This is a genomic window from Dyella acidiphila, assembly GCF_014863405.1.
GTDB classification, from domain to species: domain Bacteria; phylum Pseudomonadota; class Gammaproteobacteria; order Xanthomonadales; family Rhodanobacteraceae; genus Dyella_B; species Dyella_B acidiphila.
In genome coordinates this window covers 1-227,280 of the sequence record NZ_JACZZA010000012.1, presented here as the reverse complement: position 1 = coordinate 227,280, position 227,280 = coordinate 1, and the positions used below count along the sequence as shown (strand labels likewise).

The window sequence follows — 227,280 nt, the reverse complement described above, 5'->3', positions numbered from 1 at the left end:
CCATGCCGCACGGGAAATCGGCGTGAGCTTGCCGGCCGACACCTCGGTGGCGGCGGAAGTGGATCTGGTCAACAGCGCCGAGGAAGGCTACTTCCTGCAGGCCCGCCTTAACGCCAACCTGCCCGGTCTCGATCCCGTCCTGGCGCAATCCATTGTCGATCGCGCACATCAGCTGTGCCCGTATTCGAAGGCGACGCGCGGAAACATCCAGGCCAGCGTCAGCGCCGTGTCGGCCGCCATCGCCTGATCCCCCCATTTTCCTCACCGGAGATATCGATATGAAGAGCACCTATGCCGCCGTTGCCGCCACGCTGGCGTTTTCCCTGGCCTCGCTGGCCGGCAATGCGCACGCCGGCGATTCCGCCAGCGCCAGGCCCGCGATGGAGAAGTGCTACGGCGTGGCACTGGCCGGCAAGAACGATTGCGCCGCCGGTCCGGGCACCACTTGCGCGGGTACTGCGAAGGCGGATTACCAGGGCAATGCATGGATCCTGGTCGCCAAGGGCACCTGCACCACCATCAAGACGCCCAAGGGCTACGGCTCGCTGCAGGCCAAGTCATGAGCCGGCCGGCTGCGCTCGCTGCTGCCGCCATGCAAGGCGACGATGCACGCCGCAACTGGCTGTCGCGCACCGTGCCGCCAGATTTGTTGTTGCTGGTGGCACGGTTGGGCATCGCCGCGGTGTTCTTCCAGTCGGGACGCACCAAGGTCGAAGGACTGCTGACCATCAAGCCTTCCACCTATGACTTGTTCGCCAACGAATACGCGCTGCCCTTGATTCCTTCCGATTGGGCCGCGCGCATGGCCACCGGTGCCGAGCATCTGTTCCCCGTGCTGCTGGTGCTTGGACTGTTCACCAGGGCGTCGGCGCTGGCGCTGCTGGGCATGACGACGGTGATCGAGGTGTTCGTCTATCCCGATGCATGGCCGACACACCTGAGCTGGGCCGGCCTGCTGCTGCCGCTGGTCGTGCGCGGCGGCGGTACCTGGTCGCTCGATCGCTTTCGCCGCGGCTGGCGTTGATCACCTCGTCGCTGCGTATTCCCTGACTCATCCCACTATGGACATTCCCATGCGCAAATCACTCAGCCTGTTGTTGCTGGCCCTGGCCGCGAGTGCGCCAGCCTTCGCCGCCGATACTGCTGCACCCGCCGGCGTCAAAAACATCGTGATCGTTCCCGGCGCCTTCGTCGACGGTTCGAGCTGGCGCGTCGTGCACGACATTCTGATTCATCAGGGCTACACCGTGAACGTGGTGCAGCCGCGCGTCGACACGCTGGCCGACGATGTCGAAGCGGTATACCGGCAGCTGCGCAAAGAAGCCGGCCCCACCTTGCTCGTCGGCAGCGACTACGACGGCGCCGTAATCACCCAGGCCGGTACACGCGACAAGGTGAAAGGCCTGATTTACGTCGCTGCGGTGGCGCCCAGCGTAGGCGAAAGCACGTTGCAGCTGGTCGATTCCATGCCAGAACCGAGCCACGATTTGCAGACGTCGTTCGACGGCTACATCTATGCCGACGCGCAGAAGTTCGGCGCCGATTTCGCCGCCGATCTCACCAGCAATCGCACCAACTTCATGGCGGTGGCGCAGGTACCCGGCACGGTCGCTGCATTCCGTGCCGTCACCGAGGCAGCGGCCTGGCGCAGCAAGCCCAGCTGGGCGGTGCTGGCCACCGAAGACCGCGTGTACAGCCCCGAGCTGCAACGCGCCATGTACCAGCGCGCCGGCGCCAAGGTTACCGAGATCAAAGGCAGCCACTTGGTCTACCTGTCGCAACCGGAACAGGTTGCGCAAGTAATCGCCGATGCCGCGCAAAGCCTGAAGTAATTCCCCTCACCCTCACCCACACCCATCGCACATACCAAGGAGAAACCCCATGTCCACGCTCGCCAGCAAGTCCCGCAACAGCTTTGCTTCCGCCGCCGCCATCGTCGCGCTCGCCTTGGCCGCCGTGCATGCGCCCGCACACGCCGGTGATGCTGCTTCCGCCCAGAAGGAGCAGCCCACCCGCTGCTACGGCGTCAACACCTGCAAAGGCCAGAGCCTGTGCGCCACCGCCAAGCACGACTGCAAGGGCCTGAACGACTGCAAAGGCCAGGGTGTGGTCGTAAAGACGCCGAGCGCTTGCGTTGCCGCCGGCGGCACGCTGACCGAACCGAAGTAATCGCCATGCCGGACCTGCGCATGGCAGGTCCGGCGTCTTCGCTCAAGGAGTTTCATCATGTCTCACTCACTTCCCAGCTTCGCCGGCTACGGCCTGGGCCTGCGCCGTGAACACTATCGCGACTTTCTGGAAACCGAAGTGCCGGTCGATTTCGTGGAGGTGATTTCCGAGAACTACATGGTCGACGGCGGCCAGCCGCGGCATATCCTGCGCCAGCTGCGTGAGCGGCATCCGGTGATCCTGCATGGCGTGTCGATGTCGATCGGCTCGGCAGACGGACTGAAGGACGCTTACTTGCGCCGCCTACGCACCTTGGCCGACGAGATCCAGCCGCTGTACGTGTCCGATCATGTGAGCTGGTCGCGCTTTGCGCATTTCAATTCGCATGACCTGCTGCCGCTGCCGTATACCGAGGAAACGCTGGAAGTGGTCTGCCGCAATATCCATCACGCCCAGGAAGCGCTGGGTCGCCCGATGCTGTTCGAGAACCCGTCCAGCTATGTCAGCTTTGCCGCCTCGGCGATGAGCGAGGCGGAATTCCTCGCTGAAATGACCCGGCGCACCGGGTGTGGTCTGCTGCTGGATATCAACAACGTATTCGTCAGCGCGCACAACCACGGCTGGGATGCCGAGGCTTACCTGCGCGACATTCCCCCACAGTGCGTGCGGCAGATTCATCTGGCCGGCCACACCGAAGGCGATGGCATGTTGATCGACAGCCACGACCAGCCGGTACCCGGCGGTGTGTGGTCGCTGTACGCCAAGGCCATCGCCAGCTTCGGCCAGGTCGCCACCATGATCGAGCGCGACGACAACATTCCGCCGCTGGCGGAGCTGCTGGATGAACTCGCCATGGCACGCGGCTTCGGCCGGCACCTGCAGGAGGCTGCGTGATGCTGGCCCAGATGCAGCAGAATTTTCAGGATTGGCTGGTGCATGCCGGCAACGACACGCCGAGCTTGCTCGGCCTGCATGCCACCCGCGGTCTCGCCGCCTACCAGAACAACTACCGCACGCAGCTGGTGAACTGCTTGCGCGCAAGCTATCCGCAATTGCTGGCGTGGATGGGTGAGGAAGCATTCCTGGCCGTGGCCATCGCGCATATCGATAGCCATCCGCCTTCGGCCTGGACGCTGGATGCCTACGGCGCCGATTTCGGCGACAGCCTGCGCACGTTGTATCCGCACAATCCGGATCTGCGCGAACTGGCCTGGATCGAATGGGCACTGAGCGATGCCTTTGTCGCTGCCGATGCCGCCACCATGGCCTTGGCGCAGCTCGCCGAGGTGGATTGGGATGCCGCGCACCTGCAGCTCGCACCCAGCCTGCGCCAGCACACGCTGACGACCAATGCGGCGGTGATCTGGTCCGCCCTGGTCGATGGCGTGGCGCCGCCCGAGGCTCAGATGCTGGAGGTGCCTGCCGGCGTCATCGTGTGGCGCCGGGAATTCACCTCGCGGCTGATGCAGGTGGATGCGATCGAACACGCTGCCTTGCTGGCGCTGCGCGACGATGATCGATTCGATGCCTTGTGTGCTGCGCTGGTCGAGGAGCTGGGCGAGCAGGACGGTGTGGCTCGCGCCGGTGCGTTGCTGGCGAACTGGATTGGCGCAGGGTTGGTGGTGGGTGTCAGTGCTGTCGGCTGACTCCTGTGATCAGCACCAGCCCCTACGTGCTCCAGGAAACTGGCTTTGCGTCCTAGTAGGGTCGGGTGAAGTAGTTGGAGCTTGCCGCAAGCTCGTACTTACCCCACCCCGACCCTCCCCTGCCCATGCAGGGGAGGGAGTAAGTGCTGGGCATTGACCAGCAGCTGCGGCATTGCGTCCCATTTATATTCGCCTCAATTTCTTGCGATTGCAGCGCATTCCACGCAGACTTCGTTTTTTGCAGCACGCAACGGACAGCATGCAACACGGCATTTTCCAGCGGCAGATCGCAGTGGCAGCATGGCTGGCCTTGCTGCTGGCGATCTGCATGCCAGTGATCGCTCGCGTGCACATGTCCTCGCCCTCCGGCGATACGACGATGGCCGGCATGACGATGCCGCAACCGGATCAGCACACTCCCAACAGCGGCGATCCGCTGGACGCCTGCGGCTATTGCTCGCTGTTTGCACATGCGCCTTATGTCGCGCTGCTCGCCGTCTGCATGGCCATGCTGCCCGCATTGCCCTCGCCGCTTACGGTGAAGGCATGCAGCGCGCCGATCCCCTGGCGCGCCGAATCCGCGTTTGAGCCGCGCGGTCCACCGCGCCGGTAAACCCAGGCCGACCTGCAACCCTTCCTTTTGCCTGCCGCCGTTTGGCGGTGCGGGCGCTTGCGCCTGCGATTTACCGGAATCTCGATCTTATGCATTGCAATTTTTTCGCGCGCCCGCTTGCCGTGGCGTCGGGCCTGGCATGGCTGAGCTGTGCGCACGCTACGGATACGCCTCCTGCGGATTCACCGCAAGCACTCGCACCAGTGGTGGTGACCGCGAATTTTCAACAATCGCCACTCACTACCGTGCTCGACCCAAAGGCACCGCGACAGCCAATTCCTGCCAGCGATGCGGCGGATCTGCTCAAGACCGTGCCCGGCTTTGCCGTGATGCGCAAAGGCGGCAGCAATGGCGATGCGGTATTCCGCGGCATGGCCGGCTCGCGTCTGGCCATCTCGGTGGACGGCACGCAACTGGCGGGCGGCTGCCCGGCGCGCATGGATCCACCCACGGCCTATATTTCGCCGGCACTCTACGACAAGGTCACCATCATCAAGGGGCCGGAAACGGTGGTGAACGGTCCAGTCGGTTCGGCCGGCACCGTGTTGTTCGAACACGACACCCCGCACTACAGCGACGCTGCCGCCACACTCGACGCCAGCACCACTTTCGGTTCGTTCGGGCGCAACGACCAGAGTGCGGATTTCAAAGGTGGCACGCCGGATTTCTATGTGAATGTCGATGGCAATCGCACCGCTTCCGGCGATTATCGCGACGGCGACAGCCAGCGCGTGCACTCCCGCTACGCGCGCTGGAACGTCAATACCGCGATCGGCTGGACGCCCGACGCCGATACGCTGCTGGAGCTCTCCGCCGGCACCGGCAATGGCCAGGCGGCGTACGCTTTCAGCAGCATGGATGGAGTGAAGTTCCTGCGCCGCAGTGTGGCCTTGCGCTTCGAACGCGAACACCTCAGCGAGCATTGGCGCACGCTGCAGGCAAAACTCTATCGCAATGATGTCGATCATGTGATGGACAACTACACGCTGCGCCAGCCCGATCCCGGCAGCATGATGCCGATGGCGATGGCCAGCGAATTGCGGTGCAACACCGCAGGCGCACGCGTCGCCGCCGACTTTGACTGGAACGACCTCAGCCTGGAGGTCGGCCTGGACGGTGCCACCACCGTGCATGACGCACGCACCGGCGGACCGGCCGGCAGCGCGCTGCCCTACCCGTCGCTGCCGCATATACGCGATGCCCGCCTGCAGAATCTCGGTGCCTTCGCCGAAGCCACCTGGCATGCCTCGACGAAGGATCGTGTGATCGCCGGTGCACGGATCGACCGCGCTTCGGCACGTGCTTACACCATCGTCCCGGCAGCAAGCCGCAGCGCAAACTTGCCCAGCGGCTTCGTGCGCCTCGAACGCGATCTCGCCTCGCCCGCCACCTTCTATCTGGGCCTTGGCCATTCGGAACGCTTTCCCGATTACTGGGAATTGTTCGGCCAGCATGTCGATACCGCCCCCGGCTTCCGCCATCTGCGCCCGGAGCGCACCAGCCAGCTGGATGCGGGCTGGCAGTATCACGGCAGCCGGCTCAAGGCCTGGGTATCGGCGTATGCCGGCTCGATCGACGACTACATTCTGATTCACTACGGCAGCCAGCAAGGCTATGCCAGCAATGTCCGCGCGCAGATCGCCGGCGGCGAAGCCGGTGCCGAATACGCTTGGAATTCATGGTGGAAAACCTCGGCCACCCTGGCGTATGCCTGGGGCCAGGACACTACCGAACATCGCCCCTTGCCACAGATGCCGCCGCTGGAAACACGGCTTGCCGTGGACTGGGACAACGGCAGCTGGTCGGCCGGTGCGCTATGGCGACTGGCTGCACGCCAGGATCGCGTCGCCCTTGGCGAAGGCACGATCGTCGGCCAGGATCTCGGACCTTCCGGCGGCTTCGGCGTGTTCTCGCTGCACGGCGGCTGGCGCATCAGCCAGGCCTGGTCGCTTAGCGCGGGCGTGGACAACCTGCTCGACAAGACCTATGCCGAGCACATCAGTCCATCGGTAGTGGAGCTGCAGGGTTTCACGCGTAGCACCCGTGTCAACGAACCGGGGCGCGTGGCCTGGGTAAAGCTGGCGCTGGCGCTGTAATGAGTGGCCATATCGGGGCAGCATGCGCCGCACGGCACGCCATTCGTGCAACGGGCTGCCGATTGCTGCGCACTCTGCTTTGCTCATCTGCGGTCCGTCCGATGCCAGAAGATGGCGCTTGCTCGCCTTAGAAAAAGTACGTAAGGAAAGTGGCGGGCATAGTCCCCAAAAGTAGCGCGTCGTCGGCAAACCGCAGGCCGATCACCATCCTGCGCTGACAACACATGGCGGCGTAGCCAGATTGGGGCGACGTACCTCGCTGCAGATCATCCCTGTTTCGACGCAACAGGGATGTTCCCATGCATGTTTCTCCCGCATTCGCTCCTCATGTGTGCCGCACACGTGAGGAGCGCTAACCGGTGGCCCTGCTACGCAGCGGCGACCCGCTCGTGCACGGCGGTCGGGTGATCTACGTCCGGCAAACCACGCACCCGATCTACGGCAAAGGCATCGCCCATCGCGGCGACATGGCCCAATGCCAGCGGCACGACGGTGTATTTCCCTTTGTGGAGGGCTGCTACGGTCGCAGCAGCTACGGTAGTGGCATCGTGCTGGAAGGACATCGCTTGGCCTGCGGCTGTTTTGCCGTCAGCAGCTGCGCCAGCACCTTCACCATCAGCGACTGGTTTCCGTCGGGACTGGGCGCGGCACTGGCGCGGGCTCATGCCGAGGGACCCGTGCCTGGTTCGGCATCGCGCTGGATCCCGCCACCGATGCCCGCCGGGTACTTCTTTCCCGAGGAGACGCAGGCCCATCCGCTGGTGACGCTGCGCATCGGGCTGTTCTTCGATGGCACCGGCAACAATGCCGATAACGCGGCGATGGGCGAGCACTGTCGGATAACACCGAAAAGCGAGGCGGAAGCGCGGGCGCTGTTGGCGTGCAAGTCCTATATGACGACGGGCTCGCCTGAAGGGCATGCGATAAGCCGGGCCGGGAGCTATGGCAATGGAGTGAGCAATATCAGCCGGCTATTTCTTCTGTATCAGGACAATTCCCTCGATGGTCTCCCGCTTGAAAGCGGTGACGTGCGTACATTTCGAATCTACGTCGAGGGTATCGGTACGCAGGCCGGGAAAAAGGATTCTCTCCTCGGCATGGCGACCGGCGCAGGCGATACCGGCATTCTTGCACGGGTGCAGGAAGCGCTGACCACGCAACTGCATCAGGCATTGCAGACCTTTGCCCGTCAGCACGAGGATGCATGGATTACCGACATCGTCTTCGATGTATTCGGCTTTAGCCGTGGCGCTGCCGCGGCACGGTATGCCATCAACCAGATCAAACACGGGCAACGTGGTCTGCTATCCCGGGCGATTGCGCCTAGCACCTTGAAGCTCGCGCCAGGCTTCGACTGGACAACACATATCCGTGTCGGCTTTGCCGGCTTGTTCGATACGGTGGCACATGTCGGCAATGTTCGTGGTGATCCGTGGACGCTTGCCTCGCATACAGGGATCGATATTTATCTGCGTGAAGACTGCGCCGATGCGGTCGTGCATCTGACGGCACGGGATGAGCATCGCTTGAATTTCCCACTCACCAGCGTCGCACCACCATGGCGGGATATTCCGTTGCCCGGGGCGCATGCCGATATAGGAGGTGGCTACCGCGATGATGAAAGCACCGAGGATGTGCTGCTGTCTCGCCCCGTAATTTCGGAGGAGCTCAAGAGCACCCCGCTTGAGAAGACACGAGCATGGAAGGAAGCATCGAGGCAGTTGGCAACTATCCGTCAGAACCACCCTGCACTGGCGGACAAGATAGATGTTCATACGTGGATGGTGTCCGAATCGTCAAACGATACGGCAGCGAAAGACAAGTTTGGGGTTAGCCTAGGCTCCTTCATTGAGCGATTTCGCGGCCCAGTTCAGAGTGTTGGAGCAGCCGTGCGCTTACGGCATGACGTTAGCGCTCAGTATGCATTGATTTCGCTACGCATCATGCATGCATTGGCACAGGAGCAAAAGGTCCCATGGCAAGAATCTCCCGACGACGCACCTGCACTGGGGTTGCCACCGATACTGCTGGAAATAAGTGCAAAGTTGTTAGCCTATGCCCGTGGCGGTGACTATGATCTTTCACCAGAACAAGAGCGCACTTTGATGGTGTCTCATCTGCACCACTCGGCAAACTGGAATATGTTGTTTCCCAATGACAGTGAGCCTTTGAGTTTGTATTACCTAGATCGCCCAGAAGAGGACGACAAGCGCGTTATTTTTCGCAACAGTTGGGCGCCCTCATGAACCGCACGTGGTTTCTACGATTGCCGCTCATAATCTTCTCCAGCATTACCGCGTGCTCATCTTCTGAATCAAACCTGCCTTACCCGGCTTGGCGTCTTGGCTTTCTTGCGCCACCAAACATGGAAGCGTGGACCGAGGAGGCAACCGTAGAAGATGTCAGTGGCCATGTGTTCCACGGTTACGAAAGTGGAACTTTGGCAATGGGGTACAATTCCGATTCTGCCTCGTGGCCGCAATCCATAGGATGGGGAGCCGGGAGATACGTCACGGGTGCAGGTCTACCTGCTCGTATCCATGTACGCTGGCAGTCGCTGGTGGAGCCGCAGACCTATGGCGTGACGCTAGAGGTCCCCGAATTCGCCCGTCAGCAGATGCTGCTGCAAGCACCTGCGCTGATGGGAGTGGCGGGCTTAGCCCATGATCCGGAGTACTACAACGCCGTAGCTATCGGGCTTGCCCCAGGCGGCATCGTGCGCGTTTGGATCACTGGGCCGGGACTGGAGGCGATCCCTATGATGTGCATCAGAGCACAAGTAGAACCGAAGGGACCAGACCAGGGCCGATACGGTGGCCGCTATGTGACTTTGACTGCAAGAAGCAAACCTTTCTTGCAGAACAATGTGATTCCCTATGGCTCGTGGGGTTGCTGATCAACATCTCTCATGAACCGCTCTGCAGCCCATGTAATGACATTCGTGGCCATATTGTTTTGCCTAACGGCTTGCGAATCATCCAAAACTCAACTTCCCTACCATGCTTGGCGCATTGGATTTATCGCACCGCCGAATATGGAAGTATGGATTGAAGATGCACGGATTGAGGATGTAGAGGGGCGCATTTTTTTAGGATACAGCCCTGGCGGATCGGCAATGGGCTATAACCCCGACCGCGCTGCGTGGTCAGATTACATTGGCCTGGGTGGAGGTCGGGATGTAGTGGGAGCCGCCTTGCCCAACCTTATCTACGTCCGATGGCAGTCATTAGTGGAGCCGCAAACCTACAGCGTTCTATTGAAAATTCCCGAGCATCTAAGACATCAGATGCTGCTGCAAGCGCCCTCCATGATGCGAGTGCCAGATGCTCCGCATGACCTGGGGTACTACAAGAACGTTACGATTGGGCTAGCGCCAGGTGGGGTTGTACGCGTCTGGATCACCGGGCCGGCCCTTCAGGCAATCCCAATGATATGTGCAAAGGCACAAGTTGAAGCTAAAGGTCCTTATGGCGGCCAGTCGAACGGCAAATATCGCCCGCTCACGGCCAGGCCACAGGCCTACTTGCAAGCACACCCCATTCCCTACGGGACCTGGGGTTGCTAACAAGGACCGTGCATATATGAATCGCGCTGCACTTATAGGGATATGGCTGGCGTTCTCACTTTGCCTTGTCGCACGCGGCGAGTCCAAATCCCACTTACCTTATTCTGCTTGGCGTCTTGGGTTTCTCGCACCACCAAACATGGAAGTATGGACAGAGGAGGCAATCGTGGAAGATATCCACGACCGCAGGTTCTACGGTTACGAGAGCGGAACTGTATCCATGGGCTATAACCCCAATGCTGCAACCTGGCCGCGTTACGTAGGATGGGGAGCCGGGCGATACGTTACGGGTGCGGCTTTGCCAAAGCGCATCTATGTGCGTTGGCAGTCCCTGGTTGAACCGCAGACTTATAGTGTGACGCTGGAAATACCCGAATTCGCCCGACAGCAGATGCTGCTGCAAGCACCTGCACTGATAGGAGTGGCAGGCTTAGCTCATGATCCGGAGTACTACAACGCCGTAGCGATCGGACTTGCTCCAGGTGGCATCGTGCGCGTATGGATTACGGGCCCAGGGCTGGAAGCAATACCGATGATGTGCGTCAAAGCACAGGTCGAACCGAAAGGTCCTTATGGCGGCCAGTCGAACGGCAAATATCGCCCGCTCACGGCCAAGCCACAGGCCTACTTGCAAGCGCACCCCATTCCCTACGGAACCTGGGGTTGCTGATTTCGGCGTAGAGTGATGGACCGCCGCCCCTCGTCCGCGCCGTGCCTCGTCGCCACGGCGTCACAAGACGAGCTCAATAATCGGGGTTCTTCACCAGGAGGCGAGCGCCATGCCAAGCATCACCACGAACGACGGTACCGAGATCTATTACAAGGACTGGGGCAAGGGGCAGCCCATCGTGTTCCATCACGGCTGGCCGTTGAGCGCCGACGACTGGGATGCGCAGATGCTGTTCTTCCTGTCGAAAGGCTATCGCGTGATCGCACACGACCGGCGCGGCCATGGCCGCTCCTCCCAGACCTGGGAGGGCAATGACATGGACACGTATGCAGACGATGTCGCCCAGCTGGTCCGCGCGCTGGATCTGAAAGATGCCATCCATATCGGCCATTCCACCGGCGGTGGCGAAGTGGCGCGCTATGTCGCACAGCATGGCAAGGGACGCGTGGCCAAGGCCGTGCTGATCGGCGCGGTGCCGCCGATCATGCTCAAGACTGCCGCCAATCCGGGCGGCCTGCCGCTCGAAGTGTTCGACGGTTTCCGCGCCGCGCTGGCGGCCAATCGTGCGCAATTTTTCCGCGATGTACCGGCCGGCCCGTTCTACGGCTACAACCGTCCTGGTGCGCAGGTATCCCAGGGCGTGATCGATAACTGGTGGCGCCAGGGCATGATGGGCGGTGCAAAGGCGCACTACGACTGCATCAAGGCGTTTTCGGAAACCGATTTCAACGACGACCTGAAGGCCATCGAGCAGCCGACCCTGGTGATGCACGGCGAAGATGATCAGATCGTACCGATCGCAGATTCGGGCCTGCTGTCCGCGAAGATCCTGAAGAACAGCGTGCTGAAGACCTATCCGGGCTTTCCGCACGGCATGGCGACCACCCATGCAGATGTGATCAACGCGGACCTGCTGGCTTTCATCCAGTCCTGACCCTGTGACGGCGGCGCCTCAGGCCTCGCTTGCCGCGGGCTTGATGCGCCGCCGATGTGCGGCCTGCTTCGCGCGGTTGCCGCAGATGGCCATGCTGCACCAGCGCCGTGCATGGCCGCGAGTGTGATCGGCGAACAGCAGCGTACAAGCCGGACCTTCGCAGGCCTTCACGAAGGAAAAATTTTCGTCGCAGATTAGCCGCGCCATCGACTCGGCGATGGGTAGCAGCAACGCCTCGGGCGAATTCCAGCGCCGCGTGTGCAGCAGGCTGAAGGCATTGGCCTGGTCAGTCAGCACGATTTCGCTGAAACCCTCATCGCGCTTCAGCAATTGATTGAGCGGTTCAAGCTGACGCAGATCCGTTGGCTGCAATGGGCGGCCCTTGTGCTCATACACAAAACCCCGAAACCACTCGCGCAGGGACCGCGCCTGGCCCGCGAGGCGGTCGAGTTCGCCGGGGAGCGCGCCTGCGCGCGCGGCACGGATTACTTCCGCCGGCACCAGCTGTGCCTGCTGCAGCCAGCCGAGCAGGCCTTCGCCATCGTCCAGCCAGTCCACCGGAACGTCGACCGGGGTGGCAATCGAATTAAGGAAATCCAGGCCGCGGGAATCGGCCAGGAACAGGGCGGGCATCGTCTGGGTCATGGGGCTTATCTCCTGCCGCGCAGCGTAACCACCAAAATAGTTGTTGACAAGTTATCTTTGTCGAGAATAACCTCTCCAAACACATCGAGGAGGTTACATCGGATTTCAACGCGGCGCCGCCTCCCCGTTTTCTCAAAGATCCCTAGGAGAGCCTCGAAATGAACAGCAAAGCAGCCACCGTGGTACTGGTTCACGGCGCCTGGGCCGATGAGTCAAGCTGGGACAAGACCGTAGCCTTGCTCCATGAAAAGCAAATCAAGACGGTTACGGTGCGACTGCCGCTATCCACCCTGGCCGACGACGTGGCCGCGCTGGACCAGGTGCTGGAGCAGGTGGCTGGGCCGGTGGTGCTGGCCGGCCACGCCTATGCGGGCGCCGTGATCGGCGCCACCCACAGCAGCAAGGTGAAGGCGCTGGTATATGTGGCAGCCCTGGCTCCGGACCAGGGCGAAACGGTGGCCGACGTGTTCAACCGCTATGAGCATGACGCGCTGGCGCCCCAGCTGGCCCCCGACGACAAGGGCTGGATCTGGTTGCCGCCGGAAGCCTTTGCCACTGCCTTTGCCCAGCACGCCAGCCCGGCCGAACAAAAAGTGCTCGCCGCGGTGCAGCTGCCGCTGTCGCCGGCATGCATCACGGTGGCGGTCGGCGAGCCGCTCTGGAAGCAGATACCTGCCTGGTACCTGCTGGCCGAACAGGATCACATGATCCCCAAACAGACCCAGCGTTTTATGGCCGAGCGTATGCATGCACGCATCAGCGCCTACCCGGTCGACCACCTGCCCAGCCTCACTGCGCCGAAACTGGTGGCAGCCATCATCCTCGACGCCTTAAGCCACAGCGCCGCCTGATCACCCCATCCCCATTGCATTCACAGGAGCATCCGCCATGTCCGCCACTCACTATCGCCACGCCGATGTCGACGGCTTCAAGATTTTCTATCGCGAAGCAGGCCAGGCCGGTAAGCCCAAGTTGTTGTTGCTGCACGGCTACCCCACTTCCGGCCATATGTTTCGGGAGCTGATGCCATTGCTCAGCGATGCGTTTCATATCGTGGCACCGGACCTGCCTGGGTTCGGGCAGTCGGACATGCCCGCGCGCGAGCAGTTCGAATACAGCTTCGACCATGTCGCCAAGGTGATCGACCGTTTCACCGAAGTGATCGGCTTCGATCGCTTTATCGTCTATGTATTCGACTACGGTGCACCGACCGGCTTCCGCCTGGCGCTGAAGCACCCCGAGCGCATCGCCGGCATCATTTCGCAGAACGGCAATGCCTATGAAGAAGGCCTCAGCGACGGCTGGGATCCGATCCGTGCCTATTGGCAGAATCCCTCGCTGGAAAATCGCGAAGCCTTGCGCGGCTTTCTGACGCCACAGACCACGCGCTGGCAGTATGTGCATGGCGTAGCCGACGAAACGCTGGTGTCGCCCGATAGCATCGCCTTGGACAACTACTATCTGGCGCGCGAAGGCGCGGACGAGATCCAGCTCGATCTGCTGCGCGACTATCAGAGCAATGTAGCGCTCTATCCCGCTTTTCAGGCGTATTTCCGCGAGCAACAACCGCGTTTCCTCGCCGTGTGGGGCAAAAACGATCCGTTCTTCCTGCCGCCGGGAGCGGAGGCGTTCAAGCGCGACATTCCGCAGGCGAGTGTGCAGTTCTTTGATACGGGACATTTTGCGCTCGAGACGCATGCCGGCGAGATCGCCAAGGCCATTCGGGATTTCTTCGCCAAATAATTATTTTCGTAGCCACGCCTGGACCACGGCGCCGTCATTCCGGCGAAGCGCCGTGAGGCCAGGCGGCACGTTGCGACAGCCTTACCAGCATCCATTCACGCAGTGAAACCGGGAGAATCCCCATGCCCAACTCCGTTGCCATCGTCACCGGCGCCAGCCAGGGTATCGGCCGCGCCACGGCTATCCGTCTTTCCAAAGATTTCGCTGCATTGGTGCTGGTAGCGAGAAATCGCGAACACCTGCAGGAAACCGCCAAGGCAGTCGAAGCAAACGGCGCGAAGGCGCTGCTTATCGATCTCGACCTGGCTGAAAAAAGCGCGGCGAAAGCGGTCGTCGAACAAACACTGGCCACCTTTGGCCGGATCGATGCACTGCTGAATATCGCCGGTGCCGTGCCGCAGATCGACCTGTTCGAGATGACCGACGAGCAATGGGACAACGGCATGGCGCTGAAGCTGCACGGTGCGCGGCGCCTCACCATCGAAGCATGGCCGGCGCTGCGGCAGGCTCGCGGTTCGGTGGTATTTACCTCGGGCAATTCAGCGATTTTCCCCAAAGCGCCGTATGCCGCCGTGGGCACCATCAATGCCGCGATCGCAGCGGTCGCCAAGGCGTTTTCCGATCGCGGCATCGGCGATGGCGTAAAGGTGAACAGCGTGCTGCCAGGACCGGTGATGACCGGACGGCGCCAATCGTATCTGGAACACTGGGCACCGCTGCACAACATGAGCGTGGCGGAGGCAACCGAGCACTTTCCACGCGAGGCTGGCATTGCACGTTATGGCCAGCCGGAGGAAATTGCCGAGCTGATGGCGTTTCTGGTCTCGCCCGGCGCACGCTGGATGACCGGTTCCATGCTGCGCATGGATGGCGGCGAAGTAAAATCGGTCTGATCCGCATGGCTCCCTCTCCACTCGGGGAGAGGGTCGGGGTGAGGGGCCGCGCTTGCGGGGCCGGCCCACAAATACGCGGAGTTCTCGGAGCCATCGTTCGCGGCTTCAACAGCTATCACGCGAGGTTGCCCCCTCACCCCGGCCCTCTCCCCGGAGGGGAGAGGGGGAAGCGCTTTATTTGCGCGGAGCGATGATCTCGTCCAGATAATCCGGCGCGCCTTCCACCCGCACCAGATGCGGATACTGCAGACCATCGTGATAATCCACTGCCACGGTGCGATAGCCGCCCTGGTACTTCAGCAGCAACTGGATCGGTGCGCTGCCATGCTTGGCCGCGGTGAGCGCACTTTTCAGCACATCGCTCGAATAATCCTGGCCGTTCACCGCCACGATGGTGGCGCCGGTGCTGACGCCCGCCTTGAACGCCGGGCCATTCCAGCGCACATCGTTGATCTGGCCGTGCTCGCCCATGGTCAGGCCGATCGACCAGGCGAAGTTGTACATGTGGCGCGACGACTCGGACCGGGAGTTGTACTGCTTCTCGAATTCGCTTTCCTGCTCGGTGTAGACCAGCTTCCAACCGGTGCCGTTAATGCCGTCTTCCAGTGGCGGATTGAGCGCATTGACGTGCGCGTGCAGGAAGCTTGCCCAATCGTACGGCGCCACGCTGTTCAGCGCCGCCACCACATCGTCGAAGGTATAGGTCTTGGTGACGTAGCTGCCGTTGTCGACCCCGAAGAAAGTGTGTGCGAAATCATCCAGCGACTTCTTGTCGTGGCTAAGCGCGCGCAGCTTGGCATCCACCTCCAGCCACATCATCTGGCCGCCGCTGTAATACTCCTCGCTCATCTGCCAGCTGCGATACGGCAGGCTGGAGCGGCGTGCGGCGGTGGGATCGTTGGTGGTGTCTTCCAGCGTGCGCCACTGGAAGCCGACGCGATTGCGGTCGTAGTTGGCCGCTTCCATCGCCAGCGCGTCGCGGAACTGTTGCGCCGTCCACATTCCCGAACGCGCGGTAAGCACGTAGCCCCAGTACTGCGTCTGGCCTTCGTATACCCAGAGCAGCGAATCGCCCATCGGGACATTGAAGTTGGGCGTCCACAGATCCGCCGGGCGGCGGAATTTGCCGTTCCAGGAATGCGTGTATTCATGCGGCAACAGATCGCGGCCGGGCGCGGACTCATCCCAGGCAGTGAAGTAATCGGCATCCAGGCCGTTTTCGCTGGACTGATGGTGCTCGGTGCCGTTGCCGCCCAGCACGTCGGACAACGAGAACAGGAAATCGTAGTGATCGTAGTGGTGCGAGCCGAACAGCTTCTCGGCCTGGCTCACCAGTGCGCGGTGCACCTTCAGCTGCTCGGGGCTGATCTCCAGGTACTTGGGCGCATCGGCGACGATATCCAGATGCACCGGTGCGGTGCCACCCAGGTCCACGCGCTTGAAGTACTGCCCGGCGTAGATCGGCGAATCGACCAGGTTGTTGAACGTCACCGGCTTGAAGGTGGTGGTGTCGCCCGACTGCGAGGCAGTTTCCAGCGCCGTACCGAACTGCCAGCCCTGCGGCAGCGTCATGCTGGGCACGAAGGTGATGTCGCGCGAGTAGTAGCCGGCCGGATAGAGCGTCACCTTGCTCCATTCCATATCCATCATCAGCGGCGTCATCTCGAAGCCTTCGCTGTCGGTGCGGCCGGAGAGGTATTGGAACGAGGCATCGATGCTGGTGACGCCCTCGGGTACATCGAGGTGGAAGGCGTATACGTTGTACTTGTCGCGCTTCCACATCAGCGGTTTGCCGTTTGCGCTGAGTGCGATGCCGGCCAGCATGTTGATCGGGCCGGTAGGCGAATGGTCGCCGGGGATCCACTGCGGATAGAGCAAGGTGAGCGCGCCGGGCTTCACCGGAATGGTTTCGCGCACACGAAAAATGCCTTGCGCGGTGTCGTTGGCATCCACATGCAGGGTGATCGTGCCGGGATACGGCGTGTCCTGCGGCGGCGGCACGCTGTCCGCGCCCAGCTGTTGCGCCATGGCGCCGCCGGCTGCCAGCGCCAGGCCCACGGCCAGCGCAAGCTGCGAAAACCTGCGCCGCGCGGCGCCAGGAACAGTGGGAAGCAAACGGGACATGGGCGACTCCGGCAAGCGTGGAAACAGCCGTGCAACTTAGCACCTTCCACGCCTGGCCGGACCTTCCATTGGTCAGGGGCGCCGGTGCGATCCACCGGTGCCGCCAACACGGTCTACAACTGCGAATTGGTGGTGGCGTTGAACTGGGTACCCAGGTTGGTTTCCAGATCGCCGATCGCATACTCCAGCAGGCTGAAGATCTTGGCGCGGTCGCCGGCGTTGCTCAGATTCAGCGTTGCCGTGCCGCTTACGCCAGCCTGCGCGAGCGCACTGTTGAAAGCCGTCTGCGCCTGCGCCGCGGTGATATAGGTGGCCGAGCCCGAGCTGCCGACGTAGTCCATGGTCTGGAATACATTGGAAAATACGCTTTCCAGACTCGCCACGTTGAAATCCACCGCGTTGGCCGGAGTAACCACGTTCGACAGGCTGCCGACAGGAATCGGGTTGTCGTAGAACTGGTCGAGGTAATAGCGCACCTGGTAGGGGTATTGCTGGTAGGTATCCGTCTGGCCCCATACCGAACTGTACGCATTCACCGAAGCGACCGTCGCCGCCGTCGCGGTAGCGCCAAGGCTGCTGTAGCTGCCGACCAGGCCGCCGTAATAACCCTGGTTGTAGGCCACGTTCAACAGCACGTCGAGGAAGTTATTGGGCAGCGTCTTGAAGTTGCTCAAGGCGTTGTCGTACGCCGGCTGCCATGGCGTGGTCCAGCCATCGGGCCCCGTGCCGGTCACGATCAGCGCGACAAAGTCGTTGTAGTGGAAATACGCGGTCAACATCGGACCGTAGTACTTGTTATTGAAGGATGCCGGCGTGGCCTGGCTGTATTGGGTGGCCGCGGTAGCCATGGTGTAGCCGATGTTTTTCTGGATCGCCACGTAGTTGATCAACGAATGCCCGGCCGGGGTATACGAACCGGACACCATATCGACGGCGTAGTTGTTGATCTGGTACGGGCCGCCCTGTCCCGCGCCCATCACCGCCGCCTGGTCCGGCGACGGATCGATCAGGTTGCTGCTGTCCACGTAGTACTCGGTGGCGATGTTCTCCTGCAACAGCTGGCCGAGGATCGAGCCGTAGAGGTAATCCTTGTCGAACTGGATGCCGGGGTAGTACTCCTGCACCAGGTGGCCGTACATCACACCGGCGATCAGGTTGGACATCACCAGGTCGGTGTAGTTGTCGCCGGCCAGCAGCAACTGGTCCTGCGCACTGCCGGCACCGAGCAGCAGATGGAAATTGATGGTACCGGTGGTACCCGACGGGCTGGGTGTCGGTGTCGGTGTCGGTGTCGGTGTCGGTGTCGGTGTCGGTGTCGGTGTCGGTGTCGGTGTCGGTGTCGGTGTCGGTGTCGGCGTCGGCGTCGGCGTCGGCGTCGGCGTGGGTGTGGCACCACATTCGCCCTGCGCGGTCCACGGCTGGCCGCTGCCCGAACCGCCATTGTTGGTAGCCGGATCGTTGCCCTGCGTCCACCAGTTCGCCTTGTAGTTGACGCCGTTCTCGCTAGCGAGGTTGCCGGCGGTATAGATCTGGCTGGCGCTCCACGTTGCGGCACACGCAGTCTGCGCATGCACGCTCTGGACGGGAGCTGCCGTGAGCACGACAGCGGAAAGCGCCGCGCCGATCGAGGTACTCAAGGAACTGCAGGCAAGGGTGGACCAGATGGTCGATGTCTTTCCAGGCATAAGCTGTCTCCGGAGAATTTTAATCGCAGCAAATCACGCGCATCGACGGGCACGCCGATACGTTCGCGTAGATATGGACGGCCGCACACGCGCATCCCCGCACGGTGTCGCGTGCAATGCGTTTAGTGTTTCTTGGTATGCGGCGAGTATCCGCGTGCGATGACAACGTTGTCCAGTGACGCTGGCCGCGATGCCCACGGTAGAACGTGATGCGTATCGCAAGATGCATGTGCTGCTTATCCGCAACGCTCGTGCACGACGATGGCTCAACTGGTTCCGAAGGGCTCAATGCCCTCGCTTGAGGACATTGAGCCGCGATCCAGCGCTACAAAGCCGGATCTAGTGCTGCGTCAACGTGGTGGCGTTGAATTTCGTGCCGAGATTGCTTTCCAGGCCACTGATTGCACGTTCGAGCAGCTTGAAGATCTTGGCGCGATCCTTGGTCTTGCTCAGATCCAGCTTCTCACCGAGCCCCATATGCGAGTTGCCGAGTGCGCTGTCAAAGGCCTTTTCGGCCTGCTTCGCCGTGATGTATACGGCCTTGCCCGAACCATCCAGATGATCCAGCGTCTGAAACACTTTGGAGAATACGTCTCGCAACGTTTTCACCTTGAACACCACGTGGTTTTTCGGCATGACGGTATTTGCCGGGTCATCCGTGGGAATCGGATTGTCGTAGAGTTGATCCAGGTAGTAGTGCACCTGATAGGGATACTGCTGGTAGGTATCCTGTTTTCCCCACACAGCTGCATAGGCATTCACGGCGTCGACGGTTTCGCTGGTGGCTGTTACGCCCAGCTTGCTGTATTGGCTCACCAGCGGGCCGTAGAAGCCCTGGTTGTAGGCAACATTCAACAGCACGTCGAGGAAGCTGTTGGGCAGCGTTTTGAAGTTCTCCAGCGCATGATCGTAGTCCGGCTGCCAGGGTGGCATCCAGGGGCCATTCGGGTCCTTGCCCACCTCCTTCAACGAGACGAAGTCGTTGTAATGGAAATACGCCGCCAGTATCGGCCCGTAATACTTGTTGTTGAACGACTGCGGTGTTGGCTTGGCCCATTGCCCCGCGGCGGTGTCCATGGTGTAGCCGATGTTCTTCTGGATGGCGACGTAGTTGATCATCGAGTGACCTTTGGGCTCATAGCCGCCAGCCACCATATCCGCCGCGTAATAGTTGATCTGATAGGGCCCACCCTGGCCCACGCTCATTACGGCTTGCTGATCGGGTGACGGGTCAAGCAGATCGCTGGTGTGATCGTAAAGCTGCGTCTGGATGTTTTCCTGCAGCAACTGGGCGAATATCGAGCCGTACAGATAATCCTTGTTGTATTGAATACCTGGATACGCCGTATCAACCAGGTGACCATACATCACGCCGGCGATTACATTGGACATGATCAGGTCGGTGTAGTTTTCGCCATCGAGCACCATGTGATCCTGCGCCGCACCGGCGCCCAACAATAGATGGAAGCCGATATCGCCCGAACTGGCATTGGCCGGCTTCTCTGCAGCGGAGGGCAATTCCGTCGCACTGCCGCCCTGCATGGGTGAGGCCGCAAATGCTGCGGTCGAAATGGCGGTGCCGATCGAAATGCATAGAGCACCGAGCACCATGGACGATCCTTTTTTTGCTTCTTTTTTTTGCATTGTCTTATCTCAATGGATTTGGGCCACAAGGGCCTGTCACGCAGACATAGACGGTGGCGATCTCAGTACGGTGATGCGGTAGCGAAACACACCACGCTGCCTGCACTGCATCGATTTCACGCCCGCGGATGCGTGACTCGACGCGCAGCCAGTATCGGAACGTCACCGCGACGCTGTCGAGATTCACCCACAAAAGTGCCTACAACACGTCGTGATACGCGTCGCAAAAAAAGACTTAATCGTTTCGTCCGTGAAGAATAAGGGTGACTCGATGCGGTGATACGTCGCATCAGTCTGCTCGCACTACTCACTTGTTCGAGCTGGCGTGAATGATGCGGGACGTCACGGAAAGAATGCCCTTGAGCAGCATCCCTGTTGCTCAAGGGCGGGTGATGGACACGAGGAAACCTTCCATCTAATGCGCCACGGCGCTTATCTATGTTTCGTTGACGCGGCCAGTCAGCGTCGGAGCAGCAGACGCATCACCCGACTCCATGCGCTCAGCCATAAAAGCATTGGCCAGCTGCGCAAGCATGGTCAACGCGCCGCCCTCGCCCGCACCAAGCGCAATCTTGGGCACGATGGCGATCTTGCCCTCGCGCAATGCATCGGCAAACTGCCTGCCCAGATCGTTGACCAGCTGCATGCGTGCGCCTTCACCGGTGAGCGCTTCAGCCTTGGCGCGGATCGCGCTGGCCTCGGCCTTGCCTACCGATTCGGTGGCGGCAGCCTTGCCCTCGCCGACCGCGATCTGGCGTTTGCGCTCCGCGTCGGCGTTGATGTTGATCACCTGCGCTTCCTTGGTCGCCGCGGCAATCGCCGCGTCGCCCTCATTGGTGCGAATCTTCACGCTGATCTCGGACTTGGTCAGCTCGGTCTGGATTTGCGTCCTGGCCTGGGCTTCGCGCAGCGTGCGCTCCTTGTCCGCGGCTTGTTGCTGCTGATCGTAAGTTTCCATCTGCTCCTTCGCGACCTGGCGATCACGCAGCTGGTTGAGGATGGTGTCGATGCGCTGGCCGGAGGCGTCACCGGTATTGCCATGCGGCGTGCCGATCAGCACTTCCTGCAGTTCGAGGTTGTAGGCTTCGAAGCGGCCTTTCATGTCGATGCCCGCTTTTTCCTGGATGGCCGAACGTTCCTGCAGCAGTTCGATCAGCGTTTTGGTCTGCCCGGTGTTCTTGAAATACGCCGAGACCATCGGGTCGAGGGTCTGGTCGACCAGTCGCTTGATATCGCCGAAGCGCTGCACGACCAGCGGTGCCTTGCGGTAATCGATATGCACCACCACCGACAGCGGCATCAACGGCTCGAACGCATCCTTGGTGATCAGGGCGACTTCGGACAGGTTTTCGTCGTATTTATGCGCGTTGGTTACCTCCTTCGACCACTTGAGGATGAAGTTGGTAGTGGGCACTAGCTGGATCTTGCCGGCATACGTATTGAAGGCATATTTGCCTGGCAGCAGCGGTTCCTTCCAGACGCCGCGGCAGCCGTTGTCGACCAGCTCGCCGTGCGAGTAGCCATCGCCAGAACGATCCGCACCCGCCTTACCATAGTAAGAAACCACCACGCCCACGCTGCCTACCGGCACCACTGTCTTGCGGATGAATTCCACCGTGGCGAACAGGCGATTGAGGTAATACGTACCCTCCACCAGCACTTGGTGCTGACGGCCACGACGGCCACCGGCGCGCAGGAAGGCGCTGATGTTCTGGAAGTTGTTGTGGAAGGTAGCTTTGTTGCTTGGGTCATCGCCCACGCGCGGCGCCACGATTTCATCCGGCGGCAGCACCGGACCATCCTGGATGGTGACCACGCCCAGTACATCGCTGGCGTCCTCATCGGCGGCCTTGTCCGATTGCAGCACCTTGGAGGCGGTGCCGCCGATCACTACTGGCGTAAAGCCTTTGCGTTCGGCCAGCACACGGCCCATCTGCTCGACGGTGCCCTTCTCCTCATCCGACAGCAGCAAGCCGTGCACGCGCGCAGCCGTGATGATGGCGAATTGGGCCACGTTGATCGCATGCGTGCCTTCGCGAAGAATCGCGCGCTGCGGACCTTTCTGGCCGCCGGCGCGAAGGAAGGCAGCTACATCTTCGATATCCGCCTCGACGATCTCGCCCAGCGCCTGGCCATCCACCAGCTCACGGCCATCGCGTGCGAACACGTAGCCGAGTTCGCCCTGCGGAATGGTCACCAGATCGGCCTTGTGCACGCGATACTGGAACGGGACAAAGTAATGCAGGCCGCCGCGCAGCACCTGCGGTTGATAGCCCACTTCACCGTTCAATGCGATCAATCCGCGCGTCAACGATGACGCACCCCATAGCCGCTCGACGATGCCGACGCGGTCATTGGGGATGTAGACAATGGCGTTGGAAATAAACACCAGTGCAATTAGTACGACGATGCTTGCAGCAACAGCAAGCAGGATGATCATGATCATGCTCATGGAAGTCTGTCCTTGGGAAAAAGCGCCTGGCTACAGCCAGGGCCGGTCATGCATGCGTTGCGTCAGGTGATGGCGATGGATACCTCGCGATGAGTGCGCGCGGCCGCGGCCATTGGCATCGAGGCCCGGCAGTCGTAAATGGATGCGATGAGTGATCAGCGAGCGGTGATGGTGGATGCGCCAGTCACCGCATGCGCAAGACGCATGGCGGATACTTCATATATGAATAAGTTGATCGGCGCAGTCGACTCGACGATATGGTCGTACGATGCAGCGCATGCGAATCATCATCCACGCGTCTGGCGCGTGCCGAAGATACGTGCGTGAGATCGGGAAGTGTGGGTGCCCTGGCTAGGTCGGGCGTCTGTGCGTGGCAGTCTTTCGTCGCGCGCCTGAAACAGCTGGACCGTGAAAGATGCGTGTCATGTTGGCGGGTCGGTGGACCTGGAATGCGCGCATTGTACGCCGAATTTTTTTGGGTAGCGCAAGCATGCTTTGCAAGCTATTCGTTGGCATGTAATAACGTTGCGTCACTGCCATGATGCCGATCCGGTACCTGGCCATGTCCGGCCTAAGCGATGCACGAATAGGCGATTTCGACTGAGTGTGCAGGTAGTGGTGGAAAGGCAGACTTGTCATCGAAGGCCGTCGACATCTTCGCTGACTTCGCTCCCTGGCATCGCACCAAGCTGTCAGGAAGAACGGATGCGCCGGCCTGTTCGGCCGCCATGCAAGCGCAGCTATTGCGCTAAGCGCATGGCTTTAGGGGCTGCCGGGAGGCGCCAAAGTCGGCGCCAGCCAATTCATGGCATCATGCCCAGGCAGCGGCGGCAGGTGTGGCGCCGCGACGGCTCGCCGGTCCGCGACCCGTTCCATTGCATGGAAATCAGCAGGAGATCGACTGAATGGCATCTTTTCGCAGCGGTCGGGACGGTGACAGCATCGCTCCCCGCTCCGCCCTGGCACGGCGGCTACGCAGCGGCATCGGTCCGATGCCTGCGCGCAATCTGCACGGGCATGTGGTGCAGGTACTCGGCCAGCGTATCGTCAGCGGCGAGCTGAAGCCCGGCGAGGTGTTGCCGCCGGAAGCCAGCATGGCGGTGGAAATGGATGTCAGCCGCACGTCGCTGCGCGAAGCGATGAAGGTGCTGTCGGCCAAGGGGCTGGTGGAAGCGCGGCCCAAGGTGGGCACGCGCGTGCGCGATGCGCGTTTCTGGAATCAGCTGGATGCCGATGTGCTGGCCTGGCGCTGCAGCACGATGCCGACCATGGATTTCGTGGACAAGCTGTCGGAGATGCGCGAGATCATCGAGCCTGCCGCCGCGGCCAGCGCCGCGCGTCATCGTTCGGCCGCGCAGCTCAAGCGCATGCAGACCGCGTTCGATGGGATGGAAGCGGCGCCCGATCCGGAATCGTGGACCGCGGCGGACGTGGATTTCCATGAAGCCATTCTCGCCGCCACCGGCAACGAATTGCTGATCTCGCTGTTTTCGGTGATCGAAACCGCGCTCAGCAGTTATTTCACCATGTCGGCGCGTACCGCCAGCAATTTCAAGTATTCCCTGCCGCAGCATCGCGCGGTGCTGGTGGCGATTCGCGACAAGGATGCCGAGGCGGCGCACAAGGCCATGCTGAAGGTGATTGCGGATACGCGCGAAAACCTCAGCAACAAGCGGCGCGGCGACAAGGGACGCTGAGCGGCGTCCACGGCGCAGGCTGCGGCACTTAAGGTGCGGTCGCGGCGTCCGTTACCGGCAACAGCATGGCATCCGCCGGCACCACACCTCGCGGCGCACGACTCAGGGCGCGGATGATCTCTGCTTCGCGCGCACGATAAGGGGTACCGTCCGCCTGCAGCAGATCGTGGAACCAGATATCCGGCGGCTGTAGCGTGTACGGCCGCTGCCACGAATCCCAGGGATAGATGGTCTGCGACTTGCCCGAGACGAAGCCCCAGTTGACCATGCCGACATCCAGCTTCTTGCCCAGCGGCAGCACCGTATCCACGGTCGAGCCTTCGCCGCGCGCCATGTATTCGGTGCAGATCAGCGGGCGCCCATAGCCGCGCAGCTGCTGCACCCGACGCAGGAAATCTTCGGGAAAACCGTAGTTGTGGAAGCTGATGATGTCCGACTCGGTCAGCTGCGTGCGCTCGATCGCGTTGAGTGCGGCCAGTTTGGACCAGTCCTCGTGATGCCATAGGCCGCTGGTCAGCGGCTGCTCCGGATGCTGGCTGCGCGCCCAGGCGAATACCTGCGGCAGCAATTGCGCCACACGCTCGAATTTGTCTTTCGGTTCCTGCGCGGCGTAGTTGCCGCCGCCATCGTTGTCCGGCTCGTTCCATACATCCCAGGCAAGAATGCGCGGGTCATGCGCAAAGCTGCCGACGATGTCTTTGACGTAGCCTTCCAGCTGCGGATAGCGCGAGGGATCGTCGAGGATCCTGGTTCCCGGCGCCTGCACCCAGCCGGAGTTGTGCACGCCGGGAATCGGCGGATGTTGCGGGCCGAGCACCGGATCCGGGTCCCAGCAGGAGTCGAACAGCACGAAGATCGGCTTGATGTGATGGCGCGCGGCGATGGTGAGGAACTGGTCGATACGCTGCTTGAAGCCCTGCTTGTCCTGGTCCCATAGCAGGTTGTGCAGGAATACCCGCATGGTGGTCATGCCCAGGGCCTGCGCCCAGCCCAGCTCCCGGTCGATGCGCGCCGGATCGAAGCTGGCTGGCTGCCACATCTCCAGTTCGTTGATCGCATCGGATGGCAGATAGTCGCTGCCTACCGGCCACGCCTGCTTTGCATACCAGGCCTTGGCCTTGGCCGGGCTCCATGGCTGTGCATCGTCCGCATGCGCCATCAGCGGCATCGCCAGGGCCAGCGCCGCTATCCATACCGCCCGTCCTGCGTGCTTCATCGTGCCCACTCCGCTTTTTGCTGCGCCAATGCCTGGTTCAATGCGTCACCACGCGTCCGCCGTCGGTAGCGAAGCGATAAACAATGGTGTTGCGGTAGGTTTCGCCGGGCGCAAGCCGTGCCGATCCGAATGCCGGACGATTGGGCGTATCGGGGAACAGCTGCGGCTCCAGCACGAAGGCATCGCCCTGGCGATAGATATGGTGCTGCTTGCCCACCGTGGTGCCGTCCAGAAAATTGCCCGAGTAGAACTGCAGCCCAGGCTTGCTCGACCACAGGCTCATCACGCGTCCCGAATGCGGATCCTGCACGCGCGCCACCATATGCGATTCCACTTCCTTGCTGCTGACCACCCAGTTCATGTCGTAGCCGTGGCCGAACAGCAGTTGCTGCGAGCTGCCGTCGCGGATATCGCGGCCGATCGGCTTGCCGGCGCGGAAGTCGTACGGTGTGCCGGCTACCGGAACGATGTGCCCGTCAGGAATCGAGGCGGCATCCACGGTGGTGATGGCTTCGCCGGGAATGGTCAGCACCTGGTCCATCACCGTACCGCCACCTTCGCCGGCGAGATTCCAGTAGGTGTGGTTGGAAAGATTGACGATGGTCGGCTTGTCGGTGGTGGCAACGTAAGCAATTTTCAGCTGGTTGTCCTCGCTCAGCTGATAGGTGGCCTTGACCGTGAGCGTGCCCGGATAGCCCTGATCGCCATCCTTGCTGATGTATTGCAGCGTCACGCTGGCATTGGGTCCCTGCTTGACCTCCACCACCTGCCAGACCTTTTGATCGAAGCCCTGGTTGCCGCCATGCAGGGAATTGGGGCCTTCGTTGCGCGTCAGCTGGTAATGCTTGCCATCCAGCGTGAAGCTGCCGTGCGCGATGCGGTTGGCGTAGCGGCCAACCGTGGCACCGAAATACTGGCGGCGATCCAGATAGCCTTGCAGGTCGTCGTAGCCGAGTACCACATCGGCGAGATGGCCGTCGCGATCCGGCACCAGCAGCGATTGCAGCGATGCGCCGTAGCTCATCACCCGCGCCTGCACGCCGCGGCTGTTGGTCAAGGTCACAATCTCCACGTTCTGGCCATCTGCGGTGTGGCCGAACGATGCGCGGGTGGCTTCGGCTGCCTGTGCGCCGGTGCTGGCCAGGCCGGCCATGATCAAGCAGAAAGAACCGAACATAACCGCGTGCTTCATGTAGTGCATTCCCCGAAAAAAACCAAAGCATGCGAGCGAAAGACTGCACGCATTTGAACAGCCCGAGTCAATCGCGATGCGGCCGATATGTTCGTACGCGAACAGTCCCGCATTCAAGCCGCTGCGCCGATGCGATATCCGGTGCGGTGCTTGTTCGATCCTTGCACCGGATACCCATCGCCGGGCTGAGCCTGCCTGCTAAAGGGGCCTTGGTCATGCTGCGCTGCAGCTTGTCGTCTGATACGAGAATATTATTATCCAATAATACTACTATTGGATGAGCAGGGCTGGAAAACCTTCCAAGGCAGCTGATTTCATCGGCCGATTCCTTGGAACTGCTTCAGAACCACGGCTTACGAATCGCCACTGAGGGGTGGCAACCGGTCGCGCCACTTAGGGGTAAGCGCGACTCAATCTGAGTAGACCAACATGGCACCGCGGGGCGCCATGCTCGTCATTACGTACATGTCCACAAGCATTACGCATCCAGGGGCAGTCCATGCAAAGAAAAAAACTGACGTTCTCTGTGTACCAAGCGCTGGCCATCATGGGAGGTGCCTGCCTGCTTGGCTACAGCGCACAGGGATACGCACAAACCAACGCATCCGCAGCCAGCTCAGGTTCGCCCGCCACGGCGGCACCGACCCAGAGTGCCCCTGCCGACACCACGCAAACGGCCAATGGCAAGAAGAAGGACGACAAGAAAGTCACCGATCTGAGCGCCGTCAGCGTGACCGGCCAGCTGGCGGCCATCCGTCGCGCGCAGTCGATCAAGCAGGATTCGGTCAACGTGGTCGACTCCATTTCGGCTGAGGAAACCGGCAAATTCCCCGATCCCAACGTGGCCGACGCGCTGCAGCGCGTGCCCGGCGTATCGGTGGATCGCAGCGGCGGCGAATCCAGCCAGATCGCCATTCGCGGCTTCGGCCCGGACTTCGTGGCGGTAACCATCAACGGCCGCCAGATGGCTACGGCCTCCGGCACGCGCGCGTTCGACTTCGACGTGCTGCCGTCGGACATCATCAGCGTCGCCCAGGTCAACAAGACTTCGTCGGCGGATATTCCCGAGGTGGATATCGGCGGCGTGGTGGATATCCAGACGGCGCGTCCGCTGGACTTCAACGGCTTTCATGCCACCGGCTCTGCCGCAGGCGTCAACAGCAATCTCACCGGCAGCTGGGCCGGCAAGACCACGCCCCGTGTGTCGGGCCTGACCGGCTGGACCAATTCGGATCACACCTTCGGCTGGCTGGCGTCGGTGCAGTACTACAAGCGCGACGACACGCAGATCAACACACAAGCGAACTCCTGGTACGTCAATCAGAATATTTCCCAGCAATCCGGCCTGAGCAACCCCAACTACACCCACGTGGCCATCCCCGAAACACTGGCCAACAACGTGGTCGACGAAGAGCGCACCCGCAAGAGCTTCAGCGGTGCGATCGACTGGCATCCGATCGACCGCCTGACGTTCAAGCTCGACACCTTGTACGCGGGCTATCGCGTCGATCCGCTGGAGCATGAATTCGGCGAATACGGCAACGCCGACGACATCCAGTCGCTGACCACGGATGCCAACAACACCGTATTGAATTACGTGCGCAAGAACACTGGCGTGATGTCGAACGACTACGTCGTGGACTACAACCCCAGCGACGAGATCATGATCCAGAACGGCTTGAACGTCGCTTTCGACGTCGATCCGTCGACCGTGCTGACCCTGGACGTATCCAACTCCAAGGCCTGGGACAAGCAGAGCGCCAACAGCTACTTCACCGTGATCGGCGCGCGCAATGTCGGCGTCAATCCGACCTGGACCAACAACGGCAGCAGCGAGCCGCCCAGCTATACCAACATCATTTCCACCACCAACCTGGATGACCTGTACGCGCACTGCTGCAGTTGGGGCGGCCAGTCGAACAACGTCACCGACGGCATCACCCAGTATCAGCTGAACCTGAGCAAGAGCTTCGACAGCGGCACGCTCTCCTCGATCGAATTCGGCGTGCAGCGCAACCGGCAGTACAACAAGTCGGTGCAGTGGGTTACGCCGGAAAGCATTCTTTGCAACGCGTATTGCGGTTATGCGGTATCGGTGCCCCCTGGCGCGGTCGGTGCGTACGTGTATACGCCGCCGGCGCCGATCAGCGGCGTATCGCAGCCGGGCCTGCCCACGCAGTGGATTCAATACGATCCGCTGGCCTACATGAAATGGCTCACCACCCCGGCCGCCTACAACCAGTTGACGCCCGACAAGCGCGCCGCGCTGCTGGCCGCACTTGCGCAGTACGGCAGCTTCCAGCCGAAGTCCAATCCGGGCAGCTTCAACGAGGTGCAGGAAACCGACAAGGCAGCCTTCATCAAGGCGGTGTTTGAAGGCACGATGTGGGAGAAGCCATGGACCCTGGATATCGGCGCCCGCTATATGGACGTGGCCTCGCAGTCCGAAGCCATTTTCCAGGAGCCGATCAGCTATTACGTCAGCCCGAGCGACACCAGCGCCAGCCAGGTGGCTTACGGCCCGCTGGAACCGCAGTCGGCCACCGGCGGTTATCACAAGTGGCTGCCGTCGGCTAACTTCAAGCTCAATCTGCTCGACAACCTGGTCTATCGCCTGGCGCTGTCGAAGACGCTGACCCCGCCCGAACTCAACAACCTGTACTACAACCAGAGCTTCGGCACGCGCCCGGAATCGCTGACGATCACGCAGGGCAACCCGGACCTGCAGCCGTATACGTCGACCAACTACGACACCGGCCTGGAGTGGTACATCGACGACGCCAGCTATCTGTCGGTGGAGACCTTCTACAAGCGGGTCAGCAACTTCAGCACCATCGTCAGCACGCCGGTGTCCTTCCTCGGCCAGACCTGGTCGCTGAGCGAGCCGATCAATTTGAACTCGGCCAGGATCTACGGCGAAGAAGTCACCTTCAACTATCAGTTCACGCATGTGCTGCCGGCACCGTTCGATGGCCTGGGCATGGCGTTCAACTACACCCACGTCAACAGCAGCGCCTCGCTCAGCCCCGGCGTGATCAGCACCTCCGGCAAGTTCGCCGTGCCGGGCATCGGCGATTCGGCCAACCTCAGCGGCTACTACGAAAAAGGTCCGTGGCAGGTGCGCCTGGCCTACAACTGGCGCGGCAGCTACCTGGAGAGCATCTCCTACGGCTCCGGTGCGCAGCCCGCCACGCGTACCTCCTACGGCGAACTGGATCTGAGCGCCAGCTACAAGATCAACAACCATCTTTCGCTGTTCGTGTCCGGCACCAACCTGACCCAGGCGCATCTCTACGACTACTCCGTGTATCCCAATCGCTTCCTCTACGCCGAAGCGGATGGCACGGTGTACACCGTGGGTGTTCGCGGCAGCTTCTGACGCAGGTTCGTGGCAGCAGGGCCGGCTTTGCGCCTGTGCGTGAAGCCGGCCGCCCATCACGGTTGAAGGCAAGAGGTTTCGATGAAGGGATTGAAGCGTGTTTCGATGGGCATCGGGCTCGGTGTCCTGCTGGCCGGCCAGGTATTCGCCGCTCCTGCCGACACCACCCACGGCCTTGCCATCGCGCAAGGCCAGTTCGTGCTCAACGGCAAGCCGTTCCGCATCATCGCCGGTGAAATGCACTATCCGCGCATTCCACGCGAGTACTGGCGGGCACGCCTGAAGATGGCCAAGGCGATGGGCCTCAATACCATCACTACCTATGTGTTCTGGAATGCGCACGAGGCGGAACCGGGACACTACGATTTCAGCGGCCAGAACGATGTGGCCGAGTTCATTCGCGAGGCGCAGCAGGAAGGCCTGTACGTGATCCTGCGTCCGGGCCCGTACGTATGCTCGGAGTGGGAATTCGGCGGCCTGCCGGCGTGGCTGTTGAAGGACGGCGATGCCAATGTGCGCAGCACCGATCCCAAGTTCATGCAGCCGGCCCTGCGGTATCTGCATCGGCTTGGCCAGGAGCTGGCGCCGCTGCAGCTCAATCGCGGCGGCAATATCATCGCCGTGCAGGTGGAAAACGAATACGGCAGCTTCGGCCATGACGATGCCTACATGACGCAGGTGCGCCAGGGCCTGATCGACAGCGGCTTCAATGCCTCCTTGTTCTACACCTCCGACAGCGCCCAGCAGCCGGGTTCGCTACCGGATCTGCTCAAGGTGATCAATTTCGGCGTGGGCCATGCACAGGAAAAGTTCGCCCAGCTGCACACCTGGCAGCCGGGCGGTCCGTATATGGCCGGCGAATACTGGGTGGGCTGGTTCGATCATTGGGGCGGCCCGCATCACGTATCCGATCCCAAGCAGGTCGCGGCCGAGCTGGACTGGATGCTGAAGCAAGGTTATTCGGTCAACTTCTACATGTTCCATGGCGGCACCTCGTTCGGCTGGATGAACGGCGCCAACTGGGATGACGACAACTACCAGCCGGATGTCACCAGCTACGACTACGACAGCCCGCTGGACGAAAGCGGCCGTCCCACGGCGAAGTACGCCGCACTGCGCAAGGTGATCATCCAGGACACCGGCGCCACCCCGCCGCCGGTGCCGGCCACGCCGGGCACCCAGGCCATTCGCGGCATCAAGCTGGATGAATCGGTATCGCTGTGGGATACGCTGCCGTCGCCGGTCGCTTCGCATGAGCTGAAGACCATGGAAGCGCTGGGACAGGCCTACGGCGACATCCTTTATCGCAAGCAGATCGCCGCCCCGTTCACTGGCCAGCTGCAGGTGAACGGCCTGCACGACTATGCGCAGATCTACGTCAACGGCAAGCGCATCGGCACGCTCGATCGCCGGCTGAAGCAGGATCACCTGCCGGTGAAGCTGGCCAAGGGCGATACGCTGGATCTGCTGGTGCAGAACGACGGACGCATCAATTTCGGTGAAAAGCTGCGCACGGAACGCAAGGGCATCCTGGGCGGCGTCAGCCTGCAGGGCACGCCACTGCAGGATTGGCAGATCTACTCGCTGCCGTTCAACGATAGCGATGCATTGCATTACGCCCACGCCGCCTGCCGACATGCGCCCTGCTTCTATCGCGCCAGCTTCGATGCGCCCGCCTCCGGCGACGCCGCGGCCGATACCTTCCTGGACACCGCCGGCCTGGGCAAGGGTTTCGTCTGGCTCAACGGCCACGCGCTCGGCCGCACCTGGAAGATCGGCCCACAGCGGACCTTGTACGTACCCGGCGTCTGGTTGAAGCCGCATGACAATCAGCTGATCGTGTTGGACCTGCTGGTGGAAGGCCAGCCCGTGCTGAATACCCTAAAGCAGCCCGTGCTGGGTACGACCGTGGTGAAGGTGCCCTGAAGCCTCCCCTGCTTCAGGCACCTTCACGCTTTGCGCATTGCTGACCAGGGGCGCGCACGGGTTTGATACCCGGGCGCCCCGTTTCACCCATCGTGGAGAGAAATCGATGAACCGTTCCCTTGGAAGTTTGCTGCGTGTCGCGGTACCACTCGCCTTTGTGCTGGGCGCCTCCAGCGCCATGGCCGACCAGGCCGCGCCGCCCCCGCCGCAAATGGGCTTCAACAACTGGAACTCCACGCATTGCCGCGACGAATTCAACGAAGCGATGATTCGCGGCATCGCCGACAAATTCATCAGCCTCGGGCTGCGCGATGCCGGCTATCGCTATGTCAACGTGGATGATTGCTGGGCCAACTGGCAGCGCGACAAGGACGGCCATCTGCAACCCAATCCCAAGCGCTTCCCCAGCGGCATCAAGGCGCTGGCCGACTACATCCACCAGCACGGCCTGAAGTTCGGCCTGTATTCCAGCGCCGGCACCTCCACCTGCGAACCCCTGCAGGAAAACCGCGGCTTCCCCGGTGGCCTTGGCCACGAGAAGGACGATGCGGCCACGTTTGCCTCCTGGGGCGTGGATTATCTGAAGTACGACAACTGCAACAACCAGAAAGTGGATGCGCAGCAGCGCTACACCGCCATGGCCGAAGCGCTGCGCGCCACCGGCCGCCCGATCTTCTTCAGCGTGTGCGAATGGGGCGAGAACAAGCCCTGGCTGTGGGCCGGCAAGCCGCCGGTCGATGCCGGCTCCTGGCGTACCACCGGCGACATCAACGACAGCTACGGTTCGATGCTAAAGATCTTCAAGCAGAACGTGGTGCTCGACAGCTACGCCCATCCCGGTCACTGGAACGATCCGGACATGCTCGAAGTGGGCAACGGCGGCATGACCAACACCGAATACCGCAGCCACTTCAGCCTGTGGTCGATCATGGCCGCGCCGCTGCTGATCGGCACCGATCTGCGCAAGATCAAGCCGGACGCGCTGCAGATCCTGCTCAACAAGGACGTGATCGCGGTGGATCAGGATCCGCTCGGCGTACAGGGTAAGCAGGTACGCGATGCCGATGGCGTACACGTGATCGTCAAACCGCTCAAGGACGGCAGCGAAGCAGTGGTGGTGTTCAATGAAGGCGATGGCGCGCGCGATGTCAGCGTGGCTGCTGCCGAAATCGGCCTGAAGGCGGGCAACTATCGTTCGCGCGATCTGTGGGCGCATAGCGAGGCGACCGGCAACGGCTCGATCAAGGTGCACCTGCCGGCGCACGCTACCGCCATGTATCGCATCAGCCAACTTTGAACAGGAGCCACGCTTGATACTGGTCGCCGGGCGCAACGCCATGCTCTGTCCGCTCACGGGTAGTCATCCGTGTTGCAGATAGCCAATGCAGCGCTCAGCGCGCAGATCCTGCCCGAAGCCGGCGGCGGACTCGCCGGCTTCGATTGGCACGGACGCGGCACGCCGATCGATTTAATGCGCCGTTACGAAGCGGATCCGCAGGCCGAGGCGATCGATCCCAATCGCCTGGCCTGTTATCCGCTGGTGCCGTGGAGCAACCGGATTGCCGACGGCGGCTTCGCGGTGGACGGGCGCTGGATCGCACTGGCGCGCAACCGCCCGGAAGAAGCCTGCCCGATCCACGGCAGCGGCTGGCAACGCGCCTGGCACGTGCAGGCGCAAAGCGCCGACGCCGTACAGCTGTCGCTGCACGAAACCTCCGAGGCGGCGTACTGCTACCTCGCCACCATGCGCTATGCGCTGCACGATCAGTCCCTGCAGGTCGACCTGACGGTCACCAACACCAGTACGGCGGCAATGCCGTTCGGGCTCGGCCTGCACCCCTTTTTCCCTCGCCATGGCCACACCAGCCTGCACGCGCCTGCGCCGCAGGTATGGCTCAACGACGGCCGCACGCCGCTGCCTACCGAGAGCGTCGAGGTGCCCGCGGAATGGGATTTCCGCCAGCAACGTGCACTACCGCCGGAAGGCCTGGACCACGCATTCCGCGGCTGGAACGGCGAAGCCTCGATCCGCTGGCCGGATGTGCAGCTTGGCCTGCGCATCCAGGCAGAAGCGGATGCGTTCGTGCTCTACACGCCCAAGGACCGCGGCTTTTTCTGCTTCGAGCCGGTCGACCATCCGATCAATGCCGTGCACCTGCCCGGCGGTGCGCAGGCGCATGGCATGACCCTGCTGTTACCCGGCGCCGTCTTGCGCCGCCGGTTTGTCTTCAGCGTGCTCGATCTGGCGCAAGCTCAACCACGCATGTAAACCCAGGCCGAAAGGGAGTTCATGAAGCGGACGGCGCAGCAGCACCCAGGATCGGGCCCTGCCGCGCATGGCAGGCCGGCCAGATGTCTTCACGGGCCACTTTGCTTACGAAATTCGCCCCATCGCTTGCGAAATTAGCCTTGGCCTAACGACTCGCAACTGAGCATATTGTATGATTATATGCATGCGGAACAGGGTCGCTTCGCGTGGCGCCGCCGTTAGCCAGGGGCGCCGGCAAGCAGAATTTCCATCGAATGATTTCCGTCGCGCGGAGGCTCACGCCATGGCGCGGAAACGGAAGAGAGCAAGCCATGGCATCACGATCAGCCAGCCCCATGCCCATGCTGTCGGCCACGCAGGCCCGGCACGGGTCCGGTCGCGCCTGATGCGCGACCTCACTGCCCGGCAGACCCGCCCATGAGAGCCGCCAGCGCCCGCAATCTGCATGGCCACGTCACCCAGGAGCTGGGCGTGCGCATCGTCAGCGGCGCGCTGCGCCCGGGCGAATCGCTGCCGCGCGAAGAAGTGCTGGCCGAGCAGATGGCGGTCAGCCGCACCGCCCTGCGCGAAGCGATGCGTGTGCTGTCGGCCAAGGGCCTGATCGAGGCGCGGCCCAAAGTCGGTACGCGGGTACGCGAAGAACGCTACTGGCAGCAGCTGGATGCGGATGTGCTGGCCTGGCGTTGCGCCTCCATGCCCACCGCCGATTTCGTACAAAAATTGGTCGAGATGCGTGAGATCTTCGAACCTGCGGCGGCCGCGCTGGCGGCACGCCGCAGCAATGCCGAGCAGTTCGAACGCATCGAAGCGGCGTACCAGGCGATGGAAGCCTCCCGCAATACCGATGAATGGGCCGAGGCCGATCTGGAGTTTCACGAAGCCGTGCTGATCGCTACCAATAATGAATTGATGATTTCGTTGTTTTCCGTGGTGGAAACCGCACTCGCTTCCTACTTCGTGCTGTCGGCGCGCAAGAGCAGCGACTTCAAGTACTCGCTGCCCTATCACCGCAAGGTCTACGAAGCGATCCGCAAGCGTCAGCCCGACGTGGCGCGCCGCGCCATGCTGCAGATGATCCTCGACTCGCGCGCCCACATCACCGGTAAGCGCCGCAGCGGGAAGCAAGCATGAGCCAGCAGATGGCATTGATCGGACTGGACTGGGGCACCAGCAGCCTGCGTGCCTATCTGTATGGCGCGGACGGCGCGGTGCTGGCTGCGCGCCAGCATGCATGGGGTATCCGGCAGCTGCCGGAAGGCGGCTTTCCCGCCGCGCTGCGCGCCATTACCGCCGGCTGGCCGCCGTGCACGGTCGTGGCCGCCGGCATGGTCGGCAGCCGCCAGGGCTGGTGCGAGGTGCCGTATGTGAACGTGCCGGCAGATGCCAGGGCGATCGCGCGCGGCATGCTGCGCGTAGGCGCCTGCCACAGCCACGATCTGTGGATTGCGCCGGGCCTGCGGCGCATTGCGCCGGCCGATGTGATGCGCGGCGAGGAAACCCAGATCATCGGCGCACTGACGCGCGGCTCGCAGGAGCTGGCCAGCGCGCATTTCGTGCTGCCCGGCACGCACAGCAAATGGGCCACCGTCAACGAAGGCTGCATCGTCGCGTTCGATACGGTGATGACCGGCGAACTCTATGCGCTGCTGTTGAAGCATTCGATTCTCGGCATCGGCACCGCCAGCGATACTGTCCATGCGTTTTCGCAAGCCGCGTTCGTGCGCGGCTTGCGTGCCGTGCAGGACAGCGGCTCCTCCGGCGTGTTCGGCTGCCTGTTCGCCACTCGCGCGCTGATGCTGGCCGGCGAGCTGGCCGCGGACGACGTGCCCGACTACTTGTCGGGGCTGCTGATCGGCGAGGAATTCCGCCTGGCCGCACTGCGCGGCGCCAATGCGCATCCGCTGTGCCTGATCGGCGAGCCGGCGCTATGCGAGCGCTATCTGGTCGCCGCCGCCGAGTTCGGCCACGCCAGCCCCACGATTGTCGAGGATGCCGCAGCCGAAGGCCTGTGGCAGCTCGCAGCCATGGCCGGCCTGCTGGAACAGGCACGCCTTCATTCGTATTCCGGAGCAGACGCATGATCCGCACGTGGCTTAATCCCATCCCGCTGGTTGCGATCCTGCGCGGCATCCGCCCGGACGAGGCGCTGGCCGTGGGCCACGCGCTCGCCGCGGCGGAATTTCGCGTGATCGAAGTACCGATGAATTCGCCCGAACCGCTGGAAAGCATTCGCCTGCTGTCCTCGGCACTGGGCGAGCAGTGCCTGATCGGTGCCGGCACCGTGCTAGATGTGCAGCAGGTAACGCAGATCGGCGCCGCGGGCGGCCGCGTGATCGTGATGCCGCATGCCGATACCAACGTGATCGCCGCCGCCAAGCGTGCCGGTATGTATTGCGTGCCGGGCGTGGCCACGCCGACCGAAGCATTTGCCGCGATCCGCGCCGGCGCCGATGCGATCAAGCTGTTTCCGGCCGAACAGCTCGGCCCCAGCGTGCTGAAGGCATGGCGCGCGGTGCTGCCGCGCGATCTGCCGATGCTGCCGGTGGGCGGCATCACGCCCGAAACGATGGCGCCCTTTATCGCCGCCGGCGCCGATGGTTTCGGGCTGGGTTCGGCACTCTATGTTCCCGGTCGCGATGCGGACGATATCGGCCACCGCGCCCGTGCCTTTGCACATGCCTGGAAGGCAGGCACCGCTTCTCAAGGAAATGCCGCATGAAGATCACCCGTCTCACTACATTCCTGGTTCCGCCGCGCTGGCTGTTCGTGCGCATCGACACCGACGAAGGCATCAGCGGCTGGGGCGAGCCCGTCGTGGAAGGCCGCGCGCATACCGTCGCCGCGGCCGTCGACGAGTTGTCCGATTACCTCGTGGGCAAGGATCCGCGCCATATCGAAGATCACTGGAGCGTGATGTATCGCGGCGGCTTCTATCGCGGCGGCCCGGTGCTGATGAGCGCCATCGCGGGCATCGACCAGGCGCTGTGGGACATCAAGGGCAAGCATCTGGGCGTGCCGGTATACAGCCTGCTGGGCGGCCCGGTGCGCGAGCGCATCCGCGTGTATTCGTGGATCGGCGGCGATCGCCCGGCCGATACCGCCAAGGCGGCCAAGGATGCGGTGGCGCGCGGCTTCACCGCGGTGAAGATGAATGCCACCGAGGAAATGCATTTCGTCGATTCGCACGACAAGGTCACGCGCGTGCTTGAGAACGTGCAGGCGGTGCGCGATGCGGTCGGGCCGGATATCGGCCTGGGCCTGGATTTCCACGGCCGCGTGCACAAGCCGATGGCCAAGGTGCTGATGCACGAGCTGACCCCGTTCAAGCTGATGTTTATCGAGGAGCCGGTGCTGTCCGATCATCTGGAAGCGATCCCCGAGCTGGCCTCGATCTCGCCGGCGCCGATCGCGCTGGGCGAGCGGCTGTATTCGCGCTACGACTTCAAGCGCGTGTTCCAGATCGGCGGCGTGGACATCATCCAGCCCGATCCCTCGCATGCCGGCGGCATCACCGAAACGCACAAGATCGCCACCATGGCCGAGGCCTACGACGTGGCGCTGGCGCTGCATTGCCCGCTCGGTCCGATCGCACTGGCGGCCAACCTGCAGCTGGATGCGATCTGCCACAACGCCTTTATCCAGGAGCAGAGCCTGGGCATTCACTACAACGCCGCCAACGATCTGCTCGACTATGTCACCGACCGCAGCGTATTCGCCTACGAGAACGGCTATGTTTCCATGCCGGGCGGCCCCGGCCTGGGCGTGGAAGTGAACGAGGCCTACGTGACCGAGCGTGCCGCCGTGGGTCATCGCTGGCGCAATCCGGTCTGGCGTCATCACGACGGCAGCGTGGCCGAGTGGTAAGCACAGCGCACATGGAATCGCACATGTCTTCGTTCGCCACGTATCCCAGCCTTACCGACCGCAGCGTGCTGATCAGCGGCGGCGCCACCGGCATCGGCGCCGCCTTTGTCGCGCAGTTCGCGCGGCAGGGGGCGCGGGTCGCTTTCCTCGATATCGATCAAACGCATGGCGCCGCCTTGCGTGACTCGTTGTCGGACGCACGCCATGCACCACTGTTCCTGCCTTGCGACGTTACCAACGTGGCGGCGCTGCAGCAGGCGATTGCCGATGCCACCGCTGAAATCGGCAAGATCAGCGTGCTGATCAACAACGCCGCCAACGACCGCCGCCACCGGCTGGACGACACCACGCCGGAAGCATTCGAGCAGAGCATCGGCGTGAACCTGCGCCACCAGTATTTCGCCATCCAGGCCGTGGTGCCGGGCATGCGCGAACTCGGCGGCGGCTCAGTGATCTGCCTGGGCTCCACCGGCTGGATGATCAAGAACGCCGGCTACCCGATGTACGCCATGGCCAAGTCCGCCGTGCACGGCCTGGTCAATGGCCTGGCGCGCGAACTGGGCAAGGACCGCATCCGCATCAATGCGCTGGTGCCCGGCTGGGTGATTACCGAAAAGCAGCGCGAGCTGTGGCTGGACGAAGCCGGCAAGCAGGAAATCGCGCGCAAGCAGTGCATGCCCGGCTACCTGGATGCCGACGATCTTGCCCGCGCCGCACTGTTCCTGGGTGCCGACGACAGCCGCATGTGCACCGGCCAGAGCTTTATCGTCGACGGCGGCTGGGCATGAGCCTGCGCGCCGAACTGGTGCTGGACGCACGCAATACGCTGGGCGAAGGCGTGACCTGGTGCGGGCGCAGCCAATCGTTGTACTGGACCGATATCCACGCCTCGGTGCTGTGGCGCTTTCGTCCGGCCGACGGCAGCACGCGGCGCTGGCCGATGCCGCAGCGGCTGGCCTCGTTCGCCTTGTGCGAAGACCCGGACCGGCTGCTATTGGGCCTGGAAAGCGGCCTGGCCTTTTTCCATCTGCAAAGCGGCGAGCTGCTGCATATCGGCGAGGTGGAAGCGGGCTTGCCCACGCGCCTCAACGACGGCGCCTGCGATCGCGAGGGCCGTTTCGTCTTCGGCACGCTGCATGAGCCGGCCCATGGCGAGGCACGCTACGCCGCCGGCAGTTTCTACCGCCTGCACAGCGATCTGCGGCTGGAGCAGTTGCCGCTGGGCCATGTCGCGATCAGCAACAGCATCGCCTTCAGCCCCGACGGCAGCACCATGTATTACTGCGACTCGATGAGCCGCCTGGTCCATCGCTGCAGCTATGGCGATGCAGTGGCCGATGTCCGCATGCATATCGACCTGACCGGGCAGCAGGGCGAGCCGGACGGCTCGGCGGTGGACAGCGCGGGCGGTCTGTGGAACGCGGAATGGGGTGCGGGCCGGGTGGTGCGCTACCTGCCTGACGGCACGCCGGACCTGGTCATCGACATACCTGCCCAGCAACCTACGCGCGTCGCCTTCGGCGGCGAGCGACTCAGTACGCTCTACATCACCAGCGCGCGCGACGGCTTGTCCGCCGAGGCACTGGAGAATGATCCACAGGCAGGCGGCGTGTTCGCCGTGGAGGTGCCGTTCACCGGCCTGCCCGAACCGCTTTTTACCGGCCGGCCCATGTAGGCCGGCTTTTTTCAACGTCGCGAACAGGAAGATGCACGCCAAGGCATCCACGCGACGCACGACCGGGGAGTCATCCATGAATGCTGTTGCTGCACCCGTAGCTACTCATCCGAAAGCCACCGCGATCTTCACCTGCGTACTGGCGGCATTGGCCGGCCTGATGTTCGGGCTGGATATCGGCGTGATTTCCGGCGCCACCCAGTTCATCCAGCAGGCTTTCAAGATTTCCGACCACATGATCGAGTGGATCGTGAGCGGCATGATGTTCGGCGCCGCAGTGGGTGCGGTACTGGCCGGCTGGATGTCCGCGGCACTCGGCCGCAAGCGTTCGCTGATCCTTGGCGCGGTGCTGTTCGTGGTGGGCTCGCTGCTGTGCGGCTTTGCCTGGTCGCCGTATACGCTGATCGCGGCACGTGTGGTGCTGGGCCTGGCAATCGGCATTTCCACCTTCACCGCGCCGCTGTACCTGGCCGAAGTGGCGCCGGAATATATCCGCGGCGCAATGGTGTCGCTGTACCAGTTGATGATCACCATCGGCATCCTGGTGGCGTTTCTTTCCGATACCGCCTTCAGCTACAGCGGCGACTGGCGCTGGATGCTCGGCATCATTGCCATTCCCGGTGCGCTGTTTCTGTTCGGCGTGTTCTTCCTGCCGGACAGTCCGCGCTGGCTGCTGATGCGCCAGCGCGATGACGAAGCGCTGCAGGTGCTGCAGCGCCTGCGCGGCAATCCGGAGGAAGTGCAGCGCGAAGCCAACGATATCCGCGAACAGCTGCGCACCCCGCAGCGCGGCTGGCACTTGTTCCTGGAGAACAGCAATTTCCGCCGCTCGGTCGGCCTGGGCGTGCTGCTGCAGCTGATGCAGCAGTTCACCGGCATGAACGTGGTGATGTACTACGCGCCGCGCATCTTCCAGGACATGGGCTACGACACCAAGTCGCAGATGTGGTTTACCGCCATCGTCGGCCTGACCAATGTGCTGGCCACCTTTATCGCCATCGGCCTGATCGATCGCTGGGGCCGCAAGCCGATCCTGTACACCGGTTTTGCGGTGATGACGGTCGGCCTGGGCATCGTCGGCAGCATGATGCACATCGGCATCAACACGCACGGCCAGCAGTTGTTTACGGTGGCGATGCTGCTGACCTTCATCGTCGGCTTCGCGATGTCGGCCGGCCCGCTGATCTGGACCCTGTGCGCGGAGGTGCAGCCGCTGAAGGGACGCGACTTCGGCATCGGCTGCTCCACCTTCACCAACTGGATCGCCAACATGATCGTCGGCGCCACCTTCCTCTCCCTGCTCAACGGCATCGGCCACACCGCCACCTTCTGGCTGTACGCGGCGTTCAACCTGGTGTTTATCGGCTTCACCTTCTGGCTGGTGCCGGAAACCAAGGGTGCGACGCTGGAGCAGATCGAGCGGAACCTGATGGCGGGCAAGCGTTTGCGCGATATCGGCAGCTGAGAGCGATAGCCGCCAGTAACTCCCTCCCCTGCTTGGCAGGGGAGGGTCGGGGTGGGGTTGTCCGAGCTTGCCGCTCAAATACAACGTACCGCGAGGTTGCGTGACCCCACCCCAGCCCTACCCCTCCTGCGCAGGAGAGGGAGCGCGCTTGCGCTAAAGTCGGTGCCGACCAGCCAACGGGGAGCACCGATGTCGGCAAGCGCAGAAAGCCAGCCCGCGTTGCGCCGCGTGCTCGGCAGCTGGGACCTGGTGCTGTTCAATATCGCCGCCATCGTGGCGTTGCGCTGGCTGTCGATGGCGGCGCAGATCGGTCCATCCAGCCTGGTGCTATGGCTGCTGGGCCTGCTCGGCTTCTTCCTGCCGCTGGCGCTGGCCGTGCTCGCACTGAGTGCGCGCGTGCCGGGCGAAGGCGGCCTGTATCTGTGGTCGAAAACCGCCTTCGGCGAAATGCACGGCTTTATTGCCGGCTGGACCTATTGGATTTCCAACCTTACCTACCTGCCCTCGATGCTGTTGTTCAGCGCCGGCATTTTCCTCTACGTGGGCGGCGCGCAATGGCAGGCGCACAGCAGCGATAGTCACTACAACCTGTTGTACGGGCTGGCCGTGCTGTGGCTCACCACGCTGCTGGGCGTGTTCGGCCTGCAACGCGCAAAGTGGCTGCAGAATCTCGGCGGCGGCGCCACCTGGACCGCCGGCGGCCTGATCCTGCTGGCCGGTGCGCTGGCCGCCTGGCGGTTCGGTCCCGCCACGCATTTCAGTGCCGGCAGCCTGATGCCCGATTTCGGCAAGCTCGCCACCCTGTCCGCTTTCGCCACCATCGCGCTCGCCTTTCAGGGCTTGGAGCTGGGGCCGGTGATGGGCGGCGAGATCCGCGATCCGGCGCGGCAGATTCCGCGCGCCACGTTGATCTCCTGCGTGGTGATCGCCGCCATCTATATCGCCGGCACCGCCGCACTGCTGGTCGCACTGCCCGCTTCGACCATCGATCTGATCGGCGGCATCCCGCAGGCGCTGGCGGCCATCGGCGCGCGCATCGGCTTGCCGGCCTTCGGCCCGCTCACCGCGGTACTGGTCACGCTCGGCTCGGTCGGCACCATCACCGCCTGGGTCGGCGGCATGGCGCGCGTACCCTTCGTGGTCGGCGTGGACCGCTATCTGCCACCCGCGCTGGGACGATTGCATGCCACCCGCGGCACGCCGCATATCGCGCTGCTTACGCAAGGCGTGCTGACCTCGCTGATGCTGTTGGCCGCCGTCTCCGGTGCCACCATCCACGAGGCCTACGTCATCCTGATCGACATGACCGTGATCATGTCGCTGCTGCCGCTGTGCTACATCCTGCTGGCGTTTCCGGTGCTGCGCATGCGCGCCGAAGGTTCCTTGCGGCGCAAGCTGGCTTGCTGGGTCATCGGATTATTGGGCCTGGGCGTGACCTTGCTTGCCATCGTCACGTCGATGATTCCGCCGGCCGACGATCCGCATCCCGCCCTGTTCCTGCTCAAGGTGGTCGGCGGGTCGGCGCTGCTGATCGGGGTCGGGTTGATGTTTTATCGGCACGCGCATCACCGATAAAACCAAACTCAATGCGGCAGCGGCACCAGCCTCAACTGATAGCCCAATGCGTTGGCCACCTTCATCGCCGTTGCCAGCGTCGGATTTCCGTCCATGCACAACGCCTTGTAGAGGCCTTCGCGAGTCAGGCCCGTATCGCGCGCGATCTGGCTCATGTTGCGGGCCCGCGCCACATGGCCCAGTGCAGTTGCCATCAGGGCCGGATCGTTTTCCTCGAAGCACACGTCCAGATAGGCGGTGATGTCTTCTTCGCTCTTGAGGTAATCGGCCGTGTCGTAACGGGTGAATGTTTCTTTCTTTCGGATTGCCATCGTCAATGTTCCCAGCCTTCGGCCACATGGATTGCGTTGGCAATGTCCTGCTGTTGCATGTGCTTATTTCCCCCGCAAGCAAGATAACCAGCAGCGAGCCACGCATCGTGTAATAGACCTGATAGCCGGGTCCGTAATCGATCTTCATCTCCCGGATGCCATGGCTCAGGTTGCGATGCTGGCCGCATTCCCCAGAGCCAGGCGATCGATACGCACCTGGACGCGCGCCTTGGCCTGCCGAGCGTCAAGTCCCAACAGCCAACGGTCGAACGTCCTGCTCTTGACTATCTCGATGATCGAAGCTGTGAACCATAGTTCACATCATGTCAACTATGGTTCACACCAGGATCAGAGCTGTACTGAGCCCCCAGCCAGCCGATTCACCTCCGCCATGATCGCCACCATCTGCGGTGCGGACTTCAACGCATAGTTGCCGTTGGTATAACCCCACCAGTCCCAGCATCCATACGGGTTGTACGGCACTTCCGCATCGATCGTCTGCGGATACAGCACGATGATGTTGTTGCTGTCGGCCCATTCGTTGATGCCGGCATTCTGCACGAACGCAGTGCCGACGGTTTCCTGGTTCTGCGAGCAGCCGTGCAGGGCCACTACGAGTCGGCATGCCGTGCCTTGTGCGCAGCTTTGCGGCACGAACACCCAGGCGGTGCTGTCCATCGAGATCGCTGCGCAATTGCTGCTGGGGCAGAACGCGTTCTGGTTGAACTGGATCAGGCTGCCACCGAGCTGGCCGTTGTTGCGCGCATTGAGCTTGCCGTAGAACAGGGTAAGAAAAGTCTGCTCAGGATCGATGCCGCAGTTATTCATGTACGGCAGCGCCAGATAAGAACACGCGGTCAGCGCATCGGGCGTCACCCAGGAGTGTTCGGCCGGCGTCGTGTTGTTGTAGGTGATATGGCTGGCCGTGGTGAAGCTCTGGTAGTACTGATCGAGGTCATCCATGGTGGCCTGGTAATCCACCGTATCCAGCGTGCCGCTGAACATGTAGATCGGCTTGTTGGCCAGATTGCTGACCGGATCGATGCGTCCGGCGCTGGCCTGCTGTTTGGTATAGCTCACCAGCGACGCTACCGGCACGTCGTAGCCGGTGGCGCAGGCGGTGCCCCAGAACGCTTCGTCGTCCTGCGCGCAGTAATACGCACCGCCCGCCATGACGGCGGTGCCGAAGACCGCCTTCGAATACGCCACCTGCAACTGGGTGGCCATGTAGCCGCCGGATGAAATGCCGGCCACGGTCAGGGAATTGGCCGTGATGGTGTAGGAACCGAGCGCCGATTGCGCCTGCGCCGACGGCGACAGGAACATCAGCAGACCGAGCAGCAAGGCGCTGCCCGCAGACCTGACGCATTGCCAAAGCATCGCAGTGTCCTCCAGGGTTGAGTACGCAAGGAAGCTCAAGGGCGGCAAAAATCTCCGCCAGGCGCGGCAATGCGCAGCGAACCGCCGTCGAGCCGAACGCAGCACCGGCTTTAAATCGAACGCGGATACCCCATATCCCGGCCTGCCATGCCTAGTAGCTACCCAAGCCGTCGCCAAGTGAATTGGACCAAGGGGCAATGCCCGCCACGGCCCTCAGCGGCGTGTGCGGTATGCCGGGCATACAACTGAATCCACAGGGGCTCCACGCCATGCATCATCTTTCTCAATTCTCCTCGGCGCGCGCATTGAAGCGCGGGCTGCCTGTCGCGCTGCTTGCCGGCGCCTTGCTTGCGGCCTCCGGTGTTCATGCGGCCGATCCGGCCAAGGCGGCGCTGATCCACAAGGTGGAAATCGATTCGATGAAGAACACCGTCTTCACGCCCGATTCGCCGCTGCTGGATTCCATGCTGGGCCCGGCCAAGGCCGCCAATCCGGACGCATCGCCGCAGACCTGGACGGCAGTGCGTGCCGATACCGCCTCGGCCATTACGGCCACGCTGTTCGGTCCGGGCAGCCCGGTCGACGCGGCGATGGAGCAATCGCTCGATCAGCTGTCCACGCCGGAACTGCAACATCTGGATGCGCTGCTTACCGATCCGGTGCTGATGAAGTTCCAGCACACCATGGCCAGCCCCGACACGCAGCGGGCGCTGCTGCAAGGCATGGCCGCCAGCACGCTGAAAATGCAGGCGGCGATGAACGCGGTGCTGCAGCGTCACAGCCTGAAGCTGCCGCCCCAGTAAGGTGCCACTTCCTGCACGGGACGCTGCCTGCGCACCGTGCTAGAACGATAAGGCCGTACTCGCCGGAGAAACCCATGCTCGCCGCACAAAACTTGCTCGCCGCGTTCGCACGCGTGAGCGACTACTGGTCGCCGAAAGTGATCGGCCAGGTCAACGACCAGCTGCTGAAGGCAGCCAAGATCAAGGGCCAGCTGGTGTGGCATGCGCACGACCACGAGGACGAGCTGTTCCACATCGTCAAAGGCAGCATGCGCATCGAGTTCGAGGACGGCGTGGTGGAACTGCGCGAAGGCGATTTCCTCACCATTCCCAAGGGCGTGCGCCACAATCCCGTCGCCGATGACGAATGCTGGATCCTGTTGATCGAACCGGCGTCGACCAAGCACACCGGCGATGAAGTGACGCCGCTGACGCGCAGTATCGAGGAGCAGTACTCCTGAGCCGCGGCTAGGCCGCGGCCTTTTTCAGCGTCACCGGCACCGATTTGTAGGACGGCGTACCCGACTGTTCGTCGTGGCTGTCCAGGCTCACCAGCCGGTTGCCTTCCGGGTAGTACATCGCCACCGTGCCCTGCGCGATCGGATATTCCACCGCGGTGAAACTGCGCACTGCGCGCACCTGCCCATCGCTGCCGACTGCGGTAGGACCGACCACTTCGATATCGATGCGGTCGCCGTGGCGCAGCCCCGCTGCCGCCAGATCCGCCGCATGGATGAACACCACGTCGCGCCGGCCACTGATGCCGCGATAGCGGTCGTTGAGGCTGTAGATGGTGGTGTTGTACTGATCGTGCGAACGGATGGTGGTGAGGGTGAGGTATTCGGTGTCGAGCAGCGGATCTTCATCCAGGCCCTTGCCGACCAGGAACTGCGCCTTACCGCTGGGGGTAAGCCACTTGCGTTCGGAAGCGCCGACAAACAGGCGAAAACCGCCCGGCTCGCGCACGCGCTCGTTGTAGTTGGCGAAGGCCGGATACACCACTTCGATCTTGTCGCGGATGCGGTCGTAGTTGGCCACCAGCCCATCCCAGTCCACCCGCGTCTGCGGCAGCGTGGCCTTGGCCAGCTGGGCGACGATCCACGGTTCCGAACGCAGATGTTCGGAAGCCGGCTCCAGTGTGCCTTCCGAGGCATGCACCATCGACATCGAATCTTCCACTGTCACCGATTGCGGCCCTTCGGCCTGCAAGTCCAGTTCGGTGCGGCCCAGGCACGGCAGGATAAACGACTGTTTGGCCAGGATCAGGTGCGAGCGATTGAGCTTGGTCGCCACATGCACGGCCAAGTCCAGCTTGCGCATGGCGGCAAAAGTGGCTTCCGGATCGGACATCGCCACGGCCAGATTGCCGCCCAGGCAGATCAGCGCTTTCGACTCGCCATCGCGAATCGCGCGGATCGCTGCCACCGCATCGTGGCCGTGCTTCTTGGGGAAGGTGAAGCCGAAGGCTTTCTCCACCCCATCCACCAGCTTGTCGTCCGGCTTTTCGGTGATGCCAACGGTGCGGTTGCCCTGCACATTGGAATGCCCGCGCAAAGGGCAGATGCCGGCGCCGGGACGGCCCATGTTTCCGCGCAGCAGCAGCAGGTTGGCGATCTGATGCACGTTCTGCGTGCCATGTGCATGCTGAGTGATGCCCATGCCGTAGCAGACGATCACGCGCTCGGCCTTGGCATAGATCTCGGCCAGGTGAATGATTTCCTCGCGCGTCAAACCCGACTTGGCGGTAATCGCATCCCAGCTGGTGGACTGAATATCCGCGATCAGCGCATCGATGCCGAGCGTGTGCTCGGCAATGAACGCGCGATCGAGCAGACCCTTGCCGCCATGCGACAGATCGCTGGCATCCAGCTCCAGCAGCCACTTCATCATGCCCTTGAGCATGGCCGTGTCGCCGCCGCATTTGATCTTGTAATAGGTGGAAGCCAGCTCGGTGGCGCGATTGGCCACCATTTCCAGCGGATCCTGCGGCGAGGTGAAACGCTCCAGCCCACGCTCGGGCAAAGGATTGATCGCCACGATCGGCACGCCGCGCTTGGCCACTTCGCGCAAGGTGGCCAGCATGCGCGGATGGTTGGTGCCGGGGTTGTGACCGATGCAGAACAGCGCGTCGCAGTGATCGAAATCGTCCAGCGTCACGGTGCCCTTGCCTACCCCGATCGATTGCGGCAGGCCCACGCTGGTGGCTTCGTGGCACATGTTCGAGCAATCGGGAAAATTGTTCGAACCGAATTCGCGCACGAAGATCTGATACAGGAATGCCGCTTCGTTGGAGGCACGGCCGGAGGTGTAGAACTCGGCCGCATCCGCCATCGGCAATGCATTGAGCGCGGCACCTATGCGGCGTATCGCTTCGTCCCATGCGATCGCCACATAGGTATCGGTGGCCGGATCGTAGACCATCGGATGGGTAAGCCGGCCCAGACCTTCCAGGGCATAGTCGCTCATGTTCCACAGCGAGGACACGGTATTGGCCGCAAAGAATTCTGGCCGCACGCGCTTGGCGGTGGCTTCCCACGACACCGCCTTGGCGCCGTTCTCGCAGAACTCGAAGGAACTGGTGTGTTGCGGATCGGGCCACGCGCAACCGGGACAATCGAAGCCGTGCGGCTGATTCACGCGACGCAGCGCAAGCGTTTCGCGGCCGATCGCCATCTGCCCGCTCAGCGCCTTGGCCACCGCGCGCAACGCACCCCAGCCGCCGGCAGGTCCTTCGTAGGTGCTGACACCTGAAATATCGGGTTTATCGCTCATCGCCGGCGCTCCTGCTACATCAAGACGAACAGGCTACAACTTCGCCGTTTCCGCAACCACCGCAACGCGGTGCAAAAACAAAAAAACCTCCCCTGCCGAAGCAGGAGAGGTACCCATGCAGGGGTTGGCTTTCTTTATGCAGAGACAGCTTCTTTTTGTTCTACCGGCAGGCGGATCAGGTAATCGAAAGCGCTCAGCGAAGCCTTGGCGCCTTCGCCCATGGCGATCACGATCTGCTTGAACGGCGTGGTGGTGACGTCGCCGGCGGCAAACACGCCGGGCACCGAGGTTTCACCGCGCGCGTCCACTTCAATCTCGCCGCGCGGCGACAGCTTCAGCGTGCCCTTCAGCCATTCGGTATTGGGCAGCAGGCCGATCTGCACGAACACGCCTTCCAGTTCCACGCGATGGCTGTCGCCGCTGTGACGGTCGGTGTAAGCCAGGCCGGTTACCTTCTGGCCGTCGCCGAGCACGTGGGTGGTCTGCGCGCTGACGATCACGTCGACGTTGGCGAGGCTGCGCAGCTTGCGCTGCAGCACTTCATCCGCACGCAGCTTGCTGTCGAATTCGAACAGCGTGACATGCTCGACCAGGCCGGCCAGATCGATCGCTGCTTCCACGCCGGAATTGCCGCCGCCGATCACCGCCACGCGCTTGCCCTTGAACAGCGGGCCATCGCAATGCGGGCAATAGGTAACACCCTTGTTGCGGTATTCCTGCTCGCCCGGCACGTTCATGTTGCGCCAGCGTGCACCGGTGGCCAGCACCAACGTTTTTGTCTTGAGCGAGGCGCCGTTGGCCAGCTTCACTTCGATCAGGCCACCCGGCTCGGCCGGCGGAATCAGTTGCTCGGCGCGCTGCAGGTTCATCACGTCCACGTCGTACTCGTGCACGTGCTGCTCCAGCGCCGTGGCCAGCTTGGGGCCTTCGGTGTACGGCACCGAGATGAAGTTTTCGATCGCCATGGTATCCAGCACCTGGCCGCCGAAGCGCTCGGCCGCCACACCGGTGCGGATGCCCTTGCGCGCAGCATAGATCGCCGCCGCCGCACCGGCCGGACCGCCGCCCACCACCAGCACCTGGAACGGCGCCTTATGCTTGAGCTTTTCGGCGGCGCGATCGGCGGCGCCGCTGTCCAGGCGCGCGGCGATCTGCTCGATCGTCATGCGGCCCTGGTCGAACGACTCGCCATTGAGGAACACCGTGGGCACCGCCATCACCTGGCGCAGCTCCACTTCGGCCTGGAACAGCGCGCCGTCGATCGCCACATGCTTGATGTTGGGATTGAGCACGCTCATCAGGTTCAGCGCCTGCACCGTGTCCGGGCAGCTGTGGCATGACAGCGACATGAAGGTCTCGAACACGTATTCGCCTTCGAGATGGCGCACCTGCTCGATCACTTCGTCCGACACTTTCGGCGGATGGCCGCCGACCTGCAGCAGCGCCAGCACCAGCGAAGTGAATTCGTGGCCCATCGGAATGCCGGCAAAGCGCACGCCGACATCGGTGCCGACGCGGTTGATCGCAAACGACGGCTTGCGTGCATCGTGGCCGTGCAGGTTCAGCGTGATGCGGTCGGACAGCGCGTGGATATCTTCCAGCAACGCGCGCAGTTCCTGCGCAGCTGCGCTGTCGTCCAGAGAGGCCACCAGTTCGATCGGATGGACCACCTTCTCCAGGTAGGCCTTGAGCTGGGTTTTCAGGTCGTTATCCAACATGGGGGATGGCTCCTTCGGATCTTCGGGGTGAGCGCCGCCGCATCCGCACACGGCGAATGGGCGACAACTCGGGGATAAGGTGGGCCTGCCGGAGAGACGACAGGCCCGTGCGGTTCGGGAGGGGAATGAACCGCAAAGCGCAACAAGCGTTTAGATCTTGCCGACCAGTTCCAGCGACGGCTTCAGGGTGGAAGCGCCTTCCTTCCACTTGGCCGGGCACACTTCGCCCGGGTGGGCGGCCACGTACTGCGCAGCCTTGACCTTGCGCAGCAGTTCGCTGGCATCACGGCCGATGCCGTTGTCATGGATTTCGCACAGCTTGATCTGGCCTTCCGGATTGATCACGAAGGTGCCGCGCAGGGCCAAGCCTTCTTCTTCGATCATCACATCGAAGTTGCGGGTGATGGCGCCCGTCGGATCGCCGACCAGCGGGTACTGCACCTTCTTGATCGCATCAGAGGTGTCGTGCCAGGCCTTGTGCGAGAAATGCGTATCGGTCGACACGCCGTAGATCTCCACGCCCAGCTTCTGGAATTCGGCGTAATGATCGGCCAGGTCTTCCAGCTCGGTCGGGCAGACGAAAGTGAAATCAGCCGGATAGAACACCACCACCGACCACTTGCCCTTCAGGCTGGCGTCGGTGACTTCGATGAACTTGCCGTCCTTGTAAGCGGTGGCCTTGAACGGTTTGATTTCGGAGTTGATCAGCGACATCTATATCTTCCGCGTGGTTGTGGATGAGCCACTAAAGATAGATGCCTTGACAGGAAAGAGCCAATTGATTGTTGGGATAGGTTTGATTTACCACGCCTATCACTAGGTGCTTTCCGAAATCCTTTGCCAGGCAGGGACTTAGTCAGTATCAGGCCAGACCGATATCGCGAACCATTGCGGCCGAGGGCAGGAGTAAGCCCGTGCATAAAATGATTATTTTCGCAGCACTGGTTGCTACCAGCGCCAACCTCGCATGGGCAGGCACTCCAGACGAGAAAGTGGTCAAAAGCTGCCTGCAAGCGAATACAAAGGTGCAGAGGTCGGCTACGCAAAAGGTAAGTCGGGCCGGGCACTAATCTATTCGGGCAAGCTCTATCGCTTGTCCAAAGCCGTCCCTGTTGGCGACAACCACGGCATCGAACCGAGCGTGTTCACTCCTTCCCTGGCGGAATGGAGTATCGCCAGGGAAGGGCAACAGCACTATTTCTGCGTGAGTTTCAACTTTGACGGGCTGGGGCAGAGCAGCAGCTTTCAAGGTGTCCGTGGCGGCTATCTTCTGAATTTGCAGACCAGGGTGCTCTACTTTGCGGTACGCCGCATACGCGAATAGCCTTCCATTTTTTACCGACTCAACACCGTGCAAATCACGAATGCTCGGCGATGGACCCGCGATAAACCCGCCGCACGATTTCATGGAAATGATGCACGGCATTTTCCCGCAGCGGATTGAGCCGCCCGGCCTCGTAGGAGCCTGAGGCCAGGCCGCGCTGCACGTCCTCGCAGATGGTGACGTCTTCGTCCTGCACTTCGTCGCTGAATTCGATGTCCTTGGCCCGTCGCGCCTGCGCCTCCTCGCTGGTGTCCGGCGCGTAGTAGAAATCGAATTCCACCTGGCAGCGGTCGACGCCCAGCGGCAGCACGCGGTTGGTCTGCAGGCGGCCGGGCAGGATGTTGAGCATCGCGTTCGGGTAGAGGAAGTAGTACAGCGCCTCGCCGCTGCCATAGAGATCCGAAGCGCTTTCCAGCGGGCTGAACTGGTAGGAATACCATTGGGCGGTTTCGGTGATGTAGCTGCGGTAGTCGAGCAGGCTGTTCAGGCCGGGATGGATGTGCGGTACGTGGTAGCCCTCCAGGTAGTTGTCCACGTAGACCTTCCAGTTGCAGGCCACTTCGTAGCTGACACGGCGATGGAATTCATAGCCATGCAATGCGCGGTCCGGGCCCAGCCGGGCGTCGATGCCGGCGACAAAATCGTCGAACGGCGGCGCGTCGGCGATGGCCACGAACACCAGGCCATGCCATACCTGCACACGTACCTCGGGCAACCGGATATCGGCGGGATTGAAGTCTGGCGTACGGCCCATTTCCGGCGCTCCGCGCAGCACCCCGTCCAGGCCATAGGTCCAGCCGTGATAGCGGCAGCGCAGGGACTGCGCGCCGCGCCCGTCGCAGCTGGCGATCGGCCCGGCGCGATGGCGGCAGACATTGTGGAAGGCGCGAATGCTGTCCGCATCGCTGCGCACGACCAGCAGCGGCAAGCCGGCGATCTCGGTCACCACGTGATCGCCTACCTCGGCCAGTTGCGCCTGATGGCAGACCAGCTGCCAGCTGCGCGCAAAGATCGCCTTGGCGTCCAGCACCGCCATGCGCGGGTCGGTATAGAAGCGGGCCGGCAAGGTCAGCGCGTGGTCGAGCGCCTGCGGGGCCAGCGATTCGGCGGATAGCAGCTCGGACATGGCACGGATCTCGCGGCGAAGAAGCCCGAGTATTCCGCGAACGCGCGGCCCTGGGTAGGGCCGGCGCGGCTGGGCCTCAAAGGCCGCTCTGGCCCGGCTTGTAGATGGCCTCCGCGGCCGACTCGCTGCTATGCAGGTTGCGGATCAGCAGCCGGTACGTATCCCGGCCCGCTTCCTTGGCCGCGTACAGCGCCTCGTCCGCCAGCTTCATCAGCACGTCTACGGATACTGTGCCGTGGCACATCGCGGCGCCGATGCTCATGCGCACTTCGACGGTGCCCGTACCCACCGCAACTGCCATATGCAAGCGCTCCCACAAGGAGTGCAGGAAGGCCTGCGCGTTGTCTTCGGTGCCGATATCCGAACACAGCACCACGAACTCATCGCCGCCGATGCGCGCCACCATTTCGCCTTCGCGCACCAGCCGCTGCAGGCACTGGCCCACTTCGGCCAGCACCATGTCGCCGGTGGCGTGGCCGTGCGAATCGTTGATCGACTTGAAGTTGTCGATGTCCACCAGTGCGAGCAGCACCGGCATGTTGAACTGCGCGGCCTGGCGCAGCACCAGCGATACCCGCTCGTGGAAGTAGCGGCGGTTGGCCAGGCCGGTCAGCGAATCCTGGTGCGCCAGGCGCAGCAGTTCACGCTCGACGTTCTTGATGTGAGTGATTTCGGTGGTCAGCGCGTACAGCCCGCGCACGCGCCCGTCGGCACCACGGTCGGGCACGTAATGCGCCTGGAATTGCAGCAGATGCCCACGATAGTTGGCCTCGTATTCGAACATCACCGATTCGCCCGCATAGGCACGCCGCAGGTAGCTCTTGAGCTGTTCGTACAGGCGATTGCCGCGCACTTCCTTGATGGTCTTGCCGACCATCGCCTCCGGCGATTCGCCCGATACCTGTTCGACGAAGCGGTTGACGTAGGTGTAGTGCTCGCTCATGTCGATGCGCGCGATGACTGCGGGCACGTTATCGGCAATCGTCTGCAGCTGCGCCTGGCTTTCCATCAGCGCCTGTTCCGCCAGTACCCGCGCGGTGACATCGCGGCCGGTGTAGATGATCTCCATGCTGCCGTCGTCGTCGGGGCTGGCGACCAGGCGCGCAAACGCCTCGATCCACAAATAATGTCCACGCTTGTGCTGCAGGCGATAGGTGGCCGTAACCGCACCGCCTTGCGCGCGCAGTTCGGTGACCACCTGGGTGATACGTTGGCGATCGTCCGGATGGATCAGGTCCGGACGTGGGTGCATGAAATCGTCCACCTCCCAGCCGAGCAGCTCCTTCACCGAGGGCGAAACGTATTGACGATCGCCGTTGGGGCGGATGCGCATCACCAGGTCGCCGCTGTTGTCGGCCAGCATGCGGTAGCGCAGTTCGCTCTCGCGTACGCGCGCCTGCAGCCGATCCTGCTCGGCCAGCGCCAGCACCACCGGCAGTGCCACCAGGCAGGACGCACCGATGAATACCTGCGCCATCACCACCCGCATCGCTGCCGTCGTGCCGGCCACCAGGTTGAACGGGCCGATGTTGAGCATGGTCGTGGCGGTGGTGATCAGGGCGATGATCGCCAGGCCGATCACCATGCCGGCGAAGCGATGGCGGAATACCAGCAGCAGCAGCGGCGGATAGACCAGGAACAGCAAGGGCACGCGCGATACCGAAAACACCACGCAGGCGATCACCGCCATCAGCAGCAGGTCGCGGATCAGCCGCCAGGGCGTGCCGCCCGGTTCGGAGCGGCGCCAGTCCTTGGTCACCACCACCAGCGAAGTGCTGCCGGCGATCACCATGCCCAGGAAATGCGAACGGAACAGCGTGTTGAAGCTGGTGAAAAATTCGCGCGCAGGCCAGAAGTGCTGCATCGCTGCGATCGCCAGCGCACACAGGCCGCAACCGATGAACGCGCTGATCAAGCCGACCCGGGCCAGTGCCAGAAAGCGTGTCTGCGGGCCGATGACCGGAAAGCGGCGCCGGATCGCCACGCTGACCAGCAGCGCCTCGCCCGCATGGCATAGCCCCAGCGCCAGCGTGGTAAGCAAAGGATCGCCCAGGATCTGCTTGGCGGTGACGAAGCCCAGAAATCCCGCCATCAGCAGCGGCCACGTTTCCGCCAGCGGCCGGCGCACCAGCAGGCCAAGCATGATGCCGTTGGCCAGCCACAGCGAGGTGGGGCTATGAGTGGCCCGCGCCAGCGCGATCGAATACAGCGACACGCCACCGGCCAGCGCGAACAGGCCAATGCAATGCCACAGCATGTCCGGATAGCGCCGGAAGACCATACGAGATCCCTGAACCCCTGACGTTGCGATCGCGGAACCCGCAGGTTCCCCCGCCTCAGCAAAGCAAGACCCCTGCCAAGCCTCAGTGGCTCGGCAGCTTGGGCGTCCAGGTTATTGATAGCGCAGGGCCGGAACCGGCGCCATGCCGGTTCCCTACGCCTATTTCAGCGACAGCGCGCTTTCCCAGCTGGCCTGCCGCAATGCGTCCGCTTTACGCCACCAGCGCTCGCCCGCCTGCGGCGCGGCAAGATTCAGGCGCTCGCCCATGCGCGGCGTGGCCAGCGGGATGTCATGCAGGGCCGCCAGGCTGAGCACTCGTTCGAACGGCTCCTGCCAGGCATGCATGGCCAGATCGAAGGTGCCGTTGTGGATCGGCATCAGCCAGCGGCCGCCCAGGTCCAGATGCGCCTGCACGGTCTGCTCCGGCTGCATGTGCACATATGGCCACTGCGCGTCGTAGGCGCCGGTTTCCAGCAAGGTGATGTCGAACGGTCCCAGCCGTTCGCCGATGGTCTTGAAGCCATCGAAGTAGCCGGTGTCGCCGCTGAAGAACACGCGCAGCTTGTCGTCGGCAATCACCCAGGAGGCCCACAGCGTACGGTTGCCGTCGAACGGCGTGCGGCCGGAAAAGTGCTGGGCCGGCGTGGCGGTAAAGCGCATGCCGTCGACCTCGGTGTGCTGCCACCAGTCGAGCTGGCGCACCTTGGCCGCATCCACGCCCCATTCGATCAGGCGGTCGCCGACGCCCAACGGGGTCAGGAATACATCCGTAATGCCGGACAGATGCGCAATGGCATGGCGGTCGAGATGGTCGTAATGATCGTGCGACAGGATTACGCCGCGGATCGGCGGCAAGTCGCGCAACGCCATCGGCGGCTGGTGGAAGCGCTTGGGCCCCATCCACTGGAACGGCGAGGCGCGTTCCGAAAACACCGGATCGGTCAGCCAGTAGGCGCCGCGCAGCTTGAGCAGCATGGTGGAGTGGCCCAGCCGGAACAAGCTGCGATCGGGCGCCGCATCCAGCTGCGCGCGAGTCAGCGCCTGCACGGGGATCGGTGCAGACGGAATGGTGTCGGCGGGCTTGTGCAGCAACAGGTTCCAGATCAGGCGCAACGTCTTGCCCAGGCCCTGGGACGGGCGCGGGGCCGGGTTATGGAAGCGGTCGCCGCGGCGCTGCGGGGAAGCCTGGTATTTGTCGGTCTGGGCAGGGGCGGACATGGCGGTCTCCGGGGCTCGGGCCAGGGTGGTCCGATAAGTGCACTACACAGTGTAGTTTCTTTTCGAAAAAGTAAACCCTTCGGTGTAAAATGGTCGCCATGTCCGATTTTCCAAGCCCCACCCGCCTGACCGACCGCAAGCGCCAGGCGATCATTGCCGCCGCCATCGATGAATTCCGCGCCAGTGGCTACGAAGCCACCAGCATGGATCGCATCGCCGCACGCGCCGGCGCCTCCAAGCGCACGGTCTACAACCATTTCCCCAGCAAGGAAGTGCTGTTCGCCGAAATCCTGCATCAGCTGTGGGAAACCATCGCCGGCAACGAAGAACTCGCCTACCGCGCCGATCGCCCGCTGCGCGACCAGTTGCTGGACCTGATTGCGCAGAAATTCCGCCTGCTCAATGACGAGGCCTTCGTCTCGCTGGCCCGGGTGGCGCTCGCCGCTGGCATCCATTCGCCCGAACGTGCACGCGACATGGTGGCGCGCATGAGTGAGCGCGAAGAAGGTCTTACCGTGTGGATCCGCGCGGCGGCGGCTGCCGGCCGTTTGAAGCTGCAGGATCCGGTGTTTGCCTCGCACCAGCTGCAGGGCCTGATCAAGGGCTTCGCGTTCTGGCCGCAGATCACGCTCGACCAGCCGCCGCTGGACGCCGCCATGCAGAAGCAGGTGGCCGAGTCGGCGGTGGACATGTTTCTGGCGCACTACGCTGCGTAAGCTGCGCGCTCATCATTTAGCGCTTCACTCCCGATCAGGATATGTCCATGTCGAAGCTTCCCCCGGATGGCCTGCCCCGCTATCGCCTGCTCACCGGCAAGGACGACGCCAGTTTCTGCCACCGCGTTTCCGAAGCGCTGGCGCTGGGTTATCAGCTCTACGGTTCGCCGGCGGCGACCTTCAACGGTGAGCACGTGGTAGTGGCGCAGGCGATGCTCTGGCCAGACACGCTGCGCTGATCGCCAGTACAAATGAAAAGGCCTGCGCTTTTGCGCAGGCCTTGGCCGCATGGCGGTGAGGATGGTCAGTGCAGGATATTGCCACGCCCGTCGCGCCATTCATTGCCGCGGAAGTGATAGCCGGGGTGTTGTACCGCATGCTCGCCGCGTGCCGGCATCGGTCCGCGGTAGCCACTGCGCACGTCGTAGCGATTGTCGACATAGCCGCGGAAACGCGACGGTCCGCGGTACCAGGGACCGACGCCGATAAACACGCCGCCGGCGAACCATTCCGGTCCGTAATAACCGTAGGGCGCGCAGCTGTAGGGCGCGTAGTCGTAATAGCCGTACGGACAATCCGGCGGCGCTCCTACCGCCACGCCCACTTGCGCTTCGGGCTCCACCGGTACGCACGCCGCCAGCAGCAGCGCCGCGGCGATAGCCAGGCCAGCATTTGCGATGATCTTCATAGAACTCTCTGATCTGCTCAGGAAGGGAAGGCCATCGTCTGCCGGCCCGGCTGAAATACCGGTGACCGCGCCAGCTGCGATTTAGACGCGGTTAGGCTGGGCTCAAGCCAGGGTTTCGGCCAGCAGCTTGGTCAGTGCCTGCCAATGCCGCTCCGCACCCTGGGCGTTGAAGGCCGGGTGATCGGGCACCGCATAGCCATGCATCGAGCCGGCATAGAGCTCCACCTGATGCGGCACCTTGGCTTCGGTCAATGCGGCTTCGAGCTGCGTTTTCTGCTCGGCGGTGAAGTGCGAATCGTTGTCGGCGCCGCCTACATACACATGGCCGGTGATGCCTTGGAGGAAGCGGTGCGGGCTGTCCGGCTGATCGGTGACCAGGCCGCCGGCATGGAACGAGCCGATCGCGGCGAAACGGGTCGGATACGCCCCAGCCGCCGTCACGGCCAGCTTGCCGCCCATGCAATAGCCGGTCACACCGAACCGGTCGCCCTTCACTTCCGGACGCGCGGCGAGGAAGCCGATAAAGGCTTCGGCATCGGATACGGTGCGGTCGCGGTCGAGGCTGCCGACGAGCTTCATGATGAATTCCTTCTTGGCCGGATCGCCGAAGGCCGTGGCCGGATCCATCACCTCGATCGGTCCGTTGCGATAGAACACGTCCGGCAGCAGCACGGCATAACCATTATCGGCCAGACGCTGCGCCATCTCCTGCATGGCCGGACGGATGCCGACGGCGTCGATGTAGAAAATCACGCCGGGCCACGGACCCTCGCCCTTGGCCGGGGTGAACAGCGATGCCGGACAATTGCCGTCGCGGGTCTTGATGCTTGCGTCGATACGGGACATGAGGCCTGATCTCCAGGATGCGGGGTGAGGGATCTCCGCAAGATATATGAGGATACCCTCATATACAAGCCAGGCAGCCCGGATCAGCGTTCCGCCATGCTCGCCCCGGTCGCGGCGGTCGCGCAGCACACGCATCGCCATCCACCTTGATCGCGCGGCCCGCTATTGCAGTGCGGCATGCACGGGCCACGCTGCAACTGCTAGTGTCAGTGCGATATAGATCGATCTAAATCAGGTCGGTCCAACGGGGTGCGGCCACGTCCGTGGCGGCGCAATCTGCTTTCCATCCATTCCACACGGTTGAGCAGCATGCTTGAACGAATCAGGTTGACCGGTGCCCGCACCGCGCTACGTCCGCTGACCCTCGCCACCCTCCTGCTGCTCGGCATGGGTACGGCGCATGCGCAGACCGTCACCCAGCCGCTGGACAGCGGCTGGCGCTTCCGCCTGGCCGGCGACGACAGCCACGCCAAGGATCACCATGGCGCCACGGAATGGCACGACGCCAACGTGCCGGGCACCGTGCAGACCGACCTGCTTGCCGCCAAGCTGCTGCCCGATCCGTACTACCGCGACAACGAAGCCAAGGTGCAGTGGGTAGGCCTGAGCAACTGGCAATACGAAACCAGCTTCGATGTCGATGCCGCCACCCTGCAACGCGACCACGTCGAGCTGGTGTTCGACGGCCTGGATACGTTCGCCGACGTCTATCTCAACGGCCACAAGCTGAGCAGCGCCGACAACATGTTCCGCCGCTGGCGCATCCCGGTAAAACAGGATCTGCATGCCGGCAAGAACACGCTGGAAGTGCGCCTGTATTCGCCGATCGCGCGCCTGCTGCCGTGGCTGCTGAAACAACCGTATGCCCTGCCCGGCGAATTCGATTCGGCCTTCGGCGACGAACCCAAGGGCAAGCAGACTTCCAACTATGTGCGCAAGGCGGCCTACCAATATGGTTGGGACTGGGGCCCGCGCATCGTCACTGAAGGTATCTGGCAGCCGGTGCACCTGGACAGCTGGAATGCCATGCGCGTGGACGATTTCCACGTCAAGCAGAACTTCGTCAGCAGCGACGCCGCACAGGTAGCCGCGCAGTTCGAGATCAAGGCCGACAGCACTAAGACCGTGCATGTCAGCGTCGACGCCATCGGTCCCGATGGGCAGAGCGCAGCGCATACCGAACAGGATGTAACGGTCGACGCCGGCACCCAGACCATCAGCCTGCCATTGCGCATCGCGCATCCGCGGCGCTGGTTTCCGGCCGGCTACGGCGCGCAGGACATGTACACCTTCAAGGCCAGCCTCAGCGCCGATGGCAATGCGCTCTACAGCAGCGCGCACGACGTCGGCCTGCGCAGCGTCGAGCTGCGTCGCGACAAGGATGCCTGGGGCAAGGGCTTCGCCTTCGTCGTCAACGGCATCCCGGTGTTCGCCAAGGGCGCCGACATGATTCCGTTCGACAGCTTCCCCACCCGCGCCAGCGATGCGCAGATGCAGCAGGTGCTGCAGTCGGCGCGCGACGCCAATATGAACATGGTGCGCATCTGGGGTGGCGGCTATTACCTGCCCGATTCGTTCTACGCCATGGCCGACAAACTCGGTCTGATGGTGTGGCAAGACTTCATGTTCGGCGGCGCGGTTCCGCCCAACGATGCCGACTTCGTCGCCAACACGCGCCAGGAAGCGGTGGAGCAGGTGAAGCGCCTGCGCGATCACGCCAGCATCGTGCTCTGGTGCGGCAATAACGAAGTGGAGACGGGCTGGGAAGCCTGGTCCGATCGCCAGACCTTTGCCGCCGCGCTCAAGCCGGCCGAACGCGACGCCATCGTCACCGGCATGGTCAATCTGTTTGGCAACGTGCTGCGCAATGTGGTCACCGAGTACGATCCCAGCGTGCCGTACTGGGCCAGCACGCCCAGCACTGATTACGACGGCGCGGCCAACGTGCTTGACGACGGCGACTATCACTACTGGAACGTGTGGTCGGGCGAAGCCAAGCCGTTGGAGGAATACCTCAACGTCACTCCGCGCTTCCAGTCCGAATACGGGCTGCAATCCTTCCCCGATCTGCGCACCATCCACGCCTTTACCCAGCCGGGCGACCTGCGGCCTGAATCGCCGGTGATGCGCGATCACCAGAAATACGACAGCGGCAACGGCAACAAGCGCCTGCTGCTGTACATCACGCGCAGCTATGGCGAGCCGAAGGATTTCGCTTCGTTTGTCTATCTCAGCCAGGCGATGCAAGCACACGGCATCGAGCTGGCCGCCGAACACCTGCGTGCCTCGCGCCCGCAGGCGATGGGCTCGCTGTACTGGCAGCTCAACGACGTGTGGCTGGGGGCGTCCTGGGCCAGCGTCGACTACTACGGCCGCTGGAAAGCGCTGCAATTCCACGCACGCCGTTTCTATGCACCCCTGCTGATCGCCGCGCTGCGCAACAACGGCCAGACCACGGTGTCGCTGGTTTCCGACCGCACCACACCGGCCGAGCTGCACTGGCGCATGCGTGTGCTGGATTTCGCCAGCAAGACGCTGAGCACGCACGACGAAGCGGCAAGCGTACCGGCGCTGGCCAGCAGCAAGGTCGCCAGCTACAGCGATGCGCAGCTGCTCAACGGCGCCGATCCGCACGCGAGCTTCGCGGTGTTCGAACTGCTCGACGGCGACCAGGTCGTATCGCAGAACCTGGTGTTCTTCGACGAAGCCAAGAACCTGCAGCTGCCGTCGCCGCATGTGCAGGCGAAGCTGGACGCCAGCGGCGATGGCTACAGCCTGACGCTGAGCACAGACCAGCTGGCGCGCGATGTGTGGGTATCGTTCGGTACGCTGGATGCGGATCTGTCGGATAACGCTTTCGACCTGCTGCCGGGCCAGAGCATCACCTTGACCGTGCACAGCAAGGCCACGCTGCAGCAGTTGCAGCATGCGTTGCAGGTGCAAAACCTGGCCGAAGTGATAGCCAAGCAGTAAACCATCTCCCTCCCCTGCTCGGCAGGGGAGGGCCGGGGTGGGGTTGTCCGAGCTTGCCGCAAGTGTGGGAGCTTCACCCCACCCCAACCCTCCCCTACTTCACGTAGGGGAGGGAGCTGATCTCGCAAGTTTCCATTTATCAAGAGATATGGCCCATGCCGACCCGACGCGAATTCCTGAAGTGGTCCGGACTCACCGCCAGCGCCGGCTTATTCGGCAATGCGCGCGTGTCACGCGCGCAGAGCGCATCCACTTACGTCAGCAAGCGGCCGCCCCTGGCCAAGCGGAAGTTCACCAGCCAGGCGGTCGAACGCCAGCTGGCCAGCGTCAAGGCCGCTATCGCCGATCCCAAGCTCGCCTGGATGTTCGAGAACTGCTACCCGAACACCCTCGACACCACCGTCGAACTCGGCACCCTCGACGGCAAGCCGGATACCTTCGTCATCACCGGCGACATCGATGCGATGTGGATGCGCGACTCTTCCGCCCAGGTGGTGCCATACATTCCGCTGGCGAAAGACGACCCTGCACTGCAACGGCTGTTCCACGGCTTGATCCAGCGACAGGCGCGCTGCATTCGCATCGATCCCTACGCCAACGCCTTCATGCCCGACCCGCATGCGCAGCCGCTGGACTGGTCGCGGCACGATCACACCGACATGAAGCCGGGCGTGGGCGAGCGCAAATGGGAAGTGGATTCGCTGTGCTATCCGATCCGCCTGGCGCATGGCTATTGGCAGGCCACCGGCGATACGCGCCCCTTCGATGACGACTGGCGCAGCGCCATGCAGCTGGTGCTGAAAACCTTCCGCGAACAGCAGCGCAAGCACGATCACGGGCCGTATCACTTCCAGCGCATGTCGGAGATTCCCACCGAATCGCAGATGCTGGGCGGCTACGGCAATCCCACCCGCCCGAACGGCATGATCCATTCCATGTTCCGGCCCTCGGACGACGCCTGCATCTATCCGCTGTTCGTGCCCGCCAACCTGTTTGCCGTGCTGAGCCTGCGCCAGCTGGCGCAGATGAGCCGCGCCATCCACCACGACCACGACTTCGCCGCACAGTGCGAGGCGCTTGCCAAGGAGGTGGAGCAGGCCGTGCACAAGGACGGCCGCATGCACGATGCAGACGGCCAGGAATTCTGGGCGTATGAGATCGACGGCATCGGCAATCAGCTGTTCATGGACGATGCCAACGTGCCCAGCCTGCTCGGCTTGCCGTACCTGGGCTGCTGCGAGCGCAACGACCCGTTGTACCAGAACACTCGCAAGCGGGTCTGGAGCACGCGCAATCCGTATTTCTTCCGCGGCCGCGCCGGCGAAGGCATCGGCGGCCCGCATGAAGGCCTGCGCATGATCTGGCCGATGTCGATCATGATGTACGCGCAAACCAGTACCGACCCGGCCCAGATCCGCCAATGCCTGACCTGGCTGCGCGACACCGACGCCGGCAGCGGCTTCATGCATGAGAGCTTCGACCAGGACGACCCCAACCATTTCACACGCAGCTGGTTCGCCTGGGCCAATACCCTGTTCGGCGAACTGATCGTGGACGTGCAGCGCCAGCATCCCCAATTGCTGCGCTGATCGATAGCTGATTTTCGCCGGTTGCTCCGGCAAACTCTGTGCGCCGCAGGCGCCGAGCGCGCCTGCATCGATTCGATCAGCGCAGCACGGGGCTTGCCATGAGCACTTCATCCATCCAGGCCTTGCTGAGCGAAGCGACGCAGGCCTATGCACAAGGCAATCCCGCGCAGGCCGGGCAGCTCGCGCTGCAGGTCACGCAGATGGACCCCAACCACGCGCAGGCGCACTACCTCACCGGGCTGGCCTGCCTGGACACGCGTCAGCTCAATCGCGCCCTGGAGCATTTGAACCGCGCGGTGGGGCTCAACGCCAAAAGCGCCGAATACACCACCCATTTCGCCCGCGCCCTGGCACAGGCGCAGCGTTATACCGAAGCGTTGCAGATTGCCAACATCGCCTATGCGCTCACGCCGGCCCATCCCTCGACGCTGGATGCGCTGGGCAGCGTCTACATGCAATGCAACGCGCACGAGCGCGCGCATGTGCTGTTTCAACGCGCGGTGGCGCAGGCGCCGGAACTTGCGGGCAGCCATTTCAATCTGGCAGTGACGGCGACGTTCACCGGCGACCTTGCCCAGGCCGAGACGCATTTCGATGCCTGCCTGGCGCGCATGCCCAGCTACTGGGCCGCCTACGGCCTGCGCTCCCGGCTGCACCGGCAGACCGCGGACCACAACCATCTCGCGGCCCTGCATGCCTTGCTCGCGGCGCATGCCGATGACGCCGATGCGCAGATCCACCTGCACAGCGCGCTAGGCAAGGAATACGAAGATCTGGGCGATTTCGCCCGGGCGTTCGAACACCTCAGCCTGGGCAAGGCGGCTGCGCGCAAGCGCGTGGATTATCAGCCCGGGCAAGACAGCGCGATGGTGGATGCGCTGATCAAGGCGTTTCCTGCGCCGATCCAGGGCGGTACGGGTTATGGCAGCGACGAGCCGATCTTTATCGTCGGCATGCCGCGCTCGGGCACCACCCTGGTCGAGCGCATTCTGTCCAGCCATCCGCAGGTATATGCCGCCGGCGAGCTGATGAATTTCGGCGTGCAGCTGGAACGCCTCGCGCCCGCGGGCGTAGCGGCGCGCCTGGGTCCGGAGCTGATCGCTCACTCGCAACGCTACGACTGGGAGCGCCTGGGCCTGCGCTACGTCGACAGCACCCGTCCGCAAACCGCGATCAAGCCGCACTTTATCGACAAGCTGCCACACAATTTTCTCTACCTCGGCCTGATCGCCAAGGCGTTGCCGAAGGCCAAGATCATCTGCCTGCGTCGCCATCCGCTGGATACGTGCCTGAGCAATTTCCGCGAAACCTTCATGGAAAGTTCCGCCTTCCATGGCTATAGCTTCGACCTGCTCGACATCGGCCGTTTCTACATCCAGTTCGAGCGGATGATGGCGCATTGGCATACGGTGCTGCCCGGCCGCATCCTGCAGGTGAGTTACGAAACGCTGGTGGCGGAGCAGGAAACCACGACGCGGCAACTGCTCGCGCATTGCGAACTGCCCTGGCACGACGCCTGCCTCGACTTCCAGCGCAATACGTCCGCCGTGGCCACCGCCAGCACGGCCCAGGTGCGCGAGCCGATGCATCGGCGTGCAGTGGGACGCTGGGAGAAGTTTCGGCCGTGGCTGGAACCGCTCGAGCAGTTGCTCAATCAGGCGGGCATCGCTACCCGCGAGGCATGAGTATTGGCTAAGGGTTACGCGGCATGCTGCCGTGCATGCTCCATCAGATGCTGCAAGGTCAACGCCGGCCCCACATGCGATAGCTCGGTCGCCACCGCTTCGGCCGCATCCCGCGCAGGCGCCACCACCCGCACGAACATCTCGGCCTCGTAGCGGCGCACTGCTTCGTCCCAATTGGCACAGGCCACCAACTGACGGGCCAATTCCGAGCCATCCAGCATGGCCGCATTCACCCCTTCCCCGCCGAACGGCGACATCAGATGTGCCGCATCGCCCAGCAACGTGACGCCACGTCGATGCACCCATTGATGGCCTACCGGCAGCGCATGGATGGAGCGCACCGCCATCTGCTCGTTGGATGCATGGATCAGCGCCAGGATTTCCGGCGCCCAGCCGTCGAACTCGGCCAGCAGCCGGGCGCGCGCAGCAACCGGCGACGCGACGTCGAAATTTTGCTCCGCCCACGCGACCGGCACACGGAACACCGCATAGCCACGCAAGTGCCCATTGCCGTTGCGCTGCACGATCAGCCCCTTGCCATCGGCCTCCACGCCGATCTTGCCGCGCCCGACCAGGGCCGCGATGGCAGGGTGGCGATGGTCGACCTCGTCGATGCCGAACTCGATAAAAGTGATACCGCTGTACTGCGGCAGGTAAGGCGAAACCAGCGGCCTGATCCGCGACCAGGCGCCATCGGCACCGACCACCAGATCGAACGGCCCTGCCGTGCCCTGCGCAAACACCAGCTCGGACGTTCCGTCCTCGCCCAGCCGCATCTCGCGCAATTCGTGATTCCAGCGCACGAGCTGTGCCGGCAGCGATTCGAGCAGGATCGTCCGCAGCGCCGTGCGATCTACCTCCGGTCGGTCGATGCCTGTCACATCATCGTCTGCAAACAGCAACGTGCCGTGCTTGTCATACAGGCGGCTGCCCTGGTCCTCGTAGCGCGCGATGCGCAGGAACGCTTCGCCCAGCCCCGCCCGCGTCAGCGCCAGCTGGCCCGATTCCACATGCAGATCCAGCGTGCCGCCCTGGGGACGGGCCAGCGCATGCGCCTCCCGCTCGAACACCGTAACGGCCATGCCGGCCAGATGTAGCGTGCGCGCCAGGGTGAGGCCGCCGGGGCCGGCGCCGATGATGGCGATGCGCGGTTGTTGTGTCATGGAAGGGCACCCGTTAAATTGAATAGGAACCTATATATAGATGCATAGCCTCCTATGCAAGTGACCGAGCCATGACCGACTGGAACCTGTTCACCAATCCCGCCCCGCTGGTCAACATGGCCGCGCGCAGCTTCGCCTGGCTGGGCGAGCAGCGCGTAAAGCCGCTGGGCTTCCGCATCGGCCAGCTGCCGGTGCTGTACTTGCTGCGCGAGGGCGGCCAGTTGTCACAAAAGGATTTGTCGCAGCACGCCAAGGTGGAACAGCCGTCGATGGCGCAGACGCTGGCGCGGATGGAGCGCGATGGCTGGATCGAACGTAGTCCCGATCCGGAGGACGGGCGCAGCAGCCTGGTCTCCTTGACGCGCAACGCGAAAGCCAGGTTGCCGAAACTGCGCCAGGCGCTGGATGCCGATCGCGAGCAAGTACTTGCCGGCTTCAGCAAGCAGGAAGCTGCAACCCTGGTCCACTTGCTGCAGCGCTTGAACCAGAACCTCGACCGGATGGTGGAAGAACGCAGCGCACCGTAAGCCGGCTTGCTCCAAACGCCAACACAGACATAAGTGTCACAGGCTGCATTGCTATAATGCGCTGCGCTGGCAGGGGGCCAGTTATCAAGGAGATCTGGAAATGTCCGAAGCTTCGTCGAAGCTGGCCGACCGCGCTGCCGTCATCATGGGACCTGCACTGGCCACCATGTTCGCCAATGCATCCGAACACAAGACGCCGGTCAACATGGACTGGGTCGAGCGCCTGTCCGAGATCAGCCTGAATATCGCCCAGGCACTCGAAACGAAGGCAGAAAAACGGCTGTCATCCGAGGCCTGATTGCATCCACGATGGCGCGCTCATGACAGTGCGCGCCACGTTGTAATCCGCGCGATACGGTAACGACTGCCCACTGGCCAGTGCTTCAGGCCGCAGCGTTACCCTTGCGAGCCAAGCTCAGCGAATGCGGGGCGCCGGTGATCCAGGACTTGCGGTTCCTGCATACCGCAGCGTCGTCGCACAAGGCCGATACCTGGATGTGCGGATGCTCTGCCGTGCCGACAAAGCTGTAGCGCACGGCCATCGCCTTGGGCGAGCTGACGTCCATGAAATACCAGCGCTCGCGCATGCGGCCGTCTTCGCTGTAGACCGCATAAGATTGAAAGTGCTTTTTGTGGTCGTCGTAGGCAGGTTCATGAACTTGCGTCGCCACCGCGTTCATCGCTTCGCCGACCGAGGCGTAAGGAAGCGGCGTTTCATCCCACACCAGGTCCGCGCCGAGATAGCTACGTGGCCACTGCTCATCCGTACTGGAGTCGGTGTTAAACGAGACGGGTATGCGCACATAGCCATCCGCCGCCGTGCCGTTTTTGATCGCAGGGTGGAAGCGCCAATGGATAGCGGCATCGATCGCAGCCCGATCCAGATCGCGCTGCCCCGAACTTTCTGCAACTTTGATGTCCTCCGGCTGGCCGGTCTTGCCAACCAGGATCAGCAGCATCGTCCTGCCCTCGATGCCGTACACCGCCTCGAACCCCGGATAGATCGGCGCCTGGCTTTGATGTGGATTGCCTGCCGTATCGGAAGTGCCGATGGCCGCCGGCGGCGGGATGGGGGCCGGAGGTGGTGGCGGGGGCGGCGGAGGAGGCGGCATCACGAAATAGGATTCCGCCGGCACTACCGGAAGCTGCCTCGGCTCATACGAATTGCTCTGCAGATCGACAAAATGCGTACTGGCGCCGCAGGCCTGCCAGCGCGCAAACACGCGCGCTTTGTCGGCCTCCAGGCCGACAAACATCATGGCCACGCCGCGCAGCGAACGCGGCGGCATATCCTTGAATGCAGTGAGGATAAAGTCGGCGGTCGCCTGCGAAGAAGGGCCGCCAAAGGTAACGACGATAAGGCCGGGCTTGATGCCACTGGCCAGAATGTTCCTTACATTTTCCAGCTGCCGCTGGCGGCCACCCACGTCTTCGCTGTCATTCCCCGCCGGCACGAACAGCTGGTAAGCGCGATATCTCAAGAGCGTGGTATGCGACTGCTGCCAGACCAAGCCGGTGAGATAGCGGGACCAGTCACCCCAGTTGTGAATATCGGTCGGCTTTGTCAGGACCACCGGCCAGGCGCCCGAACCAGCCTGGCTTACCGGCGCAACCGCCCCGCCTTGGTCGATGCCTTGCGCCACGGTACTGGGCACCCACAGCACCGATCCGGCGCATGCCATCGCAAGCGCCACTGCCAGCTTCTTCATCACCATCCCCTAATGGCTTGGCGCGCCCCTGCAGCTGCGCCGCGGCTGACTATAACGGACTCTTTTCAGCGCGGTAACACGCCTGGTCGCATAACTCGCGGTTACTCGTTCTCAACCATGTCTCTTCAAAGCCAGGCCGCCCCATGGCGGAGCCGAGCATGGCATCTGCAGCAATCACATCAGGAGAACCCGCGTGAAAATCCTCATGGTCCTGACCTCCCACGACATCCTGGGCAGCACCGGCAAGAAAACCGGCTTCTGGCTGGAAGAATTTGCGGCCCCGTATTACGTCTTCACCGACGCCGGCGTGCAGGTGACGGTCGCCTCGCCCAAGGGCGGACAACCGCCGATCGATCCCAAGAGCGACGACCCCAACAACCAGACGCCGGCACAGGATCGCTTCAAAGCGGACAAGCAAGCGCAGGATGTACTGGCCCACACCGTGCGCCTCGCCACGGTATCGGCCAAGGACTTCGACACCGTGTTCTATCCCGGCGGCCATGGGCCGATGTGGGATCTGGCGGAAGACCCGGTCTCGATCAAGCTGCTCGAAGATTTCTACAGCAGCGGCAAGCCGATTGCCCTGGTCTGTCACGCACCGGGCGTGCTCCACCATGTGATGTACAAGGGCGAACCCCTGGTCAAAGGAAAACGGGTAAGCGGCTTCACCAATTCCGAAGAAGAAGCCGTCGGCCTCACCAAGGTGGTGCCGTTCCTGGTGGAAGACGAACTCAAGCGCCTCGGCGGCCTGTATGAAAAGGCGCCCGACTGGCAGAGCTTCACCGTCACCGATGGGCGCCTGATTACCGGGCAGAATCCGGCTTCGTCGGAAGCTACTGCGAAGGCGCTGCTGAGCGTGATGAACGCGACCAAGGCAGCCGCGTGACATATCGGCCAGCCGACTTCTGAGCATCGAGAGCAGAGTGCTTGCCTTAAATGGAAAGCACCCTGCTCCCTTCGTGCAAACCCTTACGCCGCAGGAATCAACCGCCCCAGCGGCATCAGCGGTCCGACCGGCTTCAGCTCGTAGCTCATCAGGCCCGAAGCCACTAGCGGCAGCGCATCCAGCGTGGCCTTGGCCTGCTCAAGCGAATCGACATTCATCAGAAAGATCGGGCCGGACTTTTCCACAAACCAGAACTGCTCGACTTTGCCGTCGAGATAAAGCTTCAGTGTGTCGTGCACTTCGCCCGGCATATGCGGCTTGAGCACTTCGGGAGTGAGGGCGGCGTTGGGGACGGCAATAGCCATGACTTTCATGGGGAGTTCCTCGTCGGTTGGGAGTAGGTGCTGCAACGAGCAGCAATCTAGTCTTCGACCGGCTATCGGGGTATCGTCGTAAATGACAACTTTAGGGTCATTTACGCCATGCACATCGCCCTGCTCGCCCTCGACGGAGTGTTCGATACGGGACTCACCGTGATCCTCGATGCATTCGGTATCGCCAACCGCTTTGCGGCCATGCAAAAAAGTGGCGGCCCGTTGTTCGAAGTGTCGCTGGTGGGTACGCGGAGGAAAGTCCGGTCGGGGCTGGGACTGCCCTTGCCCGTGCAAGCCATCACGGCGAATTTAAAACCCGATTGGGTGATCGTGGCCGCCTTGAACACCTCGACGCCGGATCGGCTGATCCCCGCGCTTGCACGGAAGGACGTGGTGGATGCCAAGACGCAATTGCTGGCGTGGCACGCCCAAGGCGCACGCATTGCCGCGTCCTGCATCGGATCCTTTGTGCTGGCAGAAACCGGTTTGCTCGATCACCAGCAGGCGACCACCACCTGGTGGCTCGCGCCGCTGTTCCGGCAGCGCTATCCCAAGGTCGCGCTCGACGAATCGCGCATGCTGGTACCGTCGGGAAATGTGGTGACGGCCGGCGCCGCGATGGGGCATCTCGACCTCGCACTATGGCTGATACGCCAGCGCAGTCCCGAACTTGCGAGCATGGTCTCCCGCTATCTGCTCGCCGACATTCGTTCGTCGCAAGCGCCGTACATCATTCCTAATCATCTGGCCCAAGCCGATCCGCTCATCCTGCGTTTCGAGCGCTGGGCACGCGAACAACTCAAGCATGGCTTTTCGTTGCAGCAAGCGGCCGATGCCCTGGCGACCAGCGCGCGTACCTTGCAACGCCGCTGCCAAGCCGTGCTCGGCAAATCGCCGCTCGATTATTTTCAGGATCTTCGCGTCGAACGTGCACGCGCACTGGTGCAGGGCAGCGGCATGGACCTTGAAGCGATCGCCGCCGAAGTGGGTTATGCCGATGGCGCGACCTTGCGGACGCTGTTGCGCGAGCGCCTGGGGCGAGGGGTGCGTGAACTTCGGGCGGACTTGCGTTGACGCCGGCAGCTCCGAAACCTTTGACTCGACCTCATTACGAGCCTAGTCGATATCTTAATTCCCGAGCCAATCACACTTTTCATCGGGAAATTTTTTAAGCCTGCGATTAAGTTTTACTTGCGCGTTTTGTTTGGCCAATGAGTGCAGCTATTTCCTGCTCCGATAACTGCCGGAGTTCCTCATACGCTTTGTCACTTGCAGCTTTGTCACCAGTCCCCTCACCGATAAGATGATGGCCCTTTGGCGTAGCCTGGAACATGAAATAGAACGGAGCCGCCGGGTTGTCGGCAGCAGGCACCACGACCAGGGACCCACCATCCGAACAACTGTAGAGCCGCCAATGGGTACTTCCGAACGTCTTCGCTACCGGCCCTATATCGCACTTCAACGGGGACGGTGAGTTGTCAGCTGCTTGTGCCCCACCATAGGCCACGGCAAAAAAACTCAGAGCGATAGCACAGCGAATGATGTGAGGCATAGCCAGACCCTTTAGTCAGCGCGCAATTCGTTTGCGCCATTTCATCCGTTGAACCACCCAAAACAGCAAGCCGGAAGCCGCCGCGGCCAGCCAGTTTACGATCACCCCCGTAGTGGGGGTGATCCCATTGTGAGTAACCGAAAATGACGCAACGACTCCAATGACAAATCCCGACAAAATACTTGTCCACCAGGAAAATGCCCGTAGCCGCGACAACAACCGATAAAGCGGATACCCCAGCACCATCGTGAATGCGAGTGCGGAAAAGTAAGCAATCAGCGAAAACAGCAGCACGACAACCAGATCAAAGTAAGTGTGCAAAATCGACTCGACTACCACGACACCAACGATGGGTATCGGTGCAACCAGGCAGCCAATTACTTCCGCGGCGCTACGAAACATACAAGATGGCCTATTTCCCGCATTTGCATTTTTGAATGAGCCGTTCCATCTGCCCGCCCCAGACATACTGGTTGACGATATTGTTGACGGCGCCCCACGGATCGCCACTCAGCGTATCCATGCCCAAATTCGACTGGACCGGAGAAGTACCCTCGCCGTAAGTGTGCGCCACTCCATTGTCATCGACCGTTCGCGCAACGTAGCCGGGTGAGAACGTACTTCCGTAGCCAGTCATATTGACCGCCACCCAGCCGGATCCGCTGAGATTTGGAGTCAAAAATGAGGTTACCTGGTTATCTGTACCGATAACCGGAATATACGCAATATTCGGTGTGCCGCCAGGGCTTGCAGGCGCCGTTCCACCGTTCGGATTATCCGGTACCGGGTTGTCGATCAACCCCTGCATGACGCACTTCGAATCAGCATTGCCTATCGAGCGCTGAATATCATATTGGTGATAGTACGGGTCGTCGTCTCCAAAATCCTGGAAGCCTGGAGGGGTCGGAACAATGAACGAAGGACCGCCGGGATAAGAACAGAAAATAGTACTTCCGTTCGAGGTGCAATACAGACCCAGGAAATCAACGTTGGAAAGGGGATTTCCGCCAGCATAGGCGTAGGATCAAGGCCGACAGTTCAAGTCGCTGGTATTGGACAAGCCAGAGAGAGGGGAACAACTTGGAGTCATAGTTTCTGGCGCCCGGGCGACCATCGCACTTTGCATCGCCATCTCATCAGCGCTCATGTAAACCTAATCAACGTGCGCAGTGGGCGTGCCTTGCTTGGGCAGCATCACGTACGACGTCAATCGGGGAGTCGCGGCTCTTTAAAACGTGGGTTATTGGCTCAGGTGCAATTCCCTCCAGTTCAAGGTGGGCCTGCACGTCGCCTGCAACCAGTGATCTATGCAGCCCTGCGACATAGTCAGGTTGTCGCGGCATAGTTACGGTTATGGAGCGGCACCACCGTTGGACGCGCCTTATAGTCCGTCGCAAGATTAGCGCCCTCCTTTTGCGCGCCGCAGCATAAATTCCATAAAAATATGTATTATCAAATAGTTGCTTATGACGCAGAAAAATTTGGATCGAGGCAAATTTTTCGTTTACAGTCGACGCGGCAAGCGGCGCGGATCGAGGGATGCGCGCATCGCGGCAGATGAGCGCGTTTCGCACATGATCGGGATGGCCTGGGGCCTTCCGAAGGTTGCTCGCTAACGCTTTCACCTCACGACAGCCTTTATTCCTGGGAGAGCGCGCATGGTGTCACGTCGACGGTTTCTGCAAGGCCTTGGTGCCGTGGCCGTACTGGGTAGTCCGTTGCCGGCGCTGGCGCGCATGGCCGATGGCGCACCGGGTGCGAAGAAGCCGCTGGCCGACGCGGCCGCAAACATCGGCGGGGTTTCCCAATACGTGGATGTGTTCGTCGGCACCGGCGGACATGGACATACGTATCCGGGCGCATCGATGCCGTTCGGCATGGTGCAGCTGAGTCCGGACACCAACGATGCGGGCTGGGATGCATCGTCGGGCTATCACCAGGCCGATGGTTCGATCATGGGTTTCTCGCATACCCATCTGAGCGGTACCGGCGCGGCCGATATGCTGGATGTGCTGGTGATGCCGGCGCAGGGCGACGTGCTGCTGCAGCCGGGTGATCGCGGCCTGCCGGATGTGAACTACCACTCGCAGTTCGATGGCGCGGCCGGCGCCGGCCCGCAGCTCACTGAACACAACAAAGCGCATCCGGGCAAAGGCTACCGCTCGCGCTTCGACCGCGGCTCGGAACATGCGCGGCCCGGCTATTACACCGTGCATCTTACCGATCACGATATCCGTGCCGAACTCACCGCCACCCTGCGCGCGGGCATGCATCGCTACACCTTCCATGGCAAGGGCCATGGCCATCTGCTGGTGGATCTGGCGCATGGCTTCCACGATGACTTCAAGGTGCCGTGCAAGGTCACCGATGCGCAGTTGCGCGTGGTCGGCAACGACACCCTGGTCGGCAGCCGCCATGTGCATCAGTGGGCGGATGGCCGGCATATCTATTTCGCGATGAAGGTGTCGCGACCGTTCTCGCAGGCCACGCTGTATTCGGAAGATGTGGCCGCTGCCGACGGCAGCAACGAAGTCAAAGGCACCCACCTGAAGGCGGCGCTGCATATCGACGATGTGGCGGGCGAGCCGGTGCTGGTGAAGGTCGGCATTTCCGGCGTGGATATCGACGGCGCGCTGCGCAACCTCGATGCGGAAATGCCCGACTGGGATTTCGACAAGCTGCGCCAGACCGCGGCCGACACCTGGGAGCGCGAGCTCAGCCGCATCCGCGTGGAGACCTCGTCCAAGCGCGACCTGCGCGTGTTCTACAGTTCGCTGTATCACACCATGCTCGCGCCCACGCTGTTCAGCGACGTGGACGGTCGTTACCGCGGCATGGATCTGCAGGTACATCAGCTGGCGCAGGGCCAGAACAACTACAGCACCTATTCGCTGTGGGATATCTATCGCGCGCAGGCGCCGCTGCTCACGCTGTACCAGGCAGATCGTGTGCCCGATCTGCTCAACTGCCTGGTGCGCATGGCCGAGGAAAGCCCGCAGGGTCCAGCCGTGTGGCCGCTACAGGGCGTGGAGACCGGCTGCATGATCGGCTACCACTCGGTAGTGTTGCTGGCCGAAGCGCAGGCCAAGGGCTTTACCGGCATTGACTACGACAAGGCCTGGCCGATCTATCGCAAGCGCGCGATGGACGACGACTATCGCGGCCTGCCCTATTACCGCAAGCTCGGCTACATCCCCAGCGACAAGGATTGGGAAGCCGTCAGCAAGACGCTGGAATATGCGTACGACGACTGGGCGGTGGCACATCTGGCCGATGCCGCAGGCGAAAAAGACCTCGCTGCAAAGCTGCGCAAGCGTTCGCGCAATTACCGCAATGTCTTCGATACCAAGCTGAACTTCGTGCGCCCGCGTGGCGAAAACGGCGAATGGCTGGAGCCGTTCGATCCGCGCGGCATGGGCCACTCCAGCCAGTGGCGCGATTTCACCGAATCCAATGCCTGGCAGGCTACCTTCCTCAACCAGCACGACTTGTATGCCTATATGAGTCTGTTCGGCGGCCAGGATGTCTTCGAGCGCAAGCTAGACCAGCTGTTCACCATCAGCTCCAAGCTGCCGGCGGATGCACCGCCGGATATCGCCGGCATGGTCGGCCAGTATGCGCACGGCAACGAGCCCAGCCATCACGTGGCCTATCTGTATGCGTATACCGGCGCGCACTACAAGACGCAGTCGCGCGTGCGCTCGCTGATGGTCAGCATGTATCCGCCGGAGCCGGATGGCCTGGCCGGCAACGAAGACTGCGGCCAGATGAGCGCGTGGTACATCATGAGCGCGCTGGGCCTGTATTCGGTCGATCCGGTGAGCACGCATTACGTGTTCGGCAGCCCGCTGCTGGACAAGGCCGAGATCGAGCTGGCCGGCGGCCGCAAGCTGACCATCCGCACCATCAACAACGGCGCCGACCGCCCGTATATCCAATCGGTGACGTGGAACGGCCAGCCGTGGACGCGCAGCTGGATCAGCCATGCCGACCTGGTGGCCGGCGGCACGCTGGAATTCCATATGTCCGATACGCCGAACATGCAGTTCGGCGCAGCGCCGGCGGATCGCCCGCTGTCGTTCGGCAAGCAATCCGGCGAAGTCATCGATTTGGACGCGGCGTAAGCGCCGCGTCGCTACAGGTGTGACATGGCGGGCCCGGTACGATTCGCGGTCGTCCGGGCCCCCTCTTATATAAGCCGCCAGTCAGCCTGATGGGGCTCATCCACTGAGTCATCATTGCCGCCTTCCCGTATCAGGAAGGCGCTGCTGTATATCGCCTCCGACGGCAGCGAAAGCGTGATGCGACCACGCTGTCAGCCAGCTCAGTTGTCCGCCCAGGGTCACGCGCTTGATATTTCGGGCCAATTCGCAGCTTCTTCATTTGGACGTCCGAACTTCGTAGCAGACTGCGTGCACTAAGTCTTGCATCGCTGTGGGGCGGTGCACGGATGGCGTGAACCCAGCACGCCACCTCGGGCCGATTCCTCACTCCCTCTTCTACGGGAACGGTCCTTGAAGCCCCGGCAACCAGTCCCCGGTTGTCGGGGCTTCTTTTTTTCTGCGCATCCCGCAGCGCTGCACAGGCTTGTCGCAGCGGGCCAAGAACTTGTTAGCGCAGGCCAAACATGGCGTTTGCAAAGCCACGCGCCGCATGCCGCAGTAATGTGAAAAAAACATTCGTGCGGACGCGCACAGCGTCGTCATGGCAGGGCGTTTTTTCGGCAACGACCTCACGCGGGATTTTTATCCGGCGCGGTCATCTACTGCTCATTGTTGGGGAGGAGTTCCATGCAACATCACATTGATAACAAGCTTCGCTATAAGAAAATCGCGCTGGCCGTTGCGTTGGCGACAGGTGTTAGCAGCGGCGCGGTGCTGGCCCAGGCCACCTCGGGCTCGATCTACGGCACGGCCGATCCGGGGGCGCAAGTATCGGCCACCAACGAAGGCAATGGCGCCACGCGCGCCGTCACCGTAGGCAAGGACGGACGCTACCAGTTCAATGCCCTGCTGCCCGGCGACTACAAGGTCACGCTGGCCGAGAACGGCAAGAGCAGCAGCCAGGAAGTGGTGGTGGTGGCCGGCCAGGGCGCCAACGTCAACCTGGCCACCGCGGCAGCGACGAATGCGCAGAACCTCAGCACGATCAGCGTGACGGCGAATTCGATGCCGTCCATCGACGTCTCTTCGCCGCAGACCAATACGGTGATCACTGCCGAGCAGATGAAAGAGCTGCCGGTGCCGAAGAACGTCACCGCGATGGCCCTGCTCACGCCGGGCGCCAGCAAGGGCGATTCCGCCTTCGGCAATCTCGCTTCGTTCGGCGGCGCCTCGGTGGCGGAGAACGCGTATTACGTAAACGGCTTCAACGTCACCAATCAGTTCGATTCGCTCAGCTTCTCGCAGGTACCGTTCGAGGCGATCGACCAGATGTCGGTGCAGGATGGCGGCTATGGCGCCGAATACGGCAATGCCACCGGCGGCGTGGTCTCGGTAACCACCAAGCGCGGCACCAATGAATGGCACGGCGGCGTGGACGTTACCTGGAATCCGTCCTCGATGATGGCGGACGAGCCGAATGTGTATCTCAACAACGGCAATGTTTCCTATATCGCCACGCATAACAAGAACGCCAGCACGGTCAACAACAACTCCAGCTCGTTCAGCCCGATCGATTTCACCTCGCGCTGGAATGCCTGGATCGGCGGCCCGCTGATCAAGGACAAGCTGTTCGTGTTCGCCCTGGTCAGCCAGACCAAGACCAATTCCGACTACTACAACTATGTCGACCAGGCCGGTGGCGGCGGCTACCAGCAGCAGACCGAAAAAGATCCCTACTGGCTGGTCAAGCTGGACTGGAATATCAACGACAGCAACATTCTTGAATACACCGGCTTCAACGACACCCGCCATTACAGCGACGATGTCTCCTATTCCGGCTACGACAACGGCAATCCGTATCACTACGACTACCAGGGCGTGGTGAAGACCAAGGCCGGCGGCCAGACCAATATCCTCAAGTACACCAGCTATATCACCGACGACCTGACCCTTACCGCGCAATACGGCGAGAACAAGAACAAGCGCTACCAGACCGCGGTTGCCGCCGACGGCACGGTGGAGTCCTACGACAACCTGATCAGCAGCGAGGCTGCCGGCTGCCCGCAGATCAGCGATAACCGCAATCCGGTATTGGCCGGCACTTTGTCGCCGTATGCGCATTGCTCGTTTGTGCCCGGCGGCTTTCTTACCGGCGCGGACAGCAACGATTCGCGCAAGTCGTTCCGCCTCGACCTGGAATACAAGATCGGCGACCACGACATCACCGGCGGCTGGTCGCGCGATGTCACCACTTCGTACTACGGCCAGGCTTACGAAGGCGGTTCGCTATGGGTCTACGAACCGGATTCGTCCACCTCCAACGGCAATCCGGACGAAAACTATGTGCAGCAGATCGTGTTCAATACCGGCGCCAAAGTCAGCACCACCGAGCGCGCGGCGTATATCCAGGATAACTGGCACATTACCGACAACTTCCTGGCCCGCATCGGCTTGCGCAACGACCAGTTCAACAATCGCAACGGCGAAGGCCAGACCTACGTCAAGCAGGATCACAACCTGCAGCCGCGCCTGGGTTTTGCCTGGGATGTACACGGCGATTCCAGCCTGAAGATCTACGGCAGCGCAGGCGACTATTCGCTGCCGATCGATGCCGGCGTCGCCGTGCGCGGCGCCGCGGCGTCGATCTATAGCGTGCAGAACTTCAGCTATACCGGCGTGAATTCAGTAACCGGCGCACCCACCGGACTGACCGCGCTCAGCCCGGTGTTCTACGAGAATGCCGAGGGCGGCGTGGAGCCCAATCCGCAGTCCTACGCCGTCCAGGGCCTGAAGCCGTTCAAGCAGCGCGAATTCATCCTGGGCGCGCAGCAGCAATGGGATGACTGGACGCTGGGCGTGAAGGGCATCGTGCGCCATGTGCTTACCGGTATCGACGACGAATGCGATTTCCGGCCGATCGCCGCCTACGCCAATTCAGTCTACGGCTTCGACTACTCCACCACCTCGCTGACGCCCGCGCTGGCCAACGGCAGCGCTGTCGCTTCCACTCTCAATGGCTGTTTCATCACCAACCCGGGCGACAGCGCCACGCTCTACCTGCCGCTGGATCCGAACAACCCGAGCAAGCTTTACAAGGTACAGCTCAGCGGCTCGCAGCTGGGCGAGCCCAATTACAAGCGCGGCTACTACGCACTGGAACTGACCGCCGAGCGCAACTTCAACAACAAGTTCTACCTCAACCTCAGCTACACGCTGGCACGCTCCTATGGCAATACCGAAGGCCTGGTGGATTCGAATATCGGGCAGGCCGATACCGGCACCTCCGAGCTGTTCGACTATCCGGAGCTGATGTACGGCAGCAACGGCAACCAGACCAACGATCACCGCCATACGATCAAGGCCTACGGCGCCTGGCGCATCACCGATCAGTGGCAGGTGGGCGCGAACTTTATCGTGCAGACTGGTCGTCCGGAGAACTGCTATGGCGACGCACCCATCGACGAGGTGATCGAGGGCTACGGCTCCAGCGGCGGTTCGCCCTACATGTATTGCTATATCAACGGTGTGGGCGAATACGTGGCGCGCGGTTCGGTCGGGACTACGCCAACCTTGTGGCAATTGGACCTCAACGGCTCCTATCACCCGCACTGGCTGAAAGGCCTGACCTTCCGTGCGACGGTGTTCAATGTGTTCAATCGTCATACGCCGCTGAGCGTGAGCGAGAACCAGAACGCCAACCAGGGCGCGACGCTGTATATCGATACGACCTATCTCAATGCGACCTCATATCAGGTACCGCGTTATCTGCAGCTTAGTGCGGAGTACGATTTCTAAGCGGATGTCGGCGCGTTGCAATGACAGAGGCCGCCTGTATGGCGGCCTCTGTTTTGCTTGACGCTCGAAGATTCGCTAACCGCAACCATGCTCGCACCGGCGGTCCCACTGAAGTCCGCGTTTAAGTGATCGAAAAGTGCCGGTCAGCAGCCCCAGATTCCGTAGGGAATGGTGTGTGTCTTCAGATAAGCCTGTGCCACGGGGTTCAGTTGATCACGGGAATACGCATAAGTCCCGTTGGTTTGCCCCTGGCTTGGTCCTATGGACTCGATTTGGGCGTGCACACACATCATCGGAATCGCGGTCAGTCCGGGCCCGGTAATCCATATACGCACAATTCCGCCTGGGGCAAGCCCGACGGCTACGGCGTTGTAGTACTCCTTATTGTGGGTTGAGCCAGCTGCTTCTATCAGCGCAGGTGCTTGCAACAACATCTGCCGTCGGGCGAGTTCGGGAATCTCAAGCGTGACGCTATAGGTCTGCCGTTCTACCAGCGACTGCCAGCGCACGTAAACGCTCTTGGGTAAGGCTGCACCAACAACATACTTTCCTTTGCCCCAGCCGATATCACGCGACCAAGATGCGGAATCAGGGTTATAAACCATGGCCACGGTTCCACTTTCGTAGTTGTAGAACGTATGGCCGTGGACATCTTCGACGATCGCCTGTTCAGTCCAAGCTTCCATATTTTGTGGTGCAAGAAAGCCGATACGCCAAGCCTGATAAGGGAGGCCCGGTTCGGACTGGTCGCAAGCTGATAGGGAAGATATCAGTGTGAGCGATATCCCTAAAATCCAAATATGTCTCACGAAGGATCGTCCAGATTGGGGAAGATAACCCGTTCTCCTTTTTCGGCGGGACGATCAATGTAATACAGTGCGAGGGGTTCGCCATCGTCAGGTCGAAGCATGTTCCAGTTTGCTGAATGATGTAGATATGACGTTTGCAAAATGCGCTCTTGTTCCGGTGAAAAATCGTGATTTTCGCCACGTGCATGAATCAGCATCTTTTCAGCAATTGGCAACAGCTCATCACGTATTTTGTATTGCGTCGCGTGGGGTATGGGATCGAACGGCACGCCCTTGTCTGTCGCCATGGCATGCATAATTCGCAGTGCTGCCAGAGCATAGTTGTTACTTACCTTATGTCGTAAACGAACTGCGGCGCCAACACTTTGAATCGGCCCAGTAAATCGCTCCATGAACCAATTCGTGCTCAATTGAGGCCTTCCATCCGATGAGGGATCCTTCGTCGAAGTCGCTACGATCCAAGTACATATATCAATCTCGTTCGCCAAAGCAGAATAGTCTTGACGGATAGCAGCCAACTGCTTCGATACCTCCTTGAAAGCCTGGGTTTTCTCCAGTGGCGTCCATTTGAATTCCTGCGAAATTACCGGCCGCGAGAGCAATACATCCTCAATTCCATCGTCATCTCTGTATCCGCCACCAAGGTCGGCATGCACGCCGGGCAAAGGGATATCTTTCCAGGGTGGCGCGACGCTGGTTAGCGGAAAATTCAAGCGATGCTCATCGCGCGCCGTCAGGTGCACCACGGCATCGGCGCAGTCTTTGCGTAGACAGATATCAATACCAGCCCACAGTGCAAGCGATTGCGGGTCACCCTTGACGTTACCGACATGCGCCACGGTATCAAACAGGCCGGCAAAGCCGACGCGTATATGTGCCCCCCAGTCAAAGCCTGGCGCAAGCTTCAGCTTGCTGACTGCAATTGCGCGGGACAACGGGCCATGTTCCTTCAAATTGATCTGGTTGATGGCATGTCGTGCAGCTGCCGCGCCACGACTAAAGCCGAATACATCGAAGATGATGTCGGTGATCCAGGCATCTTCATGTTGATGGGCAAAGTTTTGCAGTGTCCGGTGTGCTTGTTCGGTCAGGGCTTCCTCCACCCGTGCAAAAATTCCCGTGCTGCCTGCACCGGTTATCATGTCTAACGATGAATCTTTCTCCCCAGCCCGCGTGCCGACACCTGGGACGTAAATGGGAGTGACATAGGTCTCACCAAATTTCGGATGCCCGCTTGCTTCAGCGCTGTCTTGATAAAGACCAAACAGCCGGCCGATATTGCTCACTCCATTGCCATAGCTCCCGGCCCGGCTTATCGCATGCCCTTCAGGCGAGCCCGTCGTCATATAGGGCTTGCACGCCAACAGCGCCCGCGCTTCAGCCTCGCTTTTCGGTGTTATCCGACAGTGCTCGCCCATCGCCGCGTTATCGGCATTGTTGCCGGTGCCATCGAAGAACAGCCCGATGCGCAGCGTCACCAGCGGATGGGCCTGCGTCTCCTCGGGAAAGAAGTACCCGGCGGGCATCGGTGGCGGGATCCAGCGCGATGCCGAACCAGGCACGGGCCCCTCGGCGTGAGCCCGCGCCAGTGCCGCGCCCAGTTCCGACGGAAACCAGTCGCTGATGGTGAAAGTGCTGGCGCAGCTGCTGACGGCAAAACAGCCGCAGGCCAGGCGGTGTCCTTCCAGCACGATGCCACTGCCGTAGCTGCTGCGACCGTAGCAGCCCTCCACAAAGGGAAATACACCGTCGTGCCGCTGGCATTGGGCCATGTCGCCGCGATGGGCGATGCCTTTGCCATAGATCGGGTGCGTGGTTTGCCGGACGTAGATCACCCGGCCCCCGTGCACGAGCGCGTCGCCGAGCCGGATCGGGCCGCCGCTGCGTAGCAGGGCCATCGGCTAGCCCTCCTCACGTGTGCAGCACACATGAGTAGCGAATGCGGGAGAAACATGCATGGGAACATCCCTGTTGCCTTGAAACAGGGATGATCTGCAGCGTGGTACGTCGCCCCAATCTGGCTACGCCGCCATATGTTGTCAGCGCAGGATGATGGTGTATGTGGAAATCGGCGGCGGTGCCCTAAGCCAAATAGCGGCCGCAAGCGGGATCACCGCAGCGTTACCTGCCCGTGGCCAGCAGCCTCGCCCGATACTGACTCGGCGATTCACCGGTCCAGCGCCGGAACGCCCGTGTCAGATTGGCCGGATCGGAATACCCCATGCGCAGCGCAATCTCGTCAAAGCGCAGCATCGGATTCAGCACCTCGCGCAGCACGGCATCCTTGCGCGCATCGTCGACCAGCCCGCGATAGTTCAAGCCTAGCCGCTGCAGCTTGCGCTTGAGCGTACGGCTGGACATGCATAGCGTGCCTGCTGCCTGCTCGATGCCGGGATATTCGCCTTCGTGCCGCTGCAACAGATCCATGATGCGCACCACCAGGTCGTCCGAACGACGCAGGCGCGCGCGTTCGCGGCCGCATTGGGTGGTGATGTGGCGATACATGATGGCGTTGGCGTTGGCCAGCGGCGTGTCCAGGTCGACCGAACGCAGCCGGATCTGGCACAGCCCGGTCTCGAAGCGGGTGGCAGCCATGCGTTTGCGATAGCGCGCGTAGTGCAACGGTTCGCTCTCCTTGTGCCAGATCTCCAGTTCCGGCAACGGACGCTGGGCCAGCTGTTCGCACAGACGCGTGGTCATGGTGAGCAGGCGGTCGACCGCGCAAAAACGCATCGGCGCGCGCGGTGCCAGATCGTGCACGCGCAGCTCGGCGTAGCCATCGCGCTCGCTCAGCTGCATGCTGAAGGTGGTGGTGCGCAAGTCGAGAAAGCCGGTCCACAGTTGCAAGGCCTCGCGCAGGGTGGCGCAGCTCATCAGGCCGTAGCCGAGCAGGCCGTGCCAGGTCAGCGCGCTGTGCAGGCCGATCTGGCAACCGATACCCGCATCTCGCGTGAGCCGCACTGCATTGGTCAGCAGCATGGCGTCCTGATGCGTGGTCAGGCGCGACTGGTCCTGCAGCTGCGCCGGCTGGATGCCGGTGCCCTGCAATGCCAGTTCGCGTGCAATGCCTTGTTGTTCCAGCAGCTGCAACAACGCGGTGGCGTATTCGACCGGTACGTCGTCCTTGTATAACTTCTGCACCCGGCTCGGGCTGCGCGGCGGCAGCAGGTCGCCGGCCTCGGCCGTGGCCGTCAGTGCAGCGACAGAGCGTGGCTCCGCCGCGGCATGCTGACTATTAAACGGAAGATCTCGAGCTGTCGCGTAAGCCATCGTGCTTCTCCGGCGATGACAAGCTGATCGGCCGTCCGCTGGTCCGCTTGTCCGATCGGTGTGTTGAGGTACCAGTCGATGACCCGCTCCAGGCCATGACCTTGCGCTTGCGCGGCATCCAGCACGGCCAGCAGTTCGTCGGCAAAGGTTTGCCATTCCACGCGCGTGCCGCGGCGGATCCAGCGCTTCTGCAATTCCTGCTCGGGCATGCCCAGCCACGCGGCCAGGCGCATGCACGAGATGCTGCCGGTGACGGGATCGGAGATGTCCGCCAGGAAGTGGAGGAACTCGATGGCTGCCTTGCGTTTGCCTGAAACCATGACGCCTGCCCGGTCGCGCACCGGATGCGGCGCCGCACAAGCCCACCTTGGCGGACAACTGTGCAGGAAATTTGGAGATTGTGTGGAGCCGGCGCGTTTGGCTTGAATCGGACTGTAAAAAAAGGCGCTAATGACAGCCTGGAACTCCCACGAATTTTAACTGTCCATGCGCCCTGGCCTTACCGCCAAACTGTTTCTGGCCATGCTTGCCGTGGCTGTTTTTGCCGTGCTCGCCATGGGCGTGGCCGCGCGCCTGAGTTTCGACCGCGGCTTTCTGGGCTATCTGTCGGAGCAGGAAAGCGCACGCATGCAGAGCGTGGCTTCTTCGCTTGGCGCGGCCTACAAGGAGCACGGCAGCTGGCAGTTCCTGCGCGACAATCCGCGCGCCTGGTTCGAATTGATGCGCGCGTTCGGTGCGCCCGGCCCCTTCGGCAATCACGAACCAGGACCGCCGCGCGGCGGTCCCGGCAGCGATTTCGACATGCCTCCGCCGGACAACGGCGGCGAACCGCCACCCGGCAATCCACCGCCGCTGCCACCGCACGATCAGCCACCGCCGTTCGGCAATGCCGGCCATCTGCCTTCCAGCGGCGTACCCGATCTCACCGGCACCGGCACGCGTTTCGCGCTGCTGGACGAGCAAGGCCAGTTCCTGTTCGGCAATCCGGCCATGGCGATATCCGCGCATACGACCAAATTCCCGGTGACGGTAAATGGGCGCACGGTCGGTACCTTGCTGATGCTGCCGTTTCGCGAAGTCAGCGCACTGGGCGATGTGCGCTTCCAGCAAGGCCAGTACCGCGCCAGCTGGCTGATCGGCATTGCCGCGCTGGTGCTGGCCGGCCTGCTGGCGATCTGGCTGGCACGTACGCTGTTGACGCCGGTGCATCGCATCGCGCGCGCCACGCATGCGCTGGCGCGTGGCGACTACAGCTCGCGCGTGGCCACGCAGGCGCACGACGAACTGGGCCAGCTGGCGCGCGACTTCAATCGGCTGGCCGTAGTGCTGGAGCGCAATGAATCGATGCGCCGCGAATTCGTGGCCGATGTGTCGCACGAATTGCGTACGCCGCTGGCGATCATCCGCGGCGAACTGGAAGCGCTGGAAGACGGCGTGCGCCATTTCGACGGCGAAGCACTGAAATCGCTGCAGATGGAAGTGGCCACGCTGAGCAAGCTGATCGACGATCTTTATCAGCTGTCGCTGGCGGACCTAGGCACCATCGTCTACCGCAAGATCGACCTGGACCTTGGCAAGCTGCTGAGCGATACGATCGATGCATTCCAGGAACGGTTCCGCAAGGCCGGCGTGCTTTGCGAACTCAAGCTGCCGGCTACGCCGGTGGTGATCCATGCCGACGAGGGGCGTCTGCACCAGCTGTTCACCAACCTGATCGAGAACAGCCTGCGCTACACCGATGCCGGCGGCCAACTGCGCATTGTCTGCGGCCGTGCCGGTGAGCACGTCAGCGTCGATCTGCAGGACAGCAAGCCCGGTGTCGATGCTGAGCATCTGCCTCGGCTGTTCGAGCGCTTCTACCGGGTGGAGTCCTCGCGCAATCGCATCAGCGGCGGCGCCGGCCTGGGGCTGGCGATCTGCCGGGCCATCGTGGATGCGCACGGCGGCAGCATCGAGGCCAAGGCATCGCCGCTGGGCGGACTGTGGCTGAGCATTCGCCTGCCCGTGGAGCAACGCTGATGAGCGGCACCGCCGACACCCTCGCCCGCATCCTGATCGTGGAAGACGAGCCCAAGCTCGCCGCCCTGGTCGGCGACTATCTCGCCGCCGCCGGCTATGCCTGGCAGTGGGTGGCCGACGGACGCGAGGCGATTCCGGCCATTCGCCGCGATGCTCCCGACCTGGTGCTGCTGGACCTGATGCTGCCGGGACGCAACGGCCTGGATATCTGCCGCGAACTGCGCAGCTTCAGCGATGTGCCGATCGTGATGCTGACCGCGCGGGTGGAAGAAATCGATCGTCTGCTCGGCCTGGAGCTGGGCGCGGACGATTACATCTGCAAGCCGTTCAGTCCGCGCGAAGTGGTAGCGCGGATCAAGGCGATCCTGCGCCGCGCGCGGGCACCGGCAGATCTCGCCGGCAGCATGCTGAAGATCGACGACAACACCCATCGCGCCACCTTTCACGGCATCGTGCTGGATCTGACGCCGGTGGAATTCCGGCTGCTGAAGACGCTGGCCGCCACGCCAGGACGCGTGTTCTCGCGTGACCGGCTGCTGGACAATCTGTACCTGGATCACCGCGTGGTCACCGACCGCACGGTCGACAGCCATATCAAGAACTTGCGCCGCAAGCTGGAACAGGCTGCGCCGGGACAGGATCCGATCCGCTCCATCTACGGCGTTGGTTATAAGCTGGAGCTGGACTGAGCGCCGCGCGCGCTCAACACGCCTGAATCCGCATTCCTTCGCGAGGCAGCCCGCATGCGCAGCGATGTCCTGATTGTCGGCGCCGGTCCTACCGGACTGGTCCTCGCCCTGTGGCTGACCAGGCTCGGCGTGAACGTGCAGATCATCGACAAGGCCGCCGCGCCGGGCACTACCTCGCGTGCGCTGGCGGTGCAGGCCCGTACCCTGGAGCTGTACCAGCAACTGGAACTGGCCGATACGCTGGTCGCCGGCGGCGTCCATGGCAGTGGCGTGAATCTATGGGCGCGCGGCGAAAAAGTGGCGCATCTGCCGATCGCCAACATCGGCGAGGATCTGACGCCGTTCCCCTTCATGCTGGTGTTTCCGCAGGATCAGCACGAGCGCGTGTTGATTGAACGCCTGGCCGCAGCAGGTGTGCGAGTGCAGCGCGAAGTCGAACTGCTGGATTTCAGCGAGCAATCCGATCATGTGCTGGCGCGGCTGCGTCATGCCGATGGCAGCGAGCACAGCGTCGAGGCGACTTATATCGCCGGCTGCGACGGCGCCCGCTCGCAAGTACGCCAGCAGATTGGCAGCGGTTTTCCGGGTGGGACCTATCCGCAAGTGTTTTATGTGGCCGATGTGGAAGTGAGCTCGCCTGCGCTTGGCGGCGAGGTGCATATCGATCTGGATGAAGCGGATTTTCTCGCCGTCTTCCCGCTGGCCGGCGCGCATCACGCGCGTCTGGTCGGCACGGTGCGCGGTGAACGCGCCGAGCGTGCGGAAAATCTCGGCTTCGACGATGTCAGCGACCAGGCCATCAAGCATCTGCATCTGGTCGTGGACAAGGTGCACTGGTTTTCCACCTATCGCGTGCATCACCGCGTCACCGAGCACTTCCGCCATGGGCGTGCTTTTTTACTGGGCGATGCGGCGCATATCCATAGCCCGGTCGGTGGCCAGGGCATGAATACCGGCATCGGCGACGCGATCAATCTGGCCTGGAAGCTGGCCAGCGTGGTGCGCGGCTGCGCACCCGATCGCCTGCTGGACAGCTACGAAGCCGAACGCATCGGCTTTGCGCGCAAGCTGGTGCACACCACCGACCGCGTTTTCAGCCTGGTCAGCGCTGAAGGCCGGTGGGCCGACCTGGTGCGCACGCGGCTGGCGCCGACCCTGGTGGGCGTGCTCTCGCGCAGTGCCACCGCGCGCGCTTTCCTGTTCGGCACCGTGTCGCAGCTCAATCTCAATTATCGCGGCAGTGCGCTGAGCCAGGGCGCGGCCGGTCATGTGCATGGCGGCGATCGCCTGCCCTGGGCGGTGGCCGGCTACGAAGATAATTTCGCCAGCCTCGCGCAGCTGGATTGGCAAGTGCATGTATATGGCGCAGCGCAGCCGGGGCTGATCGATTTCTGCAAAGGCTTCGGCGTGGCTCTGCAGCAATTCGACTGGCAGCCGGAATATCAGGCGGCCGGGCTGGTGCAGAACGTGGTGTATCTGCTGCGCCCGGATACGTATGTGGCGCTGGTGGATCCGACCAGTAACTGGGAGACGCTGGACCGGTATTTTTCGGCGCGCGGATTGAAGCCGCTGGAAAGGCGGCATGCCTAGGTTGGGTTGCCCCCGGATCCGGTCCGGGATAACCCAACCTACGGCGTCATAGCGTTGCGACGATGCGTCCGACTTGGGCCAGCACTGCCGCCCGCTGGTCATCGCTGGCCGCCGTATTCTCGTAATACGCCGTCACCAGCAGCGGCTTGCGCTGCGGCGGCCACAGGATCACCACATCATTGCGCTGCGTTTCACCGCTGCCGGTCTTCTCGCCGACACGCCAGTCGCCCGGCACACCGGCGCGCAGCAGATGCATGCCGGTGCTGGTTTCGCATAGCCATGCGATCAATTGCTGGCGCGATGCATCCGACAAGGCATTACCCAGGGTCAGCGCCTGCAGGTCGGCCAGCATTGCCGCGGGCGTGGTGGTGTCGTGCAAACCATCGGGGCTGGGGCGATTGAGTTCCGGCTCAATCCGATCCAGGCGCGTCACCGGATCGTGCAGCTGCCGTGCATACGCCGTCACTGCCGCGGGGCCGCCCAGATGCGCCAGCAACACGTTGGCGGCAGTGTTGTCGCTCAAGGCCACCGCCGCTTGGCACAGTTCGCCGACGGTCATGCCGGTAGCCACGTGCTTGCTGGTCACCGGCGCATATTCGAGCAATGCATCCTTGCCGAACGTGAGGCGTCGATCGAGCCGTTCGCGACCCTGATCGACACGCGCCAGCACGGCGGCGGCCAGCAGCAACTTGAAGGTGCTGCACAACAGGAAGCGTTCGTGCTCGCGATGGCCAAGGCCCTGGCCATTGCCGGTGTTGAGCATCATTACTCCGAGCCGCCCGCCATGCTGGTGTTCCAGTGCGGCAAGCTGCGCCGTGGCGGCACCGGCCGTCGCGGCAAGCTGCGCCGTGGCGGCACCGGCCGTCGCGGCATGCAGCAGGCGCGGCTGCAACGCCATCACGGCAGCGCCCGCAAGGGCTCCTTTCAACAGGCTTCGACGATCCATGCAATCACCTCCCGCTAGCTGTGGTGGCCGCATGCTAGTGACGCATGCAGGCGGTACGCAGGGGAAGTTCGGGCAAAAGCGGGGCAATCGCCGTCTTTGGTATCGACGCAAGACGCGCAATTGGCTCTTGCCCTGCGCGCCACGGCATGGCGAGATCGAGGGCGGTAATCGGCGGAGAGTGCATATGCGCGATACAAGCATGGGCCAGGTGTTGTTTGCCGTGGCCATCCTGGCCCTGGGTGGCTTGAGTCTTGGTTCCGGCGATTTTGCCTTTGTCTGGCAGCCGGTGCCGGCAGCGCTGCCCGGCCGGGTGGAACTGGCTTATCTGTCAGGCACGGTGTTGTGCGTCTGCGGCGTGGGGCTGCTGGTGCGGCCCACGGTGGCGCTGGCCTCGTTCGTGCTCACGCTCTACACCTTGGTCTGGCTGCTGGCACTGCACGTGCCGCAGATAATTGCCGCACCGCTGCAGGAAATGAACTGGGGCGGCGCCGGCGAAATCGCCACGCTGCTGGCGGCGAGCTGGATCCTCTATGCATCGCACACGGCGCCGTGGCGTCGCTTCTATGTGATGCATCTGACTGGCGACCATGCGATCGGCTATGCACGCATCGTATTCGCGCTCGGCGTGCCACTGGTCGGCCTGGAACACATGCTCTACAGCACTGCCACGGCCAGCATGGTGCCGGCATGGCTGCCATACCGGACGGGCTGGGCCTATGCCACCGGCGCCGCGCATATCGCAGCAGGGCTGGCGATTTTGTTTGCCGTGTTGCCGCGCCTGGCGGCCGCACTGGAAACGCTGATGATGGGCATCTTCACCGTGCTGGTGTGGATACCCGCGGTGATGGCCGTGCCCACGCAGCGGTTCGGCTGGACCGCCTTGCTGATATCTACCGTGATCACCGCCGCCGGCTGGATCGTGACCGAGTCCTATCGCGGCCTGCCATGGCTGGCCTGGAGCCGGCGGCGTACCGTCGCCGCCGACCTGGCCGTGCACTGAAACACAGAGGGCCGCCATGCGGCCCTTTGTTTGCCGGGTTCAGCTATTGCGCCCGGTCTCGAACAGGAACCACACCCGCTTCTCGGCTTCGTCGATCCAGTTTTCCAGCAGGCTGGCGGTGGCCACGTCGCCATACTCGTCGCACAGCTCGTGGGTCTTGCGCATGTAGTCGGCAAAGCGCGCATTGTCCTCGCGCAGCTCGGCCAGCATGTCGGCCGGCGTCACGTAATCGGCATTGTTGTCGGACAGGCGCTGCTGCTTGGCGATCTGGCCGATGGAACGCAGCGTCACGCCGCCGAGTTTGCGCACGCGCTCGGCGATCGGGTCGGTGATGGCGTAGATCTCGTCGGACTGCTCGTCCAGCAGCAGGTGATAGTCGCGGAAATGCGCGCCGCTCATATGCCAGTGGAAGTTCTTGGTCTTCAGGTAGAGCGTGAAGGTGTCGGCCAGTAGCGCATTGAGTTCGGCGGAAATATCGCGGCGCGCGTTGTCGCCGAGCGCGCTGGGCGTCTTCAACGGCGCCTTGCGCAGCTGCTTGGCTTTACTGGCTTTATCGGCTTTGGCCATGGCTGTTTCTCTCGTTTCGGGTGGGGTTGTCGTCAGGGGCCGGGCATCGGCATCCTGAAGACCATAGGCCAGCGCGATGACACTGGCAACCGCTCATGGCGTTTTCACCGCGAATGTCATCTGGGTTGGTTAGACTGCCCGGCACCTATGCGACAGGTGCAGACGTTCTATGACGGAAGCCGCTGCAAACCCGTTGAAAAAGCCGGCCATGCTGCTTGCCGGGGTCGGAGCGCTGGGGGTGGTGTTCGGCGATATCGGCACCAGCCCGCTGTATACCTTCAAGACCGTGCTGGACATGACCGGCGGCGACAACCCGCACACCATCTACGGTGTGATTTCGCTGCTGATCTGGACCCTGATCGTGGTGACCACGATCAAGTACGCGGGCTTCGCCATGCGCATCGACAACGACGGCGAGGGCGGCATCCTGGCCCTGATGGCGCTGCTCGGCGTGAAGCGCAACAAACGGCCGCTGATTGTGGCCGCCGGCCTGTTCGGCGCAGCGCTGATTTACGGCGATGGGGCGATCACCCCGGCGATTTCCGTGCTGTCCGCACTGGAAGGCCTGAATATCGTGGAGCCTTCGCTGCATCCGTACGTGCTGCCGCTGACAGTGCTGATCCTGCTGGCGCTGTTCGCCCTGCAGCCGCTGGGCACGGCGCGGATCGGGCGCGCCTTCGGGCCGATCATGGCGCTGTGGTTTCTCACCATGGCCCTGCTTGGCGTGTGGGGCATCGTGAAGCACCCGGCGATCCTGTGGGCGCTCAATCCCTATTACGCGCTGACTTATCTGTTTCATAGCGGCGGCTCCGGCTTCCTGGTGCTGGGCGGCGTGTTCCTGTGTGTCACCGGCGCCGAGGCGCTGTATGCGGACATGGGCCATTTCGGCGCGGGGCCGATCAAGCTGGCGTGGTCGACGCTGGTATTTCCCAGCCTGGTGCTGAACTACGCCGGCCAGGGCGCGATCGTGCTGGCCGGCGCGCCTACTGCCGGCAATATCTTCTACCGCCTGTGCCCGGCCACGCTGACCCTGCCATTGGTGATCCTGGCGACCATCGCCACCATCATCGCCAGTCAGTCGATCATCACCGGTGCGTTTTCCATGACCCGCCAGGCGATCCAGCTCGGCTGGATGCCGCGGCTGAAAGTCTCGCAAACCTCGCAGGAGGGCTACGGCCAGATTTACGTAGGCGCGGTGAACTGGCTGCTGATGCTGGTGACGATCGGGCTCGCGCTAGGCTTTCGCAAATCTGACAACCTGGCCGCCGCCTACGGCATCGCGGTGTCGGCGACCATGCTGATGACCACCATGCTGCTGTTTATCGCCATGCGCGAAATCTGGAAATGGAGCCTGGCGGTGAGTGCGCTGGTGGCGGGCTGCTTCCTGGTGGTGGATGCCTCGTTCTTCGCCTCCAACATGCTCAAGCTGTTCGATGGCGGCTATGTGCCGCTGCTGCTGGCCGCGCTGGTCTACCTGGTGATGTTCATCTGGCACCGCGGCATCGTGGCGCTGGGCGCGCGCCTCAGCGAGGATCCGGTCCCGGTGGATGCATTCCTGGACGAGCTCACCCACAGCGGCATCGCGCGCGTACCCGGTACCGCCGTGTTCCTCACCCGCGCCAAGGCCACCACCCCGCCGGTGATGCAGTTGTACGTGAAGCACACCATGGCGCTGCATAAGCGGGTGCTGGCGGTGACGCTGGATATCGCTTCCACCCCGTATATCGCGCCGAAGGAGCGGCTGGCGCTGTCGGAGATCGGCCCGAATTTCTGGTCGATCACCGCTCGCTACGGCTTTATGGAGCGACCGGACATGCCGGCCCTGATGGCGCAGATCGCCACCCACGGCTGCCCGATCGATCCGCGCAAACTCACTTATTTCGTGGGCATGGAAAAGATCGTCGCGCGCGATGGCCCCCACCGCCTGCCACGCTGGATCCGCGTGCTGTTCGCGGCGATGCTGCGCAACTGCGCACGCGTCACCGACTACCTGCGCATCCCGGCCGACCAGGTGGTGGATATCGGCCGCCAGATTTCGATCTGAGCCATGCCGGCCCCATCGGGCCGACGGAATTTCGGGAAAAGTGACGCTGCGCGCGCCCGGCACCTTGCCTGCTCCCTGCCCCTCCGGCCGCATCTGCCTCCAGACCTGGCCCCTCTCGTAACCGGCCGGCGCCTGCGGCTAGCGGGCGCCCAGGCGCTCCACGCCGCCACGGAAGCGCCACGACAGCCTGTGGGCGTTCCATGCGATTTGGACGTCCGTTTGATCGGCCCGGAGTCGCGCATGGCACGCTCCTTGCCTAATCTTTCGGCGGGCACGTGCCGTCATTTCTGAATGAGCTGGCCGGATGACGCTGCAGCCCGCTTACCCACCCGTTCACAGATATCGGAGGGAAACCGCAGCATGTTGATGGCATCAGGCATAGAAAGGCACTGAACGCTGGCGGCCTCGCAGACGCCTGCCACGCGTTTGCGACACGTCACCAGGCAGGAACTAGAGCGCGATCGAGGGAGTTCGGCGCCGGGATCTCACGATGCAGTTAAACGTCGAGACACTATCGCTTATCAATGGCGGCCAGGCCCTGGTACTGGCGCTGATGCTTTGGTTTGGCACGCACGACGCCAGCAGCCATGCGATCAATGGCCTGCGCCTGCGCGCCGCGGCGCTGCTGATGGAAGCCGGCAGCGATCTGATCCTGGCCTTCGGCACCAGCATTTCGCCGCTGCATGTCTTGCTGATCGGCAACACGCTCAATCTCGCGGCCCAGGCGGTCACCATCATCTCCCTACGCATGCTGCTGCAGCGGCCGCTGCGCTGGCGCGAGGCCCTGCTGCTGGGCATCGGTGCCTGGATCGGGGTGACCTATTTCAGTACCGCACACCCGGATTACCTGCTGCGCGTGCTGTGGGGCTCGTTCTTCCTGGTCTGCAATAACGCGCTGAACATCGCCGCGCTGTGGGGCGGCTGCCGCAAGCGCGAAACGCGCGCGCAATGCCTGCTGCTGTGGACATATGTACTGGCGATTGCCCTGCTGGTGTGGCGCAACGCCTGGCTGTGGACTTTGCCGGTGCCGCCGGGCGGCATCAGCGTGCCCTCGCAGGTGAACAGCATCTACGTGCTGCTGTTCGGCATCCAGCCCCTGCTGGCCAGCATCGGCTTTCTGCTGCTCTACAGCGAGATCCTGCAGCGCGATCTATTCGATCAGGCACGCATCGACCCACTTACCGGCGTAATCAACCGCCTGGGCCTGCTGGAAGCGTCCGAAGCGCTGCTGGCCGGGGCGCGCCGCCGACGCGAATCGATCGGCGTGCTGCTGATCGATGCCGACCATTTCAAAAGCGTCAACGATCGCTTCGGCCATGACGACGGCGATCGCGTGCTGCTGGAGATGGTCTCCAACATCCGCCGCATGCTGCGCGCGGGTGATCTGGTGGGACGCGTCGGCGGCGAGGAATTCCTGGTGCTGTCGCCATCGGTAAAAGAATCGGACCTGCTGGCGCTGGCCGAGCGCATTCGCGCCGCGATCGAGCGCACCGTGTTCGCTATTGCCGGCGAACGCTATTCACTGACCGTATCCATCGGTGCCGCCATCGCCCACGGCAGCGAGCCGGACATGATGGCGGCGCGGCGCCGGGCGGATATCGCGCTGTATGAAGCCAAGCGTGCCGGCCGCAACTGCGTGATGATCTCCGCCCACTGAGCCGGCGGCTCAGCGCAAGGGCTTGCGCCCTACCAGGGTGCCCGGCGCGAGACGGCCGATGCTGATCAACCGCCAGAACAGGCCGCGCGCATCGCGTTGCAGGGCCAGCTCGAAACCGGCGGCGCGCAGCCGTGCTGCGTATTGCGGCAGATGGCGGATATCGTCGATCAGCAGCTGGCCGCCGGGACGCAGCACCCGGGCGATTTCGTCGATGGCGCGGGCGCGGCCTTCGGCGTTGTAGATATTGTGGATGGCGGCCGAGCTCACCACCGCATCCACGCTCGCATCGCCAAAGGGCAGCTCGCGCATATCGGCAGTGCGCGTGCTGACCCGCTGCGCGACGCCTTCCCGCGCCGCATTGGCCGCGACGGCCTCGGCGCCGTTGCCGCTGAGATCTTCGTGCTGCCAGATATCCACGCCGGTAACCTGGCCGCCCGGTACGCGCCGCGCGGCTGCCACCGCCAGCAGACCGCGCCCGCAGCCGATATCCAGCACCTGCTCGTCGCCCCGCCAGTGCAGGCGGTCGAGCAGCTGTTCGCGCCGGCGCAGCTTGCCGTAGCGGCTGCTCCAGAGCATGGCGAAGGCGCCGAAGCCGAAGCTCAGCGCCGGCCATTGCATGCCGTTGATGATGATCGGCAGCCAGTGCGTAAAGCTCAGCGCAAACACCAGCCAGCAGGCCAGCGAACACAGTGCCAGGTTGCGCACCACCGGTGGCGCATCCAGTCCGTACGGAAACAATGCCTGCATGAGTATCCCCTCCCTGCCGCACATGGTGCGCAAGGCCGGCATGGCAATGAAGTGAGCTTTGTCATGCGCTGTTGCTGCGCCATGTATGTTCCCTGTCCGGGCAGCCGGTGCTGGTCAACGCTGCAAACGCTGGCTCGTTGTCCCTGGATGGCATGCGTTTGCGCCACGACATCAGGGCCATGACGCTGCCGGAAACCGGGCGCTACACTGCGTTGACGAAGCGGTCACGGCCCCCCCTGGACCCACCTGCGATAGGCAACTTTGCGCATGAGCCTGTTGTATGACCTGTCAGCCAACGCAGTACGCCGCATCTACGATGCACGCATCACTACCCCGCCGGTCCTGGATGCCGGCATGTATTTTCCCGATGCCGCCAAGTTCATCGATGGCTGGTCCGCGATCCGCTCAGAGGCGCTGGCGATCGCCGCGCAGCGGATGCAGAGTGTGCCGCGCTTTCACGAGATCATGCCTGCGCAGGCGCCGATCTCGGCCAATGACGGCAAGGACTGGCGGCTGTTCATCCTGAAGGTGTACGGCACCGAGGTCGAGCGCAACATGGCGGCCTGCCCAAGCCTGGCGCAGATTCTGGCGGCGTCACCGGATGTGTTGTCGGCAAGCTTCTCGTTCCTGGCACCGCGCAAGCATATTCCGCGTCATCGCGGGCCGTTCCGCGGCATCCTGCGCTTTCAGCTGGGCCTGTCCGTACCGGTGGACCCCGAAGGGCGGCCAGCGGCAGTGCTGGCGTTGAACGATCATGAACACCGCATCGGCGACGGCCAGCATCTGCTGTGGGACGACACCTATCCGCACGAGGTGTGGAACCACAGCGATGAGATGCGCGCGGTATTGCTGCTGGATGTGCGCCGCCGCCATATGCCGATGGATCTGCGCGTGCTGTCGAGCGCGTTGATTGCCTCGGTCGGCATGGTAGCCCGCCTGCGCGGCGTGGAATAAAGCTTGCGTAGGCTGGGTTACCCCCGGATCCAGTCCGGGGTAACCCAACCTACGCAAGCATCACGACAGCTTCACGTGCGCCTTAATGCCTTTTCGCCATGGTGGTAGCCGGACCACGCTGAAGCCATCGGGGACCTGCACCATGCGCCTGTTCCATCGCCACGGAATGCTGCTTGCGCTCGCCATCGCCTGCAGCCTGCATGCACAAGGCACGATCCAGCACGCACTCAGTCCGGCCGATCGCGCCGCCGTGCAGCAGTACATGCTGAGCGAGGACAGCTACCAGAAACTGCTGGCCACCGCGAAAGACGCGCGCGCCAGCAAGGTGAAGATCGACATGCTCGATCCCAAGGCGCATTCGCTGGATGAACGCGCCACCGACCTGAACAATAATCCCGAAGTGCATGCACTGCTGGCGCGGCACGGACTCACCGCGCACGATTTCCTGCTCGGCGAATACGCCCTGCTCAGCGCGGAATTCGCGGTGAAATACGGCAGCCAGCCGGGCATCGATACGCACCTGGCCAATCCGGCCAATGTGGCGCTGTTCCGCAGGCACGAAGCGGAAATCGACGCGCTCAGCGGGGACGACAGCAACAACTGAGCGCGTTCACGCATTCGATACACCATCATCGAATCTTCACAAACATGCATGCTCGATCCGTTCATTTACGCATCGAGAAAAATTTAGACGTCTAAATATTCAGCTAATTCTGTGACGTGTAAATCAGATGTAACAACAAAATTTGCGTGAAGCACTAGACGTCCAAATGCGCAGGGAGCACCATCGGTGGCCCCGGGTGACAAGCCCGGATGCAGTGGGAATTTCGAGCAAGTCAACGCGACCGCAGCCTGCATGGCTGCGTCGGGCCGATGCGGCGGTCGGATGACTGACATTCACATACCTAGCGAGGTAGGCACGACGAATTCATAGGCAAGCTGGCTATCCATCACAGGGGGACTCGCTTTTTTCATCTATACCTTTTAGGGAGAAAAGACGTGAAAACCGAGCATGTGATGATCGGTCTTTCGATCGCAGCAGCACTCGCAACGCTGCCTTCGACGGCCCTGGCTTCCGCTTCAAGCAACGCGCTTTCCGGCATCGATACCAGCGAAGCGCCGCGCGTTACGCAAACTGTAGACAGCAGGGTGGTATCCGCCCTGGGCAATACCCACCTGTCGTTGCTCGACACGGTTTCACCGACCGGTGCGGTATCCGATTCCACACCCATGAACCATATGCAGCTGGTGCTTCAGCGCAGTGCCAAGCGTGAAGCCGCGCTGCAAAGCTTGATCTCCGCGCAGCACGATCCTTCTTCAGGCAAGTTCCACCAGTGGGTGACGCCGCAGCAATTCGGCCAGACTTTCGGCGTGTCCGATGCGGACATCGCCGCGGCAGCGGCGTGGCTGACCTCGCAGGGCTTCAAGGTCAACGGCGTGTTGCCGAACAAGATGCAGATCGATTTCAGCGGCACTGCCGGCCAGGTGAAGCAGGCGTTCCACACGCAGGAAAACCATTACATCGTCAACCACGTCACGCACATCGCCAACTCCGGCGACATCAGCATGCCGACGGCATTGCACAGTGTGGTGATCGGCGTGGCAGGCCTCAACGACTTCCGTCCGCAGCCGCTGCACCAGCAGCCGCAGGTGGCGCAATTCAATGGGTCGAGCCAGCGCTTCAAGATCCAGCAGTCGCCCAAGGCCAATGCCTCGGCCAGCAGTGGTCCGACGCCAATGGTGAATTTCGAAGGCGGCGTGCGTGGCTTCGCGCCCTATGACATGCAGACGATCTACAACACCTCGCCGCTCTATACGCAAGGCCTGACCGGCAAGGGCATCGTCATCGCGGTGGTGGAAGACCAGGACATGGATGTGTCCGACTGGCCGAACTTTGTCAGCCAATTCGGCCTGGGCGGTTATGGCGGCACGTTCACCCAGTTCCAGCCGCTGCTATCGCCCGATACGGGCAACTGCACCGATCCGGGCGGCAACAATCCGGATGAAGAGAGCATCGAAACCGTGCTCGATTCGGAATACTCCACCGCCGTCGCACCGGGTGCGTCGATCTGGGTGGCAACCTGCAACGACGCCGGCAGCAGCAACTTCTTCGGCGGCGTGTTCACCGCAGCGAGCAACCTGATCAACGGCGCCTCGCGTCCCAACATCATCAGCGCCAGCTATGGCTACGGTGAAGGCTTCACCGACAGCGCCAGCAAGACGGCGATCGACCTGATGTGGGCGCAGGCCGATGCGGAAGGTATCTCGGTGTTCGTATCCAGCGGCGACTCCGGTTCCAACCCGAGCTTCAACGGTTCCATCATCAACGGCGTGCCGGCGATCGACGCCAACTCCTTCGGTTCATCGGCCAACAACACGGCGGTGGGCGGTTCGGATACGGCCGACGTGCTCGACGGCGACAGCAGCAAGTACTTCAACACCACGTTGAATGCGGTGTATGGCTCGGCCAAGTCGTATGTGCCGGAAATCACCTGGAACCAGTCCTGCGGCAATACCCGTGCGGCCAAGGATCTGATCAACGGCACCGCCTTGCAGTTCTGCAAGAACGCGCTGATCTACGATCCGTACGGCTACTACGTCACCTCCGAAAGCGGCAGTGGCGGCCTTTCCTCGGTGGTTTCCAAGCCATCGTGGCAGCGCATCGTGCACGGCGCGCTCAAGGACCAGTCGCGTGATCTGCCGGATGTGTCCTTGTTCGCCGGTTCCTATGGCGGTTACTCCTGGGTGATCCTGTGCACCGGTTTCTATCCGTGCACACCGAACTTCACCTCGTCGGTGCAATTGGAAGGCGGCACCTCGCTGTCTTCGCCGATGTTCGCCGGCATCCAGGCGCTGATCGACCAGGGTCTGCAAGTGGCCGGCGGTTCGGCCAACCAGGGCAACGCCGCGCCGACGCTGTATGAGCTGGCCCGCAACGAGTACGGCGGTCCGACCGGTTCGGCACCGTCCACTCTGGCCGCCTGCGATGCCGACAACGGCACCAAGGGCACCAGCAAGTGCGTGTTCCACAACATCACTGACGGCGGCAACTCCACGCAGTGCATCGCGCTGCAGGGCGAAACCACCACCGACTGCTACTACTACGGCACGATCCAGAACTTCGAGGGTTTCTATGGTCCGACCCAGGTCGGCCTGACCTCGAGCAGCACCACCAAGTACAACGCCAACACCGCGGCCTTCGCGGCGCAGGCTGGCTGGAGTGCTGCCAACGGCCTGGGTTCGGTCAATGCCAACAACCTGCTGTCGGCCTGGAAATCGTTCGACGGTCTTTAGATCCTCCACCTTGAGCAGATAGCGCTCGTACCCCAGGCGGCTCGTGCCGCCTGGGGGTTTTTATGCATGCTGCAAGAAACGGATGTTATGCCGCAGGACGAAACGTTCATGCTGCCGATGCCCTAAGCTTTGAGCTCCCCACCCGTCAGCCGCCATCGATATGGAGCAGCGAGCTTTTCATCGCAGCATTGCGCGTGTCATCACCGCCGCCAGCTTCGGCTTTGCGCTGGTGCAGCTGGACGTCACCATCGTCAACGTGGCGCTGCCGCGCATGGCGACCGATCTGCATGCCGGCGTTACCGGCCTGCAGTGGGTGGTGGATGCCTATGCGCTGACCTTTGCGGTGATGCTGCTGAGCATGGGCTATCTGGGCGACCGGCTGGGTTCGCGCAAGGTCTACCTCGCCGGCATGGCGCTGTTTGCGCTGGCTTCGATCCTGTGCGGCTGCGCCACCCATACCGTCACCCTGATCGTCGGCCGCGCGCTGCAAGGCCTGGGCGCGGCGGCGATGATGCCGTGTTCGCTCGCCCTGCTCAGCCACGCTACCGCGCATGAGCATGGACTGCGCGCCCGCGCGGTGGGCTGGTGGACCGCGTCGGGCAGCATCACCATCGCGGCCGGCCCGATCGTCGGCGGCCTGCTGATGAGCGTGGCCGACTGGCGCAGCATCTTCTTCGTCAACGTGCCGGTGTGCCTGCTCGGCGCCTGGCTGACCTGGCGCGTGCCGGAAACCGAGCGCAAGGCGCAGCACCGGCACTTCGACCTACCGGGACAAGTGCTGGCGATCCTGGCGCTGACCGGATTGACTACCGCGGTGATCGAAGCGCATCCGCTGGGCTGGACCCATCCGCTCATGCTCGGCTGCATAGCGCTGGTGCTGATCTGCATTCCATGGTTCCTGCGGGTGGAAGCGCGCAGTCCCGCGCCGATGCTGCCGCTGCGCTTCTTCAGCGCGCCGGGCTTCAGCGCCGCGGTGCTGTACGGCGTCGTGATGAATTTCACCTACTACGGCATCGTGTTCCTGCTCAGCCTGTATCTGCAGCGCGTGCACGGCTACAGCGCGCTGCGCACCGGGCTGGCCTACCTGCCGCTGACGGCGACGTTCTTCGGCGTGAACGTGTTCAGCGGCTGGCTGGTGGGACGCGCCGGGGCGCGCCTGCCGATGGTGTTGGGCGCGCTGATCGATGCAGCCGGCTTCGGCCTGTTTCTGCTGCTAGGTGCAAGCAGCCCTTATCTGCTGATGCTGCCGGCATTCGCCCTGCTGCCGTGCGGCATGGGACTGGGTGTGCCGGCGATGACTACCACGGTGTTGTCGGCAGTAGAGAAAGAAGCATCCGGCACCGCCTCCGGTGTGCTCAACTCCGCGCGCCAGGCCGCCGGTGCCATGGGCGTGGCGCTGTTCGGTGCGCTCGCAGGCGACAGCAATGCGCTGATCGTGCGCGGCTTGCATCTTTCGTCGCTGATCGCCGTGGTGCTGTTGCTGCTGCTGGCCGCGCTGGCCTTCCACAGCATCCGTTCGCACAGCGGCCAACAACGCCGCTGAATGCCGCAGCCGTAGGTTGGGTTAGCGCAGCGTAACCCAACGTTTTTTGCGGCATCTCGTGACTGCATAGCCTCACCGACATACACACATCTGTTGGGTTACGCTGCGCTAACCCAACCTACGTGATTGGCCAGGTAGTGGTGGACGGGGGCCGGCGATTTTTGGTCGCTTATCAGCCCGATGTATCCGTCCGGGCGTATCAGCAGCAGGGTATCGGCGTGAATGTCATACGCGTTTGCGGCATGACCTTCGCTGTCGTGCAGACCCGCGGCGCCGATCACATGGCTGTGCAGCACATGGCCGAAGCTTGCCTGCAGCTGCGCCAGCGTCGCCTCCCATCCGTCGCCGAATGCCAGCGCGGTGAAATGCGTGCCGCGCAGCAGATCGAACAGGCGCTGCGTCCGATTGCCGTCGCGCAGGGCCGGTGCGTCCGGTGCGCGATCGCCGGCACCGACCTTACCCGGCTGCGTGCGCAGTTCCTGGGCCAGGCGGCTATCTCGATAGGCGATATCCAACTGGAAGGTCTCGTTGCCACGCTGCGGAACAATATGCTTCGCCTGCACCGCGCGCTCCAGCAACATGTTGGACAGACCCAGCACCGCTGCCGCCACGGGCATGCGCTCTTGCTCATACGTATCCAGCAGCGCGGCATCGGCACCGTCGATCACCGCGGCCAGTTTCCAGCCCAGGTTGTAGGCATCCTGCATGCCGGTATTCATGCCCTGCCCGCCCGCCGGTGTGTGCACGTGCGCGGCGTCGCCGGCGAGAAAGGCACGGCCGACGCGATAGCGATCGACCATGCGCACATTCGCGCGCCAGTACGACATCCAGCTGGCATCGACAAGCCGGATGTCGCTTCGCCCGCTGCGGGTTTCGAGGATCCGCTGCAACAGCGCCAGCGACGGTTCGGTGGGCATGTCCTGGGTGAGCGAGGCCTGGAACTGGAACGCATCGGTGGCCGGCAGCGGGGCCAGCGCCACCACGCCCTGGTCGTTGCGCCAGGCATGCCAGTAGTCGCGATCGATGCCGCTGACACGTACGTCGGCGACAAACATGCGATGCGTCTCCAGGGTTTCGCCGAGGAAGGCGACGCCCAACTGCTTGCGCACCGCGCTGCGGCCACCATCGCAGGCCACCAGCCAGCTGGCGCGCACGGTTTGGGCATGGCCATCGCGCAGCAGGGTGGCGGTGACGCCAGTTTCATCCTGCTCAAGCCGCTCGAATGCGGTGCCGAATTCCACCGTGCCGCCGAGTTCGGCCAGGCGTTCGCGCAGGATGGCTTCGACCCGCCACTGGGGAATCAGCAGGGGCGAGCCGTAGGGAATATCCGGCCTGGGCTGCAGGCCCTGGTAGAGCTGCTGATCCAGATGACTGCCGTCAGGGTGGTGGAAGCGCAGCGGCGGCGGGGTGATGCCGCCGGCCAGCACCCGGTCGATCACGCCCAGATCGTCCAGAATTTCCTGCGTACGCGGCTGCAAGCCCTTGCCGCGCGAGGCGTTCCAGGCCTGCGGGGCGGCATCGATCAGACGGAACGGCAGCTGCCGCCGCGCCAGCTCGCAGGCCAGGACCAGGCCGGTGGGGCCGGCGCCGACGATCAGCACTTCAACGGGGGAATGGTTCATGGCGTTCTCTCTAACAGTGTTAGGGGCGCTATTCTATAACGCAGTTAGGGATCTCTTACAACGTTAGAGGAATTGCCAGATGCGGGTAGGCCGGGAACCGGTGGTGCAGGCGGGCCTGAAATTGCTCAATACGGGCGGGCTGGAAGCGGTGACGCTGCGGGCGATCGCCGCCGAGCTGGGGGTCAAGGCACCCACGCTGTACTGGCGCTTCAAGAACAAGCAGGACCTGGTCGACGACATGGCCACCCGGGTGCTGGTGGACTGGGCCGAGGCATCGCACGACGGCCCAGCCACCGATACCTGGCAGGCCTGGGCGCTGGGCTATGGCATCAGCCTGCGCAACATGCTGCTGCGCTATCGCGACGGCGCGCGCATGGTGTCCGGCTCGCGCCTCACCGATACGCGGTTGTACGCCTCGATGGAACGTGCGCTGCAACGGTTCCAGTCGCACGGCATTGCGCCGGCAGATGCTGCGCTGTGCCTCACCACGGTCTATAGCTACGTGATCGGCTTCACCATCGAGCAGCAGGCGGTGCTGTCGCCGCAAGGTGAACGGGATCCGCGCTACACCCTGGCCGAGCGCGACGCGCTGGTGGATGCGGAGCGTTATCCGCTCTCGCGCAGCATCGGCCCGGAGGTGTTCGACAATTACGACGTGCGTTTCGAGCGCGGCCTGCGGCTGGTCGTTGCTGGCTTCGAAACCATGCTGGCCTAGACCACGCTCGCCCGGGGCCTAGCCTCCGCCACGCCGCTGTAACCTGCGCGCTGCACCCTGCCGGCACGGCCGAATCGGCCGCTTGCGGATGGGTGCAGCGTGTCGTTCTTGTCGAATATCCGTCGCCATCCGATGGCGATCAATCTGCTGGCCGGTTCCGCCGCGTTCCTGGCGTACGCGTCGATGTACGCCTTCCGCAAACCCTTTACCGCGGCATCGTTCGAAGGCCTGCACCTGGCGGGCATCGATTACAAAGTGTGGCTGGTGATCGCACAGGTGATGGGCTACATGCTGAGCAAGGTGCGCGGCATTACCTGGATCGCCGAGATCCAGCGCCATCGCCGCGCACGCACGCTGGCCGGCTTGATCGGCTTCGCCTGGCTCGCCCTGCTCGGCTTCGCCCTGGTGCCGGCGCCGTGGAATATTCCGCTGCTGTTCCTCAACGGCTTGCCGCTGGGCATGGTGTGGGGCGTGATCTTCGGCTACCTGGAAGGCCGCCGCGGCACCGAACTGATGGGCGCGTGCATGTGCGCCAGCTTTATCGTCGGCTCGGGCGTGGTGAAGTCGGTGGGCATGTGGCTGATGGTGCGCTGGCAGGTCAGCGAATTCTGGATGCCGTTCGCCACCGGCATGCTGTTTATTCCGCCGCTGTGCGTGGCTACCTGGATCCTCGAGCACCTGCCCGCGCCGGATGCGTCGGACGTCGCCGCGCGCAGCATGCGCGTGCCGATGGATGCCGCCACGCGGCGCGCCTTTCTGGCCCGCTTTCTGCCCGGCATCGCAATGATCGTGATGGCCTATGTGGCGCTGACCGTCACGCGCGATTTCCGCGACAACTTCGCCGCGGAAATCTGGAGCGATCTGGGCCGGGGCGGCGATGCCTCGGTCTTTACCGAAACCGAAGTGCCGATCGCGATTGCCGTGCTGATCATCACTGCCTTCACCATGATCGTGCGCGACAACCTGCGCGCGCTGATGCTCAACCATGTGCTGATCTTCGGCGGCTTCACCATCGCGGTGCTGGCGACCTGGATGCACGATCACGCCATGATCGATCCGCTGGGCTGGATCGGCCTCAGCGGCTTTGGGCTCTATCTCGCCTACGTGCCGTATAACGCCACCTTTTTCGAACGCATGCTGGCTACCTTCCAGGTCAGCGGCAATGTGGGCTTTGTAATGTATATCGCCGACAGCAGCGGCTACATGGGCAGCGTGGCGGTGATCCTGGTGAAGGAATTCGGCGGCGTGCATCTGTCGTGGGCGGCGTTCTACGCCCAGACCGTGATGACGCTGTCGGGCATCGGCATGCTGATTACGCTGGTGTCGGCGCTGTATTTCTACGACAAGGCGCGACGGGCGAAGATGCCGGCGGCTGTGCCTGCTGCAGCGTGATCACGCGAGCGCATTCTGATCTCTGCGGAGATGCACTTACCGGCGGTGTCACCGATCTTCACGGCCGTCATTCCCGCGCCAGCGGGAATGACGAAAGAGGGATAGCGCTGTAGTTCAACCGCCAGTCCTGGTCGCCCTCACGCCCGTCACGCGGTAGTGCCGCATTTCCTCGATACGGCTGACGTAGGGCTTGATCGCGGCGAAGAAGCTGCGAAAGGCCTCGCTACCGCGAAAGCCCTGCATATGGCCGTCCAGCGAATCCCATTCAATACGCAGTATGTAGCTGTCCGGCGCTTCTTCGCAGCGCGACAGCTCATAGCCCAGGCAATGCGGCGAGGCGTCCAGGCTCTGGCCCGCCAGCGCATAGGCCTGCTCGAACGGCGCGGATTCGGCGGAGGGAATGGTGTAGCGAATGTATTCGACGAGCATGCGCAACCTCGCTGATTCGGCGTGATGACCGCTTCGAGCTTGGGGCGGATATCGCCCGTCCCAAGCTGCGCACTGTGCTTACGTCGGATAGTCCAGACTCGGATACCAGTCCGGCACGCGCCCTTCCGGCGTGAGGTCAAGTACGTTCCAGAGCGGAAACGGTTCCGGCGCACCGCGCGGATCCTGGCCCGGATCGGCAGTTTCGAAGCCCATTTCGCCGGCCCAGAAGTGGCGGATGGTGCCGTCGCGGCGGGTGAATACATGCAAGGCGGGAATATCGCTGCCATCCGGCGCAATGGCAAAGTAATCGCGGCTGTAATGCCCATTGAGATCACTGAACAGCGGCAGATCGCGCCAGCCGCGCTCCTGCGCAAAGGCTAGCAAGCGCTTGAGCGGCGAGCGCGCCACCACCGCCAGGGCGAAGTGCTGCTGCATATCGCGCGCTTCGCCGGCCCAGGCGCCGAGTAGCGAGCTGCACATCGGACAGGGGCGTTCGCGCTGCGGGCCGAACATATAGCTGTAGACCACCAGGGTCTGTTTATCGCCGAACAGGCCGGCGAAATCGACGTTGCCGTGTGCGCCTTCAAACCGGTAATCGCCGATCACCTCCCCGCCCGGCGGCAGTGCCCGGCGCAGCTCGGCCACTCGCTCGATCTGCCGGCGCAGCTCAATTTCCTCGCGCAGCAGTTCGTTGCGCGCGTGGCGGTAGGCAGGGCTTTCGTTGGGAATGCTGGCGCCGTTGCGCTTGACCAGTTCGGCGGCGGCAACGAAGGATGAAGCCTGGGTCATGGTCGATCTCCTGCGATCGTGGACGGGCATGGCAGACACCCAGAACGGGCGCCCATGACCTGATGACGAACGAGCGCCGCGCAATTCGACACGCGCAGTCCACACCCCTCGCACCCACGTAGGCTGGGTTAGCGCAGCGTAACCCAACATTCCCCACCCAATCGTCGAACTATCCCCCGATCAAGTCCGGGGCTAACCCACCCTACGCAGCCTGATGCGCAGCGCGGATCGCCTGCAACAGGCTGGCCCCAGCTTCGGCCAGGCAGCCATCGTTATGAATCACCATGCTGCCTTCCGGCACCGCATAGTCGCTGGCGCGGGCAAGGCGCGCGGCAATTTCCGCTTCGTTTTCACGGCCGCGGCCGGCCAGCCGCGCGGCGATGGCTTGCGGCGTGGCGGTGATCAGCACCGGCTGCAAGGCCGGAAATCGCTCGCAAGCGCGCGCGAAGGCAGCGCGCGAACCGTTCACCAGCACATCGGCGCCGTGCGCAAGCCAATGCGCGACCTCGCTGCCGATGCCGTAGTGCAGGCCATGCGCCTGCCAGGTGAGCGCGAACAGGCCGCTGCGTTCGCGCAACTGGAATTCTTCTTCGCTCAGGGCGACATGGTTTTCGCCGCCCGCAGCGGCGGGCCGCGTTATATAGCGATGCGCGCACAGCACACCGTGCGCCACGCCGTGCTGGCGCACCCAGGTAAGCACGCTGTCCTTGCCGGCGCCGGATGGCCCCATCACGTAATACAACTGACCCGCTTTCATGCCACTGGTCCCTTGCCTAACGCTATCCGCTCCAGTTGTTCGAAATTGCTGCCGGGTGCGCTTTCACGACAAAGCGTCAGCGCGTCGATCTGCGCGGGAGGCAGTGTGGCCGCCTTCGATGACAGCCATGTGCACAACACATGTTCTTCCTGCGGCGTTGCAGGTGCCGTCAAGGTGATGTGAAAACGATAGCGTTCCAGCACATACGGATAGCCGAATTGCCGGAACAGCCTGCGTTCGGTCTCGTCCAGGCCATTGACGCGGCGTTGCCATGCCGCATCGCTCAGCGGTGCGCGCAGCAGATTGAGATGACGTACGCAGCGTTCGGCCAAAGCGTTGATGGCGCTTTCGTCCGCCGCCGGACGCAGGGCCAGAAAGCCCGATAGTGGTTCCAGCTTCAAAGGCAGCTCGAAGGCGCTGGAGGCACGCGCGATTTCCAGCACGTGTTCGCGCAGATCGTCATAACCGGCCTCGTCGGCCAATTCGAACGGCGCGCTGAGCGTGGCGTGCCAGCCATAGCGGCGCACATCCGCCAGCAAGGCGTGCAGGCGCGCGGCGTCGATGCCGGGAAGGCTGGCCGTGGTCAGCCATTCCTGTCCGAACAGCTCCAGTTCGCTGCCCGCGGCGGGGCAGAAGTACACGGCATAACGCATCAATGATCCGCCATCAGAACAAGTTGCACCCAGTCACCGGAGAAGCGCGTGATGCCATATTGCACCGGCACACCGCGCGTGTCGGCATTGATCGACTGCACATACAGCACCGGGCGGCTGGCCGGCTGCTGCATCAGACGCGCGGTGGTGGCGTCGGGCAGACGCGCGGAGACGCGCGTGTGCTTGCGCTCGTAATCGTTCACACCGAATTCGTTGAGCGTGCGCGTGACCGATTGCAGGCGACGATAGACGGCGGGCAAGCCGTTGAAGCGGGTGGCCGGAAAATAGGCGGTGCTGTAGTCGACGATGTGGCCATCGGCACGGCTGATGGTTTCGATCCGGTAGGCGTGTTCGTGACGGTCCAGACCCAGCGACTGCGCCACCTGCGCCGGCGGAATTTCGCGCGCGTCTTCGAGGATCTCGATATCGGCCTCGACGTTGAGGTTGCGCATGTTCTGGGTAAAGCGCGTGCGCCGGCTGATCGGGTAATCCAGCGTCTGCTCCTGCACGAAGGTGCCGCGGCCCTGTTCGGTGCGCACCAGGTTGCGCTGTTCCAGCGCGGCGATGGCGCGGCGCACGGTATGCCGGTTCACGTCGAAGCGCTGCGCCAGCTCGTGCGCCGACGGCAGCTGTTCGCCCTGGCGCAGCTGCCCTTTCTGGATGTCTGCAGCCAGGATGCCGCTGATCTGGCTCCACAGCGCCACGCCCCGGCCGCGTTCGATCTCGCTCATACCACGTCCTCAACCTGTCTATTCATCGTCATGGCAGCGGCACGCTGGCCTGCTGCAATGGCTACCCGTCGGCGCCCCCATCGCGCCCCGGCCGGTCTAGATAACTAGACATTTGTGACAAGCGTTAGGAACAGCCATGGACACCTCCCCCAACTTGGCGCGCGCGCAGTGGATGTCGCTGCTGGCGCAGTCCGACCCGGCCGAACTGGCCGCCGCGATGGACGGTTTCGCCCCGCCCGCCGACCTGAGCTGGCTGCGCCCGGCGCAGACCGGGCTGTATATGCTGCGCGGCCGCGTCGGCGGTAGCGGCCAGCCGTTCAATTTCGGCGAAGTGACGGTCACCCGCTGCAGTGTGCAGGCCGACGGCCAGATCGGCCACGCCTGGGTGCGCGGCGGCAACGCGCGCCATGCGGAACTCGCCGCACTGGCCGACGCCATGCTGCAGGACGAGCAGCGGCACGCGCGCATCCAACTGCAGGTGATCGAGCCACTGCGGCGCGCATTGGAACGGCGCCGCGACGAAGCCAGCCGCAAGGCTGCCGCAAGCAAGGTGGAATTCTTTACCGTGGTGCGGGGCGAATGATGCTTGCCGCGTTTGCGCAACCTGTGTTCGATAGCCAGCGGACCTTCCGCGAGCTGCTGCAGGCGATGGCACGTCCGGCGCTGCCGCGCACGCTGCCGATAGTGCCGCCCGCACCCGCACCGATCGCGCCGGCGGCGATGGCGATCCTGCTGACCCTGTGCGATTCGGCCACCTCGGTGTGGCTGCAGCAGCCGGACGAAGAAGCCATGCGCCATCTGCGCTTTCATGCCGGGGTGAAGCTGGCGCAACGGCCGGAAGAAGCGGATTTCGCCCTGATCAGCGATCCCGGGTCGATGCCTGCGCTGGATGTTTTTGCACGCGGGGATCTGCGTTATCCGGAGCGTTCGGCCAGCCTGATCATTCAAGTTGCCGCCATCCAATCCCCGGCTGCGGGCAAGGGCGGCAGTCAATTCGCCGGGCCCGGTATCCGCGATACAGCGACGCTGCATGTCGAGGGACTGCACGCGGACTTCTGGCCGCAGCGCGCCGCCCTTGCTGAACAACTGCCGCTAGGCATCGATCTGTATTTCGTCGCCGCGCAACAGCTCGCCTGTCTGCCGCGCACCACCCGCAGGCTGGAGGGCTGAATGTACGTAGCCGTGAAAGGCGGCGAGCAGGCGATCGCCCGTTCGCTGGAATTGCTGGCCGAGGCGCGCCGCGGCGATCCCGCGCTGCCGGAACTGGAGCTGGCGCAAATTCGCGAGCAGCTTCGCCTGGGCGTGGCGCGGGTGATGCAGGAAGGCTCGCTGTACGACGAAGAGCTGGCGGCCTTGGCGATGCGCCAGGCGGCTGGCGACATGCTGGAAGCGATCTTCCTGCTGCGCGCCTACCGCACCACCCTGCCGCGCTTCGGTTACAGCCTGCCGCTGGATACGTCGTCCATGCGGGTGCGCCGGCGCGTGTCGGGAACGTTCAAGGATATTCCCGGCGGCCAGGTGCTGGGCCCCACCTATGACTACACGCAGCGGCTGCTCGACTTCGACCCGACCGCACCGGCCGCTGTCACGCCCGCCACGGCCCCGCTGCCCTCGCAGATGCCGCGCGTACTCGACCTGCTCGATGCGGAAGCATTGATCGAACGCTTCGCACCGGGCGACGACGCGGAGCCCTTCGACCTTACCCGCGAACCGCTGAGTTTTCCCGCCGATCGCGCCACCCGCCTGCAAAACCTGGCGCGCGGCGACGAAGGTTTCCTGCTCGGCATGGCCTATTCCACCCAGCGCGGCTACGCCGAAAGCCATCCGTTTGCCGGCGAAATCCGCATGGGCGAAGTGGATGTGCTGGTGTGTCCGGAAGAACTGGGCTTTGCCATCGAGATCGGCAGCATCACGCTGACCGAGTGCCAGATGATCAATCAGTTCCAGGGCGGCAACGGCGTGCCGCCGCAGTTCACCCGCGGCTATGGATTGAGCATGGGCGAGGGCGAGCGCAAGGCGATGTCGATGGCGCTGGTCGATCGCGCCTTGCGCTGCGACGAACTGGGCGAGGCCAGCTATGCGCCGGCGCAGAACCAGGAATTCGTGCTGTCGCACTCGGACAGCGTGGAAGCTTCCGGCTTCGTGCAGCACCTGAAGCTGCCGCATTACGTGGATTTCCAGGCGGAGTTGTCGTTGCTGCGCACGCTTGCCGCGCAACAGTCTGCTACACCGAATGAGCAACCCCTCAGCACAGCGGGCGAGCAATGACGACCGTATCCACCGCTTACCGCGATGCACTCCCTCTCCCCTGCGGTAAGAGGGTTGGGGTGAGCGGCCGCGCTTGCCTCGCACCTTTATCCATCGACCAGCCATTCGTGCTGATCTCACGCGAAAACACAGCTCTTCTGCACGGCGTCCCCTCACCCCAACCCTCTCCCCACCGGGGAGAGGGAGTCAGACATCTGCCATGAACTACAACTTTGCCTTCCTCGACGAAGACACCAAGCGCATGCTGCGCCGCGCGCTGCTCAAGGCGGTGGCGATACCCGGCTACCAGGTGCCGTTCGGCAGCCGCGAAATGCCGCTGCCGTATGGCTGGGGCACCGGCGGCATCCAGGTCACCGCCGCCTTGCTCGGGCCTGACGATGTATTGAAGGTGATCGACCAGGGTGCAGACGACACCACCAATGCGGTCAACATCCGGCGCTTTTTTGCGCGTGTGGCCGGCGTCGCCACCACTGAGCACACCGCCGACGCCACCCTGATCCAGACCCGCCACCGCATTCCTGAAACATCGCTGCGCGAGAATCAGATTCTGGTGTTCCAGGTGCCCGAGCCCGAACCGCTGCGCACGCTCGAACCCCGCGAAGCCGAGACGCGCAGCCTGCACGCCCTGGCCGATTACGGACTTATGCACGTGAAGTTGTACGAAGACATCGCCCAATACGGGCATATCGCCACCAGCTATGACTACCCGGTACTGGTCGACGGCCGCTATCTCACCTCGCCTTCGCCGATTCCGAAGTTCGACAATCCCAAGCTGGATCAGTCGCCGGCACTGATGCTGTTCGGGGCCGGGCGCGAGAAGCGCCTGTATGCGATACCGCCGTATACCAGGGTGGAAAGCCTGGCCTTCGAGGATCATCCGTTCGAGATCCAGCGCTGGGAGCAGCAATGCGAACTGTGCGGCGCGGGCGAAAGCTATCTGGACGAGGTGATCGTGGACGATCACGGCAAGCGCATGTTTGTCTGCTCGGATACGGATTTCTGCGGCCAGCGGCGCGCGGAGGCCAGCGCATGAGCGCCCTGCTGCAAGTGCGCCACCTCAGCCACCACTACGGTCGCCGCGTCGGCTGCGAGGACGTGAGCTTCGACCTGCATGCCGGCGAACTGCTCTGCATCGTGGGCGAATCCGGTTCGGGCAAGTCGACCCTGCTCAACACCGTCGCCGCGCAGCTCGCACCGACCGCCGGCAGCGTGCGCTATCGGCAGCGCGACGGCGCATGGCTGGAGATCGCCACGCTCAATGAAGCGGACCGCCGCCGCCTGGCGCGCGAGGAATGGGGTTTCGTGACGCAGAACCCGCGCGATGGCCTGCGCCTGAATGTCAGCGCGGGGGCGAATGTCGCCGAGCGGCTGATGGCCCTGGGCGTGCGCCACTACAGTCAATTGCGCGAGATCGCGCGCGGCTGGCTGGAGCGGGTGGAAATCGACCCGGCGCGTATCGATGACGCGCCCACCGGTTTCTCCGGCGGCATGCAGCAGCGCTTGCAGATTGCCCGCACCCTGGTGACGCAGCCGCGGCTGGTCTTTATGGACGAACCCACGGCCGGCCTGGATGTATCGGTGCAGGCGCGCATCCTCGACCTGCTGCGCCGGCTGGTGAACGAACTGGGCCTGGCGGCCGTGATGGTGACGCACGATCTGGCGGTGGCGCGCCTGCTCGCCGCACGCACCATGGTGATGCAGGGCGGCCGGGTGGTCGAAACCGGCCTCACCGACCAGATCCTGGACGATCCGCAACATCCGTATACGCAACTGCTCGTTTCCTCGGTACTGACCACATGACCGCCGCCTTGATGCTGGAACTGCGCGACCTCAGCAAGTCGTTTGAACTGCACCATCAGCACGGTGCGCGCCTGAACGTGCTGCGCGGCCTGGACCTGCGCCTGCATGCCGGCGAGTGCGTGGTGCTGTCCGGCGCGTCCGGTGCCGGCAAGAGCACTTTGCTGCGCGTGATCTACGCCAATTACCACCCGACCTTCGGCGCCGTGCATGTGCGCCATGACGATCGCTGGATCGACCTGGCGCGCGCCACTCCGCATGAAGTGCTGGACGTGCGCCGCCGCACCCTGGGCTATGTCAGCCAGTTCTTGCGCGTGATTCCGCGCGTGCCGACCCTGGATATCGTGGCCGAGCCGCTGCTGCAGAGCGGAGTCGATGCGGCGGCGGCAAGAGTCCGTGCCGGCGACATGCTGCAGCGCCTGAATGTGCCCGAGCGCCTGTGGCAACTGCCGCCCGGCACCTTTTCCGGCGGCGAGCAGCAGCGCGTGAACATCGCCCGCGGCCTGATCGTGCCGCGCCCGATCCTGCTGCTGGACGAGCCCACTGCCTCGCTCGACGCCGGCAACCGCGCCGTGGTGGCGCAATTGCTGCAGGAAGCGCGCGACGCCGGCTCGGCCGTGCTCGGTATTTTTCACGACGAGGACATGCGCGATCGCGTAGCTACACGCCTGTTCCCGATGCAAGCCCTCGAAGCCGCCTGACCTCCATCTTGAGATTACCCATGAACGATCTGGCTCTGACCAATGCGCGCATCGTGCTCGGCGACCGCGAAATCCACGGCACGCTGATCGCCCGCAACGGCATGATCCGCCTGGTGGAGGACGGCTCCACCCAGGCACCCGGCGCAATCGACTGCGAAGGCGACTACGTCATCCCCGGCTTGATCGAGTTGCATACCGACAACCTGGAAAAGCATCTGATGCCGCGCGCCGGGGTGATCTGGCCTTCGCTGTCAGCCGTGCTCACGCACGACGCGCAGGTGGTCGCGGCCGGCATCACCACCGTGTTCGATGCGCTGTCGGTGGGCGACCTGGAAGAGGAAAGTGTGCGCATCGAAACCCTGCGCAGCACCTACGACGCCATCCTCGACGGCCAGCGCAGCGGCGCCTTGCGCGCCGATCACTGGTTCCACCTGCGTTGCGAGCTGGCCTATCCGCGCTTGATCGAAGCGCTGGAACCGCTGCTGGACCATGCCAGCGTGCGCCTGCTGTCGCTGATGGACCATACCCCCGGCCAGCGCCAGTACCGCGACCTGCAGCAGTACCGCAAGTACTACAGCAAGAACCACTTGAGCTGGAGCGAGGACGAATTTGCCGAGGTGGTGAAGCGCCGTGCCGAACAACAGGCTACGTACAGCCCCAGGCACGAGCGCGAGGTGCTCAATCTTGCGCATGGCCGCGAGATCGTGCTGGCCAGCCACGACGATACCGACGCCGGCCAGGTCGAGCACGCCAAGCGCATCGGCGTAACCATTTCGGAATTTCCCACCACACAAGAAGCCGCGGATGCCGCGCATGCGCATGGCCTGACCACGGTGATGGGCGCGCCAAACGTGGTGCGCGGCGGTTCGCATTCGGGCAATGTCGCCGCGCTGGAACTGGCGCGTACCGGCCGGCTGGACATGCTTTCTTCCGACTATGTGCCGGCCAGCCTGCTGCACGGCGCATTCCTGCTGCATACGCAGGCCGGCTGGTCGATGCCGCGCGCGATGGCGACGGTGAGCAGCAATCCGGCCAGGGCGCTGGGCTTTGCCGACCGCGGTGAACTGAAGGCCGGCCTACGGGCGGATGTGGTGCGCATGCGGGTGCTGGACGGATTGCCGATCGTGCGCAATGTATGGGTGGCCGGACAGCGCTCGTTCTGATCGCCGCACCGCACGCCACGTAGCCACGTAGGTTGGGTTAGCGCAGCGTAACCCAACGATGGCTGGCTTCGATGAGCAACTGTTGGGCTACGCTGCGCTGGCCCAACCTACGACGTCCTTTTTCTTCGGCGCTTGAAACGCTTCATCCGTCGTCAAGAACTTACGCGCACTTGGACGTCCAAACGCAAATTCCGAAAGCCAAATGTCAGGCATCGGCATCCATCGCAACACAAAACCGTGGTTGTCACCGTCTCCACGCACAGCCGACATCAGGCTGTCATGCGTAAACAGAAAATTAGCGCGTCCAGCTAGGGATGCTTGATCAAGGTCGCGCCTAGACAGCTAAGCCACTTGGCTAGCCCACGTCATAAGCACTTCATCGCCACTCTCTAGCCTGTTCGGCATTCGCAGTAATCAGGCATCCGCGCCGGCATGTCCGGCTCACATCCTTTTGGGGGACACGGTTTTGAAGATCAATCCAATCACTTGCGCGGTGCTCGCCGCGCTTGCGGTCACGCGCATGTCTTATGCAGACGACGTTACGCCGCCGGCGCCGGCCACCCAGCCGGCGGCCGCCAGCCAGCCAGCCACCAACAAGCCGGCGGATGCGTCCAATGCATCCACGCTCGGCACCGTGACGGTGACCGCGCAGCACACCGCCGAAGACATGCAGGACGTGCCGATCACCCTGCAGGCATTCACCGGCAACACCCTGCAGCAGTTGAACATCGTGTCGTTCAACGACCTGATCAAATACCTGCCCAACGTGACCTTCGCGGCGAACGGCCCGGGCCAGGGCAATATCTATATGCGCGGCCTGAGCACCGGCTTCCTCGGCAACCAGTCCAGCGCCTCGATCGCACCGTTCCCGAACGTGGCCGTCTACCTGGACGACCAGTCGATGCAGTTCCCGGCGCGCAACCTCGACGTGTACATGGTCGACATGGAGCGCGTGGAAGTGCTGGAAGGTCCGCAGGGCACGCTGTTCGGCGGTGGCGCCGAAGCCGGCGCGGTGCGCTATATCACCAACAAGCCCAACCTCACCCGCCTGAGCGGCAATGTGGAAGCCAGCGTCGGCGTGACCGACGGCGGCTCGCCGAACAACTCGGCCAACGCCACGCTGAACCTGCCGATCATTCCCGGCACGCTGGCGGTGCGCGGCGTGATCTACAGCGAACACCAGGGCGGCTATATCGACAACGTGGCCGGCACCTTCACCCGCCAGCCCACCGACGGCGGCGGTGCGATGGCGCCGTACGTGGCGGCCGGTACCGCTGCCGGCACCAATAATTATTCGGTGGCGAAGAGCGACTGGAATCCGGTCGACTACCAGGGCGCGCGTATCTCGGCGCTGTGGAAGATCAACGACAACTGGAATTTCCTGATCGCCGAGAGCTACCAGAACCTCGACGCCGACGGCCAGTCCTCGACCTATCCGGTCAGCCCGGACGGCCAGCCGATGGGCGTCAACCAGATCACGTCCTTCGTGCCGGGCTGGAACGACGACCATTACTCCAACACCGCCTGGACCTTGAACGGCCAGATCGGCGATCTGTCGCTGGTCTACACCGGTGGCTACACCAACCGCCATATCAGCGAGCAGCAGGATTACACCAACTACTCGCGCAGCGCCGGCGGCATGTACTACCAGTGCACCGGCACCAAGGCCGGCCTGTCCAGCGCCGGCAAGCCGGTCTGTTACTCGCCGGTGGGCTACTGGAACGACCATGTGGCCAGCACGCACCAGAGCCACGAGCTGCGCCTGAGCACGCCCGAAGACGATCGCTTCCGCGTGATCGGCGGCCTGTACTACGAAGATTTCAACATCAACGACCACATGGATTTCAACTACAAGACGATTCCGTCTTGTACGACGCAGAACCTGGCCAATGCGCTGGCCGGCGGCAACCCGTGCGTGGCCGATGCCGAATCGTCGCCGGGTGTGGTGATGCCTGACAACACCGCCTTCGGCGAAGTGGAACAGCGCGGCTACAAGCAGGAAGCGGCGTTCGGCTCGATGTCCTACGACATCATCCCCGACGTGCTGACCGCCACCGCCGGCACCCGTTACTACCATTACTCCGAATGGCAGACCGGTACGGAGTTCTACACCACCGCCGCCCAGGTGAACGTGCCCAACGGCACCTATGTGGGCAACGACACGGTGATGAACTATCACCAGACTTATCACGGCTTCAAGAGCCGCGCGAACCTGCTGTGGCACATCACGCCGGACGCGATGGTGTACTACACCTTCTCGCAGGGCTTCCGTCCGGGCGGCTTCAACCGCACCACCTCCGGCGTGGCCAAGCTCGACGGCGAAGCGCAGTACCAGAAGCCGATCAGCTACGCACCCGATACGCTGACCAACAACGAACTCGGCTTCAAGACCACGTTCCTCGACGACCGCCTGCTGTTCAACGGCTCGCTGTACGACATGCGCTGGAACAACGTCCAGATGCAGTTCTTCAACCCGCTGGTGCTGGGCAACACCACCTTTGCGGTGAACGGTCCGAACTACAAGGTGGACGGTCTGGAACTGCAGTTCCAGGCGCGCATCACCGATGGCCTGTCGGTGATCGGCGCCGGTTCGCTCAATCACGCCAAGCAGACCAACTCGCCCTGCCTGGTCGACAACATCCCCGGCTCGGCCAACTACAACGCCTGTATCGTCGAGACCGGCACCATCGGCGCCCTGGCTTCGTTCGCCAACCCCTATGGCAACGTGGGCAGCGTGCCGGCGTTCTCGCCGCGCTCGCAGTTCAACCTGCGCGTGCGCTACGACTGGAACTTCGGCCCCGGCTTCAAGGCGTTCTGGCAGGTGGGCGCCAACCGCACCGGCTCGATGTACAACCAGCCGGCCACCTATCCCAGCGGCGCGGGCGTCACCGACATCACCACGGTGGAACTGCGCTATCTGCAGGCCGCCTACACCACCTATGACGCGTCGATCGGCATCAGCAAGGACAACTGGGACGTGTCGCTGTACGGCACCAACCTCAGCAACAGCCACGCCAGCGTGTTCACTTCCTCGGCACAGTTCATCGAGTCGGAAGTGCCGATCCGTCCGCGCGTACTCGGCCTGAAGGTCGGCTTCAAGTTCTGATCTGCCCACTCCGCGGGCAGGAAAGTAGAATTTGGGTGGGCGCAAGCCCACCCTCTTTTTTTAAGGTCGATCACGCATGAACGCCACGGCAGCGGCACCGGAACAGGTGGAACAGGAGCTTCAGCGCATCCGCCAACTGCAGCGAGAGGGCCAGCATGCCGCGGCGCTGCAGGCCGCCCAGGTGCTGGCCAGGGACGTGCCGGAGCATCGCGATCCGCGTTACCTGATCGCACGCAGCCAGCGTTATCTGGGCCAGATCGACGCCGCGCTGCAGACGCTGGCGCAACTGGAGCAAACCCAGCCGGGCTTCAGCCGCCTGCATGAAGAGCGTGGCCATTGCTATGTGGTGATGCGCGATGCACCGCGCGCGATCGATGCGCTTCTGCACGCGGTCAATATCAATCCGGCGCTGCCTTCCAGCTGGAACCTGCTCGAAGGTCTCTATCGCATGGTCGGCGACAACGCCAATGCGACTACCGCTGCCGCACATGTCGCCACGCTCAAGCGACTGGCGCCTGAAGTGGTCAACGCCACCAGTCTGTTCTCCGACGGCGATCTTGAGCCGGCCGAAAGCGTTATCCGCGCCTATCTGCTGCGCGCCGGCAATGACGTGGAAGGAATGCGCCTGCTGGCCAGGATCGGACTGGCGCGCGAGGTGCTGGACGACGCCGAGTTGTTGCTGGAGGCCGTGCTGCGCATCGCGCCGGATTATCACGCGGCACGCTACGACTACGCTTGCGTGCTGTTCGAACGCCACAAATACCAGCAGACCTGCGTGGAAGTGGAAAAACTGCTCGCCGTCGATCCCGCGCATCTGGACTACCGCACGCTATACGCCAGCGCCAGCGTCGGCCTGGGCGAACACGAGCGCGCCATCACGCTGTACCGCGATTTGCTGCGCGATGCGCCGGGCGCTGCCGATATCCACCTGTCGCTGGCGCACTCGCTGAAGACCCAGGGCCGGCGCGCGGAGGCCATCGATGCGTATCGCGCGGCCACTGCGGCGCGTCCCAGTTTCGGCGATGCGTACTGGAGCCTGGCCAATCTCAAGACCTATCGCTTCGGCGAGGACGAGATCGCGCGTATGCGCGCCGAAGTGGCCGCGCCGGCCACGCCGCTGGTGGATCGCTATCACCTGTGTTTTGCGCTGGGCAAAGCCTACGAAGATCGCGGCGACTATGCCCAGTCGTGGCAACACTATGAGCAGGGCAATGCGCTGAAGCGTTCCGAGAGCCGCTATCGCCCGGAAATCATCGAGACCAATACGCGCCTGCAGATCGATGTGTGCACGCGCGAGTTTCTCGCCGCGCGGGCGCAGGCCGGCGATCCCAGCCCCGATCCGATCTTTATCGTCGGCCTGCCGCGCGCCGGCTCCACCCTGCTGGAGCAGATCCTCGCCTCGCATTCGCAGGTGGAAGGCACGCAGGAACTGGCCGATATCCCGCGCATTGTGCTCGATCTGCAGGGCCGCGATCCGGACCTGGATCATCCGCGCTACCCGGGCACGCTCGCCGAGCTGGCACCGGAAGATTTCCGCCGGCTGGGCGAAAAGTTTCTGCACGACACGCAGATCTATCGCAGCGGCAAGGCTTACTTTATCGACAAGATGCCGAATAATTTCCGGCACCTGGGCCTGATCCAGCTGATGTTGCCGAGGGCGAAATTCATCGACGCTCGGCGCGAGCCGATGGCCTGCTGCTTCAGCAATCTCAAGCAGCTGTTTGCCACCGGACAGGAATTTACCTATAGCGTCGAGGATATCGCGCGCTACTACCGCACCTATCTGGACCTGATGCAGCACTGGGACGAAGTACTGCCCGGCCGCGTGCTGCGCGTGTATCACGAAGACGTGGTCGACGATCTGGAAGGCAATGTGCGGCGCATGCTCAAGTTCTGCGGCCTGCCGTTCGAGCCGGCCTGCCTGGATTTCCACAAGACCGAACGCAGCGTGCGCACCGCCAGCTCCGAGCAGGTGCGCCAGCCGATCTTTCGCGACGGGCTCGATCAATGGACCAGGTTTGCGCCGTATCTCGATGGCCTGAGGGAGGCGCTGGGCGACGCCATGCAGCGCTATCGCCCGGACGGCAGCCACGCGTGAGGCGCGCAGTCCCCGCCAGCCCGAACTAGGCGCCGCTTCCCCCGGCGCGGACCCGGTCTGCCGCCATTTCCAACGCATGACTGACTGCCGCCCGGGCTGCCGCGGGCGCCGGGCCCTTGCGCCCCGAAGTTGTTTCGATATATCGTTTTCGAAACACAATTCGATATATCGGAGTTATATCATGCACAGGCACCACCTGTTCCACCGACTGCTGCACCGGCACCACCGCTGGCATGGCATGGGCTGGGACGAGCCGGCCCAGTTCGAGGACGAAGGCCACGACGGCTATGCGGATTTCTATGGCTTCCACGGCCGGCGCGGCCGCCACGGCCACCATCACGACGGCGAAATGTTCGGCGACTGGAACGGCCTGCACGGCGGCGGCCGGCGCGGTGGCGGGCGCCTGCTCGGGCACGGCGACCTGAAGCTGCTGCTGCTGGCGCTGATCGAACAGCAGCCGCGCCATGGCTACGAGCTGATCCGCACCATCGAGGAGATGTTCCATGGCCAGTATTCGCCCAGCCCGGGCGCGGTGTATCCGACCCTGACCATGCTGGAAGAACTCGGCCACGCCTCAGTGGCGAACGAGCAGGGCGGCCGCAAGCTGTATGCGATCACCACCGAAGGCCGCGCGTTCCTGGCTGAAAACCGCGCTGCGGTGGAAGCGATGACCGAGCGCACCAAGCACGGTGCGCGGCTGATCGCGAAGCTGTCGCTGCCGATGGCCGTGCGCAAGGCCATGCATGTGCTCAAGCATGCGGTGCTGATGCGTGCGGGCGACTGGAACAAGGCTGAAGCGCAGCGCGTGGCGGCGATTCTCGAGCGCGCTGCCGCCGAGATTGCCACGGGCCGGACGGATGAAGCCTGATCGCGACGGGCTGCTGGGGCGCTGGCAACAGCGCTGCCAGGCCCACGGACTGATGTTGACCGCTGCGCGCAATGCGATCCTGCGCGCCTTGATCGCACAAACCCAGGCGCGCGATGCGGTGCCGTTGCTGCAGGCAGCACAGATACATCATGCGGCCACCAGCATCGGCACGGTGTATCGCTTCCTGCGCGAACTGGAACAGCGCGGACTGGTCGACACCTATGCGCAGGCACACGGACGCATGCGTTGGCAGCTGCGTGACGAAAGTTTGACCGCGGCTGCGCATCCAGCCGGTGATATTCGCCAGATGCTGACGCAGGTGCAGGACTCCCTGCGCACGCTGGAACAGCAAGAACCCACCGATCGCGCACGCGCCGTGGCCGTGCTGCATGCGCTGGCCAGCCAGCTGGGCTACCGCCTGCTGCCGCGGCGCGAGAGCGCGGCCTGATTCCCTCTTTATTCGAACTGGAACTCCCATGACCCGGCACGAACACCGCATGGTCCGGCACACCATTGTCCGCCGCACCATTGAAGTACTCAGCGTCAAGCGCATTACCCCGCATATGCAGCGCATCGTGTTCGGCGGCGACGAGCTGCGCGGCTTTGTCAACGCGGCGCCCGACGATCACGTAAAGCTGATTTTCCCCAACGCCCATGGCGAACTGGTGTTTCCCGCGCTTGGACCGAACGGGCCGGAATACCCGCCCGGTGCGCTGCCCTCACCGATGCGCGACTACACGCCGCGCGACTACGATGCGCAACGTAACGAGCTGATCGTGGACTTTGTGATCCATGGCGACGGTCCCGCTTCGACCTGGGCCGAGCAGGCAAAGCCGGGCCAGCGCATTGGCATCGGCGGTCCGCGTGGGTCGTTCATCACGGCCGAGGATTTCGATTACTACGTGCTGGTGGGCGATGAAACCGCGTTGCCGGCGATCGGCCGCCGGCTGGATGACATACACGCCACTGCCCGCGTGAAAGTGCTGGCGGAGATTCCCCTGCTGGCCGATCGCCAGCCGCTCGGTTCGCAGGCGCAGTTCTCGGTGCATTGGCTGGAGCGCGATGGCGTCGATGGCGCCAGCAGCGACCTGCTGGAACGGGCCCTGCGCGAACTGCCGGAATGGCCGGGCGATACGTTTTACTGGATTGCCGCCGAATCGCGGCGTGCACGCACGATGCGCAAATATCTGGCCGAAGAACGCGGCGTACCGAAGGAATGGATCCGGGCCACCGGCTATTGGCAGGCCGACGGCACGGATGACGAAGAAGATTGACGCAATACCCGCAAACCGTAGGTTGGGTTAGCGCAGCGTAACCCAACATCTCCAGCCCATCGGACATCGTTGGGTTACGCTGCGCTAACCCAACCTACGCGCTATGAAGTTGGAGGCAAGCCGTGGCCCCTCATCCCAACCCTCTCCCCGCAGGGGAGAGGGAGAAAGGCCATTGCATCAGTGGGCGGCGTTCGGCTTTACCCAGGTTTGGAACAGCTCATCGATACGACGATATTCGTCGTACCAGGAATCGGCATGTTCGAACTCATGCCGCTCCAGCGGATACAGCGAAAGCCAGAAGTTCTGCTTGTGCAGTTCGACAAAGCGTTCGTACAGGCGCAGCGAATCACTGGCCAGCACGTTGTCGTCGATCAGGCCGTGGTTGATCAGCAGCGGATCGCGCAGGTTTTCCGCGTAAGTGATCGGCGAACTGATCCGGTAGGCCTCCGGATCGAGCTGCGGATCGTTGAGGATGTTGGCGGTATAGCCATGGTTGTAGGTGACCCAGTCGGCCGGCGGACGCTGCGCAGCGCCGGCGGCGAATTCGCCGGGTGCGCGCAGCAGCGCAATCTCGGTCATGAAACCGCCGTAGCTGCCGCCATAGATGCCCACGCGCTTGGGATCCACGCCGTGGTTCTTCACCAGCCAGGCCTTGCCGTCGAGCAGATCTTCCAGTTCCGGATGGCCCATCTGGCGATAGATCGCCGTGCGCCACGCGCTGCCGTAGCCTTGCGAAGCACGGTAATCCAGATCCAGCACCACATAGCCCTGCTGCACCAGCAAGTTGTTGAACAGCTGCTCGTGCTGGTAGTAGGTGGCCGATTCGCTCACATCCTGCAGATAACCGGCGCCGTGCACGAACAGCACCGCCGGCCGCGAGGACAGCGCATCGGTCTCGTTGGCCGGACCGTAATACTTGGCGTAGATCACGCCCGCGCCGTGCGAAGACGGCACTTGCACGATCTTCGGCTGGATCCATGCATGCGCGGTGAAGCCCGGCTTCATGGTGTTGGTCAGTTCGCGCGGCGTGCCGCCCTGCGCACTCTGCACCGCCAGCTGCGACAACACATAGGCCGATGAATGCAGCACGGCAAGCTGGCTGCCGTCCGGCGACAGCGCAAACTGGTCCATGCCGCCGTATTGCGTGACGCGGCTGAGCGCACCGCCCGCAGCCGGCACGCGGTACACGTCATAGCTATAGGGCGCCACCTGGTTGGTACGCAGATAGAACCACTGGCCGTCGTTGGAAAGCTGTGGCTGGCTTACTTCGAACTTGCCCTGCGTGAGGGCCTTCGCGCTGCCGTCGAGCGGTTTGCTGTAGAGCTGCGAATAGCCGCTTTCTTCGCTGAGATACCACAGCGTGCGGCCGTCCTTGAGCCAGCCGAAGTCGTTGTAGGTCCAGTTGATCCAGGCATCGTTGTGCAGGCGATGCTGGGAAACGAGTGCGTGCTGGCTGAAATCGACGCTGGCGATCCAGCGGTCCTTGCTGTCGACGGCGATGAATTCCAGCGCGACATTACGGCCGTCTTCGCTCCAGGCAATGCTGGCGCTGCCGGCATCCATGCTGTACAGCGTGACCGAACGTACGTCGGGCGCCTTCAGCGCCTTGGCGTCATCGTCCTTGCCGGCCTTTTCCAGCGCGGCGATGGTCTTGTCGCGGATCGCCTTGAGCGGATCGTCCTTGATGCCGGGCAGCTTGTCGGTGGCCAGCGGGTATTGCTTGTGCGTAGACAGGTCCAGCAGCAGCACCGATTGCGGCGCCGGGTCGTTGCGGCCGACGTAGGTGCGCGCGTCTTCGTCCTCGGTGTAGCCCGATTCGCTGACGTAATGGATCACATGCGGTACACGGCCGTCATCGTGGTGTGCCGGCGCGGTTACCACCAGCATCCAGCGACCATTCGGCGACAGCTCGGTATCCACCAGCTGCTGCTTGTCGCCCAGGTAGAACGGCAACGGCGCGCGCGTGGGATCGGCCGCTGCCAGCGCTTGCTGATCGGCGTGCTCGGCGTCCTTGTCGTGCTTGTTCTCGCGCAGCTCCTTGAACAGGCCCAGCTGCTGCTGTTCCAGCGTATCGGGCGTCTTGGCCTGCGGGTCGTCGGTGAACTTCAGCACCGCGGCTGGCGCGGTGACGCCGCTGGCCAGGTCGTAGACATACCAGTTGTTGCCGTCGCGGAACTGCAGCGCGCGGCCATCGGCCGAGAACTGCGGCGAAGCTTCCGGCTGGGCGCTGCGCGTGACCTGCACGCGGCGGCCGCTGGCCAGGTCCACCAGGAAGACATCGCCATGCATGAGGTAGGCGGCGTGCTGGTGCGCGCGGTCATACACCGCCGGACCTTCGGCCTGCGCCATCGCGGCGGGATCGAGCTTGCTGCCGGTACCGCTGGCAGGATCGACGCGGTACAGGTCGTGCACCTGGCTGCCGTCGCGCTTGAGGCTGTAGTACAGGCTGCGTCCGTCGACGCTCCAATAGGGATTTTCCACCGCATGGCCGACCCAGTCGGGGTTGGCCATGATGGTTTCCAGGTCGAGCGCCGGTGCGGTTTCCGCCGCGGCGGGCAGCACGGCAAAGGCTATCAGGCCGGCAAGCAGCAGTCGGCGCATTGGATCGCTCCCCTCGTCGAAACCAATCAGCATAGCCAAGCGGATGTGGCTGGCAAGCGCCATGGGTCCCATACCGCCAGCGCGGCATGCGGACTAGGCTGGCGGACCGGCCGCGCGGGGGCGTGGCATCAAACTGTGGAAGCCAAACCCATGCCTGCCTGTTTGCGTTGTCTGCCTGTTTTCGCCCTTGCCGCCGCGGCCGCCGCCCATGCCGGCACGGCCTCCCAGCCGCCGGCCTCGCCGACGCAGCCTGCCTCCAGCAGCTTGCACGGCGTCACCGTGAACGACCCCTACCGCTGGCTGGAGGATCCGCAAAATCCTGCCGTGCAGGCCTGGATCAAGGCGCAGAACGAACATACCGAAGCCGTGCTCGGCGCGATGCCCGACGGCAAGGCGATGACCGAACGCGTGCAGCAGCTGGCGATTACCTCCACCACCCGTTCCTCCCCGCTGCTGGCCGGCGGCACGCTGTTCTACATGCAGGAAACGCCGCCGCAACCACAGCCGCAGCTGATGGCGCAGGCGTGGCCGGACGGCAAGGCGCGCGTGTTGGTGGATTTGAATGCGGGCGACGGCAATACCGCCATCACCGGCTATTGGCCTTCGCCCAGTGGACGCTACCTCGCCTACGGCACCGCCGAGGGCGGCAGCGAACTGACCACCTTGCACGTGCTCGATGTAAATACCGGCAAGACCCTCAGCGATGCGCTGCCCTATGCCGGTGGCGGCACCACCCCGCAAGGCGTCGCCTGGGATGCGGACGAACACGGTTTCACCTATGTGCGCTTTCCGCTGCCGCCCGCCGGCAGCGAGGTAAGGCAATTCGACGCGACGCTGGTGCATCACGCCATCGGCCAGGCCGCGACCGCCGATGAGGTGGTGTTCGGCAAGGATTATTCAAAAGTCGCCGAATACCGTTTGCTGTCTTCGCCCGGTGCGAAGCAGCTGGCGGTGCTGGCCAATATCGGCGACGGCGGCCCGGCCGAGGTCTATCTGCGCGACGGCACACGCTGGCACAAGGTGCTGGGCGATGACGCGAACGTGCGCGTGGCGGCTTGGGTGGGTCAGCGCCTGTTCGTCACCAGCTTCGCCCATGCGCCGCGCGGCAAGCTGCTGGCGGTGGATACCCAGGGCAAGCTCAGCACCGTGCTGCCGCAACAGGACGGCGCGCTGCAGGAAGTGCAGCCGATTGCCGACGGTTTCCTGATCACGCGCAGCTGGGGTCCGGACTGGTGGGTGGAGCAATACGACGCCCAAGGCAAGCAGGTGCGCCGCGTACCCTTGCCGCAGCACGGCATCGCAGTGGAAGGCATGGCTGCCGAACAAGGCCAGGATCGCGCGCTGATCACCTATGGCGGCTGGACCCTTCCCTCGCGCTGGGCCAACTACGACGCCAAGACCGGCACCCTGCACACCGTGTTTGAAGTGAAAGCTGCCGCCGACTACGGCAAAGTCGACGTACAGCGCATCGACGGCACCTCCAAAGACGGCACCAAGATTCCGGTGACCGTGCTGTCGATGCATGGCGTGGCGGCCAACGGCAAGCGTCCGACCATCCTGTACAGCTACGGCGGTTACGACATCCCGATCACGCCGCACTTTATCGGCCCCGAGCTGGCCTGGCTGGAACGCGGCGGCGTGCTGGCCTTCGCCAATATCCGCGGCGGCAACGAGTACGGCCAGGATTGGCATGCGCAGGGCCAGATGCTGCACAAGCAGAATGTGTTCGACGATTTCCATGCCGCGGCGCTGGCGCTGTTCGCAACGCATTGGACCGATCGCCAACACCTGGGCATCCTCGGCGGCAGCAACGGCGGCCTGCTGATGGGCGCCTCGCTGGTGCAGCATCCGGACGACTACCGCGCGGTGGTGTCGATGGTGGGCATCTACGATGTGATCCGGCACGAGACCGACTTCGCCAACGGCGCCTATAACGTCAGCGAGTTCGGCACTGTCAGCGATGCAGCGCAGTTCAAGGCCACGCTGGCGTATTCGCCGCTGCAGAACGTGCAGCCGCATACGGTTTATCCGGCGGTGCTGATGACCACCGGCGCCAACGATCCGCGCGTGGCGCCGTGGCAATCGCGCAAGTTCACCGCGGCCCTGCAGAATGCGACCAGCTCGGAGCAGCCGATCCTGCTGCTGACGCGCATGAATGCCGGGCATGGCATCGGCGCGCCGTTTAGCCAGCGCGTGGGCAATACCGCGATCATGCTAACGTTCTTCGCGCAGGAATTGGGCCTGGCCGCGAAATAAAGCCTTACACGCTGATTCGCCCGACACCTCACCGTCATCCCAGCGAAAGCTGGGATCCAGCGCCTGCGCTCCGAAGAAGTCACTGGATCCCAGCTTTCGCTGGGATGACGGTGGGGTGAGAGGAAGCGGTGCAGACATGGCTGCATTGAGCGGCTGTTACGATGCAACTTCTTTTGCCATCGACAGCCATCCCATGACCCTGCTTCCCACCGTCGAAACCGAAACCGGCGCCAACCCCGTCTACAGCGTGATCTGGCTGCACGGCCTGGGTGCGGACGGCAACGATTTCGCGTCGATCGTGCCGGAGCTGGTATCGCCGCAATCACCGGCGCTGCGCTTCGTGTTTCCGCATGCGCCGGTACAGCCGGTGACGGTGAACGGCGGCATGGCGATGCGTGCCTGGTACGACATCTACGGCTTCGACCAGCTGACACGCCAGGACGAGGCGGGCGTGCGCCGATCGATCGCCGCGGTGGAAGCCTTGATCGCGCGCGAGCAGGAGCGCGGCGTGCCCAGCGAGCGCATCCTGCTCGCCGGCTTTTCGCAGGGCGGCGCGATCGCCCTGGCTGCCGGGCTGCGTCATCCGCACAAGCTGGCCGGCATCATCGCGCTGTCCACCTACCTGGTCGCAGCCCCGTCGCTGGCCGCCGAACGCAGCGCGGCCAATGCCGCGGTGCCGATCTTCTGGGGCCATGGCACGTTCGATCCGGTGGTGGTGCTGCAGCGTGGGATGGAATCGCGTGCGGCGCTGGAAGCACTGGGCTATACGCTGGATTGGCATACCTATCCGATGCCGCACTCGCTCTGTGCGGAGGAAATTGCGGACCTGCGCCAGTGGATCGGCGAACGCCTGCGCTGAAAGCACCAGGCGGTGCGGGCATACTTGCCCGCATGCCGGCACCGACCGATAAAACACCCGCCTCATCGCACAGCCCGCTGCCGGATTTCTGCAGCCTGCCGGTGATCTCCGCCTTGTTGGTGGTGGGCGCGCTATGCGTGACGCTGGCGTGGCTGGCGCCTGAAAGCACGCGTGGCTGGCGCGGCTACAGCGTGGGCATGTTGTTCGTGGAGTGGCTGGCGATTGTGATCGGCGTGGCGCTGTGCGCGCTGCGCCCGTGGCTGCTGCGCCTGCCCGGCCTGCTGCCGTATGCGGGCGTGTGGCTGGTGATGTTGTCGATCGTGACCCTGGCCAGCTGGCTGGCACAAAAGCTCGACCTGATGCTGGGCGTGCAGATGATCCAGCCCGCCGGCAATGCCTTTGTACGCGACAACGCGCTGATCGCCGCCCTGCTCGGCGCAGCCATGCTGCGCTATTTCTACGTGCTGGCCGAATGGCAGGCGCGCCTGGCCGCGGTGGCACACGCCAAGGTCGAAGCCTTGCAGGCACGTATCCGCCCGCACTTCCTGTTCAACAGCATGAACACGGTGGCGGCACTGGTGCGGGTCGATCCGGTGGCGGCCGAACGCACGGTGGAAAACCTTTCCGAATTATTCCGCGCGGCGCTGGGCCAGCACGACCGGCATGCCAGCACCCTGGGCGAAGAACTGCAGCTGGTCGACCGCTACCTGGCCATCGAAGAACTGCGCCTGGGCGAACGCCTGCGTGTGCGGCGCGAGCTCGGCGAACTGCCGCTGGATGCCTCGATGCCGTTGCTGTTGTTGCAACCCTTGGTGGAAAACGCAGTGCGCCACGGTATCCAGCCGCTGCGCGAAGGCGGCGAGGTGATCCTGCGCGGCAGCTGCGCGGACCATATGCTGCGCATCGAGATCGATAATCCGCTCGCCGAACATCCCGCTCCCGGCGGCAGCGGGCATGGCTTGAACAATGTGCGCCAGCGCGTGGCTTATCACTTCGGGCCACGTGCGCGCATGCAGGCCGGTCCGCAGCAGGACCGCTTCGTGGTGACGCTGCATCTGCCGGTGGAGGTGCGCGATGCGCGTGCTGATCGTCGATGACGAACCGCTGGCGCGCGCGCGCATGGCCGCCTTGCTGCAGGAATGCGAGGACGTGGAAGTGGTCGGCAGTGTCGGCGACGGCGAAGCGGCGCTGGGGCTGCTTGCCGAAGTGCAGCCGGATGTGTTGCTGCTGGACATCAATATGCCCGGGCTCGACGGCAAGGCGCTGGCGGCAAGACTGGCCAGCCGCGCACGGCCGCAGATCGTGTTCTGCACTGCTTACGAAGCACATGCCGTGCATGCGTTCGAACTGGGCGCTGCCGATTACCTGCTGAAGCCGGTGCGGGTGGAGCGGCTGCGCGATGCGCTCAAGCGGGTACGCCAGCGCCTGGATGCCCATCCGCGCGAACCGGCCGCCTGGTTGCATGCGCGGGTGCGCGGCGAGCCGGTGCGCATGGCACTGGAAGAAGTGATCTGTCTGCTGGCGGAAGAAAAATACGTGGTGGCACATCGCAGCGGCGACCAGCTGTTGCTGGACGAATCGTTGCGCCAGCTGGAGGAAACCTATCCCGACCAGCTGATCCGCCTGCACCGCAATTGCCTGGTGCCGGCGCACCGGCTGATCGGCCTGAAGACGCTGGCCGATGGCCGCGTGCTGGCGCGTCTGGCCGGCACCGATTTCAGCCCGGAAGTGAGCCGGCGCAACTTGCCGGCGCTGCGCAAGCTGCTGCGCATGAGTTAGGCATGCCTGAATCTGCTTCAGGCGTACCTGAATGCGCGACAATGGCAGCACTTTCGTTTCTGGAACTGCCATGACCGTTGCCACCCTGCGCATCGCCACCCGTAAAAGCGCGCTTGCGCTATGGCAGGCCGAGCACGTGGCGGCATTGCTGCGGGCTGCGCATCCCGGGCTGCAGGTGGAGTTGGTGCCGCTGTCCACGCGCGGCGACGAAATCCTCGACCAGCCGCTGGCCACCATCGGCGGCAAGGGGCTGTTCCTCAAAGAGCTGGAAGTGGCGATGCTGGAAGGCCGCGCCGAACTGGCCGTGCACTCGCTGAAAGACGTGCCCGCGGAACTGGAACCGGGCTTTGCGCTGCCGGCCATTCTGCCGCGCGCAGATGCTGCCGATGCCTTTGTGAGCAATGACTACGCCGACCTCGCCGCGTTGCCGCTGGGCGCGCGCGTAGGCACCTCGTCACTGCGGCGGCAAGCGCAGCTGCGGGCAGTACGGCCCGATCTGGAATTGCTCGACCTGCGCGGCAACGTCGGCACGCGTCTGCAGAAACTGGATGCCGGCCATTACGAGGCCATCGTGCTCGCCTGCGCCGGCCTGGAACGCCTGGGCCTGCACGAACGCATCCGCCATCGCCTCGCGGCGCCCGAATGGCTGCCGGCGCCAGGCCAGGCGGCGATTGCCGTCGAAGCGCGCAGCGATCAGCCAGCGGTGCTCGAAGCACTGGCCGTGCTGGACGATGCCGAAACACGCCTGGCGGTCAGTGCGGAGCGCTCGATGAACCGGGCGCTCGGCGGCAGCTGCACAGTGCCGGTGGGTGCGTGGTGCACCGTTACCGAGCATGGCTTGCATTTGCGCGGCATGGTGGGCGACGTATCCAGCGGACGCCTGCTGGTTGCCGAAGCTGTCGCCGGCGACAACGATGCCGTCAGCCTGGGCGACAAAGTGGCGGACGCCTTGTTTGCGCAAGGGGCTGCGGCCCTTCTCAACGCTTGAACCGCATTCCCGCTTTCGCGGCAACGACGGCCTGGCTAGCCCTTCCGTCGCCTGAAAGCCGCACCTCCACACGGGCATAAAAAAACCTCCTCGCGCTCGCGCACGAGGAGGTTCTTCGCAACCTGTTATCAGAGGTTGTAAACCAGATTGGTCGTCGTAAGCGTGTCGGTGCGACGAATGCCCGGCAGCACCTGGCTGTTGTGACGCACCTGGAAACCCACCTTGATCGAGAGCTTCTTGGTCATGCTCACGGCCAGGCCGGCATCGTTCTGCATGTAGGTGTTCTTGCTGCCCGCTTCGGTCAGGTAGGTGTCGTCGAAGGAGGTGTTGTCGGTGATGCGGTACTTGTAGTTCACCAGTCCGCGCGCCACCACTTCGCTCTGGCGCGGCTGCGTCAGCGGCACCGTCTCGCCATTGATCACCTCGGTGCCGGTGGCCGGCTGGTATTCGGTGTAACCCGGACCGATTTCGAAGGAAAGCTGGGTGCGGTCGGTTTTCAGCGCCATGTAGCCATAGCCGATCGACACGGTGCCCTGCCAGCGGTTGGCGGCGAAATCGTCGTGGTCGTAGCGGATCGCGGTCACCACGTAGCTGCGCGGATCGAGCTTGTAGCCGGCCGAGGCACCCACGTCATAACGGTTGGCGGTGGTGTCGAACTGCTTGTAGGTGGAGCCATTGTCTTCGGTCACGGTCACCTGGCCCTTGGAACGCAGGGCGTCGAGGAAGAAGCTGTTCTTCCACTGGTCGGTTTCCTGGTTCAGGGTGAGCTTGGCGTTGATGTTCTGCGAACGCGAGTTGCCGGTGGTCGAGGCGTAGCCCAGTTCGCCTGAACCCGTCCACTCGCCCGAGGGAGTTTGCGTACCCGAATTGGTGTCTTGTGCCTGGGCAGCGAACGTGGCCAGGGTGGCAAGCGCCAGACCGGTCATCAGAAGGTTTTTCATCGCTGTCGTCCTAGTGTTAAAAAGCTGTTGAACGCGCCACTTTAACGGCGCGGCTTGAATCCTTAGTGAATTTAGATCGGTTTTAGAGCCGATCCTGACGCCAAATTGGCTCGTGATCCGTCGTTCTGGACTGAGCGTAGCGAGTGAGAGCGAAATCGTAGAGCCATAGTTCCAGGCTCTTGCCGACCACGCAGGCGGTGGCCGCGAAGAACGCCAGCCAGCGCCCGCCGGGCACTACCGGCACCAGCAGCAGGCTCAGGCAGGGGATGGCCCAGATGAACAGCGCCGCCAGGAACCGCCGCGCCTGCAGGCCGTGGATCGGCGGCTGGGCGCCATCGCCGGGGGCCCGCAGCGACTGCCAGCCCAGGCCGTCCACCAGACCCAGCAGCATCGCCATCAGCAGCAGCCCGATCGCCCACGGCAGCGGCGCCACCGCGCCACCGCTGAGGTTGGCCTGGAAGATCACGCATACCCACAGCCACAGGCCCCCGCCGTACCAGGCGGCCAGCATCCGGCTGACCGGCAGTTGCATGGCGATCCCGGCCTGGCTGGCCAGGCGTCGGGTGCGGTAGCCATAGGCGCCGGTCAGCAGGCAGGACAGGCTGGATATCACCAGCGCCACGCTGACCAGCCGGGTGGCCCAGAAGGCGTCGTTGCCGCGGGCCAGGCCGGCTAGGCCCAGCATCGGCAGATAGGTGATCAGGGCCAGCATGGCTTCGCGGGTCGGGCGCTGCGGGGTGCCGATGCGCCAGCCGTGCCATTCCGGCGTGCCATGCAGCCGCAGGCAGGCGGCCAGCAGGCCGGCGCTGACAAAGATGCAGCCCAGCGCCAGCGGCACCAGGGCGTCGCCGCGGCCGCTGCTGTAGATGCCCAGGGCCAGCGCCAGGCCAAGCAGTACCCACAAGCCATAGCCGCATAAAGCCAGGGCTTCCAGGAGCATGGGCGCCAGTCCCATGGACGGGGCCTGGAAATCGCCGTTAACCGATTGCGATGGATGGGGCGGTTTGAGCATGAGGGACCGGGGAAAGTCCTAACGCACGCTTGCGGGCGTCACGTTGCGTCCTCATGCTACACAAATCCTGTTTGCCGAACGTCGACATGGATCGCTACGAGCGCATTCTTACCCTGCACCGCCTATTGAAATCGGCCCACTACCCGGTGCCGCTGCCCAGGCTGATGGACGAGCTTGAATGCTCGCGGGCCACGCTGTACCGGGACATCGCCTTTTTGCGCGATGCCCTGGGCGCGCCGATCGAAAGCGCGGGCGGCGAGCACGCCGCCTTCCGCTACGAAGCCACCGAAGGCCAGCGTTTCGAGCTGCCAGGGCTATGGCTGACCTCGGACGAGCTGGCCGCCCTGCTGGCCCTGAACGAACTGATCGGCCGCAGCGGTCCGGGCGTGCTGGCCGGTGCGCTGGCGCCGTTCAAGGCGCGCATCGAGCACCTGCTCTCCGACCGCGGCAGTGGCAAGGCGCTGCCGGTGGAGCGCATCCGCGTAATCCCCTGGGGCGAGCGCAAGCTGGACCAGCAGGTATTTCGCATTACCGCCGGCGCCGTGCTGGACCGCAAGCAATTGCGCTTCCTCTATCGCGCCCGCACCACCAACAACGAAAGCCGACGCACTGTCTCGCCGCAGCGCCTGACCCACTATCGCGATAACTGGTACCTGGATGCCTGGGACCACGACCGCGAGGCGTTGCGCAGCTTCGCCGTGGACCGCATCGCCGACCCGCATACGCTGGAAGGCGCCGCCATCGATGTGGCCGATGCGGACCTCAACGACTTGCTGGCTTCCAGCTACGGCATCTTTGCCGGCAAACCCAAGGCCTGGGCGACCATCCGCTTCTCCGCGCACGCTGCCCGCTGGGTCGCCGACGAGCACTGGCATTCGCAGCAGAAGGGCAACTGGCTGCCGGACGGCCGCTACGAATTGCAGCTGCCGTATTCCAATTCGCGCGAGCTGCTGATGGACGTGCTCAAGTACGGGCCGGATGCGGAGATCGTGGCGCCGCTGCCGCTGCGCGAGGAAATGAAAATCATGCTGCAGCTGGCCTTGGGCGGTTATCAGTAGCACCCGCTCCCTCCCCGCTTGGCAGGGAGGGAGTAAAGCGCGCGCTCGCGCTACCATCCCGCGCATGGCTGTCACCGATCTCCGCAACGAATCCTCCCGCAGCGAAACGCCGCGCAAGCCCACGATTGCGCTCGCGCTCGGCGCGGGCGGCGCCAAGGGGCTGGCGCATATCGGCGCGATCGAGGAACTGGAAGCGCAGGGTTTCCAGATCGTCGCCATCGCCGGCTGCTCGATGGGCGCGTTGGTCGGCGGCGTGCACGCGATGGGCAAGCTCGATGTCTATCGCGACTGGGTCTGTTCGCTGGACAAGTTCGACGTGCTGAAGCTGGTGGACTGGTCGTTCTCGTTTGCCGGTGGCGGCCTGATCAAGGGCGAGAAGATCATCGGCACCATGCTCGAGCTGATCGGCGATACCAGCATCGAAGAACTGCCGATCGCCTTTACCGCCGTGGCCACCGATATCGAGCGCGAACGCGAGGTATGGCTGACGCGCGGCTCGCTGTTCGACGCGATCCGCGCTTCCATCGCGATTCCCACCTTGTTCCGCCCGCACGCCATCGAAGGACGCGTGCTGGTGGATGGCGCCTTGCTCAATCCGGTACCGGTAACGCCGCTGATTCGCGACCCGGCCGATTTCGTGATTGCGGTAAGCATCGATGGTCCGGCCGATACCAATGTGCCGGTGGAGATTTCCGCGGGCGACGCCTCCGCCAAGCTCAGTATCGGACGGCTGCTGAGCCGGTTCCTGCCAGGTGCAAGCAGCGCGAAGATCGTCGAAGCCAAGGCGCCGGAAATGGGCGCGCTGGAATTGCTGGGGCAATCGATCGATCTGATGCAGGCCAACCTTTCGCGCCTGCGTCTGGCCGCCTATCAACCGGATTTGCTGGTGCAGCTGCCGCGCAATGTGTCGAGCGCGTATGCGTTCTACCGGGCGCGCGAGTTGATCGAGATGGGCCGCGAGAAAACCCGCGAGGCGCTGGCAGGCTGGAATCCGACCTCGCGATAACGGTCGACCGTAGGTTGGGTTAGCGCGGCGTAACCCAACGGATGCCTGACCGAGCACAAGCCCTGGAACCTATGGGCGCACAGGTAGATTTCGCTGGATGATGCAGCGCTAGCCCAACCTACAAACCATTCGCCTTGAGCCAGTTGTCGAGATACATCTTCAACGCCACGGCCTGGTTGTGCTCTTCATCCTTCGCACCGAACAGCAGCGTCACGCGATGCCGCTCGGCCTGTGTCACCAACGGTTGCCAGAAGGTCTTGCGTGCGTCCAGTTCGCTGGCATAGCGATGGCGAAAACCTTCCCAGCGCGCCGGATCGTGGCCGAACCAGCGGCGCAACGCCGTGGTGGGAGCCAGGTCGCGGGCCCAGATGTCGAGCGCCGCATCTTCCTTTTTCAGGCCGCGCGGCCAGACGCGATCGACCAGCACCCGATAGCCGTCCGACTTGGCGGCAGGCTCGTAGACACGTTTGACGGCAATGCTCACGGACGGTCTCCCGCACGGGACTACGACCGTCAAGCATACGCTTCACTCATTTAATCGGCGTGATGACCTTCAGAGTTCTTCAACGCGCGTGACTTTCGCGCGGCGCATCAGCCACGCCACGCCGCGCAGATCGGCAATGCCTACCCACAGGCGATCGAGCATGCCGTACTTGGACTTGCCCGCGGTCCGCGGACGATGTCCCACCGGCACGCTCTGGCTGCGGAAACCCGCGCGATTCATCAGCGCCGGCAGATAGCGGTGCATATGATCGAAATACGGCAAGCGCAGAAACAATTCGCGCTCGAACAGCTTCAGGCCGCAACCGGTATCCGGCGTGCTATCGCGCAGCATGCGCGAACGCACCGCGTTGGCGATCTTGGAGGAAATGCGCTTGTTGAAGCTGTCCCGGCGCGTGGTGCGCCAGCCGGCGAACAGCTTTATTTCCGCTGCGGCGGCATCGCGCGCGGCCAGCAGCTTGGGAATATCGGCCGGATCGTTCTGACCGTCGCCGTCGAGCGTGGCGATCCACGGCGCGCGCGCGGCGTAGACGCCGTTCCACACCGCCGTGCTCTGCCCGCTGCGGGTCACGTGATGCAGCACGCGCAATTCCGGATAACTGGCCTTTTGCGCGTTGAGCACCGCGCGGCTGTCGTCGCTGGAATCGTCATCGACATAGACGATCTCGAAATCCAGCTTGCCGCGCAGGGCGGCCGCGATTTCGGCGAGCAGCGGCGGGATGTTGTCGCGTTCGTTGAAGACGGGCACGACGACGGAAAGTTGCGGCATGGATAAGGCCTTGTCTTGCGCAAACGGGGCGGCTTAGCCGCCGGAGTCTAGCAGGCTGCGGTGACAGCCCTGCTTTTCAACGCATCTTGCCCAGGATTCCTTCCAGCTCGTCATTGCTGTGGTAATGGATCACCACCTTGCCACGGCCGCCGCGGCCGTGCGCCACTTCCACCTTGGTGGCGAAGCGTTCGCCCAGCTCGCGTTCCAGCGCATCGATGTTCGGATCGCGTGCCGGGGCGCTCTTGGCCTTGCCCTTCGGTGCGGTCTGCGCCTTGCGCGCGGCGTCTTCCAGCTCGCGCACGCTCCAGTTGTTGCGTGCCGCTTCCAGCGCCAGCGCCTCGGCCTGGTGCTCGGGCAAGGTGAGCAGGCAGCGGGCATGGCCCATTTCCAGCTTGCCGTCGTCGAGCAGGCGCTTGATCGAAGCCGGCAGGTCGATCAGGCGCAGCATGTTCGACACCGCGGCGCGCGAGCGGCCGACGGCGTCGGCAGCCTGCTGGTGGGTGAGGTCGAAGTCGTCGATCAAACGCTTGATCGCATCGGCTTCTTCCAGCGGGGTAAGGTCCTGGCGCTGGATGTTTTCGATCAGCGCCATCGCCGGCACGGCCACTTCGGGCACGTCCTTGACCAGCGCGGGAATATCGCTCAGCTGCGCGCGCTGGGCGGCGCGCCAGCGGCGTTCGCCGGCAATCAGCTCGTAGCTGTTCTTGCCAATCGCACGTACCACCACCGGCTGGATCAGGCCCTGCGCCTTGATCGAGGCGGCCAGTTCGTCCAGCGCTTCGTCGTTCCAATGGCGGCGCGGCTGGTATTTGCCGGGCTGGATGTACTGGATCGGCAGCGTGCGCAGCTCGCCTTCCTGTTCGATCACCGACGGGGCGCCGGTGTCGCCACCGCCCAGCAGGGCATCGAGCCCGCGTCCCAGACCACGCTTCTTAGCAGCGGACATGCTTACTCCTGATCAAGATGTGCCGAGGCTTCCAGCGATTCCTCGGGCGCGTCGCCATGCATGGCATGCAGCGCCGCTACGGCGGCATTGGAGCCTCGTTCGCGGCGAATGATTTCGCCGGCAAGCCCGATATAGGCGATGGCGCCACGCGAGCTGCGGTCGTAGAGATGGATCGGCTGGCCATGGCTGGGCGCTTCGGCCAGGCGCACATTGCGCGGAATGATCGAGCGCAGCACCTTGTCGCCGAAATGCTGGGTGAGCTGCGCCGATACTTCGTTGCCGAGGTTGTTGCGCACGTCGTACATGGTGCGCAGCAGGCCTTCGATTTCCAGCTGCGGATTGAGGTGCTGGCGCACCGCCTTGACCGTATCGAGCAGGCTGGAAAGACCCTCCAGCGCAAAGTATTCGCATTGCACCGGAATCAGCAGGCCGTCCGCCGCGGTAAGCGCGTTGACGGTGAGCAGGTGCAGCGTGGGCGGGCAATCGATCAGGATCGTGTCGTACTTGTGCGCAACCTTCGCCAGCTGTTCCTTCAGGCGGTTCTCGCGCGCCAGCGCATCCATCAATTTCAGTTCGGCCGCGGTGAGATCGCCATTGCCCGGCAACAGATCGTAATGCGCTTCGGTGCTGACCACGGCCTGATCGATCGGCGCTTCGCCCAGCAGCACTTCGCAGCCGCTGGGATGGACTTCGCGCTTGTCCACGCCCGATGCCATCGTCGCATTGCCCTGCGGGTCGAGATCGACCAGCAGCACTTTGCGCTTCGCCGCAGCGAGCGCTGCAGCGAGATTGACAGCGGTGGTGGTTTTGCCGACGCCACCCTTCTGGTTGGCGACAGCGATGATACGGGCCATGTCTCGTCCGGTACCGTGCGTATTTGAGAGGACGGCTAGATTACCAGTTTGTGGACGCAAACCCCGACAGTCCGCCATCTGGGCCGGTGCCCGGACCGCGCTCAGGTGCGCTGAAGTACGACCAGATGGCGCTCTGCTGCACCCAGTCCGGGCACGTCCAGCGCATGGATGCCGCGCACGCTGAAACCGTCCGGCACGCCGGGCAGTTCGTCGTCGGGGGCCTTGCCCTTCATCGCCAGCCACTGGCCCTGCGGCGCGAGCAGATGGCCGCCCCAGTGCAACATGTCGGCCAGGCTGGCGAAGGCACGGGCGGTGATGCAGTCGAACTGGCCCTGCACCTCTTCCACTCGCGATTGCACGGCGCGCACGCCCTCCAGCTTCAGCGAGCGGATCGCCTCGCGCAGGAAGCGCACCTTCTTGCCGTTGGAATCCACCAGCAGCACCTCGCGACCCGGCGCGGCGATCGCCAGCGGAATGCCGGGTAGCCCCGGGCCGGTGCCCAGGTCAGCCAGCGACTGGCCCTGTACGTAGGGCAGGATCGCCAGCGAATCCAGCAGATGCCGGCTCACCATCTCGGCGGGGTCGCGGATGGCGGTGAGGTTGTAGGCGGCGTTCCAGCGCTCCAGCAGGGCCTGGTAATCGAGCAGGCGCGGCACCGCCTCCGCCGGCAGCTGCAGGCCGAGCGCGGCAATGCCTTGTTCGAGCCGGGCTTGCAGGGCGGAGCGATCGGTCATCGGTGATCCGTTTGCGTCAGTGGGCGGGCAGTATCCGGATCCGCACGCGCGGATGCCAGCCGCCTGGATAAAAGAAGGCCCGCCGAAGCGGGCCGATATTGCTCAGATTCCCCTGTGCCGGTGCTCTCGGGCACCCTGGCCAGTTGCTTCAGGCGGCTTCCAGTTCCACCCGCGTCACCATCATGCCGCGAGCGCGCAGATGCTGGTTGAGGCTGGACTTGAGGCGAGCGGCCACGTCGCGGCGTGGTTCATCCTGGTTGGCGGCGCCGGTATGCAGCGCATCGAGCACGCTGCGGCGAATCAGCTGGTCGGCCTCTTCGATCACCGCATCGGCGCGCTCGGGTTCGAGCACCTGCCAGTACACCGTGCCATGCAGCGGCTGGGCTTCGGTCACGGCGGCGTCGAAGCGCAGCGTGCGGCCACCCAGGTCGATGCGATGTCCCACCCGATCCACCAGCGGCAGCACCACATGGGTGCCGGGCTGCAACAGGCGGATCGGCTTACCGTAGCGATAAAGGCTATGCACCTGCCCAACCGGCACCCGCTTGACCGCAATCGCCACCAGGGCGAGGACGATGATCAGGCTGAAGGTCAGTACAGTCATGGCGATTTAAAACAATTAGTTAGCTACGGTTTCTGAAAATTTCACGAAGAATGATTTTACAGGCATATGAACCTGTTTGGATTAATCTTTATTTAACGACGGAACACCCTTCCCCGCAATCCCCTGCCGTTAACCGCTTTTAACGGCTTCGGCTGACGGAAGTGGTGCATCGTTCGTGCCACAGCCCCCTGCATGCACATCGCCCCGCCGATAGGGTTATCGGCAGGGCGATGGAAGGGCTGAAGCGGCTGGCGGGATCAGAACTTGCCGGCGCGGAAATCGGCGATGGCCTCGTGGATCTGCTCGGGCGTGTTCATCACGAACGGGCCGTAGCGCGCGACCGGCTCCTGCAGCGGCTGGCCGGCCACCAACAGCACGCGGGCCGCGCTTTCGCGGCCTGCGATGCGCACGCTGCTGCCCTTGGACAGCACCGCCAGCTCGCTGCGCGAGAGCTTTTCGCCGGCGACCTGAGCATCGCTGCCGTCGAACACATAGGCGAAGGCGTGGTGGCCTTCCGGCAGCGGAATCTCGACGCCGGCACCGGCTTCCACCGCGATATCCAGGTAGACCGGGGCGGTGACAATTCCCGACACCGGACCGCTGGCGTCACCCAGCGAGCCGGCAATGACCTTCACCGTCACCCCGGGGGCCGGGTGCACCACCGGGATGCGCTCCGGGCCGATGTCCTGGTACCGCGGGGCGGTCATCTTGTCCTTGGCCGGCAGGTTCACCCACAGCTGGAACCCCCACATCAGCCCGTTTTCCTGCTGCGGCATTTCCGAATGCAAGATGCCGCGCCCGGCGGTCATCCACTGCACGCTGCCGGGCGTGAGGTCGCCGCGGTTGCCGTGGTTGTCGCCGTGCTGCATATGGCCGGCCAGCATGTAGGTGACCGTTTCGAAGCCGCGGTGCGGATGTTCCGGAAAGCCGGCGATGTAGTCGCCGGCCTGGTCGGAGCGGAACTCGTCCAGCAACAGGAACGGATCGAGCATGTCCAGGCCGGGCTGGCCGATGATGCGCTTGAGTTTCACACCCGCACCGTCGGCGGTGTCGGTGCCGCGGATGCGGCGAAGAATGCTGCGCTCAGTCATGGCTTGCTCCCGCAAGAAGAATCTGGCGCACATGATGGTTCCGTCGCGGCGCGCGCCCAAGACCCGCGCCGTGAACGGATTGTTGCCTCAGTGCACCCAGTGTCCGCTGCGCTGGCGCGGCGGCGTGGCCGGCTCCTGCTTGGACTGGCTGGCGAGGCTGGTGGCGTCGATTTCCGCTTCGGTCGCCGGATGCTGGGACCAGTAGTGGTTCACCGCGGCGAGCACGGCGGGTAGCTGCGCCAGGCAGTCGTCGTATTCCTCGTCGCTGAGCTTTTCGAACTCCGCTTCGGCGCTGAGGATGCCTTCGTCGACGGCCAGCGCCATCACCGGTCCCAGCGTTTCCATCAGCGACGGATCGTCGGCCAGGCGCTTTTCCCACAGGCCGGCGCGCAGGTCGATGCCGCGGCTGAAGCCTTCGCACCAGCCGGCGGCGGACAGGGCTGGGCCGCCTTCGGTCTCCACTTCGCCGAGAATCGGCTCATAGGCATCCACGTCGAGTTCGGCGCTGATCGAATCGTTGAGCTTGGCCAGCAAGGCCAGCACACGGTTGCCTTCATCTTCATCGGAAAACGGCTCGTGCAGCACTTCGGGCAGCCATTCTTCGGGCAGCACCTGCACCGGGCCTACCGCGATCGCGCTGAGCAGGCCGTGCACGCCGTCGAGCAGCAGGTGGCCGTCCTGGGCGTGGGTACGCAGGTAGTTGTCGAGTTCGTCCAGTTCGCTGTCGTCCAGGGAACTGGGCCAGTCGGCGTTGGTCTCGCGTGTCGTCATCAGATATCCAGGTCCACCGTGACGGGGGTGTGGTCGGAAGGCCGTTCCCAGCGCCGCGGCTCGCGATCGATGGCGGCGGCCTTTGCCAAGGATTTCAGGGCATCGCTGAGCAGGATCAAGTCGATGCGCAGGCCCATGTTGCGCCGGAATGCGCCCTGCCGGTAGTCCCACCAACTGTAATGGGCGCCCTCCGCTTCAAACAGCCGGAAACTGTCGTGCAGGCCCAGATCCGTGATGGATTTCAGGGCCGCGCGCTCGGGCGGCGAGCAGAGCACTTCCTCGCCCCAGCCGACCGGATCGTAGACGTCGCGGTCATCCGGGGCGATGTTGAAGTCGCCCAGCACCACCAGCCGGGGATGGCGGCGGATCTCTTCCGCCAGGAACGCCTGCACGCGCTCCAGCCAGTGCAGCTTGTAGGTGTATTTCTCGTCGCCCACGGCCTTGCCGTTGACCACGTACAGGTCCACCACGCGCACGCCGCCGATGGTGGCCGCGAGAATGCGCCGCTGCGGATCGTCCAGGCCGGGGATGTCGGTGAGCACGTCCTCGAAGGTGAAGCCGGCATCGTTGCGCGCCAGGATGGCCACGCCGTTATAGGTCTTCTGGCCGGCATACACGGCCTGGTAGCCGGCGGCGGCAAGCTCGTCCACCGGGAATTTCGCGTCTTCCAGCTTGGTTTCCTGCAGCGCCACCACGTCCGGCCGCGCGTCGGAGAGCCATTGCGTGAGATGCGGAATGCGCACGTTGAGCGAATTGACGTTCCAGGAAGCAATTTTCATCGGGCGATTGTAAGGGATGCCGATGACAGCCCAAGGGCCTGGCCATTGGTCATGCTTGACGAATGCCCAAGTGTATTGTTGTATTAATACACATGGATGCATCGCTACTGACCATACAACCCAACGCCCCCGAGCCGATCTACCGGCAAATCGTGGAGCAGCTGCGCCGCCTGATCGCCAGCGGCCAGCTGGTGGCGGGCGAGCTGCTGCCGTCGGTGCGCGACGTCGCCGGTTTTCACGCGATCAACCCGATGACGGTGTCGCGCGCCTACGGCATGGCCGAAACCGAAGGCCTGCTGGAACGCCTGCGCGGCAAAGGCATGGCGGTGGCCGCCACGCGCAAGCCGGTGCAGAGCGAAAGCCAGCGCATGGCGCTGCTGGAAACGCAGCTGCAGGAACTGGCGCGCCACGCCAATGAATTGGAATTGCCCGCCGAGCCGGTATTGCGCCGGCTGGCCAAATTGCTGGGAGATTGAAATGAACGCCGTACTGCAGGAAACAGCCAAGGCTTCGGTATCTCCACTGAGCGCACAGGGATTGATGCACGGCTTCGACGGCACCAAGGTGCTCGATGGCGTGAATCTCGCGCTCACCCCGGGAAGCGTGCTCGGCTTGATCGGCCGCAACGGTGCCGGCAAGTCCACCTTGATCCGCGCTTTGCTGGGTTTGCTCGAACCGCAGGGTGGCCGCGCCCTGGTCTTCGACGAGCCCGCATTGAAACTCAGCGACGACGCCAAAGCGCGCATCGCCTACGTACCGCAACAGCCCGAGGCGTTGGCCTGGCTTACCGTGCAGCAGATGCTGGATTTTGTCGGACGCTTCTATCCGCACTGGGATGCGGAGTTCATCCGCCTCACGCTGGAGCGCTGGAAAATCCAGCCCAAACGCCTGCTGGCCAAGCTTTCGCCGGGCGAACGCCAGCGCGTGGATCTGCTGCGCGCGCTCGCGTCACAACCCGAGCTGCTGGTGCTGGACGAACCGGCTGCCGCGCTCGATCCGGTGGCGCGGCGCGAACTGCTGCGCGAGATCGCCTTGCGTGCCGGTGAGGCAGGGACGACGGTGCTGTTCTCCACGCATATCGTGTCGGACCTGGAACGCGTGGCATCGGAAGTTGCGTTCCTGCACGAAGGCAAGCTGCTGCTGCACTGTGACGTGGACGATACCAAGGAGCGCTACGGCCGCCTGTGGCTGCCGGCAAAAATGAGCGCCGCCGCCCCCGCGCAAAGTCTGAGCCGACGCCGCAATGAAGACGGCAGCCTGAGCCTGGTGGTTCAACGCGACGCGCATGGACAGTGGCCGGAAGCGGCGACCTTGACCGGTGCACGCGTCGATGCGCTGGGGCTGGAAGATCTGTTCGTGGAGATCGCCGAATGAACGCCATCTCGATCTGCCTGGTGCCTTGGCGCACCACCGCTGCCACACAGCGCTGGCTGATGCTGGCGATGCTGGCGCTGGTATGGATCGGCAGCGCCGTGTATGCCGAGCGCGGATTCGGCGACGGTGCCCGCTGGACCGGCGCCATTCTCAGCGGCTACGCCAATTTTCTCGCCGGCATGATCCTGCTGGCGCCAACGTTGCTGCTGGCCGTCGACGCCAGGCAATTGCGTGTGCCGCGCATGCAGCACACCGTGCTGCCTGGGCTGGTGTTGTATGGCGCCATGCTGGCCGCGATACCGACCATCCTGCTGGTGATGGCCGGCGGCGAATGGCTGGGAGTTTTCGCAATTCAGGTGATGAGTCTCACCATCGGCTTCACGCTGGGCATGCTGCCGCGCTATTTCGCGGCGTTGCTGGGTTTCGTGCCGGTGCTGTTGAATGTCTTCAAGCTGCACTTCGCGCCGCCGCACGCGGGCAACAGCAGCTTTTACGACATCGTCGCCTGCGTGGCGCTGCTCGCCTGCGTCAGCGCACTGTGCTGGCGCCGCCAGTTACGCGCGGCCGATCCTTATCAACAAAATTTCGGCCGCCCACTGGTGATGCAGGTGGGCGCGAACCGGCATGGTTGGCCGGGCTGGTTCGTACCGCGCGACAGCACGCGCCAACTGCTCAGCATGCCGGCCTGGATGCAGCCGGTGGCGGATGTCAGCCGCGCCGGGCCTGCGCGTGTGGCCTATAGCCTGCAGATCGCACTGGGCGGCTGGCTGCTGCCGGTTACCTGGCAAAGCAGGCTGATGCGCTGGCTGTTATTGCTGATTCCGACACCGGTAATCATTTATCTGGGCTTCGCCAGTGCCGGTTGGTCGCTGCGCAATATGCTGCATGCGTTGCTCGCCACCTTCGACGTATGGGTATGGCTGCTCGGCTTTGTCGGCGCATCGTTGAGCCTAGTGGTGATGATGGTGTTGCAACAGCGCTGGCGCCGTGACAACGCCGAACTCGCCTTGCTGGCGCTGCTGCCGGGCCTGGGCAACGGCAGGCCGCTGGTGTGGCAGCTGCTGCGTGCAAGCATGCAGCGCATGTTGTCCATCCAGGCGATATTGCTCGCCATACTGCTGGCGGTGGCGCTGCGCGAACGGATCGATGCGCTGAGCTTGTGCATGGCGATACTCAGTCAGCTGGGCAGTGCCGCCATCGTGCTGGCCTGCGCGCTGTGCAATTTCGGCGGCGTGCGCCTGCCGGGCTGGAGCGTGGGCGTGGCTGCAGGTGTGTGCTACACGCTGCTGGGCCTGGACAATGCCTATATGCCGCTTTTCACCCGCGCGACGGAGCCGGATACGCTGCCAGTGCTTGTGCTGATTTCGGCATGGATCGCGCTGATTCTCGCCTTGGCGACCTTGGCCTGGCACGGCTGGCGCGGCGTGCAGCGGCGTGCGCATCCCTTTATGCCGGTGTAGCCGTCGACAGGTGCCATCCTGCACATGGGCAGGCCCGGTGCGAGCTGCTAGCGTGCTGGCCTTCCTGTGTCTGCGGAACACCGCCATGCTTAAACCCGCTCGTTTGTTTCTGCCCCTGCTTGCTGCCTTGCTGGCACCGACCGCCTTCGCTGACACGCATGCCAGCGGCACCGATCCGCGCATCGACGCCCTGCTCACTCAGCTGGGCAAGGTACGCGACGTCAACGAAGTGGCGATTTCGCCGGACGGCCAACAACTCGCCTGGGTAGTGGAAACCGACGGCAAGCCCGGCATCATGCTGGCCGATGCCCATGGCCAGCACGCGCACAGCGTGGGCCTGGCCGCCAAGCCCGGCACCTGCAGCGAAGAAGGCCTGGCCTGGGCGCCGGATTCACGCCACCTGGCGTTTCTCTCCAACTGTGCCGGCGCTGCCAGCACCATGGGCAGCAAGCAGCTCGACATCTATGTGCTGGATACACAGGCGCAGGACAAAGCCACACGCGTGTCCAACCTGCACGGCTACGTGCACGGTCTGAGTTGGGCACCGGATGGTAAATCGCTGGCTTTCCTGTATGTGGAAGGCGCTACGCGCCGCGCCAGTGCACTGGCCGCCGCCAAGCCGGCCACGGGCGAGATCGGTGTGGAAGGCATCGAAGTGCAGCGCGTTGCCACGCTGCCCGCGCAAGGCGGCGAGCTGCAGGTAGTAACGCCGGCCGACAGCTATATCTATGAATTCAGCTGGGCGCCCGACAGCCAGCGCCTGGCCTATGTCGCGGCACCGGCGCCTGGCGACAACAATTGGTGGATCGCGCAACTCTACGTGCAGGCCGCGCAGGCAGGCGCCGCACGCACGGCAGTGGTCGATCCGCGTACGGTCAGCGGTCCCTTGCACGGTTTGCAGATCGCGCTGCCGCGCTGGTCGCCGGATGGTTCGCAGATCGCGTTTATCGGCGGCCTGATGAGCGATGAGGGCGCCACCGGCGGCGACATCTACAGCGTGTCGACCACGGGCGGCGCACCGGTCAATCTCACGCCCGGCATTCACGTCTCGCCGGCATGGTTCAGCTGGAGCTCGCCGCAATCGCTGCTGGTGAACCAGTTCAGCAACGGCCATTCGCAGCTGGCCGAATACGCCGTGCAGGCCGGACATGCGCAGCAACAGCGCGTGCTGTTCACCGCACCGGGATCGGTGGGCAGCGGCACGGCTGAGTTGTCGCTGTCGTTGTCGGCAGACCATCACTATGTCGCGTTTGCACAGTCATCGTTCGAAGTCGCGCCGGAGGTTTACGCAGGCGCGGTCGGCAACCAGATACCGTCGGCCGTTACTTCCATCAACGCGGGCTTGAAGCCGGGCTGGGGCAAGGCGCAATCGGTGGAATGGGATAACGACGGCTTCCACGTGCAAGGGTGGCTGCTGTATCCGGCCAACTACGACCCGAGCAAGCGCTATCCGATGATCGTCAATATCCATGGCGGCCCCTCGTCGGCAGTGGTGCCGCGCTGGCCGAGCGTGGGCTACGGCGCCGCGCCGTTTTCCGCGCTGGGCTATTTCGTGTTCATGACCAATCCGCGCGGCAGCTTCGGCGAAGGCGAATCGTTCGTGCAGGCCAACCGCAAGGATTTCGGCTACGGCGATCTGCGCGACACGCTGGCCGGCGTGGATGCAGTGGAAAAGATGGTGCCGGTGGATGACCACCGCCTGGGCCTGACCGGCTGGAGCTACGGCGGCTTCATGAGCATGTTCGTGCCGACCCAGACGCAGCGCTTCCGCGCCGTGGTGGCGGGCGCGGGCATCGCCAACTGGCAGAGCTATTACGGACAGAACCTGATCGACCAATGGATGATTCCGTTCTTCGGCGCCTCCGTTTACGACGATCCGGCGGTGTATGCGAAGAGCTCGGCCATCAATTTCATCAAGAAGGTGAAGACACCCACCTTGATCGTGGTCGGCGACCGCGATGCAGAATGTCCCGCGCCGCAGTCGTTCGAATACTGGCACGCGCTGCGCGCGCTGGGCGTGCCCACGTCGCTGGTGGTGTATCCGAACGAAGGGCATCACTTCAACGATCCGCAGCATCAGCGCGATGTGCTGCAGCGTGCGCTGAACTGGTTCGAGAAGTACCTGCCGCCGGGTCAATGACGGTTTGCGCCCTCCTCTGCGAGGGCGCATGACGCAAGGCGAGCTAGAACAACTCGCCTTGCGGTGACGGTTTGCGCGGCGGCACAAAGCGCGATGTATCCAGCTGCAAGGTGCGCGCCCAGCTGAAGTTGTGCCGTCGGCTCGCAATCTCGAAACGTTTGCGCAGCAGGTCGGCAAACACGCCTTGCCCGCGCATGCGGGTGGCGAAGTTGCTGTCGTAGTCGCGGCCGTTGTTCATTTGCTGCACCAGACTCATCACATGCGCCGCGCGCTGCGGCGCGTGATGTTGCAGCCACTCGCGAAATAACGCCTTCAACTCATACGGCAAGCGCAGCACGGTATAGCCGGCGCAGCTGGCGCCCGCGTCGGCAGCCTGCTCAAGTACCGCCTCCATATCGCGGTCGTTCAAGGCCGGAATGATCGGTGCCACCAGCACACCCACCGGCACGCCGGCTTCGGCCAGCGTGCGAATGGCCTTGATGCGCCGATGCGGCGCGCTCGCGCGCGGTTCCAGCTTGGCGGCCAGCTGGTTGTCCAGCGAATTGACCGAGATCAACACCTGCACCAGGCGTTCGCGCGCCATCGGCACCAGCAGGTCCAGATCCCGCTCCACCAGCGCGTTCTTGGTGACGATCGTGCATGGATGGTGGCATTCGGCCAGCACTTCGAGTGCGGCACGGGTCAGGCGCCAGCGCTTTTCGATCGGTTGGTATGGATCGGTATTGCTGCCGATGTTGATCGGCTGAATCACGTACGTTGGCTTGGCCAAGTCTGCACGCAGCACCTCGGCAAGGTTGGTTTTTGCGCGCAGCTTGGTTTCGAAATCCAGCCCAGGTGAGAGGTTGAGGTAACTGTGGCTGGGGCGTGCGAAGCAGTAGATGCAGCCACCCTTAATACGAACCTCTAGTGTGTTCATAGTTGCATTCGGCCTTTAAAAACAAGGCCCTATCCATCGACGGAATAGGCATGCCGTTCATGAACATTTTGATCGTGGAAACGGGCATGTAAACGGCGAGTGCGGTCAGCTTGACCTGATTGGTACTAGGTGTCACGTGATCCTTTCACGCTTAAAGTCGCGCAGGAATCACTATTGGCATTCCGATAAGGTCCGTCATCTCATTTTGGCAATCGAACCCGAGCCAGTTCTGCTGGATGTTCCCGTTTCCATCCCTTGCGCAGCCGTAGAGTTCAAATTGTCCGTTAGAGAGAATGCCAAACTGCAAGGATCCACCTACCGTGTTGTGCTTACGAGCCTGCATCCGATTTCCCAATGCAATGCGTGGCTCAACACCTCGCGTATTTATCGCGTTCTTCTTCTTCAGTAAAAAGATTTCTTCAAGCAACGTTTTGCAATCAGCGCCGATCACCGCCATTCCACCGCGTTCTAGATTCACCCGGCTTATCACTTGCTGAAATGGTGGTTTTGGGGATGGCATCACTCGGTATGCGACAGCAGGACCACCCTCAAGCGGACGGGTCTGGTTGACGTCGTGGCCAAATAGGACGAACTCACAAGATGGTATAGGTGAAGTTCCGTAAGCCTGACTTGCAGCGAGAATGTACTTTGTAGAAAGCACACGAATGAGCTCTGCAATTTTGCGCATTGTTGGAAGCTCAGGCTTCCTTGGATGTAAGTTGCCTAGCATGTGCGCCGCGGCAGCATGGGTCATCAAAGCGGGCAAAACAGCGCCTGAGAAGCATAGACCCACTTGAAGGCGACAGCCAAAAGGTTCACCGCGCGGAAGTATGCTGTGCGTGTGCACATCGAGTTTCATGATTTTGATTGCTTGATCCGTCACAGGAAAAACTTGCCCTGGCCCACCAGTCGTTGCGACCGTGACCAATGAGTCCGCGACAGCCCAAATTTCGTCTTCGCGAGGCCCTTTCCAGACAACTACATTAGTCATTTAGGTCGAATTTCCCTGGGATCGGATGTATTGACGTTCGAATCGTTGAAAACCATTTCAACTATGGAACCTCAAGACCATTGAGCAACTTGACGTGCGGAGCCGTATTTATCGGCCGCACGATCCACGGAAGTTGGTCGTATACAAAGGCGACAGCGAGCCTCAGGTCCCTCAAAAGCACTCGGCACGCGTCTTCGTCGACGCTTTTAAGCAGCACTGACGTTAGTGCGGTCGAGTCAACTGGCGCGCCCTCTTCGGTTGCATGCATGAAAGAGTTTCGTAACACCCGAACTCGGTCCAAAGATTTAAATTCCGGTTGTCTGCCGCCCAGGCCATTGAAGCTCTGGTTTCTTGTTGAGGCGAGTTCCCGAGCGGCGAAATTGATGCGCCCAACGGCATCACCTGATTCCTGGCGTATTGGGTGCTGACCAGTAACTTCGAACTTAAGACGGTTAGCTACTGCCTCGACGCAAGCGGCAATGGCAATTACGCAGTAAATTCCGTGCATGAATTTACCCTCCAATTCTCCATTAGCTTTGGCTCGCTTTAGCGCGTCAAATTCATGAAGCGCCTTCTCGTAATGGAGCAAGGCGAAAGAAGTCTCAATCAGAGGTTCGCCACGCTGGTTGTGAACCAGCCGTCCGTATCTCGTTTGTTCGCTGGCTTCATAGTCATATTTCGGACCAACGTCGGACGAATTTGCGTGATGGTACTCAATTACAGCTAATACGGCAGCATTCTCGATAAATATCTCATCCAGCAATTGCGAATGGAGATCAGAATCCCTCGAAGGTGTTTGACCTAACCGCACGTGATGAAAGCGGTGTACGAGCTCCGCTAACCTTTTAAAGTTGTACAAATTAGAATCGGGTTCCGCGCCCCATTTCCCCCCGACCAGTTTCCCGATCGATCTTTGGAATATTCGATTTGGATCTACGGCTACGTAGCGAGTCCCCATGGCCGCAAATGGATGCGTCCCAAGATGAAGAAGGCGGTTCGCACGGCAAAGCAAATGAGCTTTCGGATTTGCCTGACCCTCAACGATAATGTCGTTGCTGGATGACGGTGACGCCGTCACACCTGGCCCAACAAGCGCAGAAACGAGACGCGAACGCAAATCCCGTTGGCTGATATTTTGGAACAGAGTTGCATCGGTCAGCAATACGAACGTATCTACGCCGACCATCTCTGAGCGAAGCTTTTCCTCATCGATTGCGATGTACGGATGTGTATCTGTCACTGCCCATACATGTCGAGATCGCTGCAATATGTACTCAGCGGCTAGCTCCTCAGATTGACTTGAAAATCGTAGCTCTGTCCCGCTAAGTGATAAGTAAATATCGCTTGTGTCCATCACGTCTCACGTATTTTTGGGTGAGGGAAATGCATCCAGTAATTGAAACTTTAGGGGACTGATTGCTCGGTACGCCGCCGCCCAATGCCGATATTTAACATGCGGAGTCGCGGGCTGGTCGCTTAGTTGGGTCTATATGTCGTACTGCAGCTAGCCAAATAGCGTTTGTTATTTGCGATCTCTGCGTGGTCGTCATCGTCGAGTCATAGCGCGGCCCATCTGGCGATGCTGCGTAAATGTGGGCCGCAACCTCGATATTTGCGAACTTGTCCAGGGCTTCGTCACTTAGTCCTGATGTGGCAGCGTCGCAGATCAAACACCGATTATTGGCTCTCAATGCCAAGCGGCGTTTTCTTGGCCCGCTGAAATCGCCCGTTGATCTCGGTCCATAGTTGGGAGTCCATTGGTGATGTCGAGCTTGCTCGATGTCGCAAGGATAGCTGGCTAACGGAGTGGTTCTACGATTGAAGGCGAAACACCTAAGAGTCGCTCTCCACGCCAAAAAATTCCGCCGCCGCCAGTCTTGTATTCTTGGACATGATCGCGCAATTGTTCAGAATCGGACTCAAATAGAGTGAATCGGAACTGTTTACTAAAGTTCGCACTGCGCGGGTCAGTTTCGATTTTTAGTTCAATTTCGTATTCTCCAGGCGCCCACTTAAATAGCCTGTCAAAGAGCATCTTAAAAGGTTCCCAAAGTACGTCATCCACGTTCACGATTTCTGAGCTGTTAGGCGGCAACTTTGCTCGCCTCTCTCGGATTTGTTTTGCTACGGCCAGCTTGCGTTCTCTGACTTGTTTGTCTGTCTGGCGATCAAAGTCCTCGTAAAAGTGGTAGAACCGAACCCAATTTTCGCCGGGACTAATCGTAAACGGCACTAAGAGGTATTGCCTGCTATCGCCAGGATTCTCGAACTGTCGCGCGTCGAGACGAAACGCATCACTTTTGTCTCGCTTGACCGAAATAGAAAGTGAACGTACTTGAATTTCACGGGAACCTACGTTGCGCAAGCCTACAAGGAGTACAACGTTGGCATTGCCGTAGGTGTGGGTAACTAGGAGTCGGGTTGGAAGATCGAGCTTTAAGCGGCCAGGGCGAAATAACTTGATCAGAGGTGGGCACTGAGATAGCACCAGCGCGAGCAGGGCTACGAAGCCTTGCCAAAAGGTCCAATCGTCATAAAAAGGACGTCCGAGTGGGGCGGCCGGAACGGGTACATTTGCAATCAGAGAAATCAGCCCGATGGACATTGTGCATTCCTGGCGATTAAGGCCGGCTACACCGTACATCAAAGTAACCGGATCAAATTGAGTGGCGGGACGAGCGATTGGCCGTCAAATGTTCGCGACACATAAAGGTTTCTGCTACCTAGTTACATCAAGCATCGAGACTTTCGCGAGCGCTATGGATCCTTCCTTCGCGCGTGACGCTCAAGCACGATAGCACCAACTTATCAACGTGTAGAGCAGTCAGTAGCTAACATCATCTAATCGTAATTTCGGAATCCGACTTGGATTCCGACAGGTGCGCGGTTTCGGCGAGAACATCACAAAGCATATGATCGCTCATGCGTCGCACTGCGGACCGCGTTCAAAGCATTAATTGCGAATCGCGAGAAGAGCTGCTAAGTCCATTCCGCGGCAGGTGGCTGTCGCGACGAAAGCCTATCAGCATCGTTCGTTTGATCGACGAATGCGAGCGTCCGAATTAAAGAGCCAGCCAAGGCCAGACTTGGCCATCAGCAACACGCATGGTCAGGAATGTGTCTTTGGCGGACTTTTCATTTTCCTTGATGGCCTTCTGCAAGCGTCTGATGTTTCGCTCTATGAATGTGAGTCTTTTCTCAATGTTCTGCATCTCGGATAGCGATGCACGAAGTATTGCTTGCAGAGTCACGATCGGAAGGTGTTTTTCCGCTGCGTCGCTCCAAGGGTTGCTTTTTCTATGCGTTCTCTGCGGAAAAATCTCGAGGACACGTTCTGCCTCGGAATTCCACCTTGGATCCGTCGATAGACCTCGGAGCACAGCGCGGACTACGTTGATCCGGCCTCTGGCTGTTTCGCTGCTTAGCGAGTCGCCGCCAATGACCGATGCTTCTGGACTGCTCTGCCAGCGAACGTAATCGGTCAATGTCTGCTGATCGAGATCCCGCAGATGCCCGTCCGGTTTGTGCCGAACAAGATACACGACAAATCCAACCTTAAATTTTTGGATCGCCGCTCCGCATGCTTTCGGTTCGATGGTTCCAATGTAGTTCTTGATTCCCTCGGCAAGTGGCACTGCCAGATTGGGTAATACAAGCAATGGAGAAAGGTCGAAGACCTTGTCGGAAAACTCTCGACTAACCATTACCAAGCGAAGCCACTGGGTATCGTCACTCGAAAAACCACTTTCGATGCGGTTGCCATGCGGGTCCTGAACAGGTAGATCAATTATTACCTTCTTACTAGTTCGCGTTTGTTCGATCGATTCGACCGCCTTTTGGGCAGCGCTCTTGAATTTTGGGACGGGGTAAGGTCGAGTGAATTTTGATTTTCTCAAGCCACTATGCATTGTCGTTGACTTTAACGGCGCGTGATCAGGCGGCGTCGAAGAGGAGGCAGTTTTTTTAGCCACGATGAGCGCAGCAGCACTGCGATTTTTACGCTTAGGCAAGTGGTACTCCCGCCAATTCTCGAACGCTCATGCGACGGAGATCGCGTCCCCACTCGTTCATGACACTTACATAGCTCAAGTACGTCTCGATCGTTGTTCTTAGGTATCTATGCCCCAATTGCGCTTGAATTGGCTTCCATGGCTCGAGATTGCCCAGTTCGCGTTCGGCGAAATATGTCATTACAGCGTACGTGTGCCGAAGGTCGTGGGGCGAATGGCGAGCCATCTCAACGCGGCGCTTTTGATTTGAATTCGCAGCATGAATTTCTTCAATGGCGATCAATTTTGCTTCGAGGCACGCTTTCGCAAACAAGTGCTCGTACCACCTTCCTGTAATTGGCTTTCCCCGAGTGGAATTTCCCGCCGTTCTATGGGCGACGATTAACTTCGATGTGGGATGCTTGATGTGGGCAACGGCGGACGCACGTTCCGTTGCGATATAGTTTTTCGTTCTGAGGATGAGCCAGTTTGGCACGGCGACATTTCTGTACTTGGCGCCCTTTCCAAGTACTCGAACGATCGAGTGATCGAAGAGGTGATTCGGATCGAAGTTCAACGTTGAGAATTGGTGGACACTCAGTCCCTGGTTGTCCTCGTCTCCGACAATTTCGCTCAGCCTTAGTCCAACATAAGCCATCCATTCAGCAACGATACGATCTCTTTGGAAGTGGCCGCATTTTCCGCTTTCTTCTTCGCTGGGCCCGAGGTGCTCAAGTAGCGATACAAGCGCTTCTGGTGAGAGCGGCCTGATGTCTGTCTCGCTACGTTCGTAGCGCGGTATAAGGTGGCGCACGGAATCGTTTATGGGTTGCGCATGGGTTGTTTGAAAAGCTGTGTCGCTCTTTGAGTTTGTGGCCAGTGCATGCGCAAAGTCGAGTGCTGTTAGGTACCAACCGTGATCTTCGCCGGCTATGTAGTAAGCGATCACGGCTTCCATCCGCTTGCTGATTGTTCCCGCAGATAGAGGTCTGCCGGTTTTTTCGCTTACCGCTTCGGCCAACGCATCGCCGAAGTCCGAGAGGTCATCGGCGCAAGCTCGGCGATAGTCGATCCCCGCCGTAAGGCAGTAGGTGTGCCAGTAAGCGATGGCATAGGCCATGTTCCGCTGATGGCGTTGGGAATTGGTTCGAGCGAGCCTTGCAATCCAACGGCTGGCATCTTCATGCAGTTGCATCGAAGGCCACGAGAACAAGAGGAAGCCTGGCTCCGATTTTTTGTGTTTGGAGACTTGATGAACCCGAAGTTCCTGACCCATGCAGATATCTCGCCCGTCAGTCGCCAACGCGTAGCGACTAACTTAGCGGCAATAGTTGTTGATCTGCAATGACCTATGGACAAAGCCAGACAGGCCTCATGAACACTTTGTAGTTCGTATTCCGTGCTCGCAGCCGCGGTACGGATTCATCGCCTGGCTGAAATGGATATCCGGCGAATCGTTATGCGTGATCACGCTGCGCGCGTGTTCTTCGGTGACTTCGGTGCGTGGCCGCGGTCGCTCTTCATCCAGCAGTGCGTGCTGCCAGCCGTCATCCTCCGCCTGGCGGCGGATGGTTTCGAAGCGTCCTTCCGGATTGGATGCGGCGCCGCGGCCTTTGAATACGTGGGGAACATCAGCCATCTGCAGATGATGCGCCCCGCACGTCTCAACTAGGGCGACACCCTAGGGTTGCATCGCGTCGCGCAACTGCTGCCCCAGCCAGCCGGCCATGTTCGCCAGCGGGTAGTTCTGTTCCAGCTGGCGATGCATTTCATCAAAGACCGGCGGCGAAATGGTCCAGCCCAGCGGCAAGGGATAGTTACCCGGGCACAACCGTAAATGCCACAGCACATCGCCGGCACCGGGATCGGTGGGGCTGGTATGCAGCGATGCGAGCAACTCGGCACGCGCGTATTCGCCGCGCGCATCGCGTGTATCCAGCAACGCGATCAGCGGTGCGGTGGCTTCGCCGTAGCTGGAGCGTTCGGTGGGACTGAGCACGCGTGGGCACGCCGCCGAATAGAACGGCAGCGGATGGCTGACGTCATGCGCATCGACAAAGTCGCGCAGGCTCGGATCGTTGCTGATGTGCAGCACGATGATCTGCAAGGGCTGCTTCTGCAGCGCCGCGATGCTGCGCAGGCGTCGGATGATTTCGCGCAGCGTGGTGGTGCCGGAATTTTCGAAATAGCCACCGTCGACCAGCTGGAACGTTGCCGGCGACTGCGGTGACTGGCCGGTCACGGCCGCCGTCTGCAAGGTGCCGGCCGGACTGAGATAGGTGAAGCGCGCGCTGTTGAGCACCACTTCGCTCAGCGGCACGCGTGGATCGAGCCAGCGCGAGCCGTCGTAGGCCGTGGTCCACGGGCTGTCGGTAAATGGACGGAACGGCTGCTGCACCAGGCGCCAGCCCTGTCCTACCGTGGTGCTGTTCAAGAACAGCGCAGGAACCGTGGTAGCGGCGCTGCCGCCGGCCTGCTCGTAGAGCGCCGAGAAGGGCTGGGCGAAAGCGTGCATGTTCTGCTCTTGCGCCGCCTGCTCCCAGGCGCGCGTCAGGGCGCGTCCGCGATCGTCGAACAGCGCACCCGGCAGCCAGCGCTGGGTGAAGTCGACGAACCAGGCGTTGGCCATGGTCGGCGCCAGAAAATCGTGATTGAGCATGTGCTCGGTGCGCGCCTGCGCGAGCGCACCGGTGGCCGGGCGTACCTGCAAGGCGGCGACATAGGCGGCAAGCCCTAGGCTGCCGCCGGAAACGCCGCTGCCGGCGAACATATAGCGCTCGAACATCGGTTCGCCGCCGTTCGGCGGCAAGGCCTGGTCGATCAGCGCGGTGAATCGACTCAGCACCATCGCTGTCCAGGCCGCGCTGCGCAGGCCGCCGCCTTCGCTCGACACCATGATCACCGGGCACGCATGCTGGGGGGTGCAGCGGCTTTGCAGCCAGGTGCGCGCATAGCTGTCGAAATCCGGCCGCGCATCCACCGGCGGCGCGACCGGGTGCTGGTGCGTGCTCATCGTGGGGTACTGGCGCACGCGGTGGTTGTCGTTCAGATGCAGGGCATGCAGGCTTATCGCGGTCAGCGCCAGCAAAGTGAGCAGCGGTACACCGCGGCGATCAGCCAGCATGCACAGGAAGCCGCCACTGGTGCAGAAGAAGCTGCCGGCGATCAGCAGCACGGCGAGCGAGCCCATGCCGTCGAACTGGCGCGGCTGGATCGCTACCAGCACCGTCATCAAGACGTTCAAGATCAGCGCGGCAAGGAAGATGCTCAGCGGCACCATGCCGAGCTGGGCCATCGAGGTTACCCGCGTATCCAGCTTGGCCACCACCGCGCGGCCGCCCGGCAGCCAGCGCCAGCCGATGAAGAGCATGAAGATGATGGCCGCTTCCGCCAGCAGCCCGGCCACGCGCAGATCGCGCCGGTGACATTGGGCAGCGGCCGTGCAGGTGGGATGCGGCGTACCGCGCAAGGCCATCAGGTAACCGAACAGCACCAGCAACGGCACCAGCGCGCCGAGGATGCGCGGAATCCAGCGGCGCAGCGATTCGGCCCGGATATCCTGCAGCGCCGGCCAGCGCGGGTAGATCAGGCGATAGGCATGGCGCGCGGTGTGCCAAATGGCCAAGCCGGCGATGGCGCTGGTCGCCAGCAGGGACAGATAGCGGGCATTGCTGGGATCGGCCCATACCGCGATCAAGAACAGCTCGCTGGCCTGATCGACATTGCTGACCACAATCGTTGCAAAGGCCAGCACCAGCAGCGAAACGCGGATCGGCTTGCAGTGATCCAGCGCGATGGCTAGCCACTCGAACATATCCAGAAGCGTGAACCGCGGGCGCTGCGCCGCAGCGGTGGACGGACTCTGGTCTGCCATCGTTCCCCTACCCCGGATGATTTGGTCGGTGGCTCATTTTAGTGGCAAGCGTGTGCACAGCTGGCGACGAGATCCCGCTTGTGCCGCCTTCTTTACACGTTGTGGGCATCGATGCAGCAGGGCTCTGGGTTGCCACGCCGTTGTCATGGAACCGCTGCGTCGGAACGATCCGACAGCTTAGCTCTGCCGGGCTTATTTTGCTGCAACGCAACTTTGGCGGTTTAGCCGCCCAAACGCTACACTCGGGCGATTCCCACCGCAGGGATGGTTGCGGTGTTCCCCTGAGCGTGCTCCCGGTTGGCCGGTGAGCAGGAGGCAACATTATGTCCAAGGTCTATCCGGTCGATCCCGCCTTTGCGGCCAAGGCGCGTCTGCGCAAGTCCGATTACGAGCAGCTGTATGCCGAGTCGGTCAAGGATCCCGAGGGCTTCTGGGCACGCATCGGCGAACGGCTGGAATGGTCGAAGAAGCCGAGCCGCATCCGCGACGTTTCCTTCGATCCGGCCAATCTGCACATCCGTTGGTATGACGACGGCATGCTGAACGTCTCGGCCAACTGCCTCGACCGCCACCTGGCCACGCGCGGCGACAAGACGGCGATCATCTTCGAAGGCGACGATCCCAACGAATCGCGCCGCATCAGCTATCGCGAGCTGCACGCCGAAGTATGCAAGTTCGCCAACACGCTCAAGCACCTGGGGGTGAGCAAGGGCGATCGGGTGGCGATCTACATGCCGATGATTCCCGAAGCCGCCGTGGCCATGCTGGCGTGCGCGCGCATCGGTGCGATCCACTCGGTGGTGTTCGGCGGCTTTTCTCCCGACTCGCTGGCCGGCCGCATTGCCGATTCCACCGCCAAAGTGGTGGTGACGGCGGACGAAGGCGTACGCGGCGGCAAGAAGATTCCGCTCAAGGCGAATGTCGATGCCGCGCTGGAGCGACCGGGCACCAACAGCGTGGAAACGGTGATCGTGGTGCGCCGCACGGGTTCGGCGGTGTCCATGCAATCGCCGCGCGATCGCTATTACCACGTGTTGATGGAAGGCCAGTCGGCGGAATGCCCGGCCGAGCCGGTGGAAGCGGAACATCCGCTGTTCATTCTTTATACCTCCGGTTCCACCGGCAAGCCCAAGGGCGTGCTGCATACCTCAGGCGGTTATCTGGTCTACGCCGGCTTCACGCACGAGACGGTGTTCGACCTGCGCGAAGACGATGTCTACTGGTGCACGGCCGACGTCGGCTGGGTCACCGGCCACAGCTACGTGGTCTACGGCCCGCTGGCCAATGGCGCGACCACGGTGATGTTCGACGGCGTGCCCAACTATCCGGATTTCAGCCGCTTCTGGCAGGTGGTGGACAAGCACAAGGTGAGCCTGTTCTACACCGCACCAACCGCCATCCGCGCCTTGATGCGTGAGGGCGAAGCACCGGTGAAAAAGTGCTCGCGCGCGAGCCTGCGCTTGCTGGGCTCGGTGGGCGAGCCGATCAATCCCGAAGCCTGGGAATGGTATTACCGCGTGGTGGGCGACGAGCGCTGCCCGATCGTGGATACCTGGTGGCAGACCGAAACCGGCGGCATCCTGATCACACCTTTGGCCGGCGCAATCGACACCAAGCCGGGCTCGGCCACGCTGCCGTTCTTCGGCGTGAAGCCGGCCGTGGTCGATGCCAGCGGCAGCGTGCTGGAAGGTGCATGTGAGGGCAATCTGCTGATCACCGATTCCTGGCCGGGCCAGATGCGCACGGTCTATGGCGATCACGAGCGCTTTATCGATACCTATTTCAAGGCGTATCCAGGCAACTATTTCACCGGCGACGGCGTGCGCCGCGATGAAGACGGCTACTACTGGATCACCGGTCGCGTGGATGATGTGATCAACGTATCCGGCCACCGCATCGGCACCGCCGAAGTGGAGAGCGCGCTGGTTTCGCATCCCAAAGTGGCCGAGGCCGCGGTGGTGGGCTGTCCGCATGAGATCAAAGGCCAGGGCATCTACGCCTATGTGACGCTCGTGTCGGGTGAACAGGGTAGCGATGAGCTGCGCAAGGAACTGATCGCCTGGGTGCGCAAGGAAATCGGGCCGATTGCCACGCCCGACTATCTGCAGTGGGCACCCGGCCTGCCGAAGACGCGCTCGGGCAAGATCATGCGCCGCATCCTGCGCAAGATCGGCGAAAACCAACCCGATCAGCTGGGCGACATCTCCACCCTGGCCGATCCGAGCGTGGTGAAGAACCTGGTCGACGAACGCCTGATTCGCTGAGTTTCAGGCTGTCTTCCGTTCGCCGCGGCTTGTAACGCGCGGCGGCGATCGGCAGCATGTAGGGATGCGCACTACTCTCGGCCAGGATGTTGCCGGCATCGTTGCCGGCCTCGACCATCGCGTTGTCCATGTCTGGCTGCTCGACTATCGGAAGGCACAGAAGCGCGCACCGTTGTGCGCCCTGCTCGGGGCCTATCTCGGCTTGCCTGCGGATGCGGTTGTGCTGGTCGAGGGAGAACACGGACGGCCCGAGCTGGCCTCGCCGTGGAACCAGTTGCTGCAATTCAATTGGTCGCACAGTGGAGACAAGGCGATCATCGCGGTAGCACGCGGCCTGGCACCGGGCATCGATATTGAGCATTTGCGGCCGCGACCGCGAGCGATGCAACTGGCCGAACGCTTTTTTCATCCGGATGAAGTGGCCGATCTGGCGACGCTGCCAGCCGACGCGCGCGAACGCGCGTTCATGCAACTATGGACGGGCAAGGAAGCCGTGCTTAAAGCTCTTGGTCGCGGCGTCGCTTTCGGGCTGCATCGCCTTCGCCTCACCGTGGCACCGCAAACGCCTGCGCTGCTATGGCTGGAAAACGACGATATCTCGCAGTGGCGGCTGCATCCGCTCGACATCGATGCGGACCATGCGGCCACGCTCGCCTGGCGCGGCCCACCACGCACCATTGACATCCGGACACTTGCCGATAGCGGCTGAAGAGCGCACTGTGCTCGGCCCGACACACGCTCTTCGATCCATGACCCTGCTTAGCGTCAACCTCAACAAGATCGCGGTGCTGCGCAATTCACGTGGCGGCGACGAGCCGGATATTTCGCGTGCGGCCGTCACCTGCATCGAGGCCGGCTGTGGCGGCATCACGGTGCACCCGCGCCCGGACCTGCGGCATATCCGTCCGGACGATGTGCGCACCCTGGCCGCCTTGTTGCGCGGTCGCGTCGAATACAACATCGAAGGCAACCCGTTTGCCGCGCCGAGGGGCGATTATCCGGGCCTGATCGCCCTGGCGCGCGAAGTGCGTCCCACCCAGGTAACCCTGGTGCCAGACAGCGATGGGCAGATCACCTCCGACCACGGCTTCGATCTCGCCAACGATGCCGAGCGGCTGCGTCCGCTGGTGGCCGAATTGCGCGAGCTGGGTTGTCGCGTCAGCCTGTTCGTGGATCCCGGTGCCCGGGGCTTCGAACATGCCGTGGCGATTGGCGTGCAGCGGGTCGAACTCTATACCGGGCCATATGCCAAGGCCTTCGAGGAAGGCAATGCCGGCGAGCAACTGGCCTTGTGCGTGGATACCGCCCGGCGTGCGCAGCAGGCCGGCCTGGCAGTCAATGCCGGACACGATCTGAGCCAGGCAAACCTCGGTACCCTGCGCGTGGCCATTCCCGGCCTGGCCGAAGTGTCGATCGGCCATGCCCTCATCGGCGAAGCCTTGTACGAAGGCATGACCACTGCCGTGCGCAACTACCTGCAGATCCTGCGCTGAGGTTTAGCCGTCCAGACGGCCATCCCCACAAACAGAAACCCCCGCTTGCGCGGGGGTTCCGTGGGTAACGCCTGAGAACGGTTGAACTGTTCCGATCCAACCGTTTTGTCTGCTGCTGTTACTGCCCGTTGCTGTCGGTGAAGCCGATCTTGTTCAGACCGTAGCTCTTCGCATCGGCAAGCACACGCGCCACGACCTGGTAGGACACCGTATCAGCCGCGTCGATCTGCACTTCGGGCTGGTCGGCTTCTGCTTTGGTCGCAATAACCGCAATCTGCGTCTTCAACTGCTGCTCGTCCACCGGGGTGTCGTTCCAGTAGAACGCACCGGACTGGTCGATCTTCAGGTGAATCGGCTCGGGCGGATTGCTCGGCGGAATCACGTTCGGGTTCGGCTGCGGCAGGTCGATCTTGATCTTGTGGGTCATGATCGGTGCCGTGATCATGAAGATGATCAGCAGCACCAGCATCACGTCGACCAGCGGCGTGACGTTGATGTCAGCCATCGGGCCTTTGCCACTTCCACTACTGAATGCCATGGCCCGTCACTCCTTACCGGTCGTCATGAAGCCGACGTGCACCATGCCAGAATCCTTGGCTTCGCCGAGGATCTTGCGCACCACCTTGAACTCGGTGTCCTTGGCGGCGCGGATCTGCACTTCGGGCTGCGGTGACATCTGAGCCGCCACCGCAAACTTCTGCTTCAATTCAATGTCGGTAATGGCCACCTGACTGTCATTGAAGTACATGCTGCCATCAGCCTTGATGGCCAGATCGATCGGCTCGGTCTTCGGGGCTTCATCCTGGGTCTTAGGATTGGCCTTCGGCAGCTCTACCGTGATCCGGTGCGACATCAGCGGTGCTGTGATCATGAAGATGATCAACAGCACCAGCATCACGTCAACCAGCGGCGTGACGTTGATTTCCGACATCGGCGAGCCGGACTCGTTTCCTCCGGTACTCATCGCCATGGGTCAATCCTCACTTCTGAGTCGGAGAGACGCCTTCGACGCGCGCACCGGTAGCGAAGAAGTCGTGCAGGTCGTGCGCGAATTCGTCGAAGCGGGCGTAGGTCAGGCGGTTCGAACGGGTGAAGAAGTTGAAGGCCAGCACCGCCGGGATAGCGGTGAACAGACCGAACGCGGTCATGATCAGCGCTTCACCCACCGGACCTGCCACCGCTTCCATCGACGCGTTGCCGGTGGCGGCGATGCGGATCAGGGCGCCGTAGATGCCCCACACCGTACCGAGCAGACCGACGAACGGAGCCGACGAACCGACCGTGGCGAGCAGGGTCATGCCGCCTTCCATGCGCAGGCTCTCGCGAGCAACAGCCTGGCGCAGGGCGCGGTCGACGAATTCCGAACGGCTCAGCGATTCGGCGAGACGGCCACCGCCGGCCGAAGCCTGCTGGTGGTGAGCCACGGCGGAAGCGGCGTCCAGAGCGATCTTCGAGAAAGGCTCGCTCTTGGGCTGGGCTTCCAGTTCGCGGATCGCGTCCTGGGTGGAGTTGTTCGACCAGAAGCCGTTGATCACGGTTTCGGCGCGGCCGCGGACCAGCGAGTTGCGGATCGCGTTGGCAATGATGAAGTACCAGGAGGAGAACGACATCACCACCAGCACGACGAATACCGTCCAGCCGAGGAAGTCGAAGTGGTGGATGAGGTCACCGAAGCCCATCTGTTGCATGGCTTGGGCGTTGGCGTTGCCGCCCAGAGCCGGAGCGGCGGCATCGGAAGCAGGAGTCTGTTGGAACATAAACGCTACCCTTGGAAGTCAGGCGTGAACTGTAACTGTAATAGGTATTACAGCTGATTGAGATTGAAGTTGACAGGTACGCGGACGTATCCCTCAACCTTTTGACCGTTTTTCATTTCCGGATTGAAACGCCATTTCTGGGCCGCTTCAATTGCCGCACGATCAAGTTCGCGGAAACCGCTGGACTGGTCGACCTTGATGTCCTTTGGCGTGCCATCCACGGCCACCAGGATCAACAACGTCACCGTGCCTTCATGCCGTTGGCGAATGGCCTGCGGCGGATACTTCGGCTGGATGCGGCTGTTGTAGCTGATGTCCTGAGCAGCCTGGATATCCGCTGGCGGCGCTGGCGGAGCCGGAGGCGCAGGCGGCGGGGCCGGCTGTGGATTATTGGTCGCTTCCTGCACAGCCGGCGGCGGTGCCGGCGGCGGCGGAGTCGGAGGCGGCACCACCTGCTTGATGATCTTCGGCGGCGGCTGCTTCGGCGGCTCCGGCGGCGGCGGGGGCGGCGGCGGAGGCGGAGGAGGCGGCTCGATGAAGTTCACCAGCACGGTTTTGTCTTTCTGAACTTCCGCCGTTTTCGGGGGCGCCATCGGCGCGATCAGTATCAGGAAAGCAAACGCATGCAGCGCAATGGCTACCGCCAGCGCCCATGTGCGCCCCCAACTGAACGGCTTAGCGCCGGTATCTTCGTTACTTGAGGCCATCTGTCGCTTTCAATCAGGAGCTAGTCAATCGGAATGACGTGGTCGCAGCACCCAGCGGCAAAGCCGTTCCCAAGAGGGTGACATTTGCCACTGGACAATGCGGGAAAAGTCCAACGGTACAACAGCACATGGCTTTTGTATAGCTTTTGTGTAGGCAAAAGATGACACATCGAATGGACGTCCATCTGACTAACCAAAAGCTACGCCGCGTGCTACGAATCAATTACCAATATTCGCGTCCTTGAGCCACTTCTTAGCCTGTGCGGCTGTCTCCGGGTCCTTTTCCGCTTGCATGACTGCATCGGCAGCTGCCGCCTTGTCCTTGAGGCCTGCATTCGCCTGGGCCAGCGCCATATAGGCCTTGCCCTTGTGCTTCACACCCTTGTTGATGGCCTGCTGCAGCAGCTGCTTGCCCTCGCTGTACTGGTTGGCCATGACGTAGGCCAGACCAGCCTTGTAGGCAGGCTCGCCATCGCTGGCCAACGGTGCGGCCTTCTGGTACGCAGCCGCCGCGTCGGTGTAATTCTGGCCGATCAGGTTGGCATCGCCCAGCAGCATGAAGTTATCAGCCGAGGACTTCACGATGCCCTTGCCCATGCCGTCCTGCAAGACCTGCACCGCTTTCTGGCTATCTGCGGTCGGATCCTGATTGCTGTCGCTCTGCGCATCATTCATGTAGAGCTTGGCCATGGTGACATAGTCGTTCTCGGAGAACGGTACTTTGCCATCAGTGCGCGTCTGCTCCATCAGCTTCAGCGCATCGGTGTAGTTCTGCGACTGGATGTCCAGGCTGAGCGCATTGTGGAAGCTGGTCGGATCGGTGGGCGAAGCAGCCACTGCTTGTTTGGCGAGCGCGGCTGCCTTGTCCTTCTGTCCCGTCTCGTTGTAGTCGAGCATGAGCAGCTGGTTCCAGCGCGGATCCGGCTTGTCCGTCAGCGACTGCGCCTTGGTAATCGCGGTGATGGAATCCGGGTATTTCTGCAGGCGGTAGTAGGCTTCGCCTTCCAGCGCATAGGATTCGGGCGTTTCTTTCTTGCCTTCGGTGCGCCACTTTTCGACCGTGTCGATCGCCGGCTGATATTGCTGGTTGAGCAGATAGAACGTGGCCAGCTCGTATTCGATCTGGAAGTAAGCGTCGTTCGGCAACACACCGTTGTCCAGCGCCTGCTTCAGCTTGTCGATGCCAGCCGGCAGATTGTTGCTGGTGGCGTCGATGCGGGCCAGCGCCTGCAGCGCCATGGCCTGTGCGTACTTGCTCTTGCTGTTTTGCACCAACGGCTGCAGCAGCTGCGTGGCCTTGTCCTTGTCATTGTTCTGAGCTGCGTCGATACCGTCGTTGAGCTGCTTCTGCTCTTTCGAATCGGTGAGGTCCAGCTTCGGCTCTTTGCGCGTCGCATTCGGGTACAGCGGAGCCGCTTTCTGATCGCTCGACGACGAGTTGTCGCTCGCTAGCGCCGGAGTGCTCGCCAACATCAGCGCAAACGCTGCGCCGGCCAGCATCTTCAGGGAAGCGTGTTTCATGGCGTTCCTCAAAATGAAAGGAGTCGGGTTTCACGCACAAGCTGTGCGGGGGATCACTGAGATTAACCCGAGGCCGCTATCGATAACAAGTCGCAGTGCGGCATCAAAGCCTTTTACAAATCAATAACTTATGACATTTTGCCCATACGCACCCGAATTTTTTAGCTTGGCGCGTGTGCTGGTGGTGTGAGCAGCGTGGAATAAGCGCGTGACGTGAGCGCGTCATTGTCATTGCACGCTAATGTATTAGCGCGCAAATGCAATAAAAAAAGCGCGGCCGTTGGAGTAACGGACCGCGCCTTTGTGCCTGGCCTCAAGCGCTGTCAGATGTCGAGATTGGCGACCTTCAGGGCATTGGCTTCGATGAAGTCACGCCGCGGTTCCACCGCCTCACCCATCAGCATCGAGAACATTTGATCCGCCGCAATGGCGTCTTCGACGCCTACTTGCAGCATGCGCCGGGTCTCCGGATTGACGGTGGTTTCCCACAACTGTTCCGGATTCATTTCGCCCAGACCCTTGAAGCGCTGGATGGTGCGGCCCTTCTTGGCCTCGTCCAGCAGCCAGCTGCGCACCTCGGCGAAGCGCAGCACGCCACGCGTGGCATTGCCACGGCGCACCACCGCCCCGGCCTGGACCAGGCCGGCGAGCTGCTGGCTGATGGCATGGATCGGACGGAATTCCGAGCCGCCGAAGAACGGCTGCGGCAACAACCAGGTATGGCTGAGGCCGTGCTGTTCGCGCACCACTTCGATCGCGGCAGGTTGTTCGTCCTGTGCCGGACGCAAGGACAGCCGATAACGCGGCTTGCCCAGGCCGCTGGCCGCCAGATTCCGGGTCACCGCATCCAGCCATTGCTGCATGGCGGCGGCATCGGTCCAGTGCTGCGCTTCGAGCGGTGGCAGTTCGAGCATCGCGGTCAGCACATTCGCATCGAAGCGATGGCCGAGCCGTTCGATCTGGTCCAGTGCGGACTGATAGTCGCGCAGCATTTTTTCGAGTGCCTCGCCCTTGATCGGCAAGGCATCGGGACTGTAGGTGAGTTCGGCGTTGTCCACCGCGCTGGAGATCAGATAGGCATTGAGCGCCGCATCGTCTTTCAGATACAGCTCCTGCTTGCCCTGCTTGAGTTTGTACAGCGGCGGCAGGCCGATATACACGTGGCCACGCTCGATCAGGTCGGGCATCTGGCGGTAGAAGAACGTCAGCAGCAGGGTACGGATATGCGAGCCGTCCACGTCCGCGTCGGTCATGATGATGATGCGGTGGTAGCGCAGCTTGTCGGGGTTGTAGTCCTCTTTGCCGATGCCGGTGCCAAGCGCGGTGATCAAAGTGCCCACTTCGGCGGAGGAAAGCATCTTGTCGAAGCGCGCTTTTTCCACGTTGAGGATCTTGCCCTTCAACGGCAGCACAGCCTGGGTCTTGCGGTTACGGCCCTGCTTGGCCGAGCCGCCTGCGGAGTCACCCTCGACCAGGAACAGTTCGCACAGAGCCGGATCTTTTTCCTGGCAGTCGGCCAGCTTGCCCGGCAGGCCGGCGATATCGAGCGCGCCTTTGCGGCGGGTCATCTCGCGTGCTTTGCGCGCCGCTTCGCGGGCGCGCGCAGCGTCGACCACCTTGGACGCGATGGCCTTCGCCTCGTTGGGATGCTCGAGCAGAAACTCGCCCAGCTTTTCGTAGACCACCTGCTCCACCACCGTTTTCACCTCGGACGAAACCAGCTTGTCCTTGGTCTGGGAGGAGAATTTCGGGTCCGGCACCTTCACCGACAGCACGGCGATCATGCCTTCGCGCATGTCGTCACCGGAAAGCGTGACCTTGGCGGACTTCGCCAAGCCCTCTTTCTCGATGTAGGCCTGGATCGCGCGCGTCAAAGCAGCACGAAAACCGGTCAAGTGGGTGCCGCCATCGCGCTGCGGAATATTGTTGGTGAAGCAGAACATCGTCTCCTGATAGGAGTCGGTCCACTGCATGGCCAGTTCCACTGTGATGCCGTCCTGCTGCGCGGCCAGGCTGATCACGTTCGGGTGCAGCGCGGTTTTCAGCTGAGCCAGATGCTGCACGAAGGAACGGATGCCGCCTTCGTAGGCAAACGTATCCTGCCGCCCTTCCCCGCGCTCATCGCGCAATTCGATGGTGACACCGGAATTGAGGAAGGCCAGTTCGCGTAGGCGCTTGGCCAGAATGTCGTAATGGAATTCGATATGGGTGAAGGTCTGCGGGCTGGGCAGGAAGCGCACCGTAGTGCCCCGCCGATCCGAGGGCCCAACCATCTTTACCGGATACAGCGGCTCGCCCAGCGAATACTCCTGCTGGTATTCGTGGCCATCGCGGTAAATGGTCAGCCAGAGGTGTTCGCTCAGCGCATTCACCACCGACACGCCCACGCCATGCAGACCGCCGGAGACCTTGTAGGAGTTCGCATCGAACTTGCCGCCGGCGTGCAGCACGGTCATCACCACTTCGGCGGTGGAACGACCCTCTTCCGGGTGCATATCCACCGGAATGCCGCGTCCGTTGTCGACCACGCTTACCGAGCCGTCGTCATGGATGGTTACGATGACGCGATCGCAATAGCCGGCCAGGGCCTCGTCGATCGAGTTGTCTACGACCTCGAACACCATGTGGTGAAGGCCAGTGCCGTCATCGGTATCGCCGATGTACATGCCCGGGCGCTTGCGCACTGCCTCCAGACCTTTGAGTACCTTGATGCTGTTCGAATCGTAGGATGCGTTCATGCAATAACCATTTCCTGGCGCCACGGATCCGCCCGGTACGGCGCCATAAGGGCCGGGCTGGATGCAACCTTGCAATTATAACAGGGGCGTCAACGAGCCTTGTTCCACGTGGAACACGCGTTTTTCCACCTGTTCGAGCGAGCCAGGGACGTCGGTGCCGGTTATCAACACCTGGGCCGGAACGCTCTTTAAGCTTTCCACCACAGCGGACTGATGACTCCGGTCGAGCTCCGAGGCGAGGTCGTCGAGGCAGATAACCGGCCATTCCCCCCTTCTCTCGGCATCCAGTCGAGCCTGGGCCAGCAAACAGGCCAAGGCCACCAGCTTCTCCTGACCGCGGGAAAGATGTTCCCGCTGGGGAGCATGTTGAAACGAAAGAGACCAATCGGCGCGATGGGCACCGGCCGTGGTGTGGCCTCGGCCCTGATCGCGGTCTCGCTGGGTAGCCAGAACATCGGCCAAGTCCTCGCCATCCAGCCAGCCGGGACGATAGCGCAGTTCCAACTCGCCCAATTCAGGCAGGAAAAGCGTCGCTTGGTCGCGCAGGTGGGGAAGCAAGCCATCGAGGTAGGCCCTACGCGCCCGATCAACCAGGGCCGCGGACCGCGATAACTCCAGCTCCCATGGAGCGAAATCAGCTCCTTCCACCCGACCAGGCTTGCGCAGCAAGCTGTTCCGTTGTTTCAACGCTCGTTGATAGCGGCGCCAAGCCAGCAAGAATTCCTGTTCCACGTGGAACACGCCCCAATCCAGGTAATGGCGCCGCTCTTCTGCAGCCCCCGCGATCAGCGCATGCGAGCCAGGCTCGAAACAAACCACTGCGCACTCGCGAACCAACTGGCCAATGGCAACATCCTCGCCATCGAGCCGCGCCTCCCAACGAGCACCACTGCGGCCGAGCCCCAGCCTGGCGACTCGGTCGTCGGCATGGCGCAGCATGGCAAAGACATTCAGACCCGCCGCGCCACGCTGCGTCAGAGCCTCACGCGCCCCACTACGAAACGAGCGCCCATGGGAAAGTAGAAACGCCGCCTCCAGTACCGAGGTCTTGCCGGCCCCGTTGGCGCCAACCAGCACGTTGAAACCGGGTGCGAACTCCAGCATCGCCTCCGAAATACAGCGCAAACCGCGAAGCTGCAGCCGCTCGAACCTCATCGCACCTCGACCCCAAAACAAGAACGCCGGAGCTTGAAGCTCCGGCGTTGGACTGTCGAAACAGGCAAAACAGGCCGCATGCCGGCCGTCAGAGCCTCAACGGCATGATCACGTGGCGCGACTGCTCGCTATCGTCTTCCTGCACCAGGCAGCTCGATTGCGCATCGCGAAGACTCAGACGCGCCTTGTCACCGCGCAGTGCCGCCAGGGCATCCAGCAGATAGCCCACGTTGAAGCCCACGGTCAGATCGGAAACGCCGGTATCGGCCTCGACCTCTTCCACCGCTTCTTCCTGCTCGGGATTGTGCGCGACGATCTTCAGCTTGCCCGGCGAGAATTCCAGCTTTACGCCGCGGTACTTCTCGTTCGACAGAATTGCGGCGCGCTGCAGTGCCCCGCGCAGCACTTCACGATCCAGCGTCGCACGCTTGTCCGCACCAAGCGGAATCACCGCTTCGTAATCAGGGAAGCGACCGTCGATCAGCTTGGATGTGAAAACCACTTGGCCGCGACGCACGCGCAAATGATTCCGGCCAAATTCCAGCTCGACCGAACCTTCGCCGGCTTCGAGCAGACCGACCAGCTCGTTCACGCCTTTTCGCGGAATGATGATCTGGCGACGGGCAGAAACCTTGCTTTCCAGCTGCGTCTCTTTCAAAGCGAGGCGATGGCCATCGGTAGCCACACAGCGCAGGGCATGTTCCTGCAAATCCAGCAGCATGCCATTGAGGTAATAGCGGACATCCTGGTTCGCCATGGCGAATGCCGTGCGATCCATCAGATCGCGCAGCACCTCTTCCGGCAGGCTGACCCGCTCGACCAGTTCGATTTCGTCGATGGTCGGAAATTCGGTAGCCGGCAAGGTAGCCAGGGTGAAACGGCTGCGACCGGCATTCAGCGCTACGCGATCGCCATTCTGTTTCAACTCGATCTGCGCGCCATCCGGCAGCGCACGCACGATGTCGAACAGTTTGCGCGCGGGAATGGTGGTTTCACCATCCACCAGCTTGTCCGCTTCCGTCGCAGCAATCATTTCCACTTCAAGGTCGGTGCCGGTGAACGACAACTTCCCGTCGGCGACCTTGACCAGCAGGTTGGCCAGTACCGGCAATGTCTGTCGACGCTCGACCACTCCGACGACCTGCTGTAGGGGCTTAAGCAGAGCTTCTCGTTGGATGCTGAATTGCATGTTTGTGCTTTCCCTATCCTGCAGTTCTGTTTTTAAAAGAAGAGTAGTGGTTGCAGCTGGGGCCGTGGATAACTTGATAAACTCAAATTATCCATTTACATCAAAGAGTTACAGAAAATCCCCTTGTGCTTTGTACGGCCTGCGAACGGTGTATCAACAGTGGATAACTTTGGCGCTACAAGGCGTCCTCATATTATCCACAGGATACCCTGCCGGTTTTCAAGCGGTTGTTCAACGTTACCGGGTCAGCCGGTCAACGTGCGGATCAGCTGTTCCCAGTCCTGGCGCATGCGGGTGTCGGTTTCGCACAGCTTCTTGATCGTGCGGCAGGCGTGCAGCACGGTGGTGTGGTCGCGGCCGCCGAAGGCATCGCCGATTTCAGGCAGGCTGTGCTCGGTCAGTTCCTTGGACAAGGCCATTGCCACCTGGCGCGGGCGCGCCAACGAGCGCACGCGGCGCTTGGACAGCAGATCCTGCAGGCGCACGCCGAAATATTCGGCCACGATCTTCTGGATATTCGGCACCGTCACCGCCTGCGCATGCGTGGCCAGCAGGTCGCGCAGCGTTTCTTCGGCAAAATCGGTGGTAATCGGCCGGCCGTAGAAATTGGCCCGCGCCGCCAGCGTATTGAGCGCACCTTCCAGATCGCGCACGTTGGAACGAATGCGCTTGGCCAACAGCATCGCCACGTCTTCGCTCACGGACACGCCCTTGTCGTGCGCCTTGGCCAGCAGAATCGCCGCGCGGGTTTCGAAATCCGGCGGCTCGATCGCCACCGACAGGCCCCAGCCCAGGCGCGACTTAAGGCGCGGCTCGAGCTTGTCCACTTCCTTGGGATAACGGTCGCAGGTCAGGATGATCTGCTGCTTGGATTCGAACAGCGCATTGAAAGTGTGGAAAAACTCTTCCTGCGTGGTGTCCTTGCCGGCGAAAAACTGGATGTCGTCGATCAGCAGCGCGTCGACCGAGCGGAACCGGCGCTTGAACTCATCCATGCTCTTGGTGCGCAGCGCTTCGATCATCGAGCCGACGAACTGTTCGGAGCGCAGATACAGCACCTTGAAGTGCGGATTGTGTTCGCGCATCAAATTGCCGGCGGCATGCATCAAGTGGGTTTTGCCAAGGCCAGTGCCGCCATACAGCAGCAACGGGTTGTAGGCGCGCCCCGGGTTCTGCGCCACCTGCATGGCGGCCGCCTTGCCCAGCTGGTTGGACTTGCCCTCGACGAAGGTCTCGAAGGTGTAATGCGGATCCAGGTTGTGGGTGAAATTGACCGGCGGCGGCTCGGCGACCGCCGCGACGGCGCTCGGCCGTGGCGCGGAGGCCCCCGGGCGGCCGTGGCTGACCCCATTGGCGCTGGAACCCACTTCCAGTCGCACCGGCACGCGCTGGCCGCGCAACAAGGTCAGCACGGCTTCGATCTGCGGCAGGTAGCGGTCGCGGACCGCATCCAGGGTGTAGGGATTGGGCGCGTAGAGCTGCAAACCGTCCACGTCGTCGCGTGCCTGCAACGGCATCAGCCAGGTATGCAGGTCCTCGGCGCTCAATTCACCTTCCAGACGCTCCAGACAGCGCCGCCACAGATCACTCATGGATACTTTCAACCACAGCAGGGGCGCTTGCGCGCAGGGTGGACCGGGGAGTCTACCAGCACCTACCCAACAACTATCCACACGGATATCCACAAGCTGTTGTCAAGCATGCATTTGACAGGTGGCCCGTTCGTTCCGCATAATTTCCAACCTTTTTCACCCATTCATTTAGGAGGAAGCCATGAAGCGGACCTTCCAGCCCAGCAAGCTCAAGCGCGCCCGCACGCACGGCTTTCGTGCCCGCATGGCCACGGCCGACGGTCGCAAGGTGCTCAATGCACGTCGCGCCAAGGGCCGTAAGCGCCTGATCCCGTAAGCATTACGCGGATGACTGCCGCCGGCCTGCCGCGCGAGGCGCGGATTCGCCGAGCCGGTGACTTCGCCGTCATGCGTCAAGCCAGCGGTCGCCTCGGCGGCCGCTGTTTTTCTGTGCGTTATCGCCAGAACGAACTGGGACATGCCCGGCTTGGCCTGGCGGTGTCCAAGCGCGTGTCCAAGCGGGCGGTGGAGCGCAACCGGATCAAGCGCCTGCTGCGTGAGTCGTTTCGACGCAGCCGCCTGAAGCTGCCGCCACTCGATCTGGTGGTAATGGCGCGCGAACAGGCTGCCGGCGTGCCCGGGCCGGCCCTGCTGGCCGAGATCGACGCCCTGTGGCGCAAGTTGCCGCCGTTGAAGCGCGCTGGCGACACCTCCACAATCGCGGGCTGACCTCCTATTCCTTGACTTCAGTGGCCCGCTGAAGCGGCGCCTAAAACCGGATCGCAACGCGATGAATCAAACGCGCACCTTGCTCATGTTCGCCCTGCTGGCCGTGTGCTACATGCTCTGGCAGGCCTGGGAACAGGATTACGGCCCCCATCCGTTGAACGAGACGGCTACGGCTTCGTCGTCCACGGCAGCTGGCGGCAACGCCACGCCCGGGGCCGCGCCGGCGATTGCGAGCGGTTCGGCCGATGGCGCCGCTACCGCCCAGCTGGTCACCGTAAGCACCGATGTGCTGCGCCTCACCATCGACACCCGCGGCGGCAGCGTCGTGCGCTCGGAACTGCTGAAGTACCCGGTTGCGCCGCGTACCAAGAAAGATCCCGATCCCGCGCCGATCCGCCTGCTCGACGACGGCAGCAATGACTATTTCGCCGCACAGAGCGGCCTGGTCAGTGCCGATGGCGCCGCGCCCGATCACCGCGCCGTGTTCCAGTCCGCGCAGACCAGCTACACGCTGGCCGACGGCCAGGACGCACTGAATGTGGACCTGACCTGGACCGATCCTTCCGGCGTCAAAGTGGTGAAGCGCTACACCCTGCATCGCGGCAGCTACGTGATCGACCTGGATCAGCAGATCGACAACGGCAGCAGCAAGACCTGGGACGGCAACGCTTACCGCCAGCTGCAGCGTGTGGATCGCCCGGCGCCTGTCTACAGCAACTTCCTGCAGCGCATCTCCGATCAGTCGCGCTTCGGCTTCTTCGGCGCCGCGTGGTACAGCCCGGAGCAGAAATTCAACAAGCTGGCGTTCGACAAATTCGAGAAAGAACCGCTGCAGAACCAGGCCACCGGTGGCTGGGTAGCGATGATGCAGCAGTACTTCCTGGGCGCATGGATTCCGCCGGCGAAGGAAGCCGATAGCTTCTCGTCCACCGTCGTCAATGAGCCGGGCAGCGCAGCGCATTACGTGATCCGCAGCGTCGGGCCGCAGATCAGCGTGGCCGCGGGCCAGCAGGCCAGCAGCACGGCGCAGCTGTATCTGGGGCCGAAACTGCCCGACCAGCTGCAGACCATTGCCCCGGGCCTGGAACTCACCATCGACTACGGCATGCTCAAGATCTTTGCCGAGCCGCTGCACTGGGTGCTGGCCCAGCTCGACAAGCTCACCGGCAACTGGGGTGTGTCGATCATCCTGCTGGTGCTGCTGATCAACATCGTCACCTTCAAGTTCACCAATGCGCAGTTCGAATCCGCGGCCAAGATGCGCAAGCTCAAGCCGCGCATGGATGCGCTGAAGGAACGCTACGGCGACGATCGCCAGAAGACGCAGCAGGCGATGATGGAGCTGTACAAGAAGGAAAAGGTGAATCCTGCCGCCGGCTGCCTGCCGCTGGTGATCACCATTCCGATCTTCTACGGCCTGTACTACGTGCTGCGCGATAGCGTGGAGCTGCGCCAGGCGCCGTTCTTCGGCTGGATCCACGATCTGTCCGCCGCCGATCCGTTCTTCGTGCTGCCGGTGCTGTACACCGTCGTGATGCTGGTGCAGCAGTGGATGATGCCGACCACCGCCGGCATGGATCCGGCCCAGCAGAAGATGATGAAGTTCATGCCGCTGATGTTCGCGGTGATCTTCCTGTTCTTCCCGTCGGGCCTGGTGCTTTACTACGTGGTCAACGGCCTGTGCCGACTGCTGCAACAGTGGTGGGTCACGCGACGCAGCGAAGCGGCGCCGGCCAAGGCAGCCTGATCTTCTACGCGCGGGCGGCCAGTTGGCCGCCCGCCGCGGTTATGCTGATCGCCCATGACCGCCGACCCACACCTGCAAGACACCATTGCCGCCATCGCCAGCGCACCTGGCGCTGCCGGCGTGGGTGTAGTGCGTGTCTCCGGACCGCAGGTGCCGGCCATCGGACAGGTGCTGCTCGGCAAAACACCGACGCCGCGTCACGCACACTTTGCGGCTTTCCACGATGCAGCAGATGCACTGATCGATCGCGGCCTGCTGTTGTACTTCCCTGCCCCGGCCTCCTATACCGGCGAGCATGTACTCGAATTGCAAGGCCATGGCAGCAACGTGCTGCTCGATGCCTTGCTGCGCCGCTGTTGCGAACTCGGCGCGCGCCTCGCGCGCCCGGGCGAATTCACCGAGCGCGCTTTTCTCAACGGCAAGCTCGACCTGGCGCAAGCGGAAGCGGTAGCCGATCTGATCGCGGCGCGTTCGCAAGCCGGCGCACGCGCTGCGCTGCAATCGATGGAAGGCGTGTTCTCGCGCAAGGTCGACGCGCTGCTGCAAGCCTTGATCATCCTGCGTGTGCATATCGAAGCGGCGATTGATTTCCCCGAAGAAGAAATCGATTTCCTGGCCGATCCGGCCATCACGGCGCAGCTCGACGCCTTGCGCACCCAGCTGGCCGATCTGCTGGTGGAAGCACGCCGCGGCGTGCGGCTCAATGACGGCTTGCGCGTCGCCATCGTCGGTCGACCCAATGCCGGCAAATCCAGTTTGCTCAACGCACTGGCTGGCAGCGAACGCGCCATCGTCACCGATATCGCCGGCACCACGCGCGATGTATTGCGCGAAAGCATCAACCTCGACGGCGTGGTGCTGGAACTGGCCGATACCGCCGGCCTCCGCGATACCCACGATCCGGTGGAGCGCGAAGGTGTGCGTCGCGCGCATGGCGAACGCGAACGCGCCGACGTGGTGGTGCTTGTCACCGATGCGCAGCACGCACCAGCCGATCTGGCCTGGCTGCACGATCTTCCAGCAGCTGTCGAACGCATCGTCGTGATCAACAAGATCGACCTCGATGCCGAAACCGCACGGACCGAACGGCGCGACGACGCGAATTGGCAGTGGCTATCGGTGAAGACCGGCGCCGGCCTGGAAACACTGCGCGAATATCTCAGGCAGCTGGCCGGCGCGAGCAGCGGCGAAGGTGCCTTCAGTGCACGCCGCCGTCATGTCCTGGCGCTGGAACGCGTGGCCGATCAGCTTGCACATACCGCGCATGTATTGGCCCATACGCGCGCCGGCGAACTGGCGGCGGAAGAGCTGCGCCAGGCGCAGCACGCGCTGGGTGAAATCACCGGCACCTACACCAGTGACGATTTGCTCGGCGCAATTTTCAGCTCGTTCTGCATCGGCAAGTAATCAGGCACGCTGCCGTGCCAGCAGCGCCTCGACTTCTGCCGGATGCGGCATGCCGCCACGCGCGCCCAGGCGGGTAACGGAGAGTGCCGCGGCGGCGCACGCCTTGCGTACTGCGATCGGCAAACCTTCATGCAGGAATACCGCGAGCGCGGCGTTGAAGGTGTCACCGGCGCCGGTGCTGTCCACCGCTTCCACCGCAAAGCCGGCCTGATGTTGCGGTTCGCCTTCTTCGCGAAACCACGCGCCTTCGGCGCCGTGCGTAAGCACCACGGGGCACGGTGCGCGGCGCATCAGATTGCGAAAATCTTCGGTCGGATCCGCACCGAGCAGGATGGCGAGTTCGTGCTGGTTGGGAGTGATGTAGCGCGCGAGTTTCAGCCACGCTTCCGGTAAGCGCTGCGCAGGTGCGGGATTGAGGATGACCGGTACGCGCTGCCGATGCGCCGTGCGCAAGGTGGCTTCGACCGTTTCCAGCGGAATTTCCATTTGCACCAGCACCGCATCGGCGCTGGCGATCAGGCTTTGCGCAGCGGCCACGTGAGCGGGCGTGAGGCGTGCATTGGCGCCGGGCACCACGATGATCTGATTCTCGCCACCGGCGACCGTAATCGAGGCCGTGCCGCTGCCGCAGTGCTCGATATGCGCCACCTGCGCGATGTCGATACCTTCCGCAGCCAGCGCATCGCATAGCGGCTGCGCAAAATCGTCGTCGCCGACGGCGCCCACCATATGCACCTCGGCGCCCAGTCGCGCTGCCGCCACCGCCTGGTTGCCGCCCTTGCCGCCATGCACGGAGAGAAAGCGCTCGCCGAGCAGGGTTTCGCCAGGACCTGGAAAACGCTGTGCCAGCGTGACCAGGTCCATATTGATGCTGCCGACGACGACCAGACGTGTCATGTGCGCTCTCTAGCGGTGTTTATCCGCAGAGCGTAAAACCATCGGCACGCACGCGATAGATAGCGCGTGCCGGCAACCTGCCGGCACGCGTGCGAGCACTACCGCCAACGCCGGATCAATGACCGCCGTCGTTGCCCGAACCGCCCGACTCACCGCCGTTGTGCATGCGTTGCATCATCTGCTGCTTCATGGCGGTGTACTGGGTTTGCTGCGCCGGCGTAAGCACGGCGTTGATCTGCGTATCGGAATCCTGGCGGATCGAGCGCATCTTGGCGCGGCGGTCCTGCTGCGACAGCGAGCTGTCGCCGCGTACCGTACTCATCTGCTGCTGCTGGTTTTGCAGGATGGTGGTGATCTTGCTGGACTGATCGTCGCTCAGGCCCAGGCGCTTGGTCAGCCTGGCCGCCTGCTTCTGCGGATCGGGTGCGGCATGTTGTGGCGCGGAGGCCTGGGTGCTGTTGCCGGCCGGCGCGCTGTCTTGCGCGAATGCGGCCGGCGCGAGGCTGGCAGCGCCCAGCGCGAAGGCGAGCAGGGCGAAACGTGAGCCAAACGTGTTCATGCGATATCTCCGGGGTCAGTAGGCGCGCCGAAAGCCGGCAGTTTGAAAACGATGCACGCGGCGACACGTTTACCGCAGGCCGCCGGCAGCGCATTCCGCAAGTTCGTGCCGGGCTTGAAAGCTGCCGCGCCGGCCCCGACGGTCTGGGTTTCCGCCCTCGGAGCCGCATCATGATCGAGCTGCACTACTGGCCAACGCCGAATGGCCACAAGATCACCTTGTTCCTGGAGGAGACCGGCCTGCCCTACGTCATCAAGCCGGTGAACATCGGCAAGGGCGAGCAATTCGAGCCTGCCTATTTGAAGATCTCACCCAATAACCGCATGCCGGCCATCGTGGATACGGCACCGACGGATGGCGGTGCATCGATCAGCGTGTTCGAATCAGGCGCCATCCTGCAGTATCTGGCCGAAAAGACCGGTCGCTTTCTGCCGGCCGATGTGCGCGGGCGTACCACGGTGATGGAATGGCTGTTCTGGCAGGTGGGCGGGCTGGGTCCGATGCTGGGCCAGAACCATCATTTCAACCGCTACGCGCCGGAGAAAATTCCCTACGCGATCGACCGCTACCTGCGCGAAACGAAGCGCCTCTACGGTGTGCTCGATCAACGTCTGCAGGGACGCGATTTCATCGCCGGCACGGAGTACAGCATCGCCGACATGGCGGCTTATCCGTGGACGGTGTCGCACGAAAACCAGGGCATCGATCTGGCCGATTATCCGCAGGTGCAGCGCTGGTTTGCGCAGATCCGCGAGCGCGCGGCCACCCAGCGTGCCTATGCGATTGCGGACACCGTCGAAGGTCGGGTGGATATCAGCAAAGACGACGAAGCGCGGCACCATTTGTTTGGACGGTGATGCATCGTCCGTTCCCCACCGCTATTTCATAGACCGGAAAGACGGTGCAGTGGGTTGAGTGATTGCGCGAGGCCAAGTCGCAAAAAGAAACCCGCCGGTGGCGGGTTTCTTCAGCTGATGCATCAATGTGCCCGGCCAACGCCGGAATCGCCCTGCACCAGCGGCGGCGGTGCGCCGGCCACGGCGAGCAGGGATTGCGCGTAGCCGTCTTCCATCGTCACCGTCGACACTTCGTCCCAGGAGAAGAACGAAGGCTCGCTCAGCCATTCCGCATCCGGTGTGATTTCCTGCAGGTTGAAGCCGTCTTCCTCCACGCTGACCAACTGGCCGATGTAGCAGACTTCGGATTCGTCCTCGCTGTCCACGTGTACGCCGATCACCGACGCCATGGCGCTGGCGGCCTGCACCACGTCGCGAATGGTGTCCAGCGGGAAGCTGCGCGGCAGGCGCGGCACCAGGTTCTTCAGCACCAGCGCCTTCTCCATGAAGTTACTGTGCTTGTCGGGTGTTTCCAGCTCGGTGATGTCGCGATGGCGCATCACATACATGCCGTCGTAGGTGACGCCGTCACCTACCACCCACAGCAGGAAAAATTCCCGGCCCACACTGCCTACATAACCGCAGAAGCTGCCGTGTTCGAGGTCGCCGCGCCATAGACGTACCAGCTGCTGCTTCTGTTGCGCTTCGCGGAGCTGCGCACGCTGGCCGGTGGTCTTGAGTTCAATAATCGTGCCCATGAGCGCCATTTTATCAGAGGGGGTCGGACCGCTTGTTTACAGCCCGCTAAGTACCCGCGTTTCGAATTTTTTCCCTTTTATAACAAGGATTTGAGAGGACGCCCCCAGCGCTACAGGATGTAGCGGCTGAGATCCTCGTCCTTGATCAGGCTGCCCAGGTTTTTGTCCACATATTCGGCACTGATCTGGTAGTTTTCGCCGGATTTGTCCGCAGCTTCGTAGGAGATCTTCTCCAGCAGGCGCTCCATCACGGTGTGCAGGCGGCGGGCGCCGATGTTCTCGGTGCGCTCGTTGACCTGGAAGGCCACCTCGGCCAGCCGGTCGATGCCGGAGTCTTCGAAGGTCAGGCGCACGCCCTCGGTGCCCAGCAGCGCCTCGTATTGCTTGGTCAGCGCGTTGTGCGGCTCGCGCAGGATGCGCTTGAAGTCCTCCACCGACAGCGCGGACAACTCCACGCGGATCGGCAGGCGGCCCTGCAATTCAGGAATCAGGTCCGACGGGCGCGCCAGCGAGAACGCGCCGGAGGCGATGAACAGCATGTGGTCGGTCTTGATCGGACCGTACTTGGTGGACACGGTGGAGCCTTCCACCAGCGGCAGCAGGTCGCGCTGCACGCCTTCGCGGCTGACGCCGGCACCGCCCCATTCGGAACGCTGCGCGACCTTGTCGATCTCGTCGATGAACACGATGCCGTTCTGCTCGGCCGCTTCCATCGCCTGCGCGCGGATTTCCTCGTCGTTGAGCAGGCGCGCCGCCTCTTCCTCGATCAGCAGCGGCCGCGCGGCCTTGATCGCCAGCTTGCGCTTCTGCGTCTTGCCGCCGCCGAGGTTCTGGAACATCTGGCGCAGCTGCTGGCCCATTTCCTCCATGCCGGGCGGCGACATGATTTCCACGCCGACATTCATGCTCACTTCCAGCTCGATCTCGCGATCTTCCAGCGCACCTTCGCGCAGCTGCTTGCGCAGCTTCTGGCGCGTTTCGGTTTCGATCGCCGAGGCCGGCGCCACATCGTGGCTCCAATCGCTCGGCGCCTGGCGGCGCGGCAGCAGCGCATCGAGCATGCGGTCTTCGGCGCGGTCCTCGGCCTGAGTGCGTACGCGCTTCATCGCCTGCTCGCGGGTGAGCTTGTAGGCGACATCGGCCAGGTCGCGCACGATCGATTCCACATCTTTGCCGACGTAGCCCACCTCGGTGAACTTGGTGGCTTCCACCTTGACGAACGGCGCATTGGCCAGCGTGGCCAGGCGGCGCGCGATTTCGGTCTTGCCCACGCCGGTGGGACCGATCATCAGGATGTTCTTCGGCGTCACTTCTTCGCGCAGCGTCGGATCGAGCTGCATGCGCCGCCAGCGGTTGCGCAGCGCAATGGCTACGGCGCGCTTGGCGTCATGCTGGCCGATGATGTAGCGGTCGAGTTCGTTGACGATTTCGCGGGGAGTGAGTTCGGACATGATGTTTAAACCCAGGGAGCGGGGAACAGGGAACCTGAGGATGCGGCCGCGGGCATGGGGCTCGTTGCCGGCTTTTGCTCAGAGCTCTTCGATCGTGGTGTTGTGATTGGTATAGATGCAGATGTCGCCGGCGATCTTCAGTGAGCGCTCGACGATCGCACGCGCATCCAGCTCGGTGTTTTCCATCAGCGCCAGCGCGGCGGACTGTGCATACGGACCACCGGAGCCGATCGCGATCAAGCCGTGCTCGGGCTCGAGCACGTCGCCGTTGCCGGAGATCAGCAGCGAGGCTTCCTTGTCGGCCACCGCCAGCATTGCTTCCAGGCGACCCAGCCGGCGGTCGGTGCGCCATTCCTTGGCCATTTCCACCGCGGCGCGGGTGAGGTTGGCGCTGTGCTTGTCCAGTTTCTGCTCGAACAGCTCGAACAGCGTGAAGGCGTCCGCGGTGGCACCGGCAAAGCCGGCGAGTACGTCGTTCTTGCCGAGGCGGCGGATCTTGCGGGCGTTGGCTTTCATCACCGTATTGCCCAGCGTGACCTGCCCGTCGCCGCCGATCACGACGCGCCCATGGCGGCGGACCGAGATGATGGTGGTGGCGTGGAACGATTCCATGCAGATCTCCGAAAAAAGGCTTAGCCCGCAAACGTGGGGCCGGCGGGGGCGTTTCCAAGCCGTGGGGGGATGCGCGGAACCGGGCGCCGCGGCCCGGGCGAGCGGCCTCAGCGCCGCTGCCACCACAGCACGGCAGCGGCCGCCGCCAGGCACCACACCAGCAAGGCGGCCAAGAGTGCCGGCAGCAGGCGCAAGCGGTCTATCAGACAATACAGACTGATCAGGTAGGCCAAGTACGGCACCACGGCCCACATGCCGAATAGCAGGGTTGCCTTGAGATCGGCCACGCCGCGCTCGCTGCCGACGATGTAGTGCGCCATCAGCGCAAAAGTCGGAAACAAGGGCAACAGCCCGGCGATGTAATAGTTGCGCGTGCGGGCAAGCACGCCGATCAACAACACCATCAACGCGCCAATCAGGGCCTTGATCAGCAGGTTGAACGTGGCGCTGGAAAGCATCAGGAACCTTTGCGCCGCGCGCGCGGGTGCGCGGCGTCGTAGACCTTGGCCAGGTGCTGGAAATCCAGATGCGTATAGATCTGCGTGGTGGCGATATCGGCGTGGCCGAGCAGTTCCTGCACCGCGCGCAGATCGCCGGAAGACTCCAGCATGTGGCTGGCGAAGGTATGCCGCAGCAAATGCGGATGCACGCGCTTGGCGAAACCCTGCCGCAGTGCCAGCGTCTTCATGCGTGCCTGCACCGTGCGCGGACTGATCGGCGCACCGTTGCGCCCGCGAAATACCGGGCTATCGGGCTCGCGTCCTTCCGCCTCGCCCAGCGCGCGCAGTGCGCTCACCGCCTGACGGCCGACCGGCACGATGCGTGTCTTGCGTCCCTTGCCGAGCACGCGTACTTCGCCCGCCTCCAGGTCCAGATCCAGCCAGCACAGGCCGGTCAATTCGGACAGGCGCAGGCCGGAGGAATAGAACAGTTCCAGCATGGCGCGATCGCGTACATGGAGTGCGTCGCCACCCTCGCCTTCCACCAGTACCGTGGCTTCATCCACATCCAGCACTTCGGGCAGTTTGCGATGCACCTTGGGGCCGCGCACGCCGGCCAGCGGATCGTGTACGAGCAGGCCTTCGCGGGTCAGCTGGCGGAACAGGCTGCGGCAGGAAGAAAGCAGCCGCTGCAGGCTTTTCGGCGACAAGCCGGCGCGGTGTTCGGCCGCGACGAAGCCGCGCATGCGATTGGGCACCAGCGCGTCGAACGAACTGAGCTGCTGCGTCTGCATGTAGCGCACCAGCTTGCCCAGGTCGCGGCGGTAACCGTCGAGGGTATGCGGCGACGCCTTGCGTTCGCTGGCCAGGCGCGTCAGCCACGCATCGATCTGGCCCTGGATATCCACGGCTGCGCTCAGGCACCGTCCATCAGGCGCGCCAGGGCGGCGGTGACGGTGGCGGCGATCATCTTGAGGAACGTGGTGCCCATGCCGGGCTGGAAATGATCCTGGTCATGGCTGCCGATCGCCAGCATGCCCAGCTCGCCCAGCGGCATCACCGCGGCGGAGCGGATCAGCGGCGCCTGCTGGCCGAACAGCCGGTACAGGCGTTCGGCCGAGAGGCGGCCGGAAATCGGTTCGTGATGGGCCAGGAAATCGGCGAACTCAGGCATCCCGGCGCGTCCGGCCGGCTCATGCAGCAGCCAGTCCGCGGGCGGCAGGTTGAGATCGCCGAACAGTACCAGGCGCACCTGATCGGTATCGAAATCTTCCAGCAGGCGGGTCACCACGCTGCGTGCGGCCACTGACGGCGTATTGGCGCGCAACACGGCGACATTGAGCTCGTGCACGCGCTGCATCAGCCGTTCGTTGTCGGCCGCGATGGCGGTGAGTTCGTTGAACTTGCGTTCCAGCTCGGCGTTTTTCTCGCGCAGCGATTGCAGCTGGTAGGCCGCCAGCGACGCCACTGCACCCTGCTCGCGCGGCAGCGTCAGCAGCGAGGCAAGTTCCGGATAGTCGCCGAGAAAGCCGGGATGCTGCCGCAGGTAGGCGGCCACGTCGCTGGCTTTGATCGTTTCATCGAGCAGGGCGTTGGTCATGCGCGAAACCTCGAGCCGGGATATGTGAAGCGCTGGGGCTGGGCCGAGTTTGCGATGGACACGCCGGTACATCAATCACCACGCTACGAATCCAGCCATTCGCCTGCGAAGACGAACGCGGCCGGTCCGGTCATCCACAGCCGTTCGCCGGGGCCGTTCCAATCGATCTGCAGGCTGCCGCCGGGCAGATCCACCTGCACCTGCGCCGCCACCTCGCTACGCTGGCGTAGCACGGCCATGGCCGCGCAGGCCCCGGTGCCGCAGGCCAGGGTCCAGCCCGAGCCGCGTTCGTGCACCTGCAGCTGCACATGGCCCTGACCCAGTTTGCGCACGAAGCCGGTATTGACGCCTGCGGCAAAGCGCGGGTGTGCGGTGATCGCCGGGCCGAGCTGTTCCAGCGCGGCGGCGGCAAGATCGTCGACCACCACCACCGCATGCGGATTGCCCATCGATACGGCGCCGATCTCCAACTGCTGCCCGGCCACGTCCAGCGCATAGCGGCTGGCGAACTGCCCGGCGTCGAACGGAATCCGTGCCGGCTCGAACACCGGCTCGCCCATGTCGACGGTGACGCGCTGCGCATCGAGCACGCGCACCGCCACCGGGCCGGAGGGACTCTGGATCTGCACGGTCTGGCCCAGCGCCAGCGCGCCGGCGCGATGCAACCACGCCGCCACGCAGCGCACGCCGTTGCCGCACTGCCCCGACGGCGAACCGTCGGCATTCCAGATGCCGTAATAGAACGCACTGGCGCCGTCGCGCGCCGGTTCCACGCTGAGCAGCTGGTCGAAGCCGATGCCGGTATGCCGATCGGCCATCGCGCGGATCGTGGCGGCACTCAGGTCGAGCGCAGCGTCGCGGCTGTCGATCACGGCAAAATCATTGCCGCTGCCATGCATCTTGGTAAAGCGCAGTGCCATCGGCGAGGCGGACTCAGCTATCGCCCAGCGGCTTGGTCACCACGCTGCTCGAACTGGCCGGCTGCGCCGCAGTGCTCGCGTGTGCCGGTAGCGGTGCCGGCTTGGGCGCTGGCGCCGCGGCCGGCGTGGGCGGCGGATAGTAAAGCGGGCCTTTGTTGCCGCAGCCGGACATCGCGGCAAAGGCGAGGCAGGCAGGCAGCAGCAGGATCGTTCGGCGCATGGTGCGTTTGTCCTGGGGAAACGAGCGCAGTATAGCCAAGCCGCCCGGATGGCACCGTAGGCGCTTTATCATGCACGCCTGACTACGCACGACATGCGGCTGGCTGGAGTAACCGATGAACTGGAACGAATTGCTGCGCTTGCCCGCCACCATGCTGACGATTCTGGCCGCGGTCGTACTGCTGCTGGCTCTGGTGCAGCTGCTGGCTGCGCGCCAGCACGTGCATCGGCGCCGCCATCTTGCGGCCAGCGGCCACGTACTGCTGATGCTGGTATTGCTGGCGCTGGGCCTGCTGGCCGGCGGCCTGGCCGCGTCGCTGCGCGGCTATCGTTTCCTGAGCGAGGAAATGCCGGTGGTGCAGATCGATGCGCGCATCCTCACGCCGCAGCGCTGGGCTCTGATCCTGAGCTGGCCGGATGGCGCCACGCGCCAGGTGACGCTGGCCGGCGACGACTTCCAGGTCGACGCGATCGTGCTGAAGTGGAAACTGCCGGCGGTGCTCGCCGGCTTCCCGCCGCTGTACCGCCTGGACCGCATTTCCGGCCGCTATGACAACGCGCAGCAGGAAATGACCGCTCAGCGCACCGTGGTCGATTTCAGCCAGGCCGGGCAGGGCGACCTGCTCAACCTCAGGAAGCAATTGCCGAGCTGGCTGCCCGAAGTCGACACCTTGTTCGGCAGCGGCGTATTCCTGCCGCTGGTTGACGGTGGTCACTACAGCGTGAGCCTGATGCGCAGCGGCGCGCTGGTGGCGCGGCCCGATGAGGCCACGCAGCAGCGCATCGGCCAGCCGCTGGGCGGCTGAATCGCAAGAAATCCCGCGTTTTTTCCCGCTGCAGCGGTGCTAGATTGCCGGCACCATCCACCTGCCTGGCAGACCTCGAGGGGAGATCCGCAATGAAACGTTTCGCATCTGTGGCAATGATCGCCGGTGTTGTCCTGATGGCTGGCGCGGCGATCGCGCAGCAGCCGGTTCACGATGTCAGCGGCAAGCGCCATCCGAACCTGGCGCGCGCACAGCATCAGGTCGATGCTGCATACAAGAGCGTCATCGCCGCGCAGCAGGCCAATGAATTCGATCTGGGCGGCCACGCCGCCAAGGCCAAGGAACTGCTGGACCAGGCCAATCAGGAGCTCAAGCAGGCGGCCGAGGTTTCCAACGCCAATCACTGAGCCGGCACATGGCGGAGGGCCTCGCAGGAGGCCCTTTGCCTGAATTACGCCAGGATCTTCTCGTAGCGGTAGGCATCCGAGCCGTCTTCGTAGAAACCCTTCACCAGCGGCCCGAAGCGGTGATAGCCCAGCCGCTCGTACAGGCGCACGGCGGTGTCGTTGTCGGAGCGCACTTCCAGGCGCAGGGCGTGGCAGCGGCGCTGGCGTGCCGCCGCTTCCGCCGCCTCGATCAGTGCAGTGCCCACGCCCTTGCCGCGCGCTTCGGGCAGGCTGGCGATCGAATACAGCCGCGCCACGCGGCTGCCCTTGCGAAAAAACACCAGCGCGGTGCCGAGGAAGCGGCGATGGTTGGCGCTGGCCACCAGCACAAGGGCCGAATCGCTGTCCAGATGACGGCGAAATTGCGCGCGACTCACCCGGTCGCTGTCGAAGGTGGCCTGCTCCAGCGCGACCAGGTCATCGAGATCGGAAAGTTCAGCTCGGCGCACCCGCACGGCGGCGGTTGCTGGCGATGGCGTCATCAGGGGTTCTCGTCGGTGCGCCGATATTCGGGCCGGCGCAGATCACGGTGGGTGGGAGTAAGCGCGGCACTTTAGGGGCGCGCCGGGCAATTTTCCATAGGCCGCTGCATGCGGCGGCGCAGGCCGCTGTTTATTCCTGCTTCATTAGTCACTCTTGTGCGCCCCGCGCTCGTGCATGACACTGCCGCCTTGCGCTGCGCCGCCTCGTTCTTCACGCGACGACGTCTCCCCTGCTGGTCTCCCGAGGTGTCATGACCCGACTCGTCATCGTCGTCGAGAAAGCTTCCGATTGGGGCTCTTACTATCCATCCGTCGACGTGGTCAGCGCGATGGACTACCTGCGCGAACCGGTCGGCGGCGACGACGAGCGCACGCACGTGATCAACCTGTGCCGCAGCTACAAATACCTGGGCACGGGCTATTACGTATCGCTGCTGGCGGAGGCGCGCGGCCATCGCGTGATGCCCTCGGTGCGCACGGTGAACGATCTGCGCCGGCGCTCGCTCTACGGCATCGCCATCGATGACCTCAACGCCAAGCTCACGCACTTCCTGCCGGCGAGCGGCCGCGATACCACCGACTTCGGCATCCTGGTGTATTTCGGCGAAACGGCGCTGCCGGGGCTGCAGGATCTGGCGCGGCAAGTGTTCGAAATGTTTCCCTGCCCGTTGCTGCGCATCGAATTCGAACGCGAGCGCGTCTGGCAGATCGCCTCGGTGAAGCCGGTCGGCCTGCATACGCTGGACGATGCGCAGGAAGACGCCTTCGCCGACGAGCTGGACCGCTTCTCCAAGAAGCTGTGGCGTAAGCCTCGCGCAAGACGCTTGTACCGCTACGACCTGGCCATGCTGGTCGATGCCAACGAGGCGATGCCGCCGTCGAACAAGAAGGCGCTCAAATCGTTTATCAGCGCCGGCAAGGAACTGGGCATCGAAGTCGATCCGATCGGCAAGAACGACTACCAGCGCCTGGCCGAATACGACGGCCTGTTCATCCGCGAAACCACTGCCAGCGACAACCACACCTACAGCTTTGCGCACCGCGCCGAGCGCGAAGGCATGGTGGTGATGGACGACCCCAGCTCGATCCTGCGCTGCACGAACAAGATTTTCCTCAACGACCTGATGGTGTCGCGCAAGCTCGCCGTGCCGCGTACGGAAATTCTCTATCGCGACGACATCAAAGGCCTGAAGGACGTCGCCGCCAAGCTGGGCTATCCGCTGGTGCTGAAGATTCCCGACGGCTCGTTCTCGCGCGGCGTGGTGAAAGTGGAAAGCGAGCAGCAGCTGGAAAAAGCCACCAGCGAGCTGTTCCAGCACAGTGCGCTGCTGCTGGCGCAGGAATACGTCTACACCGAATTCGACTGGCGCATCGGCGTGCTCAACCGCGAGCCGCTGTTCGCCTGCAAGTACTACATGTCGCGCGGCCACTGGCAGATCTACAACCACGGCGCCAGCAAGGGCACCGACAAATCCGGCGGCTTCGAGACCATTCCCACCCGCGATGCGCCGGCCGAAGTGGTGAAGCTGGCGCTGAAGGCCACCAATGCGGTGGGCGACGGCCTGTACGGCGTGGACCTCAAGCAGGTCGGCGACAAGGCGGTGGTGATCGAAGTGAACGACAACCCGTCGATCGACGCCGGGGTGGAAGACAGATACCTGCGCGAAGATCTCTATCGCCGCATCATGCAGGAGTTCCTGCGGCGGATGGAACGCAAGCGGCTGGGCATCAACGCCTGATGGGTTGTTCCGGCCCGCCCTTCCCTGGGCGGGCACGGAGCGATGCGCAATCCTTCGCGCTGCCGCCGGGCAGCGACCACATTCCTTATCAGACCGGCGGACGTCCCAGGGCGCGGCGCTCCGGCCGCACCCGGCTCCACTGCCAAGCGGAATTCAGTGCCAGGCCAGACGCGCTGGCTGGCGGCGGCGCGGACGGCACGCGGCCAGCAACTGGCGCGGCAGGCCGGGTTCGAGCGTGAGCGCCACCGCCAGCGGTGCGCACAGCAGCCAGAACATCGGCGTCCAGCCGAGGAAGTCGGTATGCGCCGGGACCAGGGTGCTGGCAAGCAGCGCGCTGCCGCCGAACAGCCACAGCAAAGACGCGCCGAGCAGGCGGGAATGGCGGCGGGAATCTGCAGGCTGCGGGCGCATGGGACACTCCGGAACGGACGATGGATGCAGCTTGCCGCCGGCTCATCTCATAACCTGCGATTGCATCGGCGGGCTCATTGAGAACCTGCCCGCCATGCCGGCGCGCAACCCTCACAAGCCGTCGTCCCGGCCAAGGCCGGCACCCAGCGGCTTTCCTGGCCCAAGGCGCCAGGCTTCGGCCTTCGCCTGCTTACATGCATGTCATGCGAGCGGCACAGACACCGTAAAATCGCCGGCTTGAGCAAGGAGCCCCACGCATGTCCCGTTCGCTGCAGTTCGCCGTCTTCGGCCATCCCATCGCCCACAGCCTGTCGCCGCAGATCCACCAAGCCTTCGCCCAGCAATTCGGTATTGCGCTTGATTACCGCACCATCGATGCGGCGCCCGAAGCCTTCGCCGGTGACGTGCAGCATTTCTTCGCCGATGCCGCGGCGCGTGGCGCCAATGTCACCCTGCCGCATAAATCCGCGGCGTTCGCGCTGGCGCAGGAGCATAGCCGCGCCGCCACGCGTGCGGGCACCGCCAACGTGCTGACCCGCCTGGCCGATGGCCGGCTGACCGCACACAACACCGACGGCGATGCGCTGGTGCGCGATCTCACCGATCGCCACGGCCTGGATCTGCGCGGCCACGATACGTTGCTGCTCGGCGCAGGCGGCGCGGCGCGGGCCGTGGCCTGGTCGCTGTTCGAAGCAGGCGTGCAGACGCTCACCATCGTCAATCGCTCGCCGGAGGCGGCCGATGCATTGGCCGATGCGATCGGCGAGCCGGCGCGCGTGCATACTCGTTACTGGGAAGACCTGGCCGGCATCGGCAGTTTCGATCTGATCGTCAACGCCACATCCGCCGGCACCCTCGGCCAGGCGCTCACGCTGCCGTTCTCGCTGGTCGGTTCACGCGCGGTCTGCTACGACCTGGGCTACGGCAAAGCCGCCTTCGGTTTCCTGGCCTGGGCCCGCGCGGCCCAGGCGCTGCACGCCTATGACGGCCTGGGCATGCTGGTGGAGCAGGCCGCGGATGCTTTTGAGGTGTGGCACGGCAAGCGGCCGGATACCGAACCGGTGTATCAGTCGCTGCGCGTACACGGCGCCTGAGCGCAGCGGCCGCGCAAACTTTTGCGTCCGACCATGCGTCGGCGGCAACGCTTCGCCCTTCCATACTCGTGCAGAAAGCGGAACTGCCACCCCCTCGGATGGTCCGAGAGGGGGCCGGCATGCTAGTTTTGCCGGCATTCCACCTGATATCCAAGTTTCCCCGGAGTTCTTACTGATGCGCACTCGCCTGCTTGCCCTTTCCCTGCTCGGGATGACCATCGCTCTTGCCGGCTGCCATCACGGCACGCGTCCGGACGGTTCGCGGGTGGAGAAGGGCGGCGTGGTCAACATGGATTCGTTTGAATCCTTCGTCGCCACGCACCCGACGACGGATGAGTTCAAGAAGATGTATCCGGGCGTGCAGCTGATGCTGCCGGGCATGATCAGCACCATGGAAATCCGCTACGACAACACGCGCTTCTTCCCGCAGGTGGACAAGGACGGCCGCATCATCGGCGGCGACTTCCACTGAGCTCGTGCAGCTTTCGGCCGATGGCAGCGCTGTCATATACGAAAGCTTGAGTCATTTGGCTGACATCTAGCCGCGCTAGTCTGGTGCGACAGCGGGGGCCGCTCAGGATATCCGGAGCGGCTGCATCTCCAAGCCATCGCAAGCGCCAGGTGTCATGTCTTCTTCGAATCCAACCGCGCCCAACCGGCGTGGCTTGTTGCTGGCCGGATTGGCTGCAGTAGTGGCAATTGCGGGTGGCGGTCTCTGGTATGCGCACGCCTCGGCCAATGCCCAACCTGCCGGGCATACCGCCAATGACGGCAGCGATGTCGGCATCATGATGGGCTTGGCCGATACGGCCTATCAGCAGAAACATCTGCTGGCGCCGGTCGGCAGCAACGTATACGAGTTCTATTTCAGCGTGCTGCAGCTCGATCCGAACAACGCGGTCGCGCAGCAGCGCATGCACGAGATGTTCAAGCCGGCGTGCGACGTGGTGGAGAACACCATCAATGCCGGCGATCTGGACGAAGCGCAGCGCGAGCTGTCGCTGCTGCGCATGTACGACCCGCACAATTACAAGCTGGCCCTGCTCGGCGGCGTGCTGGATGCGCAGCGTGTGATCGAGCGCCGCCAGCATGAAGCCGAAGCGGCGCGCATCCAGGCGCAGCAGGCGTCCGGCGGCTAAGCGCCGCCGGCATACTTAGCCGGTCAGGTAGACGTCTTTCAGCCGCACATAGTGATCGGCGGAGTAATGCAGCTGCTCGATCTGCTTGTCGCTAAGCAGCCGCACGCGCTGGGCCGGATTGCCCAGCCACAGCTCGCGTTCGCCTACCACCTTGCCCGGCGGCACCACGCTGCCGGCGCCGACAAAGCCGTATTTCTTCACCACTGCGCCATCGAGCACGGTGGCGTGCATGCCGATCAGGCAGTAATCCTCGATGGTGCAGGCGTGGATCACCGCGGCATGGCCGATGGTGACGCCTTCGCCGACGATGGCGGGAAAGCCGCCCGGCGAATACGGACCGTCGTGGGTAACGTGCACCACCGCGCCGTCCTGCACATTGCTGCGTGCGCCGATGCGGATATGGTGCACGTCGCCGCGCAATACCGCGCCCGGCCAGATCGAAACGTCGTCGCCCAGCACCACGTCGCCGATCACCGTGGCGGCGGGATCGACATACGTGCGGGCACCCAGGGTGGGCGTGATGCCCTTGAAGCTGCGTAGATGATTCATGTGCGGCATTTTAGCCGCTGACCGTAAGGTTCTCGTTGTCGTCCGGCAACTGACCCTGCTCGCGCGCTTCGAGCACGCGCAAGGTTTCGCGATAGCCCGAGTCCACCGCCAGCTGCCAATCCTTCCAGTCCAGCATGCTCACGTGTTCCAGCGGCGGCGTGATCAGCAGGTCCGCGCGCTCGATGCAATGCAGGCTGGTTTCCTCGCTGTTGACCATCGCCGCCCGCGTCAGCGTCGACACGATCCCCGGCCAGCCGACGCCGCGGCGCTGACGCATCCACAACCGCCACCAGGGCGGCGTGGCGAATTCCTCGGTCTTGGCTTGCAGCGCGATATCCGCGCGGATGGCCACAGCGGTGATATGCGCGATGCCGTCCTCGGCCATCACGTCGGTGGGCAGGTTGTCGACCAGCGCGCCGTCGACATACACCTGCCCGTGATGCAGCACCGGCGGCAGGATGCCGGGAATGGAACTGGTGGCGCGCAGCCACAGCCATAGCGGACCGTGCCGGTGCACGGTGCGGCCGGCGCCGGAAAGATTGGTGGACACGCAGAAGAACGGCCGCTCCAGATCCTCGATATCGATCGCGCCAAAGGCGCGCCGCAACATCAGCGCCGCGCGCCGTCCGCGCGTGAGGGCCACGAACGGCAGCGTCCAGTCGGACAGCGGCTTGCCGCGCACGAAGGCCTCGTAATAGGTGCGCATCATGTCATCGATGCTCCACATATTGGCCACGCCCGCGCCGATGATCGCGCCAATGCTGGTGCCGCCGACCGCATCGAAATCATGGCCGGCCTCGCGCAGCGCGCGCAGTGCGCCCAGGTGCGCCAACCCGCGGGCGCCGCCGCCGGCCAGCACCAGGCCGCGCGCATGGCCGCTGATCAGGCGGGCAATGCGCGCAATATCCGCCTCGCCGCAAATATGGTGGTGCTGCAATTCGCCGCTGAATTCCGCGCGCCAGCGCCGTGCGGCACCGGGCAGTACACGGCGGCTCGGATGCATCAGCAGCAGATGCCGCGGCCGATGGCGCACCCGCGCCGGATGTCCCGGCGCCGATTCCGGCCATGCCCGCGCGGGTTGCGCGGCCAGTGCGGGCAGCAGCAGTACGTCGGCCTGGCGCAGGCAGCGCAGGCGCCAGGACAGATCGCCGGTGCTGTCCAGGTAGATCACGAAGCGCACCTGGGCTTCACGCTCGGCGAACCAGTCGCTGCCGCGGTTGGCACCGTGCTCGGCATCCACCACCAGGCAGCTGCCATAGGCTTCCAGCGCCTGCGCGAGCTGGATCGCCAGGCCGCGTACCGGCACCTCGTTGTCCACCGGCAGGATCGCGAAGGTGCGCGGTTTATCCGGCGCTTCCACATGTCGCTCGCGCCGCAGCAGGCGATCGATGGCCTGGCGCGATACATCGAGCATGGCGCGCGGATGGCGTTCGATCAGGTGCTCGAACAGCTCGCGATCCAGCCGCAGCAATTCCGAATCGCGTAGCGCGCGCACGTTGTAGCGCAGCGGCACGCCGCTGAGCAGGCTGACCTCGCCGACGCTGTCATCGGCCGACACTTGGCGAATCAGGTCGGTGGCGCCGTCGAACACCCCCAGGCTGCCACTGCGCAGTACATACAGCGCATCGGCCACTTCGCCGGCTTTGAACAGGTACTGGCCGCCGGGCAGGCAGATCCAGCGCAGATGGCCGGCCAGCGCCGCGCGTTGCGCTTCGTTCATGTGCGCAAACAGCGGAATACGACCGATCAGGGCGGGGATGTCGGCGGGCAACATGCGCGCGATGGTACGACGCGGGCGATGACACCGTCCCCTTGCCGTTGAGACCGGTTCGGCATGGGTGCGATCCGCCTTGATTTCGCCTCCCGCCGCCAGCACGCTGTCAGGCCTGAAGGAGCTGCCCATGAATGCAAACAATCCCCTGCTGGTCGATGGCGAACTGCCGGCCTTCTCGCAGATCACGCCCGACGACGTCACGCCGGCCATTGATGCCCTGCTGGCCGACAGCCGCGCCGGCGTCGCCGCCTTGACCGCCGCCGGCGCCCCGCGCGACTTCCGTTCGGTGATGCTGCCGCAAGAGCGCCTGGAGCAGCGCATCGCTCAGGCTTGGTCGCCGGTCTCGCACCTGCACTCGGTGGCCGACAGCGAGGCCTTGCGCAAGGTCTATGGCCCGGCCGAAGAAAAGCTCACCGACCACGCGCTGGAAGTGGGCCAGAACCGCGATCTGTACGCCGCCGTGCAGGCGGTGGCCGATGCGCCGGAATTCGCTCATCTGTCGCGTGCGCAACGGGCGCTGGTCGAGCATGCGCTGCGCGATTTCAAACTCTCCGGCGTGGCGCTGGAAGAACCGGCGCGTTCGCGCTTCCGTGAAATCGGCGTGGAGCTGAGCAAGCTGTCGACCGAATTCTCCAACGCCGTGCTCGATGCCACCGATGCCTGGCACGAACGCATCACCGACGAGCGCGATCTGGCCGGCATTCCCGAATCCGGCCGCGCCGTGCTGCGCCAGTATGCGAAAGAGCAGGGCTTCGAGGGTTACCTGGTCACGCTCAAGCAGCCCAGCGTGCAGGCGGTGATGACCTACGCCGACCATCGCGGCCTGCGCGAGCGCGTGTACTGGGCCTACCAGACGCGTGCGTCGGACCAGGGCCCGCACGCCGGCAAGTACGACAACAGCGAGCGCATCGAACGCATCATGGCGCTGCGCCACGAAGCGGCCAAGCTGCTGGGCTTCGCCAATGCGGCCGAAGAATCGCTGGCCACCAAGATGGCTGGCACGCCGGCGGAAGTGCTGGAATTTCTGCGTGACCTCGGCGCGCGCGCCAGGCCGGTTGCGCAACAGGAACTCGCCACCCTGCGCGATTTCGCTGCCAGCGAGCTGAAGATCGACAACCTCGAAGCCTGGGACGTGGCCTATTCGGCGGAAAAACTGCGCCAGCAGCAGTACGCGCTGGACGAAGAACAACTCAAGCCCTACTTCCCGCTGCCGGCCGTGATCGACGGCCTGTTCGGCCTGGTGCAGCGCCTGTACGGCATCACGCTGGCGCCGCGCGATGGCGTGGATGTGTGGCATCCGGACGTGCGCTACTACGACGTCACCGACCGGGATGGGCGGGTGTTCGCCGGCGCCTACATCGACCTGTATGCCCGCAGCGGCAAGCGCGGTGGCGCGTGGATGGACGTATGCCGTGCGCGCTTCGACGACGGTGCGCATGCGCAGCTGCCGGTGGCCTTTCTCACCTGCAATTTCGCGCCGCCGACCGAAGGCCGGCCGGCCTTGCTCACCCACGATGACGTGCTCACCCTGTTCCATGAATTCGGCCATGGCTTCCACCACCTGCTGACCGAAGTGCCGCTGCCCTCGGTCGGCGGCATCGACGGTGTGGAGTGGGATGCGGTGGAACTGCCCAGCCAGTTCATGGAGAACTTCGGCTGGAACCGCGAGGCGCTGGATCTGTTCGCGCGGCATTGGCAGACCGGCGAACGCCTGCCGGAAGAACTATTCCAGCGCATGCTCGCTGCCCGGCATTTCCACGCCGGCCTGTTCCTGGTGCGCCAGCTCGAATTTGCGCTGTTCGACTTCCTGCTGCACCTGGAATACGACCCGGCCAAGGGCGCACGCACACTGGAAGTGCTGGAGCAGGCGCGGCACGAAGTGGCGGTGCTGCATCCGCCCGCCTGGCAGCGTTTCCCGCACGCCTTCAGCCATATTTTTGCGGGCGGCTATGCGGCCGGCTACTACAGCTACCTGTGGGCTGAGCTGCTTAGTGCGGATGCCTTCGGCGCGTTCGAAGAACAGGCGGTCGACGGCCGCAGTGTGATCGACGCCGCCACCGGCGATCGCTTCCGCCGCGAAATTCTGGCGGTGGGCGCCAGCCGTCCCGCGTTCGAAAGCTTCGTCGCCTTCCGCGGCCGCAAGCCCGAGCCGGAGGCCCTGCTGCGCAGCCACGGCCTGGCCGCCTAGGCGATACGCCCTCCCCTGTCCCGCAAGGGCGAGCTGCAGGGGAGGGTCGGGCCGGGGAGTGGCGATCCTGATCGGGGCAGCCCCTCTCCCGCATACCCGTCAACCGGTTCACAATCGCCTCTCATTCGCCCTGCCAATATCGCCAACGCGATACGGATGTATCGAATGCATTGTGGACTGGGGAGCCTGCGATGAACGCTATGACGCACCTGCCGCCTGAGTGGCACGACTGGATCCGCGAAAACCTGTCGCGCGGCTGCGCGCCGCAGTCGCTGATCGACGACATGGTGCGCAACCGTTTCGATCCGGTGTTTGCGCGCGCGGCGGTAAACGGCGTGATGACCAACAACGGACCGATCAGCGAACCGTTCGTGGAAAAGGCCAAGCCGGCGGCGGCCGCAGGCTATGTCTACGAACAGCCGCGCCTGCATGCCGGCAACCTGATCCGCACTTCCGACCGCGATGTACGCGTGGTGACGCGCGTGCAGCGTCCGCTGATCGCCGTGCTCGACGGCGTGCTCAGCGAAGAAGAATGCGACGAGCTGATCCGCCTGTCCGCCAACAAGATGCATCGCTCCACCACGGTGGACCCGATCAGCGGCAAGCACGAGGTGATCGCCGATCGCAGCAGCGAAGGCACGTTCTTCCCGATCAATGCCGACCCGTTCATCACACGCCTGGACCGGCGCATCGCCGAAGTGATGAACTGGCCGGTGGAAAACGGCGAAGGCCTGCAGGTGCTGCACTACAACGTCGGCGGCGAATACAAGCCGCACTTCGACTTCTTTCCGCCGGACGAGCCTGGCAGCCACGTGCAAATGACCATCGGCGGCCAGCGCGTGTCCACCATGGTGATGTACTTGAACGACGTGGAAGAAGGCGGCACCACCATCTTCCCGGAGCTGGGCCTGGAAGTGGTGCCGAAAAAAGGTTCGGCCGTCTATTTCGAATACACCAACAGTAGCGGCCAGCTCGACCGCCTCACCCTGCATGGCGGCTCGCCGGTTACGCGCGGCGAGAAATGGATCGTTACCAAGTGGATGCGGCAGCGACGCTATGGCGAAGTGCTGCCCGCCAACAGCTGAGCCGTCACCGCTACGGGGCATGATCGGCTCGATCATGCCCCGCCTATCATCGGTCAGGCTTGTGCGCCGTCCGCTACCAGGTGGTAGTGCGTGGCCACTTCAACTTCTTTCTTCGAACCCAGGAACACCGGCACGCGCTGGTGCAGGCCGGTGGGCTGCAGTTCCATGATGCGTTCGCGGCCGGTGGTGGCGGCGCCGCCGGCCTGCTCGACGATAAAGGCCATCGGATTGGCTTCGTACATCAGGCGCAGCTTACCGCCCTTGGTCTTGATCTTGGCATCGAGCGGATAGAAGAAGGTGCCGCCGCGGGTGATGATGCGGTGCACGTCGGCCACCATCGAGGCCACCCAGCGCATATTGAAATCTCTGCCGCGCGGGCCGTCCGTGCCGGCCAGCAGTTCGCCGATATAGCGCTGCATCGGCGGTTCCCAGTGGCGCTGGTTGGACATGTTGATGGCGAATTCGCCGGTTTCCTCCGGAATGTGGATGTCGCGGCGGCTGAGGGTAAAGCTGCCCACTTCGCGATCCAGCGTGAACTCGTGCGTGCCGTGGCCGAAGGTCAGCACCAGCACCGTGGCCGGCCCGTACACCACATAGCCGGCGGCCAGCTGGGTGGTACCCGGCTGCAGGAAATGCTCGGCCCTGGGTTCGCTGATGCCGTCGGGGCAGCGCAGCACCGAGAAGATCGTGCCGACGGAAATGTTCACGTCGATATTCGAGCTGCCGTCCAGCGGATCGAACAGCAGCAGGTGATTGCCCTTCGGGTACATGTCGGGGATCGGCTGCGGATCTTCCATTTCCTCCGATGCGCAGGCGGCCAGCTGGCCACCCCAGGCATTGGCTTCCAGCAGGATCTCGTTGGAAATCACATCCAGCTTCTTCTGTGCCTCGCCCTGGATATTGCCGGTGCCGGCCTCGCCCAGCACGCCGCCGATGGCGCCCTTGTTGGTGGCCACCGCAATGCGCTTGCAGGCGCGCGCGACCACCTCGATCAGCAGCGACAGTTCGGCGTTGACGCGGCCGGCGCGGCGTTCCTCGATCAGGAACTGGATCAGCGAAATGGGCTTCATGGCGTACCCGCAGGAAAAGGAACCGCCATTTTCCCGGCTCTGCCCGGCCGGCGCCAGCCGAACGCCTGAACCGCCCGCCAGCCTCCTGCTGACAACACGCTGGCAGCAGCGGGTCCGCACACTCCCAGCATCGGAAAGGAGGAACGATCATGCGCGACGTAGTGTATGTGCTGGTTTTCGAGGGGTTTGCCGATTGGCAGGTGGGGCTTGCGCTGAGCGAGATCCGCCGCCCCGGGGAATGGGAAGTACGCAGTATCGGTTTCAGCCGCACGCCGGTGACCTCGATGAGCGGTCTGCAGGTGCTGCCCAATGGCAGCGTGGACGAGCTCGATCCGGCGGTCGCGGCATTGCTGATCCTGCCCGGCGGCCAGATCTGGCTGCCCTCGCAGCGCGAGCGGATGACCAGGCTTGCACGCGATGTGCACGAGGGCGGCGCACCGGTGGCCGCGATTGGCGATGGCGTGTTTGCGCTGGCGCGGGCGGGCTTGATCGATGCCTGCCGCCATACCGGCAGCTGGCCCGGCCAGATCGAGCGCGCAGCGCCCGACTACGCCGGCCAGGATCAATACGACGCCAATGTGCTGGCGGTCAGCGATGGCGGCGTGATCACCGCCAGCCATCTGGGCGGCATCGAGTTCGCGCGGGAAATCATCCACACGCTGGATCTGTATACGCGCAGCGACCGCGAGCACTGGTATCGGCTGTTCAAGCACGCCGTGCCGCCGCCGTGGCTGGCCAGCGAAACCGTCGACGTGGCACGGGCCGCATGAGGTGATGACATGGCTGACTGGATCGACAAAGTGTTGATGGCTTATCGGCCGCTGTATCTGCGCGGCCTGTTGATGGATGGGCAGTACAAGCTGCCCACGGCGCCGAGCAAGCCGCCGCATTCGGGCAAACGCCTGATTGAGCTGCGGCCTGCGTTCGAGCCTGGACGCCGCCGCGTATTGGTGGCGACGGCGACGGCGGCAGCGGTGGGCTTTTGCTCACAGGCCGCGTTGCCGGCTACGGACGAAACCAACCACGCAAGCGGCGCATCGTCGCCAACCCACACTGGCAAACGTTGAGGAATACACCATGCAAAAGACCTTTCACGGCAGTTGCCATTGCGGCGCAGTGCAGCTCGCAGCGGATATCGATCTGGACGAAGGCGCCGGTCGCTGCAATTGCTCGATCTGCACCAAGACGCGTGCCTGGAGCGTGATCGTCCGGCCGGAGGCGTTTCGCTTGCTGAAAGGCGAACACGATCTGTCCGACTATCAGTTCGCCTCGAACAGCATGCATCACCTGTTCTGCCGGCATTGTGGTGTGCGCCCGTTCGGCAAGGGTCACCTGGAGGTGCTGGGCGGCGACTTCTACACCGTCAACATGGCTTGCCTGGACGATGCGGAACCGGCCGAACTGATCGCAGCGCCGATGCGCTATGCGGATGGCCGCAATAACAACTGGCAGCAGATGCCGGCCGAAGTACGGCACCTGTAGACCGCCGAATCGCCATGTTGTTGTCCCGCGCCCGAATCCCGGTCATGCATGCCGCCATCTCACCCCTTGCGATGGATACGCATGACTTCGGACGCTGGTCCGCGCGCCGCGACTGGGCGATCATGTGCCGATGCGCCGCGCCGATCGCCTCTTCCTCATCATCAACGCCCTGCGCGGTCGCCGCACCGCGCTGCAGGCGCGCCAGCTTGCCGAAACGCTGGGCGTGTCGCTGCGTACCGTCTATCGCGACGTGGCCGACTTGCAGCTCTCGGGCGTACCGATCGAAGGCGAGGCCGGCGTTGGCTATGTGCTGCGCAAGGGCTCGGATATCCCGCCGCTGATGTTTACCGCCGACGAGCTCGAATCGCTGGTGGTCGGCACGCGCTTCGTACGCGCGTTTGCCGGCGAGAGACTGGCGGCCGGTGCGCAGGCCGCGCTGGTGAAGATCGAGGCGGTGCTGCCGCCGGAATTGCGCGAGCGTTCCTCGCGCACGCGCATCTATGCACCGATCTGGCGCGACGAGGAATCGATCGCCTTCGCCGCGCGCATCGATCAGCTGCACGCCGCGATCGAAACCCAGCAGGTCCTGCGCCTGCGCTATAGCGACGAGCAGGGACGCGAAAGCGAGCGCGAAGTGGAGCCGCTGTGCCTGGCCTTCTGGGGCGGCAAGTGGACGCTCGGCACCTGGTGCCGCCTGCGGCGCGATTTCCGCAATTTCCGGCCCGATCGCATTGCGCAGATGGATGCAACCGGCGAGGTATTCCAGAGCGGGCCGGAGCGGGACCTGGGTTCTTATCTGCAAGCCATGCGCGGCTATTACTCCGGCCTGGAATAAGCCCAAACGCGGTTATTCCCACCGCTGTCGCCTGGATTCGTTGGGTTACGCTGCGCCAACCCAACCTACGCACTTGCCACGCCCTTGGGCTACCCTGCGCCAACCAGGGTTACCGTAGGAGTCCGCTCATGTCCTCAGGCGTGCGTCACCCTCTGCTGTCCATTGCGCCGGCCAAGCTGCGCCCGACCCAGATGACCGTGGGCCGGGCCGAGGTGGCGGAAAAGCGTACGGAATGGGAACGGCTCGGCAAGAAAAAGCGCAAGCAGATGCTGGCCGAACACTGGTTTCCCGGTGTGCTGGGGCCGAAGAACCAGGTCTATATCGTCGACCACCATCACCTGGGCCTGGCCTTGCTGGAAGAGAAGGTGAAGGAAGTGCCGGTGATGATCCAGCGCGATTTCTCCTGGCTGGAGCCGGCAGTGTTCTGGCACACCATGGAATTCAATCGCTGGGCGCATCCGTACAACGAGCAGGGCCTGCGCGAGCAATACGATGCAATCCCCACCCGGCTTTCGGAGATGCGCGACGATCCATTCCGCACCCTGGCTGCGCGCGTGCGCAATGCCGGTGGTTATTCCAAGGACGCCACCCCCTATTCGGAATTCCTGTGGGCCGATTTCTACCGGCGCAACATGAAACTCAAGGACGGGCGCATTACGCCCAAGGCGCTGAAGGACGCCATGCTCTATGCGCACGCGCATGACACGGCCTACCTGCCCGGCTGGAGCGGTGTGATCGTGCAATGAGCGCGGCGCCGGCACGCACTGCGATCAACCTGGTGGACCTGCTGGCAGGCCTGGCGATTGCGGGCCTGCTGTTGCCCGAAGCGGTGGCGTACTCGGGCATTGCCGGCATGCCGCCGCAGGCTGGCGTCATTGCCCTGCTGATCGGCCTGGTCTGCTACGGCCTGCTCGGTACCAGCCGCTACGCCATCGTGTCGTCCACGTCTTCTTCGGCGGCGGTGCTGGCGGCCGGCACGCTGGCGCTGGCCGGCAATCTGGTCGTTGCCCGCGTGGCAATGGCCGCCACCCTGGTGCTGTTCGGCGGTATCTGCTTTCTGGTCGCGGGCTTTGCGCGGCTGGGCGGTCTATCGCATCTGATCGCGCGCCCGGTGCTGCGCGGCTACACCTTCGGCCTGGCGATCGTGATCGCACTGAAGCAGTTGCCGCATCTGGGCGGCTGGCCGGATCTGCACGGCGACTTCGTGCCGCTGCTGATCAAGGATCTGGTGCAGACCTCCAACCAGGTGCACGCGGCAACCCTGGGCACCGGCCTGCTGGCGCTGGCGCTGCTGTTTGTGTGCGAGCGCGTGCGGCGCCTGCCCGGCAGCCTGCTGGTGATTGCGCTGGGCGTGCTCGCTTCCGGCTGGTTGTCCGCGCATGGCGTGCCACTTACCGGGGCGATCAAGCTGCAGATGGATTTTTCGCTGCCGCGCTGGCCGTCCGGCGATCAGTGGCTGGCGAGCGTGGAACTGGCGATGGCTTTGCTGCTGATCCTGTATGCAGAGTCGTACAGCTCCATCCGTGGTTTTGCGCTCAAGCACAACGATCCGGTGGAACCCAATCGCGATCTGCTGGTGCTGGGCGCAGCCAATGTACTGTGCGGCCTGCTGCAAGGCATGCCGGTGGGCGCCGGCTATTCGGGCACCTCGGCCAACGAAGCGGCCGGTGCGCAATCGCGCTGGGCCGGCCTGGTGGCGGGCGCCACCGTATTGCTGATGGTGCTGCTGTTGCTGCCATGGATCGAGCGCATTCCGCTCGCCGTGCTGGCGGCGATCGTGATTCATGCGGTGAGCAAATCCTGGCGCTTGTCGGTGTTCCGGCCGTATTTGCAGTGGAAGCGCGATCGCCTGCTGGCACTCGCCGCGGTGGTAGCGGTGTTGTCGCTGGGCATTCTCAACGGCTTGCTGCTGGCGATCGCCTTCAGCCTGGTGCTGCTGCTGCGCCAGCTCGCGGCGGCGCGGCTGAGTGTGCTGGGGCGGCTGGCCAACGGCCATGATTTTGTGGACATCGCCCAGCATCCGGATGCCATCCAGCCGCCGGGCATGTTGATCCTGCGTCCGGAAGAGCCGCTGTTCTTCGCCAATGCCGAATCGGTGTTGAGCCTGGCGCGCAAGCAGGTGACGCAGCGCAAGGATCTGCGGCAGGTAGTGCTGAGCCTGGAAGAATCGCCGGATCTGGACAGCACTGCGCTGGAAGCCCTGGGCGATTTTTCCAGCTGGCTGCAGTCACTCGGCATCGGCCTGCACGTGGCGCGCCTGAAAGACGATATCCGTGCGTTGTTGCTGCGCGCCGACCTGCCCCAGCTTTCGCCACAGGCACTCAACAACTGGAGCGTGGAAGATGCCGTGTCGGCCTTGACCGCCGCTCCTTCGACCACAGGGAAACAAGCGTAGTGAACCATGCAATGCGTCTGGGCTATCTGGCCCTGGGCTTGGCGCTGGCGTTGCCGGCGATCGCGCAGCAGGATGCCGATGCGCGCTTCAAGCAGATCTACCGGCAGGAATGGGCCTGGCGCAACGGACAGTCCGGCATCAGCACCTCGGGCGAACCGCAACCGAATAACGGCCGCCTGGACCAAGTCGACGCCAACAGCCAGCAAGAGCGCCTGGTCTATTGGCAGAAGGTGATGAGCCAGCTAGATGCGCTCGACCTCAAGCAGCTCTCGCCGGCCGAGCAGGTGAACTACGCGGTGTATCGCGAGCAGATCCGCAACTTCATCGCCGACCAGCAATTCAAGCAGTGGCAGATGCCGTTCAACAGCGACTCGGCCTTCTGGAGCGAACTCGACGACGATCTCGGCGGCGATGGCCTGCGCACCGAAACCGATTACCGCCGCTACGTGGATCGCCTGGGCCAGGTGCCGGCGTATTTCGACCAGCAGATCGACAATATGCGCGCCGGCTTGAAGCGCGGCTTCAGCGTGCCGCGTGCGGTACTGAATGGGCGCGACAGTTCGATTTCCTCCGTCGCCGAGGCCAAGGATCCCACCCAGACCTCGTTCTACGCACCGCTGCAGCATATGCCGGCCACCATTCCGGCATCGATCGCCGCCGCGATCCAGGACGATGCCCGCACCCGCATCGGCAAGGACGTGATCCCCGCCTACGCCAGGCTGCTGACATTCTTCCGCAGCGAATACGTGCCGCAGGCGCGCGCGACGCTGGCCGCCGAGGCCTTGCCCGACGGCAAGAACTATTACCGCCAGCAGATCCGCGAATACACCACGCTCGATCTCGATCCGGACACCATCCACCAGATCGGCGTGCAGCAGGTGGCGAAGATCCATGCCGAAATGTTGCAGACCATGCAGCAGACCGGCTTCAAGGGTAGCTTCGCCGACTTCCTGCATTTCTTGCGCACCGATCCGCAGTTCTACGCCAAGACACCGCAAGAGCTGCTCGACAAGACGGCCTGGGTGGCCAAGGAAGTGGACGGCCAGGTCGGCAAGTTCTTCGGCCACCTGCCGCGCGAGCGCTTCACCATCGTGCCGGTACCGGCCGATATCGCGCCGTACTACACCTCCGGCCGCGGCGGCCCGGACGTCTATCTGGTCAATACCTACGACCTGCCCTCGCGTCCGCTGTACAACATGCCGGCGCTGACCTTGCACGAAAGTTATCCCGGCCACGCGCTGCAATTGGAGCTGGCCGAGGAAGAGCACGACCAGCCGGCGTTCCGGCGCAATGGCTACATCTCCGCCTACGGCGAAGGCTGGGGCCTGTATTCGGAATTCCTCGGCAATGAGATGGGCATCTACAAGACGCCCTATCAGCATTTCGGCTATCTCACCTACCAGATGTGGCGCGCCTGCCGGCTGGTGGTCGACACCGGCATCCATCACCTGGGCTGGACGCGCCAGCAGGCGATCGATTTCATGACGCAGAACACCGCGTTGTCCGAGCGCGAAATCGCCAACGAAGTGGATCGCTACATCAGCTGGCCGGGGCAGGCGCTGTCCTATGAGCTGGGTTATCTGAAGATCCTGGAGCTGCGCGCCAAAGCGGAAAAGGCACTGGGGCCGAAGTTCGATATCCGCGCTTTCCACGACACCATCCTGGCCACCGGCTCGGTGCCGCTGCCGGTGCTGGAACAGCGCATCGATCGGTTTATCAAGGAAGGTGGGCCGGAGCCGGATTATGGCGACACATCGTCAGCGACGATGCACAAGGACGATGCACCCTGATGTCCGATTCCGGCTGGAAGTGAATCGATAGCGGCAGATTCCTACATGCCGGGGTGGTAATGGAAGATGGCGGCGGGGAGGCGGCATTGGTTGTAATGCCTCCCCCAGCAAGCTTTTTTATCGCCGTGATAACGCACAGGGAGCGTGCGCATGTCCATCGTGCTGTATGGCAGATTCCGCGTCTCCGATCCGCGCTTGCGAGATGTTCTGGAATGCATGGCGGATGCGCTGAGTCGAACGGTTCGAATCACCAGCGGCGATCGCGACTTTGTTCCCCGAGGCGGTGCACTCAATAGCCTGCACAGGTCGAATGAAGCGATCGATTTCCATGTAGATGGCCTCGCCGATGAGCAGGCTTTTCAACTGCTGCGAAGCAAACGTCGCGAGGTCTTTGGCAGCGATACCGGCAACGCTTTCCGTTACCAGATCATCAGGCATGGGCCGTATACCGAAACGCAGGGCCCCCACCTGCATTTGGGTTACGCTCCGCCGGGCATTCAAAACATACGGCGCGGCTTCATGGTGGAAGGCCTGGTCAGAGGGCAGCGTTACACCGTTGTGGAAAACCCATAGGTCGATTATTCGCCCACGCCATATCCCCAGCGGGTGACCAACCCATCAGGGGTTTGCACCCGCACTTTCGCGGGCGATGAGTTACCGTCAACGCTCTTGATTGACTCATACAGCACATGCGTGCAGGAACCGCTCGTGATCAGCGCCTGTTGAGCGGCGGCGCCCGATCCGCTTTGTTCCGCATTTATCCACTGTTGCATGGCCGCCCTGGAGCGGCAGATTGCTTGTGGGGGATTCCAGTGTGCAAGCTTGCCTGGAAGCGTCCACATGATGAGTTTCTTCGCCGGTGTGTCGATGACCCACTCGGCGGCGCGGGTGTCTGGCTGGGAAGCGGACGGGTCGATCATCGATGCAATCGTCCACCCGTCTTTCACGGGCAGACAGTCCCCTTGCTTGATGGAGCCGTTAAGAACGGCTCCATCGATGGCGCCTGTCGATGCGGTTGCCTGGATCAGGCGGATCGCGGCCACTTCGGTTCTGCACACGATGGGTTTCACGGGCAATACGCCAGCTGGCGCTGTAGCACTCTGATCGTGGGCGAAGGTCGCTACCGCCGCGGTCACTGATATCCATCCGACGACAAACTGGCGAACCATGGCACTTCCTTGTCGAGAACCTGCTTGTGCATCCGGTTGAACGACGAGTGCACCCTCAGGATTCTGCCCTCGCCCACGGAAGGGGTGCAATCAAGGACCGTCCCAAGTTCTGCCAGGGAACATGCCGCCGGTGCTGCGTTCGGAATGGGACTTGCTCGTGAACAGCCCTTGACGTGCCGATGGCATAAACTTTATGGATGAAGTAATATGCCTCCAAGCTCCATCGGGAGAGTTTGCTATGACAGCCTATCCCCTGCCCAGGACCGAGCCGATCGAAGGCTTGGGCGGCGCCGCGCTCCGTACCTTCTTCAAGTTGGCGGAGGTGTGGAAATTGCGCATTTCCGAACAGCGCCGGCTGCTGGGCGATCCGCCCGAATCCACCTTCTACAAGTGGAAGCGCCACCAGGAAGGCGCGCTGGGGCGCGATACGCTGGAGCGCATCAGTTACCTGCTCGGCATCTACAAGGCGCTGCAGATTCTGTTTCCCAATCCCGAACAGGCCGACGACTGGCTGCATCGGACGAACCAATCTTCGTTGTTCGGCGGCCACTCGGCGCTGGAGCGCATGTTGTCGGGCAATGTTGCGGACCTGTACGTGGTGCGCCAATACCTGGATGCGCAGCGCGGCGGCCATTAGCAAACGCTGGCGCTCGTCGCAGTCGGCGAGAGCGCCGTGCGGCACACTTTGCCGCTCATAAAGCAAGCACAGGGATCGTCGCGATCCGTGCCACGGAATAGCCATGCCAACTGACACGCCCCCGATCCGGCGCATCCGCTGGAGCCAGGCCTACCGCATTGTGCCGAGCCGCTTTCCGCCCGCCGGGCTGTTCGATCGCGTCGCCGATCCGGCGGATCTGGAGGCGGTTTTTGCGATCGAGGCGCTGACCAATCCGCGCCTGCGCGATGAAGCCAATACCTTGCGCCTGGTGCCGCAGGATCGCCGCATCAGCGGCCCGGGCTCAACGCCTGTGATGGCCGCGTTCACGCATTTGAATCCCGAAGGCAGCCGCTTCTCCGACGGCAGCTGGGGCGTGTTCTACGCGGCGCGCAATGTGATCACTGCAGTGGAAGAAACCGTGTATCACCGCGAGATCTTTCTTGCCGCCACGGCCGAGCCGGCCTGCGATATCGAAATGCGCTGCTACCGCACCAGTGTCGATTGCAAGCTGCACGACATCCGCGGCGGCTGGTCTGCGGCGCATGCCGCGGACAGTTACGTGGCCAGCGTGCAACTGGCGCGGCAGCTGCGCGCGGCCGATTCCAACGGCATCGTCTACGACAGCGTGCGGTATGAGGGCGGCGAATGCCTGGCCGCGTTCTATCCGGATGTGGTGGCGCCGTGCGTGCAGGCGCAGCATCTGATTTACCGCTGGGATGGCAAGCGGATTGCGAAGGTGCTGGAGGTCAGCGAGATGAAGCGCGGTGGCGTTTAGTTGCCTAGGTGAATGTCGCTGTGCGGCGGTAGGGTGTTGTTGGGTTACGCTGCGCTAACCCAACCTACGCGGCTTGCGAGTCTTATGAAGATCCTGCTGTCGTTGCTGCTTGTTTTCGGCTCGTGCCTGGCCTGCGCGGGCGAATCGCCGCATTCGTATTGGAATCCGGCCATCGCCGCTTTCGAGGCTGCCGATCGCGCCAATCCACCGCCGCAGCACGCGGTGCTGTTTATCGGCAGTTCGTCGATCGAGCATTGGAAAACCGTGGCGGCGGATTTTCCTGAGGTGCAGGTGATCAATCGCGGCTTCGGCGGTTCGGTGCTGAGCGATTCCACCTACTTCGCCGACCGTATCATTGCGCCCTACCATCCGCGCGCCATCGTGCTGTATGCCGGCGACAACGATCTGTACTACCAGCACACGCCGCAGCAGGTGCGCGACGATTTTGTCGCCTTCGTGCACAAGGTGCGTTCGTTCGATCCCGGCGTGCCGGTGGCTTTCGTGGCGATCAAGCCCAGTGTGGCGCGGCAGTCGCTACTGCCGCAGATCGAACAGGCCAATCGCCTGATCCGCAGTTATGCAGCCACGCAGCACGATGTTGCGTATATCGATGTGTTCACGCCCATGCTGGGCAGTGACGGGCAGCCCCAGCAGAAATGGTTCGGGCCGGATGGGCTGCATATGAATCGCAGCGGCTATCTGTTGTGGATCGGCTTGCTGAAGCCGTGGGTGGATGCGCACGGGCGTTGAGTGCGCTTGGTTCCCAATCGCGTGGCCGCCGTCATTCGCGCGAATGACGGCAGCCAGGCCGGACTATGGCGTTGTATGTAGACCCTGAAGAACTCAGGCGTCGCCACCCTGCACAAACCCTTCGCGCGTGCCGCGATTGAACACGCGATCGCTCGCCAGCACCTCCGCCGCCGCATGCGCTTCGTGCGATTTCAGCTCGGCATAGATCGGCGTAAAGTCCGGCCGCGTGGCGTCGAACAGCTGCTCAAAGCTGTTGATCACGAAATAGGTCTGCTGAAAGGTGTCGATGCGGTAGCGCGTATTCATCACGCGCTCCAGGCCGAAGCCGATGCGGTTGGGCGCCGCCGAATCCAGGCAGTAAATCGATTCGCCCTTGGAACTGACAATGCCGGCGCCGTAGATGCGCATGCCTTCGTCGGTATTGATCAGGCCGAATTCCACCGTGTACCAGTACAGGCGCGTGAGGTTCATCAGCGCCTCGGGCCCGATCGCAAAAGCCTTCATGCCGCCGCGGCCATAGGCCTGCATGTAGTCGGCGAAGACCGGGTTGAGCAGCAGCGGCACGTGGCCGAACAGATCGTGGAACAGATCCGGCTCGCTCAGGTAATCGAGCTGGTCCGGCTTGCGGATCCACCAGCTCACCGGGAAGCGGCGATTGGCCAGGTGATCGAAGAACACCTCGTCCGGCAGCAGGCCTTCGACCGCGACCAGTTCCCAGCCGGTGGTCTCGCCCAGCACCTTGTTGAGGTCGGCGAACTTGGGAATGCCGCCGTCGCCCAGGCCGAAGCGTTCCACGCCGGCCAGGAATTCCTTGCATGCCCGGCCGGGCAGCAGCTCGCGCTGGCGCTTGAACAGGGTGTCCCACACCTCATGGTCGGTGCGCGTGTAGTTGTCCCACGGCTGTTCCACCACGCCGGTGGCGTACACCGGCACATAGCCGCGGTCGGTTTGCTGGTGTTCGACGCGGCGCGGGGTGTTGGTGTTGTCCATGGGAGGCTCCGTGGGACGGGTCTGAAAGTGGCTCCCAAAAGGATACGGCCAAGCCTTCGCACGAAGCTTGTTTTATTGCAGAGTCAGCCGCTCAAAGTGCAATATTCGTGCGCAGAAGGCCTGAATAAGCGGAGGATCATGCATGGTTACCCTGGATCGCACCGATCTGCGCATCCTCGCCGTGCTGCAGGGCGAGGGGCGCATCACCAATGCGGAGCTGGCCGAGCGGGTCAGCCTGTCCCCTTCGGCCTGCCTGCGCCGGCTGCAGCGGCTGGAAGGCGAGGGCATTCTGATCGGCTATACCGCCCAGCTGGATCCGGAGGCGGTGGGCCTGGGCCTGCAGGCCTTTGTGCGGGTGCAGCTGACCAAGCACGAGGCCGAGACCATCGAGCGCTTCGTCGAGCACGTAAATACCTGGGACGAAGTGGTGGCCTGCTACGCACTGACCGGCGACATGGACTACCTGATGCACGTGTATGTAGCCGACCTGCAGCACTTCTCGCGCTTTCTGCTGGACCGGTTGCTCAATGCCTCGGGCGTCGCCGATGTGAATTCCAGCTTCGTGCTGCGTACCGTGAAGCGTTCCACCGCCTTGCCGCTCAAGCAGCTGGAGCGCTAGGCGTTTTCGCCGGCCAGCGTCAGCGGTGCATCCTGGTCGTCCTTGCGTTGGTCCAGGCGCTGGATGCGCAGCGCCAGGAACGCGGCGACCAGGCCGGTAGCACCGGCGATCACGAACGGCGTGAGGTAGCTGCCCAGTTGCACGCGCAGTACGCCGGCCATGAACGCCGCCACCGCCGCACCCACCTGATGCCCCGCCACCACCCAGCCAAACACGATCGGCGCATCGTGGTCGCCGAAGGCTTCGGTGGTAAGCCGCAGGGTGGGCGGCACGGTGGCGATCCAGTCCAGCCCGTAGAAAACGCCGAACAGCGACAGGCTATAGAACGAGAAATCCGAATACGGCAGATACATCAGCGACAGCCCGCGCAAGCTGTAATAGACGAACAGCAGCTTGCGCGGATCGAAGCGGTCGGTCAGCCAGCCCGAAGCGGTGGTGCCAAACAGATCGAACACTCCCATCATCGCCAGCACCCCCGCAGCGCGCACTTCCGGAATGCCGTGGTCGCCGCAGAAAGCGATGAAATGGGTGCCGATCAGCCCGTTGGTGGTGAAGCCGCAGACAAAGAACGTGGCGAACAGCAGCCAGAACACGCCGCGCTTGCTGGCCCGGTGCAGCACGCCCAGGGTGAGCGCAAACAAATTGCCCGACGGCGCGCCGGCATCGACGGGTTCGTGCTCCGTAGCGGCTAAGGCCGATGTCTGCCGGACGTTCCGGCAGCAGCCACAGCACCAGGGGTACCAGCACGACACAGACCGCGGCGATGGTCAGCACCACCGGGCGCCAGCCGGCGTATTCGGCGATCGCCGCCAGGCCGGGCAGAAAGATCAGCGTGCCGGTGGCGGTGCTGGCGGTAAGCAGGCCCATCATCAGCCCCCGGTGCGTACTGAACCAGCGGCCGACCACGGTGGCGCCCATCACCACTGCCACGCAGCCAGTACCGGCGCCGGAGAGCACGCCCCAGCTGAGCAGCAGCTGCCACGGCTTGGTCATCCAGGCGCTGGAGGCGGCGGCGATCGTCATCACTACCAAGGCCGTGACCAGCACATGGCGGATGCCGAAGCGCTGCATCAGCGCCGCCGCAAACGGCCCCATCAGACCGTAGAGCAGGATGCCGACCGCGGCCGAGGAAGAAATATCGTCGCGGCTCCAGCCGAAGGCATGTTCCAGCGGCAGCATCAGCACGCCGGGCGTGGCGCGCATGCCGGCCGAGGCCAGCAGGGCCAGGAACACCACGGCAACCACCACAAAGGCATAGTTTTGGCCGAAGGGCCGGCGGCGCTGTATAGTCATGTTACCGATCGGTACGGGGCGGAAGCGCAGAGTACGTACCGATCGGTAACATTGTCAACAGGCCAGCCATGTCCACACGTCGCAAATCCATGCCAGCCCCCGCCGCGGAAGCGCCGCGCCGTGCCGCGGACCGCATCCGCGACACTGCCTTCGAGTTGTTCTACCGCGAGGGCATCCGTGCGATCGGCGTGGAGGAAATCGTCAACCGCGCCGGCGTGACCAAGCCCAGCCTGTACCGCGCCTACGAATCCAAGGACGAGTTGGTCGCCGATTATCTGCGCGACTATCACCAGCGCTTCTTTCAGCGCTTCGAGGCGCCCGCTGCCGAACACCCCGACGATCCCAAGGCGCAATTGCTGGCCTATCTGGACCGGCTTGCTGTGCGCGCCAGCAGCGAGGGCTATCGTGGCTGCGGCCTGACCAATGCGGTGATCGAATACCCCGATCATGCACACCCCGCGCACCAGGTGGCGGTGGACAGCAAGCAGGCCTTGCGCGAACGCCTGCGCGAGATGTGCCGCGGCATGCGTGCGCGCGATCCGGACGAGCTGGCCGACAGCCTGCTGCTGCTGCTGGAAGGTTGCTATGTATCCGGGCAGACCTTCGGCGAAGGCGGTCCGGCGCGGGTGCTCGGCACGGCGGCGCGGCGGCTGATCGACGCTGCGTTATAGGCGCCACGGCGCACCAGTCAACGGGATCCGCGTTCGCACGCTTCAAACGCCGTGCGACAGTTCGCATGCGTACTGCTGACGGCGGCGCGAATAACGTTAAAATGATGTACTGATGAGTATCGAAGCCGTTTCTGCCCCGGACCGGGACCTGCTGCGCCCGCTGCGCTATGTGTGGCGCGTGCCCTTGCTGCTGCTGCACGTGGTGCTCGGCATCATGCTGTGCGGGTTCGTCCTTACCTGGAATCGCCACGCCGTGATGAAAGACGGCCGCGAGCCGTTTACGCATCGCATGATCCGCGCCTGGTCCACCGGCCTGATGCGCATCTTCGGCCTGCGCTCGGTGCGCGTGGGCAAGCCGATGGCCGATGCCGTGCTGTTCGTCGCCAACCACACTTCGTGGATCGATATCGAACTGCTGCACAGCCAGCGCGCCGCCTGCTTCGTGGCCAAGGCCGAGATCGCCAGCTGGCCGCTGGTCGGCTGGCTGGCCGCCAGCGGCGGCACCATCTTCCATCGGCGCGGCAGCAATCATTCGCTGGCGGCGGTGATGCAGGTGATGGTCGATCGCCTGCGCGAAGGCCGCTCGGTCGCCGTGTTCCCGGAAGGCGGCACTGGCCACAACGGCGTGCTGAAGGTGTTCCATGCGCGCATCTTCCAGGCCGCGCTGGATGCCGAGGTGCCGGTGCAGCCGGTCGCGCTGCGTTTTGCGCGCAAGGGCAAGCGCCTGATCGATGCGGGCTTCCGCGAGCACGAGAACTTTCTGCAGAACTTCCTGCGCATGCTCGGCGGCGCGCCGATGGACGCGGAAGTGCATTTCCTGGAGCAGGTACCGGTCAGCCAGGATGGCCGCCGCCGCATGGCGGAGCAGGCGCGCGAGCGTATCGCTGCCGCGCTTGAGGACCGATCAGCATGACGCTTCCGCAGGGGCGGGATTTCCGTCCCCACTGGCCGCTCACCAGCGGCCATATCCAGACCATGCTTTCTTCCAGCGGTGTGCGCCGCAAGCTGTTGCCGCGCCGTGCCTACAAAGTGCTGGAAGGCGCCGAAACGGTGATGGTGGACGGCGGCGAAGGCATTCGCCTCACCGGCGCCTACACCGCGCAGACCTCGCTGCCGGCGGCACGCGGCCTGGCGGTGCTGTTCCACGGCTGGGAAGGCAGCGTCGATTCCACCTATGTACTGCAGACCGGCAGCCGCCTGCTGGAAGACGGCTGGAACATTTTCCGGCTCAACTTCCGCGACCATGGCGAAAGCCACGCATTGAACGAAGCGCTGTTCCATTCCTGCCGCATCGACGAAGTGGTCCATGCGCTGGGTGACATCGCCCACCGCTGGCCGGCGCCGGCGATGGCATTGGCCGGCTTTTCGCTGGGCGGAAACTTCGCGCTGCGCGCAGCCCTGCAGGCGCCGCAGCAAGGTATCCCGCTGGCCTACACGCTGGCCGTATGCCCGATCATCGATCCCGGCGAAGGCCTGTTTTCGCTGGAAGAATCCGCGCCCTGGTTCTACCAGGCGTATTTCATGAACAAGTGGCGCCATTCCCTGCGCGCCAAGCAGGCGGCGTTTCCGCAGCGCGAATATTTCGAGCTGCAGGAGCTGAAGCAGAATCTGCGTGGCCTGACCGAGGCGCTGGTGCTGCGGCATACCGATTTCGGTTCCCTGCAGGCCTATCTGGACGGCTATTCGGTGGCCGGGCACGCACTGGCGGCGATGCAGATTCCCGCCACTATCCTGACCGCGCGCGACGATCCGGTGATTCCGGTCGATGCCTTCGAAAAGCTGCAGTTGCCGCGCAATATCGAACTGGACATCGCCACCTACGGCGGCCACTGCGGCTTTATCCGCGGCTGGGACATGACCAGTTTCTGCGACGACTACATCGCCGCGCGCTTCAACGCGATCGCCTCCGGCGCCGCCTAGAGCAAGCGCATGCGCCCGGCCCATATCGTTATCAATACGGTGGGCTCGCTGGGTGACCTGTTCCCGTTCCTTGCCGTCGGCCGCGCGCTGCATGCGCGCGGTCATCGGGTGACGGTGGCCACGCATGCGATGCATGCTGCGGCGATCGAACAGAGCGGCCTGCGCTTCGCCGATGCGAGCGGCACACCGGCGCCGGCAAACATCGCCGAATTTACGGCGCGCGCCTTCCATCCCGTGCGCGGGCCGACGTTTCTGATCCGCGATATGGCCGCGGCCGATGTGGGCCCGAGTTACGCGCTGCTGCAGGCGATCTGCCAGGACGCGGATGTGCTGATCACTTCCACCCTAGCCTTTGCGGGGCAGATCCTGGGTGAAACGCTGAGCGCAGCGGGAAAGCTGCAATGGGTATCGGCGGTGCTGGCGCCATGCAGTTTCCTTTCCATCCATGAACCGCCGATCGTGGGCATGCCGTGGGCAGATGAGATGGCCTGCGGTCCGCTGCGCGGCAAGCGCTTGCTGCACTTTCTTATCTGGCTGCGCGTGCGTGGTTGGACCGGCCCGGTGCGTGCCTTTCGGCGCGCGCTTGGACTGCCCGGCGAATCGCCGCTGGGCAATCCACTGCAGGACGGCCAGCACGCACCCGCATGCGCGCTGGCCCTGTTCTCGCCGCAGCTCGGTTCGCCGCAAGCCGACTGGCCGCGCCATGCGCATATCACCGGTTTTGTGCATTACGCGCAGCCCGGTGCGGCGATGGATGCGGCGCTGCAATCCTTTCTGCATGAAGGGCCGCCGCCGGTGGTATTTACACTCGGCTCCACGGCCGTGCATATCGGCGTCCATTTTCTGCGCGAAAGCATCAAGATGTGCGAGCAACTGGGACGTCGCGCGGTGCTGTTCACCGGTTCGCCGGAAGTGCGTGCGCAGCTGCCGGCATCGCTGCCTTCCTCGATGCATGCGGTGGCTTATGCGCCGCACGCCGCCGTATTTCCGCATGCGGCGGCGATCGTCCATCACGGTGGGATCGGCACCAGCACCGAAGCTTTGCGCGCAGGACGGCCGATGCTGGTGGTGCCGCACGGCTTTGACCAGTTCGACAACGCCGAGCGACTGGAACGCCTTGGCGTGGCGCGCTCGATCGCCTCGCGCGATTACCGCTGCGAAACGGTGCTGCCATTGCTGAGCGCCCTGCTTGATGAACCCGCCTATGCACAGCGCGCACAGGATTGCGCGGAAAAAGTGCGGCTGGAGCACGGCGAGCAGGTGGCCGCCGACCTGGTCGAAGCCCTGCTGCGCTGACCTTGCCTGCCTGCCCCTGCCATCAGGCACCCCATGCCGCGTGACTTCCTGCATGTGGTTGCCGCCGGCCGCGCGCGTAAGTTGCGCAGCATCGCTCTGCTGGGGACTCGAAATGGAACACCGTATCCATGCCGTTCTGCCGACATTGCTGGCGCTGGTGCTGACCACGCCCGGCTCCGCGGCGGAGCCGCCACAGGATGGCGCGCCGACAGCAGCCACCGCGCACCCAGGTTGCGACAAGCTGGACGCCAAAGCCTGCGTGGAACTGGCGCTTGCCGCGATGGGCGGACGCGAGCGACTGAGCGGCATTCATAGCGAGCGCTACGAGGCGATCGGACACACGGTGCTGTCCGAACAGTCGTATCGCCAGCAGCCCTTTATCACGGCTTACGAACACGACCAGGTGACGGTGGATTTCGACCGCCAGCGCCTGCGGCGCGAAGCGCATCTCACCTGGCCGGAAGCCGATCCGCACACCGAAGCGGTGGATGCGACGCTGATCGCCACGCCGCAAGGCGGCGTGTATCACGCCAAGCAGGGCGACAGCCCGTGCTCGCTGGCCGACCTGGACGACACCGCCGATACGCTGGCCCTGGGACCGGAGCGTCTGCTGCTGAACGCCGCCGCTGCCGGCGACCTGCATTACGCGCCGTCGCAATGGCTACACGCCACACCGCACAGCGTGGTGGAATTCACCTGGCAAGGCACGCCGGTCAAGCTGTTGTTGAATGCCTATAACCATCTGCCCGATGCGCTGGAGCGCAGCCGCAGCTTCAAGGATTTCTGGTTTGCCTGGGGCGATGTGCAACAGCGCATCTATTTCGATAACTGGCATATCGTGCAAGGCGTGGTGTTTCCGACCAATCGTGTCGACCAGCGTAACGGCTTGCTCTATGCGTCCACGCAGATCCTCAATCCGGTCTTCAATGCCGGCGTCGACGACCAGAGCTTCGCGATGGATGCGGCGGTTGCCGCCAAAAGCGCGCAATCGAAGGGCTGGAATCGCGTCTTCAGCGACAAGCGGCGCGTCGAGCTGGCGCCAGGCATCGAGCTCTATCAAGGGGCATGGAATACCACGCTGATCAAGCAGGACGATGGCGTGCTGGTGCTGGAAGCACCGATCTCGCCGGGCTATGTGCAAGGGATATTGGCCAAGGTACGCAGCGAGTATCCGGGCCTGCCGATCAAAGGCGTGTTCAGCACATCCGATTCATGGCCGCATATGGCCGGCGTACGGCAAGCAGTCGCCGAAGGCGTGCCGGTGTATGCGCTGGATCTCAACCGCCCCTTGCTGGAGCGACTGGTAGCGGCGCCGCATCATTTGCAGCCGGATGCATTGCAGCTGCATCCGGAAGCGGCGCGCTGGATCAGCGTTGGCGAACGCGTGGAAGTCGGCAAAGGCGCCAATCGCGTCGTGCTGTATCCGCTGCGCGGCGCATCGACCGAGCGCCAGTACATGGTGTACTTCCCGCAGCAGAAGCTGCTGTATGCCAGCGATACACTGGCCTTGAATGCGGACGGAACGCTCTACGATCCGGAACTGGTGTACGAAGTGGCGCAGGCAGTAGCGCGCGAACACCTGCAGGTCGAGACGATCTATGCGATGCACGAAGGCCCCACGCCGTGGGCACAAGTGCAACAGAAAATCGCGCAAGCCACGCGAACGTAGGTTGGGTTAGCGCAGCGTAACCCAACGATATCGCGGCGAAGAGAACGGGTAGGGTTACCCTCGGATCGAGTTCGGAGTAACCCTACCCCCACATCAATCCGCCGGCACACAGCGCCCATTCGCCCACGCCCGCAGCGCCGCCACCTGCTCGTGCATCAACACCGACAACGGCCTGGTCGCCTGTAGCGCGTGCAGCAAGGTCTGCTGGTCCAGCGCACCGCCATTGCCGCTGGCGTCATACAGCGCACTGACCACCGCCTGCTCGATCTCCGCACCGGAAAAGCCATCGCTGGCTTCGGCCAGTGCCTGTACGTCGAACGTTTCCGTAGCCAGCTTGCGCCGCTTCAAATGCAGCGCAAAGATTGCCGCGCGAACTTCCGTTCGCGGCAGGTCGACAAAGAAGATTTCGTCGAAACGCCCTTTGCGCAGCAGTTCCGCCGGCAATTCGTCCACCGCATTGGCGGTGGCCACCACAAACACCTTGGACTTGCGCTCGGCCATCCAGGTCAGCAGGTAACCGAGTACGCGACGCGACACGCCGCCATCTTCACCGCCGCTGGCCAGGCCCTTCTCGATTTCGTCGATCCACAGCACGCAGGGCGCCAGCACTTCGCAACTGCCCAGCGCCTCGCGCAGGTTCTTCTCGGTTTCGCCCTGGTATTTGTCGTACAGCGAACCGAAATCCAGGCGGATCAGCGGCACGCCGAAACCGCCGGCAATCGCCTTGGCGGCCAGGCTCTTGCCGCAGCCCTGCACGCCCAGCAGCAGTACGCCCTTGGGGGGATCCAGCGCGGGCGCGGGATTGGGATCGAGGAAGACCGTGCGCCGCCGCTGCACCCAGTCGCGCACGTGGCTGACGCCCGCCACGTCGGCGAAGCTGGCGGTAGCGTATTCGTAATGCAGCAGACCGGAGCGGTTGAGCAAGTCGAACTTGGCCTGCATCAGCTCGGGCAGGTCGCTGGCGTTGAGCGCACCGTCGTTGTAGATCAGCTTGCGTACGATGCGCCGTGCATCGGGTGCGGTCAGGCCGAGCAGATTGCGCACGATGGTGCGCGCCGCATCGTTGTCCACTTCCAGGTTGCGGTTGTGCTCGCGCTGCCAGGCGGCGGCTTCGCCGCGCATGATGCCGGCCAGCTCCTTGATGTCTGGCAGCGACAGCGGTACGCGCGTGGCCAGCGCATCCAGCTCCTGCGGCAGCTCCACCTTCGCGCCCACCAGCACCAGCGTATGCGCCGCCGAGTGATCGCGCTGCACGATCTCGCGCAGCTGCCGCTGGCTCATCGCGTATTGCAGGCAGGGCAGGAAATCGAACAGCAGATAGATGCCGCGCTCCGGTGCCGCGCGGATCGCATTGAGCGTGGAGGTGGCGTCGGGTGCGATGTCCTGATCGCGCGGGCCGTTGAAGTCGAGCCGTTCCAGCCCCTCGGTCATGGTCCAGCGCCACAGCGGATACAGCGACTGCGCGATCACGTGCCGGAAGCATTCGATCACCCGCTGCTCGTCCACGGTCTCGATCACCAGCAGGGGCGTGGCGGCACGCACCAAGGTGCTCAGATCTTCAAGCTCGCTCACGCTCATCCATCCTCCCCGGGAACAGCTAACTTAGCAGAGCTGTCACCAGCCGATCATGGCGGCCGGGTTAAGCTCGCCGGTCACATGGGTGCGCGCGGCGCCGTGGCAAGCACTGACTTGCGCCATCTTGACGGCGCCCCAACACTGGCAGTCTTTCCACCGCAGCACCGGAGATTTCCATGCAGTTACGCAGCGACAACTTCCAGCACGGCCAGCCGATGCCGCCCCGGCTCGCCTTCGGCAAGACCGCCAGCCCCTTTGCCCTGTCGGACAACAACAGCCCGCACCTGGCCTGGAAGGGCGCCCCGGAAGCGACGCGCTCGTTTGTGCTCACCTGCATCGATACCGACGTGCCGAGCAGGCCGGACGACGTCAACCAGGAAGGACGCAGCGTGCCAGCCGACCTGCCGCGCGTGGATTTCGTGCATTGGCTGATGGCGAACATTCCGGCCGAATGCGCCGAACTGGGCGAGGGCGCCTGCAGCGACGAAGTGACGCCGCGCGGCAAGCAGGATCCGTTCGGACCGCCCGGCAGCGTGCAGGGCGTGAACGACTACACGCACTGGTTCGCCGGCGATTCCAATATGCAGGGCAACTACCTGGGCTACGACGGTCCGTGCCCGCCGTGGAACGACACCCTGGTGCATCACTACCACTTCCGCGTGCATGCGCTGGACGTCGCCAGCCTGCCCTTGCAAGCCGGCTTCACCCTGGACGACCTGCGCGCGGCCATGCACGGGCATGTGCTGGCCGAGGCAGAGCTCACCGGCACCTACAGCATCAATCCGAACGTGACGGCCTGATTGCCGCCGGCACAAACGTCAGCGAGATGTATAGGTTGCAGCGGGAACCTTCACGTTCGGACAGCACCTGATGTGGCACATGGAACCGGGCGTGCGCGATGACACCCCGGTTACAAGGAGCTGCGCCATGTTGCATTACGCCCTGGTTTTCCTGGTTATTGCTGTCATCGCAGCCTTACTTGGTTTTACCGGCATAGCCGGTACCACCGCCTGGATCGCCAAGGTATTGTTTGTCCTCTTCCTGATCCTGGCGGTGATCGCTTTTCTGCGGCGCGCCAGCTGAACGGCGACGCGACCGTTCAGACAGCGGGTCGGCAACCCGTTACAGTGATTGACCTCGCCATTGGAGAACGTCATGAACAAAGAAGTCCAGGCGCACGAGACGCAAGAGCACAACGCCCATCAGCGTATCGACCAGGGCGCCGAGCGCATCAAGCAGGCCACCTCCGAAGCGGTCGCCAGCGGCAAGGAAAAATTCGGCCGCGTTGCCGACAACGTCGAGGAAGGCCTGCATCGCGCCACCGACAAGGCCGCCGACGCCGCCAATCGCACCACCGACAAGGTTGCCGATGTGAAGGAGCGCGGCCAGGCCGCCTACGAGCAGGCACGCGACCGCGCCGACGAGTGGCTGGACGATGTACGCGACTACGTGCGCGAGAAGCCGGTGCAGGCGGTGGCCATCGCACTCGGCGCGGGCTGGCTGCTTGGCCGTATTCTTCGTCGCTGATCCATCGGTGTCAGGCGCGGAGGCGGGCGATGCACGATTCCGTGCGCGATAACGAGGCGGCCGGGCAAGCCGGGCCGCCGGGGCAGGACAGCAGCCTGCTCGATGAGCTGGCCCAGGTGGCGCGAGCGGTACGCCAGCTGTTCGGTGCCCAGCTGCAATTGCTGGCGGCCGAGCTGGGGCTGGCGCGCAGCGCGGTGTCCTGGATCCTGGCAGCAGGCCTGGTGGCGACCATCGCCGGAGTCGGCCTGGGCCTGACCGTGCTCGGCCTGATCGGCCTGCTGCTGGCCAAGTGGCTGCACTCCTGGATCCTGGCTTTCGCGGTGCTGGCAGTGCTCGAAGCGCTGACCTTGTTTGGCGCCATCCTGCTGTTCCGCCGCTGCATGCACTGGATGAGCCTGCCCGGCACGCGGCAGGAGTGGCGTGCGATCATGCGCGATACCCTGCATCGGGCCGAGCAGGATATCGAGGCGGAGAAGGGGGAGCCATGAGCTTGTTCAAGCAGCTGGAAAAAGTGCGCCAGGCGCGCGAACGCGTGGATACCCACCGCACCGCGCTGGCCACCCCCACCGCGGCGCTGCTGGCGCGTGGCCAGCGCCACCCGCTGGCGATGGTGGGCACGGCGGCCGGCGCCGGTTTCGCGCTTGGCAGTCTCGGCGTGGGTGCGCTGCGCGTACCCGGCATGGCTTCGATGATCACCACCGGCATCGCCGATATCGTGGCGCACGGCACGCGGCTGCTGGCCGAATTGAGCATGGACGACAGCTACGCCGAGCAAGACAGCGGCGACGCATGAGCGACGCCGGGCCGGTAGCGGGAACACCGCAGCGCGCGGCGCCGTCTGCCGCGCTTACCCCCAAGCAGATCAAGCAGGCCGCGCACGGCGTGTATCGCCTGCGCGGGCATCTGCGCGCGATCCGCATGACGCTCAACGCCATGCTGATTCTCGCCCTGCTGTACACCGTCACCCTGGTCAAGGCATTGATCATTCCGCTGGTGCTGGCGGCGTTTATCGGCCTGGCGCTCAATCCGATCGTGGCGCGCGGCACGCGCCATCGCATTCCGCGCTGGCTCGGCGCCAGCGTGCTGATGATTTCGCTGATGGCCGGCATCATCACCGGCATCAGCATGCTGGCGCAGCCGGCAGCAAGCTGGCTGCACAACGCGCCGACCACCATCCGCGGCTTCATTCCCAAGCTGCAGCACATCACGCGTCCGCTGGAAGCGGCCGGGCGCGCCACGCAGACCCTGGTCAACGGCCATCCGGTGCGCCCCGATGCCGGGTCGAGCCCCAGCGACGTGGCCTTCAGCGTGTGGGATGTACTCGGCAATGCGCCGAAGGTCTTGGCGGCAGTGCTGACCGTGTTGCTGCTGGTGTATTTCTTCCTGGTCTACGGCGACCTGATCCTGCGGCGGCTGGTGGAGATCGCGCCGAGCTTCGGCTACAAGCGCCACGCCGTGACCATCGTGCGCGGCATCCAGACCGAAGTGTCGCGCTACATCCTCACCACGGTGGTGATCAACGCCACGCTGGGCCTGACTACTGCCGGCATGTTGTTCCTGCTGCATATGCCCGATCCCCTGTTGTGGGGCACGGTGGCGATGTTCGCCAATTTCATTCCCTATGTAGGTGCGATCGTCACCACCACCACGCTGCTGCTGGTGGGGCTGGTGCATTTCGACGATGTGACCCACGCGCTGTTGCCGGCACTGTGTTTTGCCTGCATCACCGCGTTCGAAGGCAATCTGATCACGCCGATGATCCTGGGACGGCGCATGCGGGTCAGCCCGATTGCGATCCTGATCTGGCTGCTGATCTGGGGCTGGCTGTGGGGCGTGCCGGGCGCGTTGCTGGCGGTGCCGATGCTGACCAGCTCCAAGCTGGTGGCTGAGCGCGTGCGCGGCTGGGAATGGTTTGCGCGGATGGTGCAGCGCTGACGAAGACTGACTCCCTCCCCTGCTTGCAGGGGAGGGAGCAGATCACTTCGCTTGTGCGACATCCGAGCAGCTGGCATCACCACATGCCTGCCAGCCACCGCCCAACGCCTTATACAAAGCCACCGCCCGCGTATCGATCGCCGCCTGCGACTGCGCCAGGTCATCCTCCGCCGCCAGCTGCACGCGCTCGGCATCCAGCAGCTCCAGATAACCGGTAGCACCTTCCTGATAGCGGATGCGCGCCAGATCAGCCGCACGCTTGCTCTGCGCGCTCTGCGCAATCAGCTGCTCGATTCGCGCGTGCTCGGCGTTGTAGCCGACCACCGCATTGTCGACATCCTCGATCGCCTGCAGCACGGTCTGCTGATAGTTCGCCTCGGCGGCATCGGCACGCGCTTCGCTGGCGTGCAAATTGGAGCGCACGCGTTCGACGTTCAGGCCGTTCCAGGTGATGCTCGGGCCGACCGAGAAGGCGCGTGACGCCGGACCGCCGAAGTCATTGCTGCGCCCGGCCAGGAAGCCGACAAAACCGCCCAGCGAGATATGCGGGAAGAAATCCGCCTTCGCCACGCCGATGCGCGCCGTGGCCGCCGCATATTGCCGTTCGGCCACACGCACATCGGGGCGACGCGACAACACGTCGCCTGCCTCGCCAATCGGCAGCACGCTGGCGATCGGCTTGAACGTCGACGGCGATACATCCACATCCAGCTCACCGGGACGTTCGCCCAGCAACACCGCCAGGCGGTATGCATAGGCATGCGCCTGCGTGTCCAGCACCGGCAGCTGTGCGCGCGCCGCACTGAGCTGGGCGCTGGCGCTGGCCACATCCTGCTCGGAGGCGGTGCCGATCTGCGCGCGCGCCTGGATCAGCTTGAGCGTGTCTGCCTGGTTGTCGATATTGCGCTGGGCGATCGCCAGGCGCTGCTGCGCGCCGCGCAACTCGAAGTAATTGCGCGCCACTTCGGCGAACAGGCTGACCTGCGCATCCTGCATCGATGCCTGGCTGGCGCCCAGATCCGCCCGCGCCGCTTCTACCGAGCGACGCACGCCGCCGAACAGATCCAGCTCCCACGACGCATCGAAACCGGCCTGATACGTATCGACCGGCACGCGCTGGTTGCCGAAACCGGGTTGCTGTTCCAGCGCGCGGCTATACGAAACGTCGGTGCTGATGGTCGGGATCTGATCGGACTTGGCCGTACCCAGCAGCGCGCGCGATTCCTGCAGGCGCGCCGCGGCGATACGCAGATCCAGGCTGCCCTTGGCGGCGCGCTGGATCAGCGCATCGAGCACCGGATCGTTGAACTGCTTCCACCACGCGGCCTGGAACTGCGCGGCGCTTTCGCGCGCCGCGTCGACGTTCTGCACCTGGGCCGCCGGTGTAGCGGGCGTCTTGTAATCCGGCCCCACGCTGGCGCAGCCGGCCAGCGCGAGTGCGGCGAACAAGGCGGTATTACGAAGCAAGCGTGTCATCTCAATGGCCCTCCAAGGCAGGCTTGGCCGAAGTGTGCTGATGCTTGCGCGCCTCGCGGCGTTCCACCACGGCGCGGATCAGCACATAGAACAGCGGGGTATAGATCAGGCCGAAGATGGTGACGCCGAGCATGCCGGAGAACACCGCCACACCCATCGCGTGACGCATTTCCGCACCGGCACCGTGCGAGGTCACCAGCGGCACCACGCCCATGATGAAAGCGATCGAGGTCATCAGGATCGGGCGCAGGCGCAGGCGGGCCGCTTCCAGCACCGCGTCGTGGCGGCTCATGCCTTCATGCTGGCGTTCGCGTGCGAATTCCACGATCAGGATCGCGTTCTTGCACGCCAGGCCGACCAGCACGATCAGGCCGATCTGGGTGAAGATGTTGTTGTCGCCACCCGACAGCCACACACCGGCAATCGCGGACAGCAGCACCATCGGCACGATCAGGATCACCGCCAGCGGCAACGACCAGCTCTCATACAGCGACGACAGCACCAGGAACACCAGCAGCACGCACAAGGGGAACACCAGCACCGCGGTATTGCCGGCGAGGATCTGCTGATAGGTCAGCTCAGTCCACTCGTAGCTCATGCCGTTGGGCAGGTTGTCGTTGGCCAGCTTCTCCATCGCCGCCTGCGCCTGGCCGGAACTGAAACCCGGTGCCGGGCCGCCGTTGATCTCGGCGGTGATGTAGCCGTTGTAATGCATCACGCGTTCCAGGCCGGCGGTTTTCTTCACCGTCACGAACGAACCCAGCGGCACCATCTCGCCCTGCGCATTGCGCGTCTTCAGCTGCAGGATGTCTTCCGGCTCGTGGCGGTACGACGAATCGGCCGACACGTTGACCTGGTAGATGCGTCCAAAGCGGTTGAAGTCGTTGACGTACAGCGAGCCCATATACGCCTGCAGCGTATCGTCCACGTCGGCCAGGTCGATGCCTTCGGTCTTGGCCTTCTCGCGATCCACATTCGCATCGATCTGCGGCACGCTCACCTGGTAGCTGGAGAACAGCCCGGCCAGTGCCGGCGTTTTCTGGCTCTGCGCGATCAGGTTTTGCGTCTGCTTGTACAGCTCGTCAAACCCCAGCTGGCCGCGGTCTTCGATCTGGATGCGGAAGCCGCCGATGGTGCCCAGGCCTTGTACCGGCGGGGGCGGGAAGGTGGCGATATACGCATCCTGGATGGTGGCGAACTTCTGGTTCAGCGCGGCGGCAATCGCACCGGCCGACAGCGACGGATCGCGCCGCTCGTCGAATGGCTTGAGCGTCTCGAACACGATGCCCGCGTTGGTGCTGTTGGTGAAGCCGTTGATCGACAGGCCCGGAAAAGCCACCGCGCTCTGCACGCCCGGCTGCTTCAGCGCGATCTCCGACATGCGGCGAATCACATCTTCAGTGCGATCCAGCGAGGACGCATCCGGCAGCTGCGCGAACGAGACCAGATACTGCTTGTCCTGCTGCGGCACAAAGCCCATCGGCACATGCGAGAAGCCCAACCAAGCCAAGCCCATCAGGCCGGCGTACAACACCAGTGCCACCGGGCCCGTGCCGACGATGCGGCGCACGCCGCCCACATAGTTGTCGGCACTGCGGTGGAAAAAGCGGTTGAACGGGCGGAAGAGCCAGCCCAGCGCCTTGTCCATCAGGATCGACAGCTTGTCCTTCGGCGCGTCGTGGCCCTTCAGCAGCACCGCGGCCAGCGCCGGGCTGAGGCTGAGCGAATTGAACGCCGAGATGACGGTGGAGATCGCGATGGTCAGCGCGAACTGGCGATAGAACTGGCCGGTCAGGCCGCTGATAAAGGCGGTCGGCACGAACACTGCGCACAACACCAGCGCGGTGGCGACGATCGGTCCGGTCACTTCGTTCATCGCACGCCGCGTGGCTTCGCGCGGCGAATGGCCCAGCTCGATATTGCGCTCGACGTTTTCCACCACCACGATCGCATCGTCCACCACGATGCCGATCGCCAGCACCAGGCCGAACAGCGACAGCGCGTTGAGCGAGAAGCCGATCAGATACATCACTGCAAACGTACCGATCAGCGACACCGGCACCGCCACCAGCGGAATCACCGATGCACGCCAGGTCTGCAGGAACAGGATCACCACCAGCACGACCAGGAAGATCGCTTCCACCAGCGTATGCGCCACCGCCTCGATCGAGCCGCGCACGAAGATCGTGGGGTCGTAGACGATGTGGTACTCCACGCCCTGCGGGAACTCCTTCTTCAGCTCCTCCATGGTGGAGCGCACTTCGTTGGAGATCTGGATCGCATTGGCGCCCGGGCGTGCAAAGATCGGAATCGCCACCGCCGGCTGGTTGTCCAGCAAGCTGCGTAGCGCGTACTGGTTGGAACCCAGCTCGATCCGCGCCACGTCACGCAGATGCACCACGCTGCCATCCGCATCGGTGCGCACGATGATGTTGCCGAACTCGTCCACCGTGCTCAGGCGGCCCTGGGTGTGGATATTGAGCTGGAAGTCGGTATTGCCCGGCACCGGCGGCGCATTCAGCGCACCGGCTGCCACCGCCACGTTCTGCTCCTGGATCGCATGCACCACGTCGCTGGTGGTCAGATGGCGCTGCGCCAGCTGATTCGGATTCAGCCACACGCGCATGCTGTATTCGCCGGCGCCGAACAGCTGCACATCGCCTACGCCATCCAGGCGGGCGAGCAGATCCTTGATATGCAGGCGCGCGTAGTTCGACAGGTACAGCATGTCGTAGCGCTTATCCGGCGAGGTAAGGTGCACCACCATGGTGAGATCGGGCGTGCTCTTCTGCGTCGTCACGCCCAGGCGCTGCACTTCTTCCGGCAGACGCGGCAAGGCCTGCGCCACGCGGTTCTGCACTTCCACCTGCGCATTGTTCAGATCGGTGCCCAGCGCAAACGTCACGGTCAGGGTCATCTGGCCGTCGCTGGTGGCTTGCGAGGACGAATACAGCATGCCCTCCACGCCGTTGATCTGTTCTTCCAGTGGCGTGGCCACGGTTTCGCCGATCACTTCCGGGCTGGCGCCGGGATAGTTGGCGCGCACCACCACGGTGGGCGGCACCACTTCGGGGTATTCGCTGATCGGCAGCTTGAACACCGCGATGCTGCCTGCGATCACGAAGATCAGCGACAACACGGCGGCCATGATCGGCCGGTCGACGAAAAACTGTGCGATGTTTTTCATGGTTTCTATCTCGGAAGCTTCAAATTGAAGCGATGGACTCGCTCCTCCCCCTGCATGGCAGGGGGAGGTTGGGAGGGGGTGCTCTGGTGCGGCTTCGTCGCGAGAGTGAGCAACCCCACCCCAGCCTTCCCCTGCAAGCAGGGGAGGGCGTACATCGGTCAGCCCTGCGGACGCTTCGGCGCCTTGCCGCTATCCGCCTGCGCCGTACGCGCATCCTGGCCATCGGGATTGGTCACTGCGGCATCCACCAGCGCCTTGTCCTCGGCACTGAGGCGGGCATCCATCGCCACCTGCTGCGGCGTCACTTCCACACCCGGGCGCACGTGCTGCAAACCGTTCACCACCACCACGTCGCCGGCGTTGATGCCGTCGTCGATCACGCGCAGACCATGGAATAGCGGGCCGGTGGCTACCTTGCGGTATTCCACCTTGTGCTGCCCATCGAGCACGTAGACGAACTGGTTGCTGAGATCGGTGCCGACTGCGCGGTCGTCGATCAGCACGCGCTGGCGCAGCTGGCCGCTCTGCAGATGCACGCGCGCATACAGGCCGGGTGTCAGCAGGCCGCCTTCCTCGTCGAACACCGCGCGCAGACGCATGGTGCCGGAGTTCTGGCGCAGCTGGTTGTCGACAAAGTCGATCCGGCCGATATGCGGATAGCCCTGCTCATCGGCCAACCCCATCGCCGCCTCGATGCGCGGCGGGTGACCGTTCTTCACCGCATCGCGGCGCAGGCGGTCGAGCTTCAGCCAGGTCTGCTCGTCCACGTCGAAGTAGACGTAGATCGGATTGGTCGACACCACGCTGGTCAGCACGTCCGAACTGCTCACCAGGTTGCCCGATTGAATGCGCGCGTTGCTGACGCGGCCGTCGATCGGTGCACGCACCTGGGTCCAGTCCAGATTGAGCTTGGCGGTGGCCAGCGCCGCCGTGGCCGCGGCCAGGGTGGCGTTGGCGCTTTGCTCGCCGGTGCTCATGCTGTCGGCGTCTTCCTGCGAGATCGCATGCTGCGCCAGCAGCCGTTTGGCGCGAGCGGCATTGGCCTGGGCCAGGCTCAGCTGGGCCTGGGCCTGGGCGCGGTTGGCGCTCAGCCGGTCCACTTCAGCCTGGAACGGGCGCGGGTCGATGCGGAACAACACATCGCCCTGATGCACATCGGCCCCTTCCTTAAACAGCACCGCGTCCACATATCCGCCGACGCGGGGACGCACATCGACGGTATCCACCGCCTGCAGCTGGCCGGTGAAGTCGGCGCTGTCGCTGACCGGCCGCAGCATGGCCGGGGCCACCGTCACTTCCGGCGCACCGCCGGCACCCTGGGCAGTCTGCGCCTGGGCGCCATGATGGCCAACAATGGCCCAACTGCCGGCAATCGCAGCTACGACGAGGCCGGCGAGAATCGCTTTCTTCAACATCACTCTTCGCTCCCTGGAATCGGTCGTGCCGCAATGCAGCACGATTGGGGAAACGAATAATGGGTATACCGTTTAGTTTAGAAAATCCGTTTCTTGCGCAAGCCACTCGTGACTCGCAATCACGAATGGGCGCATAATCACCAGCACTCTGCGTTTTGGATCCTGCTATGGAAGACTTTTCTGCCATTTCCGCCTTCGTCCGCGTGGTCGAGGCAAAAAGTTTTGCGTCCGCTGCCGCCCAGCTGGGCATGACCCCCTCCGGGGTCAGCCGCGCCGTTTCCCGCCTGGAGGAAAACCTCGGCGTGCGGCTGCTGTTCCGCTCCACCCGCGCCCTGCGGTTAACCGACGATGGCGCCTCGTTCTATACCCGTTGCAAGGAGATCCTTGCCGATCTCACCGAGGCCACCGAGGCCCTCGGCTACGCCCAGCGCAAGCCGACGGGCAAGCTGCGGGTGGGCATGACGGTGTCGGTGGGGCGGGCGGCGATCATTCCGCAGCTCAGCGATTTCGAGCGCCGTTACCCGGATATCCGCCTCGAATTGATGATGTGCGACTACCCCTACGACCTCAACGAGGAAGGCGTGGACTGCGCCATCCGCCTGGGCGAGCTGGAGGATTCCAGCCTGATCGCGCGCAAGATCGGCTACTTCCGCAACGTGCTCCTGGCCTCGCCCGAGTACCTGCAGAAGCACGGCGCGCCGAGCAGCATCGAGGACCTGAAGAACCACCGCTGCATCAACTACGTCTATTCCAACGGCCGCCCGCGCCAGTGGCAGTTCGATACGCCCGGCGGCCGCGTGGAGGTGGATATCAGTGCGCACATGCTGATCAACGACGGCGAGTCGGTGATCCAGGCGGCGGTGGCGGGCCTGGGGATCATCCAGGCGCCGCATGTACTGGCCGCCTGCATGCTCGATCTGGGCAAGCTGGAGCCGGTGATGACCGATACCGTTTCCACCGGCAAGAACGTGTGGATCGTGTATCCGCAGAAGAAGCATCTGTCGGTGCGCGTGCAGGCATTTATCGAGTGGGCGCGCGAGTTGTTCGAGCGACCGTTCGAGTCGGTGTGCCAGATGGCCCCGGTGCCGGCGGTCGGTGCGATGCAGCCGGTGCGGGAATTGCCGCCGGTGCGCAGAACGCAATAACGCCGGATCTGACGTTGCTCCCTCCCCTACTTCACGTAGGGGAGGGGGCTGTTCGAGGCGGGCTGGATATCAGGCGTTTGCAGGTATCAGCAGCAGTAAGACCATGCCCAACGCAATGCGGTACAACGCGAACCAGGTGAAGCGGTGTGTGCGTATGTAAGCCAGCAGCCATTTCACCGCGACAAACGCCACGATCAGCGATACCAGGAAACCCATCGCCAGCGCCGCCCAATCCTCATGCGCGGCGCCGCCGCTCTTAAGCACCTTCCACAACTCATACGCCGTCGCCGCATACATGGTCGGAATGCCGACCAGGAACGAAAACTCCGTCGCCGCCGGCCGGTTGCTGGTGCCGGCCAGCATGGCAGTGAAAATCGTGGCTCCTGAGCGCGACGTGCCGGGAAAGATGCCCGCCACGATCTGCGCGACGCCCACCAGAATCGCTACCCGCCAGGTCACCTCTTTGCGATCGGCTTGCCGCGCCGCGATCGCCTCCGCGGCCAGGATCCAGAAGCCGCCGAGCAGCAACGCCCAGGCAATCGGCGTCAGTGTTTCCGGCAACTTGAAGCCGTAGTGCGTGGCCACGAAGCCGAGCACACAGGTAATCAGGAAGGCCACCAGTAGCTTGGCCAGATAGCTGCGGTTGGCAGCATCGCCCCACTGCGTCAGCAGCTGCCAGATGCGTTTCCAGTAAATCAGCGTGATCGCCAGGATCGCCCCGGCCTGGATGCCCACATTGAACAGATCAGAACGCGCGCCGAGACCGAATTTCTCCGCGATCAGCAGGTGACCGGTACTGGAGATCGGCAGGAATTCGGTAATACCCTCGATGATCCCCAGCAGGATGACGTTGAGCAGATCGTGCACGTGGATTCCTCCGCCAGGGCGACCGACACAAAACGGCATAGCTTAGGCGGAATGATGGCCTGCCAGCCGCCGATGCCGGGGGTTTCTTGATTTGCCTCAATATGGTGCAAATGGTTTGACAAATTGGTGCATTCGAGACTTGCTTCAGCCGCCGATTTGGATTCAAATGCCTGACGCATCGGGTTTTTCCTCGTTGGTACGGTGCTTGCTCTACAGCACGCGCGATCCCCTTTTTCGACTCTGAGGTCCCACATGTCCGCCAAGAAAGTTCTCGACCTGATCCAGGAGCATGAGGTCGAGTTCGTCGACCTGCGTTTTGCCGACATGCTCGGCAAGCACCACCACGTGACCTTCCCCGCCCACGCCATCGACGAGTCCACTTTCGAGGACGGCAAGATGTTCGACGGCTCCTCCATCTCCGGCTGGAAGGGCATCAATGAGTCGGACATGGTGCTGCTGCCCGACGCGGACACCGCCTACCTCGATCCGTTCAGCGGCCACACCCAGCTGGTCCTGCATTGCGACGTGCTGGAACCGAGCACCATGCAGGCCTACGGCCGCGACCCGCGCTCGATCGCCAAGCGCGGCGAAGCCTTCCTCAAGTCCACCGGCATTGCCGACACCGCCTTCTTCGGTCCGGAGCCGGAATTCTTCATTTTCGACGGCGTGCGCTGGCAGAACGACATGGGCCGCGTGTTCTACGAAATCGAATCGCAGGAAGCCGCGTGGAGTTCGCGCTTCAAGTACGACGAAGGCAATAGCGGCCATCGTCCGGGCGTGAAGGGTGGCTACTTCCCGGTCAGCCCGGTCGACTCGCTGGGCGACCTGCGCGCCGACATGTGCAAGGTGCTCGAATCGCTGGGCCAGGTGGTGGAAGTGCATCACCACGAAGTGGCCAACGCCGGCCAGTGCGAAATCGGCACGCGCTTCAACACGCTGGTGCAGAAGGCCGACGAACTGATGACCATGAAGTACGTCATCAAGAACGTGGCGCACCAGAACGGCAAGACCGTCACCTTCATGCCCAAGCCGATCGTCGGCGACAACGGCAGCGGCATGCACGTGCACCAGTCGCTGAGCAAGGACGGCAAGAACCTGTTCTCCGGCGACCTGTACGGCGGCCTGTCGCAGACGGCGCTGTGGTACATCGGCGGCATCTTCAAGCACGCCAAGGCCATCAACGCCTTCGCCAACTCCACCACCAACAGCTACAAGCGCCTGGTGCCGGGCTTCGAAGCGCCGGTGATGCTGGCCTACTCCGCCCGCAACCGTTCGGCCAGCTGCCGCATTCCGTTCGTGTCGAACCCGAAGGGCCGCCGCATCGAAGTGCGCTTCCCCGATCCGATGCAGTCCGGCTACCTCACCTTCACCGCGCTGATGATGGCGGGCCTGGACGGTATCTTGAACAAGATCGATCCGGGTGCGCCGGCTGACAAGGATCTCTACGATCTGCCGCCGGAAGAAGAGAAGAACATTCCGCAGGTGTGCTCGAGCCTTGATGCTGCGCTGGAAGCGTTGGACAAGGATCGCGACTTCCTCAAGGCCGGTGGGGTGTTCACCGATGACTTCATCGATGCCTATATCGAGTTGAAGATGCAGGAAGTGACGCGCTATCGCGCCAGCACGCATCCGCTGGAGTTTCAGATGTATTACGCGATCTGATCGCGTAAGTATGGGGATCGAGCAACGGGCGCTTCGGCGCCCGTTGTTTTTCTGCACGCCGAAACGAGGCTTGCGTAGGTTGGGTTACCCCGGGCTCGATCCGGGGATAACCCAAGGAATGTTTGTTCCTTCGGCCTGATCGTGCATGTCGCGTCGATCTGCTCCCTCCCCTGCTTGGCAGGGGAGGGCTGGGGTGGGGTTGCCCGCGCTTGCCCAAAGTTATGCGCTCGCCTCGTTGTGCTTTTCGCTGGTTTGAGAGATTGCTTGCGGCGCTTTCGGCCCCTGCGGGCCCGAGTCACTTTCTCTTGCGTGCCCAAGAGAAAGTAACCAAAGAGAAGGGCACCCCGAGGGAGCGCTTGATGGGCATCCATGCCCATCAAGTGCGTGAAGGGTGGGAGGGGCTTTTCGACAGCACATCCTGTGCT

At 63.3% G+C, this 227,280-nt stretch carries 206 protein-coding genes and 2 pseudogenes (1 of these 208 only partly in view); 120 read left to right on the top strand and 88 right to left on the bottom strand.

The window, feature by feature from the left end; translation table 11 throughout:
- From IGX34_RS17855 to IGX34_RS17790, 14 genes are all read left to right on the top strand, one after another.
- Window positions 1–247: the 3' portion of an organic hydroperoxide resistance protein gene (locus tag IGX34_RS17855; RefSeq protein WP_192557088.1), read on the top strand. 185 nt of this gene lie to the left of the window's left edge; the window shows 247 of its 432 coding nt (coding positions 186–432); its start codon lies off the left edge, out of view; its stop codon occupies window positions 245–247.
- Between the two features lie 31 nt (window positions 248–278).
- Entirely contained in the window at window positions 279–563 is a 285-nt protein-coding gene (locus IGX34_RS17850; protein ID WP_192557087.1) for a BufA1 family periplasmic bufferin-type metallophore, read from the top strand.
- Window positions 560–1,024 (top strand): DoxX family protein, encoded by a 465-nt coding sequence (locus tag IGX34_RS17845; RefSeq protein ID WP_192557086.1) that lies wholly within the window; start codon window positions 560–562, stop codon window positions 1,022–1,024. The genes IGX34_RS17850 and IGX34_RS17845 overlap by 4 nt, the downstream gene beginning before the upstream one ends.
- A 49-nt stretch (window positions 1,025–1,073) precedes the next feature.
- Entirely contained in the window at window positions 1,074–1,832 is a 759-nt protein-coding gene (locus IGX34_RS17840) for an alpha/beta fold hydrolase (RefSeq protein ID WP_192557085.1), read from the top strand.
- A gap of 49 nt (window positions 1,833–1,881) precedes the next feature.
- Window positions 1,882–2,169, top strand: a complete 288-nt coding sequence (gene bufA2 / locus IGX34_RS17835; protein ID WP_192557084.1) for a BufA2 family periplasmic bufferin-type metallophore — start codon at window positions 1,882–1,884, stop codon at window positions 2,167–2,169.
- Window positions 2,170–2,226: 57 nt separating this feature from the next.
- A complete protein-coding gene (gene bufB / locus IGX34_RS17830; protein ID WP_192557083.1) occupies window positions 2,227–3,063 on the top strand; it encodes an MNIO family bufferin maturase in 837 nt (278 codons plus the stop codon).
- A complete protein-coding gene (locus tag IGX34_RS17825; protein ID WP_225737568.1) occupies window positions 3,063–3,815 on the top strand; it encodes an HvfC/BufC N-terminal domain-containing protein in 753 nt (250 codons plus the stop codon). Before bufB ends, IGX34_RS17825 begins: the two co-directional genes overlap by 1 nt.
- Before the next feature lie 259 nt (window positions 3,816–4,074).
- Window positions 4,075–4,428: a DUF2946 family protein gene (locus IGX34_RS17820; protein WP_192557081.1), complete on the top strand. Its 354-nt coding sequence runs from the start codon at window positions 4,075–4,077 to the stop codon at window positions 4,426–4,428.
- Between the two features lie 89 nt (window positions 4,429–4,517).
- Entirely contained in the window at window positions 4,518–6,524 is a 2,007-nt protein-coding gene (locus IGX34_RS17815; RefSeq protein WP_192557080.1) for a TonB-dependent copper receptor, read from the top strand.
- A gap of 359 nt (window positions 6,525–6,883) precedes the next feature.
- On the top strand, window positions 6,884–8,770 hold the full coding sequence (locus IGX34_RS17810) for a phospholipase effector Tle1 domain-containing protein (protein ID WP_192557079.1): 1,887 nt from the start codon (window positions 6,884–6,886) through the stop codon (window positions 8,768–8,770).
- Window positions 8,767–9,420 carry a DUF2931 family protein gene (locus IGX34_RS17805; protein WP_192557078.1) on the top strand — a complete coding sequence of 218 codons (654 nt, stop codon included), beginning with the start codon at window positions 8,767–8,769 and terminating at the stop codon, window positions 9,418–9,420. Before IGX34_RS17810 ends, IGX34_RS17805 begins: the two co-directional genes overlap by 4 nt.
- A 12-nt stretch (window positions 9,421–9,432) precedes the next feature.
- Entirely contained in the window at window positions 9,433–10,089 is a 657-nt protein-coding gene (locus IGX34_RS17800; protein ID WP_192557077.1) for a DUF2931 family protein, read from the top strand.
- Window positions 10,090–10,105: 16 nt separating this feature from the next.
- Window positions 10,106–10,759: a DUF2931 family protein gene (locus tag IGX34_RS17795; RefSeq protein ID WP_192557076.1), complete on the top strand. Its 654-nt coding sequence runs from the start codon at window positions 10,106–10,108 to the stop codon at window positions 10,757–10,759.
- A gap of 109 nt (window positions 10,760–10,868) precedes the next feature.
- Window positions 10,869–11,693 (top strand): alpha/beta fold hydrolase, encoded by an 825-nt coding sequence (locus IGX34_RS17790; protein ID WP_192557075.1) that lies wholly within the window; start codon window positions 10,869–10,871, stop codon window positions 11,691–11,693.
- An 18-nt stretch (window positions 11,694–11,711) separates the two neighbouring features.
- Here the strand turns inward: IGX34_RS17790 and IGX34_RS17785 are convergent, their stop codons facing one another.
- A complete protein-coding gene (locus tag IGX34_RS17785) occupies window positions 11,712–12,338 on the bottom strand; it encodes a CGNR zinc finger domain-containing protein (RefSeq protein WP_192557074.1) in 627 nt (208 codons plus the stop codon).
- A 158-nt stretch (window positions 12,339–12,496) separates the two neighbouring features.
- Between IGX34_RS17785 and IGX34_RS17780 the strand changes: the two genes are divergently transcribed.
- From IGX34_RS17780 to IGX34_RS17770, 3 genes are all read left to right on the top strand, one after another.
- The gene (locus tag IGX34_RS17780; RefSeq protein WP_192557073.1) at window positions 12,497–13,189 is read left to right on the top strand and encodes an alpha/beta fold hydrolase; all 693 of its coding nucleotides are present in this window, start codon (window positions 12,497–12,499) and stop codon (window positions 13,187–13,189) included.
- 37 nt (window positions 13,190–13,226) lie between these two features.
- The gene (locus IGX34_RS17775; protein ID WP_192557072.1) at window positions 13,227–14,081 is read left to right on the top strand and encodes an alpha/beta fold hydrolase; all 855 of its coding nucleotides are present in this window, start codon (window positions 13,227–13,229) and stop codon (window positions 14,079–14,081) included.
- Window positions 14,082–14,203: 122 nt separating this feature from the next.
- Window positions 14,204–14,974, top strand: a complete 771-nt coding sequence (locus IGX34_RS17770) for an SDR family oxidoreductase (protein WP_192557071.1) — start codon at window positions 14,204–14,206, stop codon at window positions 14,972–14,974.
- A 174-nt stretch (window positions 14,975–15,148) separates the two neighbouring features.
- On the opposite strand, the gene IGX34_RS17765 is transcribed toward IGX34_RS17770, so the two are convergent.
- The 4 genes from IGX34_RS17765 to IGX34_RS17750 form a co-directional block, all read right to left on the bottom strand.
- On the bottom strand, window positions 15,149–17,098 hold the full coding sequence (locus tag IGX34_RS17765) for a M61 family metallopeptidase (protein ID WP_192557070.1): 1,950 nt from the start codon (window positions 17,096–17,098) through the stop codon (window positions 15,149–15,151).
- 113 nt (window positions 17,099–17,211) lie between these two features.
- Complete coding sequence (locus IGX34_RS17760; RefSeq protein WP_192557069.1) at window positions 17,212–18,783, bottom strand: carbohydrate-binding protein; 1,572 nt, start codon at window positions 18,781–18,783, stop codon at window positions 17,212–17,214.
- A 339-nt stretch (window positions 18,784–19,122) separates the two neighbouring features.
- Entirely contained in the window at window positions 19,123–20,394 is a 1,272-nt protein-coding gene (locus IGX34_RS17755; RefSeq protein WP_192557068.1) for a chitin-binding protein, read from the bottom strand.
- A gap of 469 nt (window positions 20,395–20,863) precedes the next feature.
- Complete coding sequence (locus IGX34_RS17750; RefSeq protein ID WP_225737567.1) at window positions 20,864–22,879, bottom strand: SPFH domain-containing protein; 2,016 nt, start codon at window positions 22,877–22,879, stop codon at window positions 20,864–20,866.
- A 905-nt stretch (window positions 22,880–23,784) separates the two neighbouring features.
- Here IGX34_RS17750 and IGX34_RS17745 point away from each other — a divergent pair.
- Window positions 23,785–24,576 carry a FadR/GntR family transcriptional regulator gene (locus IGX34_RS17745; RefSeq protein ID WP_225737566.1) on the top strand — a complete coding sequence of 264 codons (792 nt, stop codon included), beginning with the start codon at window positions 23,785–23,787 and terminating at the stop codon, window positions 24,574–24,576.
- A 28-nt stretch (window positions 24,577–24,604) separates the two neighbouring features.
- Here IGX34_RS17745 and IGX34_RS17740 read toward each other — a convergent pair whose 3' ends face one another.
- Window positions 24,605–25,792: a glycoside hydrolase 5 family protein gene (locus IGX34_RS17740; RefSeq protein WP_192557067.1), complete on the bottom strand. Its 1,188-nt coding sequence runs from the start codon at window positions 25,790–25,792 to the stop codon at window positions 24,605–24,607.
- Between the two features lie 37 nt (window positions 25,793–25,829).
- Entirely contained in the window at window positions 25,830–26,984 is a 1,155-nt protein-coding gene (locus tag IGX34_RS17735; protein ID WP_192557066.1) for an aldose epimerase family protein, read from the bottom strand.
- A gap of 499 nt (window positions 26,985–27,483) precedes the next feature.
- Here IGX34_RS17735 and IGX34_RS17730 point away from each other — a divergent pair, with 499 nt between their 5' ends.
- From IGX34_RS17730 to IGX34_RS17675, 12 genes are all read left to right on the top strand, one after another.
- Entirely contained in the window at window positions 27,484–30,363 is a 2,880-nt protein-coding gene (locus IGX34_RS17730; protein WP_192557065.1) for a TonB-dependent receptor, read from the top strand.
- Between the two features lie 81 nt (window positions 30,364–30,444).
- Window positions 30,445–32,289 (top strand): glycoside hydrolase family 35 protein, encoded by a 1,845-nt coding sequence (locus IGX34_RS17725; RefSeq protein WP_225737565.1) that lies wholly within the window; start codon window positions 30,445–30,447, stop codon window positions 32,287–32,289.
- Between the two features lie 106 nt (window positions 32,290–32,395).
- Window positions 32,396–33,586 carry a glycoside hydrolase family 27 protein gene (locus tag IGX34_RS17720; RefSeq protein WP_192557064.1) on the top strand — a complete coding sequence of 397 codons (1,191 nt, stop codon included), beginning with the start codon at window positions 32,396–32,398 and terminating at the stop codon, window positions 33,584–33,586.
- A gap of 69 nt (window positions 33,587–33,655) precedes the next feature.
- On the top strand, window positions 33,656–34,558 hold the full coding sequence (locus IGX34_RS17715) for an aldose 1-epimerase (RefSeq protein ID WP_338015501.1): 903 nt from the start codon (window positions 33,656–33,658) through the stop codon (window positions 34,556–34,558).
- Between the two features lie 417 nt (window positions 34,559–34,975).
- The gene (locus tag IGX34_RS17710) at window positions 34,976–35,689 is read left to right on the top strand and encodes a FadR/GntR family transcriptional regulator (protein ID WP_192557063.1); all 714 of its coding nucleotides are present in this window, start codon (window positions 34,976–34,978) and stop codon (window positions 35,687–35,689) included.
- Window positions 35,686–36,639, top strand: coding sequence for a 2-dehydro-3-deoxygalactonokinase (locus IGX34_RS17705; protein ID WP_192557062.1), 954 nt, complete (start codon window positions 35,686–35,688; stop codon window positions 36,637–36,639). Before IGX34_RS17710 ends, IGX34_RS17705 begins: the two co-directional genes overlap by 4 nt.
- Complete coding sequence (locus IGX34_RS17700; RefSeq protein WP_192557061.1) at window positions 36,636–37,277, top strand: 2-dehydro-3-deoxy-6-phosphogalactonate aldolase; 642 nt, start codon at window positions 36,636–36,638, stop codon at window positions 37,275–37,277. Before IGX34_RS17705 ends, IGX34_RS17700 begins: the two co-directional genes overlap by 4 nt.
- Window positions 37,274–38,422 carry a galactonate dehydratase gene (gene dgoD / locus IGX34_RS17695; RefSeq protein ID WP_192557060.1) on the top strand — a complete coding sequence of 383 codons (1,149 nt, stop codon included), beginning with the start codon at window positions 37,274–37,276 and terminating at the stop codon, window positions 38,420–38,422. Before IGX34_RS17700 ends, dgoD begins: the two co-directional genes overlap by 4 nt.
- A gap of 23 nt (window positions 38,423–38,445) precedes the next feature.
- Entirely contained in the window at window positions 38,446–39,210 is a 765-nt protein-coding gene (locus IGX34_RS17690) for an SDR family NAD(P)-dependent oxidoreductase (RefSeq protein WP_192557059.1), read from the top strand.
- Window positions 39,207–40,097, top strand: coding sequence for an SMP-30/gluconolactonase/LRE family protein (locus IGX34_RS17685; RefSeq protein WP_192557058.1), 891 nt, complete (start codon window positions 39,207–39,209; stop codon window positions 40,095–40,097). The genes IGX34_RS17690 and IGX34_RS17685 overlap by 4 nt, the downstream gene beginning before the upstream one ends.
- A 76-nt stretch (window positions 40,098–40,173) precedes the next feature.
- Window positions 40,174–41,562, top strand: coding sequence for a sugar porter family MFS transporter (locus IGX34_RS17680; protein ID WP_192557057.1), 1,389 nt, complete (start codon window positions 40,174–40,176; stop codon window positions 41,560–41,562).
- A 189-nt stretch (window positions 41,563–41,751) separates the two neighbouring features.
- Window positions 41,752–43,137, top strand: coding sequence for an APC family permease (locus tag IGX34_RS17675; RefSeq protein WP_192557056.1), 1,386 nt, complete (start codon window positions 41,752–41,754; stop codon window positions 43,135–43,137).
- Window positions 43,138–43,145: 8 nt separating this feature from the next.
- On the opposite strand, the gene IGX34_RS17670 is transcribed toward IGX34_RS17675, so the two are convergent.
- Both IGX34_RS17670 and IGX34_RS17665 read right to left on the bottom strand, forming a co-directional pair.
- Window positions 43,146–43,448, bottom strand: coding sequence for an addiction module antidote protein (locus IGX34_RS17670; RefSeq protein WP_192557055.1), 303 nt, complete (start codon window positions 43,446–43,448; stop codon window positions 43,146–43,148).
- 348 nt (window positions 43,449–43,796) lie between these two features.
- Window positions 43,797–44,828: an extracellular catalytic domain type 2 short-chain-length polyhydroxyalkanoate depolymerase gene (locus IGX34_RS17665; RefSeq protein ID WP_192557054.1), complete on the bottom strand. Its 1,032-nt coding sequence runs from the start codon at window positions 44,826–44,828 to the stop codon at window positions 43,797–43,799.
- Window positions 44,829–45,097: 269 nt separating this feature from the next.
- Here IGX34_RS17665 and IGX34_RS17660 point away from each other — a divergent pair, with 269 nt between their 5' ends.
- Window positions 45,098–45,631, top strand: a complete 534-nt coding sequence (locus IGX34_RS17660; protein WP_192557053.1) for a hypothetical protein — start codon at window positions 45,098–45,100, stop codon at window positions 45,629–45,631.
- Between the two features lie 74 nt (window positions 45,632–45,705).
- Complete coding sequence (locus IGX34_RS17655) at window positions 45,706–46,071, top strand: cupin domain-containing protein (protein ID WP_192557052.1); 366 nt, start codon at window positions 45,706–45,708, stop codon at window positions 46,069–46,071.
- Window positions 46,072–46,078: 7 nt separating this feature from the next.
- Here the strand turns inward: IGX34_RS17655 and IGX34_RS17650 are convergent, their stop codons facing one another.
- The 3 genes from IGX34_RS17650 to ahpC all read right to left on the bottom strand — a co-directional run bounded on the left by IGX34_RS17650 (window position 46,079) and on the right by ahpC (window position 50,814).
- Window positions 46,079–48,382 (bottom strand): FdhF/YdeP family oxidoreductase, encoded by a 2,304-nt coding sequence (locus IGX34_RS17650; protein ID WP_192557051.1) that lies wholly within the window; start codon window positions 48,380–48,382, stop codon window positions 46,079–46,081.
- 134 nt (window positions 48,383–48,516) lie between these two features.
- Window positions 48,517–50,100: an alkyl hydroperoxide reductase subunit F gene (gene ahpF, locus IGX34_RS17645; protein ID WP_192557050.1), complete on the bottom strand. Its 1,584-nt coding sequence runs from the start codon at window positions 50,098–50,100 to the stop codon at window positions 48,517–48,519.
- Window positions 50,101–50,250: 150 nt separating this feature from the next.
- Entirely contained in the window at window positions 50,251–50,814 is a 564-nt protein-coding gene (gene ahpC, locus IGX34_RS17640) for an alkyl hydroperoxide reductase subunit C (protein ID WP_192557049.1), read from the bottom strand.
- Window positions 50,815–51,067: 253 nt separating this feature from the next.
- Between ahpC and IGX34_RS17635 the strand changes: the two genes are divergently transcribed.
- Window positions 51,068–51,424, top strand: coding sequence for a hypothetical protein (locus IGX34_RS17635; RefSeq protein WP_192557048.1), 357 nt, complete (start codon window positions 51,068–51,070; stop codon window positions 51,422–51,424).
- 34 nt (window positions 51,425–51,458) lie between these two features.
- Here IGX34_RS17635 and IGX34_RS17630 read toward each other — a convergent pair whose 3' ends face one another.
- The 3 genes from IGX34_RS17630 to IGX34_RS17620 form a co-directional block, all read right to left on the bottom strand.
- Window positions 51,459–52,550, bottom strand: a complete 1,092-nt coding sequence (locus IGX34_RS17630; RefSeq protein ID WP_192557047.1) for an aromatic ring-hydroxylating oxygenase subunit alpha — start codon at window positions 52,548–52,550, stop codon at window positions 51,459–51,461.
- 76 nt (window positions 52,551–52,626) lie between these two features.
- Window positions 52,627–54,831: a sensor domain-containing diguanylate cyclase gene (locus IGX34_RS17625; protein WP_192557046.1), complete on the bottom strand. Its 2,205-nt coding sequence runs from the start codon at window positions 54,829–54,831 to the stop codon at window positions 52,627–52,629.
- A gap of 159 nt (window positions 54,832–54,990) precedes the next feature.
- Window positions 54,991–56,049, bottom strand: coding sequence for an MBL fold metallo-hydrolase (locus IGX34_RS17620; RefSeq protein WP_192557045.1), 1,059 nt, complete (start codon window positions 56,047–56,049; stop codon window positions 54,991–54,993).
- A 98-nt stretch (window positions 56,050–56,147) separates the two neighbouring features.
- On the opposite strand from IGX34_RS17620, the gene IGX34_RS17615 reads away from it, so the two are divergent.
- Together IGX34_RS17615 and IGX34_RS17610 are read left to right on the top strand one after the other, a co-directional pair.
- A complete protein-coding gene (locus IGX34_RS17615) occupies window positions 56,148–56,765 on the top strand; it encodes a TetR/AcrR family transcriptional regulator (RefSeq protein WP_192557044.1) in 618 nt (205 codons plus the stop codon).
- A 47-nt stretch (window positions 56,766–56,812) separates the two neighbouring features.
- Window positions 56,813–57,004: a DUF1737 domain-containing protein gene (locus tag IGX34_RS17610; RefSeq protein ID WP_192557043.1), complete on the top strand. Its 192-nt coding sequence runs from the start codon at window positions 56,813–56,815 to the stop codon at window positions 57,002–57,004.
- 65 nt (window positions 57,005–57,069) lie between these two features.
- On the opposite strand, the gene IGX34_RS17605 is transcribed toward IGX34_RS17610, so the two are convergent.
- Together IGX34_RS17605 and IGX34_RS17600 are read right to left on the bottom strand one after the other, a co-directional pair.
- Window positions 57,070–57,453 carry a hypothetical protein gene (locus IGX34_RS17605; RefSeq protein WP_192557042.1) on the bottom strand — a complete coding sequence of 128 codons (384 nt, stop codon included), beginning with the start codon at window positions 57,451–57,453 and terminating at the stop codon, window positions 57,070–57,072.
- A 102-nt stretch (window positions 57,454–57,555) separates the two neighbouring features.
- Complete coding sequence (locus IGX34_RS17600; RefSeq protein WP_192557041.1) at window positions 57,556–58,299, bottom strand: dienelactone hydrolase family protein; 744 nt, start codon at window positions 58,297–58,299, stop codon at window positions 57,556–57,558.
- A gap of 321 nt (window positions 58,300–58,620) precedes the next feature.
- Here IGX34_RS17600 and IGX34_RS17595 point away from each other — a divergent pair, with 321 nt between their 5' ends.
- From IGX34_RS17595 to IGX34_RS17585, 3 genes are all read left to right on the top strand, one after another.
- Window positions 58,621–61,272 (top strand): beta-mannosidase, encoded by a 2,652-nt coding sequence (locus tag IGX34_RS17595; RefSeq protein WP_425598807.1) that lies wholly within the window; start codon window positions 58,621–58,623, stop codon window positions 61,270–61,272.
- 155 nt (window positions 61,273–61,427) lie between these two features.
- A complete protein-coding gene (locus IGX34_RS17590; RefSeq protein ID WP_192557040.1) occupies window positions 61,428–62,861 on the top strand; it encodes a glycoside hydrolase family 125 protein in 1,434 nt (477 codons plus the stop codon).
- 98 nt (window positions 62,862–62,959) lie between these two features.
- Entirely contained in the window at window positions 62,960–64,546 is a 1,587-nt protein-coding gene (locus IGX34_RS17585) for a tetratricopeptide repeat-containing sulfotransferase family protein (RefSeq protein WP_225737564.1), read from the top strand.
- A gap of 14 nt (window positions 64,547–64,560) precedes the next feature.
- Here IGX34_RS17585 and IGX34_RS17580 read toward each other — a convergent pair whose 3' ends face one another.
- Entirely contained in the window at window positions 64,561–65,709 is a 1,149-nt protein-coding gene (locus IGX34_RS17580; protein ID WP_192557039.1) for an FAD-dependent oxidoreductase, read from the bottom strand.
- A 71-nt stretch (window positions 65,710–65,780) separates the two neighbouring features.
- Between IGX34_RS17580 and IGX34_RS17575 the strand changes: the two genes are divergently transcribed.
- Together IGX34_RS17575 and IGX34_RS17570 are read left to right on the top strand one after the other, a co-directional pair.
- On the top strand, window positions 65,781–66,236 hold the full coding sequence (locus IGX34_RS17575; RefSeq protein WP_192557038.1) for a MarR family winged helix-turn-helix transcriptional regulator: 456 nt from the start codon (window positions 65,781–65,783) through the stop codon (window positions 66,234–66,236).
- Window positions 66,237–66,336: 100 nt separating this feature from the next.
- Window positions 66,337–66,534: a hypothetical protein gene (locus tag IGX34_RS17570; RefSeq protein ID WP_192557037.1), complete on the top strand. Its 198-nt coding sequence runs from the start codon at window positions 66,337–66,339 to the stop codon at window positions 66,532–66,534.
- 85 nt (window positions 66,535–66,619) lie between these two features.
- Here IGX34_RS17570 and IGX34_RS17565 read toward each other — a convergent pair whose 3' ends face one another.
- Window positions 66,620–67,945 carry an energy transducer TonB gene (locus IGX34_RS17565; protein ID WP_192557036.1) on the bottom strand — a complete coding sequence of 442 codons (1,326 nt, stop codon included), beginning with the start codon at window positions 67,943–67,945 and terminating at the stop codon, window positions 66,620–66,622.
- Between the two features lie 193 nt (window positions 67,946–68,138).
- Between IGX34_RS17565 and IGX34_RS17560 the strand changes: the two genes are divergently transcribed.
- Window positions 68,139–68,831: a DJ-1/PfpI family protein gene (locus tag IGX34_RS17560; RefSeq protein WP_192557035.1), complete on the top strand. Its 693-nt coding sequence runs from the start codon at window positions 68,139–68,141 to the stop codon at window positions 68,829–68,831.
- A gap of 83 nt (window positions 68,832–68,914) precedes the next feature.
- Here IGX34_RS17560 and IGX34_RS17555 read toward each other — a convergent pair whose 3' ends face one another.
- Window positions 68,915–69,205 carry a YciI family protein gene (locus IGX34_RS17555; protein WP_192557034.1) on the bottom strand — a complete coding sequence of 97 codons (291 nt, stop codon included), beginning with the start codon at window positions 69,203–69,205 and terminating at the stop codon, window positions 68,915–68,917.
- Between the two features lie 108 nt (window positions 69,206–69,313).
- Between IGX34_RS17555 and IGX34_RS17550 the strand changes: the two genes are divergently transcribed.
- Window positions 69,314–70,279: a GlxA family transcriptional regulator gene (locus IGX34_RS17550; RefSeq protein WP_192557033.1), complete on the top strand. Its 966-nt coding sequence runs from the start codon at window positions 69,314–69,316 to the stop codon at window positions 70,277–70,279.
- A 493-nt stretch (window positions 70,280–70,772) separates the two neighbouring features.
- Here the strand turns inward: IGX34_RS17550 and IGX34_RS17545 are convergent, their stop codons facing one another.
- Together IGX34_RS17545 and IGX34_RS17540 are read right to left on the bottom strand one after the other, a co-directional pair.
- The gene (locus IGX34_RS17545) at window positions 70,773–71,159 is read right to left on the bottom strand and encodes a hypothetical protein (protein ID WP_192557032.1); all 387 of its coding nucleotides are present in this window, start codon (window positions 71,157–71,159) and stop codon (window positions 70,773–70,775) included.
- A 10-nt stretch (window positions 71,160–71,169) separates the two neighbouring features.
- Entirely contained in the window at window positions 71,170–71,565 is a 396-nt protein-coding gene (locus IGX34_RS17540; RefSeq protein ID WP_192557031.1) for a hypothetical protein, read from the bottom strand.
- Window positions 71,566–72,415: 850 nt separating this feature from the next.
- On the opposite strand from IGX34_RS17540, the gene IGX34_RS17535 reads away from it, so the two are divergent.
- Window positions 72,416–74,881, top strand: coding sequence for a GH92 family glycosyl hydrolase (locus IGX34_RS17535; RefSeq protein WP_192557030.1), 2,466 nt, complete (start codon window positions 72,416–72,418; stop codon window positions 74,879–74,881).
- Between the two features lie 666 nt (window positions 74,882–75,547).
- The gene (locus IGX34_RS17530) at window positions 75,548–78,655 is read left to right on the top strand and encodes a TonB-dependent receptor (RefSeq protein WP_192557029.1); all 3,108 of its coding nucleotides are present in this window, start codon (window positions 75,548–75,550) and stop codon (window positions 78,653–78,655) included.
- Between the two features lie 143 nt (window positions 78,656–78,798).
- Here IGX34_RS17530 and IGX34_RS17525 read toward each other — a convergent pair whose 3' ends face one another.
- The 4 genes from IGX34_RS17525 to IGX34_RS17510 form a co-directional block, all read right to left on the bottom strand.
- Window positions 78,799–79,464 (bottom strand): DUF2931 family protein, encoded by a 666-nt coding sequence (locus IGX34_RS17525; protein WP_192557028.1) that lies wholly within the window; start codon window positions 79,462–79,464, stop codon window positions 78,799–78,801.
- Window positions 79,461–81,362, bottom strand: coding sequence for a PAAR domain-containing protein (locus IGX34_RS17520; RefSeq protein WP_192557027.1), 1,902 nt, complete (start codon window positions 81,360–81,362; stop codon window positions 79,461–79,463). Before IGX34_RS17520 ends, IGX34_RS17525 begins: the two co-directional genes overlap by 4 nt.
- A gap of 223 nt (window positions 81,363–81,585) precedes the next feature.
- Window positions 81,586–82,605 carry an AraC family transcriptional regulator ligand-binding domain-containing protein gene (locus IGX34_RS17515; RefSeq protein WP_192557026.1) on the bottom strand — a complete coding sequence of 340 codons (1,020 nt, stop codon included), beginning with the start codon at window positions 82,603–82,605 and terminating at the stop codon, window positions 81,586–81,588.
- Between the two features lie 50 nt (window positions 82,606–82,655).
- Entirely contained in the window at window positions 82,656–83,075 is a 420-nt protein-coding gene (locus tag IGX34_RS17510) for a hypothetical protein (RefSeq protein WP_192557025.1), read from the bottom strand.
- 145 nt (window positions 83,076–83,220) lie between these two features.
- Here IGX34_RS17510 and baeS point away from each other — a divergent pair, with 145 nt between their 5' ends.
- Genes baeS through IGX34_RS17495 form a run of 3 tightly spaced genes read left to right on the top strand, consistent with a single transcriptional unit; the run spans window position 83,221 to window position 87,032 of the window.
- Complete coding sequence (gene baeS / locus IGX34_RS17505) at window positions 83,221–84,753, top strand: sensor histidine kinase efflux regulator BaeS (RefSeq protein WP_192557024.1); 1,533 nt, start codon at window positions 83,221–83,223, stop codon at window positions 84,751–84,753.
- Window positions 84,753–85,442 carry a response regulator gene (locus tag IGX34_RS17500; protein WP_192557023.1) on the top strand — a complete coding sequence of 230 codons (690 nt, stop codon included), beginning with the start codon at window positions 84,753–84,755 and terminating at the stop codon, window positions 85,440–85,442. Before baeS ends, IGX34_RS17500 begins: the two co-directional genes overlap by 1 nt.
- Window positions 85,443–85,496: 54 nt before the next feature.
- On the top strand, window positions 85,497–87,032 hold the full coding sequence (locus IGX34_RS17495; protein WP_192557022.1) for an FAD-dependent monooxygenase: 1,536 nt from the start codon (window positions 85,497–85,499) through the stop codon (window positions 87,030–87,032).
- Window positions 87,033–87,078: 46 nt separating this feature from the next.
- On the opposite strand, the gene bla is transcribed toward IGX34_RS17495, so the two are convergent.
- Window positions 87,079–87,930: a class A beta-lactamase gene (gene bla, locus IGX34_RS17490; protein ID WP_425598806.1), complete on the bottom strand. Its 852-nt coding sequence runs from the start codon at window positions 87,928–87,930 to the stop codon at window positions 87,079–87,081.
- 232 nt (window positions 87,931–88,162) lie between these two features.
- Here bla and IGX34_RS17485 point away from each other — a divergent pair, with 232 nt between their 5' ends.
- Window positions 88,163–88,978, top strand: coding sequence for a DoxX family protein (locus tag IGX34_RS17485; protein ID WP_192557020.1), 816 nt, complete (start codon window positions 88,163–88,165; stop codon window positions 88,976–88,978).
- 39 nt (window positions 88,979–89,017) lie between these two features.
- On the opposite strand, the gene IGX34_RS17480 is transcribed toward IGX34_RS17485, so the two are convergent.
- Window positions 89,018–89,545, bottom strand: coding sequence for a Dps family protein (locus IGX34_RS17480; RefSeq protein ID WP_192557019.1), 528 nt, complete (start codon window positions 89,543–89,545; stop codon window positions 89,018–89,020).
- Between the two features lie 169 nt (window positions 89,546–89,714).
- Here IGX34_RS17480 and IGX34_RS17475 point away from each other — a divergent pair, with 169 nt between their 5' ends.
- Window positions 89,715–91,589 (top strand): potassium transporter Kup, encoded by a 1,875-nt coding sequence (locus IGX34_RS17475; RefSeq protein ID WP_192557018.1) that lies wholly within the window; start codon window positions 89,715–89,717, stop codon window positions 91,587–91,589.
- Window positions 91,590–92,079: 490 nt separating this feature from the next.
- Complete coding sequence (locus tag IGX34_RS17470; protein WP_192557017.1) at window positions 92,080–93,246, top strand: GGDEF domain-containing protein; 1,167 nt, start codon at window positions 92,080–92,082, stop codon at window positions 93,244–93,246.
- 9 nt (window positions 93,247–93,255) lie between these two features.
- On the opposite strand, the gene IGX34_RS17465 is transcribed toward IGX34_RS17470, so the two are convergent.
- The gene (locus IGX34_RS17465) at window positions 93,256–93,993 is read right to left on the bottom strand and encodes a class I SAM-dependent methyltransferase (RefSeq protein ID WP_192557016.1); all 738 of its coding nucleotides are present in this window, start codon (window positions 93,991–93,993) and stop codon (window positions 93,256–93,258) included.
- Between the two features lie 267 nt (window positions 93,994–94,260).
- Between IGX34_RS17465 and IGX34_RS17460 the strand changes: the two genes are divergently transcribed.
- The 4 genes from IGX34_RS17460 (at window position 94,261) to IGX34_RS17445 (ending at window position 99,784) form a co-directional block, all read left to right on the top strand.
- Window positions 94,261–94,947: an aspartyl/asparaginyl beta-hydroxylase domain-containing protein gene (locus tag IGX34_RS17460; RefSeq protein ID WP_192557015.1), complete on the top strand. Its 687-nt coding sequence runs from the start codon at window positions 94,261–94,263 to the stop codon at window positions 94,945–94,947.
- Between the two features lie 142 nt (window positions 94,948–95,089).
- Window positions 95,090–95,551, top strand: coding sequence for a hypothetical protein (locus IGX34_RS17455; protein ID WP_192557014.1), 462 nt, complete (start codon window positions 95,090–95,092; stop codon window positions 95,549–95,551).
- A gap of 395 nt (window positions 95,552–95,946) precedes the next feature.
- Entirely contained in the window at window positions 95,947–98,241 is a 2,295-nt protein-coding gene (locus IGX34_RS17450; protein WP_192557013.1) for a protease pro-enzyme activation domain-containing protein, read from the top strand.
- Window positions 98,242–98,401: 160 nt separating this feature from the next.
- A complete protein-coding gene (locus tag IGX34_RS17445; protein ID WP_192557012.1) occupies window positions 98,402–99,784 on the top strand; it encodes an MFS transporter in 1,383 nt (460 codons plus the stop codon).
- Window positions 99,785–99,882: 98 nt separating this feature from the next.
- Here the strand turns inward: IGX34_RS17445 and IGX34_RS17440 are convergent, their stop codons facing one another.
- Window positions 99,883–101,406, bottom strand: a complete 1,524-nt coding sequence (locus IGX34_RS17440; protein ID WP_192557011.1) for an FAD-dependent oxidoreductase — start codon at window positions 101,404–101,406, stop codon at window positions 99,883–99,885.
- A gap of 79 nt (window positions 101,407–101,485) precedes the next feature.
- Between IGX34_RS17440 and IGX34_RS17435 the strand changes: the two genes are divergently transcribed.
- Entirely contained in the window at window positions 101,486–102,121 is a 636-nt protein-coding gene (locus IGX34_RS17435; RefSeq protein WP_225737562.1) for a TetR/AcrR family transcriptional regulator C-terminal domain-containing protein, read from the top strand.
- A gap of 99 nt (window positions 102,122–102,220) precedes the next feature.
- Window positions 102,221–103,513 carry a DUF5690 family protein gene (locus IGX34_RS17430; protein ID WP_338015500.1) on the top strand — a complete coding sequence of 431 codons (1,293 nt, stop codon included), beginning with the start codon at window positions 102,221–102,223 and terminating at the stop codon, window positions 103,511–103,513.
- A gap of 114 nt (window positions 103,514–103,627) precedes the next feature.
- On the opposite strand, the gene IGX34_RS17425 is transcribed toward IGX34_RS17430, so the two are convergent.
- The 5 genes from IGX34_RS17425 to phnF form a co-directional block, all read right to left on the bottom strand.
- The gene (locus IGX34_RS17425; RefSeq protein ID WP_192557010.1) at window positions 103,628–103,942 is read right to left on the bottom strand and encodes an antibiotic biosynthesis monooxygenase family protein; all 315 of its coding nucleotides are present in this window, start codon (window positions 103,940–103,942) and stop codon (window positions 103,628–103,630) included.
- 78 nt (window positions 103,943–104,020) lie between these two features.
- Window positions 104,021–104,731 (bottom strand): DUF899 family protein, encoded by a 711-nt coding sequence (locus IGX34_RS17420; RefSeq protein ID WP_192557009.1) that lies wholly within the window; start codon window positions 104,729–104,731, stop codon window positions 104,021–104,023.
- Window positions 104,732–104,933: 202 nt separating this feature from the next.
- The gene (gene phnN / locus IGX34_RS17415; protein ID WP_192557008.1) at window positions 104,934–105,488 is read right to left on the bottom strand and encodes a phosphonate metabolism protein/1,5-bisphosphokinase (PRPP-forming) PhnN; all 555 of its coding nucleotides are present in this window, start codon (window positions 105,486–105,488) and stop codon (window positions 104,934–104,936) included.
- Window positions 105,485–106,141, bottom strand: coding sequence for a DUF1045 domain-containing protein (locus IGX34_RS17410; RefSeq protein WP_192557007.1), 657 nt, complete (start codon window positions 106,139–106,141; stop codon window positions 105,485–105,487). Before IGX34_RS17410 ends, phnN begins: the two co-directional genes overlap by 4 nt.
- A complete protein-coding gene (phnF, locus tag IGX34_RS17405) occupies window positions 106,141–106,872 on the bottom strand; it encodes a phosphonate metabolism transcriptional regulator PhnF (protein WP_192557006.1) in 732 nt (243 codons plus the stop codon). Before phnF ends, IGX34_RS17410 begins: the two co-directional genes overlap by 1 nt.
- Window positions 106,873–107,008: 136 nt before the next feature.
- On the opposite strand from phnF, the gene phnG reads away from it, so the two are divergent.
- The 12 genes from phnG to IGX34_RS17345 all read left to right on the top strand — a co-directional run bounded on the left by phnG (window position 107,009) and on the right by IGX34_RS17345 (window position 120,147).
- Window positions 107,009–107,455, top strand: coding sequence for a phosphonate C-P lyase system protein PhnG (phnG, locus tag IGX34_RS17400; protein WP_192557005.1), 447 nt, complete (start codon window positions 107,009–107,011; stop codon window positions 107,453–107,455).
- A complete protein-coding gene (gene phnH / locus IGX34_RS17395; RefSeq protein ID WP_192557004.1) occupies window positions 107,452–108,042 on the top strand; it encodes a phosphonate C-P lyase system protein PhnH in 591 nt (196 codons plus the stop codon). The genes phnG and phnH overlap by 4 nt, the downstream gene beginning before the upstream one ends.
- Window positions 108,043–109,140 carry a carbon-phosphorus lyase complex subunit gene (locus tag IGX34_RS17390; protein ID WP_192557003.1) on the top strand — a complete coding sequence of 366 codons (1,098 nt, stop codon included), beginning with the start codon at window positions 108,043–108,045 and terminating at the stop codon, window positions 109,138–109,140. It abuts the gene before it with no gap.
- Window positions 109,141–109,339: 199 nt separating this feature from the next.
- A complete protein-coding gene (locus IGX34_RS17385) occupies window positions 109,340–110,173 on the top strand; it encodes an alpha-D-ribose 1-methylphosphonate 5-phosphate C-P-lyase PhnJ (RefSeq protein WP_192557002.1) in 834 nt (277 codons plus the stop codon).
- The gene (gene phnK / locus IGX34_RS17380) at window positions 110,170–110,940 is read left to right on the top strand and encodes a phosphonate C-P lyase system protein PhnK (RefSeq protein ID WP_192557001.1); all 771 of its coding nucleotides are present in this window, start codon (window positions 110,170–110,172) and stop codon (window positions 110,938–110,940) included. The genes IGX34_RS17385 and phnK overlap by 4 nt, the downstream gene beginning before the upstream one ends.
- A complete protein-coding gene (phnL, locus tag IGX34_RS17375) occupies window positions 110,937–111,638 on the top strand; it encodes a phosphonate C-P lyase system protein PhnL (RefSeq protein ID WP_225737561.1) in 702 nt (233 codons plus the stop codon). The genes phnK and phnL overlap by 4 nt, the downstream gene beginning before the upstream one ends.
- A 20-nt stretch (window positions 111,639–111,658) precedes the next feature.
- The gene (locus tag IGX34_RS17370; RefSeq protein WP_192557000.1) at window positions 111,659–112,801 is read left to right on the top strand and encodes an alpha-D-ribose 1-methylphosphonate 5-triphosphate diphosphatase; all 1,143 of its coding nucleotides are present in this window, start codon (window positions 111,659–111,661) and stop codon (window positions 112,799–112,801) included.
- A gap of 466 nt (window positions 112,802–113,267) precedes the next feature.
- A complete protein-coding gene (locus tag IGX34_RS17365; protein ID WP_192556999.1) occupies window positions 113,268–115,907 on the top strand; it encodes a TonB-dependent receptor in 2,640 nt (879 codons plus the stop codon).
- Window positions 115,908–115,983: 76 nt separating this feature from the next.
- Window positions 115,984–118,005 carry a tetratricopeptide repeat-containing sulfotransferase family protein gene (locus tag IGX34_RS17360; protein ID WP_192556998.1) on the top strand — a complete coding sequence of 674 codons (2,022 nt, stop codon included), beginning with the start codon at window positions 115,984–115,986 and terminating at the stop codon, window positions 118,003–118,005.
- A gap of 181 nt (window positions 118,006–118,186) precedes the next feature.
- On the top strand, window positions 118,187–118,873 hold the full coding sequence (locus IGX34_RS17355) for a PadR family transcriptional regulator (RefSeq protein ID WP_225737560.1): 687 nt from the start codon (window positions 118,187–118,189) through the stop codon (window positions 118,871–118,873).
- A complete protein-coding gene (locus IGX34_RS17350) occupies window positions 118,863–119,321 on the top strand; it encodes a transcriptional repressor (RefSeq protein WP_192556997.1) in 459 nt (152 codons plus the stop codon). Before IGX34_RS17355 ends, IGX34_RS17350 begins: the two co-directional genes overlap by 11 nt.
- 28 nt (window positions 119,322–119,349) lie before the next feature.
- Complete coding sequence (locus tag IGX34_RS17345) at window positions 119,350–120,147, top strand: siderophore-interacting protein (RefSeq protein ID WP_192556996.1); 798 nt, start codon at window positions 119,350–119,352, stop codon at window positions 120,145–120,147.
- A 177-nt stretch (window positions 120,148–120,324) separates the two neighbouring features.
- On the opposite strand, the gene IGX34_RS17340 is transcribed toward IGX34_RS17345, so the two are convergent.
- Window positions 120,325–122,748, bottom strand: coding sequence for a S9 family peptidase (locus IGX34_RS17340; RefSeq protein ID WP_192556995.1), 2,424 nt, complete (start codon window positions 122,746–122,748; stop codon window positions 120,325–120,327).
- A 150-nt stretch (window positions 122,749–122,898) separates the two neighbouring features.
- On the opposite strand from IGX34_RS17340, the gene IGX34_RS17335 reads away from it, so the two are divergent.
- The 5 genes from IGX34_RS17335 (at window position 122,899) to hemC (ending at window position 128,630) form a co-directional block, all read left to right on the top strand.
- Entirely contained in the window at window positions 122,899–125,004 is a 2,106-nt protein-coding gene (locus tag IGX34_RS17335; RefSeq protein WP_192556994.1) for a prolyl oligopeptidase family serine peptidase, read from the top strand.
- Between the two features lie 193 nt (window positions 125,005–125,197).
- A complete protein-coding gene (locus tag IGX34_RS17330) occupies window positions 125,198–125,863 on the top strand; it encodes an alpha/beta hydrolase (protein WP_192556993.1) in 666 nt (221 codons plus the stop codon).
- 32 nt (window positions 125,864–125,895) lie between these two features.
- Complete coding sequence (locus IGX34_RS17325; RefSeq protein WP_192556992.1) at window positions 125,896–126,960, top strand: sensor histidine kinase; 1,065 nt, start codon at window positions 125,896–125,898, stop codon at window positions 126,958–126,960.
- Window positions 126,938–127,642 (top strand): LytR/AlgR family response regulator transcription factor, encoded by a 705-nt coding sequence (locus IGX34_RS17320; RefSeq protein ID WP_192556991.1) that lies wholly within the window; start codon window positions 126,938–126,940, stop codon window positions 127,640–127,642. Before IGX34_RS17325 ends, IGX34_RS17320 begins: the two co-directional genes overlap by 23 nt.
- Window positions 127,643–127,712: 70 nt before the next feature.
- Window positions 127,713–128,630 carry a hydroxymethylbilane synthase gene (hemC, locus tag IGX34_RS17315; RefSeq protein WP_192556990.1) on the top strand — a complete coding sequence of 306 codons (918 nt, stop codon included), beginning with the start codon at window positions 127,713–127,715 and terminating at the stop codon, window positions 128,628–128,630.
- A 128-nt stretch (window positions 128,631–128,758) separates the two neighbouring features.
- On the opposite strand, the gene IGX34_RS17310 is transcribed toward hemC, so the two are convergent.
- Window positions 128,759–129,571 carry a DUF481 domain-containing protein gene (locus IGX34_RS17310; RefSeq protein WP_192556989.1) on the bottom strand — a complete coding sequence of 271 codons (813 nt, stop codon included), beginning with the start codon at window positions 129,569–129,571 and terminating at the stop codon, window positions 128,759–128,761.
- An 82-nt stretch (window positions 129,572–129,653) separates the two neighbouring features.
- On the bottom strand, window positions 129,654–130,511 hold the full coding sequence (locus IGX34_RS17305) for a hypothetical protein (RefSeq protein WP_192556988.1): 858 nt from the start codon (window positions 130,509–130,511) through the stop codon (window positions 129,654–129,656).
- Window positions 130,512–130,669: 158 nt separating this feature from the next.
- On the opposite strand from IGX34_RS17305, the gene IGX34_RS17300 reads away from it, so the two are divergent.
- Entirely contained in the window at window positions 130,670–131,641 is a 972-nt protein-coding gene (locus tag IGX34_RS17300; protein WP_192556987.1) for a helix-turn-helix transcriptional regulator, read from the top strand.
- A gap of 64 nt (window positions 131,642–131,705) precedes the next feature.
- Window positions 131,706–132,647, top strand: coding sequence for a patatin-like phospholipase family protein (locus tag IGX34_RS17295; protein WP_192556986.1), 942 nt, complete (start codon window positions 131,706–131,708; stop codon window positions 132,645–132,647).
- Between the two features lie 118 nt (window positions 132,648–132,765).
- Here the strand turns inward: IGX34_RS17295 and IGX34_RS17290 are convergent, their stop codons facing one another.
- The 9 genes from IGX34_RS17290 to xth form a co-directional block, all read right to left on the bottom strand.
- The gene (locus IGX34_RS17290) at window positions 132,766–133,131 is read right to left on the bottom strand and encodes a DUF488 family protein, N3 subclade (protein ID WP_192556985.1); all 366 of its coding nucleotides are present in this window, start codon (window positions 133,129–133,131) and stop codon (window positions 132,766–132,768) included.
- A 69-nt stretch (window positions 133,132–133,200) separates the two neighbouring features.
- Window positions 133,201–133,917 carry a glycosyltransferase family 2 protein gene (locus tag IGX34_RS17285; protein ID WP_192556984.1) on the bottom strand — a complete coding sequence of 239 codons (717 nt, stop codon included), beginning with the start codon at window positions 133,915–133,917 and terminating at the stop codon, window positions 133,201–133,203.
- 76 nt (window positions 133,918–133,993) lie between these two features.
- Window positions 133,994–134,863: a ParB/RepB/Spo0J family partition protein gene (locus IGX34_RS17280; protein WP_192556983.1), complete on the bottom strand. Its 870-nt coding sequence runs from the start codon at window positions 134,861–134,863 to the stop codon at window positions 133,994–133,996.
- Between the two features lie 2 nt (window positions 134,864–134,865).
- Window positions 134,866–135,717: a ParA family protein gene (locus IGX34_RS17275; RefSeq protein WP_192556982.1), complete on the bottom strand. Its 852-nt coding sequence runs from the start codon at window positions 135,715–135,717 to the stop codon at window positions 134,866–134,868.
- A 101-nt stretch (window positions 135,718–135,818) separates the two neighbouring features.
- Window positions 135,819–136,451, bottom strand: a complete 633-nt coding sequence (gene rsmG, locus IGX34_RS17270; protein WP_192556981.1) for a 16S rRNA (guanine(527)-N(7))-methyltransferase RsmG — start codon at window positions 136,449–136,451, stop codon at window positions 135,819–135,821.
- 148 nt (window positions 136,452–136,599) lie between these two features.
- Entirely contained in the window at window positions 136,600–137,055 is a 456-nt protein-coding gene (locus IGX34_RS17265; protein WP_192556980.1) for an SPFH domain-containing protein, read from the bottom strand.
- 257 nt (window positions 137,056–137,312) lie between these two features.
- Window positions 137,313–138,146, bottom strand: coding sequence for a pirin family protein (locus tag IGX34_RS17260; protein ID WP_192556979.1), 834 nt, complete (start codon window positions 138,144–138,146; stop codon window positions 137,313–137,315).
- An 87-nt stretch (window positions 138,147–138,233) separates the two neighbouring features.
- Window positions 138,234–138,917 (bottom strand): YecA/YgfB family protein, encoded by a 684-nt coding sequence (locus IGX34_RS17255; RefSeq protein ID WP_192556978.1) that lies wholly within the window; start codon window positions 138,915–138,917, stop codon window positions 138,234–138,236.
- Window positions 138,917–139,696 carry an exodeoxyribonuclease III gene (gene xth / locus IGX34_RS17250; RefSeq protein WP_192556977.1) on the bottom strand — a complete coding sequence of 260 codons (780 nt, stop codon included), beginning with the start codon at window positions 139,694–139,696 and terminating at the stop codon, window positions 138,917–138,919. The genes IGX34_RS17255 and xth overlap by 1 nt, the downstream gene beginning before the upstream one ends.
- A gap of 92 nt (window positions 139,697–139,788) precedes the next feature.
- Here xth and IGX34_RS17245 point away from each other — a divergent pair, with 92 nt between their 5' ends.
- From IGX34_RS17245 to IGX34_RS17230, 4 genes are all read left to right on the top strand, one after another.
- Complete coding sequence (locus IGX34_RS17245; RefSeq protein ID WP_192556976.1) at window positions 139,789–140,172, top strand: GntR family transcriptional regulator; 384 nt, start codon at window positions 139,789–139,791, stop codon at window positions 140,170–140,172.
- A gap of 1 nt (window position 140,173) precedes the next feature.
- Window positions 140,174–141,070: an ABC transporter ATP-binding protein gene (locus IGX34_RS17240; RefSeq protein ID WP_192556975.1), complete on the top strand. Its 897-nt coding sequence runs from the start codon at window positions 140,174–140,176 to the stop codon at window positions 141,068–141,070.
- A complete protein-coding gene (locus IGX34_RS17235) occupies window positions 141,067–142,530 on the top strand; it encodes a hypothetical protein (RefSeq protein ID WP_192556974.1) in 1,464 nt (487 codons plus the stop codon). The genes IGX34_RS17240 and IGX34_RS17235 overlap by 4 nt, the downstream gene beginning before the upstream one ends.
- Before the next feature lie 85 nt (window positions 142,531–142,615).
- Window positions 142,616–144,670 carry a S9 family peptidase gene (locus IGX34_RS17230; protein WP_192556973.1) on the top strand — a complete coding sequence of 685 codons (2,055 nt, stop codon included), beginning with the start codon at window positions 142,616–142,618 and terminating at the stop codon, window positions 144,668–144,670.
- A gap of 43 nt (window positions 144,671–144,713) precedes the next feature.
- On the opposite strand, the gene IGX34_RS17225 is transcribed toward IGX34_RS17230, so the two are convergent.
- From IGX34_RS17225 to IGX34_RS17190, 8 genes and pseudogenes are all read right to left on the bottom strand, one after another.
- Entirely contained in the window at window positions 144,714–145,586 is an 873-nt protein-coding gene (locus tag IGX34_RS17225; RefSeq protein WP_225737558.1) for a PA0069 family radical SAM protein, read from the bottom strand.
- 151 nt (window positions 145,587–145,737) lie between these two features.
- Window positions 145,738–146,445: a hypothetical protein gene (locus IGX34_RS17220; RefSeq protein ID WP_192556972.1), complete on the bottom strand. Its 708-nt coding sequence runs from the start codon at window positions 146,443–146,445 to the stop codon at window positions 145,738–145,740.
- Window positions 146,446–146,638: 193 nt separating this feature from the next.
- The gene (locus tag IGX34_RS17215) at window positions 146,639–147,931 is read right to left on the bottom strand and encodes a hypothetical protein (RefSeq protein ID WP_192556971.1); all 1,293 of its coding nucleotides are present in this window, start codon (window positions 147,929–147,931) and stop codon (window positions 146,639–146,641) included.
- A 444-nt stretch (window positions 147,932–148,375) separates the two neighbouring features.
- Window positions 148,376–149,182, bottom strand: a complete 807-nt coding sequence (locus IGX34_RS17210) for a hypothetical protein (RefSeq protein WP_192556970.1) — start codon at window positions 149,180–149,182, stop codon at window positions 148,376–148,378.
- Between the two features lie 457 nt (window positions 149,183–149,639).
- A complete protein-coding gene (locus IGX34_RS17205) occupies window positions 149,640–150,587 on the bottom strand; it encodes a prefoldin domain-containing protein (protein ID WP_192556969.1) in 948 nt (315 codons plus the stop codon).
- Complete coding sequence (locus IGX34_RS17200; protein WP_192556968.1) at window positions 150,580–151,842, bottom strand: tyrosine-type recombinase/integrase; 1,263 nt, start codon at window positions 151,840–151,842, stop codon at window positions 150,580–150,582. Before IGX34_RS17200 ends, IGX34_RS17205 begins: the two co-directional genes overlap by 8 nt.
- Window positions 151,843–151,962: 120 nt before the next feature.
- A pseudogene (locus IGX34_RS17195) lies at window positions 151,963–152,205 on the bottom strand (PA0069 family radical SAM protein); the annotation flags it as partial.
- A 42-nt stretch (window positions 152,206–152,247) separates the two neighbouring features.
- On the bottom strand, window positions 152,248–154,440 hold the full coding sequence (locus IGX34_RS17190) for a hypothetical protein (protein WP_192556966.1): 2,193 nt from the start codon (window positions 154,438–154,440) through the stop codon (window positions 152,248–152,250).
- A 323-nt stretch (window positions 154,441–154,763) separates the two neighbouring features.
- Here IGX34_RS17190 and acs point away from each other — a divergent pair, with 323 nt between their 5' ends.
- The 3 genes from acs (at window position 154,764) to IGX34_RS17175 (ending at window position 158,197) form a co-directional block, all read left to right on the top strand.
- Window positions 154,764–156,704 (top strand): acetate--CoA ligase, encoded by a 1,941-nt coding sequence (acs, locus tag IGX34_RS17185; protein ID WP_192556965.1) that lies wholly within the window; start codon window positions 154,764–154,766, stop codon window positions 156,702–156,704.
- A gap of 64 nt (window positions 156,705–156,768) precedes the next feature.
- Window positions 156,769–157,413 carry a 4'-phosphopantetheinyl transferase family protein gene (locus IGX34_RS17180; RefSeq protein WP_192556964.1) on the top strand — a complete coding sequence of 215 codons (645 nt, stop codon included), beginning with the start codon at window positions 156,769–156,771 and terminating at the stop codon, window positions 157,411–157,413.
- A 40-nt stretch (window positions 157,414–157,453) separates the two neighbouring features.
- The gene (locus IGX34_RS17175) at window positions 157,454–158,197 is read left to right on the top strand and encodes a pyridoxine 5'-phosphate synthase (RefSeq protein WP_192556963.1); all 744 of its coding nucleotides are present in this window, start codon (window positions 157,454–157,456) and stop codon (window positions 158,195–158,197) included.
- Between the two features lie 118 nt (window positions 158,198–158,315).
- On the opposite strand, the gene IGX34_RS17170 is transcribed toward IGX34_RS17175, so the two are convergent.
- From IGX34_RS17170 to dnaA, 9 genes are all read right to left on the bottom strand, one after another.
- A complete protein-coding gene (locus IGX34_RS17170; RefSeq protein WP_192556962.1) occupies window positions 158,316–158,735 on the bottom strand; it encodes an ExbD/TolR family protein in 420 nt (139 codons plus the stop codon).
- 6 nt (window positions 158,736–158,741) lie between these two features.
- On the bottom strand, window positions 158,742–159,167 hold the full coding sequence (locus IGX34_RS17165; RefSeq protein ID WP_192556961.1) for an ExbD/TolR family protein: 426 nt from the start codon (window positions 159,165–159,167) through the stop codon (window positions 158,742–158,744).
- A gap of 10 nt (window positions 159,168–159,177) precedes the next feature.
- Window positions 159,178–159,954, bottom strand: a complete 777-nt coding sequence (locus IGX34_RS17160) for a MotA/TolQ/ExbB proton channel family protein (RefSeq protein WP_192556960.1) — start codon at window positions 159,952–159,954, stop codon at window positions 159,178–159,180.
- Window positions 159,955–160,001: 47 nt separating this feature from the next.
- Window positions 160,002–160,661, bottom strand: a complete 660-nt coding sequence (locus IGX34_RS17155; RefSeq protein WP_192556959.1) for an energy transducer TonB — start codon at window positions 160,659–160,661, stop codon at window positions 160,002–160,004.
- Window positions 160,662–160,880: 219 nt separating this feature from the next.
- Entirely contained in the window at window positions 160,881–162,182 is a 1,302-nt protein-coding gene (locus tag IGX34_RS17150) for a tetratricopeptide repeat protein (protein WP_225737557.1), read from the bottom strand.
- Window positions 162,183–162,505: 323 nt separating this feature from the next.
- Window positions 162,506–164,920 carry a DNA topoisomerase (ATP-hydrolyzing) subunit B gene (gene gyrB, locus IGX34_RS17145; RefSeq protein WP_192556958.1) on the bottom strand — a complete coding sequence of 805 codons (2,415 nt, stop codon included), beginning with the start codon at window positions 164,918–164,920 and terminating at the stop codon, window positions 162,506–162,508.
- Between the two features lie 75 nt (window positions 164,921–164,995).
- Window positions 164,996–166,075, bottom strand: coding sequence for a DNA replication/repair protein RecF (gene recF, locus IGX34_RS17140; RefSeq protein ID WP_192556957.1), 1,080 nt, complete (start codon window positions 166,073–166,075; stop codon window positions 164,996–164,998).
- A gap of 88 nt (window positions 166,076–166,163) precedes the next feature.
- Window positions 166,164–167,264 carry a DNA polymerase III subunit beta gene (dnaN, locus tag IGX34_RS17135; protein WP_192556956.1) on the bottom strand — a complete coding sequence of 367 codons (1,101 nt, stop codon included), beginning with the start codon at window positions 167,262–167,264 and terminating at the stop codon, window positions 166,164–166,166.
- Window positions 167,265–167,509: 245 nt separating this feature from the next.
- Window positions 167,510–168,856, bottom strand: a complete 1,347-nt coding sequence (gene dnaA, locus IGX34_RS17130) for a chromosomal replication initiator protein DnaA (RefSeq protein ID WP_192556955.1) — start codon at window positions 168,854–168,856, stop codon at window positions 167,510–167,512.
- 181 nt (window positions 168,857–169,037) lie between these two features.
- On the opposite strand from dnaA, the gene rpmH reads away from it, so the two are divergent.
- The 4 genes from rpmH (at window position 169,038) to mnmE (ending at window position 172,718) form a co-directional block, all read left to right on the top strand.
- The gene (rpmH, locus tag IGX34_RS17125; protein ID WP_007510029.1) at window positions 169,038–169,172 is read left to right on the top strand and encodes a 50S ribosomal protein L34; all 135 of its coding nucleotides are present in this window, start codon (window positions 169,038–169,040) and stop codon (window positions 169,170–169,172) included.
- Between the two features lie 11 nt (window positions 169,173–169,183).
- Window positions 169,184–169,564 (top strand): ribonuclease P protein component, encoded by a 381-nt coding sequence (gene rnpA / locus IGX34_RS17120; RefSeq protein WP_192556954.1) that lies wholly within the window; start codon window positions 169,184–169,186, stop codon window positions 169,562–169,564.
- 61 nt (window positions 169,565–169,625) lie between these two features.
- Window positions 169,626–171,311, top strand: a complete 1,686-nt coding sequence (gene yidC, locus IGX34_RS17115) for a membrane protein insertase YidC (protein ID WP_192556953.1) — start codon at window positions 169,626–169,628, stop codon at window positions 171,309–171,311.
- A 54-nt stretch (window positions 171,312–171,365) separates the two neighbouring features.
- Window positions 171,366–172,718: a tRNA uridine-5-carboxymethylaminomethyl(34) synthesis GTPase MnmE gene (gene mnmE, locus IGX34_RS17110; protein ID WP_192556952.1), complete on the top strand. Its 1,353-nt coding sequence runs from the start codon at window positions 171,366–171,368 to the stop codon at window positions 172,716–172,718.
- Here mnmE and rbsK read toward each other — a convergent pair whose 3' ends face one another.
- Together rbsK and IGX34_RS17100 are read right to left on the bottom strand one after the other, a co-directional pair.
- Window positions 172,719–173,615, bottom strand: coding sequence for a ribokinase (rbsK, locus tag IGX34_RS17105; protein WP_192556951.1), 897 nt, complete (start codon window positions 173,613–173,615; stop codon window positions 172,719–172,721).
- A gap of 115 nt (window positions 173,616–173,730) precedes the next feature.
- Complete coding sequence (locus IGX34_RS17100) at window positions 173,731–174,174, bottom strand: hypothetical protein (RefSeq protein WP_192556950.1); 444 nt, start codon at window positions 174,172–174,174, stop codon at window positions 173,731–173,733.
- Window positions 174,175–174,344: 170 nt separating this feature from the next.
- On the opposite strand from IGX34_RS17100, the gene IGX34_RS17095 reads away from it, so the two are divergent.
- Window positions 174,345–175,031: a glutathione binding-like protein gene (locus IGX34_RS17095; RefSeq protein ID WP_192556949.1), complete on the top strand. Its 687-nt coding sequence runs from the start codon at window positions 174,345–174,347 to the stop codon at window positions 175,029–175,031.
- A 122-nt stretch (window positions 175,032–175,153) separates the two neighbouring features.
- Here the strand turns inward: IGX34_RS17095 and IGX34_RS17090 are convergent, their stop codons facing one another.
- From IGX34_RS17090 to lptM, 8 genes are all read right to left on the bottom strand, one after another.
- A complete protein-coding gene (locus IGX34_RS17090) occupies window positions 175,154–175,768 on the bottom strand; it encodes a hypothetical protein (RefSeq protein WP_192556948.1) in 615 nt (204 codons plus the stop codon).
- Window positions 175,769–175,878: 110 nt separating this feature from the next.
- Window positions 175,879–177,219: an ATP-dependent protease ATPase subunit HslU gene (gene hslU, locus IGX34_RS17085; RefSeq protein WP_192556947.1), complete on the bottom strand. Its 1,341-nt coding sequence runs from the start codon at window positions 177,217–177,219 to the stop codon at window positions 175,879–175,881.
- A 78-nt stretch (window positions 177,220–177,297) separates the two neighbouring features.
- Window positions 177,298–177,831, bottom strand: a complete 534-nt coding sequence (hslV, locus tag IGX34_RS17080; protein WP_192556946.1) for an ATP-dependent protease subunit HslV — start codon at window positions 177,829–177,831, stop codon at window positions 177,298–177,300.
- Window positions 177,832–177,938: 107 nt separating this feature from the next.
- A complete protein-coding gene (locus IGX34_RS17075; RefSeq protein WP_192556945.1) occupies window positions 177,939–178,289 on the bottom strand; it encodes a GlpM family protein in 351 nt (116 codons plus the stop codon).
- Window positions 178,289–179,179, bottom strand: a complete 891-nt coding sequence (locus IGX34_RS17070; protein WP_338015499.1) for a tyrosine recombinase XerC — start codon at window positions 179,177–179,179, stop codon at window positions 178,289–178,291. Before IGX34_RS17070 ends, IGX34_RS17075 begins: the two co-directional genes overlap by 1 nt.
- 8 nt (window positions 179,180–179,187) lie before the next feature.
- The gene (locus tag IGX34_RS17065) at window positions 179,188–179,871 is read right to left on the bottom strand and encodes a DUF484 family protein (protein ID WP_192556944.1); all 684 of its coding nucleotides are present in this window, start codon (window positions 179,869–179,871) and stop codon (window positions 179,188–179,190) included.
- Between the two features lie 83 nt (window positions 179,872–179,954).
- Complete coding sequence (gene dapF, locus IGX34_RS17060) at window positions 179,955–180,791, bottom strand: diaminopimelate epimerase (protein ID WP_192556943.1); 837 nt, start codon at window positions 180,789–180,791, stop codon at window positions 179,955–179,957.
- Between the two features lie 13 nt (window positions 180,792–180,804).
- Window positions 180,805–181,011 (bottom strand): LPS translocon maturation chaperone LptM, encoded by a 207-nt coding sequence (lptM, locus tag IGX34_RS17055; protein WP_192556942.1) that lies wholly within the window; start codon window positions 181,009–181,011, stop codon window positions 180,805–180,807.
- Window positions 181,012–181,126: 115 nt separating this feature from the next.
- On the opposite strand from lptM, the gene IGX34_RS17050 reads away from it, so the two are divergent.
- Window positions 181,127–181,816, top strand: coding sequence for a hypothetical protein (locus tag IGX34_RS17050; protein WP_192556941.1), 690 nt, complete (start codon window positions 181,127–181,129; stop codon window positions 181,814–181,816).
- A 92-nt stretch (window positions 181,817–181,908) separates the two neighbouring features.
- Window positions 181,909–182,184: a hypothetical protein gene (locus IGX34_RS17045; protein WP_192556940.1), complete on the top strand. Its 276-nt coding sequence runs from the start codon at window positions 181,909–181,911 to the stop codon at window positions 182,182–182,184.
- A 44-nt stretch (window positions 182,185–182,228) separates the two neighbouring features.
- Here IGX34_RS17045 and IGX34_RS17040 read toward each other — a convergent pair whose 3' ends face one another.
- On the bottom strand, window positions 182,229–182,705 hold the full coding sequence (locus IGX34_RS17040) for a GNAT family N-acetyltransferase (RefSeq protein WP_192556939.1): 477 nt from the start codon (window positions 182,703–182,705) through the stop codon (window positions 182,229–182,231).
- A gap of 251 nt (window positions 182,706–182,956) precedes the next feature.
- Between IGX34_RS17040 and IGX34_RS17035 the strand changes: the two genes are divergently transcribed.
- Window positions 182,957–184,444 carry a RimK family protein gene (locus tag IGX34_RS17035; protein WP_192556938.1) on the top strand — a complete coding sequence of 496 codons (1,488 nt, stop codon included), beginning with the start codon at window positions 182,957–182,959 and terminating at the stop codon, window positions 184,442–184,444.
- A gap of 153 nt (window positions 184,445–184,597) precedes the next feature.
- On the opposite strand, the gene IGX34_RS17030 is transcribed toward IGX34_RS17035, so the two are convergent.
- A complete protein-coding gene (locus IGX34_RS17030) occupies window positions 184,598–184,855 on the bottom strand; it encodes a hypothetical protein (RefSeq protein WP_192556937.1) in 258 nt (85 codons plus the stop codon).
- 257 nt (window positions 184,856–185,112) lie between these two features.
- On the opposite strand from IGX34_RS17030, the gene aroE reads away from it, so the two are divergent.
- From aroE to IGX34_RS17015, 3 genes are all read left to right on the top strand, one after another.
- Window positions 185,113–185,949 (top strand): shikimate dehydrogenase, encoded by an 837-nt coding sequence (gene aroE / locus IGX34_RS17025; protein WP_192556936.1) that lies wholly within the window; start codon window positions 185,113–185,115, stop codon window positions 185,947–185,949.
- 175 nt (window positions 185,950–186,124) lie between these two features.
- The gene (locus IGX34_RS17020) at window positions 186,125–186,421 is read left to right on the top strand and encodes a hypothetical protein (protein ID WP_192556935.1); all 297 of its coding nucleotides are present in this window, start codon (window positions 186,125–186,127) and stop codon (window positions 186,419–186,421) included.
- 154 nt (window positions 186,422–186,575) lie between these two features.
- Window positions 186,576–187,088 carry a hypothetical protein gene (locus IGX34_RS17015; protein ID WP_192556934.1) on the top strand — a complete coding sequence of 171 codons (513 nt, stop codon included), beginning with the start codon at window positions 186,576–186,578 and terminating at the stop codon, window positions 187,086–187,088.
- 15 nt (window positions 187,089–187,103) lie between these two features.
- Here IGX34_RS17015 and IGX34_RS17010 read toward each other — a convergent pair whose 3' ends face one another.
- Both IGX34_RS17010 and IGX34_RS17005 read right to left on the bottom strand, forming a co-directional pair.
- On the bottom strand, window positions 187,104–187,637 hold the full coding sequence (locus IGX34_RS17010; RefSeq protein WP_192556933.1) for a gamma carbonic anhydrase family protein: 534 nt from the start codon (window positions 187,635–187,637) through the stop codon (window positions 187,104–187,106).
- 10 nt (window positions 187,638–187,647) lie between these two features.
- Window positions 187,648–189,411: a patatin-like phospholipase family protein gene (locus IGX34_RS17005; RefSeq protein ID WP_192556932.1), complete on the bottom strand. Its 1,764-nt coding sequence runs from the start codon at window positions 189,409–189,411 to the stop codon at window positions 187,648–187,650.
- A 127-nt stretch (window positions 189,412–189,538) separates the two neighbouring features.
- Between IGX34_RS17005 and IGX34_RS17000 the strand changes: the two genes are divergently transcribed.
- A complete protein-coding gene (locus IGX34_RS17000; protein WP_192556931.1) occupies window positions 189,539–191,599 on the top strand; it encodes a M3 family metallopeptidase in 2,061 nt (686 codons plus the stop codon).
- Between the two features lie 191 nt (window positions 191,600–191,790).
- Entirely contained in the window at window positions 191,791–192,684 is an 894-nt protein-coding gene (locus IGX34_RS16995) for a 2OG-Fe(II) oxygenase (RefSeq protein WP_192556930.1), read from the top strand.
- Window positions 192,685–192,737: 53 nt separating this feature from the next.
- On the opposite strand, the gene IGX34_RS16990 is transcribed toward IGX34_RS16995, so the two are convergent.
- Window positions 192,738–193,754: a class 1 fructose-bisphosphatase gene (locus IGX34_RS16990; RefSeq protein WP_192556929.1), complete on the bottom strand. Its 1,017-nt coding sequence runs from the start codon at window positions 193,752–193,754 to the stop codon at window positions 192,738–192,740.
- A gap of 149 nt (window positions 193,755–193,903) precedes the next feature.
- Here IGX34_RS16990 and IGX34_RS16985 point away from each other — a divergent pair, with 149 nt between their 5' ends.
- The 8 genes from IGX34_RS16985 (at window position 193,904) to IGX34_RS16950 (ending at window position 200,829) form a co-directional block, all read left to right on the top strand.
- Entirely contained in the window at window positions 193,904–194,524 is a 621-nt protein-coding gene (locus tag IGX34_RS16985) for a DJ-1/PfpI family protein (protein WP_192556928.1), read from the top strand.
- A gap of 9 nt (window positions 194,525–194,533) precedes the next feature.
- Window positions 194,534–194,821 (top strand): hypothetical protein, encoded by a 288-nt coding sequence (locus tag IGX34_RS16980; RefSeq protein ID WP_192557188.1) that lies wholly within the window; start codon window positions 194,534–194,536, stop codon window positions 194,819–194,821.
- 10 nt (window positions 194,822–194,831) lie between these two features.
- On the top strand, window positions 194,832–195,236 hold the full coding sequence (locus IGX34_RS16975; protein WP_192556927.1) for a GFA family protein: 405 nt from the start codon (window positions 194,832–194,834) through the stop codon (window positions 195,234–195,236).
- Window positions 195,237–195,366: 130 nt separating this feature from the next.
- Complete coding sequence (locus IGX34_RS16970; protein ID WP_192556926.1) at window positions 195,367–196,071, top strand: helix-turn-helix transcriptional regulator; 705 nt, start codon at window positions 195,367–195,369, stop codon at window positions 196,069–196,071.
- 128 nt (window positions 196,072–196,199) lie between these two features.
- The gene (locus IGX34_RS16965) at window positions 196,200–196,817 is read left to right on the top strand and encodes a ParB-like protein (protein ID WP_192556925.1); all 618 of its coding nucleotides are present in this window, start codon (window positions 196,200–196,202) and stop codon (window positions 196,815–196,817) included.
- Window positions 196,814–198,466: a SulP family inorganic anion transporter gene (locus IGX34_RS16960; RefSeq protein WP_192556924.1), complete on the top strand. Its 1,653-nt coding sequence runs from the start codon at window positions 196,814–196,816 to the stop codon at window positions 198,464–198,466. The genes IGX34_RS16965 and IGX34_RS16960 overlap by 4 nt, the downstream gene beginning before the upstream one ends.
- Before the next feature lie 11 nt (window positions 198,467–198,477).
- Window positions 198,478–200,256 (top strand): DUF885 domain-containing protein, encoded by a 1,779-nt coding sequence (locus IGX34_RS16955; protein WP_192557169.1) that lies wholly within the window; start codon window positions 198,478–198,480, stop codon window positions 200,254–200,256.
- Between the two features lie 150 nt (window positions 200,257–200,406).
- Complete coding sequence (locus tag IGX34_RS16950) at window positions 200,407–200,829, top strand: D-Ala-D-Ala carboxypeptidase family metallohydrolase (protein ID WP_192556923.1); 423 nt, start codon at window positions 200,407–200,409, stop codon at window positions 200,827–200,829.
- 5 nt (window positions 200,830–200,834) lie between these two features.
- Here the strand turns inward: IGX34_RS16950 and IGX34_RS16945 are convergent, their stop codons facing one another.
- Complete coding sequence (locus IGX34_RS16945; protein WP_192556922.1) at window positions 200,835–201,425, bottom strand: hypothetical protein; 591 nt, start codon at window positions 201,423–201,425, stop codon at window positions 200,835–200,837.
- A 238-nt stretch (window positions 201,426–201,663) separates the two neighbouring features.
- Here IGX34_RS16945 and IGX34_RS16940 point away from each other — a divergent pair, with 238 nt between their 5' ends.
- The 3 genes from IGX34_RS16940 to IGX34_RS16930 all read left to right on the top strand — a co-directional run bounded on the left by IGX34_RS16940 (window position 201,664) and on the right by IGX34_RS16930 (window position 203,608).
- Window positions 201,664–202,062 (top strand): MbcA/ParS/Xre antitoxin family protein, encoded by a 399-nt coding sequence (locus IGX34_RS16940; protein WP_192556921.1) that lies wholly within the window; start codon window positions 201,664–201,666, stop codon window positions 202,060–202,062.
- Window positions 202,063–202,165: 103 nt separating this feature from the next.
- Complete coding sequence (locus IGX34_RS16935) at window positions 202,166–202,858, top strand: RES family NAD+ phosphorylase (protein ID WP_192556920.1); 693 nt, start codon at window positions 202,166–202,168, stop codon at window positions 202,856–202,858.
- A gap of 84 nt (window positions 202,859–202,942) precedes the next feature.
- Entirely contained in the window at window positions 202,943–203,608 is a 666-nt protein-coding gene (locus IGX34_RS16930) for an SGNH/GDSL hydrolase family protein (protein ID WP_192556919.1), read from the top strand.
- A 93-nt stretch (window positions 203,609–203,701) separates the two neighbouring features.
- Here the strand turns inward: IGX34_RS16930 and phhA are convergent, their stop codons facing one another.
- Window positions 203,702–204,598: a phenylalanine 4-monooxygenase gene (phhA, locus tag IGX34_RS16925; RefSeq protein ID WP_192556918.1), complete on the bottom strand. Its 897-nt coding sequence runs from the start codon at window positions 204,596–204,598 to the stop codon at window positions 203,702–203,704.
- Window positions 204,599–204,740: 142 nt separating this feature from the next.
- Between phhA and IGX34_RS16920 the strand changes: the two genes are divergently transcribed.
- A complete protein-coding gene (locus IGX34_RS16920; RefSeq protein WP_192556917.1) occupies window positions 204,741–205,217 on the top strand; it encodes an Lrp/AsnC family transcriptional regulator in 477 nt (158 codons plus the stop codon).
- Here the strand turns inward: IGX34_RS16920 and IGX34_RS22145 are convergent.
- On the bottom strand, window positions 205,214–205,858 hold the full coding sequence (locus IGX34_RS22145) for an MFS transporter (RefSeq protein ID WP_225737556.1): 645 nt from the start codon (window positions 205,856–205,858) through the stop codon (window positions 205,214–205,216). The genes IGX34_RS16920 and IGX34_RS22145 overlap by 4 nt on opposite strands.
- A 100-nt stretch (window positions 205,859–205,958) precedes the next feature.
- Window positions 205,959–206,396, bottom strand: a pseudogene (locus IGX34_RS22140) (MFS transporter); the annotation flags it as partial.
- Between the two features lie 182 nt (window positions 206,397–206,578).
- Between IGX34_RS22140 and IGX34_RS16910 the strand changes: the two are divergent.
- The 5 genes from IGX34_RS16910 to IGX34_RS16890 all read left to right on the top strand — a co-directional run bounded on the left by IGX34_RS16910 (window position 206,579) and on the right by IGX34_RS16890 (window position 212,066).
- Window positions 206,579–207,181, top strand: a complete 603-nt coding sequence (locus IGX34_RS16910; protein ID WP_192556916.1) for a TetR/AcrR family transcriptional regulator — start codon at window positions 206,579–206,581, stop codon at window positions 207,179–207,181.
- Between the two features lie 112 nt (window positions 207,182–207,293).
- The gene (locus IGX34_RS16905; protein WP_192556915.1) at window positions 207,294–208,094 is read left to right on the top strand and encodes a lysophospholipid acyltransferase family protein; all 801 of its coding nucleotides are present in this window, start codon (window positions 207,294–207,296) and stop codon (window positions 208,092–208,094) included.
- Window positions 208,091–209,101 carry a YheT family hydrolase gene (locus IGX34_RS16900; protein WP_192556914.1) on the top strand — a complete coding sequence of 337 codons (1,011 nt, stop codon included), beginning with the start codon at window positions 208,091–208,093 and terminating at the stop codon, window positions 209,099–209,101. The genes IGX34_RS16905 and IGX34_RS16900 overlap by 4 nt, the downstream gene beginning before the upstream one ends.
- A 9-nt stretch (window positions 209,102–209,110) precedes the next feature.
- Window positions 209,111–210,397, top strand: a complete 1,287-nt coding sequence (locus tag IGX34_RS16895) for a glycosyltransferase (protein ID WP_192556913.1) — start codon at window positions 209,111–209,113, stop codon at window positions 210,395–210,397.
- 112 nt (window positions 210,398–210,509) lie between these two features.
- Entirely contained in the window at window positions 210,510–212,066 is a 1,557-nt protein-coding gene (locus IGX34_RS16890; RefSeq protein ID WP_192556912.1) for an MBL fold metallo-hydrolase, read from the top strand.
- 93 nt (window positions 212,067–212,159) lie between these two features.
- On the opposite strand, the gene IGX34_RS16885 is transcribed toward IGX34_RS16890, so the two are convergent.
- Complete coding sequence (locus IGX34_RS16885) at window positions 212,160–213,638, bottom strand: AAA family ATPase (protein ID WP_192556911.1); 1,479 nt, start codon at window positions 213,636–213,638, stop codon at window positions 212,160–212,162.
- A gap of 179 nt (window positions 213,639–213,817) precedes the next feature.
- On the opposite strand from IGX34_RS16885, the gene IGX34_RS16880 reads away from it, so the two are divergent.
- The 6 genes from IGX34_RS16880 to IGX34_RS16855 all read left to right on the top strand — a co-directional run bounded on the left by IGX34_RS16880 (window position 213,818) and on the right by IGX34_RS16855 (window position 217,103).
- Entirely contained in the window at window positions 213,818–214,441 is a 624-nt protein-coding gene (locus tag IGX34_RS16880; RefSeq protein ID WP_192556910.1) for a YbhB/YbcL family Raf kinase inhibitor-like protein, read from the top strand.
- Window positions 214,442–214,568: 127 nt separating this feature from the next.
- A complete protein-coding gene (locus IGX34_RS16875) occupies window positions 214,569–214,724 on the top strand; it encodes a DUF1328 domain-containing protein (protein WP_192556909.1) in 156 nt (51 codons plus the stop codon).
- A 72-nt stretch (window positions 214,725–214,796) separates the two neighbouring features.
- Window positions 214,797–215,168: an ElaB/YgaM/YqjD family protein gene (locus IGX34_RS16870; protein WP_192556908.1), complete on the top strand. Its 372-nt coding sequence runs from the start codon at window positions 214,797–214,799 to the stop codon at window positions 215,166–215,168.
- Window positions 215,169–215,197: 29 nt separating this feature from the next.
- Entirely contained in the window at window positions 215,198–215,656 is a 459-nt protein-coding gene (locus IGX34_RS16865) for an ABC transporter ATP-binding protein (protein ID WP_192556907.1), read from the top strand.
- Window positions 215,653–215,961 carry a hypothetical protein gene (locus IGX34_RS16860; protein ID WP_192556906.1) on the top strand — a complete coding sequence of 103 codons (309 nt, stop codon included), beginning with the start codon at window positions 215,653–215,655 and terminating at the stop codon, window positions 215,959–215,961. Before IGX34_RS16865 ends, IGX34_RS16860 begins: the two co-directional genes overlap by 4 nt.
- Entirely contained in the window at window positions 215,958–217,103 is a 1,146-nt protein-coding gene (locus IGX34_RS16855) for an AI-2E family transporter (RefSeq protein ID WP_192556905.1), read from the top strand. The genes IGX34_RS16860 and IGX34_RS16855 overlap by 4 nt, the downstream gene beginning before the upstream one ends.
- Window positions 217,104–217,145: 42 nt before the next feature.
- Here IGX34_RS16855 and IGX34_RS16850 read toward each other — a convergent pair whose 3' ends face one another.
- The 3 genes from IGX34_RS16850 to IGX34_RS16840 form a co-directional block, all read right to left on the bottom strand.
- Window positions 217,146–218,579 carry an efflux transporter outer membrane subunit gene (locus tag IGX34_RS16850; RefSeq protein ID WP_192556904.1) on the bottom strand — a complete coding sequence of 478 codons (1,434 nt, stop codon included), beginning with the start codon at window positions 218,577–218,579 and terminating at the stop codon, window positions 217,146–217,148.
- 1 nt (window position 218,580) lies between these two features.
- Window positions 218,581–221,766 (bottom strand): efflux RND transporter permease subunit, encoded by a 3,186-nt coding sequence (locus IGX34_RS16845; RefSeq protein WP_192556903.1) that lies wholly within the window; start codon window positions 221,764–221,766, stop codon window positions 218,581–218,583.
- Window positions 221,767–221,924: 158 nt separating this feature from the next.
- Window positions 221,925–223,181: an efflux RND transporter periplasmic adaptor subunit gene (locus tag IGX34_RS16840; RefSeq protein WP_192556902.1), complete on the bottom strand. Its 1,257-nt coding sequence runs from the start codon at window positions 223,179–223,181 to the stop codon at window positions 221,925–221,927.
- Window positions 223,182–223,348: 167 nt separating this feature from the next.
- On the opposite strand from IGX34_RS16840, the gene IGX34_RS16835 reads away from it, so the two are divergent.
- The gene (locus tag IGX34_RS16835; protein ID WP_192556901.1) at window positions 223,349–224,326 is read left to right on the top strand and encodes a LysR family transcriptional regulator; all 978 of its coding nucleotides are present in this window, start codon (window positions 223,349–223,351) and stop codon (window positions 224,324–224,326) included.
- A 69-nt stretch (window positions 224,327–224,395) separates the two neighbouring features.
- On the opposite strand, the gene IGX34_RS16830 is transcribed toward IGX34_RS16835, so the two are convergent.
- On the bottom strand, window positions 224,396–225,193 hold the full coding sequence (locus IGX34_RS16830) for an undecaprenyl-diphosphate phosphatase (protein WP_192556900.1): 798 nt from the start codon (window positions 225,191–225,193) through the stop codon (window positions 224,396–224,398).
- Window positions 225,194–225,445: 252 nt separating this feature from the next.
- On the opposite strand from IGX34_RS16830, the gene glnA reads away from it, so the two are divergent.
- On the top strand, window positions 225,446–226,855 hold the full coding sequence (gene glnA, locus IGX34_RS16825; RefSeq protein WP_192556899.1) for a type I glutamate--ammonia ligase: 1,410 nt from the start codon (window positions 225,446–225,448) through the stop codon (window positions 226,853–226,855).
- Window positions 226,856–227,280 lie beyond the last annotated feature (425 nt).

Bases quoted from the DNA above. Each gene is read 5' to 3' on its own strand.
- IGX34_RS17260 (WP_192556979.1), bottom strand. From the start codon at position 138,146: ATGACTGAGCGCAGCATTCTTCGCCGCATCCGCGGCACCGACACCGCC.
- IGX34_RS17030 (WP_192556937.1), bottom strand. From the start codon at position 184,855: ATGCGCCCGCAGCCTGCAGATTCCCGCCGCCATTCCCGCCTGCTCGGC.
- IGX34_RS17485 (WP_192557020.1), top strand. From the start codon at position 88,163: ATGCGCGATACAAGCATGGGCCAGGTGTTGTTTGCCGTGGCCATCCTG.
- IGX34_RS17295 (WP_192556986.1), top strand. From the start codon at position 131,706: ATGGCTGTCACCGATCTCCGCAACGAATCCTCCCGCAGCGAAACGCCG.
- IGX34_RS17815 (WP_192557080.1), top strand. From the start codon at position 4,518: ATGCATTGCAATTTTTTCGCGCGCCCGCTTGCCGTGGCGTCGGGCCTG.
- IGX34_RS16955 (WP_192557169.1), top strand. From the start codon at position 198,478: ATGCGTCTGGGCTATCTGGCCCTGGGCTTGGCGCTGGCGTTGCCGGCG.
- IGX34_RS16940 (WP_192556921.1), top strand. From the start codon at position 201,664: ATGACAGCCTATCCCCTGCCCAGGACCGAGCCGATCGAAGGCTTGGGC.
- IGX34_RS17040 (WP_192556939.1), bottom strand. From the start codon at position 182,705: ATGACGCCATCGCCAGCAACCGCCGCCGTGCGGGTGCGCCGAGCTGAA.
- IGX34_RS16975 (WP_192556927.1), top strand. From the start codon at position 194,832: ATGCAAAAGACCTTTCACGGCAGTTGCCATTGCGGCGCAGTGCAGCTC.
- IGX34_RS17675 (WP_192557056.1), top strand. From the start codon at position 41,752: ATGTCGGCAAGCGCAGAAAGCCAGCCCGCGTTGCGCCGCGTGCTCGGC.
- IGX34_RS17065 (WP_192556944.1), bottom strand. From the start codon at position 179,871: ATGACCAACGCCCTGCTCGATGAAACGATCAAAGCCAGCGACGTGGCC.
- IGX34_RS16910 (WP_192556916.1), top strand. From the start codon at position 206,579: ATGTCCACACGTCGCAAATCCATGCCAGCCCCCGCCGCGGAAGCGCCG.
- IGX34_RS17150 (WP_225737557.1), bottom strand. From the start codon at position 162,182: ATGAAACACGCTTCCCTGAAGATGCTGGCCGGCGCAGCGTTTGCGCTG.
- ahpC (WP_192557049.1), bottom strand. From the start codon at position 50,814: ATGTCGCTGATCAACTCCGAAATCAAACCGTTCAAGGCCACCGCTTAC.
- IGX34_RS17790 (WP_192557075.1), top strand. From the start codon at position 10,869: ATGCCAAGCATCACCACGAACGACGGTACCGAGATCTATTACAAGGAC.
- phnN (WP_192557008.1), bottom strand. From the start codon at position 105,488: ATGAAAGCGGGTCAGTTGTATTACGTGATGGGGCCATCCGGCGCCGGC.
- IGX34_RS17455 (WP_192557014.1), top strand. From the start codon at position 95,090: ATGCGCCTGTTCCATCGCCACGGAATGCTGCTTGCGCTCGCCATCGCC.
- phnK (WP_192557001.1), top strand. From the start codon at position 110,170: ATGAGCGCCCTGCTGCAAGTGCGCCACCTCAGCCACCACTACGGTCGC.
- IGX34_RS17360 (WP_192556998.1), top strand. From the start codon at position 115,984: ATGAACGCCACGGCAGCGGCACCGGAACAGGTGGAACAGGAGCTTCAG.
- bufA2 (WP_192557084.1), top strand. From the start codon at position 1,882: ATGTCCACGCTCGCCAGCAAGTCCCGCAACAGCTTTGCTTCCGCCGCC.
- IGX34_RS16990 (WP_192556929.1), bottom strand. From the start codon at position 193,754: ATGAAGCCCATTTCGCTGATCCAGTTCCTGATCGAGGAACGCCGCGCC.
- IGX34_RS17550 (WP_192557033.1), top strand. From the start codon at position 69,314: ATGCACATCGCCCTGCTCGCCCTCGACGGAGTGTTCGATACGGGACTC.
- IGX34_RS17705 (WP_192557062.1), top strand. From the start codon at position 35,686: ATGAGCCAGCAGATGGCATTGATCGGACTGGACTGGGGCACCAGCAGC.
- phnH (WP_192557004.1), top strand. From the start codon at position 107,452: ATGATGCTTGCCGCGTTTGCGCAACCTGTGTTCGATAGCCAGCGGACC.
- IGX34_RS17745 (WP_225737566.1), top strand. From the start codon at position 23,785: ATGGCATCTTTTCGCAGCGGTCGGGACGGTGACAGCATCGCTCCCCGC.
- IGX34_RS17605 (WP_192557042.1), bottom strand. From the start codon at position 57,453: ATGAAGATCATCGCAAATGCTGGCCTGGCTATCGCCGCGGCGCTGCTG.
- IGX34_RS17500 (WP_192557023.1), top strand. From the start codon at position 84,753: ATGAGCGGCACCGCCGACACCCTCGCCCGCATCCTGATCGTGGAAGAC.
- glnA (WP_192556899.1), top strand. From the start codon at position 225,446: ATGTCCGCCAAGAAAGTTCTCGACCTGATCCAGGAGCATGAGGTCGAG.
- baeS (WP_192557024.1), top strand. From the start codon at position 83,221: ATGCGCCCTGGCCTTACCGCCAAACTGTTTCTGGCCATGCTTGCCGTG.
- IGX34_RS17175 (WP_192556963.1), top strand. From the start codon at position 157,454: ATGACCCTGCTTAGCGTCAACCTCAACAAGATCGCGGTGCTGCGCAAT.
- IGX34_RS17355 (WP_225737560.1), top strand. From the start codon at position 118,187: ATGCACAGGCACCACCTGTTCCACCGACTGCTGCACCGGCACCACCGC.
- IGX34_RS16945 (WP_192556922.1), bottom strand. From the start codon at position 201,425: ATGGTTCGCCAGTTTGTCGTCGGATGGATATCAGTGACCGCGGCGGTA.
- recF (WP_192556957.1), bottom strand. From the start codon at position 166,075: ATGAGGTTCGAGCGGCTGCAGCTTCGCGGTTTGCGCTGTATTTCGGAG.
- IGX34_RS17320 (WP_192556991.1), top strand. From the start codon at position 126,938: ATGCGCGTGCTGATCGTCGATGACGAACCGCTGGCGCGCGCGCGCATG.
- IGX34_RS17480 (WP_192557019.1), bottom strand. From the start codon at position 89,545: ATGGCCAAAGCCGATAAAGCCAGTAAAGCCAAGCAGCTGCGCAAGGCG.
- xth (WP_192556977.1), bottom strand. From the start codon at position 139,696: ATGAAAATTGCTTCCTGGAACGTCAATTCGCTCAACGTGCGCATTCCG.
- IGX34_RS17755 (WP_192557068.1), bottom strand. From the start codon at position 20,394: ATGGTGCTCGGTGCTCTATGCATTTCGATCGGCACCGCCATTTCGACC.
- IGX34_RS17325 (WP_192556992.1), top strand. From the start codon at position 125,896: ATGCCGGCACCGACCGATAAAACACCCGCCTCATCGCACAGCCCGCTG.
- IGX34_RS17760 (WP_192557069.1), bottom strand. From the start codon at position 18,783: ATGCCTGGAAAGACATCGACCATCTGGTCCACCCTTGCCTGCAGTTCC.
- IGX34_RS17225 (WP_225737558.1), bottom strand. From the start codon at position 145,586: ATGAACACACTAGAGGTTCGTATTAAGGGTGGCTGCATCTACTGCTTC.
- IGX34_RS17460 (WP_192557015.1), top strand. From the start codon at position 94,261: ATGAGCCTGTTGTATGACCTGTCAGCCAACGCAGTACGCCGCATCTAC.
- IGX34_RS17805 (WP_192557078.1), top strand. From the start codon at position 8,767: ATGAACCGCACGTGGTTTCTACGATTGCCGCTCATAATCTTCTCCAGC.
- IGX34_RS16965 (WP_192556925.1), top strand. From the start codon at position 196,200: ATGTCCTCAGGCGTGCGTCACCCTCTGCTGTCCATTGCGCCGGCCAAG.
- IGX34_RS17095 (WP_192556949.1), top strand. From the start codon at position 174,345: ATGATCGAGCTGCACTACTGGCCAACGCCGAATGGCCACAAGATCACC.
- bla (WP_425598806.1), bottom strand. From the start codon at position 87,930: ATGGCGTTGCAGCCGCGCCTGCTGCATGCCGCGACGGCCGGTGCCGCC.
- phhA (WP_192556918.1), bottom strand. From the start codon at position 204,598: ATGGACAACACCAACACCCCGCGCCGCGTCGAACACCAGCAAACCGAC.
- IGX34_RS17475 (WP_192557018.1), top strand. From the start codon at position 89,715: ATGACGGAAGCCGCTGCAAACCCGTTGAAAAAGCCGGCCATGCTGCTT.
- IGX34_RS17650 (WP_192557051.1), bottom strand. From the start codon at position 48,382: ATGAGCGATAAACCCGATATTTCAGGTGTCAGCACCTACGAAGGACCT.
- IGX34_RS17720 (WP_192557064.1), top strand. From the start codon at position 32,396: ATGAACCGTTCCCTTGGAAGTTTGCTGCGTGTCGCGGTACCACTCGCC.
- IGX34_RS17230 (WP_192556973.1), top strand. From the start codon at position 142,616: ATGCTTAAACCCGCTCGTTTGTTTCTGCCCCTGCTTGCTGCCTTGCTG.
- IGX34_RS17730 (WP_192557065.1), top strand. From the start codon at position 27,484: ATGCAAAGAAAAAAACTGACGTTCTCTGTGTACCAAGCGCTGGCCATC.
- IGX34_RS17545 (WP_192557032.1), bottom strand. From the start codon at position 71,159: ATGTTTCGTAGCGCCGCGGAAGTAATTGGCTGCCTGGTTGCACCGATA.
- IGX34_RS17005 (WP_192556932.1), bottom strand. From the start codon at position 189,411: ATGTTGCCCGCCGACATCCCCGCCCTGATCGGTCGTATTCCGCTGTTT.
- IGX34_RS16950 (WP_192556923.1), top strand. From the start codon at position 200,407: ATGTCCATCGTGCTGTATGGCAGATTCCGCGTCTCCGATCCGCGCTTG.
- IGX34_RS17725 (WP_225737565.1), top strand. From the start codon at position 30,445: ATGAAGGGATTGAAGCGTGTTTCGATGGGCATCGGGCTCGGTGTCCTG.
- phnG (WP_192557005.1), top strand. From the start codon at position 107,009: ATGGACACCTCCCCCAACTTGGCGCGCGCGCAGTGGATGTCGCTGCTG.
- IGX34_RS16985 (WP_192556928.1), top strand. From the start codon at position 193,904: ATGCGCGACGTAGTGTATGTGCTGGTTTTCGAGGGGTTTGCCGATTGG.
- hslU (WP_192556947.1), bottom strand. From the start codon at position 177,219: ATGTCCGAACTCACTCCCCGCGAAATCGTCAACGAACTCGACCGCTAC.
- rnpA (WP_192556954.1), top strand. From the start codon at position 169,184: ATGACTGCCGCCGGCCTGCCGCGCGAGGCGCGGATTCGCCGAGCCGGT.
- IGX34_RS17620 (WP_192557045.1), bottom strand. From the start codon at position 56,049: ATGTCCGCCCCTGCCCAGACCGACAAATACCAGGCTTCCCCGCAGCGC.
- IGX34_RS17780 (WP_192557073.1), top strand. From the start codon at position 12,497: ATGAACAGCAAAGCAGCCACCGTGGTACTGGTTCACGGCGCCTGGGCC.
- IGX34_RS17420 (WP_192557009.1), bottom strand. From the start codon at position 104,731: ATGACCCAGGCTTCATCCTTCGTTGCCGCCGCCGAACTGGTCAAGCGC.
- IGX34_RS17155 (WP_192556959.1), bottom strand. From the start codon at position 160,661: ATGGCCTCAAGTAACGAAGATACCGGCGCTAAGCCGTTCAGTTGGGGG.
- IGX34_RS16845 (WP_192556903.1), bottom strand. From the start codon at position 221,766: ATGAAAAACATCGCACAGTTTTTCGTCGACCGGCCGATCATGGCCGCC.
- yidC (WP_192556953.1), top strand. From the start codon at position 169,626: ATGAATCAAACGCGCACCTTGCTCATGTTCGCCCTGCTGGCCGTGTGC.
- hemC (WP_192556990.1), top strand. From the start codon at position 127,713: ATGACCGTTGCCACCCTGCGCATCGCCACCCGTAAAAGCGCGCTTGCG.
- IGX34_RS17050 (WP_192556941.1), top strand. From the start codon at position 181,127: ATGAACTGGAACGAATTGCTGCGCTTGCCCGCCACCATGCTGACGATT.
- IGX34_RS17680 (WP_192557057.1), top strand. From the start codon at position 40,174: ATGAATGCTGTTGCTGCACCCGTAGCTACTCATCCGAAAGCCACCGCG.
- IGX34_RS17660 (WP_192557053.1), top strand. From the start codon at position 45,098: ATGCATCATCTTTCTCAATTCTCCTCGGCGCGCGCATTGAAGCGCGGG.
- IGX34_RS17100 (WP_192556950.1), bottom strand. From the start codon at position 174,174: ATGAACACGTTTGGCTCACGTTTCGCCCTGCTCGCCTTCGCGCTGGGC.
- IGX34_RS17370 (WP_192557000.1), top strand. From the start codon at position 111,659: ATGAACGATCTGGCTCTGACCAATGCGCGCATCGTGCTCGGCGACCGC.
- IGX34_RS17165 (WP_192556961.1), bottom strand. From the start codon at position 159,167: ATGGCGATGAGTACCGGAGGAAACGAGTCCGGCTCGCCGATGTCGGAA.
- IGX34_RS17775 (WP_192557072.1), top strand. From the start codon at position 13,227: ATGTCCGCCACTCACTATCGCCACGCCGATGTCGACGGCTTCAAGATT.
- IGX34_RS16900 (WP_192556914.1), top strand. From the start codon at position 208,091: ATGACGCTTCCGCAGGGGCGGGATTTCCGTCCCCACTGGCCGCTCACC.
- IGX34_RS17665 (WP_192557054.1), bottom strand. From the start codon at position 44,828: ATGCTTTGGCAATGCGTCAGGTCTGCGGGCAGCGCCTTGCTGCTCGGT.
- IGX34_RS17425 (WP_192557010.1), bottom strand. From the start codon at position 103,942: ATGCTCGTCGAATACATTCGCTACACCATTCCCTCCGCCGAATCCGCG.
- IGX34_RS17465 (WP_192557016.1), bottom strand. From the start codon at position 93,993: ATGCAGGCATTGTTTCCGTACGGACTGGATGCGCCACCGGTGGTGCGC.
- IGX34_RS17770 (WP_192557071.1), top strand. From the start codon at position 14,204: ATGCCCAACTCCGTTGCCATCGTCACCGGCGCCAGCCAGGGTATCGGC.
- IGX34_RS17565 (WP_192557036.1), bottom strand. From the start codon at position 67,945: ATGAAGAAGCTGGCAGTGGCGCTTGCGATGGCATGCGCCGGATCGGTG.
- IGX34_RS17170 (WP_192556962.1), bottom strand. From the start codon at position 158,735: ATGGCATTCAGTAGTGGAAGTGGCAAAGGCCCGATGGCTGACATCAAC.
- IGX34_RS17495 (WP_192557022.1), top strand. From the start codon at position 85,497: ATGCGCAGCGATGTCCTGATTGTCGGCGCCGGTCCTACCGGACTGGTC.
- IGX34_RS17585 (WP_225737564.1), top strand. From the start codon at position 62,960: ATGAGCACTTCATCCATCCAGGCCTTGCTGAGCGAAGCGACGCAGGCC.
- IGX34_RS17435 (WP_225737562.1), top strand. From the start codon at position 101,486: ATGCGGGTAGGCCGGGAACCGGTGGTGCAGGCGGGCCTGAAATTGCTC.
- IGX34_RS17825 (WP_225737568.1), top strand. From the start codon at position 3,063: ATGCTGGCCCAGATGCAGCAGAATTTTCAGGATTGGCTGGTGCATGCC.
- IGX34_RS17345 (WP_192556996.1), top strand. From the start codon at position 119,350: ATGACCCGGCACGAACACCGCATGGTCCGGCACACCATTGTCCGCCGC.
- IGX34_RS17740 (WP_192557067.1), bottom strand. From the start codon at position 25,792: ATGAAGCACGCAGGACGGGCGGTATGGATAGCGGCGCTGGCCCTGGCG.
- IGX34_RS17530 (WP_192557029.1), top strand. From the start codon at position 75,548: ATGCAACATCACATTGATAACAAGCTTCGCTATAAGAAAATCGCGCTG.
- IGX34_RS17275 (WP_192556982.1), bottom strand. From the start codon at position 135,717: ATGGCCCGTATCATCGCTGTCGCCAACCAGAAGGGTGGCGTCGGCAAA.
- IGX34_RS16920 (WP_192556917.1), top strand. From the start codon at position 204,741: ATGGTTACCCTGGATCGCACCGATCTGCGCATCCTCGCCGTGCTGCAG.
- IGX34_RS17210 (WP_192556970.1), bottom strand. From the start codon at position 149,182: ATGTCCATCGGGCTGATTTCTCTGATTGCAAATGTACCCGTTCCGGCC.
- IGX34_RS17845 (WP_192557086.1), top strand. From the start codon at position 560: ATGAGCCGGCCGGCTGCGCTCGCTGCTGCCGCCATGCAAGGCGACGAT.
- IGX34_RS17020 (WP_192556935.1), top strand. From the start codon at position 186,125: ATGCGCACTCGCCTGCTTGCCCTTTCCCTGCTCGGGATGACCATCGCT.
- IGX34_RS17235 (WP_192556974.1), top strand. From the start codon at position 141,067: ATGAACGCCATCTCGATCTGCCTGGTGCCTTGGCGCACCACCGCTGCC.
- IGX34_RS16850 (WP_192556904.1), bottom strand. From the start codon at position 218,579: ATGACACGCTTGCTTCGTAATACCGCCTTGTTCGCCGCACTCGCGCTG.
- dnaA (WP_192556955.1), bottom strand. From the start codon at position 168,856: ATGAGTGATCTGTGGCGGCGCTGTCTGGAGCGTCTGGAAGGTGAATTG.
- IGX34_RS17655 (WP_192557052.1), top strand. From the start codon at position 45,706: ATGCTCGCCGCACAAAACTTGCTCGCCGCGTTCGCACGCGTGAGCGAC.
- IGX34_RS17840 (WP_192557085.1), top strand. From the start codon at position 1,074: ATGCGCAAATCACTCAGCCTGTTGTTGCTGGCCCTGGCCGCGAGTGCG.
- IGX34_RS17390 (WP_192557003.1), top strand. From the start codon at position 108,043: ATGTACGTAGCCGTGAAAGGCGGCGAGCAGGCGATCGCCCGTTCGCTG.
- IGX34_RS16835 (WP_192556901.1), top strand. From the start codon at position 223,349: ATGGAAGACTTTTCTGCCATTTCCGCCTTCGTCCGCGTGGTCGAGGCA.
- IGX34_RS17090 (WP_192556948.1), bottom strand. From the start codon at position 175,768: ATGGGCACGATTATTGAACTCAAGACCACCGGCCAGCGTGCGCAGCTC.
- IGX34_RS17385 (WP_192557002.1), top strand. From the start codon at position 109,340: ATGAACTACAACTTTGCCTTCCTCGACGAAGACACCAAGCGCATGCTG.
- IGX34_RS16890 (WP_192556912.1), top strand. From the start codon at position 210,510: ATGGAACACCGTATCCATGCCGTTCTGCCGACATTGCTGGCGCTGGTG.
- IGX34_RS17220 (WP_192556972.1), bottom strand. From the start codon at position 146,445: ATGAAACTCGATGTGCACACGCACAGCATACTTCCGCGCGGTGAACCT.
- IGX34_RS16880 (WP_192556910.1), top strand. From the start codon at position 213,818: ATGCAGTTACGCAGCGACAACTTCCAGCACGGCCAGCCGATGCCGCCC.
- IGX34_RS16905 (WP_192556915.1), top strand. From the start codon at position 207,294: ATGAGTATCGAAGCCGTTTCTGCCCCGGACCGGGACCTGCTGCGCCCG.
- IGX34_RS16960 (WP_192556924.1), top strand. From the start codon at position 196,814: ATGAGCGCGGCGCCGGCACGCACTGCGATCAACCTGGTGGACCTGCTG.
- dapF (WP_192556943.1), bottom strand. From the start codon at position 180,791: ATGGCACTGCGCTTTACCAAGATGCATGGCAGCGGCAATGATTTTGCC.
- IGX34_RS17015 (WP_192556934.1), top strand. From the start codon at position 186,576: ATGTCTTCTTCGAATCCAACCGCGCCCAACCGGCGTGGCTTGTTGCTG.
- IGX34_RS17765 (WP_192557070.1), bottom strand. From the start codon at position 17,098: ATGTCCCGTTTGCTTCCCACTGTTCCTGGCGCCGCGCGGCGCAGGTTT.
- rpmH (WP_007510029.1), top strand. From the start codon at position 169,038: ATGAAGCGGACCTTCCAGCCCAGCAAGCTCAAGCGCGCCCGCACGCAC.
- IGX34_RS17580 (WP_192557039.1), bottom strand. From the start codon at position 65,709: ATGACACAACAACCGCGCATCGCCATCATCGGCGCCGGCCCCGGCGGC.
- IGX34_RS16935 (WP_192556920.1), top strand. From the start codon at position 202,166: ATGCCAACTGACACGCCCCCGATCCGGCGCATCCGCTGGAGCCAGGCC.
- mnmE (WP_192556952.1), top strand. From the start codon at position 171,366: ATGACCGCCGACCCACACCTGCAAGACACCATTGCCGCCATCGCCAGC.
- IGX34_RS17590 (WP_192557040.1), top strand. From the start codon at position 61,428: ATGCCGACCCGACGCGAATTCCTGAAGTGGTCCGGACTCACCGCCAGC.
- IGX34_RS17520 (WP_192557027.1), bottom strand. From the start codon at position 81,362: ATGGCCCTGCTACGCAGCGGCGGCCCGATCCGGCTCGGCGACGCGCTC.
- IGX34_RS17440 (WP_192557011.1), bottom strand. From the start codon at position 101,406: ATGAACCATTCCCCCGTTGAAGTGCTGATCGTCGGCGCCGGCCCCACC.
- IGX34_RS17215 (WP_192556971.1), bottom strand. From the start codon at position 147,931: ATGGACACAAGCGATATTTACTTATCACTTAGCGGGACAGAGCTACGA.
- bufB (WP_192557083.1), top strand. From the start codon at position 2,227: ATGTCTCACTCACTTCCCAGCTTCGCCGGCTACGGCCTGGGCCTGCGC.
- IGX34_RS17575 (WP_192557038.1), top strand. From the start codon at position 65,781: ATGACCGACTGGAACCTGTTCACCAATCCCGCCCCGCTGGTCAACATG.
- rbsK (WP_192556951.1), bottom strand. From the start codon at position 173,615: ATGACACGTCTGGTCGTCGTCGGCAGCATCAATATGGACCTGGTCACG.
- dgoD (WP_192557060.1), top strand. From the start codon at position 37,274: ATGAAGATCACCCGTCTCACTACATTCCTGGTTCCGCCGCGCTGGCTG.
- IGX34_RS16840 (WP_192556902.1), bottom strand. From the start codon at position 223,181: ATGTTGAAGAAAGCGATTCTCGCCGGCCTCGTCGTAGCTGCGATTGCC.
- IGX34_RS17035 (WP_192556938.1), top strand. From the start codon at position 182,957: ATGACCCGACTCGTCATCGTCGTCGAGAAAGCTTCCGATTGGGGCTCT.
- IGX34_RS17850 (WP_192557087.1), top strand. From the start codon at position 279: ATGAAGAGCACCTATGCCGCCGTTGCCGCCACGCTGGCGTTTTCCCTG.
- ahpF (WP_192557050.1), bottom strand. From the start codon at position 50,100: ATGTTGGATAACGACCTGAAAACCCAGCTCAAGGCCTACCTGGAGAAG.
- IGX34_RS17300 (WP_192556987.1), top strand. From the start codon at position 130,670: ATGGATCGCTACGAGCGCATTCTTACCCTGCACCGCCTATTGAAATCG.
- IGX34_RS17785 (WP_192557074.1), bottom strand. From the start codon at position 12,338: ATGACCCAGACGATGCCCGCCCTGTTCCTGGCCGATTCCCGCGGCCTG.
- IGX34_RS17240 (WP_192556975.1), top strand. From the start codon at position 140,174: ATGAACGCCGTACTGCAGGAAACAGCCAAGGCTTCGGTATCTCCACTG.
- IGX34_RS17710 (WP_192557063.1), top strand. From the start codon at position 34,976: ATGAGAGCCGCCAGCGCCCGCAATCTGCATGGCCACGTCACCCAGGAG.
- phnF (WP_192557006.1), bottom strand. From the start codon at position 106,872: ATGAGCGAGATCGAACGCGGCCGGGGCGTGGCGCTGTGGAGCCAGATC.
- IGX34_RS17000 (WP_192556931.1), top strand. From the start codon at position 189,539: ATGAATGCAAACAATCCCCTGCTGGTCGATGGCGAACTGCCGGCCTTC.
- IGX34_RS17200 (WP_192556968.1), bottom strand. From the start codon at position 151,842: ATGGGTCAGGAACTTCGGGTTCATCAAGTCTCCAAACACAAAAAATCG.
- rsmG (WP_192556981.1), bottom strand. From the start codon at position 136,451: ATGACCGATCGCTCCGCCCTGCAAGCCCGGCTCGAACAAGGCATTGCC.
- IGX34_RS17795 (WP_192557076.1), top strand. From the start codon at position 10,106: ATGAATCGCGCTGCACTTATAGGGATATGGCTGGCGTTCTCACTTTGC.
- IGX34_RS17630 (WP_192557047.1), bottom strand. From the start codon at position 52,550: ATGTCCGAGCTGCTATCCGCCGAATCGCTGGCCCCGCAGGCGCTCGAC.
- IGX34_RS17735 (WP_192557066.1), bottom strand. From the start codon at position 26,984: ATGAAGCACGCGGTTATGTTCGGTTCTTTCTGCTTGATCATGGCCGGC.
- aroE (WP_192556936.1), top strand. From the start codon at position 185,113: ATGTCCCGTTCGCTGCAGTTCGCCGTCTTCGGCCATCCCATCGCCCAC.
- IGX34_RS17010 (WP_192556933.1), bottom strand. From the start codon at position 187,637: ATGAATCATCTACGCAGCTTCAAGGGCATCACGCCCACCCTGGGTGCC.
- IGX34_RS16875 (WP_192556909.1), top strand. From the start codon at position 214,569: ATGTTGCATTACGCCCTGGTTTTCCTGGTTATTGCTGTCATCGCAGCC.
- IGX34_RS17600 (WP_192557041.1), bottom strand. From the start codon at position 58,299: ATGTCCCGTATCGACGCAAGCATCAAGACCCGCGACGGCAATTGTCCG.
- IGX34_RS17750 (WP_225737567.1), bottom strand. From the start codon at position 22,879: ATGAGCATGATCATGATCATCCTGCTTGCTGTTGCTGCAAGCATCGTC.
- IGX34_RS16855 (WP_192556905.1), top strand. From the start codon at position 215,958: ATGAGCGACGCCGGGCCGGTAGCGGGAACACCGCAGCGCGCGGCGCCG.
- IGX34_RS17625 (WP_192557046.1), bottom strand. From the start codon at position 54,831: ATGGTCTTCCGGCGCTATCCGGACATGCTGTGGCATTGCATTGGCCTG.
- IGX34_RS17685 (WP_192557058.1), top strand. From the start codon at position 39,207: ATGAGCCTGCGCGCCGAACTGGTGCTGGACGCACGCAATACGCTGGGC.
- IGX34_RS17540 (WP_192557031.1), bottom strand. From the start codon at position 71,565: ATGCAGGGGTTGATCGACAACCCGGTACCGGATAATCCGAACGGTGGA.
- IGX34_RS16860 (WP_192556906.1), top strand. From the start codon at position 215,653: ATGAGCTTGTTCAAGCAGCTGGAAAAAGTGCGCCAGGCGCGCGAACGC.
- IGX34_RS17280 (WP_192556983.1), bottom strand. From the start codon at position 134,863: ATGTCCGCTGCTAAGAAGCGTGGTCTGGGACGCGGGCTCGATGCCCTG.
- phnL (WP_225737561.1), top strand. From the start codon at position 110,937: ATGACCGCCGCCTTGATGCTGGAACTGCGCGACCTCAGCAAGTCGTTT.
- IGX34_RS17180 (WP_192556964.1), top strand. From the start codon at position 156,769: ATGCGCACTACTCTCGGCCAGGATGTTGCCGGCATCGTTGCCGGCCTC.
- IGX34_RS17615 (WP_192557044.1), top strand. From the start codon at position 56,148: ATGTCCGATTTTCCAAGCCCCACCCGCCTGACCGACCGCAAGCGCCAG.
- IGX34_RS17535 (WP_192557030.1), top strand. From the start codon at position 72,416: ATGGTGTCACGTCGACGGTTTCTGCAAGGCCTTGGTGCCGTGGCCGTA.
- IGX34_RS17555 (WP_192557034.1), bottom strand. From the start codon at position 69,205: ATGAAAGTCATGGCTATTGCCGTCCCCAACGCCGCCCTCACTCCCGAA.
- IGX34_RS17820 (WP_192557081.1), top strand. From the start codon at position 4,075: ATGCAACACGGCATTTTCCAGCGGCAGATCGCAGTGGCAGCATGGCTG.
- IGX34_RS17690 (WP_192557059.1), top strand. From the start codon at position 38,446: ATGTCTTCGTTCGCCACGTATCCCAGCCTTACCGACCGCAGCGTGCTG.
- IGX34_RS17445 (WP_192557012.1), top strand. From the start codon at position 98,402: ATGGAGCAGCGAGCTTTTCATCGCAGCATTGCGCGTGTCATCACCGCC.
- IGX34_RS17635 (WP_192557048.1), top strand. From the start codon at position 51,068: ATGGGCAGGCACTCCAGACGAGAAAGTGGTCAAAAGCTGCCTGCAAGC.
- hslV (WP_192556946.1), bottom strand. From the start codon at position 177,831: ATGGAATCGTTCCACGCCACCACCATCATCTCGGTCCGCCGCCATGGG.
- IGX34_RS17570 (WP_192557037.1), top strand. From the start codon at position 66,337: ATGTCCGAAGCTTCGTCGAAGCTGGCCGACCGCGCTGCCGTCATCATG.
- acs (WP_192556965.1), top strand. From the start codon at position 154,764: ATGTCCAAGGTCTATCCGGTCGATCCCGCCTTTGCGGCCAAGGCGCGT.
- IGX34_RS17285 (WP_192556984.1), bottom strand. From the start codon at position 133,917: ATGCCGCAACTTTCCGTCGTCGTGCCCGTCTTCAACGAACGCGACAAC.
- IGX34_RS17470 (WP_192557017.1), top strand. From the start codon at position 92,080: ATGCAGTTAAACGTCGAGACACTATCGCTTATCAATGGCGGCCAGGCC.
- IGX34_RS17700 (WP_192557061.1), top strand. From the start codon at position 36,636: ATGATCCGCACGTGGCTTAATCCCATCCCGCTGGTTGCGATCCTGCGC.
- IGX34_RS17190 (WP_192556966.1), bottom strand. From the start codon at position 154,440: ATGGCAGACCAGAGTCCGTCCACCGCTGCGGCGCAGCGCCCGCGGTTC.
- IGX34_RS17160 (WP_192556960.1), bottom strand. From the start codon at position 159,954: ATGTTCCAACAGACTCCTGCTTCCGATGCCGCCGCTCCGGCTCTGGGC.
- IGX34_RS17335 (WP_192556994.1), top strand. From the start codon at position 122,899: ATGCCTGCCTGTTTGCGTTGTCTGCCTGTTTTCGCCCTTGCCGCCGCG.
- IGX34_RS17255 (WP_192556978.1), bottom strand. From the start codon at position 138,917: ATGACGACACGCGAGACCAACGCCGACTGGCCCAGTTCCCTGGACGAC.
- IGX34_RS17350 (WP_192556997.1), top strand. From the start codon at position 118,863: ATGAAGCCTGATCGCGACGGGCTGCTGGGGCGCTGGCAACAGCGCTGC.
- IGX34_RS16895 (WP_192556913.1), top strand. From the start codon at position 209,111: ATGCGCCCGGCCCATATCGTTATCAATACGGTGGGCTCGCTGGGTGAC.
- IGX34_RS16865 (WP_192556907.1), top strand. From the start codon at position 215,198: ATGCACGATTCCGTGCGCGATAACGAGGCGGCCGGGCAAGCCGGGCCG.
- IGX34_RS17075 (WP_192556945.1), bottom strand. From the start codon at position 178,289: ATGCTTTCCAGCGCCACGTTCAACCTGCTGATCAAGGCCCTGATTGGC.
- IGX34_RS17330 (WP_192556993.1), top strand. From the start codon at position 125,198: ATGACCCTGCTTCCCACCGTCGAAACCGAAACCGGCGCCAACCCCGTC.
- IGX34_RS17340 (WP_192556995.1), bottom strand. From the start codon at position 122,748: ATGCGCCGACTGCTGCTTGCCGGCCTGATAGCCTTTGCCGTGCTGCCC.
- gyrB (WP_192556958.1), bottom strand. From the start codon at position 164,920: ATGAACGCATCCTACGATTCGAACAGCATCAAGGTACTCAAAGGTCTG.
- IGX34_RS17045 (WP_192556940.1), top strand. From the start codon at position 181,909: ATGAAACGTTTCGCATCTGTGGCAATGATCGCCGGTGTTGTCCTGATG.
- dnaN (WP_192556956.1), bottom strand. From the start codon at position 167,264: ATGCAATTCAGCATCCAACGAGAAGCTCTGCTTAAGCCCCTACAGCAG.
- IGX34_RS16980 (WP_192557188.1), top strand. From the start codon at position 194,534: ATGGCTGACTGGATCGACAAAGTGTTGATGGCTTATCGGCCGCTGTAT.
- IGX34_RS16995 (WP_192556930.1), top strand. From the start codon at position 191,791: ATGAACGCTATGACGCACCTGCCGCCTGAGTGGCACGACTGGATCCGC.
- IGX34_RS17310 (WP_192556989.1), bottom strand. From the start codon at position 129,571: ATGAAAAACCTTCTGATGACCGGTCTGGCGCTTGCCACCCTGGCCACG.
- IGX34_RS17245 (WP_192556976.1), top strand. From the start codon at position 139,789: ATGGATGCATCGCTACTGACCATACAACCCAACGCCCCCGAGCCGATC.
- IGX34_RS17410 (WP_192557007.1), bottom strand. From the start codon at position 106,141: ATGCGTTATGCCGTGTACTTCTGCCCCGCCGCGGGCAGCGAACTGGAG.
- IGX34_RS17610 (WP_192557043.1), top strand. From the start codon at position 56,813: ATGTCGAAGCTTCCCCCGGATGGCCTGCCCCGCTATCGCCTGCTCACC.
- lptM (WP_192556942.1), bottom strand. From the start codon at position 181,011: ATGCGCCGAACGATCCTGCTGCTGCCTGCCTGCCTCGCCTTTGCCGCG.
- IGX34_RS16870 (WP_192556908.1), top strand. From the start codon at position 214,797: ATGAACAAAGAAGTCCAGGCGCACGAGACGCAAGAGCACAACGCCCAT.
- IGX34_RS16930 (WP_192556919.1), top strand. From the start codon at position 202,943: ATGAAGATCCTGCTGTCGTTGCTGCTTGTTTTCGGCTCGTGCCTGGCC.
- IGX34_RS17305 (WP_192556988.1), bottom strand. From the start codon at position 130,511: ATGCTCCTGGAAGCCCTGGCTTTATGCGGCTATGGCTTGTGGGTACTG.
- IGX34_RS17670 (WP_192557055.1), bottom strand. From the start codon at position 43,448: ATGGCAATCCGAAAGAAAGAAACATTCACCCGTTACGACACGGCCGAT.
- IGX34_RS16970 (WP_192556926.1), top strand. From the start codon at position 195,367: ATGCGCCGCGCCGATCGCCTCTTCCTCATCATCAACGCCCTGCGCGGT.
- IGX34_RS17800 (WP_192557077.1), top strand. From the start codon at position 9,433: ATGAACCGCTCTGCAGCCCATGTAATGACATTCGTGGCCATATTGTTT.
- IGX34_RS17265 (WP_192556980.1), bottom strand. From the start codon at position 137,055: ATGACTGTACTGACCTTCAGCCTGATCATCGTCCTCGCCCTGGTGGCG.